Source organism: Flagellimonas yonaguniensis, from assembly GCF_029193885.1.
Classification (GTDB): Bacteria; Bacteroidota; Bacteroidia; order Flavobacteriales; family Flavobacteriaceae; genus Flagellimonas; species Flagellimonas yonaguniensis.
On the sequence record NZ_JARFVB010000004.1, the window covers coordinates 115,344 to 323,887 of the forward strand.

At 41.6% G+C, this 208,544-nt stretch carries 203 protein-coding genes, 1 pseudogene and 2 riboswitches (1 of these 206 only partly in view); of the genes and pseudogenes, 115 read left to right on the forward strand and 89 right to left on the reverse strand.

Annotated elements, in window-relative coordinates; genetic code table 11:
- Positions 1 to 191: the final stretch of a TonB-dependent receptor gene (locus PY092_RS08670; protein ID WP_275615457.1), read on the forward strand. Its footprint begins 2,185 nt before the window's first position; the window shows 191 of its 2,376 coding nt (coding positions 2,186-2,376); the start codon falls outside the window, past its left edge; it ends in the stop codon at positions 189 to 191.
- A gap of 4 nt (positions 192 to 195) precedes the next feature.
- A complete protein-coding gene (locus tag PY092_RS08675) occupies positions 196 to 1,095 on the forward strand; it encodes a DUF4249 family protein (protein ID WP_275615458.1) in 900 nt (299 codons plus the stop codon).
- 6 nt (positions 1,096 to 1,101) lie between these two features.
- On the opposite strand, the gene PY092_RS08680 is transcribed toward PY092_RS08675, so the two are convergent.
- Entirely contained in the window at positions 1,102 to 2,421 is a 1,320-nt protein-coding gene (locus PY092_RS08680) for a GntP family permease (RefSeq protein WP_275615459.1), read from the reverse strand.
- Between the two features lie 57 nt (positions 2,422 to 2,478).
- On the opposite strand from PY092_RS08680, the gene PY092_RS08685 reads away from it, so the two are divergent.
- Positions 2,479 to 2,715 carry a DUF6095 family protein gene (locus PY092_RS08685; RefSeq protein WP_275615460.1) on the forward strand — a complete coding sequence of 79 codons (237 nt, stop codon included), beginning with the start codon at positions 2,479 to 2,481 and terminating at the stop codon, positions 2,713 to 2,715.
- Here the strand turns inward: PY092_RS08685 and PY092_RS08690 are convergent.
- Positions 2,712 to 3,431: a DUF4294 domain-containing protein gene (locus PY092_RS08690; RefSeq protein ID WP_275615461.1), complete on the reverse strand. Its 720-nt coding sequence runs from the start codon at positions 3,429 to 3,431 to the stop codon at positions 2,712 to 2,714. The genes PY092_RS08685 and PY092_RS08690 overlap by 4 nt on opposite strands.
- 102 nt (positions 3,432 to 3,533) lie before the next feature.
- On the opposite strand from PY092_RS08690, the gene PY092_RS08695 reads away from it, so the two are divergent.
- Positions 3,534 to 4,622: a M42 family metallopeptidase gene (locus PY092_RS08695; protein ID WP_275615462.1), complete on the forward strand. Its 1,089-nt coding sequence runs from the start codon at positions 3,534 to 3,536 to the stop codon at positions 4,620 to 4,622.
- A gap of 83 nt (positions 4,623 to 4,705) precedes the next feature.
- Positions 4,706 to 5,254, forward strand: a complete 549-nt coding sequence (locus tag PY092_RS08700; protein ID WP_275615463.1) for an NUDIX hydrolase — start codon at positions 4,706 to 4,708, stop codon at positions 5,252 to 5,254.
- Here PY092_RS08700 and hisS read toward each other — a convergent pair.
- Positions 5,238 to 6,626, reverse strand: coding sequence for a histidine--tRNA ligase (hisS, locus tag PY092_RS08705; protein ID WP_275615464.1), 1,389 nt, complete (start codon positions 6,624 to 6,626; stop codon positions 5,238 to 5,240). The genes PY092_RS08700 and hisS overlap by 17 nt on opposite strands.
- A gap of 330 nt (positions 6,627 to 6,956) precedes the next feature.
- Between hisS and PY092_RS08710 the strand changes: the two genes are divergently transcribed.
- Positions 6,957 to 7,556, forward strand: a complete 600-nt coding sequence (locus tag PY092_RS08710; protein ID WP_275615465.1) for a collagen-like triple helix repeat-containing protein — start codon at positions 6,957 to 6,959, stop codon at positions 7,554 to 7,556.
- A gap of 263 nt (positions 7,557 to 7,819) precedes the next feature.
- Here PY092_RS08710 and PY092_RS08715 read toward each other — a convergent pair whose 3' ends face one another.
- On the reverse strand, positions 7,820 to 8,293 hold the full coding sequence (locus tag PY092_RS08715; protein WP_275615466.1) for a DUF6495 family protein: 474 nt from the start codon (positions 8,291 to 8,293) through the stop codon (positions 7,820 to 7,822).
- A gap of 182 nt (positions 8,294 to 8,475) precedes the next feature.
- On the opposite strand from PY092_RS08715, the gene PY092_RS08720 reads away from it, so the two are divergent.
- Positions 8,476 to 8,946, forward strand: a complete 471-nt coding sequence (locus PY092_RS08720; protein ID WP_275615467.1) for a DUF4168 domain-containing protein — start codon at positions 8,476 to 8,478, stop codon at positions 8,944 to 8,946.
- A 74-nt stretch (positions 8,947 to 9,020) separates the two neighbouring features.
- On the opposite strand, the gene rplI is transcribed toward PY092_RS08720, so the two are convergent.
- Genes rplI through rpsF form a run of 3 tightly spaced genes read right to left on the reverse strand, consistent with a single transcriptional unit; the run spans position 9,021 to position 10,126 of the window.
- On the reverse strand, positions 9,021 to 9,473 hold the full coding sequence (gene rplI, locus PY092_RS08725) for a 50S ribosomal protein L9 (protein WP_275615468.1): 453 nt from the start codon (positions 9,471 to 9,473) through the stop codon (positions 9,021 to 9,023).
- A gap of 13 nt (positions 9,474 to 9,486) precedes the next feature.
- The gene (gene rpsR / locus PY092_RS08730; RefSeq protein ID WP_014031368.1) at positions 9,487 to 9,783 is read right to left on the reverse strand and encodes a 30S ribosomal protein S18; all 297 of its coding nucleotides are present in this window, start codon (positions 9,781 to 9,783) and stop codon (positions 9,487 to 9,489) included.
- Positions 9,784 to 9,787: 4 nt separating this feature from the next.
- On the reverse strand, positions 9,788 to 10,126 hold the full coding sequence (gene rpsF, locus PY092_RS08735; protein ID WP_127137866.1) for a 30S ribosomal protein S6: 339 nt from the start codon (positions 10,124 to 10,126) through the stop codon (positions 9,788 to 9,790).
- Positions 10,127 to 10,362: 236 nt separating this feature from the next.
- On the opposite strand from rpsF, the gene PY092_RS08740 reads away from it, so the two are divergent.
- Complete coding sequence (locus PY092_RS08740; RefSeq protein WP_100818563.1) at positions 10,363 to 11,055, forward strand: LytR/AlgR family response regulator transcription factor; 693 nt, start codon at positions 10,363 to 10,365, stop codon at positions 11,053 to 11,055.
- Here PY092_RS08740 and priA read toward each other — a convergent pair whose 3' ends face one another.
- From priA to nadC, 4 genes are read right to left on the reverse strand one after another with little or no spacing between them, the layout of a single operon-like run.
- Entirely contained in the window at positions 11,056 to 13,512 is a 2,457-nt protein-coding gene (gene priA / locus PY092_RS08745) for a replication restart helicase PriA (protein ID WP_275615469.1), read from the reverse strand.
- A 3-nt stretch (positions 13,513 to 13,515) separates the two neighbouring features.
- Positions 13,516 to 13,965, reverse strand: a complete 450-nt coding sequence (locus PY092_RS08750) for a DUF2147 domain-containing protein (protein ID WP_275615470.1) — start codon at positions 13,963 to 13,965, stop codon at positions 13,516 to 13,518.
- The gene (locus tag PY092_RS08755; RefSeq protein WP_275615471.1) at positions 13,940 to 14,920 is read right to left on the reverse strand and encodes a YihY/virulence factor BrkB family protein; all 981 of its coding nucleotides are present in this window, start codon (positions 14,918 to 14,920) and stop codon (positions 13,940 to 13,942) included. Before PY092_RS08755 ends, PY092_RS08750 begins: the two co-directional genes overlap by 26 nt.
- Positions 14,921 to 15,778 carry a carboxylating nicotinate-nucleotide diphosphorylase gene (gene nadC / locus PY092_RS08760; protein ID WP_275615472.1) on the reverse strand — a complete coding sequence of 286 codons (858 nt, stop codon included), beginning with the start codon at positions 15,776 to 15,778 and terminating at the stop codon, positions 14,921 to 14,923.
- A 92-nt stretch (positions 15,779 to 15,870) separates the two neighbouring features.
- On the opposite strand from nadC, the gene rlmH reads away from it, so the two are divergent.
- Positions 15,871 to 16,344 carry a 23S rRNA (pseudouridine(1915)-N(3))-methyltransferase RlmH gene (rlmH, locus tag PY092_RS08765; protein WP_275615473.1) on the forward strand — a complete coding sequence of 158 codons (474 nt, stop codon included), beginning with the start codon at positions 15,871 to 15,873 and terminating at the stop codon, positions 16,342 to 16,344.
- A gap of 96 nt (positions 16,345 to 16,440) precedes the next feature.
- On the opposite strand, the gene serA is transcribed toward rlmH, so the two are convergent.
- Positions 16,441 to 18,333: a phosphoglycerate dehydrogenase gene (gene serA / locus PY092_RS08770; protein WP_275615474.1), complete on the reverse strand. Its 1,893-nt coding sequence runs from the start codon at positions 18,331 to 18,333 to the stop codon at positions 16,441 to 16,443.
- Between the two features lie 158 nt (positions 18,334 to 18,491).
- Positions 18,492 to 18,944, reverse strand: a complete 453-nt coding sequence (locus PY092_RS08775) for a methyltransferase family protein (protein ID WP_275615475.1) — start codon at positions 18,942 to 18,944, stop codon at positions 18,492 to 18,494.
- A gap of 60 nt (positions 18,945 to 19,004) precedes the next feature.
- On the opposite strand from PY092_RS08775, the gene PY092_RS08780 reads away from it, so the two are divergent.
- The 4 genes from PY092_RS08780 (at position 19,005) to PY092_RS08795 (ending at position 24,124) form a co-directional block, all read left to right on the forward strand.
- Positions 19,005 to 19,583, forward strand: a complete 579-nt coding sequence (locus tag PY092_RS08780; protein WP_275615476.1) for a non-canonical purine NTP diphosphatase — start codon at positions 19,005 to 19,007, stop codon at positions 19,581 to 19,583.
- A gap of 149 nt (positions 19,584 to 19,732) precedes the next feature.
- Complete coding sequence (locus PY092_RS08785; protein ID WP_275615477.1) at positions 19,733 to 21,487, forward strand: DEAD/DEAH box helicase; 1,755 nt, start codon at positions 19,733 to 19,735, stop codon at positions 21,485 to 21,487.
- A 75-nt stretch (positions 21,488 to 21,562) separates the two neighbouring features.
- Complete coding sequence (locus PY092_RS08790; protein ID WP_275615478.1) at positions 21,563 to 22,345, forward strand: carboxypeptidase-like regulatory domain-containing protein; 783 nt, start codon at positions 21,563 to 21,565, stop codon at positions 22,343 to 22,345.
- Positions 22,346 to 22,441: 96 nt separating this feature from the next.
- A complete protein-coding gene (locus tag PY092_RS08795; protein ID WP_275615479.1) occupies positions 22,442 to 24,124 on the forward strand; it encodes an alpha-amylase family glycosyl hydrolase in 1,683 nt (560 codons plus the stop codon).
- 3 nt (positions 24,125 to 24,127) lie between these two features.
- Here the strand turns inward: PY092_RS08795 and PY092_RS08800 are convergent, their stop codons facing one another.
- The 3 genes from PY092_RS08800 to PY092_RS08810 are packed head-to-tail and all read right to left on the reverse strand — an operon-like array spanning position 24,128 to position 25,736.
- Positions 24,128 to 24,508 (reverse strand): VOC family protein, encoded by a 381-nt coding sequence (locus PY092_RS08800; protein WP_275615480.1) that lies wholly within the window; start codon positions 24,506 to 24,508, stop codon positions 24,128 to 24,130.
- Between the two features lie 3 nt (positions 24,509 to 24,511).
- Positions 24,512 to 25,039 carry an SRPBCC family protein gene (locus tag PY092_RS08805; protein ID WP_275615481.1) on the reverse strand — a complete coding sequence of 176 codons (528 nt, stop codon included), beginning with the start codon at positions 25,037 to 25,039 and terminating at the stop codon, positions 24,512 to 24,514.
- A gap of 43 nt (positions 25,040 to 25,082) precedes the next feature.
- Positions 25,083 to 25,736, reverse strand: a complete 654-nt coding sequence (locus PY092_RS08810; protein WP_275615482.1) for a TrmH family RNA methyltransferase — start codon at positions 25,734 to 25,736, stop codon at positions 25,083 to 25,085.
- Positions 25,737 to 25,835: 99 nt separating this feature from the next.
- Between PY092_RS08810 and PY092_RS08815 the strand changes: the two genes are divergently transcribed.
- From PY092_RS08815 to PY092_RS08825, 3 genes are read left to right on the forward strand one after another with little or no spacing between them, the layout of a single operon-like run.
- Positions 25,836 to 26,843, forward strand: coding sequence for a glycoside hydrolase family 43 protein (locus PY092_RS08815; protein ID WP_275615483.1), 1,008 nt, complete (start codon positions 25,836 to 25,838; stop codon positions 26,841 to 26,843).
- A 28-nt stretch (positions 26,844 to 26,871) separates the two neighbouring features.
- Complete coding sequence (locus PY092_RS08820; protein WP_275615484.1) at positions 26,872 to 28,011, forward strand: amidohydrolase; 1,140 nt, start codon at positions 26,872 to 26,874, stop codon at positions 28,009 to 28,011.
- A 2-nt stretch (positions 28,012 to 28,013) separates the two neighbouring features.
- The gene (locus PY092_RS08825; protein WP_275615485.1) at positions 28,014 to 28,706 is read left to right on the forward strand and encodes an SIR2 family NAD-dependent protein deacylase; all 693 of its coding nucleotides are present in this window, start codon (positions 28,014 to 28,016) and stop codon (positions 28,704 to 28,706) included.
- On the opposite strand, the gene PY092_RS08830 is transcribed toward PY092_RS08825, so the two are convergent.
- A complete protein-coding gene (locus PY092_RS08830) occupies positions 28,696 to 29,148 on the reverse strand; it encodes a heme-binding domain-containing protein (RefSeq protein WP_275615486.1) in 453 nt (150 codons plus the stop codon). The two genes, PY092_RS08825 and PY092_RS08830, sit on opposite strands and share 11 nt — an antisense overlap.
- 36 nt (positions 29,149 to 29,184) lie before the next feature.
- Here PY092_RS08830 and PY092_RS08835 point away from each other — a divergent pair, with 36 nt between their 5' ends.
- Together PY092_RS08835 and purB are read left to right on the forward strand one after the other, a co-directional pair.
- The gene (locus PY092_RS08835; RefSeq protein WP_275615487.1) at positions 29,185 to 29,757 is read left to right on the forward strand and encodes an adenylosuccinate lyase; all 573 of its coding nucleotides are present in this window, start codon (positions 29,185 to 29,187) and stop codon (positions 29,755 to 29,757) included.
- A gap of 46 nt (positions 29,758 to 29,803) precedes the next feature.
- Positions 29,804 to 31,147, forward strand: coding sequence for an adenylosuccinate lyase (gene purB, locus PY092_RS08840; protein WP_275615488.1), 1,344 nt, complete (start codon positions 29,804 to 29,806; stop codon positions 31,145 to 31,147).
- Between the two features lie 97 nt (positions 31,148 to 31,244).
- On the opposite strand, the gene PY092_RS08845 is transcribed toward purB, so the two are convergent.
- The 5 genes from PY092_RS08845 to PY092_RS08865 all read right to left on the reverse strand — a co-directional run bounded on the left by PY092_RS08845 (position 31,245) and on the right by PY092_RS08865 (position 34,324).
- Positions 31,245 to 32,060 (reverse strand): mechanosensitive ion channel family protein, encoded by an 816-nt coding sequence (locus tag PY092_RS08845; RefSeq protein ID WP_275615489.1) that lies wholly within the window; start codon positions 32,058 to 32,060, stop codon positions 31,245 to 31,247.
- A 127-nt stretch (positions 32,061 to 32,187) separates the two neighbouring features.
- Entirely contained in the window at positions 32,188 to 32,727 is a 540-nt protein-coding gene (locus PY092_RS08850) for a DUF4252 domain-containing protein (RefSeq protein WP_275615490.1), read from the reverse strand.
- 113 nt (positions 32,728 to 32,840) lie between these two features.
- The gene (locus PY092_RS08855) at positions 32,841 to 33,380 is read right to left on the reverse strand and encodes a DUF4252 domain-containing protein (protein WP_275615491.1); all 540 of its coding nucleotides are present in this window, start codon (positions 33,378 to 33,380) and stop codon (positions 32,841 to 32,843) included.
- Between the two features lie 13 nt (positions 33,381 to 33,393).
- Positions 33,394 to 33,828 carry a hypothetical protein gene (locus PY092_RS08860; protein ID WP_275615492.1) on the reverse strand — a complete coding sequence of 145 codons (435 nt, stop codon included), beginning with the start codon at positions 33,826 to 33,828 and terminating at the stop codon, positions 33,394 to 33,396.
- Positions 33,815 to 34,324, reverse strand: coding sequence for an RNA polymerase sigma factor (locus tag PY092_RS08865; protein WP_275615493.1), 510 nt, complete (start codon positions 34,322 to 34,324; stop codon positions 33,815 to 33,817). The genes PY092_RS08860 and PY092_RS08865 overlap by 14 nt, the downstream gene beginning before the upstream one ends.
- Positions 34,325 to 34,538: 214 nt before the next feature.
- Between PY092_RS08865 and PY092_RS08870 the strand changes: the two genes are divergently transcribed.
- From PY092_RS08870 to PY092_RS08890, 5 genes are all read left to right on the forward strand, one after another.
- Complete coding sequence (locus PY092_RS08870; protein WP_275615494.1) at positions 34,539 to 36,071, forward strand: S41 family peptidase; 1,533 nt, start codon at positions 34,539 to 34,541, stop codon at positions 36,069 to 36,071.
- Positions 36,072 to 36,390: 319 nt separating this feature from the next.
- Positions 36,391 to 37,836, forward strand: coding sequence for a DUF6973 domain-containing protein (locus PY092_RS08875; RefSeq protein WP_275615495.1), 1,446 nt, complete (start codon positions 36,391 to 36,393; stop codon positions 37,834 to 37,836).
- A gap of 5 nt (positions 37,837 to 37,841) precedes the next feature.
- The gene (locus PY092_RS08880) at positions 37,842 to 38,192 is read left to right on the forward strand and encodes a hypothetical protein (RefSeq protein WP_275615496.1); all 351 of its coding nucleotides are present in this window, start codon (positions 37,842 to 37,844) and stop codon (positions 38,190 to 38,192) included.
- 144 nt (positions 38,193 to 38,336) lie between these two features.
- Positions 38,337 to 38,690 (forward strand): hypothetical protein, encoded by a 354-nt coding sequence (locus PY092_RS08885; protein ID WP_275615497.1) that lies wholly within the window; start codon positions 38,337 to 38,339, stop codon positions 38,688 to 38,690.
- Between the two features lie 75 nt (positions 38,691 to 38,765).
- The gene (locus tag PY092_RS08890; RefSeq protein ID WP_275615498.1) at positions 38,766 to 39,104 is read left to right on the forward strand and encodes a hypothetical protein; all 339 of its coding nucleotides are present in this window, start codon (positions 38,766 to 38,768) and stop codon (positions 39,102 to 39,104) included.
- Between the two features lie 74 nt (positions 39,105 to 39,178).
- On the opposite strand, the gene PY092_RS08895 is transcribed toward PY092_RS08890, so the two are convergent.
- Positions 39,179 to 41,041 carry a TonB-dependent receptor plug domain-containing protein gene (locus tag PY092_RS08895; protein WP_275615499.1) on the reverse strand — a complete coding sequence of 621 codons (1,863 nt, stop codon included), beginning with the start codon at positions 41,039 to 41,041 and terminating at the stop codon, positions 39,179 to 39,181.
- Positions 41,042 to 41,110: 69 nt separating this feature from the next.
- Positions 41,111 to 41,341, reverse strand: a riboswitch (cobalamin riboswitch).
- Positions 41,342 to 41,395: 54 nt separating this feature from the next.
- Here PY092_RS08895 and PY092_RS08900 point away from each other — a divergent pair.
- From PY092_RS08900 to PY092_RS08920, 5 genes are all read left to right on the forward strand, one after another.
- Complete coding sequence (locus tag PY092_RS08900; protein WP_275615500.1) at positions 41,396 to 42,547, forward strand: ABC transporter substrate-binding protein; 1,152 nt, start codon at positions 41,396 to 41,398, stop codon at positions 42,545 to 42,547.
- Entirely contained in the window at positions 42,548 to 43,579 is a 1,032-nt protein-coding gene (locus PY092_RS08905) for a FecCD family ABC transporter permease (protein ID WP_275615501.1), read from the forward strand.
- The gene (locus tag PY092_RS08910; RefSeq protein ID WP_275615502.1) at positions 43,579 to 44,358 is read left to right on the forward strand and encodes an ABC transporter ATP-binding protein; all 780 of its coding nucleotides are present in this window, start codon (positions 43,579 to 43,581) and stop codon (positions 44,356 to 44,358) included. Before PY092_RS08905 ends, PY092_RS08910 begins: the two co-directional genes overlap by 1 nt.
- A 61-nt stretch (positions 44,359 to 44,419) precedes the next feature.
- Positions 44,420 to 45,754, forward strand: coding sequence for a DNA recombination protein RmuC (locus tag PY092_RS08915; RefSeq protein WP_275615503.1), 1,335 nt, complete (start codon positions 44,420 to 44,422; stop codon positions 45,752 to 45,754).
- A gap of 10 nt (positions 45,755 to 45,764) precedes the next feature.
- Positions 45,765 to 46,130 (forward strand): 6-phosphogluconate dehydrogenase, encoded by a 366-nt coding sequence (locus PY092_RS08920; protein ID WP_275615504.1) that lies wholly within the window; start codon positions 45,765 to 45,767, stop codon positions 46,128 to 46,130.
- A gap of 49 nt (positions 46,131 to 46,179) precedes the next feature.
- Here the strand turns inward: PY092_RS08920 and PY092_RS08925 are convergent, their stop codons facing one another.
- Positions 46,180 to 46,578: an endonuclease domain-containing protein gene (locus PY092_RS08925; RefSeq protein ID WP_275615505.1), complete on the reverse strand. Its 399-nt coding sequence runs from the start codon at positions 46,576 to 46,578 to the stop codon at positions 46,180 to 46,182.
- Between the two features lie 56 nt (positions 46,579 to 46,634).
- Between PY092_RS08925 and PY092_RS08930 the strand changes: the two genes are divergently transcribed.
- Positions 46,635 to 47,180 (forward strand): acyl-CoA thioesterase, encoded by a 546-nt coding sequence (locus PY092_RS08930; protein WP_275615506.1) that lies wholly within the window; start codon positions 46,635 to 46,637, stop codon positions 47,178 to 47,180.
- On the opposite strand, the gene pgl is transcribed toward PY092_RS08930, so the two are convergent.
- Together pgl and zwf are read right to left on the reverse strand one after the other, a co-directional pair.
- A complete protein-coding gene (gene pgl, locus PY092_RS08935; RefSeq protein WP_275615507.1) occupies positions 47,161 to 47,886 on the reverse strand; it encodes a 6-phosphogluconolactonase in 726 nt (241 codons plus the stop codon). The two genes, PY092_RS08930 and pgl, sit on opposite strands and share 20 nt — an antisense overlap.
- Positions 47,887 to 47,987: 101 nt before the next feature.
- Positions 47,988 to 49,520 carry a glucose-6-phosphate dehydrogenase gene (gene zwf, locus PY092_RS08940; protein WP_275615508.1) on the reverse strand — a complete coding sequence of 511 codons (1,533 nt, stop codon included), beginning with the start codon at positions 49,518 to 49,520 and terminating at the stop codon, positions 47,988 to 47,990.
- 164 nt (positions 49,521 to 49,684) lie between these two features.
- Here zwf and gndA point away from each other — a divergent pair, with 164 nt between their 5' ends.
- The 4 genes from gndA to PY092_RS08960 all read left to right on the forward strand — a co-directional run bounded on the left by gndA (position 49,685) and on the right by PY092_RS08960 (position 54,657).
- Positions 49,685 to 51,094: an NADP-dependent phosphogluconate dehydrogenase gene (gene gndA / locus PY092_RS08945; protein ID WP_275615509.1), complete on the forward strand. Its 1,410-nt coding sequence runs from the start codon at positions 49,685 to 49,687 to the stop codon at positions 51,092 to 51,094.
- 27 nt (positions 51,095 to 51,121) lie between these two features.
- Entirely contained in the window at positions 51,122 to 51,694 is a 573-nt protein-coding gene (locus tag PY092_RS08950) for a hypothetical protein (protein ID WP_275615510.1), read from the forward strand.
- A 5-nt stretch (positions 51,695 to 51,699) separates the two neighbouring features.
- Positions 51,700 to 52,551 (forward strand): ChaN family lipoprotein, encoded by an 852-nt coding sequence (locus PY092_RS08955; protein ID WP_275615511.1) that lies wholly within the window; start codon positions 51,700 to 51,702, stop codon positions 52,549 to 52,551.
- Positions 52,552 to 52,626: 75 nt separating this feature from the next.
- Complete coding sequence (locus PY092_RS08960) at positions 52,627 to 54,657, forward strand: S9 family peptidase (RefSeq protein ID WP_275615512.1); 2,031 nt, start codon at positions 52,627 to 52,629, stop codon at positions 54,655 to 54,657.
- 124 nt (positions 54,658 to 54,781) lie between these two features.
- Here PY092_RS08960 and PY092_RS08965 read toward each other — a convergent pair whose 3' ends face one another.
- The 4 genes from PY092_RS08965 to PY092_RS08980 all read right to left on the reverse strand — a co-directional run bounded on the left by PY092_RS08965 (position 54,782) and on the right by PY092_RS08980 (position 61,119).
- A complete protein-coding gene (locus PY092_RS08965) occupies positions 54,782 to 56,239 on the reverse strand; it encodes a TolC family protein (RefSeq protein WP_275615513.1) in 1,458 nt (485 codons plus the stop codon).
- A complete protein-coding gene (locus PY092_RS08970) occupies positions 56,199 to 59,468 on the reverse strand; it encodes an efflux RND transporter permease subunit (RefSeq protein WP_275615514.1) in 3,270 nt (1,089 codons plus the stop codon). Before PY092_RS08970 ends, PY092_RS08965 begins: the two co-directional genes overlap by 41 nt.
- Positions 59,469 to 59,491: 23 nt before the next feature.
- Positions 59,492 to 60,574: an efflux RND transporter periplasmic adaptor subunit gene (locus PY092_RS08975; RefSeq protein WP_275615515.1), complete on the reverse strand. Its 1,083-nt coding sequence runs from the start codon at positions 60,572 to 60,574 to the stop codon at positions 59,492 to 59,494.
- 143 nt (positions 60,575 to 60,717) lie between these two features.
- The gene (locus PY092_RS08980) at positions 60,718 to 61,119 is read right to left on the reverse strand and encodes a hypothetical protein (protein WP_275615516.1); all 402 of its coding nucleotides are present in this window, start codon (positions 61,117 to 61,119) and stop codon (positions 60,718 to 60,720) included.
- 245 nt (positions 61,120 to 61,364) lie between these two features.
- Here PY092_RS08980 and PY092_RS08985 point away from each other — a divergent pair, with 245 nt between their 5' ends.
- The 3 genes from PY092_RS08985 to PY092_RS08995 all read left to right on the forward strand — a co-directional run bounded on the left by PY092_RS08985 (position 61,365) and on the right by PY092_RS08995 (position 63,152).
- Positions 61,365 to 61,949 (forward strand): Crp/Fnr family transcriptional regulator, encoded by a 585-nt coding sequence (locus PY092_RS08985; protein ID WP_275615517.1) that lies wholly within the window; start codon positions 61,365 to 61,367, stop codon positions 61,947 to 61,949.
- A 64-nt stretch (positions 61,950 to 62,013) separates the two neighbouring features.
- The gene (locus PY092_RS08990) at positions 62,014 to 62,454 is read left to right on the forward strand and encodes a carboxymuconolactone decarboxylase family protein (RefSeq protein ID WP_275615518.1); all 441 of its coding nucleotides are present in this window, start codon (positions 62,014 to 62,016) and stop codon (positions 62,452 to 62,454) included.
- 110 nt (positions 62,455 to 62,564) lie between these two features.
- Positions 62,565 to 63,152 carry a hypothetical protein gene (locus tag PY092_RS08995; protein WP_275615519.1) on the forward strand — a complete coding sequence of 196 codons (588 nt, stop codon included), beginning with the start codon at positions 62,565 to 62,567 and terminating at the stop codon, positions 63,150 to 63,152.
- A gap of 214 nt (positions 63,153 to 63,366) precedes the next feature.
- Here PY092_RS08995 and carB read toward each other — a convergent pair whose 3' ends face one another.
- Together carB and rpmH are read right to left on the reverse strand one after the other, a co-directional pair.
- Positions 63,367 to 66,219: a carbamoyl-phosphate synthase large subunit gene (gene carB, locus PY092_RS09000; protein WP_275615520.1), complete on the reverse strand. Its 2,853-nt coding sequence runs from the start codon at positions 66,217 to 66,219 to the stop codon at positions 63,367 to 63,369.
- 94 nt (positions 66,220 to 66,313) lie between these two features.
- A complete protein-coding gene (gene rpmH / locus PY092_RS09005; RefSeq protein ID WP_072882462.1) occupies positions 66,314 to 66,472 on the reverse strand; it encodes a 50S ribosomal protein L34 in 159 nt (52 codons plus the stop codon).
- 169 nt (positions 66,473 to 66,641) lie between these two features.
- Here rpmH and PY092_RS09010 point away from each other — a divergent pair, with 169 nt between their 5' ends.
- The 3 genes from PY092_RS09010 (at position 66,642) to PY092_RS09020 (ending at position 69,623) form a co-directional block, all read left to right on the forward strand.
- The gene (locus tag PY092_RS09010; protein ID WP_275615521.1) at positions 66,642 to 67,157 is read left to right on the forward strand and encodes a DUF2892 domain-containing protein; all 516 of its coding nucleotides are present in this window, start codon (positions 66,642 to 66,644) and stop codon (positions 67,155 to 67,157) included.
- Positions 67,158 to 67,438: 281 nt separating this feature from the next.
- Entirely contained in the window at positions 67,439 to 68,773 is a 1,335-nt protein-coding gene (locus PY092_RS09015; RefSeq protein ID WP_275615522.1) for a serine hydrolase, read from the forward strand.
- A gap of 190 nt (positions 68,774 to 68,963) precedes the next feature.
- A complete protein-coding gene (locus PY092_RS09020; protein WP_275615523.1) occupies positions 68,964 to 69,623 on the forward strand; it encodes a peptidoglycan DD-metalloendopeptidase family protein in 660 nt (219 codons plus the stop codon).
- A gap of 12 nt (positions 69,624 to 69,635) precedes the next feature.
- Here PY092_RS09020 and PY092_RS09025 read toward each other — a convergent pair whose 3' ends face one another.
- Entirely contained in the window at positions 69,636 to 70,604 is a 969-nt protein-coding gene (locus PY092_RS09025; protein ID WP_275615524.1) for a lytic transglycosylase domain-containing protein, read from the reverse strand.
- Positions 70,605 to 70,654: 50 nt separating this feature from the next.
- Complete coding sequence (locus PY092_RS09030) at positions 70,655 to 71,317, reverse strand: alpha/beta hydrolase family protein (protein ID WP_275615525.1); 663 nt, start codon at positions 71,315 to 71,317, stop codon at positions 70,655 to 70,657.
- Positions 71,318 to 71,477: 160 nt separating this feature from the next.
- Here PY092_RS09030 and PY092_RS09035 point away from each other — a divergent pair, with 160 nt between their 5' ends.
- Positions 71,478 to 71,771: a GNAT family N-acetyltransferase gene (locus tag PY092_RS09035; protein ID WP_127137803.1), complete on the forward strand. Its 294-nt coding sequence runs from the start codon at positions 71,478 to 71,480 to the stop codon at positions 71,769 to 71,771.
- A 57-nt stretch (positions 71,772 to 71,828) separates the two neighbouring features.
- Here PY092_RS09035 and mtaB read toward each other — a convergent pair whose 3' ends face one another.
- Complete coding sequence (mtaB, locus tag PY092_RS09040) at positions 71,829 to 73,157, reverse strand: tRNA (N(6)-L-threonylcarbamoyladenosine(37)-C(2))-methylthiotransferase MtaB (RefSeq protein WP_275615526.1); 1,329 nt, start codon at positions 73,155 to 73,157, stop codon at positions 71,829 to 71,831.
- A 300-nt stretch (positions 73,158 to 73,457) separates the two neighbouring features.
- Here mtaB and PY092_RS09045 point away from each other — a divergent pair, with 300 nt between their 5' ends.
- The 14 genes from PY092_RS09045 to PY092_RS09110 all read left to right on the forward strand — a co-directional run bounded on the left by PY092_RS09045 (position 73,458) and on the right by PY092_RS09110 (position 86,130).
- The gene (locus tag PY092_RS09045; protein ID WP_275615527.1) at positions 73,458 to 74,759 is read left to right on the forward strand and encodes an alpha-L-fucosidase; all 1,302 of its coding nucleotides are present in this window, start codon (positions 73,458 to 73,460) and stop codon (positions 74,757 to 74,759) included.
- A gap of 257 nt (positions 74,760 to 75,016) precedes the next feature.
- Entirely contained in the window at positions 75,017 to 75,841 is an 825-nt protein-coding gene (locus PY092_RS09050) for a helix-turn-helix domain-containing protein (RefSeq protein WP_275615528.1), read from the forward strand.
- A 104-nt stretch (positions 75,842 to 75,945) separates the two neighbouring features.
- Positions 75,946 to 76,773 (forward strand): 4,5-DOPA-extradiol-dioxygenase, encoded by an 828-nt coding sequence (gene ygiD / locus PY092_RS09055; RefSeq protein WP_275615529.1) that lies wholly within the window; start codon positions 75,946 to 75,948, stop codon positions 76,771 to 76,773.
- Positions 76,774 to 76,779: 6 nt separating this feature from the next.
- Positions 76,780 to 77,091: a DUF3861 domain-containing protein gene (locus PY092_RS09060; RefSeq protein WP_275615530.1), complete on the forward strand. Its 312-nt coding sequence runs from the start codon at positions 76,780 to 76,782 to the stop codon at positions 77,089 to 77,091.
- Positions 77,092 to 77,112: 21 nt separating this feature from the next.
- The gene (locus PY092_RS09065) at positions 77,113 to 77,895 is read left to right on the forward strand and encodes a glucose 1-dehydrogenase (RefSeq protein WP_275615531.1); all 783 of its coding nucleotides are present in this window, start codon (positions 77,113 to 77,115) and stop codon (positions 77,893 to 77,895) included.
- Between the two features lie 313 nt (positions 77,896 to 78,208).
- The gene (locus PY092_RS09070; RefSeq protein WP_275615532.1) at positions 78,209 to 80,095 is read left to right on the forward strand and encodes a CocE/NonD family hydrolase; all 1,887 of its coding nucleotides are present in this window, start codon (positions 78,209 to 78,211) and stop codon (positions 80,093 to 80,095) included.
- 164 nt (positions 80,096 to 80,259) lie between these two features.
- The gene (locus tag PY092_RS09075) at positions 80,260 to 80,583 is read left to right on the forward strand and encodes a helix-turn-helix domain-containing protein (protein WP_275615533.1); all 324 of its coding nucleotides are present in this window, start codon (positions 80,260 to 80,262) and stop codon (positions 80,581 to 80,583) included.
- A complete protein-coding gene (locus PY092_RS09080) occupies positions 80,580 to 81,578 on the forward strand; it encodes a DNA cytosine methyltransferase (RefSeq protein ID WP_275615534.1) in 999 nt (332 codons plus the stop codon). Before PY092_RS09075 ends, PY092_RS09080 begins: the two co-directional genes overlap by 4 nt.
- Entirely contained in the window at positions 81,571 to 82,632 is a 1,062-nt protein-coding gene (locus PY092_RS09085) for a DNA adenine methylase (RefSeq protein WP_275615535.1), read from the forward strand. Before PY092_RS09080 ends, PY092_RS09085 begins: the two co-directional genes overlap by 8 nt.
- Entirely contained in the window at positions 82,577 to 83,071 is a 495-nt protein-coding gene (locus tag PY092_RS09090) for a hypothetical protein (RefSeq protein ID WP_275615536.1), read from the forward strand. Before PY092_RS09085 ends, PY092_RS09090 begins: the two co-directional genes overlap by 56 nt.
- 124 nt (positions 83,072 to 83,195) lie before the next feature.
- Positions 83,196 to 83,600 carry a hypothetical protein gene (locus PY092_RS09095; RefSeq protein WP_275615537.1) on the forward strand — a complete coding sequence of 135 codons (405 nt, stop codon included), beginning with the start codon at positions 83,196 to 83,198 and terminating at the stop codon, positions 83,598 to 83,600.
- Between the two features lie 65 nt (positions 83,601 to 83,665).
- Positions 83,666 to 85,294 carry a bifunctional metallophosphatase/5'-nucleotidase gene (locus PY092_RS09100; RefSeq protein WP_275615538.1) on the forward strand — a complete coding sequence of 543 codons (1,629 nt, stop codon included), beginning with the start codon at positions 83,666 to 83,668 and terminating at the stop codon, positions 85,292 to 85,294.
- Positions 85,295 to 85,303: 9 nt separating this feature from the next.
- Entirely contained in the window at positions 85,304 to 85,708 is a 405-nt protein-coding gene (locus PY092_RS09105) for a DoxX family protein (protein WP_275615539.1), read from the forward strand.
- Complete coding sequence (locus PY092_RS09110; RefSeq protein ID WP_275615540.1) at positions 85,705 to 86,130, forward strand: sulfur reduction protein DsrE; 426 nt, start codon at positions 85,705 to 85,707, stop codon at positions 86,128 to 86,130. The genes PY092_RS09105 and PY092_RS09110 overlap by 4 nt, the downstream gene beginning before the upstream one ends.
- A 108-nt stretch (positions 86,131 to 86,238) precedes the next feature.
- Here PY092_RS09110 and PY092_RS09115 read toward each other — a convergent pair whose 3' ends face one another.
- A complete protein-coding gene (locus PY092_RS09115) occupies positions 86,239 to 86,742 on the reverse strand; it encodes a lipocalin-like domain-containing protein (RefSeq protein WP_275615541.1) in 504 nt (167 codons plus the stop codon).
- A 152-nt stretch (positions 86,743 to 86,894) separates the two neighbouring features.
- Here PY092_RS09115 and PY092_RS09120 point away from each other — a divergent pair, with 152 nt between their 5' ends.
- Both PY092_RS09120 and PY092_RS09125 read left to right on the forward strand, forming a co-directional pair.
- Positions 86,895 to 87,740, forward strand: a complete 846-nt coding sequence (locus tag PY092_RS09120) for an AraC family transcriptional regulator (protein ID WP_275615542.1) — start codon at positions 86,895 to 86,897, stop codon at positions 87,738 to 87,740.
- A gap of 206 nt (positions 87,741 to 87,946) precedes the next feature.
- Complete coding sequence (locus tag PY092_RS09125) at positions 87,947 to 89,023, forward strand: 3-keto-alpha-glucoside-1,2-lyase-like domain-containing protein (protein WP_275615543.1); 1,077 nt, start codon at positions 87,947 to 87,949, stop codon at positions 89,021 to 89,023.
- A gap of 3 nt (positions 89,024 to 89,026) precedes the next feature.
- Here the strand turns inward: PY092_RS09125 and PY092_RS09130 are convergent, their stop codons facing one another.
- Together PY092_RS09130 and PY092_RS09135 are read right to left on the reverse strand one after the other, a co-directional pair.
- Positions 89,027 to 90,205: a GlmU family protein gene (locus PY092_RS09130; protein WP_275615544.1), complete on the reverse strand. Its 1,179-nt coding sequence runs from the start codon at positions 90,203 to 90,205 to the stop codon at positions 89,027 to 89,029.
- Between the two features lie 83 nt (positions 90,206 to 90,288).
- On the reverse strand, positions 90,289 to 90,558 hold the full coding sequence (locus PY092_RS09135) for a type B 50S ribosomal protein L31 (protein WP_275615545.1): 270 nt from the start codon (positions 90,556 to 90,558) through the stop codon (positions 90,289 to 90,291).
- 160 nt (positions 90,559 to 90,718) lie between these two features.
- Here PY092_RS09135 and PY092_RS09140 point away from each other — a divergent pair, with 160 nt between their 5' ends.
- The 8 genes from PY092_RS09140 (at position 90,719) to PY092_RS09175 (ending at position 97,927) form a co-directional block, all read left to right on the forward strand.
- Entirely contained in the window at positions 90,719 to 91,240 is a 522-nt protein-coding gene (locus PY092_RS09140; RefSeq protein ID WP_275615546.1) for a DUF4199 domain-containing protein, read from the forward strand.
- Between the two features lie 42 nt (positions 91,241 to 91,282).
- On the forward strand, positions 91,283 to 92,230 hold the full coding sequence (locus PY092_RS09145) for a glycosyltransferase family 2 protein (protein WP_275615547.1): 948 nt from the start codon (positions 91,283 to 91,285) through the stop codon (positions 92,228 to 92,230).
- A gap of 58 nt (positions 92,231 to 92,288) precedes the next feature.
- Complete coding sequence (locus PY092_RS09150; RefSeq protein ID WP_275615548.1) at positions 92,289 to 93,995, forward strand: phospho-sugar mutase; 1,707 nt, start codon at positions 92,289 to 92,291, stop codon at positions 93,993 to 93,995.
- Positions 93,996 to 93,998: 3 nt separating this feature from the next.
- Entirely contained in the window at positions 93,999 to 95,825 is a 1,827-nt protein-coding gene (locus PY092_RS09155; RefSeq protein WP_275615549.1) for an ABC transporter ATP-binding protein, read from the forward strand.
- A 94-nt stretch (positions 95,826 to 95,919) separates the two neighbouring features.
- Positions 95,920 to 96,462 (forward strand): RNA polymerase sigma factor, encoded by a 543-nt coding sequence (locus PY092_RS09160; protein WP_275615550.1) that lies wholly within the window; start codon positions 95,920 to 95,922, stop codon positions 96,460 to 96,462.
- Between the two features lie 33 nt (positions 96,463 to 96,495).
- Positions 96,496 to 97,029: a hypothetical protein gene (locus tag PY092_RS09165; protein ID WP_275615551.1), complete on the forward strand. Its 534-nt coding sequence runs from the start codon at positions 96,496 to 96,498 to the stop codon at positions 97,027 to 97,029.
- A complete protein-coding gene (locus tag PY092_RS09170; RefSeq protein ID WP_275615552.1) occupies positions 97,022 to 97,462 on the forward strand; it encodes a hypothetical protein in 441 nt (146 codons plus the stop codon). The genes PY092_RS09165 and PY092_RS09170 overlap by 8 nt, the downstream gene beginning before the upstream one ends.
- Before the next feature lie 111 nt (positions 97,463 to 97,573).
- A complete protein-coding gene (locus PY092_RS09175; protein WP_275615553.1) occupies positions 97,574 to 97,927 on the forward strand; it encodes a DUF6515 family protein in 354 nt (117 codons plus the stop codon).
- Between the two features lie 55 nt (positions 97,928 to 97,982).
- On the opposite strand, the gene PY092_RS09180 is transcribed toward PY092_RS09175, so the two are convergent.
- On the reverse strand, positions 97,983 to 99,014 hold the full coding sequence (locus PY092_RS09180; RefSeq protein WP_275615554.1) for a WD40/YVTN/BNR-like repeat-containing protein: 1,032 nt from the start codon (positions 99,012 to 99,014) through the stop codon (positions 97,983 to 97,985).
- A gap of 59 nt (positions 99,015 to 99,073) precedes the next feature.
- Here PY092_RS09180 and PY092_RS09185 point away from each other — a divergent pair, with 59 nt between their 5' ends.
- The 9 genes from PY092_RS09185 to PY092_RS09225 all read left to right on the forward strand — a co-directional run bounded on the left by PY092_RS09185 (position 99,074) and on the right by PY092_RS09225 (position 113,289).
- Positions 99,074 to 100,288: an RsmB/NOP family class I SAM-dependent RNA methyltransferase gene (locus PY092_RS09185; RefSeq protein WP_275615648.1), complete on the forward strand. Its 1,215-nt coding sequence runs from the start codon at positions 99,074 to 99,076 to the stop codon at positions 100,286 to 100,288.
- A gap of 413 nt (positions 100,289 to 100,701) precedes the next feature.
- Positions 100,702 to 104,376: a phosphoribosylformylglycinamidine synthase gene (gene purL, locus PY092_RS09190; RefSeq protein ID WP_275615555.1), complete on the forward strand. Its 3,675-nt coding sequence runs from the start codon at positions 100,702 to 100,704 to the stop codon at positions 104,374 to 104,376.
- A gap of 127 nt (positions 104,377 to 104,503) precedes the next feature.
- Complete coding sequence (locus PY092_RS09195; RefSeq protein WP_275615556.1) at positions 104,504 to 106,273, forward strand: AMP-dependent synthetase/ligase; 1,770 nt, start codon at positions 104,504 to 104,506, stop codon at positions 106,271 to 106,273.
- A gap of 271 nt (positions 106,274 to 106,544) precedes the next feature.
- The gene (locus tag PY092_RS09200) at positions 106,545 to 106,994 is read left to right on the forward strand and encodes a MarR family winged helix-turn-helix transcriptional regulator (RefSeq protein WP_275615557.1); all 450 of its coding nucleotides are present in this window, start codon (positions 106,545 to 106,547) and stop codon (positions 106,992 to 106,994) included.
- Positions 106,995 to 107,009: 15 nt separating this feature from the next.
- On the forward strand, positions 107,010 to 109,415 hold the full coding sequence (locus PY092_RS09205; RefSeq protein WP_275615558.1) for a 3-hydroxyacyl-CoA dehydrogenase/enoyl-CoA hydratase family protein: 2,406 nt from the start codon (positions 107,010 to 107,012) through the stop codon (positions 109,413 to 109,415).
- Between the two features lie 33 nt (positions 109,416 to 109,448).
- A complete protein-coding gene (locus tag PY092_RS09210; protein ID WP_275615559.1) occupies positions 109,449 to 109,808 on the forward strand; it encodes a four helix bundle protein in 360 nt (119 codons plus the stop codon).
- A 49-nt stretch (positions 109,809 to 109,857) separates the two neighbouring features.
- Complete coding sequence (locus tag PY092_RS09215; protein WP_275615560.1) at positions 109,858 to 111,051, forward strand: acetyl-CoA C-acyltransferase; 1,194 nt, start codon at positions 109,858 to 109,860, stop codon at positions 111,049 to 111,051.
- A gap of 37 nt (positions 111,052 to 111,088) precedes the next feature.
- Positions 111,089 to 111,442: a four helix bundle protein gene (locus PY092_RS09220; protein ID WP_275615561.1), complete on the forward strand. Its 354-nt coding sequence runs from the start codon at positions 111,089 to 111,091 to the stop codon at positions 111,440 to 111,442.
- Positions 111,443 to 111,483: 41 nt separating this feature from the next.
- On the forward strand, positions 111,484 to 113,289 hold the full coding sequence (locus PY092_RS09225) for an acyl-CoA dehydrogenase family protein (protein WP_275615562.1): 1,806 nt from the start codon (positions 111,484 to 111,486) through the stop codon (positions 113,287 to 113,289).
- A 66-nt stretch (positions 113,290 to 113,355) separates the two neighbouring features.
- On the opposite strand, the gene PY092_RS09230 is transcribed toward PY092_RS09225, so the two are convergent.
- On the reverse strand, positions 113,356 to 115,155 hold the full coding sequence (locus PY092_RS09230; protein WP_275615563.1) for a glycoside hydrolase family 15 protein: 1,800 nt from the start codon (positions 115,153 to 115,155) through the stop codon (positions 113,356 to 113,358).
- Positions 115,156 to 115,258: 103 nt separating this feature from the next.
- Here PY092_RS09230 and PY092_RS09235 point away from each other — a divergent pair, with 103 nt between their 5' ends.
- The 4 genes from PY092_RS09235 to PY092_RS09250 all read left to right on the forward strand — a co-directional run bounded on the left by PY092_RS09235 (position 115,259) and on the right by PY092_RS09250 (position 122,146).
- Positions 115,259 to 117,469, forward strand: a complete 2,211-nt coding sequence (locus tag PY092_RS09235) for a bifunctional alpha,alpha-trehalose-phosphate synthase (UDP-forming)/trehalose-phosphatase (RefSeq protein ID WP_275615564.1) — start codon at positions 115,259 to 115,261, stop codon at positions 117,467 to 117,469.
- On the forward strand, positions 117,466 to 118,986 hold the full coding sequence (locus PY092_RS09240) for a nuclear transport factor 2 family protein (RefSeq protein WP_275615565.1): 1,521 nt from the start codon (positions 117,466 to 117,468) through the stop codon (positions 118,984 to 118,986). Before PY092_RS09235 ends, PY092_RS09240 begins: the two co-directional genes overlap by 4 nt.
- Positions 118,987 to 119,012: 26 nt before the next feature.
- Positions 119,013 to 120,344: a M28 family metallopeptidase gene (locus tag PY092_RS09245; protein WP_275615566.1), complete on the forward strand. Its 1,332-nt coding sequence runs from the start codon at positions 119,013 to 119,015 to the stop codon at positions 120,342 to 120,344.
- Positions 120,345 to 120,535: 191 nt separating this feature from the next.
- Positions 120,536 to 122,146 carry a M1 family metallopeptidase gene (locus tag PY092_RS09250; protein WP_275615567.1) on the forward strand — a complete coding sequence of 537 codons (1,611 nt, stop codon included), beginning with the start codon at positions 120,536 to 120,538 and terminating at the stop codon, positions 122,144 to 122,146.
- A 67-nt stretch (positions 122,147 to 122,213) separates the two neighbouring features.
- Here the strand turns inward: PY092_RS09250 and PY092_RS09255 are convergent, their stop codons facing one another.
- Positions 122,214 to 125,603: a ThuA domain-containing protein gene (locus tag PY092_RS09255; RefSeq protein WP_313790216.1), complete on the reverse strand. Its 3,390-nt coding sequence runs from the start codon at positions 125,601 to 125,603 to the stop codon at positions 122,214 to 122,216.
- Positions 125,604 to 126,000: 397 nt separating this feature from the next.
- Between PY092_RS09255 and PY092_RS09260 the strand changes: the two genes are divergently transcribed.
- From PY092_RS09260 to PY092_RS09270, 3 genes are all read left to right on the forward strand, one after another.
- Positions 126,001 to 127,257, forward strand: coding sequence for a metal-dependent hydrolase family protein (locus tag PY092_RS09260; RefSeq protein WP_275615569.1), 1,257 nt, complete (start codon positions 126,001 to 126,003; stop codon positions 127,255 to 127,257).
- Between the two features lie 100 nt (positions 127,258 to 127,357).
- Positions 127,358 to 128,056, forward strand: coding sequence for a DUF2490 domain-containing protein (locus PY092_RS09265; RefSeq protein WP_275615570.1), 699 nt, complete (start codon positions 127,358 to 127,360; stop codon positions 128,054 to 128,056).
- 115 nt (positions 128,057 to 128,171) lie between these two features.
- Positions 128,172 to 128,798, forward strand: a complete 627-nt coding sequence (locus tag PY092_RS09270; RefSeq protein WP_275615571.1) for a hypothetical protein — start codon at positions 128,172 to 128,174, stop codon at positions 128,796 to 128,798.
- A gap of 232 nt (positions 128,799 to 129,030) precedes the next feature.
- Here the strand turns inward: PY092_RS09270 and PY092_RS09275 are convergent, their stop codons facing one another.
- Positions 129,031 to 129,678: an OmpW/AlkL family protein gene (locus PY092_RS09275; protein ID WP_275615572.1), complete on the reverse strand. Its 648-nt coding sequence runs from the start codon at positions 129,676 to 129,678 to the stop codon at positions 129,031 to 129,033.
- A gap of 134 nt (positions 129,679 to 129,812) precedes the next feature.
- Entirely contained in the window at positions 129,813 to 130,793 is a 981-nt protein-coding gene (locus PY092_RS09280; protein ID WP_275615573.1) for a CorA family divalent cation transporter, read from the reverse strand.
- A gap of 70 nt (positions 130,794 to 130,863) precedes the next feature.
- On the opposite strand from PY092_RS09280, the gene PY092_RS09285 reads away from it, so the two are divergent.
- Together PY092_RS09285 and PY092_RS09290 are read left to right on the forward strand one after the other, a co-directional pair.
- Complete coding sequence (locus PY092_RS09285; protein WP_275615574.1) at positions 130,864 to 131,403, forward strand: mechanosensitive ion channel family protein; 540 nt, start codon at positions 130,864 to 130,866, stop codon at positions 131,401 to 131,403.
- A gap of 171 nt (positions 131,404 to 131,574) precedes the next feature.
- Complete coding sequence (locus PY092_RS09290; protein ID WP_275615575.1) at positions 131,575 to 132,765, forward strand: LETM1-related biofilm-associated protein; 1,191 nt, start codon at positions 131,575 to 131,577, stop codon at positions 132,763 to 132,765.
- 89 nt (positions 132,766 to 132,854) lie between these two features.
- On the opposite strand, the gene PY092_RS09295 is transcribed toward PY092_RS09290, so the two are convergent.
- The 7 genes from PY092_RS09295 to PY092_RS09325 form a co-directional block, all read right to left on the reverse strand.
- The gene (locus tag PY092_RS09295) at positions 132,855 to 133,610 is read right to left on the reverse strand and encodes a LytR/AlgR family response regulator transcription factor (protein WP_275615576.1); all 756 of its coding nucleotides are present in this window, start codon (positions 133,608 to 133,610) and stop codon (positions 132,855 to 132,857) included.
- Between the two features lie 46 nt (positions 133,611 to 133,656).
- Complete coding sequence (locus PY092_RS09300) at positions 133,657 to 133,986, reverse strand: 2TM domain-containing protein (protein WP_275615577.1); 330 nt, start codon at positions 133,984 to 133,986, stop codon at positions 133,657 to 133,659.
- 8 nt (positions 133,987 to 133,994) lie between these two features.
- Positions 133,995 to 134,300, reverse strand: a complete 306-nt coding sequence (locus PY092_RS09305; protein WP_275615578.1) for a 2TM domain-containing protein — start codon at positions 134,298 to 134,300, stop codon at positions 133,995 to 133,997.
- 2 nt (positions 134,301 to 134,302) lie between these two features.
- Complete coding sequence (locus PY092_RS09310) at positions 134,303 to 134,605, reverse strand: 2TM domain-containing protein (RefSeq protein ID WP_275615579.1); 303 nt, start codon at positions 134,603 to 134,605, stop codon at positions 134,303 to 134,305.
- A 44-nt stretch (positions 134,606 to 134,649) separates the two neighbouring features.
- Positions 134,650 to 134,928: a 2TM domain-containing protein gene (locus PY092_RS09315; protein WP_275615580.1), complete on the reverse strand. Its 279-nt coding sequence runs from the start codon at positions 134,926 to 134,928 to the stop codon at positions 134,650 to 134,652.
- Positions 134,929 to 135,196: 268 nt separating this feature from the next.
- Positions 135,197 to 136,525, reverse strand: coding sequence for a 2TM domain-containing protein (locus tag PY092_RS09320; protein ID WP_275615581.1), 1,329 nt, complete (start codon positions 136,523 to 136,525; stop codon positions 135,197 to 135,199).
- A gap of 6 nt (positions 136,526 to 136,531) precedes the next feature.
- Entirely contained in the window at positions 136,532 to 137,155 is a 624-nt protein-coding gene (locus tag PY092_RS09325) for a tetratricopeptide repeat protein (RefSeq protein WP_275615582.1), read from the reverse strand.
- 598 nt (positions 137,156 to 137,753) lie between these two features.
- Here PY092_RS09325 and PY092_RS09330 point away from each other — a divergent pair.
- The gene (locus tag PY092_RS09330; protein WP_275615583.1) at positions 137,754 to 138,275 is read left to right on the forward strand and encodes a nuclear transport factor 2 family protein; all 522 of its coding nucleotides are present in this window, start codon (positions 137,754 to 137,756) and stop codon (positions 138,273 to 138,275) included.
- 158 nt (positions 138,276 to 138,433) lie between these two features.
- Positions 138,434 to 139,045, forward strand: a complete 612-nt coding sequence (locus PY092_RS09335) for an FMN-binding negative transcriptional regulator (RefSeq protein ID WP_275615584.1) — start codon at positions 138,434 to 138,436, stop codon at positions 139,043 to 139,045.
- A gap of 4 nt (positions 139,046 to 139,049) precedes the next feature.
- Here PY092_RS09335 and PY092_RS09340 read toward each other — a convergent pair whose 3' ends face one another.
- Positions 139,050 to 140,837, reverse strand: coding sequence for a PorP/SprF family type IX secretion system membrane protein (locus PY092_RS09340; protein WP_275615585.1), 1,788 nt, complete (start codon positions 140,835 to 140,837; stop codon positions 139,050 to 139,052).
- A gap of 272 nt (positions 140,838 to 141,109) precedes the next feature.
- On the opposite strand from PY092_RS09340, the gene PY092_RS09345 reads away from it, so the two are divergent.
- Positions 141,110 to 141,580 carry a GNAT family N-acetyltransferase gene (locus tag PY092_RS09345; protein WP_275615586.1) on the forward strand — a complete coding sequence of 157 codons (471 nt, stop codon included), beginning with the start codon at positions 141,110 to 141,112 and terminating at the stop codon, positions 141,578 to 141,580.
- Between the two features lie 299 nt (positions 141,581 to 141,879).
- The gene (locus PY092_RS09350; RefSeq protein WP_275615587.1) at positions 141,880 to 142,302 is read left to right on the forward strand and encodes a DoxX family protein; all 423 of its coding nucleotides are present in this window, start codon (positions 141,880 to 141,882) and stop codon (positions 142,300 to 142,302) included.
- 1 nt (position 142,303) lies between these two features.
- Here PY092_RS09350 and PY092_RS09355 read toward each other — a convergent pair whose 3' ends face one another.
- Complete coding sequence (locus PY092_RS09355) at positions 142,304 to 144,466, reverse strand: TonB-dependent receptor (RefSeq protein ID WP_275615588.1); 2,163 nt, start codon at positions 144,464 to 144,466, stop codon at positions 142,304 to 142,306.
- A 212-nt stretch (positions 144,467 to 144,678) separates the two neighbouring features.
- Here PY092_RS09355 and PY092_RS09360 point away from each other — a divergent pair, with 212 nt between their 5' ends.
- Together PY092_RS09360 and PY092_RS09365 are read left to right on the forward strand one after the other, a co-directional pair.
- On the forward strand, positions 144,679 to 145,098 hold the full coding sequence (locus PY092_RS09360) for a DUF2141 domain-containing protein (RefSeq protein ID WP_275615589.1): 420 nt from the start codon (positions 144,679 to 144,681) through the stop codon (positions 145,096 to 145,098).
- Between the two features lie 146 nt (positions 145,099 to 145,244).
- Positions 145,245 to 146,186, forward strand: coding sequence for a LysR substrate-binding domain-containing protein (locus PY092_RS09365; protein ID WP_275615590.1), 942 nt, complete (start codon positions 145,245 to 145,247; stop codon positions 146,184 to 146,186).
- 33 nt (positions 146,187 to 146,219) lie between these two features.
- Here the strand turns inward: PY092_RS09365 and PY092_RS09370 are convergent, their stop codons facing one another.
- A complete protein-coding gene (locus tag PY092_RS09370) occupies positions 146,220 to 146,417 on the reverse strand; it encodes a hypothetical protein (protein WP_127137733.1) in 198 nt (65 codons plus the stop codon).
- Positions 146,418 to 146,537: 120 nt separating this feature from the next.
- Between PY092_RS09370 and PY092_RS09375 the strand changes: the two genes are divergently transcribed.
- A complete protein-coding gene (locus PY092_RS09375) occupies positions 146,538 to 147,821 on the forward strand; it encodes a D-alanyl-D-alanine carboxypeptidase (protein WP_275615591.1) in 1,284 nt (427 codons plus the stop codon).
- Here the strand turns inward: PY092_RS09375 and PY092_RS09380 are convergent.
- From PY092_RS09380 to PY092_RS09400, 5 genes are all read right to left on the reverse strand, one after another.
- Entirely contained in the window at positions 147,815 to 148,402 is a 588-nt protein-coding gene (locus PY092_RS09380; protein ID WP_275615592.1) for an NUDIX domain-containing protein, read from the reverse strand. The two genes, PY092_RS09375 and PY092_RS09380, sit on opposite strands and share 7 nt — an antisense overlap.
- A 7-nt stretch (positions 148,403 to 148,409) precedes the next feature.
- Positions 148,410 to 149,063, reverse strand: coding sequence for a DUF2461 domain-containing protein (locus PY092_RS09385; RefSeq protein ID WP_275615593.1), 654 nt, complete (start codon positions 149,061 to 149,063; stop codon positions 148,410 to 148,412).
- Between the two features lie 93 nt (positions 149,064 to 149,156).
- Positions 149,157 to 149,957 (reverse strand): TIGR00266 family protein, encoded by an 801-nt coding sequence (locus PY092_RS09390; RefSeq protein ID WP_275615594.1) that lies wholly within the window; start codon positions 149,955 to 149,957, stop codon positions 149,157 to 149,159.
- A gap of 80 nt (positions 149,958 to 150,037) precedes the next feature.
- On the reverse strand, positions 150,038 to 150,799 hold the full coding sequence (locus tag PY092_RS09395; protein ID WP_275615595.1) for a CPBP family intramembrane glutamic endopeptidase: 762 nt from the start codon (positions 150,797 to 150,799) through the stop codon (positions 150,038 to 150,040).
- Positions 150,800 to 150,896: 97 nt separating this feature from the next.
- Positions 150,897 to 151,352 carry a DUF4442 domain-containing protein gene (locus PY092_RS09400; protein WP_275615596.1) on the reverse strand — a complete coding sequence of 152 codons (456 nt, stop codon included), beginning with the start codon at positions 151,350 to 151,352 and terminating at the stop codon, positions 150,897 to 150,899.
- A gap of 167 nt (positions 151,353 to 151,519) precedes the next feature.
- On the opposite strand from PY092_RS09400, the gene PY092_RS09405 reads away from it, so the two are divergent.
- The 8 genes from PY092_RS09405 to PY092_RS09440 all read left to right on the forward strand — a co-directional run bounded on the left by PY092_RS09405 (position 151,520) and on the right by PY092_RS09440 (position 159,203).
- Positions 151,520 to 152,002, forward strand: coding sequence for a DUF4870 domain-containing protein (locus PY092_RS09405; RefSeq protein ID WP_275615597.1), 483 nt, complete (start codon positions 151,520 to 151,522; stop codon positions 152,000 to 152,002).
- 208 nt (positions 152,003 to 152,210) lie between these two features.
- Positions 152,211 to 152,540 carry a PadR family transcriptional regulator gene (locus tag PY092_RS09410; protein WP_014031488.1) on the forward strand — a complete coding sequence of 110 codons (330 nt, stop codon included), beginning with the start codon at positions 152,211 to 152,213 and terminating at the stop codon, positions 152,538 to 152,540.
- A 9-nt stretch (positions 152,541 to 152,549) separates the two neighbouring features.
- Positions 152,550 to 154,283 (forward strand): PspC domain-containing protein, encoded by a 1,734-nt coding sequence (locus PY092_RS09415; RefSeq protein ID WP_275615598.1) that lies wholly within the window; start codon positions 152,550 to 152,552, stop codon positions 154,281 to 154,283.
- 151 nt (positions 154,284 to 154,434) lie between these two features.
- Positions 154,435 to 155,157: a head GIN domain-containing protein gene (locus PY092_RS09420; RefSeq protein ID WP_275615599.1), complete on the forward strand. Its 723-nt coding sequence runs from the start codon at positions 154,435 to 154,437 to the stop codon at positions 155,155 to 155,157.
- 108 nt (positions 155,158 to 155,265) lie between these two features.
- A complete protein-coding gene (locus tag PY092_RS09425) occupies positions 155,266 to 156,276 on the forward strand; it encodes a dipeptide epimerase (protein ID WP_275615600.1) in 1,011 nt (336 codons plus the stop codon).
- A complete protein-coding gene (locus PY092_RS09430) occupies positions 156,276 to 157,322 on the forward strand; it encodes a PLP-dependent aminotransferase family protein (protein WP_275615601.1) in 1,047 nt (348 codons plus the stop codon). Before PY092_RS09425 ends, PY092_RS09430 begins: the two co-directional genes overlap by 1 nt.
- A gap of 68 nt (positions 157,323 to 157,390) precedes the next feature.
- Entirely contained in the window at positions 157,391 to 158,596 is a 1,206-nt protein-coding gene (locus PY092_RS09435; RefSeq protein WP_275615602.1) for a C40 family peptidase, read from the forward strand.
- Between the two features lie 163 nt (positions 158,597 to 158,759).
- Positions 158,760 to 159,203, forward strand: a complete 444-nt coding sequence (locus PY092_RS09440) for a hypothetical protein (protein ID WP_275615603.1) — start codon at positions 158,760 to 158,762, stop codon at positions 159,201 to 159,203.
- Positions 159,204 to 159,269: 66 nt separating this feature from the next.
- Here PY092_RS09440 and trxB read toward each other — a convergent pair whose 3' ends face one another.
- The 10 genes from trxB to PY092_RS09490 all read right to left on the reverse strand — a co-directional run bounded on the left by trxB (position 159,270) and on the right by PY092_RS09490 (position 170,818).
- Positions 159,270 to 160,238, reverse strand: coding sequence for a thioredoxin-disulfide reductase (trxB, locus tag PY092_RS09445; protein WP_275615604.1), 969 nt, complete (start codon positions 160,236 to 160,238; stop codon positions 159,270 to 159,272).
- Positions 160,239 to 160,779: 541 nt separating this feature from the next.
- Entirely contained in the window at positions 160,780 to 162,150 is a 1,371-nt protein-coding gene (gene rimK, locus PY092_RS09450) for a 30S ribosomal protein S6--L-glutamate ligase (protein ID WP_275615605.1), read from the reverse strand.
- A gap of 13 nt (positions 162,151 to 162,163) precedes the next feature.
- Complete coding sequence (locus PY092_RS09455; RefSeq protein ID WP_275615606.1) at positions 162,164 to 162,949, reverse strand: RMD1 family protein; 786 nt, start codon at positions 162,947 to 162,949, stop codon at positions 162,164 to 162,166.
- 22 nt (positions 162,950 to 162,971) lie between these two features.
- The gene (locus PY092_RS09460) at positions 162,972 to 163,280 is read right to left on the reverse strand and encodes a hypothetical protein (protein WP_275615607.1); all 309 of its coding nucleotides are present in this window, start codon (positions 163,278 to 163,280) and stop codon (positions 162,972 to 162,974) included.
- Between the two features lie 2 nt (positions 163,281 to 163,282).
- Positions 163,283 to 164,257 (reverse strand): deoxyhypusine synthase family protein, encoded by a 975-nt coding sequence (locus tag PY092_RS09465; RefSeq protein WP_275615608.1) that lies wholly within the window; start codon positions 164,255 to 164,257, stop codon positions 163,283 to 163,285.
- Positions 164,258 to 164,309: 52 nt separating this feature from the next.
- Positions 164,310 to 165,182: an agmatinase gene (gene speB, locus PY092_RS09470; protein ID WP_275615609.1), complete on the reverse strand. Its 873-nt coding sequence runs from the start codon at positions 165,180 to 165,182 to the stop codon at positions 164,310 to 164,312.
- 20 nt (positions 165,183 to 165,202) lie between these two features.
- Positions 165,203 to 166,657 (reverse strand): arginine decarboxylase, encoded by a 1,455-nt coding sequence (locus PY092_RS09475; RefSeq protein WP_275615610.1) that lies wholly within the window; start codon positions 166,655 to 166,657, stop codon positions 165,203 to 165,205.
- Positions 166,658 to 167,118: 461 nt separating this feature from the next.
- Entirely contained in the window at positions 167,119 to 169,320 is a 2,202-nt protein-coding gene (locus PY092_RS09480; protein WP_275615611.1) for a xanthine dehydrogenase family protein molybdopterin-binding subunit, read from the reverse strand.
- A 17-nt stretch (positions 169,321 to 169,337) separates the two neighbouring features.
- Positions 169,338 to 169,793, reverse strand: a complete 456-nt coding sequence (locus tag PY092_RS09485; RefSeq protein WP_275615612.1) for a (2Fe-2S)-binding protein — start codon at positions 169,791 to 169,793, stop codon at positions 169,338 to 169,340.
- Positions 169,794 to 169,987: 194 nt separating this feature from the next.
- Entirely contained in the window at positions 169,988 to 170,818 is an 831-nt protein-coding gene (locus tag PY092_RS09490) for an endonuclease/exonuclease/phosphatase family protein (protein ID WP_275615613.1), read from the reverse strand.
- 359 nt (positions 170,819 to 171,177) lie between these two features.
- On the opposite strand from PY092_RS09490, the gene PY092_RS09495 reads away from it, so the two are divergent.
- Together PY092_RS09495 and PY092_RS09500 are read left to right on the forward strand one after the other, a co-directional pair.
- Positions 171,178 to 172,185, forward strand: a complete 1,008-nt coding sequence (locus tag PY092_RS09495; protein ID WP_275615614.1) for a transporter family protein — start codon at positions 171,178 to 171,180, stop codon at positions 172,183 to 172,185.
- The gene (locus PY092_RS09500) at positions 172,175 to 173,716 is read left to right on the forward strand and encodes a vanadium-dependent haloperoxidase (protein WP_275615615.1); all 1,542 of its coding nucleotides are present in this window, start codon (positions 172,175 to 172,177) and stop codon (positions 173,714 to 173,716) included. Before PY092_RS09495 ends, PY092_RS09500 begins: the two co-directional genes overlap by 11 nt.
- On the opposite strand, the gene PY092_RS09505 is transcribed toward PY092_RS09500, so the two are convergent.
- On the reverse strand, positions 173,717 to 174,328 hold the full coding sequence (locus tag PY092_RS09505) for an alpha-ketoglutarate-dependent dioxygenase AlkB family protein (RefSeq protein WP_275615616.1): 612 nt from the start codon (positions 174,326 to 174,328) through the stop codon (positions 173,717 to 173,719).
- A 12-nt stretch (positions 174,329 to 174,340) separates the two neighbouring features.
- The gene (locus PY092_RS09510; RefSeq protein WP_275615649.1) at positions 174,341 to 175,303 is read right to left on the reverse strand and encodes a helix-turn-helix transcriptional regulator; all 963 of its coding nucleotides are present in this window, start codon (positions 175,301 to 175,303) and stop codon (positions 174,341 to 174,343) included.
- A gap of 391 nt (positions 175,304 to 175,694) precedes the next feature.
- On the opposite strand from PY092_RS09510, the gene PY092_RS09515 reads away from it, so the two are divergent.
- Complete coding sequence (locus PY092_RS09515) at positions 175,695 to 176,192, forward strand: DinB family protein (protein WP_275615617.1); 498 nt, start codon at positions 175,695 to 175,697, stop codon at positions 176,190 to 176,192.
- 3 nt (positions 176,193 to 176,195) lie between these two features.
- Positions 176,196 to 176,414: a hypothetical protein gene (locus PY092_RS09520; protein WP_275615618.1), complete on the forward strand. Its 219-nt coding sequence runs from the start codon at positions 176,196 to 176,198 to the stop codon at positions 176,412 to 176,414.
- Positions 176,415 to 176,529: 115 nt separating this feature from the next.
- Here the strand turns inward: PY092_RS09520 and PY092_RS09525 are convergent, their stop codons facing one another.
- Positions 176,530 to 179,544 (reverse strand): VPS10 domain-containing protein, encoded by a 3,015-nt coding sequence (locus tag PY092_RS09525; protein ID WP_275615619.1) that lies wholly within the window; start codon positions 179,542 to 179,544, stop codon positions 176,530 to 176,532.
- Between the two features lie 259 nt (positions 179,545 to 179,803).
- Here PY092_RS09525 and PY092_RS09530 point away from each other — a divergent pair, with 259 nt between their 5' ends.
- From PY092_RS09530 to PY092_RS19670, 6 genes are all read left to right on the forward strand, one after another.
- On the forward strand, positions 179,804 to 180,181 hold the full coding sequence (locus PY092_RS09530) for a DUF7009 family protein (protein WP_275615620.1): 378 nt from the start codon (positions 179,804 to 179,806) through the stop codon (positions 180,179 to 180,181).
- The gene (mobA, locus tag PY092_RS09535; protein ID WP_275615621.1) at positions 180,175 to 180,762 is read left to right on the forward strand and encodes a molybdenum cofactor guanylyltransferase; all 588 of its coding nucleotides are present in this window, start codon (positions 180,175 to 180,177) and stop codon (positions 180,760 to 180,762) included. The genes PY092_RS09530 and mobA overlap by 7 nt, the downstream gene beginning before the upstream one ends.
- 230 nt (positions 180,763 to 180,992) lie before the next feature.
- A complete protein-coding gene (locus tag PY092_RS09540; RefSeq protein WP_275615622.1) occupies positions 180,993 to 181,502 on the forward strand; it encodes a DUF2975 domain-containing protein in 510 nt (169 codons plus the stop codon).
- A 3-nt stretch (positions 181,503 to 181,505) separates the two neighbouring features.
- Positions 181,506 to 181,709: a helix-turn-helix domain-containing protein gene (locus PY092_RS09545; RefSeq protein ID WP_014034008.1), complete on the forward strand. Its 204-nt coding sequence runs from the start codon at positions 181,506 to 181,508 to the stop codon at positions 181,707 to 181,709.
- A 21-nt stretch (positions 181,710 to 181,730) separates the two neighbouring features.
- A complete protein-coding gene (locus PY092_RS09550) occupies positions 181,731 to 182,606 on the forward strand; it encodes an ABC transporter ATP-binding protein (protein WP_275615623.1) in 876 nt (291 codons plus the stop codon).
- Positions 182,603 to 185,764, forward strand: coding sequence for an ABC transporter permease/M1 family aminopeptidase (locus PY092_RS19670; RefSeq protein ID WP_275615624.1), 3,162 nt, complete (start codon positions 182,603 to 182,605; stop codon positions 185,762 to 185,764). The genes PY092_RS09550 and PY092_RS19670 overlap by 4 nt, the downstream gene beginning before the upstream one ends.
- A 161-nt stretch (positions 185,765 to 185,925) precedes the next feature.
- On the opposite strand, the gene PY092_RS09560 is transcribed toward PY092_RS19670, so the two are convergent.
- The 18 genes and pseudogenes from PY092_RS09560 to metE form a co-directional block, all read right to left on the reverse strand.
- Complete coding sequence (locus tag PY092_RS09560) at positions 185,926 to 186,378, reverse strand: GNAT family N-acetyltransferase (RefSeq protein ID WP_275615625.1); 453 nt, start codon at positions 186,376 to 186,378, stop codon at positions 185,926 to 185,928.
- Between the two features lie 40 nt (positions 186,379 to 186,418).
- Positions 186,419 to 187,903 carry an amidohydrolase family protein gene (locus PY092_RS09565; RefSeq protein WP_275615626.1) on the reverse strand — a complete coding sequence of 495 codons (1,485 nt, stop codon included), beginning with the start codon at positions 187,901 to 187,903 and terminating at the stop codon, positions 186,419 to 186,421.
- A gap of 41 nt (positions 187,904 to 187,944) precedes the next feature.
- Positions 187,945 to 188,874, reverse strand: a complete 930-nt coding sequence (locus PY092_RS09570) for a TolB-like translocation protein (RefSeq protein ID WP_275615627.1) — start codon at positions 188,872 to 188,874, stop codon at positions 187,945 to 187,947.
- 39 nt (positions 188,875 to 188,913) lie between these two features.
- Positions 188,914 to 189,309, reverse strand: a complete 396-nt coding sequence (locus tag PY092_RS09575) for a hypothetical protein (protein ID WP_275615628.1) — start codon at positions 189,307 to 189,309, stop codon at positions 188,914 to 188,916.
- Between the two features lie 56 nt (positions 189,310 to 189,365).
- The gene (locus PY092_RS09580; protein ID WP_275615629.1) at positions 189,366 to 189,650 is read right to left on the reverse strand and encodes a hypothetical protein; all 285 of its coding nucleotides are present in this window, start codon (positions 189,648 to 189,650) and stop codon (positions 189,366 to 189,368) included.
- A gap of 51 nt (positions 189,651 to 189,701) precedes the next feature.
- On the reverse strand, positions 189,702 to 190,151 hold the full coding sequence (locus PY092_RS09585; RefSeq protein WP_275615630.1) for a GNAT family N-acetyltransferase: 450 nt from the start codon (positions 190,149 to 190,151) through the stop codon (positions 189,702 to 189,704).
- 104 nt (positions 190,152 to 190,255) lie between these two features.
- Positions 190,256 to 191,098: an NAD(P)H-binding protein gene (locus PY092_RS09590; RefSeq protein WP_275615631.1), complete on the reverse strand. Its 843-nt coding sequence runs from the start codon at positions 191,096 to 191,098 to the stop codon at positions 190,256 to 190,258.
- An 8-nt stretch (positions 191,099 to 191,106) separates the two neighbouring features.
- Positions 191,107 to 191,616: an anthrone oxygenase family protein gene (locus PY092_RS09595; RefSeq protein ID WP_275615632.1), complete on the reverse strand. Its 510-nt coding sequence runs from the start codon at positions 191,614 to 191,616 to the stop codon at positions 191,107 to 191,109.
- 7 nt (positions 191,617 to 191,623) lie between these two features.
- A complete protein-coding gene (locus PY092_RS09600) occupies positions 191,624 to 192,031 on the reverse strand; it encodes a DUF5367 family protein (protein ID WP_275615633.1) in 408 nt (135 codons plus the stop codon).
- 91 nt (positions 192,032 to 192,122) lie between these two features.
- Positions 192,123 to 192,977, reverse strand: a complete 855-nt coding sequence (locus PY092_RS09605) for a helix-turn-helix domain-containing protein (protein ID WP_275615634.1) — start codon at positions 192,975 to 192,977, stop codon at positions 192,123 to 192,125.
- 375 nt (positions 192,978 to 193,352) lie between these two features.
- A complete protein-coding gene (locus tag PY092_RS09610; RefSeq protein ID WP_275615635.1) occupies positions 193,353 to 194,333 on the reverse strand; it encodes a transporter in 981 nt (326 codons plus the stop codon).
- Positions 194,334 to 194,336: 3 nt separating this feature from the next.
- Positions 194,337 to 195,383 carry a cytochrome-c peroxidase gene (locus PY092_RS09615; protein ID WP_313790218.1) on the reverse strand — a complete coding sequence of 349 codons (1,047 nt, stop codon included), beginning with the start codon at positions 195,381 to 195,383 and terminating at the stop codon, positions 194,337 to 194,339.
- A 55-nt stretch (positions 195,384 to 195,438) separates the two neighbouring features.
- Complete coding sequence (locus tag PY092_RS09620) at positions 195,439 to 196,239, reverse strand: MbnP family protein (RefSeq protein ID WP_275615637.1); 801 nt, start codon at positions 196,237 to 196,239, stop codon at positions 195,439 to 195,441.
- Positions 196,240 to 196,403: 164 nt separating this feature from the next.
- Positions 196,404 to 196,772 (reverse strand): hypothetical protein, encoded by a 369-nt coding sequence (locus PY092_RS09625; RefSeq protein WP_313790219.1) that lies wholly within the window; start codon positions 196,770 to 196,772, stop codon positions 196,404 to 196,406.
- A gap of 87 nt (positions 196,773 to 196,859) precedes the next feature.
- Complete coding sequence (locus PY092_RS09630; RefSeq protein ID WP_275615638.1) at positions 196,860 to 197,351, reverse strand: PAS domain-containing protein; 492 nt, start codon at positions 197,349 to 197,351, stop codon at positions 196,860 to 196,862.
- Positions 197,352 to 197,383: 32 nt separating this feature from the next.
- Complete coding sequence (locus tag PY092_RS09635; protein WP_275615651.1) at positions 197,384 to 197,767, reverse strand: acyl-CoA thioesterase; 384 nt, start codon at positions 197,765 to 197,767, stop codon at positions 197,384 to 197,386.
- Positions 197,768 to 197,863: 96 nt separating this feature from the next.
- Positions 197,864 to 198,142, reverse strand: a pseudogene (locus PY092_RS19675) (cysteine-rich CWC family protein); the annotation flags it as partial.
- Positions 198,058 to 200,379, reverse strand: coding sequence for a 5-methyltetrahydropteroyltriglutamate--homocysteine S-methyltransferase (metE, locus tag PY092_RS09645; RefSeq protein WP_275615639.1), 2,322 nt, complete (start codon positions 200,377 to 200,379; stop codon positions 198,058 to 198,060). The pseudogene PY092_RS19675 and the gene metE, both read right to left, overlap by 85 nt.
- 161 nt (positions 200,380 to 200,540) lie before the next feature.
- A riboswitch (cobalamin riboswitch) is annotated at positions 200,541 to 200,745 on the reverse strand.
- Between the two features lie 617 nt (positions 200,746 to 201,362).
- Between metE and PY092_RS09650 the strand changes: the two genes are divergently transcribed.
- The 8 genes from PY092_RS09650 to PY092_RS09685 all read left to right on the forward strand — a co-directional run bounded on the left by PY092_RS09650 (position 201,363) and on the right by PY092_RS09685 (position 208,506).
- Entirely contained in the window at positions 201,363 to 202,934 is a 1,572-nt protein-coding gene (locus PY092_RS09650) for a tetratricopeptide repeat protein (protein WP_275615652.1), read from the forward strand.
- A 97-nt stretch (positions 202,935 to 203,031) separates the two neighbouring features.
- A complete protein-coding gene (locus PY092_RS09655; RefSeq protein WP_275615640.1) occupies positions 203,032 to 204,135 on the forward strand; it encodes a serine hydrolase domain-containing protein in 1,104 nt (367 codons plus the stop codon).
- 23 nt (positions 204,136 to 204,158) lie between these two features.
- Positions 204,159 to 205,019: an SDR family oxidoreductase gene (locus PY092_RS09660; RefSeq protein WP_275615641.1), complete on the forward strand. Its 861-nt coding sequence runs from the start codon at positions 204,159 to 204,161 to the stop codon at positions 205,017 to 205,019.
- 19 nt (positions 205,020 to 205,038) lie between these two features.
- Positions 205,039 to 205,422 (forward strand): hypothetical protein, encoded by a 384-nt coding sequence (locus PY092_RS09665; RefSeq protein WP_275615642.1) that lies wholly within the window; start codon positions 205,039 to 205,041, stop codon positions 205,420 to 205,422.
- On the forward strand, positions 205,419 to 206,036 hold the full coding sequence (locus PY092_RS09670; RefSeq protein WP_275615643.1) for a CatB-related O-acetyltransferase: 618 nt from the start codon (positions 205,419 to 205,421) through the stop codon (positions 206,034 to 206,036). Before PY092_RS09665 ends, PY092_RS09670 begins: the two co-directional genes overlap by 4 nt.
- A gap of 264 nt (positions 206,037 to 206,300) precedes the next feature.
- Positions 206,301 to 206,945: a hypothetical protein gene (locus tag PY092_RS09675; RefSeq protein ID WP_275615644.1), complete on the forward strand. Its 645-nt coding sequence runs from the start codon at positions 206,301 to 206,303 to the stop codon at positions 206,943 to 206,945.
- 96 nt (positions 206,946 to 207,041) lie between these two features.
- Positions 207,042 to 208,001 (forward strand): alpha/beta fold hydrolase, encoded by a 960-nt coding sequence (locus PY092_RS09680; protein WP_275615645.1) that lies wholly within the window; start codon positions 207,042 to 207,044, stop codon positions 207,999 to 208,001.
- 16 nt (positions 208,002 to 208,017) lie between these two features.
- Positions 208,018 to 208,506, forward strand: a complete 489-nt coding sequence (locus tag PY092_RS09685; protein ID WP_275615646.1) for a serine hydrolase — start codon at positions 208,018 to 208,020, stop codon at positions 208,504 to 208,506.
- The last annotated feature ends 38 nt before the right edge of the window (positions 208,507 to 208,544 follow it).

Below are 208,544 nucleotides of genomic sequence, written 5' to 3' on the forward strand. Positions count from 1 at the left end.
TTTTAACCCCAAAAAGAAACAAACGCAAAAAGATACAATCGGAATGGGTATTCAGCATCTACAATGTCTATAGTCGTGAAAATGCTGCTTCCATCAATTTCAGGGAAAATGAGGACACAGGGCGAAACGAAGCAATTCGAACATCGATTTTTGGCATCATCCCCTCGGTAACCTATAACTTTAAATTCTAATGCTATGAAAAAACTCATGTCTTTGATTTTTATGGCTGTATTACTGACATCATGCGAAGAAGTGGTTGATGTGGATTTGCCCGGGGTCGATTCCAAATTGGTGGTGGATGGTTTGTTGCGCGTTAAAAAGGAGGTGGAATTTATTGATGTACGGATAGGCCTAAAAGCGAGCACTGATTTTTTTGAAGAAAACCTGCCCGTTCAAGCCGAAAGTGTAATGATTTCCTACGGCAAACCGAACAGCGAAGGAAATTTTGACAACCTATCCTCCTCATCCTTGGTAGAGGAAACATCCGGCTCTGGAATCTATGTGCCAGACCCTGACTCCTTATCTGACCAACGCATTCCAACTTCAATTGCTGAGCCTGGAACTGTATTTATGTTGGAAATACATTATCAAGACAAATATTACTTTGCACAAACCGAGTATGTTTCCACAGTCCCCTTGGACAATTTAGAGCAAGGGGACGAAGTCTTTTTTGATGAAGAGCAAACCGAGATCATCGTAACTTTTACTGATAATGGCGAGGAAGACAATTTTTACCTGTTTGATTTTATGTCCGGTGAGTTCCAAACAGTGGAAGACGAGTTTTTTCAAGGTCAACAATTTGAGTTTTCCTTTTTCTATGATGATGAAACTGACCCAGGTGATGTGGTAACCGTTAGTATTTTGGGTGCAACGAAAGAGTTTTACAACTATATGGATTTGGTTTTGCAACAGACTGGAAATGGAAACAATGGGGGCCCTTTTCAAACACCCGTAGCTACTGTTAGGGGGAATGTTTTTGATCTCACGGGACTGGAAAATGTGACCAATTTGGACAATGTGGAGCGTCCCAATGATTATGCCCTTGGGTATTTTGCAGTGGCACAAGAGTACTCAAGAACCATTATCATCGAATAGAAGAGACTACACCAAGGCGTAGATCAATAGAATCATTAAAATACCCACCGTGCCCTGAACCAATGTTCCCAAGGTATGGCCACGTAGGGCCGTTTTCACTTTCATATTGGAAAACTGTGAAACTACCCAAAAATAGCTGTCGTTGATATGGGATACCGTCATAGCTCCTGCACCAACGGCAAGAACAGCCAATGCTTTATCAGTAATGGAAACCAGTCCAAAAGTTTCCAATAATGGCGCAATTATGGCCGAGGTAGTGATGATGGCCACTGTTGATGACCCTTGGGCCGTTTTGAGCACGGCTGAAATTACGAATGCAATCAAAAGCCCGCCAATCCCCGTGCTGGATTCCAAATTAATAATGGAGGCAATATCCATGGTCCGAAGAATAGCTCCAAATGCTCCTCCTGCACCTGTTATCAATACAATGGCACCTGCTTGCTTGAACGCTTCAGACACCCATCCTTTTTTCTCTTCCGAAGGAACTTTCCCACCCAAGGCAAAGGCGAAGAAAACACCAATAAGCAGTGCGATTACAGGACTACCCAAAAAGTTGAAAATACTGAACAGCCAACCTTCTCCAAAAGGATGTGTAGGATAGTCCACAACAGATTTCATGGCTATCAAAATTATGGGAGCAAGCAAGGGCAAAAATGCCTGAAAAGGTTTTATTGTTGCTTGCACTTCCTCTTTTTCTTCAGCTTTCTCTGAAATTTCATCTTCCTGCAATGATTTTCCAATGAACCGCGCCCAAAAATACCCTGAAATAGAAACGGGTATTGCGACCAAAAGCCCAAAGATGAGTACCATTCCCAAGTCAGCATCCAAAATAGCTGCCGCTGCCAAAGGGCCAGGTGTGGGAGGTACAAAAACGTGGGCGGAATACAATCCTGTGGCCAAGGCAATGGCAAAAACCAAGGTTGGAATGCCTGTTTTTTTACTGATGGCTTTATTTAATGAATAAAGTATGATATATCCAGAATCGCAATACACAGGAATAGAAATGACAAATCCAGCTAAATTCAGTGCCAATGGGGAGCGTTTCAGGCCAATTACCTTTAAAATACTATTGGCCAATACTTGGGTACTTCCCGTCTTTTCCAGGTAAATGCCGATTACGGTCCCAAATGCAATCACTAATCCAATCCCAGAGAGCGTATTTCCAAAGCCTTCGGCCATGGTGGACATGATATCTTTAGGCGCTATTCCCAACAAAAAACCAGAAGCAATGGCAGCAATGGTCAGCGAGAAAATGGGGTGCATTTTAAATTTTACAGTAGCAATAATGATGAAGAGGACCACTACCCCCAGAACTAGTATTTCCATGGTTAATTTTTAATGCATTATCCCCTAAATATAAGCTAATATTCCTACTTTGGTCGCATGAGGCGAACTAACAAGGAACTTCTGGTCAAGGGAATGAAATCGTTTGGATATACGGTGCTTGCCATGTTTATGGGACCTTTTTTAATCTACGAAGCATTTAAAAATGAAGAACACCCTTTTTATTGGCCTGTTTTGATTTTGGGCATTATCTGTGCCATTTTGGCCATTTATTTAGGGTTTAGGTCCGTAAAAATTGTAATGGACGCCATTTTTGGAGAGAAACCCAAAAATTAGTTGCCCGTGCTGGGCGGTTCATTTTTCCACTTGTTGGAAAGTTGGGCATAATCGTAGTCCAAGACCGATTTTTGCCGCTCCAACCTACTTGCTGCAAAAGCACGCTGTAAAATATCCTCGATCAAATAATCCTCGTGCACTTCTTCCGGGAGAAATTCTTCCCTTAAGCTGATTTTGAACAAACTGGCCGTGGTATTGTACCAAAACGCACGCCATCCGCTCCTAAGGTCCTTTACCAAATCAAAAGCGGTTGTACCTGTTTGACGATGAATCAACTTCACTAAAATTTGTCCTTCGGTACGGGTAAGTTTTTTTAATTCTTCGGAAAACTCCCCTTCAATATACTTTTGAACCTTTCGAGTATATCGTCTTTGGTGTCTCCGCTTTTTGATGTGTTGCAGGCTATCGTTGAGTTCCACCAATCGTTCAGCCGCCAATTTGGCATAGGGATATACCTTCAGGGTCTTTCTTCGGAGAATATAGTAACGTAATTTATCCTTTCGGTTTGCAAATTCGAGCTTACCGAAGATATAAACTTCATCCAGCTCAATGGAACTCATCAAAATGGAGTCTCCTTCAAACCGAACATAATAATCCTCTACGGAATCATTGGCAATGGAATCGGCGGGGCTTACAATGGAATCCTTCTGCGGTTCCTGAGCAAACCCGAGAGCAGTAAACGCCAGAAAAACAACAAGAAAACAGTTGCGCAGCATAACATTTCTTCCTCAATAGTCTTGCCAAAAGTAAGTATAAAGGTGTGATTTGGCTATTAAATAAAAGTGAATATTCTTATGTTTGTCTATTAAATTAGATTTATGTCAAAAGAGAAAATCATCAACGAGAAATCCCTTGAGTTTTTAGAAAAATACTTGAACAACCCCTCTCCCACTGGTTATGAATGGGAAGGGCAGAAAATTTGGATGGACTATGTAAAACCGTATGTGGACGAGTTTATAACGGACACGTATGGAACTGCCGTAGGAGTCATTAATCCAGATGCCAAATACCGGGTTGTGATCGAAGGGCATTCCGATGAAATTTCTTGGTACGTTAATTATATCACGGATGAAGGTTTGCTTTACGTTATCCGGAACGGAGGAAGCGACCATCAAATAGCACCCTCCAAATGGGTGGACATCCATACCAAAAACGGCATTGTAAAAGGTGTTTTCGGGTGGCCGGCCATCCATACCAGAAACAAGGCGAAGGAAGAACCGCCAAAATTGGACAACATCTTTATCGATATTGGTGCCAAAGATAAAGAGGAAGTAGAAAAAATGGGCGTACACGTAGGATGCGTTATTACCTACCCCGACCAATTCCATATACTGAACAAGGATAAATTTGTGTGTAGGGCCTTGGACAATCGAATGGGCGGATTTATGATCGCCGAGGTAGCTCGTTTGCTCAAAGAGAACAAAAAAGAGCTTCCTTTTGGTTTATACATTACCAATTCGGTGCAGGAAGAAATTGGTCTACGCGGTGCTGAAATGATTACACAGACCATAAAGCCGAACGTGGCCATTGTAACGGATGTGTGCCACGACACCACTACCCCAATGATCAATAAAAAGACTGAGGGAGAGACCAAAATCGGGGACGGGCCTGTAATATCCTATGCACCTGCCGTACAGAACAAGTTGCGTGAACGTATTTTGGAAACTGCGGAGTCCAACAAGATTCCGTTCCAGCGCAATGCATCTTCCCGATACACAGGAACCGATACCGATGCCTTTGCATATAGTAATGGAGGAGTCGCTTCGGCATTGATCTCGTTGCCTCTGCGCTATATGCACACTACGGTGGAAACGGTTCACAAGGATGATGTGGAGAACGTTATCCGTTTGATTTACGAAACCTTATTGAACATCAAAGAAGGAGAAACCTTTAGTTATTTTGACTAGCTGAGCTTCTATCATCTTTCAGATTTTAAAATTATGTCACCCTGAAACATCTTCAGGGTGACTTTTTTTTATCTTTATGTAATATGGATGAGCGTGTTGACATTTTGGACGAACAAGGAAAACCAACAGGGGAATCCTGTTTAAAATCGGAAGCGCACCGCAAAGGTTTGCTTCATCCAACCATTCACGTATGGCTCTACACACCAGATGGCCGGGTCCTGATTCAACAACGGGGTGAAAACAAGGCTACCCACCCTCTTCTTTGGGATGTTTCGGTGGCCGGACACGTTTCCGCTGGAGAAGAAATTGTTATTGCAGCCGTCCGAGAAGTGGAAGAAGAAATCGGGCTAATCATTTCCGAATCCGATTTGGAGCCGCTAGGTACTTTTAAGGCCATCCACAAAATTTCCGAGGACTTTGTTGATGCCGAACTGCACCACATTTATTTATGCAAGCTAAATGTTCCTATACATCAACTTAAAAAACAGGAAAGTGAGGTAGCTGATTTAGCTTTGGTCCCCCTATTTAAATTTGCTGAGGAAACCTGGGGCTTGGCCAACGTGGCCAAATATGTACCGCACGGCCCTACCTACTACAAAACCATCATTAAAGCGATTAAATCTCGGTCTTGACCTTTTCCGAAAATTCTTCGATTCCATCCAACGAATAATCCTTCTGGTCTCCTGTCTTCATGTTTTTGGCCACAAATTTTCCATCTGTCAACTCTTGGTCTCCCAGAAGAATCACATAGGGCACTCCCCTTTTGTCAGCATATTTGAACTGCTTCTGCACTTTGGTGTCCGTAGGGTACAAATCAGCCCTTAGCCCTTGTTTACGGAGTCCAGACACCAATTTCAAAGCCGCTGTTCCTTCTTTCTTTCCGAAATTGAGGCAAAGTACATCCAATGTAGTATCCAAGCTGTCAGGGAACAGGTTCAATTCTTCCAAAACCAAATAAATTCGGTCCAGTCCAAAGGAAATCCCAACACCGCTCACATCTTTGAGTCCAAAAATACCGGTAAGGTCATCGTAACGGCCTCCACCACCAATCGACCCCATTTTCACACCTTCGGGTGCAGCTACTTCAAAAATAGCCCCCGTGTAGTAATTAAGACCTCGGGCAAGGGTTACATCCAATTGGAGGCTGGCCGATTGCAATCCAATCATGTCCACGGTGGAAATAATCTCTTCCAGTTCGGAAACTCCCAACATTCCGACTTCGGAGTCGGCAAGGATGGTTTTTAACTTTTCCAACTGCTCAAAAGCGGTACCCGTCATATCAAACAAAGGTTGTGCCTTGGCTATGGCTTTTTCGGAGATTCCTTTTTGCATCATCTCCACTTTTACCTTCTCCTCCCCTATCTTGTCCAATTTGTCCAAGGCCACGGTAAAGTCCACCAACAAATCTTTGGCCCCGATCACTTCAGCAATTCCTGATAGTATTTTTCGGTTGTTGATTTTGATGGTGGCTCCTTTTAGGTCCAAATCGGTAAAAACAGCATCATATAATTGTACAAATTCCACTTCTTGAAGCAAGGAATCCGCTCCTACCACATCGGCATCACATTGATAAAACTCACGAAAACGTCCTTTTTGTGGACGGTCCGCACGCCATACGGGCTGAATTTGGTACCGCTTGAACGGAAAATCTATCTCGTTCTGGTGCATGACCACATAGCGGGCAAAAGGTACGGTTAGGTCGTAGCGAAGCGCTTTTTCGGAAATTTTGGACGTCAAAGAAGCTGAGTTCTTAGAACTGTAGGTTACATCATCCACTTTGGAAATGAAGTCGCCTGAATTCAATATTTTAAAGATCAAACGGTCGCCTTCATCCCCGTATTTACCCATCAAAGTTTCCGAATTCTCAAAAGACGGGGTCTCTATCGGCTGAAAACCATAGGTTTCAAAATGTTTTTTTATGGTTTGGATGATATAGTTGCGCTTGGCTACTTCTGCAGGTGAAAAATCACGGGTTCCTTTAGGTATGGATGGTTTCTTTGCCATGTGGTTTTAAATTCTCGTGCAAATATAAGGGGTTTGTTGCATGTTTGCATTTATCTGTAAATGTCATTCTCAACATCGTAAAGAATCCTTCTCAATTTCCAATAATGGATGCTTCAATTGCCAAGCAATTTTAGAATGATAAGGGGTCTTACTCTTTAATCATAACGGTGCCTTTATCGCGGTTTTTTTCTGTTACGTAATAGGGAAGTTAAACCCAGAATACCCATCCGTCAATTCAAAAAGGGCATCCATCAATCGGCCTAAAATTATAGCTGACGCCCCATCTATATTTGTGCTGTTCAATCTTATTAATCATTAAAAATTAAAACTATGAAGTTGAAAAAAATCATAACGTTAGGCTGTGTGGTAGTTGCCATGGGACTTATTGCATCCTGCTCGGGCGAAGATGGCGAACAGGGAATACAGGGCGAAGATGGCGCACAAGGAATACAAGGTGAAAAAGGAGATCAAGGTGAACAAGGGATTCCCGGCGCCGATGGGAATGCCAATGTAACGAAACTGGATTTTGACCTGAGCTTTACTCCCGCTGGTGAAAGTGAAATCCCCATTAATGTGCCTGAATTTACAGTAGAGACATTGCAAAACAATACATTGATCACCTATCTGGAAATCTCGGATAATAATGATACGTCATACTTTTTGTTGCCAGGCAGAGTCAACATTCTTCAATTGGATTTTGGAATTGAGTATAAAGAAGAAGCATTGGCCGTATATGTGTACAACGCTGATGGAACAACAGGAAATTGGCCTGATATACAGGAAAACGTATCGATTATTTTACACATTACCATGGTAGAAATGAACCCAGATGCCATGGCTGGAAAAAATTCGGTTGCGGATAACTTAAAAAACGCCGGAGTGGATATCGCCAACTATCTTGAAGTAATGAAATACTACGGTTTGGAATAATATCAAAACTTGACCTAGATGGATAAACGGAATTACCGAACTGATCGGTAATTCCGTTTATTATTTTTGAGCTTCCCGATAATTTTGGGATGAAAATACCGTTCAATTCTTATTTCCAATGGATTTTTCAATCGCTTTGCGATTTCGGAATGACAGATAGTCTTGTCTCGTACAACCAATATAAGTTCTCAATTGCGCTCGTACCGACATTGAGTCGTACTTTTTCAAGTTCTTGAATCTAACATCTCAAGTCAAATCCTTGATCAATGCTCCATAATCTGCTCAAACCATTGGTACAGTTCCCCTTTGGTAATAACAGCCCCTTGTTTAATGATCTCGAACTTATCCACGTTCTTATCTTCCCCATAGGCCTTGGAAGCAGATAGATATTCCACAAAATCGGATTGGTAATTGCGTTTAAACCAACCGAAACCCACCTCGGTCCTCAGGTCTATTTCCGGGTTTAAAATCTTAACGGACAGGAGTTTCATCTCCTTATCGGTCAGGTAAAAGAGGTGCATGTGTTTGTCGGAAATATTTTCCAAATACTCCACTTTGTTCAACACGCCTTCCCAAATCAAATCACTGAATACATCGATTTCTTCCTCAGCAACTTCAGGTTTTTCCTTTTTAAGGGCATTCCATTCCTTTGCGGTAATGGATTGGGTTGCCAAAAAATTAATAAATTCAGGATGGAGTTCTTCCAATTGCTCCTTGGTCAATCTTTTATATTTCATCCTGCAAAAATATAAAAGGTAAGGGAGAACCTCTCTGCTTTTGTACCAAGAAAACCGTCAAACCCTTGGATTCATAATAATCCTTTAAGTTTATATTTACCTCATAAACCCTTTGATTTTTGGCGAGTGGTTGAATTTATTGTAGTTTCGGAAAGTAACATTATTAATAAAATACGTACAGAATGAGATTTTTGAAATCGATTAAAACTTTAGTGGTCTGCATTGCAACAGTAAGTGTTGGTGCTTTTTCGCAAGTGAATGCACAGGAACAAGTACAGGTTAGCGATGTGGAACTGAATAAAATTGCCTCGGCTTTTCAGGATATTCAGAAAGTGAATATGGAAGCTCAGCAACAAGTAATGAAAACAGTTCAGGAAAGTGGTTTTGATGCCAATAGGTTCAACAAAATGTACCAAGCTTCTGCATCTCCTGAAAAAACCGTTGATGCCAGCGACGAGGAGAAAGAACGCTTTGACAAACTGATGAACGAGATACAAGAAATGCAAGTGGGTTTTACCCAACAAATCGAGGAAATCATCAGCAATGAAGGATTGAGTATGGAGCGTTATCAAAAAATCGCCATGGCCTTGCAAACAGATGCAGATCTGCAAGGTAGATTGAGAACCATGTTGGAAAAACAACAGCCCCAATAAAATTTATTTTTGAACAAACGCAAAAAAGCCCTCTGAAAATCGGAGGGCTTTTTAATATGGTAATGATTTGAAGTTTATTTCGCTTCCGCAATTACTTCAAATGGGAATTCTACAATAACTTCCCTGTGCAATCTGATAATAGCTTCGTAAGGACCAACTCTTTTGACAGCTCCACCTTTAATGTTGATGAATTTTCTGTCGATTTGGTGTCCTTCTTTGTCCAAGGCAGCGGCAAGGTCGATATTGGTTACAGATCCGAACAATTTGTCGCCTGCACCAACTTTTGCAGCAATCTTGATTTCCAATTGCTTCAATGCATCGGCAATCTTAGTGGCCTCATCGATAACCTTTTTCTCCTTGTGGGCTCTTTGCTTAAGGTTCTCCGCCAAAACTTTTTTGGCAGAAGGCGTAGCCAAATCGGCCAAACCTTGCGGGATAAGGAAGTTTCTGCCGTAACCGTTCTTTACGGTAACGATATCATCCTTAAATCCCAAATCCTGTACATCTTCTTTTAGAATAAGTTCCATTCTCTGGTGTTTTTTATTTCAACATATCGCCAACATACGGCATTAACGCTAGGTGACGGGCACGCTTTACGGCCTGTGCCACTTTTCTTTGGTATTTCAAGGAAGTACCTGTAAGTCTTCTTGGAAGCAATTTACCTTGCTCGTTCACCAACTTCATCAAGAAATCCGGGTCTTTGTAATCAATGTACTTGATACCTGATTTCTTGAACCTACAATACTTCTTTTGCTTGCTGGTCTCAATATTAAGCGGGGTCAAATATCTGATTTCCCCGTCTTTTTTCGATTTTGCTTGTTGCTCAATAGATGCCATACCCTTATGCCTTTGCTTTTAGTTTGTCTCTTCTTTTTTCAGCCCATGCAATTGCATGTTTGTCCAATTTAACGGTCAGAAAACGCATAACGCGCTCATCTCTTCTCAATTCCAACTCGTATGGGCCAATGGCCTCACCTGGAACTTGGAATTCGAACAAGTGGTAAAATCCACTTTTCTTGTGCTGAATGGGATAGGCCAACTTCTTAAGTCCCCAATCTTCCTTGGAGACCATCTTGGCACCATTCTTAATCAAGAAATCTTCAAATTTCTTGACTGTTTCCTCTATCTGGGTCTCAGATAGAACGGGATTCAAAATGAAAACAGTTTCGTAATGGTTCATTATAATATATTTTTAAAGGAGCGCAAAATTAATAATATTTCTTTCACCCTGCAAGAAAAGTAATAAAACTTCGTTTAAGTACAAGAGTTATCAACATTGAAAAACCCAATAAACCTAAATAACACTTATGGCAATTTACACAACAAAATACACCATGTTTACATCTTTTGTTGCTCTTAAACGGGTTTTTTATGTAATTTGCCGATGATTTAAAACCCTACAAATCACCCCATTCTATGAAATTAAAAAGTATAATTGTAGACGATTCCTCGATGCAGCGCATGGCTGTTGCGAAATTGGTCAACAATCATCCACACCTAGCTTTGGTAGCTGAGTACAGTAATGCCATTGAAGCCAAAAATGGCCTGAAAAACCACGAAATCGACCTTATCTTTTTAGATGTTGAAATGCCGATAATCAGCGGTTTTGACCTTTTAGAGGCCCTAGAGAACCCACCACAGGTTATCCTGATTACCGGAAAACCTGATTATGCACTTAAAGCGTTTGACTACGACGTTACCGATTACCTTCATAAACCCATCACTTTGGCCCGTTTTGAGGCTTCTGTAAAAAGAGCTGTTGCCAAATACGAGCAAATGAACAGAGTCGATGAGGACGAAGAACATATTTTTGTGAAAAGCAACCTTAAGAAACGTAAGGTTATATTAAACGACATCAAATGGATCGAAGCATTGGGCGATTACATCAAATTGGTAACCGATGAGGCCAATATCGTAATCCTTTCTACCATGAAATCTTTCGAAAAGCAATTGCCTGCCGAAAAATTTCTACGTATCCATAAATCCTATATTGTGAATCTGGAGAAGATTGAGAAATTCAACAGTAAAAATGTTGAAGTTGGGGGCAGACAGATTCCTTTGAGTAGAAACAAGAAAACCGAACTGGCCGAAGCGCTGGCCAATGTATAATTATATGTGGTCCACATTGTAGATCAGTCTTACACTTTTATACTTGGAAATAGCATTAAAGGATTTTTCAATTCCTTTAATGCTATTTTTTGTTTGTACCAATGGCTGCTTGCGTGGAATCTTGACCATAATGTTTTTTAGATAATCCCTTCGGATTCTCGATACAGGTGGGTATTCAGGCCCAAGAATGTTTGGGCCAAGTACATTGCGTAACGAGCCCGCCAACCAATCAGCTGCTTCATTCAATTTATTGAAATCCTTATCCTTCAAGGTTATTTTGATAAGGCGCACCAAAGGTGGGTACTTAAACTGTTCCCTTTCATAAAACTGCTCCTTGAACATCTTATCATAACTGTTCGTGGTAACCTGCTGTAATATTTGATGGTATGGATTGTAGGTTTGGATCAACACTTTGCCGCGCTTTTGGGTACGCCCTGCCCTACCCGCTACCTGCGTCAACATTTGAAAACTACGTTCATGGGCACGGTAATCAGGGAAATTCAGCATGGAATCCGCATTCATTATCCCTACCAAACTCACATTTCGAAAATCGAGACCCTTCGTGACCATTTGGGTACCCACCAGAATATCCATCTCTTGGTTTTCAAAAGACGAGATGATTTTTTCATACGCATATTTACCACGCGTGGTATCCAAATCCATGCGACCAACCTTAACATCTGGAAACAACTGTCCCAATTCCTGTTGAATCTGCTCGGTGCCAAAACCTTTATTGTCCAACGTGGGGCTGCCGCAGGCCAAACAAGCTTGCTGCAATGCCATGTGATAGCCACAATAATGGCAGCGCAGTTGATTTCTATGTTGATGATAGGTCAAGCTCACATCGCAATTGGGACACTGAGCCACATGACCACAGGTAGTGCATTCCACAACTGGGGCAAACCCTCTTCGGTTTTGAAAAAGAATGATCTGTTCCCCTTCTTCCAACGCTTCCTCGATGGCCTTGATCAAAATTTCCGAAAAATGACCTTTCATTCGGCGTTTTCGTGTGGCTTCTTTAATGTCCACCAAGTTGATATCTGGCATCAACACATCGCCAAAACGATGCGCAATGGAAGCGTAACCATATTTTTGGGTCTTGGCATTGAACATGCTCTCAATGCTCGGTGTTGCGGAACCCAACACAATATTTGCCTTGTGAAGGGCCGACAAGACCACCGCAGCATCCCTGGCGTGGTAACGTGGTGCGGGATCAAATTGTTTAAAGGAGCTTTCGTGCTCCTCATCCACCACTACCAAACCTAAATTTGTAAAGGGAAGGAATAAAGACGAACGTGCACCGATAACTATCTGGGCCTTTTCAGCATTGTTCAATACATTGTTCCATACTTCTACCCTTTCGTGAATGCTATATTTTGAATGATACACGGATACTTGATGCCCAAAGTAATGCCTCAATCTATTGATCAATTGTGAGGTCAGTGCAATTTCTGGAAGTAAATACAACGCTTGTTTGCCTTCGTCCAAGCATTTTTGAATCAACTTTACGTAAACTTCCGTCTTTCCCGATGATGTAACTCCATGCAACAAAACAGGTTTTCCTTCATCAAACCCCTTATTGATATCCTCCAAAGCTCGATGCTGATACTTATTTAAGTCTACATGCTTGGATTCATCCGACTGTCCATCAAATTGTACCCTATCTTTTCGAATGTGGTATTCCCCCAGAATGTTTTTATCGATAAGTGCCTTGATTACCGCTCGGGAACTCCCACTCTCCTTTTCCAAATCAGCAATGGGAATGGGTTTTGTGCTTTTGGCTTTCAGCTGAAACAGGGAAAGTACCACCTGACTCTGTTTGGGTGCCCGAGTGAGCTCGTTCAATAATTCGGCCAACTGTTCCTCGTCATCATATTGATCGGAAAGTTTGACATAGCGAACCAATTTGGGTTTGTATTGCTCGTACAATTCTTCTTTTTGGAGCACTACTCCCTTATGGACAAGCGCATTTATAAGTTTGAGGACATTTTTTTTGTCCACAATATCGCTTACCTCGGAAATCTTCAATGCAGTTTGATGCTGTAGTGCCTCAAATACCAGAAACTCGTCATCTGTAAGCTCCGCTTCATCCACATCGGCATTTTTGTTAGGCAATACCAAGGTTTCGCTTTCCAACATAAAAGCGCTGGGCAAAGCACTCCGGATGACTTCTCCCAAAGTGCACATGTAATATTTGGCCACCCATTCCCAATGCTTTAGCTGCATTTGGGTTACTACGGGCTGCTCATCGAGAATTTGATAGATTTCCTTGGGTTCGTAGGCCTCGGGTGCATTTTGGTGCACTCGATATGCCAGAGCGGTATATATTTTTGATTTGCCAAAAGGAACGGCAACGCGCATTCCTTCCTTAATAAAATCCGCTTCGGCCTGCGAAATTTTATAGGTAAAGAGTTTTTCCAAAGGAATGGGAAGAACAACATCCAAAAAATAATCCATACATCAATTCTCTACAACCCGATGCCATGTTTGGGTTCTGTACAAAAATGCCAAATAGCCTCTTACCTTGAGTCGATTTTCATTATCATCATCCAGCCACACCCTTCCCTTAAAGGTCATGGCTTGTTCAGGATCAAACAGCTTATCTCCTTTGTAAATACCTTTTTTGTTTTTCTCAAAATCCTCCATGATCTTCATGCCGAGAATGGGTTTATCTTTTTTGTCGCCTTCACATTTGGTACAAAGAGCGCCCTTTTTCCCTTTCTCCAGAATCTCAACCACCTTGGCGTGCATCAATCCATCTTCCTTGTAGATTTCGATGATGGCCTTGGTAATTCCATTTCTGTCGTCAATGGTTTTCCACTTTCCAAAAACGGTCTGCGACCAAGTTATCTGAGAAAGCAGAAAACATAGAAGATACATCCACTTATTGAGGGTTTTGCTGCTTTTCATGTCGTTTTTTTAAGGAGTTCAACGTAGCATTCAATTCGAAACCTAGCAATAATATATTAGAATTCAACCATATGAACACCATTAAAATCAATAATCCTCCCAAAGCGCCATAAAGTTCGTTGTACCGTGCAAACTTCTCTACGTAAATCCCGAAAAGATATGATGTCAATAAGAATAAAAGCGTGGTAAGCAATGCTCCGGCTGAAAAAAACCGTGCTTGCCTGCCTTCCGCAGTACCGAAATAGTACAAAATAGCCGTTGCCAAGTATGAAATGAACAGAAAGAACAACAGTTTTGCAAATTGAAGCCCAACGGCATCGCCTTTCTCGATATCGGTCCCCAATGCCTTTCCAAAGAACTCACTTGCGTTACCCACAATATAAAACTCAAAATAAACAAAGGCGACAGCACCAATTATCAATAAAATAGAGAGAATCAACCCTACCATTAAGGCGTAGGCATATTGACGAAAGAAGTTTCGGGTAAGCTCTACGTGATAGGAGTACTCGAACCCGCCAAAAATGGCATTGACACCATTGGCCACTAAGAATATGGACAGAAAAAAGGCCGAGGACAACAGCCCCCCCTGCTTTTGATCCTTGATCTGCTGATATATTTCACTGAAGTAATCACTTGTGGCAGAAGGTAGAAAAGACTCCAAAAAGTTAAGAAACTGGGTGTCAAAATTGGCATTGCCCACACTCACATACGGAATGATGAACGGAATCAAGGTCACCATAAAAATAAGCAATGGAAAGAGCGCCAAAAAAATACTGAACGCAATGGAACTTGCCCGGGTGGACACGGCCCCCTTTACGATACCCACCAAATACATTTCAACAAGATCATAGAGGGAAAGTCCTTCAAAAGCTTTGAGCTTTATTTGTTTCAATAGGCGCACCAGCCAATTGATTACAGGTATTTTTTCCAATTTCTCCTCTATGGCTGCGGACATTTAAACGGCTTTTAAACTTAGATCCATGTTGTAAACGGAATGGGTCAAGGCTCCGGATGAAATATAATCCACGCCACATTCGGCATATTTTCGAATGGTATCCTCTGTGATGCCTCCCGAAGACTCGGTAAGGCATTTGTCCCCTATCCTTTTGACGGCCTCACGGGTTTCATCATAATCAAAATTGTCTAGAAGAATTCGATATACACCTCCTGCTTTTAAAATTTCATCAACTTCTTTCAAATCCCTAGCTTCAACAATAATTTTAAGGTCCTTCCCCTTTTCAGATAAATAGTCTTTTGTTTTTTGAATGGCTTTTGCGATGCCACCTGCAAAATCAATATGATTGTCCTTGAGCATGACCATATCGTAGAGGGCAAACCGATGGTTTTCCCCTCCTCCGATTTTAACGGCCCATTTTTCCAAGGCACGGATTCCGGGGGTAGTTTTTCGGGTATCCAATATCTTGGTGCCCGTCCCGTCCAAAATGGAAACAAAATCCTGGGTCTTGGTGGCAATCGCACTCATACGTTGCATGGCATTGAGTACCAATCGCTCCGCTTTCAGGATGCTTTGGGAGCTACCCTCCACATAAAAAGCAATGTCGCCATATTTGACCTTTGCGCCATCTTCCAGCAAAATTTCCATGGTCAACTTTGGGTCAACATAGTTGAACACTTGTTTGGCAAAATCCACTCCAGCGAGAATGCCCTCGTCCTTTACAAGAAGTTTTGCCTTTCCTTGAGCCGATGCAGGAATGCAAGCCAAGGAACTATGGTCGCCATCGCCAACATCCTCCCTTACGGCATTGGCAATGATCAAATCCAGTTCGTTTTGAAATTGTTCTTCGGAAATCATCCAATTGGGGTTTTAACGAAAATAGTAAAAACATTGCTCCATATACATGACTTTGGCATGCTTAATTTAAGCTGAAACGTTTATTTTTGACCATGCAGATTACCATACTTGCCATTGGAAAAACCGATAAGTCTGAACTTGAAGAACTTATAACCGTTTATGAGAAGCGGTTGAAGCATTACATCAAGTTTCAATTGGAGATAATTCCAGATATAAAAAATCGAAAAAATCTTTCTGAAGCGCAGCAAAAGGAGAAAGAAGGCGAACTTATTCTAGCACAACTCCAACCCACAGATACTTTGATTCTGTTAGATGAAAAGGGAAAACAATACACTTCGATGGATTTTGCCCAATTTCTTCAAAAAAAGATGAACAGTGGTATCAAAAGCCTAGTTTTAGCCATTGGAGGGCCTTATGGTTTCAGTGATGCCGTTTACGCAAAAAGTTCGGGAAAAATAAGTTTGTCCAAAATGACATTTTCCCATCAAATGGTTCGATTGTTCATTGTGGAACAGATTTACAGAGGGTTTACCATTCTAAGGAATGAACCCTATCATCATCAATAATTAAATGATAGACCGCTTCGCTCAAGGATTAAAGAGCAAAGACTTTTAGTGATTATTTGCTGGTCCTTTATTCTTATGTCTTATATCTAATAGAGACTAGTAAAGCACCCTGAACTTGATGGTGTTCTCGATTTTCTTGAGAGCCTTGATTACATCTTTATCGTATTCCTTATCCAAATCAGTAATCACATAACCAACCTCACTATCCGTGGAAAGGTACTGCCCTGAAATGTTGAGCCCGTATTGCGCCAATATTTCATTGATCTTGGCCATAATGCCAGGAACGTTTCGATGGATATGCAAAAATCGGTGTGCGTTGTTTTGTTTGGGCAATCTTATGTTCGGGAAGTTTACGGCATCCACTGTGTTCCCCGAATTGATATAATCCATGATTTTATTGGGCACAAAATCGGCAATATCTCGCTGTGCCTCCTCGGTACTACCTCCAATATGAGGTGTAAGGATCACGTTGGACAACCCTTGCAATGGAGTTTCAAATGCCCCGTTGCTTCTAGGCTCGGATGGATAAACATCAATGGCCGCACCTCCCAATTTACCATTTTTCAGCGCATTGGCCAAGGCATCAATATCCACTACAAATCCTCTGGATAGGTTAATGAGCTTGGCACCATCCTTCATTTGGTTGAGCTCTCGCTCCCCGATAAAGTTTTTATTGGCCTTGTTATCGTCCACATGCAGAGTAACCACGTCGGAAACATTCAATAAATCTTCCAAAGTGTCACATTTAACAGCGTTACCAAGGGCCAATTGATCGTTCACATCGTAGTAATACACTTTCATCCCCATGGCCTCGGCAAGTACGGACATTTGCTTGCCAATGTTTCCGTAACCCACAATACCTAGATTTTTACCGCGCACTTCTTGCGAACCAGCAGCAGTCTTGTTCCACTCTCCGCTATGGATTTCCGTACTGCGTGGAAAAATACTGCGCATCAGCATAATGGTCTGCCCAATGGCAAGTTCCACCACAGAACGCGTATTACTGTAAGGTGCATTAAAGACCACTACACCTTTCTTTTTGCTATAATTCAGGTCTATCTGGGTGGTACCGATACAAAAAGCACCAACAACCAACAATTTATCAGCGGCATCCAATACTTTTTGGGTAACCTGGGTTTTGGATCGGATTCCCAGTACATGGACACCTTTAATGCGTTCAATAAGGTCTTCTTCGGAAAGACTGGTTTTGATCAGCTCCACCGAAAATCCTTCTTCAGAAAGATTTTCAAAAGCTGCTGGGTGTACATTTTCCAGTAAAAGGATCTTGATTCTGTTCTTGGGGTATGATAAGTTTCTTGGCAAATCGTTTATAAATAAAAATTCATCTAGGTTAGGTGCTACGTGATCGGCATTGTTGGCCGCTTTTTCACGATGCACATTTTCTGTGTAGGCGAAAAACTTATGGGCAATTCCTGCTTCGCGCATTACATAATCGCTATAGCCATCGCCAATTACCTGGACCTCGCCAGCCAAATCCAGATTTTTTAAACATTGTATTTTTCCGTTGTGGGCCGCCAGTACATTTTTTTCATCAAAACCTGTTATGTTACCTTCCTCATCAAAGGTAAAGGTATTGGCGTATACCCTATCGGATGGTATGTTGTATTCTTCAACAATGGGATCGATAAATTCCTTGAAGCCACAGGAAATCACATAGATATCCTCGGAATATTCATGAAAGAATTGCTTGTTCGTTTCAATAGACTTTGAAATCTTTTGACGTAGTTCCACCACTAAGTCCTCCAAATCACTCTTGTTGGCATTCAACAAACGGATTCTTCGCTCCAAGGATTCCGTGAAGGAAATATCCCCATCGATCCCTAAATTGGTGATCTTTTGGATTTCCGCTACGATCTCGTCCCTTTTTGGATTGCCTTGAAGGGTCATTTCCGCCAAAACGTCCAACGCCTCTACACGTGTGAGCGTACTATCAAAATCGAACACATATTTGCGCCCTGTTTCCACCATGAGCTATTTCAAAAAAATTAAGGTGTAAAATTAAACATTAATTCCATCCTTATAATCGGAACTTATTAAAAACCTTACACATTTGCGGATAAATCAAAAATCCATTACGATTTGTTTCAAATACCACCCTAAAAAGCTCATTTACTAACTTCCAATTCTCAAAACCAACGTCTTGTGAGCTTGCAATAAATATTATAATCCTGCCCAAACAGTTCCATCAAGGTCTCCTCCTCAGGTTTTATCTGAAAATGGTTCATATAGGAAACAAAACCTGCAGCAATCAATGTATTAAAGGCATTCCCCAATTGTAGACCAAAAGCCAACAACACCAAAAGAAGCCCCAAATACATGGGATTACGGCTATAATTGTACACCCCTGTCGTTATTAATCGAGTGGTTTTCTGTGGGTGTACGGGGTCCAGTGTTGTTTTATTGATCAAAAACTGTACTACAGCTATAGCTCCTATTAGCACACCTAGTCCAAAGAGTACCCAAGCCAATTCATTTCGCGCAAAAAAATCAAATTCACCAAAAGGCAAAAACCTGTCCAAAACATACATCAATCCCCCAAAAACCAGCATTATTACAGCAGGTGGCACTTTCATTTTCATAAAAATCGCTTAAAGTCCGAAATTACTACTTTTGAAACTCAAAATAGAACCCTTTTTGATTTGAAACTAGTTTTTGCCACCCATAACGACCATAAACTGAAAGAAGTTCAACAGTTACTTCCTGAAAGCATTGAGCTTCTATCCTTAAAGGATATCGAATGCTTTGATGAAATTCCCGAAACTGGCGATACACTGGAAGAAAATGCAAAGATCAAAGCGGATTACGTAACCCAAACCTATGGTTTGGATTGTTTTTCCGATGACACAGGTTTACTTGTTGATATTTTGGATGGTGCTCCTGGCGTGTATTCTGCCAGATATGCGGGGGAGCAAAAAAAAGCCTCGGACAACATGGCAAAGCTATTATCCGAACTAGAGGGAACCAATGTCCGTTCCGCTCACTTTAAGACGGCAGTCCATTTAAATCTGCAAGGCGAAAGTTTTATTTTTGAAGGTATTGTGGAGGGTCAAATTACCACCGAACAACATGGAAAAGGCGGCTTTGGATACGATCCCATCTTTAAACCCGATGGATATGACAAAACCTTTGGGGAACTGCCTGCGGAGACCAAAAACGCTATCAGTCATCGTGGTAGGGCCATTCAAAAGTTGGTGACATTCTTAAAAAACAGGGCATAGTAGCTTGCACCGATCAAAATAAGTGTACCTTTGCCGCTTTATTAACGCCGCCGGTATGGGCAAGGTGTTGTGATGGGCTTGAACGGGAAATACTAAAAATCGCTCTATACAACACAAACATATTTGCGATTTAAGGTATTTACACCGCTATGACAAAATTTGAAGCCTTGGGGTTAGATCAACCCCTATTGGATGCTATTTCCGACCTTGGATTTGAATCCCCCTCTGAAGTACAAGAAAAATCAATCCCAATTTTATTGGAGCAGGAAACCGATTTGGTTGCCCTCGCCCAAACAGGAACAGGTAAAACCGCTGCGTTTGGATTTCCTATGATTCAAAAAATCCAACAGGACAGCAGAACCACACAAGGATTGATCCTCTCCCCAACACGGGAGCTTTGCTTGCAGATCACCAATGAATTAAAACTCTATTCCAAATACGTAAAAGGACTGAATGTTGTTGCCATATATGGTGGTGCCAGCATTACGGAACAGGCCAGACAAATAAAGAGAGGCGCACAAATTGTTGTGGCCACCCCTGGTCGAATGAAGGACATGATCGGCCGAAATATGGTGGACATCTCCAAAATTGATTATTGCGTACTGGATGAAGCCGATGAAATGTTGAACATGGGCTTCTACGAAGACATCAAGGACATTTTGTCCAATACACCGCAGGAAAAGTTTACATGGCTATTTTCGGCAACCATGCCCAAGGAAGTGGCTACAATTGCCAAAAAGTTCATGCACAAACCCATCGAGATTACCGTTGGGTCCAAAAACGCAGGTGCATCCACCGTACAACACGAATATTATGTAGTAGGTGGTCGTGATCGTTATGCAGCCCTTAAACGTTTGGCCGATGCCAACCCAGGTATCTTCTCCGTAGTATTCTGCAGAACCAAAAGGGATACCCAACGTGTAGCCGAAAAACTTATCGAGGATGGTTACAATGCTGGAGCCCTGCATGGCGATTTGAGCCAAAACCAAAGGGATTTGGTCATGAACTCCTTCCGTAAAAAGCAGGTGCAGATGCTGGTAGCTACCGATGTGGCGGCCCGTGGTATCGATGTAGATGACGTGACCCACGTGATCAACTATCAATTACCGGATGAAATCGAGACGTACACCCACCGTAGTGGACGCACAGGACGTGCCGGAAAATCTGGAATCTCCATGGTCATCGTAACACGTTCCGAGTTGAGAAAGATCAAGGCCATTGAGAAAAAAATCCAACAGGAATTCTTATCCAAAAAGATTCCCGATGGCATTGAAATCTGTGAAATCCAATTGTATCATTTGGCCAATAAGATCAAAGAAACCAAAGTCAACACAGAAATCGACAGCTATTTACCTGCCATCAACGATGTTTTGGAAGGTATTGATCGCGAAGAGCTCATCAAAAAGATATTCTCTGTGGAATTCACTCAATTCTACAATTACTATAGCAAGACCAAAGACCTCAACAGCTCAGACTCTGGAAAAGATAAAGGTGGCTCCAAAGGGGATATCCCGACCGAAGGTTCTGTTCGCTACTTCATCAATGTTGGGGAGCGAGATGGCTACGACTGGATGAGCCTGAAAGATTTCCTTCGTGACACTTTGAACTTGGAAAAAGAGGACGTCTATAATGTGGATACGAAAGATTCGTTCTCTTTCTTTAATACCGATGCCCAACTGACGGAGTTCATCCTTCAAACCTTTACAGACTTTAAACTGGAAGGACGCTTTATAAATGTTGAAGTTTCAAAGAACCCTGGCGGTAGCGGTGGAAAGGGCGGCAAAAAGCGTAGAGGCAGAAAAGGAGGGGGCGGAGGCCGAAGAGGCGGCAACAAGTCCTACAAAGGAGGTAAAAAAGGCGGTTATGGCAAAAAGGGGGGCAAGAAAAGACAGGGCTTTTATTAGTTAATTCTATATTAAATGATAAGTCTCCCCTATTTATTTTTCTTTGTTTAGTACTTTTATAGCTACAAAGATTGCATGAGAAGATCACTACTTATACTACTGTCCCTAATCCCACTACTCGGTTTTTCCCAAATTGAAGAAGAAGAAAACCAAGAAGTGAAGGAATTTACCGCAACGGTAATCAACGCCCAAACGAAATTTCCCTTGGAAAGCGTACACGTTGTGAACCTTAATCAGGTAAAAGGTACCATTACCAATCCTGAAGGTAAGTTTACCATTCCCGCAGCGGTCAATGATACACTTTACTTTTCGTACTTGGGATTCAAAACCCAAAAAGTAAGGGTAACCAATGACATGTTCCGATTTGGAAATACCGAGATTGCATTGACCGAATTGGCCTATGCCCTTGAGGAAGTAGTGGTAAGACCATATCAACTCACAGGTTATCTGGAAATAGATGTTAAGAACCTACCTATAAACAATGCGCGCCAGTACAGTATTTCGGGACTTCCCACCAGTTACGAAGCGGGAAACCGAAACCCAAGTGCGGTTACCAAGGTTTTGGGGGCCATTCTCAATCCGGCCGACCTCTTACGGAATCTTTTTGGGAAGAAACCAAAACAGATGCGCAAACTTCGTCAAATCAAGGAGGATGACAATATTCGAGATCTTTTGGCCTCGAAATTTGACAGGGAGACCTTGACAGAACTGCTTCAATTGGAAAAAGTGGACATCGAGGATATCCTCAACAACTGTAACTATTCCAAATCCTTTATCAAAACAGCGAACGACCTTCAAATTTTGGATGCTATCTCTAGCTGTTATGAAGAGTACAAAGTACTGAACAGAAACCAATAATCAACTTTTATCCAGATGTTTTTGGGATATCATGGCTGCGTAAATAAATTTCATAATTACGGATGCATTTTATAGCTTTAGACAAAATCCCAATGCATGAAAAAACTACTTGTAGTATTGTCGGTTCTACCCCTATTTATTGGCTGTAAGCAAGTTGAAAAAAAGCAACAAGAAACGCAGGTAGTTGAAATTGAAACACCTGAAAAAGAGGTGCCCTTTGTATGGGAAGGAGCAAATATTTATTTCTTACTGACCGACCGTTTCAACAATGGAAATCCCGAAAACGATGTTAATTTTGACCGAACCGAAGAAACCGCGGTTCTTAGAGGTTTTGAAGGAGGGGACATTCAAGGGATTACCCAAAAAATCGAAGAGGGATATTTTACCGATCTCGGCATCAATGCCATTTGGTTCACCCCTGTGGTGGAGCAAATTCATGGAGCAACGGACGAGGGTACAGGAAAAACCTATGGTTATCATGGCTATTGGGCCAAGGATTGGACTTCCATTGACCCCAACTTCGGAACCAAAAAAGATTTGGAAAAACTGGTGAAAACTGCGCACAGCAAAGGAATCCGTATTCTTTTGGATGTAGTTTTGAATCATACCGGACCAGTTACAGAAAAAGACCCAGTTTGGCCAGATGATTGGGTAAGGACAGGCCCAAAGTGTGAGTTTACCACCTACGAAAACACAACAGCATGTACCTTGGTGGAAAACCTACCTGATATTCTCACTGAATCCGATGAAACTGTGGAATTGCCCGATGCCCTCTTGGCCAAATGGAAAGAAGAAGGCCGCTTAAGCAAGGAGTTGGACGAACTCCAACTTTTTTTTGACCGTACCGGGTACCCAAGGGCACCTCGTTACTACATCATCAAATGGCTTACGGATTACATCAATGACCTAGGTGTTGACGGTTTTCGGGTGGACACCGTGAAGCATGTGAACGAAAATGCATGGAGTGACTTATATAAAGAAGCGGAATACGCATTTCAAACTTGGAAGAAAAAACATCAGAATCAAATATTGGACGACAACCCCTTCTATATGGTTGGCGAAGTTTATAGTTATGGTATTTCAAGCGGCCGCGATTTTAATTTTGGTGACAAAAAAGTGGACTTCTTCAATCATGGTTTTAAAAGCCTTATCAATTTTGAGTTCAAAAGTGATGGGGACAAAAGCTACGAGACCATTTTTAAAAAATACAGCAAACTCCTCCACACCAAATTAAAGGACAAAAGCGTACTCAACTATTTAACCTCACATGATGATGGCGCACCTTATGATAAAGACCGAACAAAGCCCTATCGCGCGGCCAATGTGCTTTTGTTGACCCCAGGGGCATCACAAGTATATTATGGGGATGAAACGTCCAGAAGTCTTATCATCGAGGGGACAGAGGGAGATGCCACGCTGCGATCATTTATGAACTGGGAAGACTTGGATAGTCTGCCAGAAATACAAAAAATACACAAGCACTGGCAAAAATTGGGTCAGTTTCGCGCTAGCCACCCCGCTATTGGTGCAGGAAAGCACAAACGTTTGGCCAAATCGCCCTATGTATTCTCAAGAACCTATGTCAATGGGGAATATCGAGATAAGGTGATCGTAGGGCTAGATTTACCTAAAGGTAAAAAATCGCTATGGGTAAAAGGGTTCTTCGGTGATGGCACCAAATTATACGACACCTATTCCGAGACCGAGGTTACTGTGACCAACGGAAAAGTCATCTTGGACAATGGTTTTGATATCGCGCTATTGGAGCTTGTGGAATAGCACTTACTGTCTGGAGTGCAATGCAATTCGGTTGCCTTCCGTATCCAAAAATACCGCCATATAGCCTATATCGGGACTTATTTGTGTCTTTCCCTGAACAATTTTGCCTCCACTGGGTTCAATTCGGTCAAGTTCCTCTTGAACATCCTTGCTGTTAAAGTAAACCAGCACCCCATCACTTTCACTTGGCTGGTACCAATCCTTGTTTTTGATAAGGGAACCGGAAGCCCCAGGTTTTCCATGATCTGCAGGAAACCATCCCATTTTGGTTCCTCCAAAATCCTGTAATTGAATTTCAACCTTAAAAACAGCATCGTAAAACTTTTTTGCACGGTCCATATCCGCTACGGGAATCTCGAACCAGCCAACCATATTGTATTCCATAACTTATTGGTTTTCCAAAATTTCCTTTAGACTGGCAAGACCTTCTTCAAAATCTTTGCCCACCGCTTTGTCCATGTTCATGAACAGCATCATAATACTCATAGGAAATTTGTTCTTCCCAGAAAAGCCCCAAATCACTTTGGTTATATTCGGATCAACCTCTTTGGTTACAATGTAGGCATCAGAAGTGGATTTAAATGGCTTCAAAAATCGAAGTTCCGAATCGATTCGCTCGCCTTCCACAATATTGATGATTTCCTGCTCCCCTTCCCCTACTTCCTTATTACCTTTCCAAGAACTAATGGCTCCCACTTCCCCATCAGTGCCCGTGAACTTTTTTTCCATATTAGGGTCACGTTTTCCCCAAGGGGACCATTCATCCTGTTTTTTCAAGGATTTGAGATATGCAAAAACATCACTTTTCCCTTTATGGATTTCGATAGAGCGGGAAACATCATAGTCTTTTGGGGCAATAACGGCCAAGATGAGGATAAGTGCCACCACTGCAAAAACAATATAAAGTATCAACATGACTGTGTAATTGATTGGTTTTCAATTAAAAATACAAAAAAAATTATTCAGCCAGATATCTTTTTATGATGCCATTGACGTCCTTTATGGATTTTTTGGCCCAATCCAAGCGCTTTTCCAGCACCTCGATATCCGATAACTGCCAATCAAGATGTGAATCACGTACTTTTTGTGCCAATTGCTGTATGATGATGGCTGCAGAAACGGAAACATTCAGACTTTCCGAAAAACCGACCATTGGAATTTTAAGGAATCCATCTGCCTGTTGCATAACCTCTTCCGAAAGTCCCTCCTTTTCCGTACCAAAGAAAATAGCGGATTTTTCCGATGGAAAAAAATCGGACAACAAGGTGGAATCATTGTGTGGTGTAGTGGCGATGATTCGATAGCCATCACTTTTTAATTGGGAAATGCAGTCCGCGGTACTTTTGTACCTGTGGACATCCACCCATTGTTCGGCACCCATAGCTATGTTCTTGTCCAAGCGTTTACCAAATCGGTCCTCAATCACATGAACATCCTGTATGCCAAAAACATCACAACTGCGGATTATGGCACTTGTGTTATGTAGTTGGTACACATCTTCAATGGCAACGGTAATATGTCTCGTTCGTTGTTGCAAGACATTCAAAAAGCGTTTTTTTCGCTCTTCGGTAAGATAGGTTTCAAGGTATGTCAACAAATCATCATCAAACATAAAACCAAGATAGGAAAAAATGGAATTTTGATTTCCCCAACGATGGATTTGCTATCTTAGAAGCAAATTGATTTCCAAACTTAAAATACCAAGACAAAGATGAACACTAAAACCCTAACCCTGTTAATTTGCTATTTATATGGGGTTGTTTTAGTTGCCCAACAGCCCAAAGAAAATCTCAATAACCCCATTTTTGAAGGATGGTATGCCGATCCCGAAGGAGTTGTCTTCGGAGATACGTATTGGGTCTACCCAACCTTTTCGGATGATTATGACAAACAGCTTCATTTTGATGCCTTTTCATCCAAAGACCTAGTAAACTGGGAAAAGCACGAACGTATTTTGGACACTACCAAAATCAAATGGTTGCGACAGGCTTTATGGGCTCCTTCTATAATTGAAAAAGACAGTAAGTACTACCTGTTTTTTGGTGCGAACGACATTCAACGCCCAGAAAGAAGCTCTTACGACCCAAATAACGACATCAATCATTATGGAGGAATCGGTGTCGCCGTAGCCGATAATCCAGGCGGTCCTTTTACAGATTATTTGGGCAAACCCTTGATTTCTGATTTTTATAACAATGCCCAACCTATTGACCAATTTGTGTTTAAAGATGTGGACGGCACCTATTACTTTTTCTATGGAGGTTGGAGCCATTGCAACTTAGGGAGGCTCAATGAAGATTTTACGGGTTTTGAACCTTGGGAAGATGGCAGTCTGTTCAAGGAGCTCACGCCCGAGGGTTATGTGGAGGGTCCATTTATGTTTTTTCGAAATGGGATTTATTACTTTATGTGGTCCGAAGGGAATTGGACAGATGGCAGCTATAAAGTGGCCTACGCCATGGCGGACAAACCCACGGGACCCTACGATCGCATCGGGACGATTTTGGAATCAAAGGAAGGGGATATTGCCACTGGAGCCGGCCACCACTCTGTAATCAATAAACCAGGTACAGATGAATGGATCATCGTATATCACAGAAGACCGATTCCCAATGAGGACCGTGATCATCGTGTAACCTGTATGGACAAAATGGAATTCAATCCGGACGGCACTATAAAACCCGTGATCATGACTTTTGAAGGGGTTGGGAAAAAATAATCTAGGGCAACCCGCGAATACTCAGCAAATGATTGGAAAAGAAATACTGGAGCTACGCCACAAATTGCATGCAAACCCTGATTTATCCAATGAAGAATGCAAAACAGCTGGAATCATCAAGGATTTCATTGCTGAATATGATCCCACCGAAATCATTGAAGGAATCGGTGGAACTGGTCTTGCTGTTGTGTACAAATTTTCAAATGAAGGTCCGACCATAGCCATTCGTTGTGAGTTGGATGCCCTCCCCATTAAAGAACCCAATCCTATCCCCTACAAATCCAACAATAAAGGTGTATCCCATAAATGCGGTCACGATGGTCACATGTCCATTGTTGCCAGCATCACAACATGGTTGAAAGAACAGCCCTTGGAATCAGGCTCCGTTGTGCTACTCTTTCAACCTGCGGAAGAAACGGGAGAAGGAGCAAAACGGGTAATCGAAGATGAAAGATTCAAGGATTTACAAACCGATTATGTTTTTGCACTCCACAACATTCCAAAAGAACCAATGCATAGCATCATTTTAATGGATAACGGGTTTTCTGCGGAAGTAATCAGTGTGGTCATTAAGCTCAAGGGAAAAGAATCCCATGCTTCGGAACCCGAAAATGGTATCAATCCAGCCATGGGACTATCAGAAATGATTCAAGGTATATCCAAACTGAATGTTTCCGACATATCCCATCCAAACTTTGCCATTGCAACACCCGTACATATCAATATGGGACAAAAATCCTATGGAATTTCCCCGGCCCATGGAGAGTTGCACTACACCCTTCGCACATGGACCACATCCAAAATGAATGAGTTGAAATCCAACTTGGAGCATCTCGTGCGAACCATAGGCCATCAACACAAGCTAAAATGGAAATTGGAATGGTTGGAACATTTTCCTGCGAGCATCTTGGACAAAGAAAGCAATGAGGTGGTAAGACATGCAGCCAAAGCCAATAATTACAAAATATCAGAGCGAAAAACACCCTTCAAGTTCGGTGAGGACTTTGGATGGTTTTCAAAAAAGTACAAGACCGCCATGTTCGGAATTGGTGCTGGGGAATCCACCCCCGCCCTCCACCATGCGGATTATGATTTTCCCGATGAACTCCTGACAACTGGATTTGCAATGTTCAAAAGCATAATTTTGAATCTAACAGAAGAAAAATAAACATGCCCAAGCCTAAAATCGTAGTGCTCACAGGAGCAGGAATGAGTGCCGAGAGTGGCCTAAAAACTTTTAGAGATGCCAATGGCCTATGGGAAGGCCATGATGTAATGCAAGTTGCCTCTCCCCAAGGTTTCGCCAAAAACCCTGAATTGGTTCTGGAATTCTACAATCAACGAAGGCGACAATTATTGGATGTTTCTCCCAACAAAGGTCACATGGCCCTGGCCGAATTGGAACAAGGATTTGATGTGAGCATTATTACCCAAAATGTGGACAACCTGCACGAACAGGCGGGCAGCTCCCGCGTAGTGCATTTGCACGGAGAACTCTTCAAAGTGCGCAGTACGGTCAATGAAAACCATGTATTGGATTGGAAAAAAGACTTGATTTTGGGGGATACCGATGACCATGGACACCAGCTACGCCCCCATATCGTATGGTTTGGGGAAATGGTTCCAATGTTGGAAACCGCAGCGCAAATTACCCAAGAAGCCGAAATATTGATCATAGTGGGCACTTCCATGCAGGTGTACCCAGCAGCTGGCTTGATTCATTATGCACCCAAACAAACCCCTATTTACTTTGTCGACCCGAAACCAAATATTAGATCAACTGATTTTGACAACCTTACCGTCATCCCTAAAACCGCCGCCGAAGGAGTTCCTGAATTGGTGAACGAACTTTTTAATAGTTAGCCCTAGCCCCATCTGCCCAAGCCACCAAAGCACTTATTTGCTCTTCGGACAGGTTGGCATCTGCATGGGTCCATGTATACTCGTTCAAGGGCATACTACCTCGCTTTACCTCTTCAACCACTTCTTCCAGTTTGTGATCCTTCTTTTCGGCATCATAACTTTCCCAATCGGAAAAATTCAAATGTCTTTTTCCATCCTCGATATGGTTGGCCAACCAATAGGAAATTGGAGCGATGTTATTGTACCAAGGGTATTCTGTATTGGCACTATGGCAATCATAGCAAGCTGTCTTCAAAATTTGCTTTACCTCAGCAGATAGCTGGGTCTCGGCTTCAAAAGCAGCCACATAATCACCTTCGGCAATATTCTTCTCTGGACGGTAAAATTGCATGGCTATCAAAATAACCAACAAGGCTATTGCTATTTTTTTCACTATTTTCATCACGTACTGGATTTTAGTAAATATATCGATTTTTTTGTGACCGAAGAGCAGCTTCATATCGTGCTTAATTCAGGTAGAATATCCAAATCCAAAATTGATGGGTTGGTCCTTCAATTGGAGAAGAAACCCCAATTGGCCCTGGTGCTTTATCACGAAGTTCTATTGGAGGACAAAGAAGGAACCTTCAATGCAAGCTGGACCTTTGATCATTTGATGAGGAAAGACCCCTCCTTAGTCCTCCCTTTTTTTGATGATTTTGTGAACGGTTTATCGGAATTAAAGACCGAATCCTGCGTTCGGCCCATTGCCCATGTATGTGAAATGGTTTGCGAAGCCTATTTCAATAAAAAGAGGCCAGAATTTGTTCAAAGCATCACTGACGAACAGTTGGAAAAGATCATGACCGTTTGTTTTGATTGGCTCATAAGCTCCATGAACGTTGCACCCAAGGTATTTGCCATGACCAGTCTTTATTATTTGGGCCTAAAATTTGATTGGGTCCACCCCGAACTTAAACTTGTCCTAGAGAAAAGCTACACCTCAGGCACTACAGGATACAAGAACCGCGCAAAAAAAACTCTGGATAAGTTGGCCAAATTGGGTGTCTAAACCGTAGCGTTTAAGTATCTTTGATGCTTTCAAAATTTTCCTGACCATGTCATTGACACAACTTAATGCCATTTCGCCGATTGACGGTAGATATAGAAACAAAACCGAGGCTCTGAAAGATTATTTTTCGGAAGAGGCTCTGATCAAATACCGTGTTCTAGTAGAGATTGAATATTTTATCGCCCTTTGTGAGATTCCTTTGCCTCAATTGGCTGATTTCAACAAAGCGTTGTTCCCTGAACTTCAAAAAATCTACCAAGAGTTTTCTGCGGATGATGCTCAAGTCATCAAGGATATAGAAAAAACCACTAACCACGATGTAAAAGCCGTGGAATACTTCATCAAACAAAAATTTGATGCTTTAAATCTTCAAAAATACAAGGAGTTCATCCACTTTGGTTTGACTTCACAGGACATCAACAATACTGCAATACCACTTTCCATCAAAGAGGCCATGAACGAGGTATATGTGCCCTCGTATTTGGAAGTTTTTGATAAATTGAAAGAGCTTGCCAAGGAATGGGAAAACATCCCCATGTTGGCTCGTACGCACGGTCAACCAGCTTCCCCTACCCGTTTGGGCAAGGAAATCGAGGTGTTTGTGGAACGTTTTAAAGAGCAATTCAATTTATTGAACGATATCCCCAGTGCTGCCAAGTTTGGTGGTGCCACCGGAAATTACAACGCGCACAAAGTAGCTTATCCCAACAACAATTGGAGAGCATTTGGTAAACAGTTTGTGCAGGAAAAATTAGGTTTACACCATTCCTTTCCCACCACCCAAATTGAGCATTATGATCATATGGCCGCTTTGTTCGATTGCCTTAAACGCATCAATACTATTTTGATTGATTTGGATAGGGATATTTGGACCTACATTTCCATGGATTACTTTAAGCAGAAAATAAAAAAAGGAGAAGTAGGGTCTTCGGCCATGCCGCACAAGGTAAACCCCATCGATTTTGAGAACTCCGAAGGAAATTTAGGTCTGGCCAATGCTGTTTTTGAACACTTGTCCGCCAAACTTCCAATTTCCAGACTGCAACGCGACCTGACGGACAGTACCGTTTTGAGAAATGTTGGCGTTCCTTTCGCACATACTTTGGTTGGTTTTCAATCTACTATAAAAGGGTTGAACAAACTGGTTTTGAACCAAGCCAAGTTCGAAAAGGATTTGGAGGACAACTGGGCCGTTGTGGCAGAAGCCATCCAGACGATTTTGCGAAGAGAAGGCTATCCTAACCCATACGAAGCCTTAAAAGGCTTGACGCGTACCAATGAGAAGATCAACCAAAAATCCATTGCCGACTTTATTGAAACCCTGGAAGTTTCTGATGCCATTAAAGCAGAGTTGAAACAAATAACCCCAGCGAATTACACCGGGGTTTAAGTTTGTCATTCCTGCGAAAGCAGGAATCCATGTCAAAATCTTTTACCTTTTACCATTAAACCTGAAAACCTAACGATCCAAGAATCCAACTATACGGTTATCCTTCTTTATGAATCTCCACTTGATGTGGGTATGGGATTTCAATACCAGCCTCATCCAAGGCGATTTTGCAGTTTTCATGAGTGGCAAAGTACACGTCCCAATAATCTTCGGGCTTGCAAAAAGGTCTCACAGCAAAGTTTACAGAACTATCGGCCAATTCCATCACATTTACTGATGGAGCAGGCTCCTTGAGCACCTTTGGGTTGGAGGTCAGTACATTCAACAGAACTTCTTTCGTCTTTTTGATATCTTCCCCATAACCAACACCAATTACGGTATCGACTCGCATTTTTCCTTCGGCAGTGTAGTTGATGATATTCCCATTGGCCATAGCTCCATTAGGGATAATGGCCAACTTATTTTGGGGAGTTACCAATTTAGTAGTGAATATTTCAATCCCTTTTACACTTCCCAGAACACCTTGTGCTTCAATGAGGTCTCCTATTTTATAGGGTTTAAAAATCATAATGAGCACACCGCCTGCAAAATTGGACAGGGAACCTTGCAAAGCCAATCCTACCGCAAGACCTGCGGCTGCAATTACGGCGGCAAATGTGGTTACATCAACCCCTAAACGAGAGATTACGATAATGATCAGAAATACTTTTAACGCCCAAGAAAAAAGGTTCAACAAAAACTTTTGGAGTGATTCATCGTACTTACTCTTGGACATTACCTTTCGGGTTCCGCCAATAATCTTTTTCACCACCCACATACCTATGATGTAGATGATAAGTGCCGTGATCAGTTTAGGACCAAATTCCTTGGCGAGTTCTATTCCATAATCAAACCATTCTTGTGCTTTTTCCATGATACCTAGGTTTTGTTAGTGTTCTTACAATGAGACACTAAGATACTAAACTAGGTCACTATTTAACTGTCATAAATGAAAAAAGGCGACAAATGTCGCCCTCTCCCTATTTTCATGGTGATTGGTTTTAGCCTTTTAGAAAATCCCCTATCTCGCCAAGTCCTTCTCCTTTGTAATCGGATTTTTGAATGGCCTGCATGAGTTGGATAATATGTGCTGGGTTCATATCCTTCCCCAATACACGAACCAAGGCAAAGCCTTTGTCCTTGCTATCGCCGTAAATGATCACTTCATCAATGGCATCTTCATCTCCTAAATACTTGATTGTACCCTTGCCGTACTTCGAATTGATCTTCATAAGTTCCACATATTCATCTCCCTTGAGGATCTCGCGTACCTTTTTCTTTTCGATTTCGTACTCGGCCTCATTGTCGACATTTTTCTTAAAGGCCAACAAATTGAACTTTCTCAGGGATTCAATGGCTTCTTTTTGGGTCGGGGTCAACTCCACCTCATCCATTTTTAGGATACTGGCGGGCACATCAATGGACAAAAAGTTCGGGTTTTCCGAATTGTCCACATAATATTCCTGTAGACTGGGCTGCGAAGCACACGAAGCCAAAAGCAAAGCTCCGGCCACCATTATGGATTTAATTAAATGTTTCATCTTTTTACTTTTTTGATTGATTCTGTAAACTGAAAATCAGTTGACAATAATTAGTTGGTATTTATTGCGTATTGTTACAATTCCCAACCGATTATTGCCAACTGAATTCCCAATTATCTATTCTTCTCTGCCTCGTTCAATTCTTCGGGCAGGTTCATCTTTTTGGTCAACGAACTGATATTGTTCAAGTCAATGTCTCCTGTCAATGACAAGATTACTGTTTCAAATTTATGGCCGTTGGCCTCAACCTCTTTCATCCCGGTAACGAACATGAGCAATTCACTCACATGGTCTGCATCCCTACCTTCTTTAATGTAGAACTTTACATTGGCATCTTTATCCTTGATTCTCATCAATTCCTCCATTTTGGAAGATCTTAGGTAGCTATCCACTGAGGATTTCATATCATCGCCTATTTTTTTGCTTTCGGTAGTGAATACCTTCAAGCTTTTCAAGCTGTTTACAATGCTTATGAATTCCTGTGCCTCAGGGTCATCAGTTTCGATATCCATTTTGGCCAACAGGTTGAACATACTCTTGTTCACGATTACCGTGGTTACATCATCTAGGTCCTCAAACTTGTCAAAAACCGATTGTGAAAACCCTGCCAAAGGCAATAATGCCATTACTGCTATTAAAATATACTTCTTCATTTTGTTACGTTTTTTAATTGTTATTGTAAATTTTTTGTTTTGCTTCTTCGAACTCGTTGAGGTAAGCCACTTTTTCTGTTCCGCGATTAAAGTTTTCTGCTAAGAGATCAAAAGCTTTTTTGGTTTCCTCGTAAGCGTACTCCGCCTTTTCTTGTTCCAAACGTTTTGTTTCTTGGTACTGATTACCAAAATAGATGCCAAAGGCGAGAACTACTGCCGCTGCAACGGATAGCCACTTGTAATAGTTTACTCTAGGTTTTAATGGTACCTGCTTGGTGTACTTTTCTTCTTTGGCCTTGGAAAAGTAATTGAACATGGGTTTGTACTGCTCCAAGTGAGGCGCAACCTCGTCTTGTGAAAAATACGCCCTAAGTGTTCTTTCTTCGTTCACTGTGGCAGTGGCCTCGAAATACTTCTCCAATATTTTTTCTATGTTACCCAATTCCATAGCTATGTTTTTTTATTAATTCTTCCCTTACTGTTTTTCTTGCCCTCGACAATGCTACACGCACTGCTGTGGGTTTCATGTCCATGAGGTCGCATATTTCGTCGAACTCGTATTGCTCTACATCCCGTAGTTGCAAAATCATTTTTTGTTGTTCTGGCAGTTCCTCCATAATTCGTTCCATCCAACTCACACTGTCCTCCGCCTCCAATTGTTTTTGCAAGGACGTGTTTTCATCACTGTAGTTGCTGTGAACCAATTTCAGGTTTCCCGCTTGCTTGGACTTTAAGCGGTCCAAACAAAAGTTTTTGGTCATGGTCATGGCGAAAGCTTCTACATTTTTGTACTTCTCCATCGACTCGTTCTTTGACCATAGCTTCAACAAAATTTCTTGAGTGGCATCTTCCGCTTCCTCTCGGGAAACCAACAGGCGCTTTGCTAGCCTATAAAGTTTGTCCTGAAAAGGCAAAACCACATTTAAGAATTCTGTTTGTTTCATTTGGTTGTCTTAGTTGTTTTTTGTGTCTTATTTATCGACCTACACTATCACGACGATACATATCGAATTTTGTTACAAAAAATTTGCAATCTGCTTAGATAAAGTTATTTTGCATGGCAATTTTACATGATTACCCATGTAATTTTACTCATTTCAACCTACACCTTTACTGATTTTGGAATAAAATTTGAGTAAATTCACTAAAAATTAAGCTATGAAAAAGTATTTCTTCCTCTTTTTGGGATTGTCCTTATTTGTGTCATGTAGTAACGATGACAACGGAATAGATCCTGGTCAAACTCCTCAACCCGAACCAAATCCTGATAATGTGGATATTGATGCACAACACTTCATGTGGCAGGCCATGAACCTCTGGTATTTTTGGCAGGGAGATGTACCCGACCTCGCTGATGATAGATTCTCCTCCAATGCGGAATACACCGCCTTTTTGGTGGAAAACACGGATGCAGAAAATTTTTATTACAGTATTTGCAATAGGCACGAGGAAATTTATGGTTCGGAAACTGCTATAGATCGGTTTAGCTTCGCCTATGAAGATTATCACGATTTGGTCAACAGCCTCTCTGGGGTATCCAAAAGCAATGGGTTGGAATTTAACCTGATGTACCAATACAACACTGGAAATGAGATTTTTGGATATGTACTCTATAAAGTTCCCAACTCCAATGCTTCTGATAAGGATATTGTTAGAGGTGAGATCTTCACACGTGTAGATGGTGTTCAGTTGACAGACAGTAATTATTTGAACTTATTGTTTGGTTCCAATGACACATACACCTTGGGAATGGCACATATTGAAAATGGTGGTTTTGTGGATGATGATAAAGAAGTAACACTTACCAAAGTAGAGAACCAAATTGAAGACCCTATCTTGGTAGCGAAAACATTGGATGTTAACGGCACCAAGGTCGCTTATTTAATGTACAACCGCTTTTTGAGCAGTTTTAATGACCAACTCAATGAAGCCTTTGCTGATTTCAAGGCAGAAGGTGCCACCGAACTTGTTTTGGATATGCGCTACAACCCAGGGGGCAATGTCAACACTTCGCGTTTGTTGGCCAGTATGGTTTATGGCACCAAGACAGAAGAAGTGTACATAAGGCAACGCTGGAACGATAAAATTCAGGAACAGTTTACAGAATTGTTCGGACCGGGATATCTAGAGGATAATTTTGCAAGCTCGGTTGGAGAAAATCCCCTTAACTCATTAAACTTGAGCAGGGTATTTGTTTTGGCTACAGGGGATTCCGCTTCCGCAAGTGAATTGGTCATGAACGGACTTGACCCTTATGTCGATGTCATTCATATCGGTGGGACTACGCGTGGTAAAAATGAATTCTCAATAACCTTGGTGGACAATCCAGATTTAGGATTTCCTTTTTATTACTATTCAGGGGAGAAAGAAGAAGTTGAGAGTGGAATAAATCCAAACAATAGTTGGGGACTACAACCTTTGGTTGGAAGAAACGAAAACGCAAATGGGTTTTATGATTACACCAGCGGACTGGCTCCTGATATTGTTTTGAGCGAAGATTTGACCAATCTTGGTGTTTTGGGCAATCCAAATGAGCCACTTTTGGCCCGTGCGCTTCAAGAAATCACAGGGGTTTCCGCCAAAATAGACCTTACGGTGGAAATGGCAGCGGAATCTTTTACATCTTCAAGGTTCCAAACTCCTTTAAAGGACAATATGTATTTGGATAAACCACTTCCAGCAATAAATTAAAAAAAGCGGCCGATGGGCCGCTTTTCTTTTTTTAAAGGTTTAGCTGAAACTCCTTTCATACGTCAATGAATTAATCGCTTAGTTCCGACCAAAATTGTAATGTAAAGAAAATACTCACTATTTATTCCGATTTTTTTATACATTGCCATCAACCTCTTAATTAAACTTTAGCCAGACATTTTTTAAAACTTGGCTATTACTAATTCTAATTTATGAGGTCTCTTTCCCCAATATCAAAACAAGCTTTTTCACGATTGCGTAATTTCTTTTTGAAAAGTACCTCTACTATTCCCAAAATAGTAAACTTAACCATTATAGCATGAAAACAAATTTTAAACTATTATTCCCATCCCTATTGGTACTGGTGCTCTTTAATGCATGTAACGAAACGTTCGAAGAACAAGTATTATTGGAGGAATCACAATCGAACGAAATTATTACTGTACAGGGAGAGTTCGATGAATTTAATGAACTTAAGAACCTTTACGACAAGGTTGTTGTTGAAGAAATCAAGAAAAATACCACTGATAAAAAAGGAGACTACAATTTTCAAATAGATTCCACCAATGTCATTAAAAAATCATTTGAAAATGACGACTATTACACTTTTAGCGTAATTAGGGAAAATGATATTTGGCCCAATTTCGAGAACCTTGTAATATCCAATAAGGACGAGCAAGAACCAGAAGCTTACCTTTTTGTATACATTCCCGATGAGGCATATTTAGAAAGATTTCAAGAAAATCCTAACACCGCATTTTCTGGGAGCATTGAAGCAAAACCGCTCGACTATGAAAAACTTATGTCCTCTGCGGGAGGTTGCATAAACTACACCACAGAAATATGTAACTATGGTGGGCACACGGACAACGGCTTAGGCGAAGGTGTTGCAGGACCAGGTTGCCAAGACACCTACATAGTGAACAATACGGTTTGCTTTATCTCACCCAATCCTTTCGATGGTGTTGGCGGTGGCGGCGGAAGCTCCGATGGGGGCAGTGGCGGAGGTGGAGGTTCCTCGAACGATTCCGACCTTCCGTTGGCCGACTCCGACGTAATTACCAAAGTAGTGGTAACTCACGAACAATTGCACCAACTCAACAGTGACCTTGGCTTTGTATATGCCTCACCAGAGGCTTACTGGGTTAGGAGCTCGGCAAATAAAGATAAAGTGAGCCAACTTATTAATTTTGTGGAGGCTAACAAGGTAAACGGGCAAATCCCATTAGAGGTGAAATCCATTAGTAGTAATATTGTTACGGCCTTTATTAATGGCCAGGTAGTTGGTTTTGAACAAGATTATAAAGGTAGAATGTCTTCTTCTGAAAGAGCAATATTTGATTCAATGTCAAGATTTAAGCAATTAGCTTATTTAGTCAATGCACAAAAAGCAACATGGGCGTCTGAAGATCTTTATCCTCATTCTTCTTATAATGGAAAGGGGGATGCTTTCAGGCATGCATATTTCAATGGTTTAAATGCCATTCTGTTGGGGCCTATATTGGCAGAAGACTTGGCAACCGCCCATGAAGATAAGCCCGCACCACCGAATTACCCCAATTATTTTAAAGAAGTACAGATGGACTTATTCAATAACCAAGTGGGACGAGACAAAATGAACTGGCTTGTGGATGGTTATGATTCGCTTACAGAAAGTATATTGGAAGCCTTAACAAATGGTGAGCTAAGGTACTTGTCAAATCTTCAGGGAAATGGTGCAAGTGGGAGGGCAACTAATCAATCGCAGTTAATCCCAACAAATTGAATAAAATGAAAAAAGTATTAATTAATTTTCTTTTAGTGATCTTATTATTGTCGTGTGATTGTAAAAATTGCGGAGACCACAGAAATTTTGTTGTCACCGATTTTTCCAAAAAAAGAGTGGACACACTTATTCCCTATGAAAACAAAACCTATGTGGGTTACTATATTAAAGTCAAAGGTATTGTCAACGACACTATCAAAATCGAGATGATGAATTATGGAGGACATTACATTATACCACCCGGGGAAATTGATACACTTTTGAATGCAGACTATTATGGTAAGGATACTTTAATTTGGGCTTTTAATCCCTATAAGGCAACCAAAGGAAAGCTCGAGATTGAATATAGCCTTTAATTAAAATTCATAAGATATTTACAGAACAGAGCTGATATGCTTGAATCTAAGATATACTTTGAGATACCTTAACAATTTAGAGTTTACTTGTATTTTTTGGAATGCAACGAATAGTTCTCAATTAATTCCTACAAATCAATGATTATGAATGCACGAATTTTATCTATATATAAGATTTCCTTTTTGTTTTTACTTCTGGCTTCTTGTGGTAAGGATGACGAAACACTGGAAATTAACGATTTTACAAAAAAAAGAATGATTATTCTGGAGCCTTATAAAAACTACCCGTACTCTATGATGAACGTTTGGGTCAAAGGTCAAGTAAACGATACTATTTTGATAAGACTCAATTCATTGGACAGCAAACCTATTTTGAAGCTTTCCGGTAAAATTGATGAACGATGGCACACAGATTATTATGGAGAAGGAGCAAAAACTATAATTTTTGACCCATACAAAGCCACACAAGGAAATTTGGAGATTAAGGCAAGTTTATAGGATAATTTCTACAAAATAAGGCCATTAAATAGTGGACTTCAATAAAAAGAATTTCCAAATTAATTCGATAGAAAAATGAAAAAGACAACTTTCATACTGATAGTTTTAGCAATGGTTTCTTGTGTAGTTTATACAAAAGACAGGAAGAAATTTGTGGTAAACGACTTTTCCAAAGTTAGATTGGATACGCTCATCCCAATTAAAAATAAAAGCTATTATGCCTACTATATTAAAGTAAAAGGTAGTGTAAATAATAGTATCAAAATTAAAAGCAACAGACATGATGATATAATTTTATCCGGGACAATAGATACACTTTTGAACGGAGACTATTATGGAGGAGATACCATCATTTGGGCTTTTGACCCATATAAGGCAAAAAAAGGGAAATTGGAAATTGAATATGCATTGTAGGTCTACCGGAAAATGCTAAACTATTATCCTAATCAAATAAAAAAAGCGGCCCAATCGGCCGCTTTTCTTTTTTTTTAAAGGTTTAGGTTGAGACCCAGCCTAAAATTTCGTCCGCGAGTAGTGTACCCTAGTATTTCACGATAATCTTCGTTCAACAAGTTATCCGCATTCAAGAAAACATTGAGTTTGTTTTTGATCAGTTCGTGCCTAACGGAAAAGTTCAACAATGAAAACGGGTCCAAAGCGATATCCGAATACGTAGCAAAATCCGTATCAAAACGTTCTCCAGTGTAAGCATAGGTCAACGATGCGTTTGTACTCTCACAAAACTGGTACCATAAGGACACATTGGCCTTGTGCTTGGGAATACGGATGGCATTATCTCCTTTTCGTTCCGTGAAGGTATAATTGGCATTGACGCTAAAAGTATTCCAAGGCAACCACGTAGCTTCCACTTCCACCCCATTGGCATCGATTTCGTCTGCCACATTAATGCTCATAAAATTGGCATCGTACCCAATGGCGTTGGTCTCATTTCTATCAAAATAAACCGTACTGATTCGGAATGTATTGTTCAGTTTAAATTCCAGACCACCTTCAATGGTCGAGTTTTCTTCAGGTTCCAATTCCGGATTGCCTCCAAAGGCGCCGAACAACTGCGTTAAATTGGGTGTGATGTACGATGTCGCATAAGACCCCATCAGTTTCACATAACCCTTATCGGTATCAAACACATACGACGGATTCACATTGTACACAAAATGATTGCCATATTCGGAGTGATTGTTCAGCCTTGCACCCGCATTCAGGTTCAACCCAAAATCCGAAACATAGACCACATTGGCATAAGGGTCCACAATGGTAAAATCAACTTCCTCTGCAAAAACAGCCTCATCTTTTATATAATTTACCCCTAGAATGGTATGGAATTGCTTACCAAACACATATTTGTTGTACACATCCAATACCCAATTGCCTCCCTCGGTTATACTTTCGCCGTAGGTATCATTGGCCACGGACTCATAATCCGTGTATGCCGCGTTCAGGTGTACCGAACCTTTACCATAGCCGAGTTCCGAGGACAGACCAATGCGTTGCTGTTCGTTCTGACCTAAATTAGGAGCTTCGGCCATCGAAGCGTCATATTCATTTTTAAATTTGGTCTGATTCCCATACACCTGAACCCCAAAGCTTTCAGAAAACTGATAGCCCAGCTTTACATTGGTACTGAAGTGCGAGAAAATATCCTCTTCATTTTCGGGCGTCACAGAAGCGGAGAGCCCACTTTTGTATCTATTGGAAAAATCAACACCATAATTGAACTTCCCCAAAGTACCGTTTACATTCGCCGAATTTTGAATACTCCCAAAATTGTAATTTTGATCATCGGCAGTTTGATTGGTCCCTACGCTGGTTTCAAAATTACCTGCAATCTTCTTGTTGGAACTCTTTTTCGTGATAATGTTGATCACGGCCGTAACTGCATTGGTGCCATAAAGTGTACTGGCAGCTCCTTTAATGATCTCGATGGACTCAATGGTGTTGGGCGACAATAATCGGAGGTCGTACTCCGCAGAAAATGTGGAAGGGTCCGACACACGAACACCGTCAATGATTACCAAAACCTGACGTCCACGACCGCCACGGGCATAAACACCAAGAACATCGCCATCACGACCGCGGCTCCCAGCAATTTCAATACCACTTTTGGTGTTGATGATCTCCGCAACCGTCCTGCCTTGATTGCGTTGCATTTCCTCTGCCGTGATTTTGATCACTGTTTTTCCTGAGTTTTCTCGTTTCAACTCAAATTTAGAATCGCTGACAACAACCTCGTCCAGTTGTTGCACCTTGAGTGAATCTTGCTCTACATTTTGCGCAAAGATTCCCTTACACGCCAATAGAGCGGTAATTAACCATAAATGATTTTTTTTCATTTCGTTTAATTGAATAAACGGGAGAATAGTATGTGATGCATACGTAAACCTTTATCCCGAAAGTTTAACATTGTTTGTTTGAATCTGGCAGGTCTCCTGGCTTGTTTTTTGCCTCCTACCTTCCCACCCATTGGGCAGTGGCTTTGAAGATGAGACAATCGCCTACTACATACCGATGTCCAAAAAACATCAGTAAAGATTCGGCACAACTTACAGTTGCGGGAACAGCTCCGGTTTTGCACCGGATTCCCTTTTAATCCCACGGAAAACTCCGTGCGAACCAAAATTCAGGTCAAAGCTAATCAATCCGTTTAATCTTTTTCCGCAAAAATTAAATAATCTTACTTTTGACCTATGGATAAAAAACAGCGTTCAATTCTATTCCTAAGCTTCCTTTTGGTGGCATTGATGGGATGCAAACAAGCAGAAAAGAAGCAACCCGATCAAAATCGGGAAACAACATCAATAATAACGTATGCAACTGGCTTTACAGTTAAAAAAGAGGCAGACTTCACTATAATCGAAGTTACCGGAGCTTGGCCGGGTGCGGATAATTTTAAATACGCTTTGGTTCCGAAGGAAAAATTACCGTCCATGTCTTTTCCTCAGGATGCCTATGATGCCATAATCGCCACCCCTGTGGAAAAAGTGGTACTTACCTCCACCACCCATATCGAACCCTTGAAACAACTTGGGGAACTCAACACTGTAATTGGATTCCCGAATACCGACTATATCTCGTCCCCTGTAACAAGAAAACTGGTGGAAAACGGACAAATACAAGACCTGGGAATGAACGATGCCCTCAATACTGAGATGGTACTCGCCTTGGATCCAGAGCTCATTGTCGGATTTAGCATCAATAATGAAAATAAGGCTTACGACATTATCAAGAAAGCAGGTATCCCCGTGGTTTACAATGGCGATTGGGTAGAACGTACACCTTTGGGAAAAGCGGAATGGATCAAATTCTTTGCCCCTTTCTATCAAAAAGAAGCATTGGGCGATAGCATTTTTGCACAGATTGAAGCCTCATACCAACAAGCGAAAGAAATTGCCCGAAAAGCAAAGACCAAACCAACGGTTTTAACAGGTGGACTATACAAAGATGTATGGTACGTAGCAGGTGGAAAAAGCTGGATGGCCAAATTTTTGGAAGATGCCAACTCCAACTATCTATGGGCCGACAACAATGAAACGGGCAGTATAGGACTCAGTTTGGAATCCGTTTTGGAAAAAGGTCAAAATGCTGAGATATGGTTCAATTCTTCTTCGCGAACCACTTATGCTGGGTTGGGCCAAGCAAACACCCATCATCTTCAATTTGATGCTTTTAAAAACAAAAAAGTGTACTCCAATGCCATTGACAAAGGCGAAACGGGAGGGCTCATTTTTTACGAATTGGCTCCAAGCAGGCCCAACATTGTTCTAAAAGATTTCATCAAAATATTGCATCCGGAACTATTGCCAGAACATCAATTGCAATTCATCAAACCTTTACAATAAATGTATGTTTCAAAAACATATCGCATCTCCTTTATGTTTTTGGTTCTTGCTTTGCTGTGTTCGTGGTTTTTGAACATCAGTTCAGGTTCGGTATCCATCCCTTTTACGGAAATGCTATCCATTTTGTTCGGAGAGACTCCCGAAATCACTTCTTGGAAGTACATCATCTGGGATTATCGTATTCCGAAAGCATTTACCTCCATTTTGGTAGGCGGAGGACTCTCCTTGAGTGGACTTTTAATGCAAACCCTGTTCCGGAACCCTTTGGCAGGCCCTTTTGTTCTTGGAATTAGCTCAGGGGCCAGTTTAGGTGCCGCTTTACTTTTGATGGGCGTCTCTTTATTGGCAGGATACAGTTCGTTTACCTTTTTGGGTGATGTCTCCTTGGCCATCGCAGCAAGTATCGGCAGTTTTTTGGTCCTCCTGATCGTAATGATCGTGGCCCAACGGGTAAAGGACACCATGGCCTTATTGATCATTGGGTTAATGTTTGGCAGTATTACATCGGCCCTTGTAAGTGTACTGGCCTATTTTTCCAGCGCAGAAGATTTACAACGCTTTATTTTTTGGTCCTTCGGAAGTGTGGGCAATCTATCCACAAATCAATTGCTTTTATTGGGAAGCATCGTTACCGTGGGGGTTTTGTTGAGTATTATCTCCATAAAATCGTTGAATGCCTTTCTTTTAGGCGAAAACTATGCGCAAAGCTTGGGGGTTTCCCTAAAAAAGTCAAGATTGATGATAATCATAGCAACAGGACTTTTAGCCGGCGGCATTACAGCATTTGCAGGACCCATCGCTTTTGTGGGATTGGCAGTTCCCCATTTGACCAGACAGATTTTTGATACCATGGAACACAAAGTGTTGATTCCCACCGTGATGCTGTACGGAGCGATTTTAATGTTGTTGTGCGACACCTTGGCGCAATTGCCCAATTCCGCAAGTGTATTGCCCATAAACGCCATCACATCCTTGGTCGGGGCTCCTGTGGTCATCTGGCTCTTGGTGCGTAAACGTAAAATGATGTTCTAATGGCAAAAAATAAAAAAAACGTACTATCCATTGCCAATTTATCTATCGGGTACGGTTCCAAAACCGTGGCCAACAACATCAATTTTGATTTGGAAGCTGGAATGCTCTGTGGTGTCGTGGGCATCAATGGCATAGGGAAATCGACTTTGTTGCGCACCTTGGGAGGGTTTCAACCGAAACTTTACGGGGATATACTGTTGCATGGCGAACCGCTGGAAAAATATACCTCAACTACACTATCCAAAGAACTTAGTGTAGTGTTGACCGAGCAACCTGCCTCCAAAAATCTCACGGTTCAGGAATTGATTGCCTTGGGACGACAGCCCTATACCAACTGGTTGGGCACCTTGACCAAGGAAGACAAACAACAGATTCAGGCTAGTTTGGATGCGTTTTTGCTGAACGAACTCCGAAACAACAAATGTCACGAACTTAGTGATGGCCAGTTACAACGGGTACTGGTGGCGCGGGCCATGGCGCAGGACACTTCGTTGATTCTCTTGGATGAACCTACCACGCATTTAGATCTCTATCACAAAGTGCAGATCTTGAAAATGCTTCGGGAATTGGCACACGATAAACAAAAAACCATCCTGTTCACAACGCACGAAATCGAATTGGCCATTCAGTTATGCGACCGAATATTGATTTTGGACGGAAAAGACCATCCCTTCGGGGACCCTTGTCAACTCATCGAACAAAATCACTTTGATAGATTGTTTCCTTCGGAAATGGTCCAGTTTGATGGTAAAACAGGTTCTTTTAAAGTGAATAAGTAAGTACATTTTACATTTCGGCATCAAACGGAATCCATTATCTTTATCCTTCAGAAATTTTTTCATGAGCACGGAACTTATCTATGTAATTATATTCATCATCGCATCGGCCATTGGCCTCCTTGCGGGGATGTACATTCAAAAACTAAAAACCAAGTCAACTGAGAGTGTTTGGGGAGAACGCGAACAGCAATTGAACGCCACCATTAAATCCTTGAATGATAAGTTGTTACTTAGTAATGAAGAGCAAAAACAATTGCAGCGCGAAAAAGAACAGCAGAGCAATCAAATTGTGCGCTACCAAGCCGATTTGGAAAACCTTCAACTAAAGAACAAGGAACAAAAAGAAGAAGTAGAAAAACTTCAAGAAAAGTTTACCAAGGAATTCGAAAACCTTGCCAATAAAATCTTGGACGAGAAAAGTGAAAAGTTTACCAAGAGCAACAAAGAGAACATTGAAAATATCCTGACGCCCCTTAACAAAAAAATAAAGGAGTTCGAGGAAAAGGTGGAAAAATCACAAAAGGAAAACATCAGCATCAATTCCTCGCTAAAGCAACAACTTGAAAGCCTACAACAACAAAACTTAAAGATTACCCAAGAGGCCGAAAACCTTACCAAGGCCTTGAAAGGCGACAGCAAAATGCAAGGGAACTGGGGCGAATTGGTCTTGGAACGTGTGCTTGAAAAGTCTGGTTTAGAGAAGGATAGGGAATATAGTGTACAACAAAGCTTTAAACGTGAAGATGGTAGCCGGGTAATGCCCGATGTCATCATACACCTGCCCGATGGCAAAAAAATGGTCGTGGATTCAAAGGTCTCACTCACAGATTATGAACGCTACACCAACGCAAACGAAGAGGACAGACCCAAGTTCTTGAAGGACCATATCAACTCTCTACGAAGACATGTGGAACAGCTGTCCTCCAAAAAATATGAAGACCTTTACGAGATGGAAAGTCCCGATTTTGTATTGATGTTCGTACCGATAGAACCTGCCTTCGCCATTGCGATCAATGAAGACAACTCCCTGTACAACAAAGCATTTGAACAAAATATCGTCATTGTTACACCTTCCACGCTATTGGCCACCCTTCGTACCATTGATTCGATGTGGAGCAATGAGAAACAGCAACGGAACGCTATTGAAATTGCTCGACAAGCGGGTTCGCTTTACGATAAATTCGAGGGTTTTGTCACCGACCTTACCAAAGTGGGCAAAAAGATGGATGAGGCCAAAAGTGAATACCGTGGTGCCATGAACAAACTAGTCGAAGGACGCGGTAACATTGTCACAACCATCGAAAAATTGAAGAAAATGGGGGCCAAGGCCAAAAAATCGCTGCCTGAACCAATTTTAAAACGGGCCCACGAAGACAATTTTGAAGAATTAAACTAGCACACTGACCATGAAAAAATTCCTGATTATTTTTATCGCAGCCATTCTCGTTGGCATTGTGGGGTATTTTGCTTTTATTTATTATGTGCCCTATAGTGAGGGATACCGCTCAGGGGAACTCATTAAGTTCAGTAGAAAGGGCGTATTGGTAAAAACATGGGAAGGCCAAATCAGTCAAGGATTGTCTGGAACCAATGTGTTTTCATTCTCCGTAGAGGACAGTGAAAAGGAAATCATTGAAAAGATGAAGGAGTTTCAAGGGCAGTACATCAAAGTCTCCTATAAAGAACGCTACGCCACCTTTTTCTGGCTGGGCGACACCAAATATTTTATCACAGAAGTAAAATCAGAGAAATCACCGATTTTTAGGAATTAGATGACACACCCCTAGCCCCTCTTTTTAGAGGGCAAACAAAACTTCCCTCCTAGGAAGGAGGGATTGAGGGAGGTGTGTTTCCATTTGCTTCAAATTGAAAAATATACTCCTCAATCACTCTCAAAACATTATCCATATCGTTTAAAACCTGACCGTCAGAAAATCGGAGCACTTGAATACCTAGCTCATTCAATCTTTTTGCCTTAATAACATCTTTCTTCCAAGTTTCTTCAAGTTGATGTGAATACCCATCCACTTCAATGGCCAATCTTAGTTTATTACAGAAAAAATCCACAATATATTCATCTATAGGTTTCTGCCTGTGAAAATCATAGCCATGCATTTGATCACGCTTTAATTTCTGCCACAACCGTATTTCTGCTTTTGTAGCATTCCTCCTGAGTTCCCTTGCAAGTTCTTTTAGCTTTGGATTATATTTGATAATCATTTTGCATCGAAATTATCTCCTTTCAAAAAAGGATTCTATGAAAACTCCAACAAAATATGAAGAAATTCAAATCATCCAGGGAAAGTAGAGTATCCATTACCGAGCTAATGCTGCCCTCCCACTCCAATTTTGGTGGTAAGGTGCACGGTGGGCACATTCTCAATCTTATGGATCAAATAGCTTTTGCTTGTGCTTCCAAACATTCCCAAAGCTATTGCGTGACAGCTTCGGTAAATCGAGTGGATTTTTTGAATCCAATAGATGTTGGGGAATTGGTAACCTTAAAAGCTTCTATAAATTACACGGGCAAGACTTCCATGGTGGTCGGGGTGCGTGTTGAATCGGAAAATGTGACCACAGGAAAAGTAAAGCATTGCAATTCCTCTTATTTCACTATGGTAGCCAAGGGCGAAGATGGTAAAAATAAACCCGTTCCAGGTCTGATTTTAAAGACCAAGCAGGATATCCGCCGTTTTGCACGTAGCAAGGAACGCAAACAATCTGCCTTTAAACGCGACAGCAAGTACGAATCCAACAATTTTAAAGTGAACGAATACTTGGAGTTCCTACAAGGCGAAAACGTTAAGATGGATTTTGATTAAGCTTGGCTGCGGCCTCTTCATCCAAAAACCACACTAACTTCCCTGATGAAGGATTGACCAAGGATGCGGGGTACGCATCGGAACCTTCGGTTTTTTGCACTACGGCTTTTACCTTTTCAGCTTTGGATGCTCCTGTGACCAAAAAGGCCACTTCTTTGGCCGTGTTGATCACTTTTCCGTTAATGGAAACTCTTTTTTGACCAGAATCCGGGTGCGTGGCCACCACACAATGGTCCTCGTAATCCCACAACTCAATTTCGTGAGGAAAAATGGAAGCGGTATGCCCATCATCGCCCATTCCCAATATTACCAAATCAAACTGGGGCACTTCCTCCACCCTGTCCAAATCTATTTCAAGAAGATTGGCGTAGCGCATGGCTTCATTAACGGGATCATTTTCTCCCAATATCCGATTGATGTTCTCCTTGGGTACCTCAATTTTGGAAAAAAGGTGCTCTACTGTCATTTTATAATTGCTTTCATCATCCGAAGGAGGAACACAACGTTCGTCTCCCCAATAAAAATGTACCTTGCTCCAATTGATCTTGCCCGCAAAATTTTCGGCCAGCACATCAAAAACTATCTTTGGGGTACTACCGCCCGATAGAGCTACGTAAAAAGCATCTTTACCTTTTAATTGATCCACAAAATAGCTGGAAAACTGTTCAGCCACCTCTTGTTTATCCTTATATATTTTTAAATCCATCTTAAATTAATTTTGGTTCTCGACCTTGGTTTATCCTGAGCGCAGCCGAATGGCTCGAACTGACATACTTTTCCTGACTCCTGACTCCTGACTCCTGAAATTTAACAAATCACACAATAGCCAGGATCTTCAGCCAAATTCTCGCTTGGATTGCGCCAATAGCCATCTCCTTCAATTAAGCCATCTGCATTTTCTGGTCCCCAGGCACCTGCAGCATACCCGTACATGCGCACATCCTTACCACTGTTCCAGTAGTTTAAAATAGGGTCGACAAACTCCCAAGCAGCTTCCACTTCATCAGCTCGTGCATACAGGGTGGCATCCCCCTGCATGGCATCCAACAATAAACGTTCATAGGCTTCCATTACATAGGTCTCGGCCAAACTTGCATAATAAAAATCCAAATTGGCACGCTCCACCTTAAAGCCCTGTCCCGGTACTTTTACCCCAAATTTGATCAGGATTCCCTCATCGGGCTGAATACGAATGATCAACTTGTTGTCCATCTCTTGCATTTCGGACCCCTTGAATATCTGGTGATGTGGTTTTTTGAAGTGAATCACAATCTCAGTTACCTTAGTGGGCATGCGCTTGGCGGTCCTTACATAAAATGGTACTCCGTGCCAGCGCCAGTTGTCCACATAAAACTTAATGGCAGCATAGGTCTCCGTGGTGGAGTTCGAATCCACTCCCTCTTCATCACGATACCCTTTTACAGCTTTACCGTCGACTTTGGAAGCGACATACTGCGCTCGAATGGTATTTTCAAAAAGTTCCTTATCCTTCGTCATTAACCGTAATGATTTGAGCGCCTTGACTTTTTCGTTTCGTATTTCTTCGGCATCCGCACCAATTGGTGGCTCCATTACCACCAAGGAAACCAACTGCAACAAATGGTTCTGGAACATATCCCGAAGCGCTCCTGACTTGTCATAATAGCCCCCACGCTTCTCCGCCCCTACGCTTTCCGCATTGGTAATCTCAACATGTTGGATATAATTACGGTTCCAAAGTGGTTCAAAAATACTGTTGGAAAATCGGGTCACCAACAGATTCTGAACGGTTTCTTTCCCCAAATAATGGTCTATTCGGTAGATTTGATGCTCTTTAAAATACTTATGAAGGCCTTTGTTCAGTTCTTGGGCAGTCTCTAGGCTATATCCGAAAGGTTTTTCCACAATCAAGCGCTTCCAACCATTATTCTGGGTATTCATCCCCGCATTCGATAGATTGTGGGACACCGTCTCGTATAAGGTTGGGGGGGTGGATAGGTAATAAATGATATTTCCCGAAGTATTGTGTTTTTCCTTCAATGCTTCCACCCTTTTTCTAAGAGGGGCATAATCGGTATCGTAGCTGTCACCTAAATCCTCATAATAAAGCTTATCGACAAAACCTTTTACCCTGCCATCATCCAAATCTTTGGTCTTTTGCTTCAAATATTCGCTATCGTAGACCACACGGTCCCGAAACGCCTCGTCCGTCAAGTCGCTACGGCTAACCCCAAGAATCACGAAGTTTTCGGGCAATTGGTCGGCCAAGTATAAATTGAATAAGGAAGGTATCAGTTTTCTAGCAGTCAAATCACCCGATGCCCCAAAAATCACGAGCATCTGATTATCGGTCTTTTTCATAGTATTTTTGTTTTCTGGCGAGATTTGCTCTCGTTGACAAATTCAGTTTAATATGGTGTCAATATTTTTGAGCATCACGAATATAAGGTTTATTTTAGGTTCGTAATTCAAGAAACATCAACCTTAGTGATGTCTTAACACCTAAGAAGAAGAAAAAACACAGAATGGCAGACACGTATGATTTTGGCCTTGTGGGCCTTGGAGTAATGGGACGTAATTTCATTTTGAATGTAGCCGATAATGGCTTTAGTGCATTTGGAAATGATTTGGATGAAGAAAAAGTAAGGGCATTGATCAAAGAAGGCGGAAACTCTACCAAAGTGAATGCCTCTTCGGATGTGAAAACCTTTGTACATTCGTTGACAACCCCTCGAAAAATCATGTTGTTGGTGCCGGCCGGAAAAATTGTGGACAGCGTTATCGAAGGCTTGCTCCCCCATTTGGACGAAGGAGACATCATTATTGATGGAGGAAACTCATTTTACACTGATACTGACCGCCGCGAAGCCTATTTAAAAGACAAAGGCATCAATTTTTTCGGCGCTGGTGTTTCTGGTGGAGCCGAAGGAGCCAGAAAAGGACCAAGTATTATGCCCGGTGGGTCCAAGGAAGCCTACCAACACGTGAAACCCGTTTTTGAAGCCGTTTCTGCCAAATATAAAGGTGAACCCTGTGTGGCCTATCTCGGACCAAAATCAGCAGGAAACTACGTGAAAATGGTGCACAATGGCATCGAATACGGTTTGATGCAGTTGACTTCTGAGATTTACGACCTGCTCAAGAAGGCGGGCGGACTTACCAATGATGAGCTCCATAAAACCTATTCCGACTGGAATGAAGGACGCTTACAATCCTTTTTAGTGGAAATCACTTCCGAAATTTTTGATCAAAAAGATGATTTGACCAATAATGACCTTGTGGATATGATCCTAGACAAGGCCAAACAAAAGGGAACAGGAAAATGGACTTCGCAAAACGCAATGGATTTGGGAATTCCCGTGCCCACCATCGATATAGCGGTAAGTATGCGCGAAATATCCGCCCTAAAAGATGAAAGAATCAAAGCGGACGAATTGTATGACCGTCCAACCCCAAAAACAGTGGACAAGGATGATTTTACGGTAAAAGCGGAGCAAGCACTATATTTCGCCTTCATTATTACTTATGCACAAGGAATGCACCAATTGGCAGATGCTTCCAAAGAATACGGTTACGAACTGGAACTGGGTGAAATTGCCAAAATATGGCGAGCAGGCTGTATCATCCGTGCAGCACTATTGGCAGATATAACCGAAGCCTACCAAGTTGATAAAGATCTACAGAATTTATTACTATCCCCTTCTTTTGTGGAAAAAGTGCAAAGCACGGTGGATGCAGCACGGGAATTGGTAAGTTATGGAGCTGCCAATGGCATTCCATTACCTGGATTGTCCAATGCCCTTACCTATTTTGATGCCTATACGAGTAGCAGACTGCCGTTGAACCTGATTCAGGCACAACGTGATTACTTTGGGTCGCACACCTACGAGCGTTTGGATCGCGAAGGTATTTTCCACACGGAGTGGGAGAAATAATAACCTAAACGTTATTGTTTCAGATAAATGAGGTTTGAGTCATTATTTTACAGTGAAAGGCTTAACAAAAAACATGAGAGGTATCAGCTTACTTTAGCTGGATCATTTGCTATACTTGCTTTTGGAATTATTGCAGGTTTCTATAAGGATGAAAATTATAGAAGCGACTCAAGAAGATTGGCTAGACTAATAGGACGAGCCTTCAATGGACTTAAAAACATGGAAATTGTTGATGTTGTCATTGCTGGCCTAACAGCATTGGTACTTGGATTCATTACTATTTTTATTTTAGACAACATATTCCAAAACAGAAAAATAATTGTTGCGTTCGAAATTGACCAAACCAAACAAAGCGTAATATTTGAAACAAAAAAACTTGGTGGCAAGCAATCTATCAAAAATGAATATAGTTTGGGACAAATATCATTTTCAAATAGAAATCTAAAAGATGGAATAAATAATGATGTTTTTGACTGTTTGGAATTTAAGAAAGACCAAAAGTCTATCGGAATTCTATATTTAGACCATCCAATGTGGAGTATTGTCGATTCAATTGAATTAAATCACTCCATAAATATATTAAAAAAACTGATCATATAACTAAAATGAGAAAACTAATACTCCTTCTTACTTTTACCCTTTGCCTTGCAACCCTATCGGCTCAAAAAGAACCCTACGTCATCTACAACGCCAAAGGGAAAAAGGTATCGTACAAAAAAATGCTTAAGAACCTTGAGATAAAAGATATGGTACTGTTCGGGGAACTGCACAACAATCCCATTGCACATTGGCTCCAGTACGAGCTTACAGCCGACCTGCACGGCAAACGACAACTCATTCTAGGTGCCGAAATGATCGAAGCCGACAATCAGGACGAGCTCAACGATTACCTTTCTGGCAAAATAGATTATAAAGCGTTGGATTCCACCGCACGGCTCTGGAACAACCATAAAACCGATTATGCGCCCTTGGTGGACTTTGCCAAGGACAATAGTTTGGTTTTTGTGGCCTCCAATGTGCCAAGACGGTACGCCAGTATGGTGTACAAAGGTAGTTTTGAAGCCTTGGACTCACTCCCCACCCAAGAAAAGGAATGGATTGCCCCCTTGCCCATTGCTTATGATCCCGAATTGCCTGGGTATCAAAACATCCTAAAAATGATGGGCGACCATGGCAGCCCTACTTTGGTAATGGCCCAGGCCATTAAAGATGCCACCATGGCTCATTTTATCCTTGAAAATTACGAAGAGGCAAGCTTGTTTCTACATTACAACGGGGCCTACCATTCCAATAACTACGAAGGCATCCTTTGGTACCTGCAATTGGAACGCCCCGATTTGGAATACGGTACCATCTCCACGGTTACACAGGAAAATGTGCACAAACTGGAGACAGAAAACCACAATCTAGCCGATTACATTATCTGTGTGGACCAAAACATGACCACAACCTATTAATTCCACTACTTTTTTAGAGGTATCTCCCGGTAAGGGGCAAATTGCTTATTTTTAAGAGTCTAAATAACTGACCTCATGAAAAAATTATTCACCACCATGTTACTGTTTGTGGCCATAACCCCTATAGGGTTTGGTCAAGTGCAGTCAAATCTAGAGTTACTGGATATCTTTAATATGGAAAATGTTTCCGACCCACAGATTTCCCCTGATGGCTCTAAAATCATCTACGTAAGGAACTTCAAGGATGTGATGACAGACAAGAATCTTTCCAACCTCTGGACCATCAATTTTGATGGAACCAACAATCGACCGTTAACCACAGGCAATCACAATGACTTTGCCCCCAGATGGTCTCACGATGGCTCAAAAATCGTTTTCAAATCAAATATGGCGGACGATAAAATGAAACTCTACCTGATGTGGTTGGACACCAAGGAAACCATGGCCTTGACCAACACACCAAAATCCCCAGGTTCCGTTTCATGGTCTCCTGACAATACACATGTAGCCTTTAACATGTTCGTCCCGAAAGCCAATAAATCAATCATAAAAATGCCTGGCAAACCGGAAGGTGCCAAATGGAACGAGCCGCCCAAGTACATTGACAAAATGAACTATCGTGGGGATGGTGCCGGGTATTACAAAGGAGGTAACTCACAATTGTTTACCCTACCCATAAGCGGAGGCACACCCAAACAACTTACCTTTTCAGATTTTGACCACGGAGGGCCCATCTGGAGCAAGGATGGCAAACACTTATATTTCAGTGCCAACTTCCATAAAGATGAAGAGTTTGAGCCTGCGGATAGCGAAATCTACTCCATCAACGTAAACACAGGAGAAACCACTCCGCTCACTGACCGCTATGGTCCAGATTCACATCCCGTTTTATCTCCAGACGGTTCAAAAATTGCTTATTTGGGCTACGACGACCACTTACAAGGGTATCAACTTACCCAATTGTATATAATGAACACCGATGGCTCAGAATCACAGTTGATATCAGGTAACTTAGATCGTGATGTGGGAGACATGGCATGGAACAGTAAAGGAAACGGTCTATATTTTATTTATACTGATCAAGGAATGGGCAAATTGGCATCAGTCAGTCTATCCGGAAAAGTAGATGATATCACAAATGGATTAGGTGGTTTATCCTTGGGAAGACCATATAATGCCGCCAGTTTTTCAGCATCCACCAATAATAAATTTGCCTACACAATGGGCAATACCAGTCATCCCTCAGATTTGGGCGTATCAGATACTCGAAACACCAAACGTTTAACAGCTGTAAACGATGATCTATTTTCTTTTAAGAAATTGGGCGATGTTGAAGAAATGTGGTGGGAATCATCGTATGACCAAAGAAAAATACAGGGTTGGGTCGTAACTCCTCCCGACTTTGACCCATCAAAAAAATATCCGATGATCCTTGAAATCCACGGAGGTCCCTTTACCAGTTATGGTGAAGTATATTCCGCCGAGATTCAGGCCTATGCAGCCGAGGGTTATGTAGTGCTCTACACCAATCCACGTGGTAGTACCAGCTATGGTGAAGAATTCGGAAACCTGATACACCACGACTACCCCAACCATGACTACGAAGATTTAATGTCGGGCGTGGATGCCCTTTTGGAAAAAGGCTATGTGGATGAAAATAACTTATTTGTGACCGGAGGTTCCGGTGGTGGTGTACTTACTGCCTGGATTGTGGGGAAAACCGACCGCTTTAAGGCAGCAGTGGTGGCCAAACCCGTCATCAATTGGACGAGCTTTGTGCTTTATGCAGATGGGGTTCAATTTTTCTCCAAATATTGGTTCGGCAAAAAACCTTGGGAAGACCCCGAAAACTATAGGAGACGCTCGCCCCTTACTTATGTGGGGAATGTGACCACCCCAACAATGCTCTTGACAGGTGAAGAAGACTACCGAACCCCTATTGCGGAATCGGAGCAATTCTATGCAGCGCTAAAATTGGAAAATGTAGAGACAGCAATGGTAAGAATCCCTGGGGCTGGACACGGTATTGCCAACAAACCCAGCAATTTGATTGCCAAGATTGCAAGTGTACTGGCTTGGTTTGGTAAGTTCAAAGGAGATGATTAAAAGCCATGGCAAGATTGTTCAAAGATTATGGATAAAAAAACAAGCCCGGTTCACAATTGTGAACCGGGCTTCATTTTGGGTAAATCAATAGCCAAGACAATAGGTCAAACCATCGATTTGGGACTTAATTCCAGCCACCGCCCAAGGCGCGGTACATATTTACCTGGGCCAGTAGCTGGTCTCTTTTGGTCTCTACCAGTTCCATGCGGGACTCCAAGGCCTCACGTTGTGCCAAAAGCACCTCAATGTATTCCACCCTTGCGGATTGGAACAAGCGTGTGGACAAGTCTATGGATTCCGTTAAGGCCTGTACTTGACCATCTTTCAAATCATAGCTCTTTTTTAAGTTATCGATGTTGGACAACTGGTTGGCCACTTCGATGTAAGCATTCAAAATAGCCTTTTCATATTCATAAACCGCTTGCAACTGTCTTGCAGTCGCATTTTTATATTGTGCCTTGATCGCATTTCTATTGATCAAAGGTGCTACCATATCTCCAATGGCCGAATACAAAACAGATTCTGGCGTGGTGGTAAGGTATTTGGTATCGAATGCTTCCAGACCCAGACCTGCTTTTATCGTAAACTGCGGATAAAAGTTGGCCTTGGCCGCCTTGGTGTCCAATTTTGCTGCCGCCAATTCAAACTCAGCACTACGTACATCGGGTCTATTTTGCAACAATTGCGAAGGAATTCCAGCGTAAATCACATCAATGGGGGTGTCGATAAAATTATCGGACGCCCGCTGAATATGCTGCGGAGAGCGACCTATCAAAAAGTTCAATCGGTTTTCCACTTCCACGATTTCCTGTTGGATTTCATATTTATGACTTTGGTTTTTCATTACCTCTGCCTGAAAACGCTTAACAGCTAATTCCGTGGCACGAGCAGCTTGCTTTTGCAGTTTTACCATGCGTAATGCATTCTGCTGTATCTCTAAGTTTTGATCGATAATGGACTTCTGATTATCCAAAGCCATCAACTCATAATACGAATCAGCTATCTCGGCCACCAAATTAGTGACCATGAAATTCTTCCCTTCCACACTGGAAAGGTATTCGAACACAGCCGCTTTTTTCTCGTTACGAAGTTTCTTCCAAACATCGAGTTCCCAAGTGGCAAAGGCCCCAACCATATAATTGGTCAGGGGTTCGGGGAACTCTTCGCCTTCCTTCACTTCGAGATTCTTTTCCACGGAACCATTTCGGGTATACTCCCCCACTTTTTCAACCTCAGCACCAGCCTGAAGGTTGACAAAGGGCAAATACTCCCCTTTCTTGGCCTGAATCCTGTTTTTGGCCATATCCACTTGCTGCAACATGATGTTCAGCTCCTGGTTTTTTACCAAAGCGGAATCAATCAACGCAATGAGGTTGGGATCTTTAAAGAACTCCTTCCATTCCACCAATCCAGTGTTAACAGTATCGGCTGACTGGTTTTGATAGTTTTCCGGGACCACTACGTTCTCGTCCCTGATCTCGCGAGTGGGCACACAAGAATAAAAGGCCACCATCGCCATCATTCCGAATAAAAGTAATTTACTATGCTTCATCTTGGTCGCCATTTTTCTCTTTCTTTCCATTTCTTGTGGTCATTTTTTTCAAAAGTTTATTCACTTCTTTCAAACGAGTGCGCAATCTGCTCTCCCTATCATCATTCTTAAAGAATTCCTCCGAAATCGGTTCATCATGCTCATCCTTGATCAAGCTCTTGCCATCTGCCATTTTAGCAAATACATAGTACAGACCGGGAATCAACAAGACACCGAAAATGGTTCCGATAAGCATACCGCCCAAAGCAGAACCTCCGATGGTACGGTTTCCTATGGCACCTGCACCTGTTGCCACCACCAATGGTATCAAACCAGCGATAAAAGCAAACGAGGTCATTAAAATTGGCCTGAAACGCTGTTTGGAACCTTCAATGGCAGCTTCGAGAATGGTTGAGCCCTGTCGGTGTTTCTGGACCGCGAACTCAACGATCAATACTGCGTTCTTGCCTAACAGCCCAACCAACATGATCATTCCAATTTGTGCGTACACATCGTTCGACAATCCCATGAGCTTCAGCAGGAAGAATGAGCCGAACACTCCCACCGGAAGCGATAGGATCACTGCCAATGGGAGTAAGAAACTCTCATACTGGGCCGCCAATACCAAATACACGAATATGAGCACCACAATGAAAATATAAATGGACTCATTTCCACGTTGGGCTTCATCGTAAGAAAGACCTTCCCATGCTATATCGTATCCTCTTGGCAAATTTTGTTCCGCAACTTCACGAATGGCATCAATGGCATCGCCACTGGTATACCCTTTTGCGGGCAATCCACGGATGGCTGCCGAATTATACAGGTTATAGCGCGTTACCTCATTGGGACCCAAACGTTTCTCCATGGTCATAAATGAGGAATAGGGCACCATTTCCCCCTCTTCGTTCTTGACAAAGAGCTTTTCCAAATCGGACGGCATACCACGGTATTCGGGGGCAGCCTGGGTGTACACCTTAAAGAATCGCCCGAAACGAATGAATCCTTGTTCGTAGGTACTACCGATCAGAATGTTCAGGTTTTCCATGGCCTTTCCTATGGAAACGCCTTTTTGCATGGCCACCTTATTATTGATTTTCAACTCGTACTGCGGATAATTGGCAGCATAGAACGTAAACAAACCAGCCAACTCCTTACGCTCACGCAAGGCATCCATAAACTCATTGTTGATTCTTTCGAACTCATGGTAATCCGTACTATTGGTCTTGTCCAACAAACGCATTGCAAAACCACCGGATGAACCAAAACCTGGAACCGCTGGGGGCTCAAAATATTCGATTACCGCACCGAGGTCCTTGGTCTCTTCTTCCAGTTCCTCCATGATCTCGTGCACGGAATGCTCCCGTTGCGACCATGGCTTCAGGTTGATGAGACAGGTACCTGCATTGGAACCACGGCCTTCCGTCATGATCTCATAACCTGCCAAAGAGGAAACGGACTCCACGCCTTCGGTCTCCTCACAGATGGCCTGAAGTTTTCTGGCCACCTCATTGGTTCGTTCCAAAGTGGCTCCCGGAGGTGTCTGAATAATGGCGTAAATCATCCCCTGGTCTTCATTGGGGATAAATCCGGCGGGCAATACTTGGTTCGTAAAGAAAATACCTGCACAGAAAGCCAGTAACACTCCAAAAGTGACCACTCTGCGATTTACGATCTTGTTCAACACCCCAACATATCGTCCCGTAAGTTTTTCAAACCTTCCATTGAACCAATCAATGAATCGGTTTACAGGGGATTTCCGTCTCGGTTTACCATGGGTGTTTTTCAGCATCATGGCACATAGCACCGGTGTCAATGTCAGGGCCACTATGGCCGATATCACAATAGATCCCGCCATGGTTATGGAGAACTGTCGATAGAATACCCCCACAGGTCCCGTCATAAATGAGATGGGGATAAACACCGAGGTCATTACCAAGGTAATGGCAATAATGGCCCCACCAATCTCGCCCAATACTTCGTAGGATGCCTTGTAGGGCGTAAGGTTCTCTTCTTCCATTTTTACGTGGACGGCCTCAACCACTACAATAGCGTTGTCCACCACAATACCAATGGCCAATACAAGAGCAAACAGTGTTATCAGGTTGATGGACAGTCCAAAGAGCTGCATGACGAAGAATGCACCGATCAGCGATACGGGTACCGCAATGATGGGTATCAAAGTTGAACGCCAATCCCCTAAAAAGAGGAATACCACAATAGCCACCAGAATAAAGGCGTCACGAAGGGTATGCAGTACTTGATCTATGGATGCATCCAAGAAGTTGGATACGTCATAACTGATTTTATAATCAATTCCGGGGGGCATCTCCGCTTCCAGTTCCGTCAATTTTTCCTTGACTGATTTGATTACATCGCTACCGTTACTGCCAAAAGTCTGTTTTAATACTATGGATGCTGAGGGATCACCATCCAGATTGGAATAAATATCAAAGAACTCACTACCCAATTCAACATCGGCGACATCACCAAGTGTAAGGATTTCCCCATCATCGTTGGCCTTGATAATGATATCCTTGTATTGTTGGGGTTCGTTATATCGGTTCTGATAGACCAGTACATATTCCAGCGATTGCGCCTTTTTTCCCGAGCTTCTTCCTAAACGTCCAGGTCTAGCAAGAATACTTTGCTCTTCCATGGACTCCAAAATCTCTTCAGCGGAAACGTTGTAAGCCCGCATTCGGTCTGGTTTGAGCCAAACCCGCATGGCAAACTTTCGGCTACCCAGAATTTTGGCACTTGCAATACCGTTGATACGCTGGATCTCGGGTATCATTTTGGTATAAGCGTAGTTGTACAGGAATTTTTCGTCGTTGTTCTTGGCATCACTGAACAAGTTCACATACATCAACATACTGGGCTGAACGGGGGTAATCACCACCCCTTCCCGTTGCACCAGCTCGGGCAACAAGGGCATTACTTGATCCACCCGTGTCTTTACCCGGACCACGGCTTGGTTGGGGTCGGTTCCTGGTTCAAAGATCACACGTAAAGTTCCTTCTCCAGCACTTGTGGCATCTGAAGCGATGTACCGCATGCCCTGTACCCCGTTGATGGAGGTTTCCAAAGGAATTAGCGTGGAATTTACCAACACATCGGCACTTGAACCTGGGTAGGCAATGAATATATTGACCGTGGTGGGTGCAATTTGTGGGAACTGCGAAATAGGCAGTTGTTTTATGGCCAACAGTCCCGTAAAAACTATTATGACCGAGATCACAATAGCCAGAACAGGTCTGTGAATGAATTTTTTAAACATAATAACTAAGGATTATGGGATTGTTACTCAGTGTACAAATCAAGGTGGGCGAGTACGGATTCGGGTTTTTCAAAATCGTAATGTATCTTCTCCCCGCTTTTTACCATCCGGATACCTTCCAAAAGCACTTTGTCGTTCAACGAAAGCCCTTTTTCCACCACAAATAGGTGTGGTAGTTCAGCTCCTACGACTATTTCCCGCTGTTGTACGGTATCGTTCTCATCGAGTACAAACACAAATTTTTTGTCCAACACCTCAAAAGTTGCTTTTTGAGGGATAAGCATCGCTTTGTCCAGCGGCACTTTCATCAAAATGCTTCCTGTCTCGCCATGTCTTAAAATACCATCGGGATTGGAGAAGGTCGCCCTAAAGGCTATGTTTCCCGTTTCGTGGTTGAATTCTCCCTCAATGGTCTCCACAACACCTGACTGATTGAACTTTTTGTTATTGGCCATTAACAGCTCAACGGCTTGTTTTTCGTTCTTTTTGGCACTAGTTATGTAATCCAAATATTCGGCTTCGGGCACATTGAAGTACACCCACATCTTGGAGTTGTCGGATAGAGTCGTTAAAAGTTCTCCTTCGTCCAAAAGACTACCTTCCCTTGCCTCCAAATGGTCCATTATCCCATCAAATGGGGCACGGATATCGGTAAATCCTAAATGGGTCTCAGCCAATGTAACTTCTGCTTTGGCCCTATCAAACTCCGCTTTGGCCATGGCAAGTTCGTTTGCGGACACTACATTGCCATCTGCCAATAATTTAGTGTTCTTGTACTCTATTTCAGCTACTTCTGCCTCTGCTTTAGCCTTTTGCAGGTCTGCTTGGTAGACATTGGGCATAATGTGGAACATTTGCTGTCCCTTTTTTACATGTTGCCCTTCATCCACATAAATGTGCTGCAGGTATCCTTTTTCCAAAGCCCTTAGCTCAATATGCCTAATGGAATGGATTTGACACACATAGTCCTTGGTGATTGAAGTGTCTTTTTGAATGGGACTGGACACGAGAAATTTGGTTTCTTCCTTGTTTTCGTGTTCTTTGGATTCGCAGCTTGCATAGCACATCACTACAAGCAAGCCGATGAAGATGGAAAATCTCCTCATAGTTTTACTGGTTTAAAAAATGTTTAGAAATGGTCAAGGGAAGTCCGAATCCACATAAAGGGACCTGCCCTTGGTTATTGATTATTACCCAAAGGGTTGCGGATAGATGCAAAGCGCTGTTTCTGCCTTGCTAAAAAGAAATTCTAAATTCGGAATACCTGAAACCTAACATGCTTCCTTATGGACGAAGCCGATTTGGGTATGGAAAACCCACAGTTGGTGTTAGATTCCAAAAACAACTGCCCCCAAGAGGCAGCAAAAAAATTGGCAGTTGAAAAACTGCCATACTCCAAAGAAAAACTGTGTGATGTCGCTTCTTCCTCACGCTCGTCCTTTTCTTCAATGTCTATTTCAGCGCAGTGCCTTTTTTCTAGCCCTGATTGCAAAGCATTGAACGAAGCGAAGGAATGTTGATTTTCTAAATTTTGAAGGTGGCAAGCATTGTTCGCATGCGTAGTGTTTTGCGAATCTGCATACAAATTAATGAGTCCTCCCAACAATAGGATAAATAGAGGAAACAAATATTTTGCAAATGCTTTTTTCATTTGGGGAACAAAACTATGTCAACCAAACTTCTCCAACAAATAGTGTTTGTTAATTATGGTTAAATTTTAATTACGAGCTGTTTTTCTTGATGAAAATTTTGTAAACACTGGCAAAAAATCAGAAATAAACAAACTGTATTTCACAATGCTACTCCAAATACAGTCGTAGCACACATAATTTGTATTGAAAAGAACAGTCATTTTGAGTCTTTTGCCTTAATTTTCCGCAAAAGCACACATCTATTTTGAAAACTTCCAATCATCTATTGTACTGTCATTTGAAGAAGTATGCATCTTTTGAAGATTCTGATTTTCCTCAAATGCTCTCCTATTTTGAAGAGCTTGATTTGAAAAAGAAAGACATCGTAATGAAAGCTGGAAACCTTTGCAACCATAACTTTTTTGTGATGGATGGATGCCTCCACATGTATTTCACTTCTGAAAAAGGAACCGAACGAACCGTACAATTTGCCTTGGAAGGCTGGTGGATTTCCGATTTTTTGGCCTACCACAACCGAACCAATACCGATTTTAATATTCAAGCTGTGGAAAACACCAAGGTCCTTGCCATTAGTTATGAAAAACAAGAGCAATTGTACCATGACTTTCCCCTATTTGAACGCTATTTCAGGACGATCCATCAAATAGGGTATGGGGCATCCCTAAATAAAATGAAATACCTCCACAATTTATCCAAAGAGGACATTTACCTTCATTTTACGGAGCATTTTCCTGAGTTTGCCCAACGCGTGCCCCAATATTTAATTGCTTCCTTTTTAGGACTCACTCCAGAATATGTGAGTGAAATACGGGCAAAAAAGCGTTCTTAAACCCGTTTAAGTTTTCTGTTTTACTCCCGCGATACCTTCGCATCAATATTTTAAAACAACAATCATGGAAAAAAGAATTCAAATTGATGCAACGGAACCCAATGCGTTTAAAGCCATGTTCGGGCTGGAAAAATATATCCAAGAAGGTCAGTTGGACAAAATTCATTATGAGTTGATAAAAATCAGGGCGTCACAGCTCAACGGATGTTCATTCTGCATAAATATGCACACCACAGATGCATTGGCACTGGGAGAAAATCCAAAAAGATTGTTTTTATTGGATGCTTGGTGGGACACCGACCTATTTACCGATGAAGAAAGGGTAATCCTGAAAGCTACGGAAGAAGTAACCATGGTCCATAAAAATGGCCTGAGCCAAGAAACCTACGAAAAAGCCTTGACATTATTCGATGAACACTACTTCTCACAAATCATCATGGCCATTGTTACCATAAATGCTTGGAACCGTATCGCAATAAGTACCCACAAGCCTTTACAGGATTAAATCCTTTTTATTTAACACACTTCAAAAGGCCCGAATTGGGCCTTTGTTTTTTTTGAGCTGGTAAAAACAAAATCCTATCTTAGTGTTCAACAACGTACCAACACTTTGATATGGTCAACAAGCTTACTTTTTTATTTGTTTTACTGATATTTTCATGCACCTCATGTAAAAACGAAAAAACAGAGAACAATGATTCCGAGACCACAATCAAAGATTTCAATACGGTCAGCATCGATAATGAGTATCATATAAAGATGCCTCGTTTTTTAAAAGGTACTACGGGATTGAACGAAGAGGCATCATTGCAATATCAAAGTTTACTCCGTGAAGCCTACGTTATCATAATCGATGAGCCCAAAAAAGGATTTGAAGAAGTCTATAGGGATTTGGAACAATACGATGATGCTCTTTCCGTCATACAGAATTATAGGGGTGCCAGATTAAAAATACTTTCGAGAACCTCAGAAATCAACAGCAAATCTGAACCGAAATCCATCAAAATACATGGTTTGGATGCTGAAGCTTTGGAGTTGGATGCGAAAGTAAATGGCCTGGACAACGATATCTCTTATTTTTTGACCTTTGTTGATGGTCGTGAAAAGGTGTATATGATCATGTGCTGGACCTTGAAGAACCAAAAAGAAGAACACAAAAAAACCTTTAAAACGATCGCCGAATCTTTTGAATTGATTGATTAGCAAACCGCTTTAAAGGTTTTTGTTCTATTCCCTGTTATACGTTTAAAAACACTTAATTGTCAATTCGAGTGAAATTCCGAAGGAATTTTGTATCGAGAATAGCATCTTAACTTCTTGTTATGGTTCTCGATACGATTTTTCAAAATAAAAAACCACTCGAACTGACATATTTCAGTGCTAATTGTGTAAAATAGATAGACTTGTGATTTAACATTTACTTGCTCAAGTACATTTTTCGTCTCGAATACAAGTTATAAAACTCATCATCTTTCAAGCTTTCGATAAATAGGATGCTCTCCCCAGTACTCTTCATTTCCGGCCCTAGGTTTTTGTTCACATTAGGGAATTTGTTGAAAGAGAACACGGGTTGTTTTATCGCATAACCATCCAAATGTGGGTTAAAGTCAAAGTCCTTGACCTTTTTATCACCCAACATCACTTTGGTTGCGTAGTTCACATAAGGTTCTTTGTATGCTTTTGCTATAAACGGAACCGTACGGGACGCCCGTGGGTTGGCCTCAATGATGTACACAATATCATCTTTTACGGCAAACTGAATATTGATCAAACCTACGGTATTGAGTGCCAAGGCAATCTTTTTGGTATGATCCTTTATCTGTTGCATGACAAATTCGCCCAAGTTAAACGGTGGCAATGTCGCATTGGAGTCACCTGAGTGGATTCCACAGGGTTCGATGTGCTCCATTATCCCGATAATGTACACATCTTCCCCATCACAAATGGCATCTGCCTCGGCTTCGATGGCACCATCCAAGTAGTGGTCCAAAAGCAATTTGTTGTTGGGTATCTTACGCAACAAATCCACTACATGGGCTTCCAGCTCTTCTTTGTTGATCACGATTTTCATTCCCTGTCCACCTAACACATAGGATGGTCGTACCAGTAATGGAAATTTAAGCTCATCTGCCAATTCCAAGGCTTCATCTGCAGTTTCGGCCACACCAAATTTTGGGTAAGGGATGTTGTTATCTTTCAAAAGTGAAGAGAAACTTCCCCTGTCCTCGGCCAAATCCAAGGATTGGAAACTGGTTCCTATAATATTGATTCCGTATTTATCCAGTTTTTCGGCAAGCTTCAAAGCAGTCTGCCCTCCCAATTGCACAATCACACCTTCTGGCTTTTCGTGAAGGATGATATCGTAGATATGCTCCCAGAATACGGGTTCAAAGTATAACTTGTCCGCTGTATCAAAATCCGTGGAAACGGTTTCTGGGTTACAGTTGATCATGATGGTTTCGTAACCACACTCAGCTGCTGCCAACACGCCATGCACACAGCAGTAATCAAACTCAATCCCCTGGCCAATTCGGTTGGGACCAGAACCCAATACCACTACTTTTTTCTTGTCCGTAACCTCACTGTCATTAGCTACATAGCGCTTACCATCAGCGGTTTCTATTTCTTCTTCAAAAGTGGAATAGTAGTATGGGGTAACCGCCTTAAACTCGGCGGCACAGGTATCAACCAGTTTGTACACCCGGTTGATGTTCAAATCCATGCGCTTGCTGTGTACTTCGCTCTCCCAGCAATCCAGCATGTGGGCAATCTGTCTGTCTGCAAAACCTTTTTGTTTCGCTTCCAATAACAGAGCTTTTGGCAGGCTTTCTATGGTATATTTTGATATTTCCATCTCCAAGTAGTGCAATTCCTCGTATTGTTTTAGAAACCACATATCTATCTTGGTGATCTCATGGATGCGTTTTAATGGAATCCCCAATTGGATGGCATCGTAAATCACGAATACCCTATCCCAACTTGGCACTCTTAATTTTTCAATGATGGTTTCGTAATCCTTGTAGCCTTTTCCATCAGCGCCCAATCCGTTTCTTTTGATTTCGAGGGATTGGGTGGCTTTATGCAAGGCTTCTTGGAAAGATCGTCCAATACCCATTACTTCTCCCACGGACTTCATCTGAAGACCCAAAGTTCTATCAGAACCTTCGAATTTATCAAAGTTCCAACGTGGTATTTTTACAATCACGTAGTCCAAAGTTGGCTCGAACAAAGCTGATGTGGATTTCGTAATCTGGTTGTCCAACTCGTCCAAAGTATAGCCTATCGCCAATTTGGCTGCGATTTTTGCAATCGGATATCCCGTGGCTTTGGATGCCAATGCTGATGATCGGGAAACCCTTGGGTTGATCTCGATCGCGATGATATCTTCTTTCTCGTCCGGGCTTACGGCAAACTGTACGTTACATCCTCCTGCGAAGTCCCCTATACTGCGCATCATGTGGATAGCCATGTCCCTCATTCGTTGAAAGGTCCTATCGGACAAGGTCATAGCGGGAGCTACAGTAATGGAATCCCCTGTATGGATACCCATTGGGTCCATATTTTCGATGGTACAGATGATGACCACATTGTCATTTTTATCACGTAGCAGCTCCAACTCGTATTCTTTCCAACCCATCAAGGCTTTGTCGATCATTACCTCGTGAATTGGGGAAACCTCGAGACCGTGGCTCAACATATCATCAAACTCTGCTGGATCGTGCACAATGGCCGCTCCTGCCCCACCGAGTGTAAAGGACGCCCTAATTACCAAGGGAAACCCAAATTCTTGTGCAATTTCTTTTCCTTTCAAAAAAGATGTTGCGGAAGCCTGTGGTGGCATCCCGATTCCGATTTTAAGCATCAATTCCCTAAACTTCTCACGGTCTTCGGTAATGTTGATGGCATCGATGTCCACCCCTATGATCTCCACTCCAAAATCTTCCCAGATACCTTTTTCATCGGCTTCGATACATAGGTTCAATGCTGTTTGTCCGCCCATCGTTGGCAATACAGCATCAATATTTGGGTGGTTTTGTAGTATCTCTATGATTGACTTGGTCGTCAACGGTTTTAGATAAACGTGGTCTGCCATGGCAGGATCCGTCATAATGGTGGCGGGGTTGCTGTTTATCAAAATGGTTTCTATACCATCTTCCCGTAGGGAGCGAAGTGCTTGGGAACCAGAATAATCGAACTCACATGCCTGACCGATGATGATCGGACCAGAACCAATAATCAAAATGGAATTTAAATCTTTTCTTTTGGGCATTTTCTATAGGGGTTTCTCGTTATCTGCTTATATGTCAAAAAAAAGGTGTTACCTAGAAAAGTAACACCTTTAATTTAAATAATAAATACTATCATTATTTTTTATGTCTTGGCTCAGAGGAAACAGTTAGTCTTTTTCTTCCTTTGGCTCTTCTTCTCGCAAGAACTTTTCTACCATTGGCAGTCGCCATGCGCTCCCTAAAACCATGCTTGTTTCTTCTCTTCCTTTTGGATGGTTGATACGTTCTTTTCATTTCCGAACTGTTTTATGGATTTTGTTGATGGGAAATTAAACTTCCCTAAAAAATTCTGGGCGCAAATATACGAAGACTTTTTACTTTGGCAAGCCCAAACTTAAAATATTTAATTAACTTTTTAGTACTTTTGCCAGCGCTTAACTAAAGGTAAAAATCACTAGACAATATGTTCAATAAAAATATCAAGCTCGTCATTGCCGTTCTTATCATTGCTTATGCCGTTTACCAGTTCGTGGAAGGCAACATTGGCAACGGAATCGCATTGATCTTGCTCTCCCTCGTGTTCATCTTCCTATACTTCAGGAATGAGTTCATCCTTTTGGCTTTTCTTAAAATGAGAAAGCAGGATTTGGAAGGGGTGCAAGGCTGGCTTGATAAAATTAAGAACCCTGAATCTGCTTTGATCAAAAAACAAGTGGGGTACTATAACTACTTGCACGGTATCATCTACTCACAAAAAAACCTGACCCAGGCCGAAAAGTACTTTAAAAAGGCCTTGAAATACGGTTTGACCATGGATTACGATGTGGCCATGGCCAAATTGAGCTTGGCGGGCATTGCCATGCAAAAGCGCAGAAAGCGTGAGGCCACCCAATTGTTGAGCGAGGCCAAGAAATTGGACAAGAACAATATGCTTACCGACCAGATCAAGATGATGCAGCAGCAGATGAAGAAGATCTAGGGTCTTTTTCTTTCCATCTTATCTTATTTTCTATTCTTTTTCTGTTGGATTGATGATTCGTCAATTTCGAATGAACATTTAACCCGACAAATCCTAACTTCACTCCTTTCTACCGACAGGCAGGTATCGTATGCTAAAAATCATTGAAACAATTTTTAGCTAATCGTTAACAAACATAAAACTGAATCCCCTTCTTTAAAACCGAAACATTAATTTTTCAGAAGTTGTAACCTCTCATCCTTATTCTTCGTCTAAAAGAATGAACTTTGAGAATTAAAACAATGAAAAAAATAATCATAGCCTTATTGTATGTTGGAATATTGAATTCCTGTAAAACAGCAACTAAACAAACTTCAAAATATTCAGAAAAAGTAGAGGAATCTCAAATACTTTTAGATAGCTCGAATTTGGGGGGAAAATTCAACGGAACAATTTTAATTGCTGAAGGAGAAAAGATACTTTTTCAAAAAGCCTATGGATTTAATGAAACAGATAGAAAATCTAATGAGATAAATACGAAATATGACTTGGCTTCAATGGGCAAAATGTTTACTGCTATTTCTATAATGCAATTAAAGGAGCAAGGAAAAATCAAACTCGAACAAACTGTTGGCGAAATATTGTCTGATTACCCAAATATCGAAGCTAAAACAATTACAGTTCAACAATTGCTGTCACATACATCTGGATTGGGAGATTTTTTCAGTCCTGAATTTGATAAAAATAAAGATTCCATTAAGAATTTATCGGACTACTTACCTTACTTCGTAAATGACCCTTTAGAATTCAAACCCGGAGAGCGTATGAGATATAGTAATGCTGGTTATGTCGTTTTAGGTTTAATCATTGAAAAAGTTACAGGCAAAAGTTATAATGAATATTTGACAAAAAACGTATTCAGTCCAGCAGATATGACTTCGACTGGACCATTGTCAAGTTCGGCAGGTGGTGGTAATTCGACAGTTTCAGATTTACAAAAATTCGCATTCGCTTTTCAAGGCTACAAACTCGTAAACGAAGAATCTTTTAAATTAATGATTGCCGACCATTTCAATAATGGTTATGGTTATGGAATGAGTTTGAGAGATTTAAACGGAACAAAAATATATGGTCATAACGGTGGAGCTCCAGGAATTTCAGGAGAATTGGATATGGTAATTGGAGAACCTTTAATAATCGTAACAATGTCAAATCGAAGTCCTAATGATGGTTGGGCTCAGGTAAGAACCAACATTAGAAAAGCTTTTTTTGGAAATACGCCTGAAATCGAACAATTTTTAAACACAGAACAAGTAATTAAAACCTATCGGGAACAAGGATTTGATGAGGCGAGTAAAAAACTTACCAAACTCGGCAATAACATTATTGACAAAAACGCCTTTGAATATGCGGAGAAATATGCTATGCAAGGGCAATCAAATAAAGCCGTTGATATTTTAAAGCTTTTGGTTCAGGCATATCCTGACCAATGGTACCCTTATAGTTTTTTGGCCGATTTCCAGCTACAAGCAGGACAGAAAGAAGAAGCTATTAAAAATTATAGAAAAAGTTTGGAATTAAACCCTGAAAATGGGCAAGCAATTGAACAAATAAAAATGTTAGAGTCGCAAAAATAAAAACTACGTTTGCCAACAACGTATATAAAAAATAGCACACCAAATCCGCTACTTTTTATATACAAACACGATAAGTGCAATTCTAAAAAAACACCTTCTTTCCTAATTAAAATTCAAGTCAAATCTAAATTTAGCTAACCTTTCTATCACTACAATTATGTAGTTTTATCTTTTTTAGACTGCATTACCTATGTATTACCCCCTTAACCTCAACGGCGTTACTGTCCATCCCTTATTTGGTGTTCTCCTTAAAGGCGATCCCTATATCTTTGATTTTTCATCCAACAACCCAAAAACACTGGAGTACACGCTTTTTGATTTTCAGCAGTTCAACACCATGATTTTTGATGAGCTGGAAACTTCTAACCACCAATGGGGCATTGGCAAATACTTGGAGGAGCGCAAAAATCTCCTAAGAGCCTATCCGAATATCATCGAGGAACAACGGTATTATCATCTTGGTCTGGATATCATCGTACCATATAACACCCCAATGTATGCTCCCTTGGATGCTGAAGTTTTTCAAATAGGTAAAGAAACTACAGTGGGCAACTATGGAGGCTACATCATCTTAAAACACGATATCAATGGTGTAGTTTTTTATTCGTTGTACGGGCACTTGAAAACGCCGCACTTGGTCAATATTGGAGACGAAATCAAGGCCGGTCAAAAGTTTGCACACATAGGGCAAGAAAGTGATAGTGGGGGCTGGTTTTGCCATGTGCATTTACAAATCCTGACCCAAGCAGCGATTGATGCCAGATATTCTGATTGGGGATACATTTCACCAGCATTACTGCCAAAGGTGGAAACATATTTCCCCTCGCCTTACTTCCTCTTCAAGTATTAAAAGAAGAACCCGCTACTTCCCCGTACTCCCCACTCGATAAACGCCTTTGTTCGGGATTTCGATAGTGTACTTTTTACGGGAAGCATTGTTCAGATGCGGTTCGCGCAACCACGGGTTGTGTCTTTTCAAAACCTTGTAGTTGATTTCGTAAAGCTCCGCAAAATCGGCCCAATTGGTCACGGCCGTATCCACCTCAACAGAAAAGGTGGGTACTTTTTCGTACATATCGTCCTCATCCAATTGAAAACCATATTTATCCCGATTGGATAGAATTTCCTTGATGGCCAAAATACGGAACACGTAGCGCCCTGTCTCCTGCCCCAACAACAAATCGTAGTAATCATCCACTTGTTGAATGCCCATGTATTTTTGAACACCTGCAGGCCCTGCATTATAGGCTGCAGCGGTCAAGGTCCAGCTTCCAAAGCGGTCTTTCCACTTGTTCAGGTAATCGCAGGCCACTTGGGTCGCTTTTTCCACATGGTAGCGTTCATCCACATTGTCGTTTACCTCAAGACCGTATTCTCTTCCCGTTCCTCTCATGATCTGCCAAAAACCAGTAGCTCCTGCTGGGGAAACCACATTTTGAAGACCACTCTCGGCAACGGCCAAATATTTAAAATCATCCGGGATACCATTTTTTTTAAGAATGGGTTCGATAATCGGGAAGTATTTATTTGCCCTTTTCATCAACAAGAGGGCATTGGATTGCCAATAGGTGTTCACCAAAAACTCACGGTCCACTCGTTCCATGATCTCCGGGTCATCTTGTGGAACAGACTCTCCAGCAAAATTCAAATCCTCTGGAATTTCTATGGCACTGATTTGATAGGTGTCCGCCACATTCTTGTCCGTGGTTTCGGTCTCGGATTCCTTGATCACAGGTTTTTCCTCTATCTCGTTTGACTGCACCGCAAAAATCAAGGTGCTTACAACGGCTATCAATCCTATTACAGCAAGTATGTTCTTTATGTGTTTCATAGCAATTCTTTTATTTTGAGTACCGTAAAGATACTATTATATAGACGAAATTATTTCAAAATAATTGTGGGCAGGTGCTCATTGAACCATCGGGCCCGATGTATGATCATGGTATGGGTGCCATTTTTCACCGAAATACAGTCCTCAATGTTAGCCATTGGGAAAACAGCATCCCGCTCTCCTTGAATGTGCACCATATTTTCTGCCGGAGCCTCTTGGTCCCAATTCACAATCTGGTCTATGGACCAATCGATATAATATTTATCACGTACGGACAAATACTTTTCATACAAATGCAAACGTTTGGTCACGGTTTCCCCGAACGCATATTTGGCCAATAGTTCCACATTGTTCACCAAACCTGTAGGCAACAATTTGTGGACTTTGGTGTACTTGGCAAAAATCATTCGCTTGGGTAGTTCGTGCTTGCTTTTCACTGAAGACACCACAATGACTTTATGGGTAGGGATGATTTTAGCCATCTCCTGTACCAACATGCCACCAAACGAAACTCCGAGCAACACAGGGTTGGGGTTTTCAATCTTTTCGCACATTTTTTTAGCGTAATCAACAAGGCTCATCCCCTTATCGGGCACAAACCACTCCAAAGTATGGACTATGAACTGGTCTTTGGGAAGTTTTATCCCATCAAAAATTGAAGCGTTGGCTGCCATTCCCGGCATGAGGTACACATGGATTTTATTATCGGACATATTGTACCAAATATCGACAAGGACTAGGAAATTAGCAATATTTTGACTAATTTTGTATCCCTTTTGCAGCCAACCCCGCTTATGAATACAATTTTTCAATCAGGGGAACATTAAAATACCTATTTAGGGTATTTACGAGTCGTTAAAAAACAAGTACTATATGACAACATTGGAAATCACTGACAATAGTTTCTTGCGTCAATTTGAAACTACAGTCAATGGGCATTTAGCCAAAATTGAGTACTCTTCACAGGAGCGCAAAGTATTTTTGACCAAACTGGTTATTCCAGAAGAAATTACGAAAGAGGGTTTTAAAGAGGATTTTATCAAAGCGGTTTTAAACGAAATCCAAGAAAACAACCTTAGAGTTGTTCCTACCAGCCCACAAATTGCAGGTTTTTTAAGAAAAAATAGACAATATAAAGAAATGCTGCCCGTTGGCATTCGCATCTGACAAAATCAGCAATCAGTAAGTACAGTATTAAGAGCCTCCCGAATTTGGGAGGTTTTTTTATGCCATTACTTCGTTGGAAACAAATTCGAACCGCACCAAACCATCAGTATCAATATCGGTAAGCTCTACTTTGTGCAAGGTATTTACCAAATCAGGGTTCCAAGGTGCTTTCACCTTCACGTAGTTTTCGGTAAACCCGTGGATGTAGCCTTTTTTGTTTTCCCCTTCTAACAAAACAGTGCGCACGCTTCCCAATTGACTCTCATAGAAAGCCCTCCGCTTTTTGGCTGATAGCCCACGAAGCATTTTACTGCGCTTGCTACGCACTTTTTTGGACACCACTTCGTCCATTTCAGCCGCAACCGTATTATCCCTTTCAGAATAGGTAAACACATGCAAATAGGAAATATCCAATTCGTTCAGGAAATGATAGGTTTCCAAGAAGTGTTCATCGGTCTCTCCAGGGAACCCTACGATCACATCCACCCCGATACAGGCGTGGGGCATGGCCTCTTTGATACGTTTTACCCTATCCACATATAAATTGGACAGGTAACGACGACGCATCTTTTTTAAGATAGCATCACTACCGCTTTGCAAGGGCACGTGAAAATGGGGGACAAAGGAATTGCTCTGGGCCACAAAATCTATGGTCTCGTTCTTGAGCAAATTAGGCTCAATGGAGGAGATACGAAGACGGTGGATGCCATCAATCGTGTCCAAGGCCTTTACCAAATCCAAAAAGGTGTGCTCGTGTTTTTTATTGCCGAACTCGCCTTTACCGTAATCTCCAATATTGACGCCGGTAAGTACAATCTCTTTGATGTCTTGGGATGCAATTTCCTTGGCGTTCTTTAGCACATTGCCCAAGGTATCACTTCGTGAAATACCTCTCGCCAACGGAATGGTACAGTAAGTACATTTATAGTCACACCCATCCTGAACCTTTAAAAAAGCTCGAGTACGGTCTCCAATGGCATAACTGCCCACATAAAAATCGGCGTCCTCTATCTCACAGGAATGTACTTCTCCCCTGTCGTTTTTGGTCAAATCGTTCAGGTAATCGGTAATCTTGAACTTTTCCGTGGCACCAAGCACCAAATCCACTCCATCCACCTCGGCCAATTCTTCAGGTTTTAATTGTGCGTAGCAACCCACTGCGGCGACAAATGCTTCAGGATTTGACTTTTGGGCCTGTTTTACGATGGTTTTAAAACGTTTATCGGCGTTCTCCGTTACCGAACAGGTGTTGATCACATACACATCGGCCTCTTCCGAAAAGTCCACACGCTCAAACTCCTCCTTTTCAAAACCTCTGGCAATCGTAGAGGTTTCGGAGAAATTGAGTTTACAACCCAGCGTGTAAAATGCGACTTTTTTGTTCATATACCTGCCTTGCGTTTTAGGGCCGCAAAGATAGTGATTTGTTGGGAGTTATCGTACGTATTAGGAATGTTGGATAATTCGATTACTGGGCAAGGTAAGGGTTACCAATGTAATGGTAAAAAGACAAAGGACTAAGGTCAATAGCCTTATGCATTGTTCATTGCTAATTGTTCGTTTAATATGACGTTTCGAGCGCAGTCGAGAAATCCAAGCCGTAAACAATTGAGTTTGTACCATCCATCAAAATTCTATCATCTTTTGAGTAACTTGTTTGCCTAAACCAACCCTAAACATAATCACATGAAAAAGTTGACCTTCCTGATCTTTATTCTTTTGGTCATTGCCAATGCATCCTTTGCACAAGAATACCAACCCACCAAAGAAAACCTAGAGAACCGGGAATGGTACCAGGATGCCAAATTCGGGATGTTCATCCACTGGGGCGTGTATTCCGTTTTGGGTGTGCACGAATGGGTCATGGAAACCCAATCCATTAATAAAGACACCTATGAGAAAATCCCAGCTTTCTTTAATCCAACCGAATTCGATGCCGAAGAATGGATCCTAATGGCCAAATCGGCAGGCATGAAGTACATTACCATTACCACCAAACACCATGATGGCTTTGCCATGTTCGATAGCAAACTGACGGATTGGGATATTATGGACAGAACGGTTTACAAGAAAGATATCATCAAACAAATGGCCGAAGCCTGCAAAAAACATGGCATAAAACTATACCTGTACTACTCACAGTTGGATTGGCACCACAACGATTATTACCCCAGAGGCGACACTGGTCAAAAAACAGGGCGGCCCGATAACGGTAATTGGGAAAACTATCTGGATTACATGAACGGACAGCTTACGGAACTCTTGACCAATTATGGCGAAATAGGCGGTATTTGGTTTGATGGCTGGTGGGACAAAAAAGAAACCGATTGGCAGCTCAGAAAAACCTACGACCTCATCCATGAGCTGCAACCCCAAGCCATGATAGGCAGTAACCACCATCAAGCCCCCAACCCTGGTGAAGACTTTCAAATGTTTGAAAAAGACCTTCCAGGAGAGAACAAAGGTGGTTACAGCGGAGACTCCGAAGTGGGCAACCTCCCTCTTGAAGCTGCTGAAACGATGGCGCATCGATGGGGCTTTTCGCTACAGGACAAAGCCTATAAATCCTCCAAGGAACTGATTCAATATTTGGTGAAAGCGGCAGGATACAACTCCAACTTTCTATTGAATGTAGGCCCTATGCCCAATGGTAAAATTCAACCTGAATTTGTGAAGACCCTAAAAGTTATCGGAGATTGGACCGAAAAGTATGGCGAAACCATTTATGGAACCAGAGGCGGTCCCATTTCACCGCAGAGTTGGGGCGTGACCACACAAAAGGAGGATAAAATTTACATTCACATTATGGATTGGAAAACCAACAATTTCTTTTTCCCCACTATTGAAGGAAATATTAAGAGTGTAGTTGATTTTCAATCCAAGAAAAAATTGAAGCACAGCACCAATTCCTTTGGCACCCTGGTTGAACTTCCAGAAAATCGGGATTATGGCAAGGCAGACTTTGTGCTTGAGATAACCCCAAAGTAGCTTAAAAACGATGAAAAAATCACTGCTGATCGTAGCTACTCCCCTATTTTCATTTTCCTGTGTGCCCAAAAGAGAAGGTAAACCCAGAGGTGGATTTCGAAAAAATGATGATTCATGAAGCAAGGAACATATAAACCAACTTAACCCGAACTCTTGATTCAACATTATCAAATTAACAAAGTGATTGGGCGGAACAATCATTTTCCCGTAAATTTGCCGAATGCTATTTTCTTAATTGAAGATAAATTGATTCGCCCTTGGAACAACTCTTCAAAATATTCAGGTACACTACTGAAGAGGCCAAAGCCTTGGAAGGCCAAAAAATTGAACCCCATGTGCATGATTTTGAAGAATTGATCATTGGTGCCAAGGGTAAAATTTCCCACTTTATCGATTTTGAGGACGAAACCGTCTACGCTCCCTTTGTGAGTTTCGTGACCATGGGAAAGCCCCATCTCCTCCGTCCACAAGTGCACGAAGGCGAATGCGACCTATGGGTCATCCGATTTCGCAGCGAATTCATGTCCGAGGTCATTTTTAAGATGTACAGCTACTTTCACAATCGGGCCAATGTTACCCTGCCCGGCGACCAATGTTTTGATAGGCTCATGACCCTGTGCCAAATGATGTACGACGAAACCCAACGTCCCGCCCCAGGACTTATCGTAATCAAACAATTGTTTATGACCTTGCTCACCATCATCAACCACGAAAGGCCCACCAATATCCAATCAGACTCCGCTAATTCAGCTTCCGAGACCTACACCCATTTTCTGCATATTCTGGAAGAGAATTTCAGGCGTAACGTTAAAATATCCTTCTATGCCGAAAAGCTTTTTATGAGTGAACGGAACCTCAATATCGTATGCCAAGAAGTGATGCAGCAAAGCGCGGGCGAAATCATCGAGACCCGCAAGCTCAACGAAGCCAAAAATCTATTGGTCAACAGTAACAAGACCATCGCAGAAATCGGTTTTGAAATCGGTTACAACGAAAAAGCCTACTTTTCCAAGGTCTTCAAGCGTAAAACCGGCTATACCCCAACCGCCTTCCGTAAAGAAATGAAACAGCTTATTTCCTAAAAGTACAACACTTCTTCCCAAAGGTATTACCCATTGCTTTTGGATAAATCCAAACTTTGTGGTCAAAACATATCATTTAGAAATGATATGAAAGGTCCATTCCCATGACAGATTTACAAACCTTGCGTTCCCTCAATGAGAGCCTGCCTTTTACGCAGAAAATGCCTGTATTGTTCTTGGGGCATGGCAGTCCCATGAACGCCATCGAGGAAAATGAATTTGTCGCCAATTTTAGGAGAATGGGCAAGGAAGTGATCCGTCCCAAGGTCATCCTTTGCATATCCGCACACTGGGAGACCAAGGGCACCAAGGTGACCGCTATGCAAAATCCCCCAACCATTCACGATTTTGGTGGATTTCCGCAAGCGCTGTTCGATGTGCAATATCCTGCACCCGGAAGTCCCGAACTAGCTCGGATAACCAAAGAGATCATTACCAAGACCGATGTGGAACTTGATACCCATTGGGGTCTAGATCATGGGGCTTGGAGCGTGATCAGGCACATGTACCCCGATGCCAATGTACCTGTGATCCAGTTGAGCTTGGATTACACAAAACCTCCCAAATACCATTATGAACTGGCACAACAACTAGAGGCGTTGCGACACAAGGGCGTGTTGATCGTAGGTAGTGGAAACGTGGTGCACAACCTGCGCAAGGTAAAATGGGACAAACTGAATGACACCTATGCTTGGGACTGGGCCGAAGAAGCCAATGAAAAGATGAAGTCCTACATCATGGACGGGAACCATCAGGCTTTGATTGATTATGAAAAGCAAGGCAGCAGTTTTGCTCTTTCCATACCTACGCCAGAGCATTATTTGCCTTTGATCTATGTTTTGGGACTCAAAGACAAAAAAGAATCGATAGACCTGTTCAACGATAAAACCGTTGGAGGTTCCATCGGGATGCTTTCCCTAAGAATCGACTAATTAAAAATGGACAAGAAGTTTAATACATATCAAATCCATCTGAAGGAAAAAGCACTCAAAAATGGGACCTCTGACGGTAAAACGTTGGAGTTCCAATTTGAGAACCACGACGATATCATGCAATTGGTGGAACTCATAAAGAACAAAAAATTGTTCAAGGAGCAAAGCGATAATATTGAGTTTCTTGTAGGCCTCAAATTATTTTCCGAGGTAATGCTGAGAAATCGGAACCATGAAATGTTCGAGGAATTCGGACCAGAGTTCGCAACGTTCATGAAAAAATTCAAAAGCCATGTAAAAATGGCCGGAACAGTATAGCAGACACATAAAAATTCCAACATGAAAGACAACGTAATCATAATAACGGGAGCCGCCATGGGATTGGGGCTTGCCACAGCAGAATATCTGGCTGAAAAAGGAGCTAAATTAGTCCTAGTCGACTATAATGGCGAAGCTTTGGAAGATGCCGTCAAAAAACTGAAGGACATCAATGCCGATGTGGAATTATTGACCGTTGAAGCTGATGTTTCCAACGAAGAAGCTGTAAAAAACTACGTCGAAAAAACAGTGGAGACCTTTGGTCGCATCGATGGGTTCTACAACAACGCAGGTATCGAAGGTAAACAAGCGCCATTGACAGAGTACGATCAAGAAGTATTCAAAAAGGTCATCGACATCAACCTGATGGGCGTATACTACGGAATGCGCTACGTAATTCCCGTAATGCAGAAACAGAACTATGGTAAAATCGTAAACGTGGCATCCGTAGGTGGAATCAGGGGTGTTGCCAACCAAACAGCGTATGTTGCTTCCAAGCATGCGGTATCGGGCATGACCAAAAATGCTGCTTTGGAATATGGCCGTGATGGTATCTTGACCAACGCCATTGCTCCTGGGGCAATTTTGACCCCGATGGTGGCCGAAGCCTTTAAACAAGTCAACCCAGACGACCCAAAAGCGGCAGAGACAGAATACGCACAGCGCAACCCTACCAAAAGACTTGGTTTGCCCAAGGAGGTAGCCACAGTTGTTTCATTCCTATTGAGTGAAGAAAATGGCTATGTAAGTGGCCAAACCATCGCCATAGACGGAGGAGAATCCAATATGTACGGAAACTCATAAAAGTTAGTTATTTGCCTTTACTTTGATTGATGATGGGGCCCCCAGTTACCAACGTACCAGTGGTGCTGGGGGTTTTTGTTCCCAAACTGACCCGTTATTATATCCTCTGGATTCAGTACGATTACCATATTTTGGAAATCACATGGGCAATCTGTTGATAAAACCCATGTTATTTGTTGCATTTCCTTTATTCATGGGCTTTTTTGCATTAACTTACACTACCAACAATTTCAATCCGAAGCTACCCTCTAAACCAATGTTGGCTTAGGACAATCACAAAAAAATTAAGTAACTCAAAACCAACCAACTAAATATGAAAAAGCACGCTATTCCAATGGTATTGGTGTTGATCTGTCTCCTTACAGGTCATTTTACCCTAAATGCTCAAAACAAGGTTCTTCAAGAACTTGGGGAAATTGCCATTATCGATCAAAAAGTAATGATGCCCATGCGCGATGGTATCCGTTTGGCAACGGACATCTATCGTCCTAAAACTGATAAAAAAGTACCCATCATTTTTTCCCGGACCCCATACAACTTCAATTCATGGGGAGATGGGGAGCAAAGAACCCGAACGGCCAGTAGGGCTTTGGAAGCTGTAAAACGGGGTTACGCCTATGTAGTCCAGAACGAACGGGGAAGATATTTCTCCGAAGGGGAATGGGACATTTTGGGAGTTCCACTGACGGATGGCTACGATGCTTTTAGCTGGATGAAAGACCAACCTTGGTCCAATGGTAAAATAGGCACCTTGGGATGCTCTTCGACCGCGGAATGGCAAATGGCCGTTGCCGCCCTTGATCACCCCTCCCATGCCGCCATGGTGCCCCAGGGATTTGGTGCCGGTGTAGGTAGAGTGGGCGACCTTATGGAACAAGGAAACTGGTATCGAGGTGGAGCGGAACAGATGTTGTTCTTCGCATGGCTCTATGGTGTGGAGCAGGACAAGTTCAAGCCGCGTATTCCAGCAGGTGCTACGCAAGAGGATTTGATTCGAATTTCCAGATTTTACGATTTGGCTCCCGAAAACCCACCGGTGGACATGTCCGAAGCATTAAGTCACTTGCCCATCCAGGATATTCTGAAAAACATCAACGGAAAGTACGAGATTTTTGACAAAATGATTCGCCGCAAACCAAACGACGAAGATTGGTTCAAAGGAGGACTTTATCACGATGATATGGACATCGGTGTTCCGAGTTTTTGGTTTGCCTCTTGGTATGATGTATCCATTACTCCGAACATTGCCTTGTTCAACCATGTGAGGAACAACGCAAAGGACAAAACGGTCAGGGACAATCAATATTTGGTAATTGCCCCTACCCTACATTGTGGTTATACCCGAGCAACGGAAAACACCATTGTTGGCGAACGTAGTGTCGGCGATGCCAGACTCAACTATGATGAGCAGATCTATGGTTGGTTTGATATGTGGCTCAAAGGAGAGGACAATGATTTCAAAGAAAAAACGCCAAGGGTCCAATATTACACCATGGGTAGCAACAAATGGCAGGCTTCCGAAACCTGGCCACCCAAAAATGCCAAACCAACCACCTATTACCTGAACAGTGACGGTGGGGCCAATAGCTCCTTCGGCGGTGGAACATTATCCACAAAAAAAGCGGATACGGACAATCCTGATGGTTTCACTTACGACCCCATGGTTCCAGTACCCTCTTATGGCGGAAATGTATGCTGTACCGGAAATGCGGTCAAAGGTGGTGCTTACGATCAGCAGCAGATGGAAACGAGGGACGATATTTTGGTGTACACTTCCGATGTATTGGAAGAAGGTGTCGAAATAACAGGCTTTATCGAATCCACGCTTTACGTGTCCTCCGATGTGAAAGATACCGATTTTACCATCAAATTAATCGACGTATACCCCGATGGCAGTGCATACAATTTGGATGAGACCATTCAACGGGCAAGATATCGTGAAGGATATGACAAAGAAGTGTTTATGGAAGAAGGGGAAGTCTACAAAATAGACTTGACTCCGATGTCCACCAGTAATTACTTCAAAAAAGGACATCGCATTCGTATTGAGGTCTCTAGCAGTAATTTTCCCCGTTTTGCTCGAAATTTGAACACAGGAGGTAATAATTACGATGAAAAAGAGGGAATTGTTGCCCATAACAAGATACACCATTCCAAAGCATACCCATCACAAGTAACGTTACCCATAGTTTCTGAGTAGATGGATTTATCTTAAAATCAAAAAGCCAGTGGTACATTGCTACTGGCTTTTTTTATTTATAAAATCTGTTCACTATTCAAGTCCAACTTTGTTGTTCAAACCCAACTTGATGAAAAATTTGCAAATTAAGTTTACATTTGCTAAAAATAGGTCAAGTCAAGGAGATGGCAAGTTTCGGAAAATTCATCAAAACAGAAAGAGAAAAGCGGGAGTGGACGCAAACCCAATTCGGTACAAAAATCGGAATCAATACCAGTGCAATCAGCCGTATCGAAAACGGCAGTCAAAAATTCAGCAGATCCAAACTCAAAGAGCTCTCCAGTTTGTTTGGGATGGAACTGCAACAAATAACCGACTTGTTTTTTGCGGACAAATTTGCCAGGGAAGCATTCAAGTACAAGTGTTCGGAATCCGTGTTTGCCGTTGCGGAAGATACCGCCAACTATTATCGCAACACCAAGGTTAAACAGGGAAAACTGGAACTATGAGCAAAACCTTGAACTATATTGATTTATTCTCCGGGGCCGGCGGTTTTTCCCTTGGGTTTGACAACAAAGGGTTCCAAAACGTATTTTCAGTGGACATTGAACCTAGTTTTTGTGAAACCTACCAGTACAACTTCCCCTCCCATAATTTGATCCAAAAAGACATTTGCAGGGTTTCGGATTCCGAACTTGAATACCTGAAGGAATATGACGACATCGATGTGGTCATTGGAGGGCCACCTTGTCAAGGTTTCAGTATTGCTGGAAATATCGGGAGAAAATTCATTGACGACCCCAGAAATAGACTGTTCAAAGAATTCGTGAGGGTTGTAAAAATCGTTCGGCCCAAATTCTTTGTCATGGAAAATGTGGCCCGGCTGTACAACCACAATAAAGGGAACACCCGCAAAGAAATCATAGACGATTTTGAAGCATTGGGCTATCAGGTGGAATGTAAAATCCTCAATTCCGCAGATTACGGCGTGCCCCAAATCAGGAAACGGGTCATTTTTATAGGCTCCAAAAACCGTCAAGAAATCATATTCCCTCAAAAAGAGGTGGAAGCCTATGCCACCGTCAAAGAAGCCTTATCCTGCTATCCAAAATTGGAATCAGGTCAAGAATCCAGTATTCCAAATCATATCGCCATGTCCCATTCCGAGCAAATGCTGCACAAAATGAGCTTTGTCTCCGATGGTGGTGACCGAACTGAGATTCCGGTCCAGATCAGGCCCAAATCGGGCGATGTTCGAAAATATATAAAATACGCTAGCGATAAACCCTCTGTCACGGTAACGGGGGACATGAGAAAAATATTCCATTACGAACAAAACAGGGCTTTGACCGTTCGGGAACTGGCAAAACTCCAATCCTTCCCCGATGATTTTGTTTTTAAAGGACCTAAAATATCACAACAACAACAGGTTGGGAATTCAGTCCCGCCAAAAATGGCCGAAGCCATTGCAAGCACAATTATTAAAATGAGTGAGAATGTTTAAATATCCAAAGGTCAATTACATCGGCAACAAAGAAAAAATTGCAAAGTGGATATGCGACCAATTTCCAAATGATGCCCATACACTATTTGATGCTTTTTCGGGCGGTTGTTCATTGAGTTACGAAGCAAAATGTAGAGGTCTGGAAGTCTACACCAACGACATTCTGAAAATCAATTACCACATTGCCAATGCACTGATCACGAACAATGATGTATTGCTCGATGAGCCTGACATTGAAACCATCTTCAGCGGAGAACCCATGGAAGGGTTTATGTATGAAAACTATGCAGAAGTCTATTTTTTCCCTCAGGAATGCAAAGAACTCGATCGCTACAGGCAAAACATCGAACTATTGGAATCCGAAGAGAAAAAATCATTGGCATTCGCCTTGATGCGAAGAGCCATGATCCGCAAAATGCCGTATTCCCGCTTTACCCTGAATTGGGACAAAATCGTTCAACTACGTGATGAGGAATACAGCTATAAAAAGTACAAAAGAAGAAGGGCGTACCACAACCAATCGTTCAAACACCACTTTCTTCAAAACCTGGATGAATACAACCAGGCCATTTTTTCCAACAACAAGAAAAATGTTGCGTACAACGATGATATTTTCAACCTCTTGGACACGGTCAAGGCCGATATCATCTATTTGGACCCGCCTTACACGGGAACAATGAACAATTATTTTGGGTTCTACGGTCTGGTGGATGATTTTATAACTTCGGAAGTGACCCAACCTTTTGAAAACAATTTTGTCAATAAAAATTCCGCAATCGAACTGTTTGACCAATTGTTTTCCAAACTCGGTAATTTCAAATATTGGTATTTGAGTTATAACAATGCTTCGTACCCCAGTAAAGAGGAACTCCTTGATTTACTACGTAAATATTCGGATGATGTAGAAGTAATGGAGCGTAAACATAACTATCAGATCACAGGGAAGCACAAAAAAGAAAAAAACACGGAGTTTTTGTTCATTGTCAAAAATGAAAGTTATGACTACACTAACCGTCACAGCAGAAAACATACAGTTTGCGAAGCAACAAATTGAAGCTTTTGAAAAAATAGAAGCGGGCAGTTGGCGCTACACCAATGTGGAAGCTTGGAGAGGGATTGTTTGTGAACTATTGGCAAGCAAATGGCTAAAGGGCAACTTCAAGGTAGAACAATCGGCCAAAGGACTTGATGATTCCGGTATTGTGGATGATTGTGATATGATCATCAATGCCAAGAAAGTTGAGATCAAATCCGCGACCAAGAACCATTTTCGCTATCTAATACCCAAAATCCACGATGTCAGGGACAAACCAAAGGACATTTACATCGGTGTTAAATACAACGAAACCGTTCAACCCAACCAAGTGCACATTCTGGGGTATATCCAACGTTCCGAAATTTTAAAATTCCCCGTCAAGCAAAACAAGGGAGCTCCCTATTATGAAGTTCCACTTTCCCAATTAACTCCCATTACCCCAAAAACTTTTGATTAATGGCTACACAGAACTACGAGGAATATTTCGGATAAAACCTTCTAAACACTCCATTAATGTACCAATAAATACAGTACAGGGTTTTCAGTTAAAACATACTTCTGTAACTTTAGTTACAGCATTTATGCAGAATTGGTTTTTTCTTTGGAATATGACGGACATCCGTACATCCACATTCGACCTCCGCATCCTGTTCATCGCTTTGTTAGCAGGAATGCTGTTGGTGGCGCCCTGCAAAGTCCGTAATTCCTTGGAGCATTCCCTTGGGCTGGAAAAATCGGAGGTCTCCAACAAACTCAAAACCACAGTTTCGACCAAATCCTGTGTTTCGTACGGGATTGCACAGCAAACGGAGGGAACTTTCACAAACGTTTTGGGAATGGTAACTCCTGTATTGCCTGTTGTCCCAACACCTAACTTTCACTCTTTACCAAACAGTGAAGACACCGTTTACGTTACTGCAAAGCAAAGCTTGGTTTCGAATGTTCCTTTTTATATTCTCTATAGGCAATTCAAGGTCTACTCATAATTAGTCTTCCTCATTAAGAGGCACGGCACGCAACCCCTATCTAAGACTAATTATAAAATTAAAACATGCAATCCATTAAATATTTGGGCCTAATCGCCCTACTCATCGGAACCCTGTCCGCTTGCAAAGAGGGCAAAAAACCCACGCAAGACACCGAACAGACCATTACCATATTACAAACGGCCGATATTCACGGTCAGCTGTTCCCCCACGACGAACTGTTTTGGGAAAACGAACAAATTACCTTTAGAAAATTGGGCGGATTGGCCCATGTAAAAACCCTTTTTGAGGACGAACGCAGCCAAAACCCCGAAGGCACCCTTATTTTGGATGGCGGCGACCTCATTCAAGGAAGTGCTTATGCCGCTTTGTCTGAAGGCAAGGCCTTCGCCCCCATTATCCAAGAAATGGGTTATGACTTTCTTATTCCCGGGAACTGGGAGGTGGTGTACGGCAAACAGACCATGATGGATGTACTTACCCAGTACGATACCCCGGTAATCTCGGCCAATATGTACCACGAGCCCACAGGGGAATCCTTGTTTCCACAATATTTTGTAAAAGAGCTCAAAGGTGTAAAACTAGGGTTCATCTCCTATAACGACTCTGAAATTCCAGTGCGTCAAAACCCATCGTTCAGCGAAGGCATTCGCTTTGACCCCATCGATGCCAATTTGGGAGCCTTGATCAGCGAGCTCAAGGATAAGCAAGGAGTGGATGTGCTATTTTTGGTGACCCATATCGGCATCAGCAAACAATACGACCTGGCCAACAACCCTGCCTTAGAGCGTGTGGATTACGTACTGGGCAACGACACCCACGAACGTATTCGCAAACCTTTGCAGGCCAAATACACCAAGGTTACCGAGCCAGGGGCATTTGCCTCTTTCGTGGGCAAATTGACCTTGACCATTAAGAATGGGAAAATCGTAAACGAGGCCTACGACCTGATGGAAGTTGACCCCGAAAAGTATGTAGCCGACTCAAAGGTCGCTTCGATCATCGATGAAGCCACCGCTCCCTATCAAAAAGAGGCCCAACAGGTTTTGGGATATACCAGTGTTCCGCTCTACCGCTATTTTGTAGTGGAAAACCCCATGGACAACTTTATTACCGATGCCGCCCGATGGAAAACGGGTGTGGATGTGTCCATTTCCAACGGATTCCGGTTCAGTACGCCCATTTCTGTTGAAGAAGGTGGCAAATCCCCCATTACGAAAGCTGACCTTTGGAGTATGCTCCCCGTAAACGAAAAAGTAAAAATTGGAAAGGCCAGCGGCAAACAGATAAAGAATTGGCTTGAAAAAGAGTTGCACAATGTGTTCGCCCAAAACCCCACCGAACGTTTTGGTGGATGGTTGGTCCGCTTTTCGGGCATGGAACTTACCTTTTATGCCAACAAGCCCAAGGGCGAGCGAGTAGCATCCATAAAAATTGGAGGGGAGCCAATCAAGGAAGACAAACTGTACACCATGTCCGCCTGCCGTAGAGAGGGTGAACCGTTGCCTACATTGTGTCGTATGCCCAACACCGTGGAAACCGAGGTAATGGACTATACCATCCATGATGTTATCGAGGAGTATTTGAAAGAAAAAGGTACCATTGCCCCTACTTTGGATGGCCGGGCACAGGCATTGGATCTAGGCAAAAACGTATTGTCACAATTACCGGGGACCGATTATCAATTTCATTAAGACAAAATCATGCAAAACAACAAAATAGAAGTCAACCGTAATTCTCTTACAGTGCTACGGATCATGTTGAGTTTGATATTCATCGTGGCCAGTTTAAACCATTTGATCAACACCGATAAGGCCGTTGCACGCATCGAAAATGCCAAATTTGGTGTGCTGGGCCATGTTTTGGGACCTCCAAGCATAGTCGTTTTGGTCTCTGGAATAATAATGCTAATTGCCGGCATCTCGTTTTTGGTCGGGATAAAGACCCGTATGGCCGCCATTGTACTTATTTGTGTCCTTGTTCCCATCACTTTGACCATCCAAGTGGGGCAAATAACCACGGTGGGCCCTCTGTTCAAAAATATCGCCATTTTGGGTGGACTCTTATTTTTTGTATTGAATTCTAATCTTAAAAAACAAAAATCATGAAAAACATTATCACCTTGGCCATCATGGCCATAACACTATTTGGTGGGATAACCGAAGTAAGCGCACAGAGCACTTATCTAAAGGACAAAAACAATTATTTTGTACTTACCCGTAAAATACCGCAATTGAAGGCCATCTTGTTGGCTGCCGATGAACTCGGCACCAAAGATGGTAGCAAATTTGGGGAGTTTCACGTGGTCATCTGCGGAGAGACCGTGAAAGAGTTGACCAATTTGGAAACCATGCAGCCATTTTTGGACTTGGCCCAAAGTGAAAAAATAAAGCTACTGGCGTGCGGTTTTTCCCTGAAAAAATTTGGCGTTGATGCCAACCAACTGCCCAAGCAAATGGATGTGGTGGCCAATGGTATTCTGTACGGGTTCAATCTGCAAAAGGATGGGTTTTTAAGCATTACCTTATAGATACACCTCGATTTATATCAATAAAAAGGGGGGGCAAACACCCCCTTTTCATTTTATCGCTATAAAACCCCCTTGGATGTTCCAAAGGCCGTGAAATGAAAATCATCCTTATTTCTTCTTCCAAACAACTTTGGCCGTAATGGCTCCACCATTAGTGGTATTGGTTACAATATAGGACAGCAGACCATTCTTGAGTGTATAGGAACGGATCTGTTCCACACCCTCCCAATTGGGATAAAAAGCATGTTCCACATTGAATTTAATGGTATGGTTCGTCGCATCCACCGAGTATGTCCCAAAATGTGAATTACCGCCCTTGACCAATGCCACGTTTTCTTCTGGTGTTGCCCTGCTCTTATCATTGGCTTTCACTTTGGGACGTTCCGCTTTCAAGATTTGAATGGCATACTCTCCATTTTCAGTAAAAAAGAGCAACCCTTCAGGCTTTTCTCCATACGGAAATGTCTTGCTACCATCTGCATTGGTATTTTCTATGGCAACCAAAGACCAAGTGCCCACAAATTGGGTTTTCATTTTTTTTGGCAATGCGTTCTGTGCCATTGTAAACTGAAATGCGAACAAAAAGATAAAAAGGAATTTAAATGATTTCATTTTTGATTTTAATTGATTAATTGTGAATAAGTTTCGGATAGTGCAACCAATACCGGAAAACACCTCTCCTCTATTTGATTTAAAGCAAAATTATACAATCACACATCATATATACTTGTACATTTTTACACATAATTTGTATTTTCACACCCATGAGGGGAACAGTTTTGCACAGACAATATGAAATAGAATTGAAAGAATTACAGCGATTCAGCAAAACTGCCAAGCGCAACAACTTCTTTGAGTTGATACATATAGTTGAAGGAACAGGTATACAGACCGTGAACAAAAATCACTTTAATTACCGTAAGGGCAATTTGTTTTTGTTGACACCTCAGGATATCTATACATTCAATATAGAAACCCCTACCACATTTTTCTTTATCCGTTTTAATGAATTGTACATCAAAGACAGGGTCGATAAGGATAATGATGCAATAAAGCAGCTTGAGTACATTTTACAAAATGCAAGTCACAAACCGGGGTGTATCCTAAAAAACAAAAACGACAAACCCCTAATTGCCTCGCTCGTCAACTCAATTCTCAATGAACAAGCCAACCAACAATTATATTACACACGAATTTCAGAGCAGATCATTAACACCATCATTACTGTAGTAGCAAGAAACATAGCCTTGAAATTACCCAAGAACATCAAGGAGACCACAGGCGAACCTGTATTGGAAATGTTGAATTATATTCAAGAAAACATCTTTGAGCCCAAGAACCTGACTGCTGAAAAATTAAGTCAACATTTCAACATTTCGCCTAATTATCTGGGAAGATATTTTAAGAAACAAACAGGGGAAACACTTCAAAACTACATTATAAACTATAAAATACGTTTGGTAGAAACAAGATTACTGCACAGCGATATGCGAATCAACGAAATTGCCTATGAGCTCAATTTTACCGATGAAAGCCACCTCAACCGTATTTTCAACAAATACAAAGGAATGAACCCCAGCGAATTCAGAAAACTAAAAAGCATCAATTGATCGATAATTTCAGACCTTATCCCATCATCCTTATGTTCCGTCCATGGTTCCAAAACAAAATGCTTTTAATTGGCAAGTACACTAACCTAAGAACAGGGATACAATCGAATGATATGGCAGAAGTTGTTTTTTTTTCTTGCTTGATGATAGGGTTTCCTTTTCATTCCGACAGATAGGTTGTTATTCATCAACAAAAAAACAAACAGATGATTCCATTTCGCCTACCCTTGCTTCTCAGCTTGTTTCTAGCAACCCTACCCATTCATGGGCAAACCACCACTATTCCCCTAGCACCTGAGCACTGGACGGCTGCCAAAGGCAGTCAACTCGCCTTTGAAACTTTTGATGGTCGTCCTACCCTAGTTTTGGATGGCAAAGCCTTTGCGAGCAATGTCGAATTTTCCAACGGAGTGCTGGAAATGGAGGTGTACGCCAACACCAAACGTAGCTTTGCGGGTTTCTTATTCCGCAAACAAGACCAAAACTTTGAAGAAGTCTATATGCGCATGCACAAATCGCAACAAGTGGATGCGGTACAGTACACGCCTACCTACCACGGTGAGAGCAACTGGCAGTTGTACCCCGAACATCAGGCGCAAGTGGCTTTTAAAGCTGAAGGATGGAACCATTTACGCGTGGAAGTGGAGAACGTGACCGCCACCGTATTTGTGAACGGCGAGAAAGTATTGCAGGTGGAGCGGTTAAAATCAGGCAACCTTTCGGGTGAAGTCGGGATTTGGGCACTGTTCGGTAATCGGTTTTCCAACATTACCATTACCCCAACGGGCGAAGCAATGGCCAAAGAGCCCTACCCCATTGTTACTCCTGAGAAAGGTATCATCGGGGAATGGGACCTTACTGAGGCCCAACCTTATATTGAGGATCAAATAGACTTTAAAGGTTTTGAAAAGGCAAAGACCATTACTGTTCACACAGAACAATCAGGCTTGTTACCCATTTCCAGATATTTGGCAAAACCCTCTTCGGGCAATTTTGAGAGAAATCAAGAAGCCTATACGGTAGCTTCTACAACTATTGCTGTAACCGAGGACCAGACCAAGTTTTTTTCTTTTGATTTTAGTGATAAAATTATTGTGTTCTTGAACGGAGAGCCCATTTTTTACGGCAATAATGCGTTCAGGTCCAAAAACAACCAGTTTCAAGGCCATTTAGGTTTGGGTGCCAACAAACTGCCTCTGCATCTTAAAAAGGGTTACAATATCTTGCACTGTGTGGTCATTGACAAAGCCAATGGTTGGGGATTGATGGGAAAACTCGAGTAGTCTCTAGTAATTCCGCCACTTTTGAGTCAGCTCAAACACCTGCTCCAAAATTTTGGCTTCGGTATCGTTGAATTCCACATTTCGGCGCTTCATCATAGCCTCTGCCACCTCAAAAGCCTTGTTGGTCCTAAATACGGTGTAGCCTGCGGTAGCCCCACCCCAACTAAAACTGGGGATGAAGTTTCTAGGGAATCCGCTTCCAAAAATGTTGGCGCTCACGCCTACCACGGTTCCGGTGTTGAACATCACATTGATGCCACACTTGCTGTGGTCGCCCATCATCAAACCACAAAACTGCAAGCCTGTTTTGGCAAAACCTTCGGTTTTGTAGTTCCATAGGCGCACAGGCGCGTAATTGTTTTTTAAATTGGAGGTGTTGGTGTCTGCGCCAATATTGCACCACTCCCCTAGCACCGAGTTCCCCAAAAAGCCATCATGTCCTTTGTTCGAGTTGGCGAACAGCACCGCATTGTTGACCTCACCACCGAGCTTGCACCCAGGTCCAGCCGTTACCGCCCCATAGATTTTGGCGCCCATCTTTAAAATGGCGTTTTCGCAAAGGGCCAATCCACCACGAACGGTACAGCCCTCCATCATCAAGGCGTTTTTGCCAATGTAAATGGGCCCCGTGGAAGCATTTAAAATACAAAACTCCACCGTGGCACCTTCCTCGATAAAGATGTTCTCAGGACTCTTTACTTGGTTTGTATCGGGAATAGGTTGACTTTTTCTTCCCTTGGTAATCAAATCAAAATCAGCTTGAAGAGCAACAGCATTGTTGGAAAAGATATCCCATGTATTTTTAATGGTCAAAACCTCGTCTTCATAAGGAATGGCGGTATATGCCGATTCCTCAAAACCCGTTTCCAGATTTTCCGTGACGTAGGCGATATAACTGTCCTCCCCGATCAAAGCCTCGCCCATCTTTAAATTGTTTATGGCCTTTACCAAATTTTCATTGGGCAAATAACTGCCATTGATCACAGTGTTTTCAGCCGTGACCGTCAACGGGAATTTTTCCGAAAGATATGCCTCGGTTTGATGGCTTACGGACGCATTCAACCATTTTTCCCATTTTTCGCAAATGGTCATAATACCCACACGAATCTCGGATACGGGACGCGTGAACGTAAAAGGAAAAAGGTCTTCGCGGTGGTTACCATCGGAAAGGATATAGTTCATAGCGCAGCTTTGAATACTGTAAAAATAAAAAACGCCCTCGAAAAGTATCGAGAGCGTTCCTATATTTCGTTGAAAAGTATGACCTACTCGGCCTTCTTCTCTTCTTTCTTGAATTTCTTGTACTTGTTCTTGAACTTGTCAATCCTACCAGCGGTATCGACCAATTTGGTCTTACCTGTGTAGTATGGGTGGGAAGTTCTTGAAATTTCCAATTTTACCAAAGGGTATTCAACACCATCAACAGTGATGGTCTCTTTCGCTTCAGCAGTGGACTTTGTAATGAACACATCATCGTTGGACATGTCTTTAAAAGCAACCAATCTATAGTTTTCTGGGTGTATACCTTTTCTCATCGTCTTAAATGCTTAATCTCAGAATTTTCAGGGTGCAAATTTAATGATTTCTTTGACACCTCCAACTTAAAATGACTAAAAAAATAAAGTTAAATTTATATGTAACAAATGTAAGCATTCGATAACTAACCTTTTGTAAGCAACACTAATTTTAAAAATCATGGAAGAACAACAACCCAAAACGGGAAAATTTGCACTTAACTACGGACTGTTGTTAGGTGTAATCGGAGTGGTGTTCGGCGTTATGCTCTACACCCAAAAAATGCACTACGAGACAAGCACAGCGGTAATCGTTATTTCAATCGTGCTCTTGGCGGCCATCATCTTTGTGGGTGTAAACGCCTTTAAAAAAGCCAATGGCGGGTATTTATCCATTTCGGAAGCTTTAAAAATTGGCGTAGGAATCGCCTTGGTCGGGGCCATAATTTCCTTACTCTATCAGTTTGTGCTCACCAACTATATTGAGCCCGACTTTATGGACAAAGCCATGGAAATCGCCAAACCAAAAGCAATGGCCCAAAATCCGAACATGACAGAGGAGCAATGGGAACAAGGCGTGGAAATGCAAAAAAGCTTTGCTTGGATCCAGTATCCCGTTCTTTTAATTATGAACTCTGTGCTCGGTCTGGTCTTGGGTCTTGTTACTGGCTTAATCTTGAAAAAGTCCAAAGCGGATTACTAAAACAAAAAATACTACTTTTGAAGGGAATTCCAGAATCAAACAATGCAGATTTCCATTGTAATTCCTTTACTCAACGAGCAAGAATCGCTTAAAGAACTACATGATTGGATTGTACAAGTGATGCAGTCCAATCATTTTTCTTATGAAATCATCCTTATTGATGATGGTAGCACCGACGAATCTTGGAAGACCATTTCCGAGCTCTCCAAAATCAATGAAAATGTAAAAGGCATTCGGTTCCTGAAGAATTACGGAAAATCACAGGCACTTCATGCAGGTTTCAAAGCTGCTCTAGGCGACGTGGTCATCACCATGGATGCCGACTTACAGGACAATCCCGAAGAAATCCCCGAAATGTACCAAATGATCATCCAAGGGGGACACCATGTTGTCTCGGGCTGGAAAAAGAAACGGTACGACTCCGTCATCACAAAAAATATCCCGTCCAAACTGTTCAACTGGGCAGCACGTACAACTTCTGGAGTAAAACTGCACGACTTTAACTGCGGGCTCAAGGCCTTCAACCATAAGGTGGTAAAAACCATCGAAGTTTCTGGGGAAATGCACCGATATATCCCCGTATTGGCCAAAAATGCAGGGTTCTCAGACATTACGGAGAAAATAGTGCAGCACCAAGCCCGTAAATATGGTTCCACCAAATTTGGTGCGGAACGTTTCATCAATGGTTTTTTGGATTTGATCACTATCTGGTTCGTGTCCAAATTTGGCCGTAGGCCTATGCATCTCTTTGGTGCCTGGGGTGTTCTTATGTTTATTGTGGGATTCGGGTTTGCCCTCTATTTAGGTATCGACAAACTCTTTTTGAACCCAACAGGGCGATTGATCACGCAGCGACCCCAATTTTATATATCATTGACTGCGATGATCATTGGTACACAATTGTTTTTGGCAGGTTTTCTCGGAGAGATCATGGTACGATCTCGAAAAAACGACACCCGATACAACATCTCCGATAAAATTAACCTCTAGGCCATTCCTAAACCCTATAAACTTTGTATTTTTAAACATCTAAACAACTATAAACACTATGGATTCCATTACAGCTACAGCGCAATCTTGGTTGACCGATTTTTTTGATGAAGAAACGAAAAAGGAAATCAAACACCTGATAGACAACGATCCAGAGGAACTCAAGGAACGTTTTTATAAAGATTTGGAGTTTGGAACAGGAGGCATGCGAGGTGTAATGGGCGTAGGTACCAACAGAATCAACAAATACACCTTGGGAAAAAACACCCAGGGACTCAGTAATTATCTTAAAAAATCCTACACCGACGACGACCTAAAGGTCGTGATAGCATACGATTGTAGACATAACTCCCAATCCTTGGCCAAAACGGTAGCAGAAGTGTTCTCCGCCAATGGCATCAGGGTACATTTATTTTCGGATTTAAGGACTACACCTGAGTTGTCCTTTGCAGTAAAATATTTGGGTTGCCATGCGGGAATCGTACTGACGGCTTCCCACAACCCTCCAGAATACAACGGATACAAAGTATATTGGGCCGATGGCGGACAGATTGTACCTCCCCAAGACGGCGAAATCATAGCGGAAATCAACTCCCTATCTTTTGAGGACATTAAGTTTGATAAAGACGAAAGCCTTATTCATTTAATCGACAAAGAGGTTGATGAAGCCTTTTTTGAAGCATCCGTAAAAAACGGCAGTTTTGATGCCAAGGGAAAGGACGACTTTAAAATTGTCTTTACTTCCCTACACGGAACTTCCATCACTGCCATTCCAGAAGTATTGAAGCGAGCAGGTTACAACAATGTTACCATCATCGAAGAACAAGCGGAGCCAAACGGAGATTTTCCCACAGTGGAATCCCCCAATCCCGAAGAACCAGAAGCCTTGTCCATGGCCATTACCAAAGCCGAGGAAATCGGTGCGGATATGGTGGTGGGCACCGACCCTGATAGTGACCGTTTGGGCATTGCAGTGCGCAATCTGGATGGCAAAATGGAACTGTTGAACGGAAACCAGACCATGGTGCTCATGACCAAGTTCCTTCTGGACCAATACAAGGAAAAAGGATTCAAGGGCAACGAGTTTATCGCCTCCACCATTGTTTCCACTCCCATGATGCAGCAAATGTCCAAATCGTACGGTGTGGAGTTCAAAACAGCCTTGACCGGGTTCAAATGGATCGGTAAAATGATCAAGGACTTCCCAAGCTCTGAGTTCATCGGTGGCGGGGAAGAGAGTTTTGGATATATGGTTGGGGATTTCGTGCGCGACAAAGATGCCGTAACCTCTACCCTATTGGCCTGTGAGATTGGGGCCAATGCCAAAGCCAATGGGAGCTCCTTTTATAAAGATTTGATAGATGCCTACGTGGCGTTTGGTTTTTACAAAGAAAAATTGATTTCCATTACCAAAAAAGGGATGAGGGGTGCGGAAGAAATCAAGCAAATGCTGAAGGATTTCAAAGAAAACCCGGTAGACACCGTGCAAGGTTCAAAACTACTGTACATTGAGGATTACAACACGTCCATCGTTAAAAATGTACAGACAAACGAAGAGTTTACGCTTCACTTGCCCAAGTCCAATGTATTGATCTATGAGACCGAAGACGGAACCCGGATTGCTGCCCGACCCAGCGGAACAGAACCCAAAGTGAAGTTCTACATCAGCGCAAATGCAAAATTGGACAAAGCAGCCGATTATAAATCCGTAAATTCGCAGTTGGAAACCAAAATAGAAGGTATCCTATCCGAGCTGAATTTATAGTGAATGAACTACTTTAAAAAGATTCTCCGGTTTGCAGTGCCATACCGCAAATACGGTATTCTGAATATTTTCTTCAATATTCTCTACGCATTGTTTAGTGCATTGTCCTATGCTGCACTTATCCCAATGCTCAACGTGCTTTTTGATAAAACCAAACAAATCAACGAGCCTCCGACATACGAAGGCGTTGGCAAGCTTAAGGATTATTTTGAAGGGTACATGAATTATCAAGTGACCCAGTACTCTGGTGAAGACCCCATGAAAGGGCTCATCTTTGCCGTTGGCCTCATCTTGTTTTTGTTCCTGTTCAAGAACATCTTCAACTATTTGGCCATGTATTTCATTACTTTTTTAAGAAATGGGGTGCTCAAGGACATTCGAAACAAGATGTACGAGAAAATCATGGATCTGCCCATTTCCTATTTCTCCGAGAAAAAGAAAGGAGACGTAATCGCTCGCATTACTTCGGATGTTTTGGAGATACAACACTCGTTTCTTTCCATTTTGGAATTGATTGTACGTGAGCCATTGACCATTCTTTTCACGATCATTGTAATGTTCATCATCAGTGTGAAGCTTACCATTTTTGTGTTCATTTTTATTCCCATTGCAGGGATGATTATTTCGCGAATTGGAAAATCGTTGAAAAAGAAATCGGACAGGGTACAAAAGGAACAAGGCGAATTCCTTTCCATTGTTGAGGAAACCTTGGGTGGACTCCGTGTCATCAAGGCTTTTAATTCAGAATCAAGGTTTTATCAAACTTTCAAAGAATCTACCACACGTTTTTTCAAGTTTTCCAATTCCTTGTTGAATCGCCAAAACCTATCCTCACCAACAAGCGAATTCCTTGGGATAGTTGTTTTTGGTGTGCTGCTCTGGTTTGGTGGAAGAATGGTACTCCAAGAAGGCTCTCTGGATGCAGCCTCTTTTATTTCGTACATGGGGCTGGCGTTCAATATTTTGACCCCTGCAAAGGCCATCAGCAAAGCATCTTATGGAGTTAAAAAAGGAAATGCTGCCGCCGAACGTGTTTTGGAAATTCTCGAATCTGAAAACCCAATCAAAAATAGTGAAGGCGCTGAAGAAAAAATCGATTTCACTTCTGGTATTGAACTAAGGGAAGTTGGGTTCAAGTATGAGGACGATTATGTGTTGAAAAACTTCAACCTAAAGGTCGACAAAGGGAGTACAGTGGCCTTGGTCGGTCAATCCGGTAGCGGAAAAAGTACCGTGGCCAATTTGGCGACCCGATTCTATGACGTAAACAAAGGGGAAATCTTGATTGATGGTACCAACATCAAAAACATCACTAAAAAGTCGCTTCGTGGACTCATGGGATTGGTCACGCAAGATTCCATTCTTTTCAACGATTCCGTGAAGAGCAACATAGCCCTTGGCAAGGAGAATGCCACGATGGACGAAATCATCGAAGCCGCCAAGGTAGCCAATGCCCACGATTTCATCATGGATTTGCCCCATGGCTACGACACCAATATTGGTGATAGCGGCAATAAATTGAGCGGCGGACAAAAGCAACGCTTGTCCATTGCCAGGGCGGTACTCAAAAATCCACCTATCATGATTTTGGACGAGGCAACCTCAGCCTTGGACACAGAAAGCGAACGATTGGTACAAGATGCTTTGGAAAAAATGATGCAAAACCGTACCTCCATTGTTATTGCACACCGACTATCCACCATTCAAAATGCTGATACCATTGTAGTAATGAGCAAGGGGGAAATCGTGGAACAGGGAACCCATGAAGAGTTGATGAAGGCGGACAAAAACTACAAGAAACTTGTGGCAATGCAGTCGTTTACTTCATAGAGAGTTACCTCCTGTTTACTGTTTACTGTTTACTGTTTACTGAAAATTAAACCATTTCCCCCTACCTTAGTCCAAGCATCAAACAACAAGAAAATTGATAGCTGAGGAAACCTTAGTCCAAGAACTACAACAGGAAGAAAGCCGTGCAAAGGCCTTTGAGGTGTTGGTGAACACTTACAAGGAACGCTTGTATTGGCATATCCGTAGAATTGTGCTCGACCACGACGATACGGATGATGTACTCCAGAATACCTTTATCAAAGTATATAGGAACATAGAGAAGTTCAAAGGTGACAGCAAACTCTATTCGTGGATGTATCGGATTGCCACCAATGAATCCTTGACATTTTTAAAGCAAAAATCAAGGAAAATGGGCATTAGCGACCAAGAACTAAAGGATAGAATGGTGGAAAACCTTCAGGCCGATGTGTATTTTGAAGGTGACGAAATCCAACTCAAACTACAAAAAGCCTTGGCAACGCTGCCCGACAAGCAGAAACTGGTCTTTACCATGAAGTACTTTCAGGAGATGAAATACACCGATATTTCAGAGGCGCTGGACACCTCGGTGGGCGCCTTAAAGGCATCCTACCACTTGGCAGTTAAAAAAATAGAAACGTATCTTAAAGAAAATTAAACCTTTGGCTAATTTAGAAGTCATAAGACCACGATGAAAGAGGATAAAAAAAATAGTTTCAACACCCCTGAGGGCTACTTCGAGAGCTTTAACGATCGGCTTATGGACCGAATCCAAAAAGAAAAAGCCCAAGAAGGTGGCTCCATAATTCCCAAAACCGATGGTTTTGCAGTTCCCGTTGGCTATTTTAATGAAGTAACACCAACCGTTCTATCCAAAATCAACACAAAAAAAACCAAGGTCATTCCTTTAAAAACCAATAGGCGTTTTTATTATGGGGTAGCTGCGGTAGCCGCAATTTTTATATTGATGTTCAGCCTTATCTGGGAATCTAACCCTGAACCCATCTCTTTTGATGATTTGGCAAACGCTGAAATAGAGGCTTATTTTGAGAATACCGATTTGGAAATGACCTCCTATGAGATTGCGGAGGTGGTTTCATTGGAAGAAATAGAGTTGAACGATATACTCGATAATGACCTGGAAGACGACATCATCATGGAATATTTGGATGAAAATGTTGATGATATTGAAGAATTAAACTTAGAAGACATTGATTATGAATAAGAGAGCACTTATACTTTGTACCTTATTGTTCGGCACCTTTTTGATGCATGCCCAAGGACCTGTTCGGGATCGCATTAAAACACTTAAAGTGGCCTTTATTACCGAACAAGTGGGATTGACCAGTGACGAGGCCCAACAATTTTGGCCCATTTACAACGCACACGAGGAAACCATGGAGGATATCCGTAGAAAAGAGCGTACGGAAATACATGCCAATATCGCTCGTGCGCAAGAGCTTTCCTTAAACGAGTCGGAACAGTTATTTGACAACCTGCTTGCCCTCCAATTTGATAAGCAAAAGGCGGAACGGGAGTTCTTGTCCAAACTACGAACGGTAATCCCTGCCAAAAAAGTACTGTTGATGGTCAAGGCCGAGGAGGACTTTAAAAAACAAATGATTCAACAGTTCCGCAAACGGAGAGGTCGGGATTGAACAGGATAAAATCATAAAAAATGGATAAGGAGCCTTAGGGCTTCTTTTTTTTGATTAAACCTTTTCTAAAAACCACAGTCCTACTATCAGAAACCATTAAAATCCAATGTTATGAAACAAATGAAAGTATTTTTGGTTATCGCTGCATTTTTGGGAACCATGATTGGCGCCCAAGCACAAACAAGAACAGTGGTAAGGGTCTACCCAAAACATGGTACTGTAGTAAGAACGGTATCCAATCCAAGAGTAATAGTCCACAAGAGAACAAATTATTACTACGCCGATGGTGTGTGGTACAAAGCCAGTGGAAAAAGATATGTGGTCACAGCTGCGCCAAGAGGTATCAAGGTCAGAACCTTGCCTAGAGGCAGTAAAGTGGTTTACCAAAATGGAAGAAGGTTATACCGATACCGAGGCGTATGGTACAAAAGAAGAGGGCGCCACTACGTGGTCGTAAACGTATAGTTTTTGATTGATTTGTTTTTAGTTAGTTTAAAAGCGGCAATTTTTGCCGCTTTTTTTATTTAAAGTCCAATTTTGCTATCCTCTTGCTGCCTGCGGCAAAAGCAGTGGAATCATTCAAAAAGCGAAGGGTATAAAAAGGCTCCTCGCTCAATGGTTTCCAGCTATTACCACCATCAGAGGAATACGAAATCCCAGTAAACCCAGCTGCAACCAATGCTTGACCCTTTGAATTGGGAACAAACTGCACACAACTTTTGTAACCCGGTTCCTGTCCATCGGCAACCAATTGCCACGTTTTACCCCCGTCAACCGTTTTTATCTTATTGGCATTGTTGGATTCTGGTTGGGTGTAATCCCCCCCTATCGCAAATCCAAGATTTTCATCAAAAAAGTCCATGGAATAGATACCCTGTGTCGGTTCATCCGAAATCATCGGGGTTTCCTGTATTTCCCAAGTCATACCCTTATCGCTGGAAAAATAAATCCTTCCTTCCGTGGAGCCGACCCAGACCTTGTTACCTTTGACCACAATATTACTGTTACTGGCTGCAAAAGCCCCCTCCCCTTCTATGCCTTCAGGTAAATCCGAGCAAGGAATTTTGGTCCAGGAATTCCCGCCATCCCTCGTAATGATAATGGAAAAACACCCATCCACCGTATCGCCAACGGCAATACCTTCTTTATCGTTCCAAAACGTAAGGCTATCATAAAAAACGCCTTCCCCCTCTTCCGTATAGACCAATTCCATTTGGCCATTCACACCAGTTTTATACAACAAGGCAGGGCTTTCCACAGAGAGCATGAAGAAATCATTGGACGTATGGCCCACCGCCCTAAAATGAGGTATGATGGAATCAAACTTCTGTACATTCGACATCACTTTGAGGGAATTCACATCCACAGTGCCATACATACCATTGCTACCTGCAAAAGCCAAGGTTTGAGCGTCCAAAAAAGTTATCGCGCGAATGCTTACGGAATCTTCAAAAACCGGAGTTACAACAACTGTTTTAAATGGTTGCTTCTTTGGCTCCTCGGCACAGGAAATTAAAACTAGGATGGCAAAAAGGGAAATGATCGACCTCATAATATTTATTTTCCTCAAAAGTAAGCAGAAATCATACCTTTGCAACCTTATTTTATATGATGCGTTTACACAGAAACTTGGTATTTGCCGTAATTGATGCCCTTCACATGATTTTTAACGAGGGGGAATATGCCGATAAAGTGATTGAAAAAGTACTTCGTTATGATAAACGTTGGGGTTCTCGTGACCGGGGGTTTATTGCCGAGACCACCTACGATATCGTTCGATGGAAACGTCTCTATTCCGAAATAGCCGAGGTGCACGAACCTTACAGCAAACCCCATTTGTTTCGATTGTTCGGGGTTTGGTGTGTATTGCGAGGTATCCGAATTCCTGATTGGAAACAGTTGGAAGGTACACCCGAACGTCGCATAAAAGGCAGATTTGATGAATTGTCCAAAATCCGAAAGTTCAGGGAATCGATTCCCGACTGGATGGATGAACTGGGAGAAAAATCGTTGGGCAACGAACTTTGGACCAAAGAGATCGCCGCCCAAAACCAGCAAGCCGATGTGATTCTACGGACGAATACGCTAAAAGTCCCAAAACCACAATTAAAATCATTTTTGGCCAAGGAGGATATTGCCACCGAATTTATTGAAGGGTATCCAGACGCCCTAAAACTTGTTGAGCGTCAAAATGTGTTTGTGACCCAAGCCTTTAAGGATGGTTTGTTCGAAGTACAAGACGCCTCTTCCCAATTGGTTGCCCCTTTTTTGGAAGTGGAACCTGGACAACGTGTGGTGGATGCCTGCGCAGGTGCAGGTGGAAAAACACTTCATTTGGCTTCACAAATGCAGAACAAAGGGCAATTGATTGCTTTGGACATCTATGAAAGTAAACTGAAAAAACTCAAGAAAAGAGCCCGACGCAATGGCGTGCACAATGTGGAAACCCGCGTGATTGATTCCACCAAAGTGATCAAAAAACTACACAATAGTGCCGATAGGTTATTACTTGATGCTCCTTGTTCAGGTTTGGGAGTCATCAAAAGAAACCCTGACTCCAAATGGAAACTGGAACCAGAATTCGTGGACCGAATCATGGGAGTTCAGCAAGATATCCTTCATAATTACAGTAAAATGGTCAAAAAAGGAGGGCAAATGGTCTATGCCACCTGTTCCATTCTACCCCAAGAAAATTCAGAGCAAGTCAAAAAGTTCTTGGAATCCGAAAATGGAAAGGACTTTGAGTTTGTAAAAGAGCGAAACGTTTTTGCTTCGGAAACAGGATTTGATGGATTTTATATGGCCTTGTTGAAGAAGAAAGGATAAAGGCATGTCACATCGAGCGCAGTCGAGATGTCTATTTATATTTGAAAAAATCTACGCAATTAGAGTCAAACAAACCATGGATTCCTTCTTTTGCAGGAATGACACCAACTCCTATCCCTAATATCTCATTCCACGCGGATGCTGAACGTGGTCAAAGCACAATACGGAATCCAAAAATGGGATTACAAAATCATAGTAGCTTACCCGCAAGCCTTTCCATTTCATCGCTCCCACCCAAAATCAAACACAAGGAAAAGGATTTTATATTGGATTTGAAATCAGCCTATCCACCTTTTGGATTGAAGAATTCACTATCAACAGCACTTCGTTAACAAAACACCTGTGCTGTAGGATGAATTACGTTGCAAAATCGTATTTTTGCACTTTCTTAAACCGTTCAACGCAAAGATTGTATGATCCATTTTTTTGGGGACAAGGCGACCAAGGTTTTTGCCGTCCAAACCGCTCAGGAAATCACTCAGGAAGATAGTAACAAACTGACATGGTTGTTTGGCAACCAGCCTAAAATTGAAGCGGCGTCACTCGACGCCTTTTTTGTTGGGCCACGTGCCGCGATGATTACTCCTTGGAGTACCAACGCTACCGAAATTACCCAAAACATGGGTGTCACAGGAATTATTCGTATCGAAGAATTCCATGCCATTGAAGAAAGTTTTACCGATTTTGATCCAATGCTTTCTCAAAAATACACCTCTTTGGGACAAGATGTTTTCACTATCGATATTGTTCCAGAGGCCATAATGGAGATTGATGATATTGCAGCATACAATGAAAAAGAAGGTTTGGCCCTGAGCGAGGAAGAGGTTGAATATTTGGAAGGCCTTGCCAAAAAATTGGGACGTAAGTTGACGGATTCCGAAGTATTTGGATTTAGCCAAGTGAATTCTGAGCACTGTAGACACAAAATATTCAATGGAACTTTTGTGATTGATGGTGAAGAAAAACCCTCTTCCCTTTTCAAACTGATCAAGAAAACATCCGAAGCAAATCCTAACGATATTGTTTCGGCATATAAAGACAATGTTGCCTTTATAAAAGGACCAAAAGCAATCCAGTTTGCACCAAAAACTGCCGACCAACCTGATTTCTATGAAGAAAAGGAATTTGATTCCGTACTATCGTTAAAAGCGGAAACCCACAACTTCCCAACCACGGTGGAGCCATTCAACGGTGCCGCTACCGGTTCTGGAGGCGAGATTCGTGACCGTTTGGCGGGCGGAAAAGGTTCGTTGCCTTTGGCAGGAACCGCAGTCTACATGACTTCCTACTCCCGATTAGAGGAAAACCGTCCATGGGAAAACGGAATGGAAGAAAGAGAATGGTTGTACCAAACCCCAATGGATATTTTGATCAAGGCATCCAACGGTGCATCCGATTTTGGAAATAAATTCGGTCAACCCTTGATCGCTGGTTCAGTACTGACTTTTGAACATGAGGAAGAAGCTAGAAAACTGGGCTTCGACAAAGTAATTATGATGGCTGGAGGTATCGGTTACGGAAAAACCGACCAAGCCCTGAAAGACACTCCAAGCAAGGGAGACAGAATAGTCGTTCTAGGTGGGGACAATTATCGTATAGGAATGGGGGGAGCTGCCGTATCCAGTGCAGATACAGGAGAATTCAGCTCTGCTATTGAGTTAAATGCAGTACAGCGTTCCAACCCAGAAATGCAAAAAAGAGCATCGAACGCAGTTCGTGGATTGTTTGAAAGTCACGATAATCCTATTGTTTCCATTCATGATCACGGAGCTGGAGGACACCTCAACTGTTTGTCCGAATTGGTAGAGGAAACTGGAGGAACCATTGATACCGATAAATTGCCTATTGGAGACCCTACTCTTTCCAAAAAGGAACTGATCGGAAACGAATCCCAAGAAAGAATGGGATTGGTAATCGGCGAAAAAGATTTGGATCTATTGGACCGAGTTTCGGCCCGTGAACGCTCCCCTATGTACAATGTGGGTGAAGTTACAGGCGACCTTACTTTTAAATTCACTTCTGGCGAAACCGGCGAAACGCCGATGAACCTCGAACTTTCCGATATGTTCGGAAGTTCTCCAAAAACCATTATGGCAGATAAAACTGCCCAAAAAAAATATCCAACACTTGCTTATTCGCTGGAACACTTTCATGATTATTTGGAGCAAGTACTGCAATTGGAAGCAGTAGCCTGTAAAGATTGGTTGACCAACAAAGTAGACCGATGTGTTGGCGGTCGTGTTGCAAAGCAACAATGTGCAGGACCATTGCAATTACCTTTGAACAACTGTGGTGTAATGGCCCTTGATTTTAAAGGAAAAGAAGGGATTGCCACAAGCATTGGCCACTCCCCTATCTCAGCTTTGATCGACCCTGTTGCAGGTAGTAGAAACAGTGTCGCGGAATCGTTGACCAATATTGTTTGGGCACCGCTGAAAGATGGTCTAAAATCCGTATCGCTATCCGCCAACTGGATGTGGCCCTGCAGAAATGAAGGTGAAGATGCCCGTTTGTACTCGGCCGTGGAGTCTTTATCAGAATTTGCGATAGATCTGGGTATCAATGTACCCACTGGGAAAGATTCACTTTCCATGAAACAAAAATATAAGGATGCAGAAGTACTGTCCCCTGGAACGGTAATCATTTCTGCTGCTGCCAATTGTGACAACATCAACCAAGTAGTGGAGCCTGTTTTGCAGAAAGATGGCGGTAATATTTACTACATCAATCTATCCAAGGACAACCACAAATTGGGTGGTTCTTCTTTTGCCCAGATTTTAAATGGCATTGGTGATGAGGCCCCATCCGTTTTGGATGCAGGCTATTTCAAGACCGCTTTCAATATGCTGCAAAAACTCATCAAAGACGGGCAGATTTTAGCAGGTCATGATGTGGCATCAGGTGGTTTGATTACCACTCTTTTGGAGCTTTGCTTTGCAGATAACGATTTGGGTGCCGACTTGGATTTGTCCAACTTGGGTGAACAGGACATCATCAAACTATTGTTCTCTGAAAATATTGGTGTGGTGTTCCAAGCTAAAGATGCTTCAGTAGAAAATGAATTGAAAGCTATGGGTGTTGAATTTACCAAAATCGGTACTCCAACCTCAGAAAGCACCTTGAAAATCAAAAATAACGGCATTGAAATAGGGTTGAACATTGCCTCCTTGCGTGATACTTGGTTCAAAACATCGTATCTATTGGACAACAAACAAACCGCGAATGGTTTGGCCAAGGACCGCTATGACAATTACAAGAAACAGGCATTAAAATATGTTTTCCCAGAAAACTTTGATGGTAAACTGTCATCTCGAGCGCAGTCGAGAGACAACAATCGACCAAAAGCGGCCATTCTACGTGAAAAAGGAAGCAATTCCGAACGCGAAATGGCCAACGCGATGTACTTGGCCGGTTTTGATGTAAAAGATGTACACATGACCGACCTTATCACCGGGAGGGAGAACTTGGAAGACATCCAATTCATCGGTGCGGTTGGTGGCTTCTCCAACTCCGATGTGTTGGGAAGTGCAAAAGGTTGGGCAGGTGCCTTTAAATACAACGAAAAGGCCAACAAGGCTTTAAAAGATTTCTTTGCCAGACCTGACACACTTTCTGTTGGTATATGCAACGGTTGCCAGTTGTTTATGGAGTTGGACCTTATCAATCCAGAGCACGACACGCATGGCAGAATGACCTATAACGATTCGCACAAACACGAGAGTAATTTCACTTCAGTGAAGATTCAGGAAAACAACTCGGTAATGTTGTCCAATATGGCTGGTACCACATTGGGTGTTTGGATCAGTCATGGCGAGGGTAAATTCAGTCTGCCACATACCGAAGATCAATACAACATTGTGGCCAAATATGGTTACGAAGGCTATCCCGCCAATCCAAACGGAAGTGATTACAACACGGCCATGCTTTGCGATAGAACCGGTAGACACTTGGTGACCATGCCTCACATTGAGCGTTCCACCTTCCCTTGGAATTGGGCATACTATCCAAAGGATAGAACGGATGTGGTTTCCCCATGGTTACAAGCATTCGTAAATGCCAGGGAATGGTTGGAAAACTTGGAAGATTAGTATAAAACACAGCCAATAGGAGTGAAAAATTGGGGATTTTTCAAAATTTACCCAAGGTAATTGTTAAATCTGTTTCATAGTTATGGTCTGATTTGCTAATTTGCAATCGCTTTACATAAAACTTACTATGCAAACTGTTACCCGATTATTTGATTTCCCATACTATCAACTTGAAAAACACCCCTTAGAAAAATCATTGGTCACTAAAAGTGACAGTAAATGGATAGCTACATCCACACAAGAATATATAGACAAATCCAATGCTATAAGTAGAGCTTTGCTTCGTATGGGGGTAAAGCCCAACGATAAGATCGCCATTATTTCCATGACCAACCGAACGGAATGGAACATCATGGACATAGGAGTACTTCAGATTGGGGCACAAACCGTTCCGATATACCCCACAATTTCGGAGGACGATTATGAATATATCCTCAACCATTCCGAAGCAAAATATTGTTTTGTTTCTTGTGGTGAAGTGTTGGAAAAAGTACTTGCCATCAGTTCCAAAATCAAAAAACTGGAAGATATATATTCCTTTAATACGCTTGATAATTGCAAAAACTGGAGCGAGGTTTTGGAAATGGGGGCAGACACATCCAACCAAGATGAAGTCGAAAAATTAAAAGACAGTGTTGCGCCAGACGATTTGGCCACCTTGATTTATACTTCTGGAACTACAGGAAGACCAAAGGGGGTAATGCTATCGCACAACAATATAGTATCCAATGTGGTATCCAGTAAAACCAGGGTTCCTTTTGAAACTGGTGGAACCGCACTCAGCTTTCTACCCGTATGCCACATTTTTGAGCGAATGATCTTGTACCTATATCAGTACTGCGGTGTTGAAATTTACTTTGCCGAAGGGTTGGACAAAATCAGTGATAACATAAAGGAGGTAAAACCCAACGTAATGACCGTGGTTCCAAGATTGTTGGAAAAAGTATATGATGCCATTATCGCCAAGGGAGCGGCATTAACAGGAATTAAAAAGAAACTCTTTTTCTGGGCCGTGGAAGTGGGACTTAAATTTGAACCTTATGGAGTCAATGGTTGGTGGTACGCAAAAAAATTAGGGCTTGCCAGAAAACTTATCTTCAGTAAATGGAAAGAAGGCCTTGGAGGAAACCTATCCGTAATGGTTTCCGGTAGTGCTGCCCTTCAACCTAGGTTGGCCCGTATCTTTGGTGCTGCCGATATGCCCGTTATGGAAGGTTACGGACTTACAGAAACCTCCCCTGTAATTGCTGTGAACGACCAACGCAATAAAGGTTGGAAAATCGGCACCGTAGGTAGAATGATAGATGGCGTAGAGGTAAAAATCGCAGAAGATGGCGAGATTCTTTGCAAAGGTCCCAATGTAATGATGGGCTACTATAAAGATCCTGATAAAACCGCAGAGGTAATGACCGATGCCTATTTCCATACTGGGGATATCGGTGAAATTGATGCCGAAGGATTTTTGCGCATTACCGATCGCAAAAAAGAAATGTTCAAGACATCCGGCGGAAAATATGTGGCTCCACAATTATTGGAAAACCGTTTTAAACAATCCAGGTTCATCGAGCAGATCATGGTAATCGGTGAGGGTGAAAAAATGCCCGCCGCTTTGATTCAGCCCAACTTTGAATTTGTAAAGGAATGGGCCAAGCGATACCATATTGAATTAGGGTCCAATGATGAATTGGTGAAAAATGAAAAAGTAATTGCCCGCATACAAGAGGAAGTGGACTGGGCCAACCAAGAGTTTGCCAAATGGGAAAAAGTGAAACAATTTAGACTTACACCTGACATCTGGAGTGTAGAAGCAGGCCACCTTACCCCTACCATGAAACTCAAACGGAAGCCCGTTAAGGAAATGTACCTTGAGCTGTACAATGATATTTATGGACATTGAACCAATGTTCAATTTACAATGGACCGATAGCAATAGGCAACAATCAATGATTTGTTGTCATTTAGAGCTGGTATCCTGAGTGCAGTCAAAGGAGCAGTCGAGAAATCTCTTTTTAAGATTCTTGCAAAACATCTGTCATTCATATTATCCCGATAGCTATCGCGGATGAAGAATCCACCCTGTTTTTTAATAAAAATCCTTTACACTTAACCTAAATTTATTATGCATGCATAATAAATTTTTATATATTTGAGAACACCAAACCAGTTCTATGAAAGATTTGACCATTGATCACGCCCTTAGGGCCACCTGGCAGGCGGTAAGCAAAATGTATAATGAAGAGGCTAAAAACTACGATCTTACCATGGCCATAGGGTTTACCCTGTTGAGCATGGACCCAAAAGGAGGTACTCCGAGCACCACTTTGGGGCCAAAAATGGGAATGGAAGCCACGAGTTTGTCAAGAATCTTAAAAAATATTGAACAGAAAGGATACATTTTGCGAAAACGCAACCCAAAGGATGGCAGAGGAGTCCTTATTTTTCTAACCCCGCTGGGATTGGAAAAAAGAGAGGAATCCAAAAAGGTCGTACTCCGATTCAATGAAGTAGTGAAAGAACATGTATCAGAAGAAGACCTGAATGGTTTTTTTAAGACCATGAGTATGATAAACAAGCTTATTACCGACAAAAAAATCTATACAAAAACAACTAATAATTAATTTACAAACTTGCACATGAAAAGGCATATAAACAAAGTTGCCGTAATCGGTTCCGGTATCATGGGAAGTGGCATTGCATGTCACTTTGCGAACATCGGAGTCGAGGTTTTGCTGTTGGATATAGTTCCTCGAGAACTTAACGACAAGGAAAAGGCCAAAGGACTTACTTTGGAAGATAAAGTAGTACGCAATCGTTTAGTGAACGATTCCCTTACCTCTGCTTTAAAATCCAAACCCTCTCCCATTTACCATCAAAAATTCGCTGATCGCATCAGTACTGGGAATTTAGAAGATGATATTTCCAAAGTAGCCGATGTGGATTGGATCATTGAGGTGGTCGTCGAACGATTGGACATCAAAAAACAGGTATTCGAGAATTTAGACAAACACCGTAAACCGGGAACTTTGATTACCTCCAATACCTCAGGTATTCCAATAAAGTTTATGAGCGAAGGAAGAAGTGATGATTTCCAGAAACATTTCTGTGGAACCCACTTTTTCAATCCAGCAAGGTATCTTAAGCTCTTCGAAATTATTCCAGGTCCCAAAACCTCTCAAGACGTTTTGGATTTCTTGAATGGATATGGAGAACAATTTTTAGGCAAGACATCGGTAGTAGCCAAGGACACACCTGCATTTATCGGTAACAGAATCGGGATCTTCAGTATCCAGAGCCTTTTCCATGCCGTAAAGGATTTAGGTATGACGGTGGAAGAAGTAGATAAATTGACCGGTCCAGTTATTGGAAGACCAAAATCCGCGACTTTTCGCACGGTTGATGTTGTGGGGTTGGATACCCTGGTACATGTAGCCAACGGAATCAGTGAAAACTGTAAGGACGATGAACGCCACGAACTCTTCCAATTGCCGGATTTTATCCAAACCATGATGAACAACAAATGGTTGGGCAGCAAAACCGGACAAGGGTTTTACAAAAAAGTTAAAGGGGATGATGGTAAAAGCGAAATCCTAACCTTGGATTTGGATACTATGGACTATCGCTCCAAAAAGAGTGCGAAATTTGCCACTTTAGAACTCACAAAGACCATTGATAAGGTAATTGATCGTTTCCCAGTATTGGTAGATGGGAAAGACAAGGCAGGAGAATTCTACAGAAAGAGTTTCGGTGCCCTTTTCGCCTATGTTACCCATCGTATCCCCGAAATCACGGACGAATTATACAAAATAGATGATGCCATGAAAGCCGGCTTCGGTTGGGAACACGGTCCATTCCAAATCTGGGACGCCGTGGGACTCGACAAAGGTTTGGAGTTCATCAAGGCAGAAGGTCTGGAAGCAGCTCCATGGGTATCCGAAATGAAAGAAGCCGGTATTGATTCCTTCTACTCGGTAAAAGAAGGGAGTACCTACTTCTACGATATTCCTAAAAAAGCCATGGAAAAAGTTCCTGGTCAGGATGCTTTCATTATTCTGGACAACATCAGAAAAACCAAGGAAGTCTTTAAAAACAGTGGTGTTGTCATCGAAGATTTGGGTGATGGAATCCTCAACTGTGAGTTCCAATCCAAAATGAACACTATTGGCGGCGATGTACTGGCCGGTTTGAACAAAGCCGTGGATTTAGCTGAAAAGGATTTTGCAGGACTGGTTATCGGTAACCAAGCGGCAAATTTCTCCGTTGGCGCCAATATCGGCATGATTTTTATGATGGCCGTGGAACAAGAATACGATGAGCTGAACATGGCCATCAAAATGTTCCAAGACACCATGATGCGGATGCGCTACTCCTCTATCCCAACCGTTTCCGCCCCTCACGGCATGACCTTGGGTGGTGGTTGTGAACTTTCGCTTCATGCCGATAAAGTAGTGGCTGCGGCAGAAACCTACATTGGTTTGGTGGAATTCGGCGTAGGTGTAATCCCTGGTGGTGGCGGTTCCAAAGAAATGGCACTTCGTGCATCGGACACTTTCAGAAAAAACGATGTGGAGCTCAACGTGCTTCAAGAGTACTTCCTCACCATCGGAATGGCCAAAGTATCCACTTCGGCTTATGAAGCCTATGATCTGGGTATCCTTCAAAAAGGAAAAGATGTGGTCGTGGTAAATAAAGATCGTCAGATTGCAACAGCGAAAGCGTATGCTAAACTTATGGCAGATGCAGGTTACACCAAACCTGTAAAGCGAAAAGATGTAAAGGTACTTGGAAAACAAGCTTTGGGCATGTTCTTGGTAGGAACGGACTCCATGGAAGCTGGACATTATATTTCTGAACACGACAAAAAGATTGCTGATAAACTGGCCTATGTAATGGCAGGGGGCGACCTTTCTGAAGCAACAATGGTAACCGAACAATATCTTTTGGATTTGGAACGGGAAGCCTTCTTATCACTTTGTACCGAGAGAAAGACTTTGGAACGTATCCAACACATGTTGAAGACAGGAAAACCACTTAGAAATTAGATTTTGGACAGCTAGAATCTAGAAATTAGACAAATGGCAAGACATAATTTCAAAAAATTAAAGGTTTGGCAAGATGGTATTGAATTTGTGAAAGATAGCTATAAACTAACAAGAACTTTCCCTGATTTTGAACGATTCAATCTTACAAGTCAAATGAACAGATGCGCTGTATCCATACCTTCAAATATTTCGGAAGGTTCTAGCAAAAGTGCAGATAGACATTTTAAAAAGTTTTTAGAAAATAGTCTTGGTTCTGCCTTCGAATGGGAAACACAATTAATAGTTTCTTTTAACGAAGGATATTTAGATAAAAACGATTTCAAAGCATTAGAAAATAAAATACTACAAATTCAAAAAATGTTAGGCAAGTTTATTGATAATCTGAGCGATTAGTCTAAACTCCAATTATCTAGATTCTAGATTCGAAATAATTTATAAAACTATGAACAAAACAGCATATATAGTAAAAGGATATAGAACAGCCGTGGGCAAAGCCCCCAAAGGTCTGTTCAGGTTTAAGCGCCCGGACGAACTAGCGGCCGAAACCATCGAATACATGATGAACGAGCTTCCTCAACTGGACAAAAAACGCATTGATGATGTTATTGTGGGGAATGCCATGCCAGAAGCCGAGCAAGGTTTGAACATGGGAAGACTAATCTCATTAATGGGGCTTGACATTGAAGACGTCCCTGGCGTTACTGTAAACCGTTATTGCGCATCAGGATTGGAAACCATTGGAATTGCCACCGCAAAAATACAATCGGGAATGGCAGATTGTATCATTGCCGGTGGTGCGGAAAGTATGAGCTATATTCCCATGGGAGGATACAAACCGACCCCCGATTACGCAACCGCCAAAGAAGGTCACGAAGATTATTATTGGGGAATGGGACTGACAGCCGAAGCCGTCGCCAAACAATTCAAGGTATCTCGTGAAGACCAAGATGAGTTCGCCTATAATTCCCACATGAAAGCGTTGAAAGCCCAAGAAGAGGATCGCTTTCAAGATCAAATTGTTCCCATCGAAGTAGAACACACTTTTGTGAACGAGGCAGGAAAAAAAGAAACCAAAACATACACCGTCAACAAGGATGAAGGTCCGAGAAAAGGAACCAATATTCCTACCCTGAACAAACTTAGACCTGTATTTGCCGCTGATGGAAGTGTAACCGCAGGGAATTCATCGCAAATGAGTGATGGAGCCGCTTTTGTAATGGTAATGAGCGAAGAAATGGTCAAAGAATTGAATCTGGAACCCATTGCCCGACTGGTCAACTATGCTGCCGCAGGAGTGGAACCAAGAATCATGGGGATTGGGCCTGTGAAAGCCATTCCAAAAGCCCTAAAGCAAGCGGGAATGAAACAGGACCAAATAGATTTAATCGAATTGAACGAAGCCTTTGCATCACAATCATTGGCCGTTATCCGTGAACTTGGACTAAACCAAAACATCGTGAATGTAAATGGAGGAGCCATCGCTCTTGGACATCCGCTAGGCTGTACCGGAGCTAAACTATCGGTCCAGCTTTTCGATGAAATGAGAAAGCGTGACATGAAAGGTAAATATGGTATGGTCACCATGTGTGTGGGTACTGGGCAAGGTGCCGCCGGTATATTTGAGTTCCTTTCTTAAAATTTGAAAAGAGATTAGAGAAAAGAGAGGTCTATTGATGAAAAGGCATAATTATAAAAATTTGAAAATTTGGTCACTCGGATTGGAAATAGCAAATGAAATTTCTGACTTACTGCTCAACTTCCCCAATCATGAGCGATACGATTTAAGTTCCCAAATAAGCAGATGTTCGGTTTCAATGCCGAGCAATATTGCCGAAGGTTCTTCCAGAACAGATAAATCTTTCAAATACTTTATAGACGTTGCTTTGGGGTCTTCTTTTGAACTCGGCACACAACTTTTAATAGCTAAACATCGAAATTATATCAACACTGAAAATTTAAACAGACTCGAAGATAAAATAGAAGAATGGCAAAAGATGACCATGGGTTTTCAAAACGGATTAAAATAAGTCTTTCGTCTATTTTCTATCTTCTTTAATCATTATCAAAAATGGAAACAACAGAAAAAGACATACTGAGAGGAGGTCAATTTTTGGTCAAGGAGACCAAATGTGAAGACGTATTCACCCTTGAGGACCTCAACGAAGAACAAAAAATGATGCGCGAAAGCACTAAGGAATTCGTAGACCGAGAGCTTTGGGCACATTGGGAACGTTTCGAGAAAAAAGATTACGCCTATACCGAAGAATGTATGGGAAAGGCTGGCGAGCTTGGCCTTTTGAGCATTGCCGTACCCGAAGCCTATGGAGGAATGGGAATGGGGTTTGTGTCCACTATGTTGGTGTGCGACTATATTTCCGGTGCCACTGGCTCATTTAGCACAGCATTCGGAGCACACACAGGAATTGGCACCATGCCCATCACTTTGTACGGAACCGAAGAGCAAAAGCAAAAATATGTACCTAAGTTGGCTACGGGCGAATGGTTCGGTGCATACTGTTTAACTGAGCCAGGAGCTGGTTCCGATGCAAATTCTGGCAAAACCAAGGCCGTTCTTTCCGATGATGGCAAATATTACAGCATCACAGGACAGAAAATGTGGATTTCCAATGCTGGGTTCTGCAATATGTTCATCGTTTTTGCCAGAATCGAAGACGATAAGAACATTACCGGATTCATTGTAGAAAATGATCCAGAAAATGGTATCTCCCTTGGCGATGAAGAAAAAAAATTGGGTATCCACTCCTCCTCTACCCGCCAAGTATTTTTTAGCGACACCAAAGTTCCCGTTGAAAATATGCTGTCCGAAAGAGGAAACGGATTCAAGATCGCCATGAATGCCCTCAACGTGGGTAGGATCAAATTGGCAGCTGCTTGTTTGGAAGCACAGCGTCGCGTTGTAAATGAAGCGACCAAATACGCCAACGAGCGCATACAATTTAAAACCCCGATTATAAACTTTGGCGCCATCAAGGCTAAAATTGCAGATATGGCCACTAACGCTTATGTGGATGAAGCAGCGTGTTACCGAGCCGCTAAAAATATCGAGGACAGAATCGCCATTCGCGAAGCAAGCGGCAACTCGCACCAAGAAGCGGAGCTCAAAGGTGTTGAGGAATACGCCATCGAATGTTCCATTTTGAAGGTGGCCGTTTCCGAGCACGTGCAGCATACCACGGATGAAGGTATCCAAGTGTTTGGAGGAATGGGCTTTAGTGCCGATACCCCAATGGAATCCGCTTGGAGAGATGCTCGAATTTCCAGAATTTATGAAGGCACCAACGAAATCAACCGAATGCTTTCGGTAGGGATGTTGGTAAAGAAAGCCATGAAAGGCCATGTTGACCTTTTAGGCCCTGCAACTGCTGTGGGTGAGGAATTGATGGGCATTCCGTCTTTTGAGACACCCGATTTTTCCGAACTGCTTTCAGAAGAAAAAGATTTGATCGCAAGATTGAAAAAAGTATTCTTGATGGTCGCTGGTAGTGCCGTTCAAAAATTTGGACCCGATTTGGAAAAACACCAAATGCTATTGATGGCCGCTTCCGATATCTTGATTCAAATTTACATGGCGGAATCAGCTATCCTAAGGACTGAGAAAAATGCAAAACGCTTTGGTGAAGAGGCACAAGCTGCCCAAATAGCGATGTCCAAATTGTATTTGTACAGAGCCGTCGACATCATTCAGCAAAAGGCCAAGGAAGGCATCGTATCCTTTGCCGAAGGCGATGAACAACGTATGATGCTGATGGGCCTAAAACGCTTTACCAAGTATACAAACCAACCCAATGTTGTGGAACTTAGAACGCAAATTGCCGACAAAGTTGCCGCAGATAGCGGGTATACCTTTGACTAATTCAAATATCTGTTGGGATGAAAACCCACTAGGATTTGAAAACGCCCCAATTGGGGCGTTTTTTATTTACTTGATGGATTCCAATATTTTCTCATCCTTTTGCTTTGTGGAAAAGTTGATAGCGCACTCAATAAGTGCCAAATGCGAATACGCCTGCGGAAAGTTACCGAGCAAACGTTTGGTCTTAAAGTCAATATCTTCACTGAACAATCCCAAATGGTTACTATATCCCAATAATCGTTCAAATTGTTCCAAGGCTTTCTCTTCCTCCCCTATTTTGAACAATGCATTGATAAACCAGAACGTACAAATGGTAAATGAGGAAGAAGGCAATCCAAAGTCATCCTCATTTTTATAGCGATACAAAAGACCATCGTTGCTAAGTCCCTCCTCTATCGCCTTTACCGTGCTCACATACTTTGGGTCACGGGCATGGATAAAACCATAAGGTTCCATTAACAATACGGAGGCATCGAGGTGGCGAGACCCATAACACTGTACAAATGCGTTAATGTCACTGTTCCAAGCATTTTCATGGATATCATCCTTGATTTTCTGCTCAAGTGCCGTCCAATGCTCCAATTTCCTGGTTTTTCCGAACATATTTGCCACTTTAATGGCTCGGTCCAAGGCCACCCAGCACAAGACTTTGGAGAACGTAAAATGCTTGTCCTCACCTCGGAACTCCCAAATACCTTTGTCAGGTTCTTCCCAGTGTTTTCCAACAATCCAAACAATACCTTTGGTAATGCTCCAAAGCTCTTCCACATTTTCGATATCGTTGCTGAAGTTCTTCAACTGCTCATAAATCACATCCATCAAGATGCCATAAATATCATTCTGACGTTGTTTGTAGGCAGCGTTGCCCACGCGAACAGGTTTGGACCCCTTGTAACCATCAAAGTGGCCCAAGGTTTTCTCCGTTAGGGTCTTTTCCTTGTTGATACCGTACATGATCTGGAGTTTTTCATCCTTGTCGGGCATCAAATCAATAATAAATTGAAGGTAACGCTTGGCCGAATTCTTATGACCAAGTTCGGAAACCACCTTGATGACCATGGATGCATCCCTTATCCAACAAAAACGGTAATCCCAGTTCCTGACCTCGCCTATGGTCTCGGGAAGCGATGTGGTCGCAGCGGCAAGCACAGCTCCCGTTTTGTCATAGGTCAGCATTTTAAGCGTAATGGCACTACGAACTATTTCGTCCTTGAACTTTTGGTAATCAGGTGTCTTCGCCGCCCAATCCAACCAGTATACCTTGGTGCGTTCCAGTTCCAATCCCGTTTTTTCGGTGGTCGGCTTTAATATTTTCTCATTGTAGCAAATCAGGAAGTAACCATCCTCTTTTAGGGATATCTCATGGCCTTCCAAAACACCTTCTTTATCAAAAGACGTGTAAAGAAAAAGTGTATCGTACTTTAACTTATGGGTAAGACTTGCAATAAAATCCTCCTTCACAAAATGTTTGGTCTCTCCAAGTCCGTACTCCAATTTGGGATCATATTTTACAGTGAACTTTGGCGAACCCGACACATATTTCACATAACGGATAATTTCGGGCTGAGCTTTGTATTTTCCGTTCATTTTATGGTGACGGGGCATGAAGTCATGAAGCTCAAAAACATTATCGCCTTCCGAAAAACGTGTGATCAGAATGGCCGTATTGGGGTAATATTCCTGTTCAATGCCATAATCCCCTTTTGGTTGTATTTCAAAACTGCCCCCTTTTTGCTCATCCAGTAATTTTGCAAATATTGAGGTGGAGTCAAATTGAGGCAAACAGCACCAATCTATGGAGCCTTCTTTGGAAATCAATGCAGCACTCCTGCAATTTCCTATAATTCCGTAATTCAAATTGTCCATAGGTCAAAAATTCTCAAAAGGGTTAGAATGAATTGGTTTTGCGCTCGAATTTCCCGAATTTTAAAGAAACAAAAAATTAAAATAGGTCAAAAATCATCCTTTTATGGGCAAAACTATCATAATCTCAAATCGATTACCCGTTCAATTACAAATTAGCAATGGAACACTTAATGCTATACCAAGTGTTGGAGGTTTGGCCACAGGGATGAAATCAGTACATAGTGGAGGTGAAAGTCTCTGGATAGGTTGGTCGGGGTTAACGGATGAGGATACCCCGGAAGAACTGGAAGATGATATTGACAAGGCTTTAAAAGAGCACGGCTGCGCCAAGGTAAATCTCAACGCCGATGAAGTTGATGGTTTTTATTTCGGTTTCAGCAATAGGACTATTTGGCCCTTATTCCATTATTTTTTGAAGTATTCCGAATTTGAACTGAACTATTGGGACACTTACAAAGCGGTTAACCAAAAATTCGCCGATGCCATCATAGAAAATTCCGATGAGGACGATACCATTTGGGTGCATGACTATCAATTGATGCTCGTACCTCAAATGGTGCGTGAAAAGCGCCCGGATACCACAATTGGATTCTTTTTGCATATTCCCTTTCCGTCTTTTGAAATTTTCCGGACCCTGCCATGGCGTGAAGAAATTTTGGAAGGATTGCTGGGCTCAGACCTTATTGGCTTCCACACTTATGACTACGAAAGGCACTTTTTAAGCTCTGTACGAAGACTGGTAGGACTGGATGTGAGCTTTAACGAGATCTATCTGGACAACAGGGTTATAAAAGTGGATTCCTTCCCTATGGGAATCGATTATAAAAAGTTTAGGGATGCCGCCGTGCTGCACGATTCCAAGAGCAAAGAAGAACGTAGCGATTTACAGGTCCGTTTGGACAACCACAAGGCATCTGCACCCGACACCAAACTCATTCTTTCCATAGACCGATTGGATTACAGCAAGGGAATCGCAAAACGTATCAATGCATTTGAATACTTCCTTCAGAAGTACCCAGAATACAAAGAAAAAGTACGATTGATCATCTTGGCCGTACCCTCCCGTTCCAACGTGCCCCAATATCAATTACTGAAAAGAGAGGTGGATGAATTAGTAGGCCGAATCAACGGTGAATTGTCCACGGTGAATTGGACTCCAATTTGGTATTTTTATCGTTCCTTGCCCTTTGAAAGTTTGATTGACCTGTACACCTCCAGTGATATTGCATGGCTTACCCCATTGCGTGATGGAATGAACTTGGTGGCCAAGGAATACATTGCTACACGTACCGATAAATCAGGTGTGCTCATTCTAAGCGAAATGGCAGGCTCTGCCTACGAAATGAACGAGGCGCTATTGATCAACCCCAACAATTTTGAGCAACAAGCGGACACCCTCAAAAGAGCCTTTAACATGTCCATGGACGAACAGGTATCCCGAAACACTTTTCTACAGAAGAGATTGGAACGCTATAACGTGGAGGTATGGGCCAATGAGTTCATGAATGCCTTAAAAGAAAATAGGGACCTTGGCAAAGCCTTTATTTCTGAAAAAATGTCCTCTGAAATATTATTGTCCATCGAACAAGAATATGTAAAATCCAAAAAACGATTGTTGTTCTTGGACTATGATGGAACTTTGGCCGGATTTCATAAGGACCCACAACAAGCCTCTCCCGATGAAGAGCTTTATGAACTCTTGGACGAACTGAACCAGCAAGATGACACTACTGTATTTTTAATAAGCGGAAGGGACAAACAAACATTTAGTCGATGGTTTCTTCCCAAAAAATACAATATGATCGTGGAACACGGCGTATGGATTTCCCGAAACGGGGAAGAATTTAAATTATTGGAACAGGTAAAAGGGGAATGGATGAGCAAAATTCGACCTGTGCTGGAATCCTTTGTGGATAGAACCCCTGGATCATTCATTGAAGAAAAAAACTATTCCCTAGCATGGCATTACCGAAACACCGATCCTGATTTTGGAGAGAAAAGGGCAACGGAGCTCAATACCGTATTGCGCAGTTTGATCGGTAATGACGATATTAGTGTGTTGAACGGCAACAAAGTGATGGAAATAAAAAGCAGTAACGTGAACAAAGGAAGGGCTGCCACTCGTATGTTAAGCGATGATGATTACGACTTTGTTTTTGCCATCGGCGATGACTGGACAGACGAATTTATGTTCCAAGAACTTCCAGACTCGGCAATTACCGTTAAAGTTGGACTCAAAAAAACACAAGCCAAATACCACGTGGAAAACACTGCAAGGGTTAGGCAACTATTAAAACGTTTTACAAAACCATGATTCGAGGGTTTTTCTTTATTTGTTTTTTGTTGGCATGCAGCCAAGGATGGGCCCAAACCGAAACAGAGGTCTATCTTTTTGATTTGGAACTGAATGATGGAAAACCTGTTTTGAGCAACCCAAAAAACATTTCCAACAATCCGGGGTACGACAACCAACCTTCTTTTTGGGATGATGACAGTGTTTTGTTTGCTTCTACCAGAGAAGACCAAACAGACATTCTTCGGTTCAATGTGAATGAAGGAAGCACCTCGTCCTGGCTGACCTATACCACGGCGGGAAGTGAATACTCCCCTTTGCGCATTCCAGAAAAAAATGCGGTTTCCGCTATTCGCTTGGATGTGGATGGGTTGCAACGATTGTACCGATATGATCCTTCTGGTGAATCCACCATGCTTTCCGATTTGAAAATTGGATATCATGTTTGGGTCAATGCTGCTACATTGGTTGCTACCGTTTTGGTTGAAAACCGAATGGACCTTGTACTTATTGATCTAGAGAATGGAACATCCACCAAAATCCAACAAAATGTAGGCAGGTCCTTGCATAAAATACCAGGAACCGATTTGGTCAGTTACATTTCAAAAAACAATGAGAATTGGGAAATACAATCCATTGACCTTGAATCTGGGGCCATTAATCATGAAGCTCCCACCTATCAAAACCAAGAAGACATTTGCTGGTTGGATAAAAACACCATCATTACGGGCCATCAAAAATCATTATTGACCTTTGATGCTCAAAATGGAGGAGATTGGAAACAGCTTGTGACCTTTAATCAAGATGAAATTAACAATATTTCAAGAATCGCTATAAATTCAAGTAGAACGCGATTGGCCTTTGTGGCGGAAGAGTCACCGGTCAAAATCATTCAAAAACAAGTAGAAGCCTTTAACCAAAGAGACCTGGATGCTTTTATATCCTGTTTTACGGAAGATGTACAGGTACAACGGTTTCCCAACAATGCCATGTACAAAGGGAATACCAAATTGTCGGAAAATTATAAACGATTCTTCGAAAATGTAAAAACCTCCAGTGTCGAAGTAGTCAACCGCATAGTCCTTGGCAATACTATTGCAGATGAGGAAATCACCAAGGTTGATGGACGGGATGCACGACAAGTGGCGATTTACCAAGTTACAAATGGACTTATTTCATCCATGACCTTTGTTTTTCCCGATGGACCATTAACCGATGCTGAAAGTATTGTTCAGGAACAGCTTGATGCTTATAATAATCGGGATATTGACGCCTTTGCCGACACCTATGCCAATTCGATTGAAATATTAGAATTTCCAAATACACCAAGTGTGAAAGGCAAGTCGAGGGTAAAACAGCAATACGGATCGTTTTTTGAAAACACGCCCGACCTTCATGCCGAAATTAAAAATAGAATTGTCATTGGCAACAAAGTGATTGATCAAGAACAGGTAGTTGCCAATGGGATGGAATTCAAGGCTATTGCCATTTACGAAGTGGAAAACGGGGAAATTACCAAAGTTACCTTCATCAAATAGCCTTTTGAAAAACCAAACCAACATACATGAAAAAAACAGTTACACTCCTAATATTAACCGTCACAGCCCTTGGTTTTGCGCAAACCGATACTCGGCTTTACGATATCATCAATTCAGTTTCCGCAGAACGAATTGAAAGTGATGTGACCACGCTGGTTGATTTTGGGACAAGACATACCTTGAGCGATACCGTTTCTCAAACCCGAGGAATTGGCGCCGCTAGAAGATGGATTAAGTCGGAATTCGAAAAAATTTCTTCCAATTGTAACGATTGCCTAGAGGTTTTCTATCAAAAAAACCTCATTGAGAAAGGCGATAATGCTAGAATCGTGAAGGATGTGGAAATCGTGAATGTGGTTGCCATTCAACGTGGAACCAAATTTCCTAACCGCTTTATTATCATGAGCGGGGATATTGATTCCCGTGTGAGCGACCCCACCAACTACACATCAGATTCCCCTGGAGCCAACGACAATGCCAGTGGAATGGCCGGCACCATTGAAGCCTCAAGAGTATTATCCAAATATAAATTCGAGAGCAGCATTATTTACGTTGGTCTTTCGGGCGAAGAACAAGGCCTTTATGGAGGAAAAGGTTTGGCCGCATATGCCAAGGAGCAGGAATGGAATATTGTAGGTATCCTCAACAACGATATGATCGGAAACATCTCTGGGGTTGATGGTGTAGTGAGCAATAGGGATTTTAGGATTTTCTCTGAACCCGTTCCCCCTACCGAAACAGAACGAGAGCGAAGGGCTAGACGCTTCTATGGCGGCGAAGTGGATGGGATTTCCCGTCAGTTGGCCCGCTACGTGTATAAAACCACCAAAACTTACATGCCCGAAATGAAGCCCATGATGATTTACCGTTTGGATAGATTTGGACGTGGTGGACACCACAGACCTTTTAACGATGCTGGATACGCAGGTATTCGTATTATGGAGGCCCACGAGAATTATACACAACAACACCAGGACATCCGAACAGAAGATGATATTGCCTACGGCGATGTTTTGGAACACGTAAATTTTGAATACGCAAAAAAACTTACGGCCGTCAATGCCATTAACCTCGCATCCATCGCTTGGGCGCCACCCGCTCCCGAAACCGTTGAAATAGGAGGTATTGTGGAACCTAGTGTAAAGCTCCGTTGGAGCAAGGTTGAAAATGCGGTCGGATATAAAATATATTGGAGGGATACCACCTCCCCTACTTGGGACCATTACAAATACGTTGGGGATGTAAGCGAACATACCTTGGAAGGCATTGTAATTGATAATTACTTCTTTGGCGTGGCTGCCGTGGGCAAGGACGGGCATGAAAGTCCAGTCGTTTTCCCGAACAAGGTTTTTAGGTAAAGGAATTATCAATGTCATTACTGCGAAAGCGGGAATCCATTATATGTTTTTATGAATTTTGGATTCCGCATGATCCCGATAACTATCGAGAGCGATATGACAAGTTTCGTTCCTCATAAACCTTACATCAAAATGTTTTTCGTTATGCACCAACATTATAAACTCGATTTTTAATTTTTCAAGCATTAATCATGAAGCAAATCTTTTTTATCGCTTTCTTTTTGGGATTGAGCATTTCATCCGCACAAGAATTTACAAGACAAGACACTCTAAGAGGCAGCATAACCCCAGAACGCGCATGGTGGGATTTAAACCATTACGACCTAACCGTAAAGGTTGAACCCTCCAAAAAGTTCATCTCTGGGTACAATGTGATCAGGTATAAGGTATTGAATGAAGCCAAGACACTTCAAATCGACCTACAAAAACCCATGAAAATCGAGTCGGTTGAACAGGATGGCAAAAAGTTGAAGTTCACTTCGGAGGGAAATGCACATTTCATCAAACTGAAGAAAAAGCAGGTGCCCGGTGAGTTCAACCAACTCAAAATAACCTATTCCGGTTACCCACGGGAAGCAATAAGAGCTCCTTGGGACGGTGGTTTTTCATGGAAAGAAGACCCTAACGGCAACCCCTTCGTGGCCACTTCCTGCCAAGGACTCGGAGCAAGTGTTTGGTGGCCCAACAAAGATCATATGTATGACGAAGTGGACAGTATGCGTATCAGTGCCACGGTTCCAAAAGACCTGATGGATATCTCCAATGGGCGATTGGAGAGCGTGGAAGACAATGGTGATTTTAAAACGTATAATTGGGTGGTCAAAAACCCTATCAACAATTATGGGGTAAACGTAAATATTGGGAATTACACCCATTTTGGTGAAATCTACCAAGGTGAAAACGGCCCACTTCAATTGGATTACTATGTGTTAACGGATAACTTGGAAAAGGCCAAAAAGCAATTCGTCCAAACCCCAATGATGATAAGGGCTTTTGAGCACTGGTTTGGCCCCTATCCTTTTTATGAGGATGGTTTTAAATTGGTGGAAGTGCCTTATTTGGGGATGGAACACCAAAGTTCCGTGACCTACGGCAATAAGTTTGAAAATGGTTACTTGGGCCGTGATCTATCGGGTACAGGTTGGGGACTACGATTCGATTTTATTATTATCCACGAAGCGGGACACGAATGGTTTGCCAATAACATTACCTATAAGGATATTGCTGATATGTGGGTGCACGAAGGATTTACAGCTTACTCCGAGAATCTGTACCTCGACTATCATTTTGGTAAAAAAGCATCCGCTGAATATGTAATCGGCACGCGTGCTAATATTCAAAACGACCGTCCCATTATCGGCCCTTATGGGGTAAACAAAAGTGGCTCTGGGGATATGTATTACAAAGGAGCCAATGTGCTTCACACCCTACGTCAATTGGTAGAGGATGATGAAAAATGGCGTCAAATACTAAGAGGCCTAAATAAAGAATTTTATCATCAAACCGTAACCTCAGCACAGATTGAAAATTATTTGAGTGAAAAATCGGGTAAGGATTTATCTGCCTTCTTTGATCAATATTTACGAACTACCATGATTCCCACATTGGAGTATAAAATTGATGGGGAAACCATTTGTTTTAGGTATGTGGACATTGTGGAAGGTTTTGATATGCCCATCAAAATAGTTGTAGGTGGTTCGGAAAAATGGTTATTCCCAAATGCTACATGGAAAACAGAAGAATTGAGTGGAACTGAAGTTGATTTTGACAAAAACTTCTACATCGAGACCAAAAAACTATGATCTCATTATTATAAAAACAAAAAGGCTCCGCAAATGCGGAGCCTTTTTTATTTGATCTATAAGTTGTTCAATTAAACTGTACCTGTGTCAGGGCAAAAGGGCTTGCTCCCTCGCCTTCAGCCTTATAGGTAAGATAGAGTTCAGGTTGTACCCCATCGGTTTTCTTGATGGGTATCATAATAGCTCCACCTTGACCGCTAAGTCCATTTGGATTCAGTTGTCCTGTTCCGAGGACTTCCCCGTCTGGAGCACCAGCCCTCAACTCCATAGTGTAACCAATACTTGGAGGCTCTTGCCATCCAACAATGGCCATCAATCTACTTACACCTGTTAAATCTGTATTTTCAATCTTTAACCATCCTTCGGCAGCGCTCAATAGCTGTAATTGCATTCCACCAAAGGTCATGGCCTGCATACCCTCGGTCGGAGTACCATCTGGAAAAGACATGCTATTGCTTGCCAATACCTTGGTTTCGGAACCTGTCAATGGTAATGCTTCATCGGTACCTTCATCGGTATAACTTGCAGTCAACAAGAATACTTCTCCATTTTCTTTGGCCTCCGGCCTAACGGAACCAGCTAAAGGAAGTGATGGTTCTTTATTATCACCGCCTGCCAAAGACTGGATATATTGGGTGATTTGTCTAGCCTCCATTTGGGAAACGTTGGGGTGCGCTGGCATAACCACTTCTCCCCAAACACCGGAACCACCTGCAATGATTTTTGCCATCAAGTAGTTGGTAGCGCCTCGGTCTCCTTTGTATTTTTCGGAAACTTTGAAGTAGCTAGGCCCTATGGATGTTTCATTTTCCTTGTGACAGGACTTACAATCCAAGCTTTGGGTCAATGCTTTCCCCATAACAGCACCAGATACTTGTTGGTGCCCCAAGTTCATGTTCACCTCATCCATTCCTGAACGGTATTCCACGGAAACATAGACATTGTCCTCGTTTACCCCGCCATCCTCGTCGGTAACGGTAACTTTATAATTGATAGGTTGCCCTGGAATATAGAAGGATGAATTCGCTTGGTCCATTTCAATACTTACAACTGGCCTCACATTTCCTGCAACAATGATTTGGTCAATGCTTGACGCCTCTTCGCCTGCAGGGTCCTTAACCGTAACGTTCAACTTGTATGCTCCAGCTGCATCGTAACTATATGTCAAGGTGGGTTCTGTGGTCTCTTGCGTTGTGCCATTACCCAAATCCCAAACATAACTCATGCTATCTCCTTCCCTGTCGTGGGCTTCAACCGTAGCTGTAACAGAAAGTGGCAAAGAACCTGAATTGTTGTCCACAATGAAGTCATCAATCACGGGGGCACGATTACCGCCGTTATATTCAATATAACTCAACCCACTATCTGGATTCGCAGAGAACCAACCACTACCATATTCCAATAGGTACACGCGTCCATCAGGGCTCATTTCCATATCGATCAGGTTATGAAGTTCGATATCTGGTGCAAATGGCTCCATTTTGTTGAACGTACCATCTTCAAACAGATGCACGGCCATCATCCAGCCCCTCATCCAATCATAAATAATGACTTTTCCGTCGTAGTATGATGGCAATCCACCACCATTTGGATACAAATCCGACCAATAAGTGGGGCCTGCCATAGCATTTCTACTACCGGAACCGACTTGGGGAAAATCTTGTGTATCACCATAATGATAATACACGTAAGCTGGTTTTGCCGGTGGCAATTCCCTTAAACCTGTATTGTTCTTGGAGTCGTTGATTGGTTTTTCCGGGTCGAAAAACCTTCCGGATTCCCCTGTTTCGTAATTGTACTTGTTATAGGCGAAGTTATTACCAATAAACATCGGCCAACCATAATTACCGGGCTCACGGGCTTGGTTCATCTCATCGTAACCTCTTGGGCCACGGGTCTGCAAACTATCGGCTCGTGCATCAGGACCAACGTCCCCCCAATACAAGTATCCGCGTTTCATATCCACAGAAATACGGTATGGGTTACGATGCCCCATGGTGTATATCTCTGGACGTGTTTTTTCTGTTCCCACTGGGAATAGGTTGCCTTCAGGTATGTCGTAACTTCCATCTTCATTTACGCTGATCCTGAGTATTTTCCCTCTAAGATCATTGGTATTGGCGGAGGAACGTCTAGCATCGAAGTTCTCTTTACCTTGCTGGTCGTTCAATGGTGCGTAACCATTGTTCACATATTTGGCCTCGCTATCGTTAAATGGGGTTGAATTATCCCCAGTTGACAGGTAAAGTAGTCCATCGGGACCAAAAGCAATGGAGCCTCCTGTATGGCAGCAGATTTCACGCTGACTTTCCAGCTCAAGGATTACCTGCTCGGAATCCATATCAAAATTACCATCCTTGTATTTAAAACGTGATAAACGGTTTACCCAATCATCCCCAGTGGGTGCGTAGTACAGATAAATCCAATTGTTCTCATCGTAGTTCGGGTCTTTTTGTAGCCCCATCAATCCTTGTTCTGCATTTACACCGGGAGTTTCGAGTGTTTTGTGGTATACATCCAAAAAGGCCACTTGATTGATTTCTTTGGTCTCATCAGAATACAACATGACTTCTCCCCTACGCTGTGCGATCAGCACATCATTGTTCGGAAGCACGGTCATCTCCGTAGGTTCAAAAAACTGTCCTGTGGACAAAACCACCTTGCTGAAACGATCCGTCTCTGGTGGAATTTGAGAACTTGCCTTGGCATAATCCAATTCCAGATTTTTACCAATTGCATAATTGATCCCTCCCAATACATGCTTTAAAAACAGTTCTTCGGAATAACTTTCATCGGTATGTCCTGCAGCGGTGTAAAAAGCACGACCACCATCAAAATCATGGTACCAGGCCATTGGGTGGTAATCTCCATTTTCGCCACCTTCGTAGGTAGACTCATCTACGGTCATTAAAACATTGATGCCATCGTAGATATTTTTGTAATTGTACAGTTCATCGCTACGGTGCCAAATGGAATCGGTAAAAAATTCGGTCGCGGGATGATTTTTATCTTTTATGATAAAGTCTGCCTCTGGCGTACCTGCCGGGTGGCTCAAAAATTGAGCTCCGACCAACTTGTTGTACCATCCCCAATCGTACTCCGTGTCGGCTGCTGCATGGATACCCACATAGCCTCCACCTGCTTGGATATAGCGTTCAAAAGCCGCTTCTTCACGTGCGTTGAGTACATTCCCGGTGGTACTTAAAAATACCACGGCCGAGTACTGTGCCAGATTTTCGTCGGTAAATAGTTGGCCATTGGTTGTGGTGTCAATGACAAAATCATTCTCTTGGCCCAATTTTTCAAGCGCCATAATTCCTGATGGGATAGAAGCATGTTTAAACGCCATTGTTTTTGAAAAAACAAGAAGCTTAGGTGGCCCCTGTCGCTTTTTCTCACACCCAACAAAAACAAAAAGTAGGCATAAAGCCCCTAAAATGTAATTCTTCATGTGCATTAGTAATAGTTGTGAAATCTTAAAGTTTAGTTTTAATAATTAGCAAAAAGCCAATTTAGAGGCAATATAATTACTATTTTGCTGAAATCGGGCTTCTATTGTCTCAAATTGGAAAAATAAACGGATTCATTGTAATTCAACAATTATTTAACTCATTCTCAATCATCTTTACGAAACAACGGTACGCCCTACCAACAAAATACCCGTACACTGAAAATGATCTATGAAAATCAGGTATCTTTAAGAATCAAAATCAACCTTAAATGATCCCGCCACTCTTCTTGTTCCTCATGTTCATCCTTGTTAACTGTAAAAAGGAAACAAGATGTTCGCAAAAAGTGGAATGCAAGAATGATGGAACAACTTCCTAATGAACTAATTCCAAAACACCATCAGTATGCAACTAAAACACATCCTTGCCTTAGTTCTGATTTTATTTCTGAACAGTTTACATTCACAGACGCTATTGATACCTGAACAGGTTTTTGATGGCGTTACCATGCACAAGGATTGGGTGGTTGCTGTAGACGAAAACCGAATTGCCTATACTGGCCCTCTAAACGGACTGAAGGGAGTCAACTCCTACATCAAAAAACAATTAAAGGGCATGACCCTAATGCCAGGCATCATTGAAGGTCATTCCCATTTGTTGTTGCACCCGTACAACGAAACGGAATGGAACGACCAAGTTCTGGCAGAATCCCCGACTGAGAGGGCTATTAGGGGTGCTGTGCACGCCAAAAAGTCATTGATGGCAGGTATTACCTCCATGCGTGATTTGGGTTCAGAGGGTGCGGGATATACCGATGTATATCTTAAAAAAACCATTGATGATGGCATTATCCCGGGTCCACGCACCTTAATGGCAGGTCCAGCCATCGTAGCCACAGGAGCTTATGGCCCAAAAGGGTTTCATGATGGGGTTAAGGTGCCCTTGGGAGCAGTTTCTGTAAGCGGCAGAGACAATGCCATCAAAGAAGTAAGAACCCAACTGGGAAATGGGGCCAACCTCATAAAAATTTATGCTGATTACCGCTGGGGCAAAGGAGAGCCCTCTCAACCCACTTTTTTACAGGAAGAAATCAATGCCATGGTAGAAGCGGCTACTACTGCCGGACGATATGTAGTGGCCCATGCCAGTACTCCAGAAGGTATGCGACGGGCCATTATGGGTGGTGTGGAAACCATTGAACATGGTGATGGCGGTACAGCAGAGATTTTTGACTTAATGAAAAAAAATGGAGTAGCCCTTTGCCCAACCCTTGCTGCAGGGGATGCCATATCCCAATATCAAGGTTGGAAAAAAGGAACGGAACCCGACCCAAAACGTATTGCAAAAAAGAAGGAATCCTTTAAACTGGCCTTGCAATCCGGAGTGGATATTGTTTTTGGAGGTGATGTTGGCGTATTTACCCATGGGGAAAACTATCGAGAACTGGAACTAATGGTGGCCTATGGAATGGAACCCATCAAAGTTTTACAGTCCGCAACATCATCAAATGCAAAAATTCTACATTTTGATGAATTGGGAATGATTCGAAAAGGATACTTGGCAGATATTATCGCTGTTGAAGGGAACCCACTGGAGAACATTTCGCAAATGAAGCACGTCAAATATGTGATGAAAGATGGAGTAGTATACAAAGATGAGTAAGGCACATTGATTCGGGAGACCCCATTAACATCCTTTTAAGAAATGAGGCAATGGATTTTGGTATCTTTAGTGCTTCATCTTTTTCAAAGATTATCTTTATATGATCAAAAAACTGACAACCTTATTTATCTTATTCGGATTATTGACTGTAAATGCCCAGCAAGCTGGCGAAGACGAATTGGGAGCTTGGTACATGTATTTTGGCACCAACAAAGTTTCGGAACGCTTCAGTATCCATACCGAAGCCCAATTCAGGTTCTACGAAAGCGCCAGCAACTTCAACCAAATGCTGTTGAGAACCGGCCTCAATTATCATATCAACCCTGATGCCATAGCCACTGCCGGTTATGCGTATATTGATACGGACAACACCTTTTTTGAGTTTGAAGGCGAGATCAATGCCAAAGAACACCGAATTTTTGAACAGTTTATTTTAAAGAATAAGGTTTGGGAATTCCTATTTGAGCATCGTTATAGGTTGGAACAACGTTTCTTGGATTTTGGCGAAACCACCGACACACAGCACAGAGCCCGTTATCGTATCCAGATGACTCTTCCTTTGACAGATACCTTTTTCCTTAACTTTTATGATGAATTGTTCATCAATCTACAAGATGATCTATTTGGTCAAAACAGGTTGTACGGGGCCGTAGGCGTTAACATTACCGAAAACAGCAGTATTCAATTAGGGTATTTGAGAAATCAGTTTGCGAATGCGGTCTATGACCGATTACAGATCGGGGTTTTCTATAATCCGGATTTAAGAGGACTTTTTAAAAAGTCCAAGCCCCAACCATAATGACATCGGCACAAATAATGCCTACCTTATAAAAAGCTACCCAATGATGGGCGGCTTTTTTATTGACAACCCTTTGAATAATGCCTAACTTAGGCCTTAAATTAAAACATTCAAAATGAAAAAAATACAAATTGCCGCATTGGGACTATTATTGGTAGCCGCCTTTAGCTGTAAACAAACAAAAAAAGAGGAGGAAAAAACAGAAGAAACCGCTACTGCAACCTATAGTATTGTAGAAGATTCCACCGATGTTCGGTTTACTGCCTATAAAACCACCGAAAAAGTTCCGGTTGGAGGAACCTTTCAGGAAGTTGAGCTAACCTATACTGCAGGGGAAACTCCAATGGAAACCTTGGATGGGCTTGAGTTTTCCATACCAGTGAGCAGCCTGTTCACCAACGACCCGACCAATACAAGGGACCCAAAAATAATTGAGTTCTTCTTCGAAAAAATGGCGGAAACCCAATCCATAACAGGTACTTTTTCTTTTAGCGCCGATAATAGCTGTGCCGTACAATTAAGCATGAACGGTGTGTCCACCGAACTTCCCATGGAATATGAAATCACGGACGATAACCATGTGAATTTCTCTGGCACCATGGATCTGAGACAATGGGACGCCCTAGAAGCTCTTGCGTCACTGAACGAAGCATGCAAGATTTTGCATACAGGAGCGGATGGCGTGAGCAAAACGTGGGAAGATGTTGCCATTACAGGCTCCATTTTATTGGAACAGGAATAAGAATTGCTTTTCAACAAAGATTTGCAAGAGAGCTGCCCAGAGCAGCTCTTTTTTATATAAGACAACTTCATAGGTGCTTTTTGATAGTGGTGTAAATTATAAACAGCAATGGGTACTGTTGGGCTCTTCCCTTATTGACATGCTTTTTTAAAGGATATACAAAAAAAGAAGGTGGTCTGGATAAACCAAAACCACCCTCCATACTTAGATTACCTAAAAAAACAATCGAATATTAAAGTTTAAGACCCACGCCAAATCCAAAGATCCATGGATTGATGTCCACATCTGCATCCACGGTAGCACCCAAAGCAGTTGTAGCGTCAACTGTGGCAGTAGTGTTCAAGAACAATTTTTTCACATCAAAGTTCAAGAACCATTTATCATTCAACATATAATCAAACCCACCTTGCAAGGCAAAGCCAACAGCAGTATCATATTCAATATCATCAGCAGTCGGGCCTTCATCAACCCCATAGAACAAAGTAAGGTTTAGCCCTGCCCCAACGTAAGGAACAAAATTACCGCCTGTAAAGTGATATTGACCTGTAAGCGTTGGGGGCAACAACCATACACTTCCCAAATCAATATCTCCTGCGTCAGTACCCACAGCCTCTACATCATGTTTGGTGGTGGCCAAAATCAACTCCATGGACCAGTTATCATCAAAAAAGTAGGTAATGTCGAACTCGGGAACAACGGATGTGGAAATATCCACATCTCCGCCAATAGCTTCGATATCGGCACTCTCGTCCGGAGAAACCACAATTCCCCTCAACCTAAACTGCCATTTGCCACCATTGTCCGCAGGGGCATCTTGGGCCATCGCCAAGTTGGCCAATCCCATTACAGCCATTACCGCTACTAGTATTCTTTTTCTCATCGTGTGTTATTTTAAAATGATGAGACAAATCTACCGAGCAGCCTTTTCCAAGAATATGATGTTTATCATTGGATAAAACCCAAGAAAACCACACCCGGGGCAAAACCACCTTCACAAGACAGGAAACCAGAAGTTCAAAACCATTTTTTTCGTTTAAAAATGATAATGGAGATGATGGTTACAATGAGCATTACACCCAATAATATGAAATAACCATATGGCGATTTTAATTCCGGCATATTTTCGAAGTTCATTCCGTAAATGCCCGCTAAAAACGTAAGTGGGATAAAAACCACTGAGAAAATGGTCAAGGTCTTCATTACTTCATTCAAGCGATGGCCCTGCACACTAAAAAACAGATTGATCTGGCTCTCCAGTTCCATGATGTCCGAGTCGATATCCGCGATCAAACCATTGATCTGTTCACGAAGCTCACTAAAGTACTTCGTCTGAAATCCCTTTATCTCTACTCTTTCCAGTTTTATAATGATGTCCCTGAGTCCGTGCGATGCTTTTTTAAAATCCTGGATCACGGCTTTTTTCTGCTCCACCTCAAACATGAATTCCGGCGTTGGTTCTCGTTTTACAATGGCATCCAGGGCATTTTCCATCAGTACGGTCTCTTCGTATTTATCCTTGTAATTGGTAATCAAGGTTTCCAAAATAAAAAACAGCAGATAATCAGCACGCTTTTTTCTGATTATGCCCTTGTTTTCAAAAATGCGCTGGCGAATCCAATCAAAGTGATCGCCCCACTTTTCTTGTATGCACCAGTTAAAATCCTTGGCCACCACAAAGTACATTTGCTCCGATTCCATATTGTGGTGCTCCGTTTTTAAGATGCGGGCCGCGATGAACAATTGATCTTCCAACACAATAACCTTGTTCCCCATTTTTTGGTTCAAAAGCAGACGCAACAAAAAATCATCAAGGCCATTGCTATCCACCATTTGCCTGAACTCTTCCATATACTCCAGACCATAGGTGTTCACCCAAGTGATGGACTTATCGCCTTTGGAGAGCTGTATATCATCCTGCAAAGAGAGTTTTCGGTTATAGTAATCGTCCGGTGAGTAATTTATCACCCATGAATTTTCTTCAAAATCTGTTTTCATGGTTTAAAATATGAAAAGGTTTATTCGTAGTTTAGAACTATAAGTTAAACCAAATTTACTAAGAACCATCATGATTGACCCCATGTTCTTTAAGTCCGAGATCTTGTTCACCATTGTGCTCTTGACCATCATTATCACCCTCAATTCGGTGAGCAAAAGAGCGATTCGCCGTTTTGGCAAGACCAGTTCCATTGACATGAACAGTAGAAAGATTATTTTTTACTTGAGTAATTTGATGTATTACCTCTTGGCGTTCATCGGCATATCTTTGATATGGGGCGTCAATTTGAAGGATTTTTCAGTTTTCATTTCTTCTATATTGGCCATTTTGGGCATCGGCTTTGTGGCCCAGTGGTCTATTTTGTCCAATTTAACAGCCAGTGTCATTTTGTTTTTCAATCACCCGTTACGTTTGGGCGATAGGATTCGGGTACTTGACAAGGATTTTGATTGGACTGGAAAAGTGGAGGATATTAGCGGTTTTTATCTTTTTATGCGCACAGACGATGGCAAGCGAATAACCATACCCACCAATTTGGTCATTCAAAAAGGGATCGAAATCTTAAAAGAGGAGAATATAGATACTGATAATTCAGTTACCAGTGAATGAAAACAACTATTGAAGTGGCCCTAGTAGCTGTGACTGTCCCTCTCAATTCCCTTTGGGGCCGTTGGGTTTTAAATTGTTAAAATTATCTTAACATAATTTTATTGCAGCGATTTACTTGAGACAAAACAAAGTCAGGGAAATTGTTTTACTTTGACGTTCTAATTCGTTTCAATGAACCCTTCTTCCTCTGGATGGATCAACAAGTTTGGTCACCTCGTAGAACAAGAGTCTTCCCCGTTCGAAGACTTTAATGACTTGTACGGGGAGCTCAAGGCCAATGGTTTCATTTATGGTGTGCATTTAAGAATCCCTTCCTTTATTGAAGTACAACATGCATTAAGTGAAGATGAAATTGCCAAAATCAACCTATTGACCGCTTTATACTTTACCTACACCTTTGAGGTGGGAAAAACGGATTTTGAAGCTTTCGTCAACAAGGTTTTTGAGTATTACCAATCGTTGGATGTTAGCCGGATTTCTTTTTTGAACAAAATTTTGATGGGATCCAAAACCGAATCCCAACTCGAAAAATTGATTGATTCCAGAATCTATTTGAGTGACAATACGTTTAGCAGGGCCCTTGGAAATAGTTTGACAAATTCCTTGCTCTATGTGGATATTCTCATCTTTACCATCTACCTGAGAGGCGAAAAAAACATGATGGAACACGCCCAACTTTTGGAGTACGTTACCATCAATATCGTGTACCATGCACTCAACTCGAAAGAGACCCATGAGTCAGATGCAAAATTGATTCAATTGTTGGGATCTTCATTAACTTATGTGGATCTGGACGAAGCTGAATTCGAGGGTAATTATTCCGATTTACTGACCCAAAATTTCAGTGAAAACGAGAAGGATTATTTTCTGGATATGGCCTGTTTGACGATATGGGAAGATAAGCATTTGGACTACACCGAAACGGACTATATTTTCAGTCTTGGAAAAGACCTTGGAAAGTCCAAAAAACAGATAGAATCGGAACTGGAATTCGTACAGGATTTCTTCGAAAAAAACAAGGACAAAGTCGCTTATCTGAATAGCAAAAATTTGGCAGTTCAATTCTACGATGGCATGTCCAAAAACGTAAGCAAACTTATCCTGAGAAATAGCAAAAGACTAAAAAAAGAGTTAGCTGAAAGCAGGGAATTGGTCTCTCTTTTATCCAAGTCAACGGTCAAGGATTTGAGTGCGGAAGAGAAGAAAAAAGTTCAGGATCAGTTGCTCGATATTTTTAAAAGCATTCCTTCTTTGGCCATTTTCATGTTACCTGGTGGAGCTATTCTTCTTCCAATTTTCATTAAATTGATTCCTAAACTGCTACCTTCCGCTTTTGATGATAACCGGGTGGAAGAAAATTAGGTTTTTAACCTAAAAAACCTACTATAAGAAAAATTTATAATGAGTTTTAAATAATGATATTTATTTGATAATCAGTTTTTTAAATTCAACTACTCCAACCACAACTTAAAGTCTCTTACACGTTCCCTGCTTACGATGACTTCATGCTCATCAAACCGGTTCAACTTGATTTGAAGCCTTGAATTCGTGTATGAAATGATGTCTCCTATATGATTGATGTTCACGTAGAACTTTCGGCTTACCCTGAAAAATGCCCGTGGTTCCAACTCCTCCTCCAACTGTTCCAAGGTTGTGTCCAACAAATAATTCCTCCCATCCGAAGTTGCGGCATAGGTTCCTTTGTTCTCGCTATAAAAACATTCCACCTCATCGGCATTTATAATTTTTAAATGTTGGCCTACCCTAGCTGTAAATCGCTTTTTGTATTCCCGTTCCAAAGGGTTTACCAAAAGCTTTTTTATGTCATTGAAATCGATGGGGATTTTTTGGTTTTCAGGCTTAAAATTTTGATACTTTTTCACGGCACTTTCCAACTCTTCTTCATCAATGGGTTTTAGTAAATAATCGATGCTATTCAACTTGAATGCTTGGAGTGCATATTCGTCATAAGCGGTGGTGAAAATGATGGCACTTTCCACCTCTATTTCATTAAAAATTTCAAAGGATAGTCCGTCCGATAATTGGATATCCAAAAAGATCAGATCAGGGTGTGGATTTTCTTGGAACCAAGCTAAGGATTCTTCAACGGAATGCAACATGGTGGAGACCTCGATTTCCAATTCCAAAAGCAATCTGGACAATCGTCTTGCTGCTGGTTTTTCGTCTTCAATAATCAGGACATTCATGTATGTTTGGTTTGTGTTTTTGGTTTAGTCTTTAAAGGTAAAAAGTCTATTTATATCTATCCATCTTGCTCCTATCCTCGTCCATGTATTTTTGGATTTGGCGTTTCTCCCACTTTTTAAAGAAAGTAAATTTATGCCTGAATACAATCAGTGTATGCACGACCAAGATCAATGCCCAGAAAAGGATATTGGCGGTTATCCATTCGTAATAATAGGATTCCTTTGGAAATGCTTCTGGCAACAAAGAGTTTAAAACTCCTGTTTGCAAAAGGTATAGCAAACCGTTCACGACCACAAAAATCAAAATGTGTCTGTAATATCCTTTGAGTTCCTCGATTCTTTTTTCAGCTGCCTCCCTGGTGTTATTTTTGTCCATTGCCATTTTTACTTGTACTTCTCCATTTCCTCTTTGTCCTCATCCATGTATTTTTGGATTTGACGTTCTTCCCAATCTTTACCCAGCAAAGGGTTAAACCCGAAGGTTTTGGATGCGTGAAAGAACAAACCCATGCCCCAAGCTACCAGCGTGATGAAATGCTCCCATCTCCAAAAACTGTCTGAATTGAGGTAAATATTGATTAAGATAAAGGTGTTTATTACCACATAAATGGTCAAATGAATGTAAAATCCCTTGAGTTCGTCGACTCTTTTTTTGGCCCTATCGTACTTTTCTTTATTAAAGTTTTCCATTATTATTTCCATTTATTGTTCTGTTCGTCATCCCGCATGATCTCCTCAATCTTGCGCTTTTCCCAATTTTTCCCGAAAAATGGGTTTAGGTCAAATGTTTTGATGGCATGGAAAATAATTCCGATCCCCCAACCAAAAGCGGCCCACAAGAACCATGCATAGACAAAATGATTGGTAAAATAATTGATAAGCCCCAATCCAGTGATCACAAGCACGTAGGAGGTAAGGTTACCGTAAAACTTCTTGAGCTCTTCCACCCGCTCCCTGGCCCGTATGTACTTGCTTTCTTTATCTGAATTTTCCATTGTATTGTTGTTTGATGTGATGTGATAGTTAAAAATACTCATTCTTAGAATTCTTTGTCGTTCATAAGTTCTTGAATCTTACGCTTTTCCCACTCCTTTATAAAGGTGATGTTCTGTCCAAAGGCCGTCATCCAATGGGCTACCAACCCGAACCCCCACCCAATGGCCGGAAAAAACACCCAAAGAAAATCGGTGGTTCTAAAATTAAGGTACGCAAGCAATGGAATCACTATACAATAAGCGGTTAGATTACAGTAAAAAGATTTAATGTGCCCCACTTTTTCCTTTGCCCTGGTGTAGCGTTGCTCTTCTAAGTTTTCCATGATCTGTTCGTTTTTAAAATTGATTACAGGTCAAAATTGAGGATCTCTACGCGTAAAATGAAAAGTGAATTCCCGAACTGTAATTTTAGTGGGATGAATTGTATCTGGGGTCAAGGGTCAAGGGTCAAGGGTCAAGGGTCAAGGGAAGTAAGCAATAAATGAACAACAGGAACTCTTTCAATCCATTTTGGATTTGTTATTTGAACTTAGCCCAACAAAGAGCTCTCGACTGCACTCGAACTGACATCTGACATCTGACATCTGACATCTAAAAATCGTCCTTATCCATGAGCTCCCTGATCTTGCGTTCCTCCCAACGCTTGCCCCACAAGGGATTATAACCAAAAGCGGCCATTCCATGGGCGGTTAACCCAAATCCCCAGCCTATGGTTGGGAAAAATGCCCATAAAAAGTCCGTGGTGCGGAAGTTGAGCCACCACAAGAAGGGAATTACGATGCAATAGGCCATCAGGTTGCCATAGAAGTCTTTTATGTTCTTGACCCGCTCTTTGGCATTCGCGTAACGTTTCTCTTCAATATAGCTCTCCTGAGTCTCCATGACGGTGTACTTTTGGGTAAGCATCGGGATAAAAACACTAAAATCCTTTTCGGTCTTTTCGATGACCATTTCACGGTCCGTTAAAATATGGTATCGCTGTTTTATATTCTGAAGCCCTACTCCACTACTCTTTTTCACTACTTGTTTTTCCTGAAGATTATTGCTCACGACCAACATGCCATTTTGTTCAAACACCTTAATATGCAATGGTCTTGAGGATGTGACCACATTGTGCTTGACCGCATTTTCCAGTAAAAGTTGCAACGACAACGGTACAATTTTGGCTTCGGGCTGGGAGCATGCCTCTGGAATATCGAAAATGATACTATCCTCGAAACGCATTTTCAAAAGCCTCACATAAGTCCTGGCAAACTTCAATTCTTCATCCACAGTAACCAAATCCTTGTTTTTCTGTTCTAGTACATATCGATATACCTTGGACAAGGATGTGGTAAAATTTTGGGCCTGATGTGGATCTTCATCAATCAAGCTCGTCAAAACATTGAGACTGTTGAAGAGAAAATGGGGGTCCAATTGGTTTTTCAATGCATCAAACCTGGCAGAAGCTGAACCGGCAATGATTTTCTGTTCTTTGACCTGCTTTTCCTTGTAATACTTGTAATAGTAAGCGGCATAGAACATAATGGCGACGGCCATGGCAATGATAAACGAGCTTACATAGAACTCGGTGCGCTCCTCTGCCAAAAACTGACTTATGGTTTTTTGATACACCACTACCACGAGTACAAACCTTGATACGATTATCCCCAAAATAGACGCCGCGATATTTCCTAAAATACCATAGCCCACATATTTTTTGGTAAAAAGCTCCTTATCGTACTTACGCATCATAAATATAAAAGATGCAGCATTGAACATGTAAATGATCACTGAAAAAACCATGTTCTCCCAAAACTCCACCCATAGCTCTTGATAGGTCAGGTCCCAGCCCTTGATAAAGAAAATAATGAGGAAAACTATATAAATAGCTATCCCCACTAAAAATGCCTTAACCAGTTCTCTAAAAAACAGTTTCATCCTCTTTTATTTACCGCAGTTTTCCAAAATCCCCTCTGCTCTTTGTTTCCCCCAAGTAGGGTAAAACGGTGTTTCGGATTTAAAGGTAGCAAAAAGTTCCAAGGCCTTTTCCACATCTTTACAGTATGGTGTGACATCCTTTCCAAAGTAACGGGCCGACCCCATATCCCATTCGGCTTTAGAGAGTATCACTCGGGGATTGTTGGGTGCCAGCTCCACGGCTCTTTGATAAAGTTGTGCATTCTTGGGAGATAATGTCATTCCGTAAGTGGCCCCATCAAAAGCTATCCAAGCTGTGTTGATCAGCGCTTCTTGAATCAAAAGTTCTGGATTATTGGGAGAGATGGCCTTGGCCACGTCCAAAAACTCCTTGGCCTTTTCCAACTGCTTGCTAAGTTTATCCTCATCTTTCTCCCCAAAGGAAGTTACAGTGTTTAGTTGAGCAACATAGTAGTATGGCAACCAATTGTCGGGTTCCGCCGTAGCTATTCGTTCGAACATGTTTGATGCCTCTATCGTTTTTTGGTTTTGCCATAGTTCAAAAGCCTTTTCCATTCCTTTGGAATAGCGGTCCTGAGCGTTGACAAATGTGATTCCCAAGAGTATAATTGCTAAAATCAGTTTTTTCATGACTGTCGTTTTATGATTATTGATGGTGCAAAGATGATCTCAAGGGTATGCATTTTAAAAGAAGTCTTACCGAACTGTAAATATTTGGGACTGGACTGTGATTCATATCCAGAACACCCCAAAAACGAAAAGAACAACTAAATTGAGTTTTCAGGATGGATTTGTTAAGCTTAACACCAACAAAGTGCTGAGTATATCATTATCGAGATCTTACTATTACGACAATCGAAGGACAAGATTTCATCCTGTAGGAAAATCATTTCGATTTACACTCCTTTTTTAAATTAAAAGAATTTTCAAGTTACTCATTTACAGATTTTTATTATATTTATATAGCTGGTATTTTAAAAAACACCCCCCATACATTCCAGCTATTTTTCTATTTAAGTTAGACCTTTACTTGCAACTAGAATCTGTGTTTTTCAGGATCGGATATAGCAAGTTGTATTCCCAAACTGCCTTATAATTATTTTAAGTCAACAATTGTAATCATCAATCCAGGTAACTGCTACCTTGTTTTAAGTATACCTGTAGATAAATTCCGGCCATCATTTGGTCGAGGTTTTCACTATGAATAATTAACCATAATACAAAAACAATGAAAAAGATCTTTTTACTATGCACTATTACGGCACTTGCATTCAGTGCTTGCCAGCAAGGTCCTGTTCGATATACGCAGGACTCACCAGAAATTGATACGGTTAAAAAATTGATATCGAACTACAACAGTAAAACATTCGATACAAGTATGTATGCCGATACCTCAAAAACGTATTACAATACCAATAAAAATCCTATATCTGCCAGTGATGCCATGGACTATCATAAGCAAACAGATGCAAATTATGCGTCCAGAGGATTTAAGAGCGAGAACCAAGAATATGAAATGGTAGTTACCGATGATGGGGAGACTTGGGTAAATTGTTGGCTGGATTGGAAAGGCACTTTGGCTGCCAACAATAAAGAAATAGATATTCCCATACATCTCACCTATCAATTTGTGGATGGTAAAATTGTACGGGAATACGGTTATTGGGACCCATCGGAAATTGTAATGGAACTCCAGAAAATTGAGGCGGAAGCTAAAATGGCCGAAGAAGAAATGGAACCAATGGAATGAGTTTTGTCCAGACAATAGCTTTACCAACTAAATAAGGCCCAAATCAGGGCCTTTTTTATGTTCATTGTGTTTTGCCCCATAACCACTGAAGTCTCATGGATCCATATTTGTTATCTTTATCCTTTTTATGTTTTTAAAGGGCACCGTTTCCTTCAACTATGTATATTCCACCACATTATAACAACCAAGATATTGATGAAATCAAAGATTTCTTGAGAAAGAACAGTTTTGGTATTTTAATCAATATTGTCGACCATAAACCTTGGGGGACCCATATTCCATTGGAACTGGAAACAGATGATGATGGGGCCGATATTTTGGCAGGCCATATCGCCAAGGCCAATCCACAATGGAAATATTTCAAGGATGAAAGGGAAGTGCTTTGCATTTTCAATGGGCCTCACGCCTATGTATCATCCTCTTGGTACAAAGAGGAAGAAGTGCCCACTTGGAACTACATCGCCGTACATGTCTATGGAACCTTAAAGGTTTTGACAGAAGAAGAAACCATGGCATCCATGTACCGATTGGTGGATAAGTACGAAAAGAACTCCAAAAACCCAATTTCCCTTAAAAACCTATCACCAAAAACCTTAAGACAAGTAAAGGGTGTTGTTGGTTTTAAAGTTGCTATTTCGGACATACAGGCTACCTATAAACTTTCGCAAACGCAGATAGATGACCACCATAAAATAATATCAGAACTTAGGGAGCGCCCCGACTCTGGAAGTCAGAGCATTGCCGAGCATATAAAAAACAAAAAGTCTTAATCGTTTATTCGATATCCTGAAAAATAGCATCTGCCCAATCCGAATATTTGGTATCCTCTACATGCATGATCCAAATTTCGTCTTGGTACTTGCCTTTCATCTTGGATTGATAGGCTTCGTAGGCTAATTCGTTTTCCTGATACTTTGCCAAGTAGACATAGTTGAGACCATTGTCCGGATTCTTGAAATATTGGGCTTGTAAACCTTCTTTTTTCAATTTTTCCATAAAGTTTTTGAGATAGACTTCATTTTTAAAAACATTGGCCACAATGTAATGTCCTTGTCCCACCCCGTCTAGGCTAATATATTTTTCGATGGGCTTGAAAGCTCCCCCATTAAAGGTGCCTTCATCTTTTTTCTCGACTTGTTCGGATATGTTTTGGGTGTTTTCGGCCAAAGCTGTGGTGGTTGACTGTTCAATGGCATTATACAAGGAATCCAAATCTTTGCTATCGGCCATATAGAGCTTTTGAGCTTTCTCTTCAATATCTGGAATTTGGCCTCCATTATGCCTCTTAACCAATCGCATGACCATTTCAAAACGTTTTTCCATATCTTCTTCCCTACTCTGCTTCATGGAATCCACTTTGTAGAGCAGGTCGTCAATTACGGCGTAACTATCCTCTTGTTTTTCCTGTAGTTCGGCAACACGCTCTTCCCAGTAGGCCCTATCCTCTTTATGGGAAGGCCTCAGGGTGGTTTCCACATCCAATTTACTGCTTTGTTTTGTTTTCTCCGTATCATTACCTGCTTCGGCAACGGCAGTGTTTTCAATTTTCTTTTTCTCTTCATCATCATTGGAGACAAAGGTGTTTTTGGAAAGATTGGGCACAAAAGAGTAAGCGATGGATATTTCGTGTGTAACCCCAAGGTTGGCAATGCTATTGTTTAGGCTTTTCTCGAAATTATACCCAAAGGACAATCTTTGGTTCAAATTGAAACCTGTTCCCGCGGATGCCCCATAAAATTGGTCATATCCACCTTGAATCCATCCTAATTTAGGCAAGTCCAAAATGATACCTCCTCCAAAAACCGGGTCCTCGCTACCTTCAAAACGGGCACGGGCCAAGGGCATCAATCTGCCTCCTTCAAAAATTCCCCTGGCATTGTCAAACTCATTTGTAAACTGGATATGTCCGGAAAAGGTCTTTTGATTAAGATTGCTCAAGGATTTTCCTGACTTCAAATTATAATCCACTAAATTTTGGGCAAAAACACCAAAATCGAACTTACCCAAACTAAGATTCAATCCTGGTTGAAATGATATCACGGAACTTTCCTCGGCTTCTCTCAAAAAAGGATCTTCTTCCTGGGTAACCGCTCTACTGGGGTCGTAGCTGCTCACATAGTAAGGAATGTTCACCCCAAATGTTAGGCTGCTTTCCTCTCCCAATTGGATACCGTGGGAGTAATTGGCCATAACGCCCAAATTCGAAATCACACCTTCACGCTGGTTGTAAAGGCTGAAACCCAGCCCAACCATATCGTTCAACCTGCCACTATAACTCAAAAAGTAATTTTGGCGATTGTTTTCGAAATCGGCACTTTGACTTCGATGGAAAAAATTGATGTACGATTTGTCCTCACGTATCGATGAAAAGGTGGGATTGATCAAAAATCGATTGAACTTCAACAAATTTTGAAAGGGAACATCATAACTCACGAAAGGATTACTTTCCTCTTGAGCCTGAATGGGAAGACCAAGAAAAAGAACGATCATGAACGCAAAAATGTAGCGCTCACATTGGGTCGGAAATGTAGTTTGGGGAAACAGGGGTAGTTTTATCTCCATAGCCGATTGGGATTTGTAGGTTAATATTCCTGATTGGGACAGGTTGATATTTGTATGTTTTTTTCACTTGCAAGATTTGGGACTTGTAAGAATTTTTCTATTAATGTATTGTAAATCTAGTCATTTTATCGTCCAACAGATAATTTTTTCGTTAAACGGCAACCTGAATTGATGGATAGATGGTTTCAGTTCATAAAATTTGGGTTTGAGTGCATTAAATGTTCCGCGATTCGGCTTATTTTTGATGCAGTAACTTCTAAAAATTGCTCAAAATGGGGGTTCCAGTGCGTATTGTTCCCTATTCCGAAACCTACAAAAATGCTTTCAGGGAATTGAATGAGGAATGGATCATTAAATATTTTGAGATGGAGGAAATGGACCGAATTGCGCTCCATAATCCGAAAGAATATATTTTGGATAAAGGCGGGTATATAGCCGTGGCTCTACTTGATGATAAACCAGTCGGTGTCTGTGCCTTGATTCCTTGCACGCATGATGGATATGATTTTGAACTTTCCAAAATGGGGGTCTCCTCCAAGTCCCAAGGCTTGGGAATCGGGAAATTGTTGGGACAACACATTGTTGGCAAGGCAAAACAGTTGGGCGCACAAAAAATCTTCTTGGAAAGTAATAGAGTTTTGGCTCCTGCCCTATCGTTGTATAAAAAATTAGGGTTCAAGGAAATGACCAAAATTTCGTCTCCCTACACCCGTAGCGATATTCAAATGGAACTTTATTTATAAGTAGTTTCCTCTACTAGGGTCCCTGTTGAATACTAAGCCAACATGGCGAACTGTTTACTTATCCCAATTCCCCTTTCAATTGTCTGATTTTATATCCGAGGTAAACTAACCCCAAAAAAAACAGAACCTACACCTAATCCACTGAAAATCAAAATAAAAACACAATTGTAAGAAAGATTTTTGAAAACTGTGACCTAATTCTACACAAAAGCAGATTTTAAACGGAAATTTTCCAGTAATCATCGCATATATCACTAAAAATGAGTATTTTATATAGTGTAATTCTAAACCTCATCGCCATGGGTCTCATAAAAAATCTCAACAAATGGGCCAATGCCCATACCTACCTTATTCTGGACCTGATTCGCGTATTGCTAGGTATCGTGCTTTTTATAAAAGGCATAGAGTTTATGACCAACCATGTAGAAATGGAGAAACTGGCAGAACCGTTCCAAGACGTTCCCGGCGGTATGATTTTTCTTCACTATTTGATTCCTGCCCATTTTGTGGGAGGCCTTCTCATTATAGTCGGATTGCTAACCCGATGGGCCGCCATTGCCCAGATACCGATAATCTTCGGTGCGATCTTAACAAATTTCCTGGGGGAAATGAACACAAACAATCTTATGCTATCGGTCATAGTGTTATTGGCCACCTTGTTCTTTATTGTATATGGGTCAGGGAAGCACTCCGTGGATTACTACCTCAAAATGCAGCAATAAACTATAGGTTGTCCAATTGATTGCTGTTACCATCGGTGCTGATGGTCCAAAAGAACCCTATGAAGAAAAAGCTATCCGCAGGTGGTGTAACCGCTCTTCCATTGTACACTCCATTTACATCGGGCGTATTGGTATATTGATAATTACTGACGTTATCAATGCTCAACAAATTGCTTACCGAGAAGTACAAAATCTTTTGTTGATCGATCAAGTAGGCCCAATTAAAACTCAAATTATTGTACGATTTGGTTCGCTCTTCCATAAAGCCGGGATTGTTCGGGTTGTGGTACGGCCTACCAGAACCATAAGAATACGACAGTCCAACTTGGGAGCGCAACTTGTCCACCCAATATTTGGTAACCAATGAAACGTTATGCTTTGGCGCAAAGTTCGGAGTTGCCCTTTCAGGAAAATTTTGGTAGTCCCGTTCAGTATCCAGAAAAGAATAGGAGAACCAATAATCCAAATTCTCCACGCTCTTGCTATCCCTCCAAAATACATCAATGCCTTTGGCATAACCCTCTCCAGTATTTGCATAAACTGAATTGAACTGTGGTGTCTCGGTATCAAAGTTGATCAAACGGTCATAGTCCTTATAATAAAGTTCAGTTCTGAAGGTTTTTCCGTTGTTGATGTATTGATAGTTAAGAATGTAGTGAGACGCCTTCTCCATCTCCAGGTTCTGATCAAACTTTACCACATCGGATATCGGTCTCTGGTAAAAATCGCCATAGGCCAAAGAAAACTGTCCGTCCTCCCCTGGCTTATAGGCCAAAGAGACCCGAGGCGATACCTCAAAATCATCAAGCAAACTGCTATGTGTGGCCCTGACCCCTAACTTCATGGCGAATTTATTGGTCAAAAAGATATCGGATTCCGCAAAAGCTGCCCAAAGACCATCGGCATAACCATTGTTGAATGCATCCATATCCGCATCGGTATAGGTTTCATCAAAATGGGTATTGAAATATTCCGCTCCAAAACTCAAATCGTATCGGTTGCTGAAATTTTTACGGGCCTTTACCTTAAGGTGCGTTGATGTCTCCTTATTATCGACCTTGTCCTCTTCCATTCCAATATCATTGGTGTCCCAAGCAATGGATGCCCCAGAGGTCAGACTCCAATCGTTGGCAAAAAAGTATTTATAGGATGAATTAAAGTACAGGTTGTTGTTCTTGAGTCGGAAACGCACGTAATCATCAAAATTGATGTCCTCCTGTTCAATATCCAGATTGGTGTGATTGAATCCCGTGTACAATTTGAACATGCTCTTTTCCCCTCTGCTCCTAAAAACCGCTTCTCCGGAGATGGATTCATACGGGCTGTTCCAACGTACCCCTTGGGTAGATGGAATCAGTGCTTCATACGGGGCAAGATTCATATAAGAGGTATTGATGCTCAGCGATTGATCGCCCCAAATTTCTGTATGGCCAATCCCTCCACCGACACTCATTATGGAAATATTGGTTTCCTCTTGTAAAGGTACGTCCGTAGTGTTCAGCAAAAGCACACTGGACAGGGCCTGGCCATATTCCGCTGAATAGCCTCCCGTGCTAAAAGAAATGCCCTTGAAAAGAAAGGGCGAAAACCTACCGCGAGTAGGTGTATTGTTTGGCGTGGCATTGAAGGGTTGAAAAACGCGTAGCCCATCTATAAAAACCTGGGTCTCCCCTGCTGTACCTCCTCTAACGAACAAACGGCCATCTTCATTAACAGTGGTAGTGCCTGGCAAGGTCTGCAATGCAGCCACAAAATCGCCAGCAGCCCCAGCAGTGGTCACAATATCGAGCGGTTTCAGTACCGACACCTTGGAATTATCACCAGCCTCGAAAGTTCCTGCCGTCAAGGTAACACCGGACAAAGAATTGACGGACTCCATCAATTTAATGTGCAAATCCTTGAAATAGGAAATGTCTCCTGCCTCGTAGTGCGATTCGTAGGACAGCATGGAGACGATAAGCGTTTGCAGCCCTTCCTCGATGGTCTCGAAACTAAAATTTCCATTGGCATCGGAAGAAGCTCCGTCGTAAGTACCTTCCAAATAAATGTTGGCACCTTCAATTGGGTTGTTTTTGGTATCGGTAACTTTCCCTGATATAGTCTGTTGGGAAAAAACAGCTCCCGTGCATATTAATAAGGTAATTAGGCTGATGAAGATTTTCATGACTGTTCGTTTTGATTGATGCCACAAATTTCTCCCTACGTACTTTGCCAAACCAAAACGAAATACCCAATTGTTGTTTTTTACAACTGAATTGAATTGCTGTTTTCACTTAACAGTTCACTCCAAAAAATCAACATTTCAGTAGGTTGAAATTTTTCAAGATGGACTTCTTCCTGAATTTTGGAGCATACAAAACATCAAAAACAAATAGTATGAAAACTGTAGCACTAGCATTAAGTCTCTTCTTTGTAAGTATCATTGCCATGGCGCAAGAAAAAACAGGGATCGACATTACGATCACCATTGAAAACGTAACCAGTAATGAAGGTAAGGTACTTGCCGGCCTTCATACCGAGGAAACCTTTATGAAAGGACAGGGCATACAAAACCTTCAAAGCTCCGTTGAAGATGGAAAAGTAACCTTGACCTTTACCAATGTTGCTCCCGGCGAATATGCCATTTCGGCAATGCACGATACCAATGGGAACAACCGAATGGACTTTGAGTCCAACGGAATGCCCAAAGAAAGCTATGGAATGTCCGGAAACGACATGACCATGGGACCACCCACATTCAACGGCGCTAAGTTTACCGTTGGGAACGAAGATTTGGAAATGAACATCCGATTCTAATCAAAAGAAAACAACCCATCAATCAAAGGAAAGCCTGCACAGTGCAGGCTTTTTGTTTGTGTAGAAGTAAACGTTTTAGGATTATGGTTTTTGTATAGATTAACCTGATGCTTTTTTATACTTTTATGCTCTAAACTTATAATTGAATGACGATTACCCAGCTTCAATATGTATTGGCTGTTGCCGAGCACAAGAACTTTACCCTGGCCGCGGAGAAGAGCTTTGTTACCCAACCCACCCTGAGCATGCAAGTGCAAAAGCTAGAGGACGAATTGGACGTACTTATTTTTGATCGCAGCAAAAAACCCATATCCATTACAGAAGTTGGTCAAAAAATTGTGGCACAGGCAAAGAACATTGTTGCCGAAGCAGAACGAATCAAAGATATTGTCGATCAAGATAAAGGTTACGTGGGTGGCGATTATACCTTGGGCATTATACCGACCGTAATGCCAACATTGCTCCCTATGTTTTTGAATGCCTTTATAAAAAAATATCCCAAGGTCAACCTGATCATCAAGGAACAATCCACACAAACCATGATCAAGAATATTTTGGACGGTCACTTGGATGCTGGTATTGCAGCTACGCCATTGGAAATTGAGTTTATCAAAGAACGCCCTTTATATTACGAACCTTTTGTGGGCTATGTCCCAAAAAATCACCGTTTGGCATCACAAAACGAGCTGATCATGGAAGATTTGGACGTAAACGATATTTTATTGTTGCAGGATGGCCATTGCTTTAGGGAGGGGGTCATCAATCTATGTAAAGCATCGAGAAACCGAAACGGAGATCATTTTAGACTCGAGAGCGGAAGTTTTGAGACCTTGGTAAGTTTGTCGGATGAGGGTATGGGCATGACCTTATTGCCCTATTTGAACACATTGCATTTGGAAAGGGAAAAGAAAGTGAACCTCAAATCTTTCCAAAATCCTACTCCAGCTCGCGAAATAAGCTTGATCTATCACAAAAGCGAACTGAAAATACAGATTACGGACGCCCTCAGGGAAGTTATCTCCAGTATTGTTCGAGGAGCAATTGCTTTTCAGGACGTAAAAATCATCAGCCCTTTGGCCAAAAATTAAAAGAGCCGCTTTTCAGCGGCTCTCGTTAGTGTTTTAAACTTTTAATAATAACAATGTTGGTTGTAATTCTGGCTTATCCACAATATAAAATTGCAACCAGATTTTCAATTCCTCCACTTCATTGGGTAACAATCTAGAAATTGCTTTCTGAAGTTCCCTAGTGAAGAGTTTAGCATCAAAACTCACCTTTTGAAGGATTGTTTTGGTGTAATCTAACATAGCTCTAGGCATATCAATTTGATTAAATTGGATAAATAGGTTGTGTCCTAAATTACTAAAAAAGGGGGGTAAAAAAGCTAACTTCCAGTTAAAAAATGAATATATTGCTGTTAAAATCGACCAACTGCACGCATGTACAAACCAGAAAAGACTCCTCCTAAATTACTCATTTTCAATTTCTTTTTAGTTTTATTCCTACTATCTGGATGTACTTCCATCAAAAAAACGATACACGCTAACATTCGCGCCGATAAGCTGCAAAATTCTTTTCATGGTCTGGTCATTATCGATGCCGATAAGCAAAAGGAAATCTATAACCAGAATGGGGATAAATACTTTACACCGGCCAGCAATACGAAGATTGTAACTTTCTATACGAGCCTAAAATTACTCCCCAAGAACATACCTACTTTAAATTATAAGGTAGCTAACGATACCATTTTTGTAGAAGGAACTGGCGACCCCTCTTGGCTGCATCCTTATTTTAAGGATAGTACGGCCATAAACTGGTTGAAAAATCAGGAAACCGTAGCACTTTATACCAAGAACCATGACGAACGGAGATATGGACCGGGATGGGCATGGGAAGACTACGACACTTATTTTTCGCCCGAAAAATCCACTTTGCCACTTTACGGCAATGTGGCCACAATTTCAAATGTTGAAGGTTTGAAGGTTTCCCCTGAAATTTTCCAAAATCCAACTACAGAAAAGGATACCACCATAAAACGAGAGGAGTTCCGTAACCAATTTTACATTGCCCCAACGGAACAGGATACTTTGGAGATTCCTTATGTGACCAGCGATAGTTTGACCACGCAGTTATTGCAAATAGCCACGGGAAAAAAGGTTTTCGTGACCCAGCATTTCCCCGAGGGCGAAAAGCAGACTTTGTATGGTATGGAGACGGACTCCATTTACAAACGCATGCTTTTGAAAAGCGATAACTTTTTGGCCGAACAATTATTACTGGCCGCTTCGGGGATGGTTTCCGATACCCTGAGTACCAAAAACGCCATTGATTATATGCTGGACAACCATTTAAATGATTTGGAACACCAACCACGTTGGGTAGATGGTTCAGGGCTTTCCCGATATAACCTGTTTACACCAAGGTCCTTTGTCCAAATCCTTCAAAAACTGTACAGGGAAATTCCAGAAGAGCGATTGTTTTCCATTTTTCCGATGTGGGGGCCCGATAGTACCGCGGAGCAATGGGAAGACCCGACCACAGAACCTTTTCTTTTCGCTAAATCGGGATCGGTGGGGAACAACTATAATTTGAGTGGCTATGTGAAGACAAAATCGGGCAAACTGCTCATCTTTAGTTTTATGAACAACCATTTTAAGGTTCCCTCCATTGAAATCAGAAAAACGATGTATGCTACCTTGAAGAATCTTTACGAAAACTACTGATCAAAAATTCCTTGGAGTTGGGCATATTGCAATAGCATGATGGTTTTGGCATCTTTGATCACACCAGATTCCATCATTGCGAGCGCTTCTGCAAAATCCAGTTCCAACACCTCAATGTTCTCGGTTTCATCCTCTGCGCCACCACCCTCGCCAATCTTCATGGCATCTTCGTAAGCCCCGATAAAAAAGTGGAGTATTTCCGTAACTGAACCAGGGGACATATAGGATTCAAAAACCTTTTTCACCTTATCAATTTTATAACCGGTTTCCTCCTCTACCTCCATTTTAATTGTTTCTTCGGCATTGCCCTTTTCCAAAAGTCCTGCACACACTTCTATCATCATTCCATCGTCATTGCCGTTCACATAAGTGGGCATTCGAAACTGCTTTGTCAGCACTACGGTGCCTTTTTCTATATTATATAGAAGGATGGCCGCTCCATTTCCACGATCATATGCCTCCCGGATTTGGGTTTCCCAAACACCGTCTTCCCGTTGATACTCAAAAGTTATTTTTTCAAGAGTGTACCAATTATCGGATAAAAGCTCTTTTTTGATATTTCTTACTTGTCCGTATTTCATAGAAAGTTTAAACAGTTACTGCTTGATTGAGATATTGACGAAAGGGAAGCATTTCCTTGTAAACTTCAACGATTTTTTCCTTGAAACCATCTTGGAGCACTTCCTCTTTGGTCAATCCATATTCCACGGCGAAGGTTTTGTTACGCAACAATTCGATGTGTGTATGGTCATTGGAAAATCCTTTGGGCGATGACACCAGTTTTTCATCTTCGTAAAGACCTCCGAATGTTTTTTTAAAAGAAGGTTTGTCCAGTATTTTTTGGAGCTCCTCGCCATCATAATCAATCGCATCACGAATACTGCGAAGGGTACTGGATTCTGGACGCCAAATGCCCCCGGCCAACAAACAATGCTTCAACCCTATTTCGATATAAAAATCGGCTGAGTTCGGTGCCTTGTCCAACCCCGCACCAAAATGATCCTTATAAATGGGCTTGTTCGGATGGAACATTAAATTATTATTGATCCTATTGATGCCTTTTTTGCCCGGAGTTGGAAAATAATCATCGTGCAATTGTGCCATGGTCAAATCCAGATCATCCAACCAACCGATAAAATCGTTTCGGAGGAATTTGTACCATTTACGGTTGGCATCCATCCATTCCTTGTTATTGTTTTGTTGAAGTTCTTCCAGAAAATGGAAAAGGTCTTTGAAATTCATATGTACAAAGGAAGGAAATAATTCATTCTTCAACTAGTTGAAATCAGATACCAGATACCAGATGTCAGACTTCAGATATCTGATTTCTGACCACTAAAACCTGTTATCCCCGTCGAGCAAATCGCCTAGGCCACCCAAAATACTACCTTCGCCCTTGTCTTTTCCGCCTCCACGGGGCGCAGCGGCCCAAACACGGCTGGCCAATCTACTAAATGGCAAGGATTGAATATAGACGGTTCCCGGGCCACGAAGCGTTGCAAAGAAAAGTCCCTCACCGCCAAAAACCGTGTTGCGAATACCTCCTATGAACTCGATGTTGTAATCTACCGTTTGGGAGAATCCTACAATGCAACCGGTATCAACCCGCAACACCTCTCCCGGTGCCAATTCTTTTTTGGCCATGGTTCCTCCAGCATGTACAAAGGCCATACCATCACCTTCCAATTTTTGCATAATAAAGCCTTCGCCACCGAAAAAGCCACGGCCCAAGCGTTTGGAAAACTCAATGCCAACGGAAACTCCCTTTGCGGCACATAGGAATGCATCTTTTTGGCAAATGAACTTCCCTCCTTTTTCGGAAAGGTCTATCGGAACAATTTTACCTGGATAGGGCGAAGCAAAGCTTACCTGTTTTTTCCCCTGACCAATATTTAAGAAAGCAGTCATAAAAAGACTTTCACCGGTAAGCAAACGTTTACCCGCTGAGAACAATTTGCCCAACACCCCGGTATCTTGGTTGGAACCGTCACCAAAAATGGTGTCCATTTTAATATCGGAATCCATCATCATAAAACTGCCTGCCTCAGCAACAACAGCTTCTTGTGGGTCCAGTTCTATTTCCACATATTGCATTTCTTCGCCGTAAATGTGGTAGTCTATTTCGTGTGCGTTCATTTGTTATTGATGTTTTTTGATTTCTGTTTATATGTTGGGATAATTGGGGTTTTGTTACATCGAAACTTCATATTAAGAGCTCAATTACTGATTACATCCACAAGTACCATTACAACATGGGCAAAGATGTGGGCAATAAAAGCACTTTCTAGACCCTTTTTCCAATATAACCAACCAAAAACAATTCCACCAATTGAATTTAAGACAATAATGTATGTGATTAATTCGATTGATGGGTTTTCCACAGCATTATATACAACGGGTAAGTGACCTAGGGCAAAAATTAATGCAGCCAAAACAATACCCAACCACATTACCATAGATTTTGTATTCCTAAAGATTAATGAACATATCCACACAACAAAAGTCATAAATCCAAACCTCATTAGAATTTCCTCGGTAAACCCACCGTATAAAAACCTTGCACCAAAAGACAGTTTTATGGACTCACCCAAATCTTTGAATGAGTCTGGCAGCATTGGATTGAATAAATAAGCGGAAAGGCTTAATACAGCCCCTGCTGAGACACCTCCAATGATGCCATACTTTATTATATCAGAAAGAGCCAAATCTTCCCTACCACCTACTATTTTTTCAATAATGGGTACTTTCAAGTTTACCTTATGATATAATAAAGTCCCTACTACTACGGCAATAGTTAGAAATAGCGTAGGATTTATAAGGGTCAATAATTTTATCTGGAAGGGTGTAAATCTATCTTGTAAAATTACAGCTGCTTCAGCTGGAAGTGGGATATCAATTGTAAGAAGAGACAAAACCCCTATTAAGCCCAAGCCAAATAGGAAGAGTCCAAGGATGATTTTTTGGTTAGTGTTACTCATAATGTTTATGTTGTTTACATAAGCATTAGTCAGTAAGAGGAGCTAATTGTTACAAAATCTCATTGTGAATCAACACCTTTATAATGACACAAATAACCTATCCCTTCACCTTTACCGTCCACTCAAAATGAAACGTGGAGACTTCAACTCCATCTTGGTTTACGCCCACAGCTTTCATCCAACAGGTTTGCCCTTCACCGGTTTCCACCGTTTTTCCAATGGCATCTGCAATCAGCTCACCGTCTTCACAGGTGAACGTAATCCGCCCAGTAGCTTTTTTGGTAAAGGTGGCTTTGTTATTGGCCACGAGCATGGACACTTTTTTACCACTTTTCTGGATTTCGTTCATTACCAAAGCACCTGTACTGAGCTCGGCCGCCATCCCCTGAACCGCCCAAAACATGGATTTGAACGGGTTTTGATTGATCCATTTGTGTTTGACCGAGGTAACTGCCTTATGCTCATCTATATATTTTAATCGAATACCTGTCCACCATGCCGAAGGAAGCTTTAAAAAGGTAAATGTGTTGATTTTACTGGGTGTCAATGCCATATCATAGGTTTAAGAAGTCTAAAAATAGGGAAAAACTAGTTATGATGAATTGTTAATTTTATGTTAATTTATAGTACTTTGTTTTGCATAGTACTATCTTTTGGATATATATTTGCATGGTAAGCTAATAGGTAAACTAATTTATATTCAAAAATCATCAATCAAAAATGGCTACATCAATCACAAAACACGAACGAAATTTATCCGCAATAATCCATGCGTCCACGTTCTCGAAGTATTTTATTCCCTTTGGGAATTTTATTCTTCCCTTGATTCTATGGACCGCCAACAAAAAGCAGTACGACTTTGTGGATTATAATGGCAAACAGGCATTGAACTTTCAAATAAGTATGTTGCTCTATGCCATAATTGCGGGATTGATCACCATCCCATTCTTTGTTGGGTTTTTACCCGATATGTTTGACTGGGACTTTTTTGGAATGCACCGTTTAAGCAATCTGAACAATTTGAACATCCATATCGATAGTGACGATTTCAGGTTCGGAAGACTTTTCTGGCCCGTGGGGATTTCAGGCATTCTTCAAGTAGGATTGGGTATTGTGAACATTGTTTATACCATTTTAGCCACTATCCGAACCAATGAAGGAGAATATTTTAAATACCCGTTCACCATAAAATTCATCAAATGATATAGGAACTTAATCACCTCCACTGTAATTATCATCAATCAAAAAAAGGAGTTTAACCATCAATCAAAAAACGAAAAAACATCATCAATCATCAATCAAAGAACCGTTTCCACTCCCCTGCCCAATTCAGGGGAATGGAGTGGAAACGCAGCCAAACAAAGTTTGGAAGAACAAAAACGAACAGTTAATTTAATAGAACCATGAAATTATGAACATAGAAAACACAAAAGCACAGATGCGCAAGGGGGTTCTAGAGTATTGCATTCTTTCCATCCTAAAGGATGATGACAAGTATGCCTCAGAAATTCTGGGAGCCTTAAAGGACGCTAAGATGTTAGTAGTGGAAGGTACCATATACCCTTTGCTCACAAGGCTGAAAAATGCTGGATTGCTCAACTACCGTTGGGAAGAATCCACATCTGGGCCACCTCGCAAATATTACGCACTAACAGAAACAGGGCAGTTGTTCCTAAACGAACTCAACGGCACCTGGGATGAACTAAGGAATGCAGTCAATCTGGTAACCAACACAAAATAGAATCAAAAAATGAACAAGACAGTAAATATAAATTTAGCAAATACGCTCTTCCACATAGACGACGACGCGTATAACAAGCTGAGACGGTACCTGGAGTCCATAAGACGGTCTTTCGCAGGTACTAAGGGAAGCGATGAGATCATTGCCGATATAGAGGCACGGATTGCCGAACTCTTCTTGGAAAAAATGGAGAACGAGCGACAGGTGATCACCCATAAAGAAGTAGATCAAGTAATCGAAGTAATGGGACAGCCCGAGGATTACATGGTCGACGAGGATATTTTTGAGGACGAACCAAAAAAATCCTATGCACAACCAACCGGCAGGGCCAAAAAACTGTACCGGGACATAGACCACAAATATATCGGTGGGGTATGTGCTGGGCTTGAGCACTATTTGGGCATTGATGCCCTATGGATCAGGCTCATATTTATCCTTTTGGCCGTATTTACCAGTGGATTTGGTTTGATTGCCTATATCCTATTATGGATCTTGGTGCCTGAAGCCGCCACAACCTCCCAAAAATTGGACATGCGGGGGGAGCCCGTCAACATCAGCAATATAGAACGCAAAGTTAAAGAGGGGTTTGATGATGTTGCAGAAAAAGTGAAAAACGTTGACTACGACAAAGTAGGCGACAGGGTCAAAAGCAGCTCCAAGACCTTTTTTGATACTATCGGGGACATTATCCTGTTCCTATTTAAGGTATTCGGCAAATTCATAGGGATTCTATTGATCATTATCGGTGCTTCCACTTTGGTAGGTCTATTCTTTGGACTTTTCACCGTGGGCATGTTTGATGCAGTTCATGTGCCTGGAATCGATTTTTATGAGATCGTCAATACCTCCGGAGCACCGGTATGGGTAGTTTCCATCTTGTTGTTCTTCGCTGTGGGGATTCCATTCTTTTTCTTGCTGTATTTAGGCTTGAAGATATTGGTGAACAACCTAAAATCCATCGGTAACATTGCCAAGTTCGCTCTCCTAGGGCTTTGGTTGATATCCGTAGGAACACTAATTGTACTAGGCATACGTCAAGCTGCGGAATTCTCGTATACGGGAAGCGTCAACGACAGAGCAGAACTGACATTGGAAATTCCATCTGATACTTTAGTTATCACAATGAAGGATGGCGACATGGATTACAGTCGTGATGACATACATTTTGGCAGAATGACCTTTGGATATGATGAAAATGACAACCGTATTCTCATGTCGGATGAAGTCGATATTAAAGTAAGAAAGTCGAATACGGATTCCATCAGCATCAACATTAGAAAAGATGCGGATGGTAGCTCTACACCAGCAGCCCGCGACCGCGCCAGAAACATTGAATATGCCTACACGGTTGATGGCAATGAAATTGTACTGGACAAATATTTGACCACGGAAACATTGAACAAAGCCAGAAACCAAGAGGTTACCGTGACCATTTACGTTCCGGAATCCATGACGGTATATTTTGACGGTTCCACGAGCAGATACATTGGCCGGGGAATCGACAATGACCAAGGGTTTTACAGAAGTGGCATGGCAGGCCAACACTGGTTGATGGATGTCGACGGAGAGCTGCAGTGTTTGGATTGCCCTGATTCGGAAGAAGATGACGAAGAAGGAAATGGTAAAATCATCATCAATGAGGATGGTATCGATATCGACATTAAGGACAATGCTGATTCCTTTGAAATGAAAATCAATGAGGATGGCATAAAAGTCAAAGCCAAGGAACAAAGTAACAATTGAGTCCCCTAAATCATCAATTGGGTAACTCTTTATTTATAAAACACACGATAAAACGGACATTTACACTGAAATCATATCAGTAGAAAACAAACTATTTTTCAAAATCAATCAATAAATGCCCAGCAAAGCTGAGCATCAAAAAACAACAATCATGACAACACTAGCAAGATTAGCAATCGCCGCACTCCTATCCCTCTTCGCATCCTCATGCATGATGGATATGAACTTCGGCCATGGAAAAACAGGAAATGGGGAAATCGTAGAAGAAAACCGCGATGTAAAAGAGGATTTTGACGTCGTTTCCGCCTCCGAAGGAATCGATGTATTCGTAACCCAAGGCTCTGATTTCAACATTACCGTAGAGGCCGACGAGAACATCATCGACCTTATCGGAACGGATGTTAAAGATGGTAGGCTCAAAATCCACGCCATCGAGAACATCGGGAGAGCTACCAAAAACGTTTATGTGACCTTACCAGAGATCACAGCTTTGGAAAGTTCCAGTGGTGCCGACCTCATTGCGCAAAACGTGGTTAAGGCCAACAACATTGAGCTGGACGCCAGTAGTGGTGCCGACCTTCATGTAGAGGTTGTGGCAGGCGAAGTTTCTGCCGATGCCAGTAGTGGTGCCGACATCAAGGTATCAGGACAGGCAGATGCGCTTTTTGCCGATGCCAGTAGCGGGGCGGACATTAAAGCTCAAGATTTGGTCGTAAAAAGATGTAACGCAGATGCCAGCAGCGGTGCCGATATCTCCGTGAATGTTTCAGAATCTTTGGTCGCAGATGCCAGTAGCGGAGCGGATATTAAGTACACTGGTGATGCCAGCGTAGAAACCAAAAAATCCGTTTCGGGGAGCGTGCGCAAATATTAATCCAATTCCCTTTACATATGCAAAGGCCTACTGAGTTTTCAGTGGGCTTTTGTCTTTATTATGTATACCCAAAGCACTATCTTAGCAGGATTCAATTTTTAATGACTTATGCAGATAGCCCTAAAAAAGTATACGCTTCAACTGGCCCATACCTTTACCATTTCCAGAGAATCCCGAGACGAGCAGGATACCTTGATCGTTTGCCTATCGCTTGATGGCAAAACAGGGTATGGCGAAGCCACCTCCAACCCCTATTATAAAATTACCATTGAAGGGATGATGGACCAAATTGAATCCGTCAGAGACCAAATTGAAGGATACGATTTTGACACACCTGAAAATTTTTATGAATTTTTAGAGTCACTTGACCTCCATAAATTCACACTTTGTGCCTTGGATTTGGCTGCAAATGACCTATATGGCAAGTTAAAGGGCAAACCGCTCTACGAACTTTGGGGCACATCTGCCGAAAAGTATCCGATGACAAATTATACCATAGGTATAGATACCATCGAGAAAATGGTGGCCAAGCTCCAAGAAAAGCCTTGGCCCTTATACAAAATAAAGTTGGGTACCCCTGATGATGTCGCCATTGTTCGGGAACTACGCAAACATACGGACAGTGTTTTCCGAATTGATGCCAACTGCGCTTGGAGCCCTGAGGAAACCATTAAAAATGCCCCACAACTCAAGGAACTCGGCGTAGAGTTTCTCGAGCAACCTCTGAAAGCGGATAATTGGGATGGAATGTCCTTGGTCAAGGAGCAATCCGTTCTTCCCGTAATTGCCGATGAAAGCTGCATTATAGAAAGCGATGTGGAACAATGCGGTCCCTACTTTCACGGTATCAACATTAAACTGACCAAGTGCGGGGGACTTACCCCTGCCCGACGCATGATCAAAAAAGGACGGGAATTGGGATTACAACTTATGGTCGGTTGTATGACGGAATCCTCCGTAGGCATTTCTGCCATTGCCCAACTGTTGCCCCAATTGGACTACGTGGATATGGACGGGGTCATGCTTTTAAAAGGAGATATAGCAAAGGGCGTCGAGATTTTGGATAATGGCGAGGTCATTTTTCCAAAATTGCCCGGTAGCGGAATAGAATTGCTCTAATGGCCTACCCAATCCAAAGCATACCCGATCGAGGGATTTTAATAGACGGCAAACCTCATCTATACTTTGGGGGAACCGCCTATTTAGGACTGCAGAATTACGCACCCTTCAAGGAATTGTACCTGAACAATGTTTCCAAATACGGGATGCACTACGGCGCCTCTCGAAAATCGAATGTCGTTTTGGATATTTATGCGGCAACTGAAACGTATTTGGCCCATTGGGCCGGTAGTGAAAGCTGCTTGACCATGTCCAGCGGTTATTTGGCAGCTCAACTCGTTGTTCAATCCCTGATGGATGAAGGACACACCATCATTGCAGCACCAAACGCCCATACAGCACTTTGTATAAATGGAGTAATTGCAACATCGAATTTCAATGAATTGGAACAGCAGGTATCTGAAGAAATCGGCAAAAATCCATTACTGCCCATTGTCCTTTTTGATACCATCGATTTTTCAGGGCAACAATTCCCAAACTTCGATAGCTTACGAAAGCTTCCTTTGGAAAAAGTTATTTTAATTGGTGATGACTCCCATGGGATGGGCATTGTAGGCGACAATGGCAGTGGCTGTTATCGTATGCTCAAAGCTCTTCAACCCGCTAAACTTATGGTTTGCTGTTCGCTGGGCAAGGCATTGGGAGTACAGGCCGGGGCCATTTTTGGAGACAAGGATGACATCAGAATGCTGGAATCCACACCTTTTTATGGAGGTGCCAGTCCCGCTTCACCCGCATTTATGTCCACCCTATTGGAAGCCAAGGAAATATATTCGAATCGCTTGGAAATCCTCAAGACCAATTACCAATATTTCAAAACCCAATTGAAGAATCCATCATTCTTCATACAGATGGAAGGGCATCCGACCTTTGAATTTCAAGATGCGGAAATTGCATCCGCTTTGAACCAGGATGGGATTATCTTTACCAATTTTAATTATCCCGATGAGAACGGACCCATTGTCAGCCGTATAGTCCTGAGTGCCTATCATACCAAGGAAGATATTCAAACATTGGCCGACAAGTTAAATGCCCTGTTGGATTAATCCGTATGTCTCATTAATTGGTTATTTTGCAAACAGTAACTCAACTCAAACCATATAAAAATCATTTTATGAAGCTTTCTTTCTTCCGTAAAAGTAGATTACATTTTTTTGTACTGCTTGCCATTGCTTTTTCTGCTTGTAAAACTGAAAAAGATACAGAAGCCCCAAATAAAGTAGATGACATTATAGCTTCCATCAAGGAAACTTTTGCCCCTGATAAACGTGTTGCCTTATTCGACATCGAATCAAAAGAGGATGCCTCTGGATACATTGTAACAGGGAAAACCAATTTGCCCAAAGCTCTCAGTGCACTTCAGGAAGAGCTGGAATCGCAACAAATCACATATACGGATAGTATCGAAGTGCTTCCCGAGGCTGAACTGGAAGGAAAAATTTATGGTATCATCAAGCTTTCAGTGGCCAATTTAAGGTCTGACCCGTCACATTCGGCCGAAATGGTCACTCAAGGAACCATGGGAATGCCCATCAATGTGTATCAAAAAGAAAGAAGCTGGTATCAAATCCAAACTCCCGATCATTATTTGGGCTGGGTGGACAGCGGTGGAATAGCTTTGATGACCAAAGATGAATTTGAGGCATGGCAAGCTTCGGAAAAGTTGATCTATACCAAAACCTATGGCCACTCCTTCTTGGATGCCGATGAATCATCCCAAGTCGTTTCAGACCTTGTGGCAGGCAATATTTTGAGTTTGATCTCTGATGAAGGTACTTTTTATGAAGTAACATATCCTGACGGAAAAAGTGCCTTTGTGCCCAAAGCAGAGGCAACTCCTTATTTGGATTGGAAATCGACATTGGCCTTTACCAAGGAATCATTGGTGGAAACATCCAAGACCATGTTGGGGGTTCCCTATATGTGGGGAGGAACTTCCACAAAAGGGGTGGATTGTAGTGGGTTTACCAAAACCGTGTACTTTATGAACGGGATGATCATCCCACGGGATGCCTCCCAGCAAATCCACGAAGGAACCCTCATCGACGATTCCAAAGAATTTGACAAACTAGTACCTGGCGATTTGCTCTTCTTCGGAAGAAAAGCCACCGAAACAAGTCCTGAGCGCGTGATACATGTGGGAATGTGGATCGGAAACAACGAGTTCATCCATTCTGCCGGCAATGTCCACATTAGCAGTATGGACAAAAACGCTGAAAATTTTGACGAGTACAATTATAACCGCTACCTGCGAACCAAACGTATTTTGAACGAGACCGATGAGGGGTTGATTTACTTAACAAAGAATGAAGTTTTTTAGATCGAACTCCTGCAAATCACTTATCAAAACAATGAAATTATATTTTTCATAAAAAAAGTACTCTTAAAGTGAAACAACCTGATTTTTAAGTACTCTAAATTTAATATTGTTAAAATTTATTCTTACCTTTTAGATATTCTAACAATATTAAAAGTAGGGCATTATGAAAAAATCGGTTTTACTTTTCACCATCATTTTTGTTTTCTTGATTGCGGGAAGCTTTACGGAACACGACCCAACAAAACCAACCATAAAAGGAACTTGGGAACTACAGAGTTTTTATAACTATGACGGGGAAAACGTTATAGATACCATTGAAAAATCAGATGGATATAGGCAGGTCAAAATGTATTCCAAAGAGAAGATCATGTGGACCCGATATGTACCGGATGACCCCAATGGAAGGTTCGGATATGGTTCGTACAGGGTAACGGATAACTCCTTGATAGAGGTAATCGAATATGGTGATGACAATATGATGAAGGCACTGGATACCATGCGGAATTTTACGTTTGAGCTTGTGCTAAAAGAAGACACATTCAGTCAAATAACTGTTGACGCGGATGGAAACAGAACTTTTTCAGAGAATTACAAGCGGATTGATTAATTACAATCAACAAAAAAAGCACTGAAATTTCAGTGCTTTTTTTGTTGATTGTACTTGTTGTATTATTTATGAAGCCAACATTTCTTTACTCTCTACCGATGCTAGATAGCGCTCTGCATCCAAAGCTGCCATACATCCTGTACCTGCAGCAGTAACTGCCTGTCGGTAAATTTTGTCTTGGGCATCACCACTGGCAAAAACACCAGGTTTATTTGTTTTCGTGGATTTAGGTTGGGTAATTATATAACCTGTTTCATCCATATCCAACTGTCCCTTAAATACATCGGTATTGGGTTTGTGACCAATCGCAATGAACAATCCGGTAACTGGGATTTCCTCTTTCTCACCGGTCTGATTGTTCACAGTTCTAATACCTTCCACCACTTGGTCTCCCAATACTTCATCAATTTCGGTGTTGTACTTGATTTCAATATTGTCAATGCTGTTCACTCTATGCTGCATCGCTTTGGAAGCCCTCATGTAATCCTTGCGAACCAACATGGTTACCTTATTACATATATTCGCCAAGTATGATGCCTCTTCCGCAGCAGTATCCCCTGCCCCAACGATGGCCACATCCTGACCTTTATAGAAAAATCCATCACAAACGGCACAGGCCGATACACCACCTCCCCTTAAGCGTTGCTCGCTGGGCAAGTTCAAATATTTGGCTGAAGCTCCAGTAGAAATGATCACGGTTTCGGCTTCCAATTCAATTGATTCATCTACGGTTACCTTGTGTATCCCACCTACTTCGTCGCTCAATTCCACAGCGGTGACCATTCCTATTCGTACTTCGGTGCCAAACCGTTCCGCTTGTTGTTGCAATTGCATCATCATGGCAGGTCCATCAATACCTTCTGGATACCCTGGAAAGTTATCCACCTCGGTTGTTGTGGTCAACTGCCCACCAGGTTCCATTCCTGTATATAAAACTGGTTTTAAATCCGCTCTAGAAGCATAAATGGCCGCAGTATAGCCTGCAGGTCCTGATCCAATAATCAATGTTTTGATTCTTTCCACTTGTTCTGACATATAAATCTTCTCCTGAAATGTTACATTACAAAAGTAGGTTTTTTGTCCAAAAACTTACACCCTTGATTTTTCTGGTTTTCTTAAAAGATGTGAACAATTGTGAATGATCGACGACTGGAATGTGGTCCAAATAAAAAAGAGCCGTTAAAAACAGCTCTTTTCCGAAAAAGTAGGTCAAATTTATGGGAACATAATTTGATCTTAGAAAACCGTTACAACCAAGGGGCTCAACCTCAAAAACCCCTTGGAGCAACGTAAACCTTAATTGTAAATAAGATATTAGGTAAAGAACACAAAGTACCTTATAATCACCCCAATCTTATTCTAAGGTTTTTTAACGTAAGCAGTTATGCTTTTGTTATCTGAGACAAACATACTATTGTCTTTTGATTCTTAAGGGGTACAATTAACCAATGGGGCTTCTCCGTTAACGGATGCCCGTTTTCAATTTATATTCGTGTTTTTGGGGGCTTGTGTAAGAAAATATATATAAAAATATATAATTTGTTGAATTTCAATAACTTACAAAATATCTGGGGATTTATTGCTTGTATTTCAGCTTTTTCTCGATGGTTTCTATCATTACGTTCGCAATGTCCTTTCCTGTGGTATTCTCGATACCTTGAAGTCCCGGTGAAGAATTTACTTCCAATAGCAAGGGTCCTTTGTTGGAACGGATCAAATCAACTCCCGCAACATCCAAATTGAACACTTTGGCAGATTTGATGGCCAGTTTTCGCTCTTCGGGGGTTATCTTAACCTTTGATGCCGCCCCTCCTTGGTGAATATTGGCCCTAAACTCCCCTTTTTGTGCAGTACGCTGCATGGAAGCCACTACTTTTCCATTTACCACAAAACAACGGATGTCATGACCGTTGGCTTCTTTTATGAATTCTTGCACCAAAATATTGGTCTGTACACTTTTAAAAGCATTGATCACACTCTCCGCTGCCTTATTGGTCTCGGCGAGGACCACCCCTTTTCCTTGTGTACTTTCGAGTAGCTTAATGATCAATGGTGCACCGCTGACCATACGGATCAGGTCCTTCGTGTCCATTGGGGATTTGGCAAATCCTGTAGTGGGTATATGAATATCATTTTTGGAAAATAATTGGGAGGCAAAAAGCTTATCCCTAGATCTACCAATGGAATCGGCCGAGTTTAAGCAGTACACCCCCAAGGTATCAAACTGTCTAAGTAAAGCACAACCATAAAAAGTAACGGCGGGTTTGATTCTTGGAATTACCGCATCAAACTTATCCAAAATATTACCGCCACGATATCTTATTTCAGGGGTTGCGGCATCCAATTTCATGTAAACGTGCTCCACATTCAGGAAAACCACTTTATGGCCACGCATTTCTCCAGCCTCAATAATTCTCTTGTTACTGTAAAGGTTAGGATTACTAGCTAATAAGCCTATTCTTAAGCCTTTCTTCTCGGTAGTGTATGGCTTATATTTTTCTTCCAGTTGTTCATCTGTGATATCCCCTTGGATAAAACTTTGCGACGGGTCAACCAAATACCTTTCATTCATCGCCTCACGTCCCAACAGCATGCGATATTCCATCGTATCCCTATTGGCCAAGGTGAGCTCTATTTCGAACACATTGCCAGCGATGTTCACATTGGTCTTGATCACAGGACGTTCTTCCGAAATACCTTGCGAACTCTTTACATATCGCACATCCACCAGTTTGGCTTGGCATAAAATCGATATGCTTCTATTGTCTTGAACGGGGTTGACCTCAAACCGTACCCACTCTTCCAATCCTTTTGTGAAAATTTTAATCTTACTGGCCTGAATGGATGATGTTTTTGCTCCAGAATCCACTCTGGCCTTGATGGCCGGGATTCTTAAATCATCAAATTGGCACCATTCTTCGTTACCCAATATTTTAAAATCGCTCAAAACAAATATGTATTTAACTGATTAATCGCATAATGAACAAGTCCACGACCTCGACCAAAATCAAAATAATAATGATCCACTCGAGCCTACTACTTTCCCTATGGTCCATAATATTCATGAACAAACTAAGGTTTTCCTTAATCACTACACCCTGTTCTTTTATGTTTCGGTATCGTTCCTTAAGATCAAAAATCTGTTTTAGACCTTTGTCCAATCGGTCGAGTTCCAAATCTTCCCACACTACTTCGTGGGAATCAAAAATATAGAGGTTTTCAGAAATCTGGTTGTTAATGTTCAACACTTTTGCAATGTGTTTTTTCAACTTCTTCCCTCCTATGTCCAACTTTCCATTTTTTTCCAGATAGGTGGTGTGCTGACGTGTCTCCTTCATCGCCTGTTCCGACAATCCGGCAAAATAATCCAAGGCCACGGATTGCGATAAATGCAACAATCCCAATCGGATACCTTCCACATTGGATTTTGGCAGTATTACCTTATCCTGATCAATAATCGATTTCTCGCTGTCCGATATCAATTCCATTTCCATGGTCTCGGTAATGTCAGACTGCCTCCACTCTTCACAAAATGGCTTGATTTCCATCAAAAGTTGGGATATCTCTGCTTCGCTGTATTCAAAAAAGGAAACAACACCATATCTGAAGATATAAAGGTAACGTGATGCATCGGAATAAAAAAGCTCATCCCTATCGCCATAAATCAATTCCTTGTTCAGAGCTCTACGACAGGCAAGTATATTGATGCTTGCCGCCAAGTGAAGTGCCATTGCCTTTGATTCCATTAGTATAGATTAGGCGATTAATCTATTCTTCCTCGGAAGCTTCCAACTCGTCGGTATCCAAACCAGAATCTTCGTTGTCGTCGCTGTCCGAGTCGTCAAAATCTTCCATGGCCATGACCAAACGCTTACTTACCTTAACCAAATATGCGGTATTCTCTGTTCTAACCTCTACGCACTCCACTACCTCGTTGTTGGCGTTTCTGTACGTAACAATGTCATCATCATCGTAACCATCGGGAAATTTTTCCACAAGAAGGTTGAGCATGGTATTGTCCAACTTTTTGTAATCCACGATTACTCTTTTTAAAACTGTTGTTTGTCCCTTTCTCATGGTTACATGTCTAATAGATAAGCAAAAATCAGGGGTGCCACAATGGTCGCATCCGATTCTACAATGAATTTGGGCGTATCGACATCCAGTTTGCCCCAAGTTATTTTCTCGTTGGGAACTGCTCCCGAATAGGAACCATAACTGGTGGTGGAATCGCTGATTTGGCAGAAGTAGCTCCAAAACGGAGTATTAGTCTGCTCCAAATCTTGATACAACATGGGCACCACGCAGATAGGAAAGTCCCCGGCAATACCACCTCCAATCTGGAAGAATCCTATGCCCTTCTCCGAGTTTTTGGAATACCAATCGGCCAAAAAGGTCATATATTCAATACCCGACTTAACCGTACTGGCCTTTAGCTCGCCTTTGATCACGTAGCTGGCAAAAATATTACCCATAGTGCTATCTTCCCAACCAGGAACCACAATGGGCAAATTCTTCTGTGCCGCAGCGTACATCCAAGAATCCTTGATTTCGATTTCGTAATACTGCTCCAAAACCCCCGAAAGCAACAATTTGTACATAAACTCATGTGGAAAATAGCGTTCTCCTTTTTCGTCTGCTTCTTTCCAGATGTCGTAAATGTGTTTCTGCAACCTTCGAAAAGCTTCTTCCTCGGGAATACAGGTATCGGTAACACGGTTAAGACCATTTTCCAACAAATCCCATTCCTCCTGGGGAGTCAAATCCCTGTAGTTGGGAACACGCTTGTAGTGCGAATGTGCCACAAGGTTCATCAAATCCTCTTCGAGGTTGGCTCCTGTGCAGGATACAATATGAACTTTGTCGGTACGGATAATTTCCGCGAATATTTTGCCCAGTTCTGCTGTACTCATGGCGCCTGCCAAGGACACCAACATTTTGGACCCCTTGTTCAGTTGGTCTTCGTAGCCTTTTGCGGCATCTACCAAAGCGGCCGAATTAAAGTGCAAAAAATATTTTTGTATGAATTGTGATATTTCTCCTTTGTTACTCATTGTAATTAATATGTTTTTGGAATTTTTGAAGTAGCTGTGTTTGCTTCAAGCTTTATTCCGTAAAATCGTTGTTATCTGAAAATTTATAGTTCAACATTTTATAGTAGAGTTTGGCTGCCAAGAAATCGGAGGACCTATCAATATCATTCGGACATAGCTCCACAATATCAAAACCAACCACGTTCTTTTCTCTGAAAACCCTACGTAAAAAGTCCAAAGTCTCGTACCAGAACAGACCTCCTGGCTCCGGTGTTCCGGTTGATGGCAAAATAGAGGGGTCAAAAGCGTCCAAATCAAATGTGATGTAAACATTGTCCGTCATCAAATCCAAGGCGGAATCCATCCAAAAATCATCGGAAATCATCTCATGGGCAAAAAACACTCGGTCTTTGTCCATCACCAATGTTTCGGTGTAATCCATGCTTCTTATTCCCACTTGTAACAAATTGGTGGTCTCGTTGGCTTCGTACAATGCGCAGGCGTGGTTGTATTTTGTACCCCCGTATTCCTTGCGCAGATCGGCATGCGCATCAATCTGAAGTACCGTTAGGCCTTCAAAGCATTCATTAAAAGCTCTTATCGCACCTATAGAAATGGAATGTTCCCCTCCTATCATCGTTACCAACTTGTTGCGGTTGATGTATTCTTTCACGGTCTTGTGAACCGCTTCCACCATGGCATCCGGTGTTTCAAAACCATCAAGGGAATCTGCCAAATAAACTCCCTGCTTATAAACTTCGCTATCGGTTTCTATATCGTAAACCTCCATGTTTTCCGAGGCTTCCAAGAAGGCTTCCGGACCATTGTCCGCACCTTTCCCCCAAGTACTTGTACCATCATAAGGAACTGGCAACAATACTACTTTTGCCTTTTCGGGCGAGCCGTATTCCTTTGGAATACCAGCGTATGTTCTTTCTGTTTTCATTTTTTTAAATACTTCCTTTTTCAGTTGTTGCTAGGTACTGGTAAACTATTTGCTTCTACCATTACATCAGCCGATTTTTTATTTCCATATCCAAGTATGGAAAGAAACTCTCCCGCGGTTTGCTGTTCTGCAAAAACTCGTGTGTTGATATTTCCATCCTCATCTTTGTCTATAAGGATATGTTGGGGATTGGGAATCAAACAATGCTGTAAGCCACCAAATCCACCAATGGTTTCCTGGTAAGCTCCCGTATTGAAAAATCCAATGTAAAGGGGCTTGTCCTTTTTATATTTGGGCAAATAAATGGCGTTCATGTGCTGCTCCGAATTATAATAATCATCGCTATCGCATGTTAGACCTCCCAAAAGCACACGTTCGTACTCATCGTTCCAACGGTTGATGGGCAACATGATGAACTTCTTGCTTATGGCCCAAGAATCTGGCATTGTAGTTATAAAAGACGAATTGATCATGTTCCATTTTTCACGATCGTTCTGTTGCTTTTGATAAAGCACTTCGTATATATTGCCACTACTTTCGCCAACTGTGAAGCTTCCGAACTCTGTGAAGATATTGGGCAATTCAACCCCAGCTTCCTCACAAGCTTGACCTATTTGATGGATAATTTCATCCACCATGTACTCGTAATCATACTCAAACGCCAAAGAATTTTTGATAGGAAAACCACCACCAATGTTAAGGCTATCCAAGGTTGGACATACCTTTTTCAGGTTGATGTACACTTTTAAACACTTTAAAAGCTCGTTCCAGTAGTAGGCCGTATCCCTAATACCCGTGTTGATGAAGAAATGAAGCATCTTCAATTGTACCTGGGTATTCGGTTTTATGGACTGGTTGTAAAACGGAACAATATTTTTGTACCCGATACCCAATCTGGAGGTATAAAACTCAAATTTGGGTTCTTCTTCGGAAGCAATTCGGATTCCAATCTGGAATTTGCCCTCAATAGCCTCGCCCAACAAGTTGATTTCCTCGTAATTGTCAATTATCGGGATACAATTGTGATGTCCCCCATTGATTAATCCTGCAATATTTTGAATATATTGATCTCGTTTAAAACCGTTGCAGATCACATAAGTGTCTTTTGTGATTTTACCAGCCTTCTTTAAATGCTCCACAATATTGATATCAAAAGCCGAAGAGGTTTCGATATGGATATCGTTTTTCAATGCCTCGTTCAGTACATGCTCAAAATGAGAGCTTTTGGTGCAGTAGCAATAGTAATATTTCCCTGCATAGTTATGTTTTTTAATAGCTGCATTGAACCAACCCTTCGCCCTTTGTATGTTGTCCGATATTTTGGGCAAATAAGTAAACTTTAGAGGTGTACCGTAGCGTTGCACCAAATCGTTAAGGTCTATCCCATGGAATTGAAGCGTATTGTTCTTCAATTCAAATTCCTCTTGGGGAAAATCATAGGTCTGCTCGATTAAATCGATGTATTTCGTTTTCATTTAAATTTCGCAATGATGTAATTAATGATAGATAAAAAGAGGTCTGTAGAACTGGTGGTTCTCAGATACGAAATTCAAATACGGTGTATGGTACAAAGTAAGGAGTCCGCGAAAAATCACGGTTAAAATGATGTTGTTCTTCGAAAGTCAGCCCTTGTATTCGGTGTCTTAATCTTAAGACGGCTTTTTGGGTAGACTTTCTTATCCCCAAAAGCCCGAACATGAAAAAAGTCTTCAAAGCTTGTAGGCAATGCGTCCAGAAATTATGGACTCATTCATGAGGCAAACATAGATAAAAAATTGATATGGCAACTTTTTTTGTGAAAAATTTTATCCATATCAACATTTTGACAATCAACACATTATGTTCAATATTTGAAAAGAATATCATTTCAAATAAAAACTGGCCAGTAAAATACATCTACTGACCAGTCATTATTTAACTATTCTATTATCCATGATCAACCTACCAATGGTGGCTTATCATTTATAAAAGGCTGATTGTAATAACGTCTTCCCGTTGCTTGGTACAATGCATTGGACAAAGCTCCAATGGCTGGTGGCAGAGAAGGCTCTCCCAGGCCGGTCGGGTCTATACCATTATCCACAAAATGTACTTCGATATTTTTTGGTGCTTCGGAATGACGCATGAGGCGATATCTATCAAAATTGGATTGCTGTGGTCTTCCGTCTTCAAAAGTCAATGCACTATAGGTTGAGTGACCAATACCATCGATCATTCCACCTTCTATCTGATTCTTGGCCGCCAACGGATTTATGACGATACCGCAATCCACGGCACAGGTAATTTTATCGACCCTTGGCATATCCCCACCATCTTCCAACTCCAAAACTTGAGCTACGTAGGAGTTATGACAATAATAAGCTGCAACACCACGAGCCTTACCTGATTCAGAGCCCCAATTGGCCTTTTCTTTTACCAATTTCAGCACTCCTGCATAACGTTCTGGATCGTAATCGTTCTTTTCTGGATCGCCAACAGGATTGTTGATGGCCCTATCAAAAAGCTCTAAACGGAATTCCAATGGGTCTTTACCTGCTGCTTCGGCTACTTCATCCATAAAAGCCTGTTCCGCACCAGCAATGAAGTTGGAACGTGGAGCTCTCCATGCTCCAGTGGTCACATTCGTTTGCAAGCTATGCTTTTCTGCTAAATAATTGTCCACGGCTCCTGCAGGGAAACGGTTTTCAAAGATTAAATCATCATTGGTACCTGCCCCCCTTACATGCCAAGCGATCAAGTTTCCAGTTTCATCCAAACCTGCTTTGAACTTAACCTTATAGGATGGACGATAGGTACCTTGCGTCATATCATCTTCCCTAGAATACACCAACTTAACGGGAGCATTCATTTTTTGGGAAATTGCGGCTGCTTCCACAGCAAAGGTCCCATACAAGCGACGGCCAAAACCACCTCCCATGCGGGTCATCATAATATCTATCTTTTCGGCTGGCATTCCCAATCTGGACACCAATGTTTGCTCCAAAAACTCGGGAGTTTGTATTGGACCAAGCAATTCCGCTTTTTCTGGGGTTACATGCGCAAAAAAGTTCATGGGCTCCATCGTATTGTGCGCCAAATAGGGTGCTGAATACGTACTTTCAACAATTTTTGCCGCTTTTGCAAAAGCTGCGTCCACATCCCCGTCCTTTCTTGCTGGCTCCTCTTGTGGCTTTTCCAAAAGTGATGCAAGCGCTTGATCATGGTATGAGGTACTTTCTAAATCGGACGCCTCTTCCCATTCCACATCCAATGCTTTTTTTGCCTGCATGCATTCCCATGTGCTATCGCCGACAATCGCCACCAATTCTGGAATTGCACCGCCATCCGACCATGTTTTTTGAACATCTTCGGGATATGCTTCAAAATGGAAGACATCTTTTATTCCGGGCATTGATTTTACCGATTCTGCATTCATGCTCTTGAATTTCATTCCAAAAGCTGGCGGATGTACGATCATGGCTGTCAACATGCCTTCTTTATAAACATCCAAACCAAAAAGTGGTTGGCCAGTAACTATTTTTGGACCGTCCACATTTTTCTTGTCCGTACCGATAATGGAGAAATTACCATTGTCTTTCAACTGCACCTCTTCGGGCACTTCGATATTTGTAGCAGCGGAGGCCATTTCCCCATAGCCAGCGGAATTTCCGCTTGCTTCGTGAGTCAAAACACCATCTTCAGTGGTAATTTCATCCGCTGAAACGCCCCATGCTTGTGCGGCAGCCTCTTTTAACATATGTCTTGCCGTAGCTCCTGCCATTCGCAAGCTTTCCCATCCTTGTCGGATAGACTGGCTACCACCGGCCAATTGACGTGTGAAAATATCGGTGTTCAGTGGTGCTTGTTCCACTATCACATTTTTCCAAGCTGTATCGAGCTCTTCGGCCACGATCATGGGCATGGATGTTTTTACGTTCTGGCCGATTTCGGGATTCGGTGACATTATCGTTACCATACCATTATCCCCTACTTTAAGAAAACCGTTAAGTTCGAACCATTCATCTGGCAGGCTGTTTACCTGCTCAGGAGTCATTTTACATGAAGCTAGCCAGCTAAACCCGATAACAAGTCCACCACTAGCCAATCCTGTATTCCGAATGAAGGCGCGTCGTCCTATTTTTGTCTTTACAAGTGTCATTTTACTAGTTTTATGGGTTAAGATTTAGCCGCTAGTTTTACGGCTTTTTTGATTCTTGTGTAAGTCCCACAACGACAGATATTACCGTTCATGGCCATTTCAATTTCTTCATCTGTCGGGTTTGGGTTTTTCTCCAAAAGTGCAGAAGCGGTCATAATTTGACCTGCTTGGCAATACCCACATTGGGGCACATCCACTTCCAACCATGCTTTTTGTACTGGGTGGTCGCCTTCTTCAGATAATCCTTCTATTGTTGTGATTTCCGAATTTCCTACGGATGAAACGGTAAGCATGCAAGCTCTGGTCGCCGTACCATCCAAATGAATGGTACAAGCCCCGCATTGCGCTATTCCACATCCGTATTTTGTCCCAACTAAATTTAGGTGATCTCGTAAAACCCAAAGGACTGGTGTAGACGGATCTACATCGACCTCTTGTTTTGTTCCGTTAATGTTAATTGTGAAAGTTGCCATAATGTTGATTAATTCCTTTGAAGTTAAAGATTTCCGACAACAATTTGGACAGTTTCCCAAAACATCACGATAAAATTAACATTGTTTTTGGGTTTTTTGAAGTTACTTAAAACGAGTATAAATAATACGACTGAATTACCTGCTTCTTCAAAGAAAAAGGAAAACAAAAAGCTTTAAAGTCCTTTGAATTGTTTTCAATAGGTTAATCGTGCGAAAACAGGTAAATGGTCCGATGGATATCTAGTATCCTTTGAGTCGCTCAAAATGGCACTTTTAAGCACTTCAAACTCATCAGAAACAAAAATATAATCGATTCTTCGTCGCACAGGTTTGTTGAATTCGAAACCATTGAAAGTTCCTTCTGGACCGAAAGCTTTCTTTCCTGCGGCTATGTGTGTATCTGCCATTTCGGTCAGAATTACTTGCACACCCGGACTATCGCTTTCCAGATTAAAATCGCCAGTGACCACAACCAGGTAGTTTTTGGTATTCAATTCCTTTATTTTTTCAAGTATGAGCTTGGAACTTTCTTCACGTGCTTTTACCCCAACATGATCAAAATGTGTATTAAAAACCATGAATTTGGAACCATCATCCTTGTTTTCAAAAACACCATAGGTACACGTCCTTGGAAGGGCGGCATCCCATCCTTTGGATGGTTTTTCTGGTGTGGTGGAAAGCCAAAACGTAGATTGGTCCAGAAGCTTTATCCTCTTTTGATTATAAAAAACAGCGGTATGTTCCCCTCTTTCATCTCCATAATCTCGACCAACTCCAAAATAGGCATATTCCTCCAATCCTCCATCGATTTCCTTTACTTGATGAATCAATCCTTCCTGAATACCGAATACGTCAGGATTATAAAAATTGAGTTGGGAAATCAAGAAATCCTTTCGGTTATCCCAGTTATTGGGCGCATCATCTGGATTATCATATCGAATATTATAGGAAATAACATCTATGGTCTGTCCTTGGACATTTAATAATGACCCAACGGCCATAAGAATAAAGAAAATGTTTTTCATTGTGGTGTTCTCTGTAAATCTTTGAAAGGCCAATTGGCCATTTTTTATTCAGACTGCAAACTATTCAATTTTTGGGGCATCAAGGTTATGATACCATTATTTTCTTTCCCCCAGCTTTTTCTTTCCCCCAGCTTTTTCTTTCCCATAGGATGTTATGCCCGAAAATATGACAACACTCATAAAACCATAATCAGGATTTGGGTTTTATTAACTCAAATTAACCAACTCACAACCCATTTACCTTTTCCCTAACCATTATTGACAATTCCTTAGCTCTACAACTTATTGTCTAACTCTATTTTAGCCGCACAATCAATAAAAATTAACTAACTGATAATCAATTTACACAAACTTATTTTATGGTATTAAAAAAACACCTCTATCCACTACAACTATTTCATTTGAAAAAGGTTGGGTGGGCATCGGCACTCTTTGGAGTGTTGATATTTCTTGTTCCGATGGAATCCATTCATTCACAAACCCCTTCCGATGCCCTTATGATGCCCTCCAAGAACATTTGCGTTCTTTTTTCTTACGATATGGGCACTTTTGATAGATATTGGGAAGGGTCGTACCTAAGGTCCAACGAGACCATCGCCACTGTAGACAGAAACACCATACTTCCCATGGCGGCCATTGGTATTCTGGATAACCTTAATTTTTATGTAAGCCTGCCTTATGTAAAAACCGAATCTTCAGAACCTAATGGAGGGAAATTTACCGGTGCCAGAGGGTTTCAGGATATTGGCTTTGCCATAAAATACAGACCCATTCGAAAAGAATTGGGACCTGGCCGAATTTCATTTTTGGGAACAGCAGGATTTTCCACGCCGTTCACCAATTACCTTTCCGACTACAGACCTTACAGTATTGGCGCCGGAGCTCCCGAGTTTTCCTTGCGTGCCATTGGTCAGTATGAGTTGAACAACCAATTCTACTTTAGGGCATCCGTTGCACATCTTTGGCGAGGATATACAGAAGCCGAACGGGACTATTACTATAACAATGGTAGTTATTACACTGCTTGGATGGACGTTCCCAATGCATGGACTTACGAAGCCATTCTAGGCAAATGGCTCTTCGACACCTCTTTAAAACTGGAACTGAGCTATACCAATCTTAACTCAACCAGTGGGGATGATATACGAGCTTACAACGCTGCGCAACCCACCAACAAAGTTGAATTTGAAAGGATAGGGTTTTCCGCACAGTACTACTTTAAATCCATTAAAGGTTTAGGGGTTGTAGCCTACCATAACCGGGTGGTCAACGGAAGAAACTTACCCAAGTTCAGCAATACAGGATTTGGACTGACTTATCAATTCAATGTAATCAAGAAACAAACTGAAATTACCGATGAGCAATAAAATATACACACTGTTTGTGGCCCTGGGCCTTATACTTTTGACTTCTTGCGAGAAAGATACACCACAGTACATACCTTACGAAGGGTATGCATACGCCGAACTTGATGAAGATGGCGGGAATTGGGTTCCCGTGCTTGAAGAGTCTGGTTCCTCCATTGCAATACCTGTTCCTGAAGCTATCGATTCCGAAAGCTATCAAAATGAATTGGAAGAGGTAAAAGAAGCTATGACCAACATAACTTCCGACCAAAAAAGCGCCATAAAATATTGGACCAATAATCCTGCAGTCCGCTGGAACGAAATTGCATTGGAACTCATTGCCAAGTACAATTTAATACCTGGGCCCAATGCAGATGGCACCTACACCTTGCCCAACCCCGCCAATCCGGATGGACCGCCGGCATTTCCCTTTGCACACCCTCCTTATGCCTGTAGGGCATTGGCCTATATGTCCGTAGCCCAGTTTGACGGACTCATCTCTGCCTGGCACCATAAATACGAATACAATAGAGCCGCTCCTTTTATTGTGGATGAAAGTATCGATTACGCTTATGAAGCAAACGATATCCCTTCCTACCCTTCGGATGGAGCTGTTATTGCCAGGGCATCCAAAAATATACTGACGGCCATGTTCCCGCTTGAAGCCGAATATCTTCAGCAAATGGAAGACGAGCACTTGGAAAGCCTATTGCTTTCGGGAGGCAATGTAATGAGCGACATTTCCGCAGGAACAACAATTGGGGATGCGGTTTCCGAAACTGCATTGACAAGGGCCTCCAACGATGGCATGAAGAACGCACAGACACCAAAAGCAGTATCGGATTCCATAAAACAAGCCGCCTACGATAGATTCGGATGGGCTTGGGACAACTTGGAGATTCCAGAGCGTCCCGTGGGTCTTACTCCGCTCTTTAGTCAAGTGACCATGTGGAGTATCGATGATGTAGAAAGTGTACGGCCAATGGCTCCACCTGAGTTGGACTCCCAAGAATTATTGGACGATATGGAACTACTGAAGGACTATGCCAAAAACATGACGGAAGAACACAGAAGGATAGCCAATTTTTGGCAAGATGGGTTAGGAACATATACCCCGCCAGGCCATTGGAACCATATCGCCAATGAATTGATCGTGGAGAAAAAATTGAACCCACTACAAACAACAAGGACCCTTGCCTACATGAATATGGCCATTATGGATTCAGGCATCAGTTGTTGGGACGCCAAGTATTACTATCACTATCCTAGACCCATACAATTGATTGAAGGATTTGAAACCATCGCGGGAACTCCAAATTTTCCGAGTTACACCTCTGGGCATAGTGTTTTCTCTGCAGCAGCATCCGAAGTGTTGTCCTATATCTTTCCGGAAGAAGCTGAACAGATGAGAGCTTGGGCTGAGGAAGCTGCAATTTCCCGAGTATATGGAGGCATTCACTGGAGTTTTGATGCCACAGTGGGCACGGACCAAGGGAGAGAGGTCGCTCAATATACCATTGATAGGGCAAAGGCAGACGGAGCAGACCAATAACTAAATACTGATTATTGTTCTAAAAGTAAGGTTGATTCTCGGTGTCTTTACCAACTTTGTTGGTGGTAGGCGATGAAGCCAATGTGATTGGGTACTCCCTTTCATTACCAAAAGGCTTCCGTGATCGAGGGTCAACCCTACCTTTTCTTTGGATTCCTTGTGCTTAAAGGCAAATTTTCGCTCTGCTCCGAAACTTAAGGAAGCAATGGCCCCGTGTTTCTTTAGGTCTTTCTCTGCATCGCTGTGCCATGCCATACCTTCTTCCCCTGAATGGTACAAATTCAGTAAACACGAATTATAGGTCTCTTTAGTGAGCTTTTCGATAAGTTGCTTCAATTTCAATAATTCTGGAGTCCATGGCAATGCTTTCTTAGTGTGATTGGAATAGGTATATTCGAAGGCTTGGTCTCCATACCATGCTACCTTTCGTTTGGTCTCTATCCGTTTGCCATAGATTAAGGCAACATCCCTCTTCCAAGCAATGGTCTCCAATAATTGTTGGAAATATCGGTTGGCCTCCGCATGATTCAAAATAGGTCCATAATAATGGACAACGCCATCTTTGGGCAACCAGTTCTTCTTGGGGTCTATCTGTCCGGTAAATAAATCCACTTCTTCTAAAAATTAGGCGGTCAACATTTCTTGACTCTTCTTCAAGATTTCAGACACTCTTTCTCTTAATACTTCGGGTTCAATGATAGTTGCATAATCTCCGAACATGAGATACCATCTGGCAAAGCCGTTCTTCATATCCATGGTCATAAAAGTCATTTCCACCTGTTCGCCCTTTACCTCTTCTGAAATAAAACCATAATATTTTCTTCCAGCTTTTATGTACTTGGCCACTGATTTTTCCACCAGTATCCGTACTCGTGTTTTCGCTACCTCATCTCGTTTTTTGCGATGCTCTTCAATGGTTCCGTGCTCCAATAAAAAATCCAATGATGTTCTTGCGATCTTGTGAATCCTATCCGTCCGGAAATATCTGTAATCCGTCCTTAAATGGCAATAGCCCAATATGTACCAAAATCCGTTTTCATGAAAAAGTCCAACGGGTTCAATTCTCCGTTCTGATGGGGTTTCTTCCCTAAGTGATTCATATTTTAAAAATACCTGCTTCCGTTCTGCAATGCTCTCAAACAGAATTTCAAGGGCATTGGGCACCTTTTCATTGAACAAAACCTGCCCTGGCACTATGGATACTTGGGATTCCAAAGCTTCCACCCAATCTTTCTCTTTTCCACGCAAGACCGATTTAAGTTTGAACATGGCCGACTCATAATAAGCTCCGAGGGATTTATCAGTGAATTTTTGCATCAACTTTTCCGCAGCGACAAAGCTTCCGGCTTCTTCGCGGGTAAACATTACCGGTGGCAATCGGTAGCCTTCCATAATGGTATATCCCACACCTGCTTCGCTCACAATGGGCACGCCCGAAGCCTCCAAAGTTCGAATGTCCCTGTAAATGGTGCGCAGGCTCACATCAAAGCGGTCTGCCAATTCCTGTGCCTTTACAATCCTTTTGGACTGCAACTGAATTAAAATGGCCACTATCCTATCAAAGCGTTTTGCGGTATCCATTCCCATAATTGTGTGAGCTATCTCCCAAAGATAGGATTTCAATCCAAGGACGGGAGATCTTTTCTTGCTCATCTTGATTTCTTTATTTAGTAAATAAGCTGTTTTGCATTTTAATTGAAATTCGTCAGTTCGAGTGATTTTTGGTAGTTGAGCGAAGTCGAAACCAAAGAAAAATCGTATCGAGAATCAGAATTTCAAATCAGAGTCCATACAATCATTATTATCCTCTAGTACACGACCCGACACATCATCACTTTGACAAAGCTATGCTTGCCGAGTGACAACAGCTTGTCATGAACTTTTTTTTCATGCACTTTTTTTCTACTGACAAAGGGCTGTCACATCCCCCTTCTACTTTTGGTTCCAGAAACAATAAACCTTTAAAAAACAAAGCATCATGGAAAACACCATTAAGAAGCAAACCGAAGCACAAGTAATTACTCCAGAGCAGTTTTTGGAGCATTACCAAGGACACAGAAGACTTACCCGAAGGGTAATCGAAGCCTTTCCAGAAAACGAGTTCTTTAACCATAGTATTGGTGGTATGCGCCCTTTTGCAGAGATGACAAAAGAGCTTTTGGCTATTGCCGTTCCCGGGCTCACAGAAATCGTTTCAGGTAAAATCGGTGATTTTGATGAAAACAGGGACTATGGAAAAACAAAAGCCCAGTTTTTGGAAAAATGGGACGAGGACACGGAAAAAATCAATGAACTATGGGCTCAAATCCCTGAGGAACGCTACCAAGAACACATAACGCTTTTTGGACAATACGAAGGTACGGTTCAATCCTCAATCCTATATTTTATAGATAACGAGATTCATCACCGTGGACAGGGGTATGTTTATTTGAGAACCTTGGACATTGAGCCTCCATTTTTTTATGACCGTAGTTAAACGATGATGACCGTCCATGTATTCAAAACTTCGGTAAAACGAAAAGGCGAAGTGAAAAAACTTCGCCCTTCGTTGAACAGATTGGTTGACAACAATGGCTGTTGGAACTTTGACCTCGAAGATTGTGACAATATCCTTCGGGTTGAATCCAAAAGCCTGAATGCGCCGATAATTTCTTCGCTGCTGCGGAACAAAGGTTTCCATTGCGAGGAACTCCATTGATTGCGGAAAAGTCCACAAATCGATGCTATTTGAATTTTGTCAGGTTGAGCGCAGTCGAAACCTATTGATTACCGCAGATCATTAAACTCTCGACTGTGCTCGAATTGACATGGTTTTATAAATTGGCCTTTTGCTTGAGCTCGTTGAATTGGGCCAACAGTTCTTGATAACTATCTTTTTCCTCTTGACCGGGCTCTTTGTCGGCACCGCTTACAATATAATACAGATAGGATATTTGGGCCACCATTACCACTTCCGGATAGGCTCCTTCATCATTTTTGAGCTCCTTCAAAATATCTTTGTAAAGCTTGATTTTGGCCTCTCCTACTTTTGATTTTTCAAGCTCCTTGATTTTATCCTCTACTTTGTCCTGAAGCATTTTCGCTTCCGATAACAGATTGATCACTTTGAACTGGAGTTCCTGTTGCTCTTTCATATCGGTCAAAGAAACCCTATCGACTTCAAGCTTGGGATCCATGAGAACTTCAAAGGATTTCTCGAAAGTCTCATCCCCTACGGCCAATTTTGCGGTATAGTTCCCTGGTAGCACCATGGGACCGTTTTTGAATCGCCTTCTTTTGTTTTTGTCCCATGCTCCTTTTTGCTGAAGGTTCCATTCAAATCGATTCAACCCCTTTTTGGTCCCCAGTTTTTCATCCATGTAAACGAACGTCATGCTAAGGCTCATATCATCCACCTTTTCGGTAGTGGACTTCAACTTCGTGGAATCACTCACAATAGTTGCAACTTCCTTCCCTTGGGCATCCAGAATCTGAAGACTTATACCTCCTATACTATCGGATGGTAAATAGTAATCAATAATCACACTGGTTGATGGGTATTCTGGGAAACGGCCCCCACCCCATGGAGTTTGATACCTATATGTATCATCAGGCTTGAACAAAACCGGTGTTTCTCCCAGTTCTGTAATATTTTCATCTTGAAGGGTGGTAACCTTGTCCAAAATCCAGAAACCGCGACCCATGGTACTTAAAATCAAATCTCCTCGGAACAAAGTAATGTCCGTAATCGGTGTTACCGGAAGGTTCTGTTGAAACTTCTTCCAAGTTCCACCATCATCAAACGATACGAACATGCCAAACTCGGTACCGGCATACAACAACCCTTCGCGAACTGGGTCTTCCCTTAGCACCCTTGTGGTATAATCGGACGGTATCCCATTGGATTCGGTGCTTATCAATTCCCAACTATCCCCATAGTCATCAGTTTTATACAGATATGGTGTGGTATCGCCCAATAAATGACGATCCACGGCAACATATGCTTTTGCAGGATTGAACTGTGATGGTTCTATGGACTCAACCCTTCCTCCTTTTGGTAATTTTTTGGGCGTAACATCCTCCCAGGTTGCACCGCCATCTTTGGTCACGGAAATTACGCCATCGTTGGAACCCGTCCAGATAACGCCCTTACTGATTTTGGATTCCCTGATGGAATACAGGGTACTGTAATATTCTTCTCCCGTAATATCGCGAGTTATCGGATTTCCCGAAATAACCTGCTTGTCTGGCTCATTCGCCGTCAAGTCTGGGGAAATGATCTCCCAACTTTTACCACCGTTGTTGGTTTTGTGCAAGAACTGGGACCCCATGTACACCACTTCCGGGTCAAATGGGGATACATGGATTGGGGCAACACGTTGAAATCTATACTTTAAATCCTTGGGATTGTGTCCGTAAATATTGGATGCGCCAATAGAGTATTCACGGCTTTGCCCTGTTTTTTTGCTGTATACGCTAAAGCGACCCTTGCAATTATTGTAAACAATGTAATGGTTACCGGGCATTGGGATTACAGGTCCTGTTTCGCATCCTCCAACACTCATCATATCACTTCCGTTTGCAGGGGATGATGCCTTGGGGGCCATACTTGGGATGGCCAATGTGGAATTATCTTGTTGTGCCCCGTACACCCAATATGGATATTGGTCATCCACTGCAACCTGATAAATTTCAGCCGTGGGTTGATTGTACTGTGTTGACCATGTTTTACCTCCGTTGTGGGATATGTTGGCACCTCCATCGTTACACTGAATCAATAAATCCGGGTTATCCGGATTGAGCCATATATCGTGGTTGTCTCCGTGTGGAACGCTCATGCGCTTCCATGTTTTTCCGCCATCAGTGGATTTTATCAATGGGTTGGCATTGGAGTACACAATATCGGGATTGGTCGGGTCCAATTCAATATTGGTATAGTAAAATGGTCTGTTTACCAATCTCACATCATCGGAAACATGAGTAAATGATTTTCCCTGATCTTCTGATTTATACAATCCCCTATCCTTATCTGGGGCTTCCACAACCGCATACAGTATTCTGGAATCCACCGGGGAAACCGCTAAATCAATTTTACCAATCAATCCTTCGGGGAGGCCATTTTCCAATTTCTCCCAATCCTTCCCTCCATTTATGGATTTGTAGATACCCCCTTCGCTGTTTTTGCCTCCTGAATCAATGGTCCATGGTGTACGACGGGCTTTCCAAGCGGCAGCATATATCACATTTGGATTCCCTGGCAGCAATTCCAGATCGGCAAACCCCGTTTCTTCGGAAACATACAGGACTTTCTCCCAAGTTTTTCCTCCATCAGTGGTTTTGAAGATACCACGCTCCTTGTTGGATTTAAATGCGTTTCCTATAGCAGCTACCCAAACAATATTACTGTTGGTGGGGTCTATTTCCACGGCTCCAATTTGGCCCGCATTTTCCAATCCGATATGTTCCCAGGTTTTGCCGGCATCTATGGATTTGTAAACCCCTTTTCCTGAGATAATGTTACTACGGATTCCATCGGAACCTGTTCCTACATATACGATATTGGGGTCATTGGCCGCAATTTCGATAGCTCCGATTGATGGTGTTTTAAAAAATCCATCGGAAACATTGTTCCAAGTGGTTCCATAATCATCGGTTTTCCAGACACCTGCACCCGATGCTCCAAAATAAAAAGTTCCGGGCAGCATAGCAGTCCCGGTCACGGTAGTTACCCGACCTCCCCTAGAGGGTCCGATGGTTCGATATTGTAAGGCTTCAAAATCCTGGGCCAAAGTTGCACAGGTCACTAAAAATGTAAAAAAGAAATAAAAAGAACGTTGCTTAAAGGTCATGAGTTAGTTGAATAGTTGGTTTCTCCTCAAATCTACTAAATACCTAGTCAATCTGATATGGTCCTCCAACAGATTTGTAGCCTTTTTGTTTGAATCCCAGATAAATTATGAATTCCATAAGATGGAATTGGTTTCAAACGATCATAAACACAGTATTTTAATCAAAGTAGAATGTAATGCAATATTCAACCTTAGCCTAATCGACCCGCATCCCGCACTACAAAAAAACCATCTGAATTGAGTAAATTGACCAAAAAACATGAAGATTAGGATCAAAAATAATTCCATACGATATAGATTGACCAAAACTGAAGTGGAAACCTTTTGTAAAACAGGCGTTTATAAAGAGACCACGGATTTTGGCCATAGCGTGTTTACCTACGTGCTCAAAGCAAAGAAAGGCATTGATACTTTGGAGGCTTCTTTTGAGGAAAATACCATCACACTATACTTAGCCGATAAGGAACTATCAGAATGGGCCACATCGGACAAGGTTGGTTTCAACGGCACTATGGATTTGCAGAACGGGAAGCAACTTTCTTTGTTATTGGAAAAGGATTTTGCTTGTTTGGACAATACCATCGAGGACCAATCAGACAATTATCCCAATCCAAAAAGTGGCACCAACGCATGTTGACCCCTGCAAACATACCGGGCATTGTACTGTCAGGAGGAAAAAGCACTCGAATGGGGATGGACAAAGCTTTTTTAGAACTTGATGGCAAACCATTCATCTCACATATTCTGGAAACAGTCCAACAATGTGTTGAAGATGTTTTTGTGGTGTCCAACAATCAGAAATTGGATGAGCTGGGCATAACAAGGTTTCCCGATTTGGTACCCGGACTTGGGCCCGTTGGAGGCATCCACACCGGTTTATCACATTCCAAAACCGAGTTCAATCTTGTCGTTGCTTGCGACACACCCTTTTTAACACAGGACACTATACGTTATTTAATTGAAGGCATCGATGAGGAACATGATGCCTTTATTGTTCAGTGTGAAGGAGTACAAATGCCATTGATCGGCATTTACCGAAAAAGCTGTCTCCCCTTTTTCAGTCAAGCCATTGATGAAAAAAAACTAGGCCTACAAAAACTACTGGCCAAACTAAAGACCAAAATCATTGTATTGCCCAAATCACACACCAAATCCATTTGGAACATCAATACCCCATCAGATTTTAAAGCCATCGAAAACCTTGAAAAGGAAACCTAAAATCTATGGTTATCAAGAACATTTAAGATCACTCCCAATTCAAAAAAAGTTTGCAAACCAAAAGAAATGCTCTTCGAAGAAATAGGACACCAAGGTCTTTCAACTTCCACTGTCTTTGATTTTTTGGGGCTTCCTTCCTTAAAAATTTTATAAAATTCAATAAAAAAACATTTTATTATTGTTTTACGATAATTTTTTATATGTTTGCAGAAACATTTATCATTTAACCAATGAAAAAAACAAGAGTAATATCTAAAATATTGTACGCCGTTATCAGGAGTCTTGCTTGGATCTATTTGGTAATTGCACTGTACGGAGCTTTCTCGTGGATTACAAAAACCAATACTCAAATCGAGGATGCCAGAGCTGTGATCAATTATCCTTTTACCGATGTTTCCTTTTTAATATTGGACAACAACTGGTCGTATTTTCTATTTGCCTTTTTATTGCCTGTTTTGTCCTATACTTTATTTTTTTGGTTGCTTTCCAATGTATTTAAAGTGTTTTATCAAGAAAAGCTTTTTACCCAACCCAATATTGCACATTTAAAGCGGTTTTATTCAGCAAATTTGATTTTCCCCATCGTGCTTGTTGCCTTTTCATCATTCTTCATTGAGATTGGTAAAGGAATATTCATCATTGTAGCGTTACATCTTGTTTTGGGGGTTTTTATTTTCATTATTTCAGAAATTTTCAATCAAGGATTGTCTTTACAAAACGAACAAGACCTATATATCTAAGTTATGCCGATTATTATAAATATTGATGTGATGCTTGCCAAACGAAAGATCAAGAGCAAGGACCTGGCTGAAGAGATTGGCATAACCCCAGCTAATTTATCCATACTTAAAAATGGAAAGGCGAAAGGTGTACGCTTTGAAACCCTCGAGGCCATCTGTAAAGCATTGGACTGTAAACCAGGAGATATCATTGACTATGTAGCATAGTTCTTTCAACATATTTAAATCATGAATACATTAAAAATCGATAATGTATCCCTTGTGTACAGCAATGGGTACAAGGCGCTTACTGCCTTAAATCTAGAAATACAAAACGGAATATTCGGACTCTTGGGGCCCAATGGTGCAGGTAAGTCTTCCCTGATGAAAACCATTGTTGGACTGCAAAAACCAACGGAAGGGAGCATCAGCTTCAATGGTGCCAACGTGGTCCAAAACCCACTGGATATCCAAAAGCATTTAGGCTTTTTGCCTCAATATTTTGGGGTTTATCCCAAAGTATCCGCTTATGACCTTTTAGAACACTTGGCCAAGCTGAAAGGAGTCTCGAACAAGAAGCTACGTCATGATCAAATCATGAATTTATTGGAAAAAGTGAATTTGACCGATGTCAAAAACAAAGAGGTCCATACGTTTTCCGGTGGCATGAAACAACGTTTCGGAGTGGCTCAGGCATTATTGGGCGAACCCAAGATCGTTATTGTAGATGAGCCCACAGCTGGATTGGACCCAGAAGAACGAAATCGTTTCAATACACTGCTCAGTGATATCAGCGAGGACATCATCATCATATTGTCCACGCACTTGGTGGAAGATGTAAGGAACCTCTGTTCACAAATGGCCATCATTAAAAAGGGCCATGTTATTTCCCAAGGAGTGCCTAACGACTACCTCGATCAATTAAATGGAAAATTGTGGAGCAAAGCGACTTCCAAAGAAGAACTGCCCAACTTGGAGTCCCACCATCAAATCATAAGTAAGCAATTGGTGGAAAGGGTCATGCACATCACCATTCATGCCGATGATTGCCCTGCTGGTTTTACGGCCACAGACCCCAGTTTGGAACACGCCTACTTTACACATTTAAACACTACAGCACTGTGAAAACGATCATCTTAAACGATATACAGACCATTGTAAAGCAAAAAGCAACTTATGCTGCCCTACTGGTCTTTGTGGGCATCGGATTCCTGACCGGGTTTAAATTCAATATTTCAGTCGGGGATGAGCTTGCTGGGAATGCCTCCTACTCGGTTGGTTTTATGATCGGGTTATTGAGCCTAGCCATCATTTTAATCGCCACTGTACTGGCATTTTCACTATTGTTCAAAGAGCAGGATGCCAACTATGGTTTGATTGTTTTTTCCACTCCCATCAAGAAAAAAGTATTTGCGCTTGCCCGCTTCTGTTCTTTCTACCTAGTTACCTTGCTCGGTTTTTTTACCTTGATCATAGGGTACATGGTCGGACTCCATTTGTCTAAAAATGCCCAAATGAACCCAGGCTTTAACCTATGGCACTTTACATACCCTTTCTTGATATTTGGAGCTATCAACACCTTGGTCGTGTGCTGCATCCTGTTCTTTATTGCACAAGCTTTTAAAAATAAATTACTGGTAGCCATTTCCGGTCTATTACTGTATGTGTTTTACATGATAGCCCTGATGTTCTCCAATGCTCCTTTTATGGCGCAGGCTATGCCACAATCTTTGATGGTACAGCGTATTTCCGCCTTAGTGGATGTTTTTGGGCTTTCCGGGTACTTTTTTGAAGCCAAAGACCTCAATGTTTTTCAACGGAACAATCAAGTTGTTCCCCTTACCAATCTATTACTTATCAATAGGTTGATATTTACCCTTTTCTCCCTGGGCGTGGTATATTTAGGAGTTCGTTCCTTTTCCTTTCTACCTAGATTTAAAGGGAAATCTCAAAAAAAGAGCTCAAACTTACAGCAAAATACACGACTACTACCTTTTTTCACGACAGCGACCACATTTAACCGAAAATCAAAGTGGCAAGCGACATTCTCGGTCATCAAGGTTGATTCAATTTATATCTTCAAAAGCATTGCTTTTGTGGCCATTTCCATATTACTTCTGTTTTATGTTGGGGTGGAAATGTTCGATGATATCAATAAAGGGGTTCGTATGCCTCAACTTTATGCCAGTTCTGGACTTTTGGCGCAAACCATCAACAATACGTTCTATGCGTTGGGAGGTTTGATTCTGGTCTACTTTGTAAACGATATCTTTTGGCGGAGTAAGGCCAGTGGGTTTTCCATTATTGAGAACACTACCTATCATGTGGCCGAAAAACGTACTGGTCATATCGGAAGCATTTTCTTGTTGATACTATCACTAACTGCAATAATGCTTATAGAGGCCATTGTTTTTCAGTTGGTGTTCAGGTTCCCTATTTTTGATTGGGAGGCCTATGTTGGGGTATTCATTTTTAACACACTCCCCTTACTGTTGTTTGCCTTGTTTTTGCTTTTCATCAATACAATCAGCAAGAACAAAGCCATCGCCCTGGGGATTTCTATCTTGAGTTTTTTGCTTTTCGCGACACCCATTTCAAAAAGTATCATAGATAATTCCCTGTTCCGTTTCTTCTCAGGTTATCGTGGAACTTACAGCGATTTTCTTGGCTATGGAGCCTACCTATACCCATTCCTATGGCGACTCGTTTTTGGGTTTTCTTTTATCAGCATTTTATTCCTTGTGTACGATTTGATCAAGTCTCGCCCAAGAAAATTGGCGACAGGAACCGGAATTACCATTTGCATGATCATTGCTGTCTTCAGTGGCTCAGAATATTTAGAAAACCATATTCCACAAAAGAAGAAAGAGGAACAAATCGCAGAGCGTGTTTCCTACGAAAAAAAGTATCGAAAATATCAACATATAAATCAACCCATCATCAAAAAAGTGGATACTAAAATAAATTTATATCCAAATGAACGGTCCTATACCATTCAAGGGGAGTATATCTTAAAAAACCCCTATATGGAACCAATTGATTCTATTCTGATTCATGTTCCAGAGGATTTTGAGATCCAATCCCTTGTTTATCAATACAAAAATGAAACAATTCGCGTGGATGAGCCGATTTCTGAGTTGTATTTAAATCAACCCCTTCAATCAAATGATTCTGCAAAACTATCTTTTGAATTGTCCTACAAATGGCATCCTATAAACAGCCATGACCCTTTCAATGCCATAGTTGAAGAGGGTTCATTTATGAGAATCAGTCGGTATTTTCCTCAATTTGGATATGATGAAGGGAAAGAACTCGCCGACATCCGGTTGAGAAAAAAACATGGGTTGGGCACATCCACTGAGCTACAAAAGCTGGGAGCACCTAAGGATGTTATCGTTGATGCCATTGAGCTCAACATGCAAATTTCCACACCAAAAAACCAAATAGCCGTAGGTACGGGAGAATTACAACGGCAGTGGCAGATTGATGGTAGAAATTTTTATGAATACGCTGCAGCATCCATTCCGTTCCGATTTGCCGTTTCCTCTGCCACTTATCAAACAAAAAGTGTAAAGCATAACAATATTGATATTACGGTCTATCATCATCCATTGCACAAAAACAATGTTGACCATCTTATTGAAAACACCAAACTTACCTTGGATTATTGTATCGAAAATTTTGGTCCCTACCCCTTTACATCCATCAATTACTCCGAAGTCTCATCGTTCACGCAAGGTTTTGCCGGAACCGCCTACCCAGGAACCATTTTCATGACGGAGAACATGACATTCAATGCCAATCTCGGTGCCGGGGACAATCAGGACGTAGTGAACGAACTTGCAGGCCATGAGGTGGCCCACTTTTGGTGGGGTACCAATCAAATTGTGCCCGACTACAGGGAAGGTTATTCCATGCTGACCGAAAGTTTGGCCATGTACACCGAAATGATGATCTATAAAAAGATGTATGGAAAGGAAAAAATGATGGAACGTGTGGCCATCCATCAGCAGATTTATGATGCCGAAAAGGGATTGCATGAAAAAAAATCCTTGCTTAAAGTGGCTCCAGGAGAAACTTACTTGGCTTATTCTAAGGGTGCGATTGTATTTGTGGAACTGAGTGAGTTGATTGGGGAAAACCAATTGAACAAGGCCTTGAGGAGTTTTCTGGAAAAAAACAGATATCCCGGTGCAAAACCCATCTCCACAGATTTATTGGAAGAAATACTTGAAATGAGTGACAATTCCCATCATGAAAAGATAAAATCACTTTTTGAGTAAAAAAATTGATTGGGCATCAACCATTACAATGAAATCATGTTTGCCGTATGGACTATTTCGAGCCATTTTCTCCATTGTTTTTTGTTTTTTGGACAAAATTCCTCAGCTTCTTTCATTCCCGATCTTGATTTTTCTCAAATGCTTACAGTAAGTGAACTTCTTTAAAAATGCATTTTCATGCCTTCGTGGGTGGCTTTGAACCCAAGGGACTCATAAAATCGAATGGCGTCCGGGCGTTTTTTATCAGTGGTCAATTGCAGTAAATGGGCATTACGTTCTTTTGCCCGCTGGATGGCCCACTCAAATACGGTTTTTCCGATTCCAAGACCCCGATGGTCCCTATGTACGCGTACACCTTCAATCTGAGCTCGAATACCGCCTTGGTACGTTAGATAAGGAATAAAGGTCATTTGAAAAACCGCAATGATTTGCCTTGCTTTATTTTCAACCACTATCAACTCTTGGTTTTGGTCCGAATCAATTCGCTCAAAGGCATCAAAATAAACTTGGGGCAAAGGGATGCTGAAATTTTCCCGTTTACTGCCCAAGGTGTCGTCTGCAATCATTCCTACAATTGTCTGAACATCTCTGGAGGTTGCTTTTCTGAATTGCATGGTTTTTAGTGTTATTATGTATTTTAATTATACTATGGTTCTACTCTGCACCCTTCTGGGCAGAAAATGTCTTTCTGTCAAAAGGTATTCCATTTATGATTACTTGTTCAATGTCATTATATGCCGTAATGTCCTGCAAAGGATTTTTGTTCAAGACCAAAAGATTGGCCTTCTTTCCACTTTCCACGGTACCGTAGAGTTGATCAAGGTTGAATGCTTTTGCATTCTCTATGGTTGCCATGGCCAATATTTTGCTTGGGGGAACCCCTGCCTTTTCCATTTCCAACATTTCCAGATAACCATTGTACCCTGGTGGATTGCCAAAGGTCGGGGACGATGGTGTATCAGTCCCGAATAGGATATTGCCACCATGGTCGAACATATATTTCAAATTGATTTTTCCTTGGTTGGAAATTCGGTTGAAATTGGTTGCAATGATATTCTTGGGAGCACCACCAAATACGTTGGCATACATGACATTCGAATTTGCTTTATAATATTCAATCAAATTCTTTGGGAACACATGCTCCAATTCCGGGTTATTCAGGTAATCGGAATCCGTGAGTTCCCTCAATCCATTTATCACTTGCAAAGTTGGCATATAACCCACATTGTTTTCAATCTCAACATCCAGTACTTGTTTGATTTCTTCTGGAATCGCATTGGTTGAATCCAACCTATGACTTCCCCAATTCCAAAGACCATGTGCCACAATATCCACCTTCGCATTTCCTAGAAATTGATGGGCCTCCAGAGAATTCCCATGAACCACCAAAACCAAATTGTTTTTATGTGCCTCTGTTTTCAATTCTTCCATTAAAGCTTTGGAAGGGGTCGGAAAACGAGGTTGCGTTGGGTCAAAACCGGGCTCATAATAGGTTTTTAAAACTATGGCTCCTGATGCTGCTATTCTTTCGGCTACTGCTTTTGGTGTATGGTTTTCTTTCAAATATTTTTCAGGAATGGGATAGTCCTCATTTTCTTGATAAATGAAATTGGGGATGTCATCTTTCCAGTTGGATAGCCCGTAGCCATTTCCTATTACAGCTCCTCCTCCAGCATAATAGAGGTCTGGTCTTATTTCCGTTTTTTGAAAATCAGTTAACCTTTCTGGTTTGGCGGTCCCAAGATCTATCAAAGTGGTGTAGCCAAAATAGAGGTAGCTTTTAGGAAGTTGCTCCCTGAACTTCTTTACAATTTCTGGATTGTCCAGTTCCTCTTCATCCGAAAGCGCATCCGTTCCAGTAACATGTACATGACCATCAATAAGTCCAGGAATGATATATCTTCCTCTCGCATCAATAATTGTAAAACTCCCCTTTAGGTTAGGTTTATCTTTTCCAACATAAACGATTTCATCTCCATCCACTACTATAAAATTATCGGGGGACATGGTCTGGTTTTCAGGGGAGGTGATCTGGGCATTTTGAATAAGCAACCCTTTTTCCACTAAAATTCCAACCTCGCTGGTTTTGCAGGATATCAAACTGAAAATTGAAAGCAGTAATACTATTGTTTTGTTCATTATATTCTTTTTGGTTAATCTTCACGGACTAATTTGCAGTATTAGTTACCACTTATATCCTTCTCCATTTTTTCTTTTATGGACCTGAAATCCACCCAATAAATATCACCATCATCATCTACTCCTCTATGAAAGAACAAATACTTGCCATCTGGCGAAACACTTGCCGTCATTTCAGTTTTATCCGTGTTTATTTTCGGTCCCAAATTATAGGCCTTCGTCCACTCGCCGTTTTTATTAAAACTAATATATAAATCACTCTCACCATACCCTGAATCATGTTCAAAATCATAAATCATATAACTTTCGTCCGGCGCAATAAATGAATGAGCTATCAATTTTCCCGAAGTATTTATTCCCCCATCCATTCTATTGATACTTTTATATTGACCATCTTCCTTAACCGAATTATAGATAACCCAATCTTCTGGTCTATCACCTTTTTCTCCAGTGGTAAAATATAAATTACCATTCTCTGACGATGTTAAGTACATTATTACAGACCTGTCCACAAATGGTTTTTCCAATGGTTTTGGCTCACTCCAACCGCTGACGCTTTTTTTACTGTACCATTGGTGCAACCCTGTTGACCCGATTGTATCGTTAAGGGGTCTTAAACTTCCAAAATATAGTTTATCACCTTTAGGGCTGATATGGGGCTCAAAATCCCATCCCTCGGTTGTAGTGAAAAATGCTGATTTTGGTTTAGACCACTCGCCATCAATTAATTTCATGGCATAAATTTTATTGTCTTCTTCTGGTTTTCTCCGCGTAAAATACATTTCGTCCATTTCTGGACTGAAGGTGATTGCGAAGTCCATCGCTTCATCCATTGAAACAATCCCTTCTCCAAAAACCAAGGGAATATCTGTTGGGATTTCATCACTGAGCAACGTAAGGTTTGATTTTTCACTTTCCTGACATGATAAAATCAAGAAAGTAAAAATGATAAATGCCAGTATTTTTTTCATGTTCGTTTTTTTTTGATTGATGCTATATTACCTAAAAAACTACTGCTTCAATCTTTTGTTCCAAACCATAATCAACAATAGAAGGATGAAAGCAATTCCAAATCCCAATATTCCAATATTTACCCCCAAAAACGTTTTTTCGCTACCATCCAGGTATTTCATGGATCCCCCGTAAAACTCTTTTACACTGAATGCCAATAAGAATCCTCCGGTAACCAACATACTCAGTATCGCACTGATTTTTACGTCCTTTTTTTTCCAGACCAGCCATAGGCAAAAAAAACCGATTCCAGAGTTGGTTATCAATTGCCAGACCTCGTGGATGCGAACATGGGGCGTCCAATCCGGATTGAACACATGGGTATCGTTGATTTCCAAAAATGGGACTGCAATGGCGTACAGTACAATGCTAAAAGTGATGATAATTCTGTTCATGGTGCCGATACGAAAGTTATCTCTTACAGTAATTGATTTTCAATTATTTTATAAGTTCAGTAAAGGTTCTTTGTCATATCCTTTATACCAACCTCCGGTAAAAACTGATCGGAAATCGTGAGAATGGCATGCAGGTTGTCCCGTAACCTATCCAGCTTTATTTCCTCTGGGTTTATAGAAGTTTGCAGAAGATGAAGTGCCATGTCCGCAAGAAGCAACCGTTGTTTTTCCAGCCATTCCTCATCGTTTTTAGTTGCTGGGTGGTTCAAATAAGCCGTTTCGACCTTACTGTGTAATTCCCAGCTGGTTTTTATCATTTCTGCTCTTTCTTCTGTTGTCATACCTATATTTTTCATGTCGATATTGGGCAATTTGTTACGCTCGTCTTTTGGTTAAATATTTTTCAACTTCATGTGTAAAATAGGATAAGGTTTGCCAGATGCATCCAAAGCTGAACGACCAACCACCTCGAAACCATAATGCTCATAAAACCCAAGCGCTTGTTCGTTTTGTTCATTTACATCCACCTTTTGTACCTGCAATTTATCTATAGCATGATCCAGTAATTTCCTCCCAATGCCCATCCCCCTACTGTCAGGATGGATAAAGAGCATCTCAAGATTGTTATCGGCAACACCCGAAAACCCTAGGATGTTTCCTTTGCCGTCCCTAGCACACCTGAGTTCAACAGCATCCAGATAGGTATTGAGAATCAGTGGTTTGAAATAGACAATATCCTCTTCTTTCAAGAAGTCGTGTGTTGCCCGAACCGAGGCTTCCCATACTTCCACCAATATGGGGTATTCGGATTTTTGAACATGGTCGATTTTAAATGGTTTCATAGGTTTACTATATGTCATTAAAAACAATGCAAAGTTACATTTGCTTGTATAAATTAAGATTAACCCAAGTCAATAAACAAGTCCAACTCTTCTGAAAACAAATATTAGGCAATTGGTATTCCATTTTTCCATACTCCTGTTATGGCTGTTTCATTTACATAGTCAGTAAAACTCTTAGGCTTGCGTTTGAGTACTTTTTCAATGTCATTGGTGATTTCGGAAACCATAGGGTTCCCCAATACCTCTGTGAACAAATATTCCACCAACCAAACAAAGTCTGCTGGTACACCTTGTTCCTTCATGGCCGACACATATGCTTCAATGGTAATTGGAGTAAAGGCAATATCTCTGTCCGTGGCTTTGGCAATTTCCGCTATGGCTTCTTTGAATGATAAGGTGGTAGGGCCGGTAAGTTGGTAAATTCGCCCATCATGCTCCTCATGAAGCAAAGCTTCGACGACCACATCGGCAATATCTCCCGTATCCACATAAGGCACCGGCACATCTGCCTGTGGCAAGGCAACAAATCCTTGCTGTATAGGCTCCAAAAAGAAGCTTTCACTAAAGTTCTGACTGAACCAACTTGCACGTACAATGGTATAGTCCAATCCTGAGTTTATGACCACTTGCTCACAAAGCTCAGCTTCTCGTTCTCCTTTACCAGAAAGCAAGACCACTTTTTTCAAGTGCTGCTTCTTTGCAAGGTTGATCAGGTTTTCGATGGAGTGTTTTGCTCCTGGCACTGCTAAATCCGGTTGATAGGTAATGTACATTTTGTCCACTCCTTCAAGAGCTTCTTCCCATGTATCCCCATTATTCCAATCAAATGCCGGCTGTGATGACCTTGAACCGATACGTACGTTCTGGTTCAGTAATTTTAAACTATCCACCACCTTTCGTCCTGTTTTCCCGGTTCCTCCGATGATTAAAAAATTGTCTTTTTTCATGATTGTAATTATATATAAGTGTTGATTTGATTTTTCAAAAGGGTAAGAATCAGAAGTATGAATGATAGTGTGGACGCAATGGTCCTTATCAAGTGTAATCTGTTCCATTTATTTTCAAAGTTGTTTCGCAATGCCCCTAACTTTTCTGGGGAGGATGTTTGCAAATCGGTACTTTCCAATAGTTCGTTCAGCGGCACATTACCCAATATGGTAACGATCACGACCCCTACTATGTAAAGAATTCCCGCTGCAAAAAACATCCAAAAAATGGTGTTGGGCTGATTTCCATTGAGATATACATTGCCCGCATGGCCGAACAAGGGTCCAAAAAACACCACTAGAAAAAGAGGATTGATGATGGCTCTGTTCATTTCTTGAAAGGATTGCAAGTATCGAAGGTCATCCAATCGACCTATCCCCGGAGTTACCGCATTGGTCCAAGTAAAGCACAATCCTGCGGTTAATCCCGTCAGTAATACGGTGCTGATTGTAATGATAGTATTAATGTGGAATTCCATAAGAGTCTTATAATTGTTTTATGGATTTTTGTTGTTCAGGACGGACTTTGACATACCAATAGAGGGTGGCAACCGCCACAAATTCCAATGCTATCAACCAGAAATCGGTAGAACCAAAAAAACTGGTATAGCTTCCACCGTAAGGGATAATCAGCATGGGGACAGTAATCAAGGCATCCAATGAGGCGCTGGCCAATAACATCAACAATCCCAGAGCAATTCCATGAGTGGATTTCTCTTGTTTATAATAAACCCATGTTCCCAACCATACTAAAGGTGGAACAACCAATGCCAATCCGATATTGGCCTGTACGTAGCGATCTTCCATAATCGGCAACATGTAAATGGCCGAAAAGGCAGAAACTCCAAGAACCCAAACTAAGATTCCGATTCCCAATGCTTTTACTGTTTTCATCTTTCCTGTTTTTTTGATTACAGGACAAAACTACACCGACAGTCAAGCCATTATTTATTCTAAAAGGAGTATGATTTGTTGGAAAGGGAGTTTACTTGATCTGGCTGGGTCTGTACCCAAATTTTTTCTCAAAGGCATTGGAGAAGGAACTCAGGCTATCGTAACCCACATGCCAAGCTGCTTCCTGTACGGTGGCTTCTTGGTTCCTTATCAGTTCATGGGCGGTTTTCAGTCTTTCGTTCTGTAGGTATTTGAATACCGGTACACCAAAGAGTTCCTTAAAGTCTTTTTTAAGGTTGTAACTGTTCAATCCTATTTGGCGAGAGAGCTCTGAAAGAGAAGGTGGATTGTCCAGGTTATCGATCAGGATTTCCTTGGCCCTGTACAACTTGTCCCGTTCTTCAGTGTTGATTTTTTCCGTTTGCATGGTGGCCAATTGCCCAAAAAAATGGGATAGCAAGGCCGTCATTTGGCTTCGGAAAAACATCATTTTGGTTTTCCCGTGGTATTTCATATTGAAAACCGAATCCACAATCTGGTCCATTTCGGGAGTCATAAAAAATCGTGGACCTTCCACATAGTGATCGGAAGGATTTACCAATTGACTCAATAAGGAAGAAAAAATTTCCCCTTCTTCATTGGGTAAGTTGTCCAAGTTTCTCAAAGCCGTTGCAATAAGAACACAACGCAATGGCTTTTCCGGAGAAACGGTATGCTCGAATTCAACATTCGAGTCTGCATAAAAAGATAGGGCCAGCCCTTTTGTATGATTGAATTCCTTGGATTGTGAACCATATTTCACTTTTAGATCCACATTTCCAGAACCGTAAAAAGCGACAGCAACCACAGGTTCATCAAAGCGGCAAGCATCCACAACAATAGTATTGGTAGTGGCTTCTTCGACTAAAATCGTAAAATCGTTGATATCAATGTAATCCCGGGTCATCGTACTTGGAAAAATCTTTTAAAGATAAAGAACCTATGAATTTATGGCAATTGTTTCTTTCAAGGGCCAACCACTACCATTCATCAGATATATCAATCAGTGAAATCAAGTATGGCACAGCAAGCATGAAACCCTTTAAAACCAATCATGTCCATAAAAAATAAAAAAGGGTTTTGGTGCAGACGGGAATCGTTTGACTTGGGTAAATGCTTTGGGTTTAGAGCAAGCTACAGGTACACTGACCGTTAAGTAACGGGTTCAACTTGGGCCACGCCCACGAAACCTCCACCCAAAATACCATTGAAGGTTTTGTCATCAAGGTTGAAATATGATAGAATGCCAAGAAACCAATGGCTTCTTGGCGCTCTTTATATATCAAATATTTATGTTCATGTATACTGAAATCCTACTCTTTGCCTCTACCTTGCCTCCATTCAGGTCTTGTGATATAGGTAGCATAGTGGAAACACCCAATGCCAATGACCTATAATTGACCTCAACACCGGCCTTTCCAAAAAAGGCATTGCCCCCAGTATCATGGACCTTCAATCCATATTCCTCGTTCTTTTTAAAATATTCTCCCCCTAAACCAATTTGTGGAGTAAGGGCAAAATCATTCCCAAAGTAGTAGGTCTTGTATGTACTGATCGCATAATTGAACTGGTTTCCAAAACGATACTCTTTATCATTTTTTGATTTCAAGGTATAGTTGGCCATAAGGGACATACCCCAATTGCGATGGTTTGCACCATAATTGACCGCCAAAAGATAGTCCCAACTGCCCGTGCCCAATTGGAAACTCGGGTTTACGCTACCTTCGAGATTTTCCTCATCAAATCTACCTGTTGGCATTTTAACGCCTCCACCCAATTGCAACGTATGCTGTGGTTTGATGGATTTGATACTGTCCGGTGTTTGTTTCAATATTTGGTAAAAACCAAGTACCGTTGCGTCACCCAATCCATTGATGTGTTGTTCACTGTTGTCCGCGAAGTCCCTTGAATGGAATTGATAGGGTAGTACAGCATTTACCATGAATCGTTTGCCAATGGGCAATTGAGTCCATAGCTGTACCGTATTGAAATTTTCATCGATCCATGGCGAATTGGCAAAAATGCCATCCCTCGAACGATACCGTTGAGAAATATACCTAAGCCCAATAAAGTTGTTGTTCAGACCGGTTCCAAACCCCATGCTCCCGCCATTGCCGCTACAACCACAAACATCACAAAAATCATCGAATAGCATTAGAGTGGCCGAGGTGGTCTGGCAACTGGGTTTTGTGGGCATTTCATTGGCTTTCAGCATATAAATGCCGGTCATGAACAATGAAACTGATATTATAAGTGTCTTCATAAATTAGTATTCTGCAAATCGTTCGTCATTAATAAATTCTTCATCGGTAAGAGTGCCCAAAAATGCAATCAGAGCCATTTTTTCAGCATCGTTCATGGAAATTCCGAAACCTTCTTCGGTTTTGAGCAAAGGATCTAAAGTGGGGGAATCCTGCACACCGTTCTGATAAAAATTCAACACGGATTCCAAACTTCCAAATCTTCCATCGTGCATGTAAGGTGCCGTAAGGGTCACATTTCGTAAGCTGGGGACCTTAAACTTATGGTTGTCATTGACACTGCCGCTCACTTCGGCCCGCCCAATATCATTTATACCAGGGTTGGGAGGAAGTCCGTTGTTCCTGAAACTTCCATCGGAAAAAAGATCGGTAGTATGGCAACTTGCACATTTTTGCTGAAAAATATGCAGCCCATGGAGTTCTTCTTCCGTTAGGGCAACCCCATCTTCATTACGCACATATTTGTCGTATTTTGAGTTGTAGGAAACCATCATTACCATAAATTGGGCAATGGCTTTCAAAAAATTTTCATGGTTGACGCCTCCATCTTCGAAGGCAGCTTTGAACGCTTTTTGATAATCGCTGTCAGCCCTTAATTTTTCCAATACTCCGGTCATCGTCTCTCCCATTTCCACCTCGTTTGTAATGGGGATGATGGGAAACAGATCCAAGTGACTGGTGGCACCGTCCCAAGCAAACTCTGAGAAAAAGGCCATATTGGCTATGGAGGGTGTGTTACGGGTTCCCTCTTTGTCGTCTATACCATGGCTAAATTGATGGCCATGGTGCGTGAAAGAGAATCGTTGTTCATGACAGAAGCCACATGATATAAATCCATTGGCGGACAGTTTTCCGTCGTAGAACAATTTTTTACCAAGCTCAAAACCATATCGGGTTGGCGGGTTTTCTTCAATCTGGTAGACCATTGGTGGAAAATTGGAGGGTATGGCAACGGTAAGACGTTCATTGTCCTCGATATCAATATACCCTCCATCTTCTTCATTACAGGCTACCAGCGTTATGAGCAGCATTGCCCACGCAAGATACTTCATCCTCATATTTTTTTGATTATTGGGCTGTCCTTTTAAGGACAGCCCAAAGTATCATTTAATGTGAACTCCCATCTCCATTGTGGACATGATCCACTGTGAACATATTGGATGTGTTCGTTGCGATTTTTGGTGATTTCTCTTCACTGACCATGATAACCGCTTGTTCTGTTAGCAATATTTTGTTGTTGCCATCCAAAATATTGCCTGCATTGGCCACAAGGTGAACAATTGGGGTCATGTCATCACTTACCAAGGCCTCTGTGCCCAAACTCAAGGTTGTTTCCTTGTAGTTGTCCAAACTGGATCCGTGGCTTCCCATGTGGATTTTAAAATCGGTGGCATCGGTTACTGTTGCTGAGGTAAAAGTACCTTCAAAGTTCAGGAATTTATACCCTGCTTGCCAAGACCACATCATATTTGTGCTCTCGGCCTCTGTTAACAAATCGCCCTGGCCTTCTGCGCCAAGGAGGTATTTTTCTTGATCTACCCCAATCCCAAAAGTCAATGAGGTGTACCTTCCAGCAGGAACATCCACGAGTACTACTTCGGTGTTGCCCGTTTCTTCACTGGTTATAAAGTATCCTTGGTCCTTTGGATAGGTATATACGTTCCCATCTGCATCGGTAAGCCTAAAATTGCTCACAATATAGTTGAGACGGTCAATGGTCAAGGTCTCGTTTTGGGAATTGGTGTAAGAGGAACCGAGAATCAGGTCATCCCCTGCCACACTGTTGTCGAATTCGATTTTCACCATTCCCGTCCCTGTAAGATCATCTCCAGAAGAATCATCATCACTACAAGAGGTCACAATAACAAATAGGAATAGGAAGATGGATAATTTATATAATGGTTTCATTTTAAATTCAAATATTAAGGTTTTGGAATGCACACCCTAGTAGGATGGGAATTCCTGTTTTTTAAAAATAATTGCATAACGGATAATGCACGGTTAGGCACATTGTCCAATATTACTTGTATATAGGGCTTTTGAGAAAAGCCATATAGACCATAAAATTTGAATTAACAGTTGGGTGGATGGAAAATGGGGTTGGTAAATTGTCGAGGTTTACTGGATGTAAATTCTGGCAAACGATCCTTTTTCAAAGAACCCCCAACAAAATCGCACAAAAGGATATCCACAAAACCAATGGGATATTCTTCCAGGTTGATCGACGGCAAATTTTGCTTTTTCTCGTCCTGTTCCTCTTGGAGCATTTTGGCCAAATAACATTTACCATTACAGTTGAGCATTGGCTTGTCCTTGTTCACGCAAAGGTATTCTGCAATATAATCCTGGTTCACCACATATTCGAAAACGGGCAGAACCGGCCGTAGCATGGCCATCAGGTATAAAAGCGTGAACAATATGGGAAGACTACGATTCGTCAACGAATATGATTATGGATTACATGGTTTTGCAAAGATAAAATAGAATTGTAAAGATCTTAAAAAAAACCAGGTTGATCAATATGGTTTCTATGCGGCCAACAATTCCTTTTCCATTGCGATAAAATGCGTCAATTCTTTCTTTGAATCATAAAGAGGGATTATTTTGATTTGACATGTATAGATTTCCCCATTCTTTCGGTAATTCAGGATTGAACCCGTAAATGTATGCTCGGCCCTTAACAACTCCCGAATTTCCTGTTTTGAGTTTTTTGAAGTTAGGGGTCCTTGGAGAAAACTGGGCCTTTTTCCGATGGCAAAACTTTTGGAATAACCTGTCATTTCCTGAAAACCCTCATTTACCCAAACAATATGTTGATCGGGCCGGGTAAGTACCAATGCATCATATGTTTCATGCAGTATCAAGTCTTGGACATGGGTTGCAATATCTGATTTAAGGATTGATTTCAATTGCTTTACATCAGCTTCTTTCCTTAATAGCTTCAGCAATTTGTGATAATTCTCCAGATATATATCAAAACTGACCAATGGGGAAATATATGATTTGACTTCTTCCTTCATTATTATTTTTTAAGTGGATTGTTATTCATTGCTCATAAAACAGAAATGGGTTTTTTGTTTTCATCCAAAGCCACAAAGGTAAACTGCCCGCATATGGCTTTTTCCCTATGGTCCGAATACATTTCTTCCACAAAAATATCGACCTGCACCTTCAAACTTTTGTTTCCCACTTTTACTATGGTCCCCACAAGCTCTATAATGGTCCCGGCTGGGATGGGATGGTCAAAATCGATACGGTCGGTACTGACGGTGACCATTCGTTTTCGGCTGAACCGTGTTGCCGTGATAAAGGCCACCTCGTCCATTAAGCTAAGGGCGGTGCCTCCAAAAAGTGTATCGTAATGATTGACCGTGTTTGGGAAAACAGCCTTGAATATGCTGGTTTTGGATTGTTCTATACGTTCAGTTGTTTCCATTGTTCGTAATCTTTTATAATAGATTCCCAAGATTTTTCTCAGGGATTGTTGTTGTTTCTCGTTTTGGTATTCGGATTTCAGTTTTTCCAGACATTTGGCACAAAGACAGTCATCATATTTTTGGCTGATGTACTCCCATTCTTCTTTACTCAATGTTACGGTACTGCATTGGCAAATGGTAATGGACCCAGCCTTGCATTCAAACTCGGTATCACATCGTTGACAATATTTGCTCTCGTGATGCGCCATTTTTTTTAAGGGGCCGATATGAGGGTCGGCCCCGATTTGTTTTAATTTGATGGCTGACCCACAGCCTCTCTCATCTGCTGGGCCGCGGAGACCATTACCCTTAAGGCGTCCTTGGTTTCCTCCCATCCTCTTGTCTTGAGCCCGCAATCCGGGTTTACCCATAATTTGGATGCTGGCAGCACATTCTCGGCTTTTCGTAATAGTTTCAAAATCTCACCTTCTGATGGAACCCTTGGCGAATGGATATCGTACACCCCTGGTCCAATATCGTTGGGATAATCAAACTCGTAAAAAGCATCCAGCAGCTCCATTTGGGATCGTGAGCACTCAATGGTGATCACATCGGCATCCATGTCCGCAATGCTCTTGATGATATCGTTGAACTCGGAATAGCACATATGGGTATGTATCTGTGTGGAGTCTTTGACCCCACTTGTGGACAGTCTAAAGGCACCGATCGCCCAGTCCAGGTAATGATTCCAGTCTTTTTTGCGCAAGGGCAACCCTTCACGTATGGCGGGCTCATCCACTTGAATGATACTAATGCCTTCTTTTTCCAGATCTAAGACTTCATCCAAAATGGCCAATGCAATTTGCTCGCATGTGGCGGAACGGGGCTGGTCATCCCGAACAAAAGACCATTGCAAAATGGTTACAGGTCCCGTGAGCATTCCTTTTACGGGTTTGTCGGTCAATGATTGGGCAAATGAAGTCCAGAAAACCGTCATGGGGTTTGGCCTAGATACATCTCCATAAATAATGGGAGGTTTTACACAACGTGATCCGTAGCTCTGGACCCATCCATTTTGGGTAAACGTGAAGCCTTTCAACTGTTCTCCAAAGTACTCCACCATATCATTTCTTTCAAATTCGCCGTGCACGGGCACGTCCAGACCAATTTCATTTTGGAGCAATATTGCCTTTTCGGTTTCATTTTTCAGGTAATCAACGTATTGTTTTTCATTGAGCTCCCCTTTTTTGAACAACGACCTGTTTCGTCTCACTTCTTTGGTCTGGGGAAACGATCCAATGGTGGTGGTCGGAAAAAGTGGGAGTTTTAAATGTGATTCCTGCAAAACCTTTCTTTTTTCAAAAGGGGATTGCCTGTGGTAATCGGTCTCATCCAACTGTTCCACCCGTTGTTTTACCGTGGATCTATGGATCAGTTCGGAATTACGTCTCCTTTCCATTGAAGCTGAATTGTCCAAAAACAGTTGATGTGATTCAAAATCGGGGGATAGGGCCAATTTTTTCAAGCTGTGGAGCTCCTCCAGTTTCTGTTTGGCAAAAGCCATCCAGTCCTTGATTTCCTTTGATAGTACTTTCTCGTTCTTTTCAAGCTCCAAATCATAGGGAACGTGCAGCAGCGAACAGGATGGAGAGATAATGATACGATCTTCACCCAATTGTTCCTTAGCTTGTTGGATAAGTCGCAAAGAGGATGCAAAATCATTCTTCCAAATATTCCTGCCATCAATTACGCCCAATGATAGGGATAACTTTTCATTTAGCTTTCCTGAAGACAAAACTTGACCCAACTGATTCGGTCCTCTTTTTAGGTCCAAATGCAAGGCGCATACGGGCAGTTTGACCGCAATATCAAGGTTGTTCCCGAAATTCCCGAAATAACTGGCCAATAGGGCTTTTAGATTTGGAAAGGTTTCGGCAATTTCCCGGTAAACCTTGCCGATGGCCTGTTTCTCTTTATCGGAAAGATCCATTGAAAGAATGGGTTCGTCAAATTGTACCCAAGTGGCTCCTGCGTCCATTAGCTTTTCCAAAATGGAATGATAAACGGAAAGTAGTTTGGGTAAAAGATCGAGTCGGTGAAAGCCCTCTTCTTTTTCCTTTCCCAGCAGTAGGTAGGTTACAGGGCCCAAAAGCACCGGTTTTGTATGTATGCCGAGGGATTTTGCCTCATTGAATTCATCCACTGCCTTATGTGACAATAACCCAAATTCCTGATTTTTGGTAAATTCCGGCACAATGTAATGGTAGTTGGTATCGAACCACTTGGTCATTTCCATGGCAATGACATCCACACCTTCTTTTTGCAAGCCTCTGGCCATTGCAAAATATAGGTCCAAATGGTTTTTCCCTGATTTTTGAACGTTTTTGTAACGTTCGGGAATGGCCCCGATCATTAAAGTGGTATCCAAAACTTGGTCGTAAAACGAAAAATCATTGGAGGGAATAAGGTCAATGCCTTTCTCTTGTTGAAGCCTCCAATTCTCTTTTCGGATACTTTTTCCCGTCTCAATAAGGTCCTCCAAAGAGATTTTGTCCGACCAATACTTTTCGCAAGCTCTTTTCAGCTCGCGGTGGGCCCCAATTCTTGGGTAGCCCAAATTGCTTGTTTCCATTGCTAAAGCTTTTATAAAATTGAATAATTAGATAAAAGCTCCTTAGCTCAACTTCGCAATGCCTTAAAACAAGAGGAACGCGGATGGAGTTTGCCCGGGGTTCCGGGTAAAGTTCAAACGTTCGACCTGCCCTTTACGCGAAGGCACCGTCAAAATCCTACAAAGTAGGAACGATATGGGCAGGTATCCTGGCTTGTTCGATTTTTGCCGCCTTCTCATCTTTTTATTATAAGACAATGGCTCTTATGGCAAAAACACGCTATTCCAAAATGGAATCGAACTTACAGTTGCGCGTCAGCTCGTGATTTACACACGATTCCCTTTTAATCCCGACACGTGTCGGAAACCCTTATCGTTTTGATAAAGAAATTAAGTAAAGAACTTATTTAATGTAAATGTATGGAATAATCCTTTCTTTCCATCGCAAAGATTTTAGAAAAGATATTTATAGTGGACTCAACTATTGAAATGGACCGACACTATATCAGTTAGGATAGAAAGCTGTTTCCAGATATACTTTATACCTTTATCAACCAAGGTTAGAACACCGCAATTGGCCACTTGTTTTGTTTCATGGGTACAGCATTATAGGTACATAACATACTCATCAATGCCATGCCCAAAAATTTGTCGTATGCAGTGCACAGCACAGATTCAAAAGGCTAATAAATTAGGAATAAAATTGAAAAATAAGAACTAAGTTTAACCCACGAACAGGTCAAATACAGACTATTGATTCAACCTGCTTCATGGTTCAATTTACTTAGTTTATCCAATTTATGAGCAATACGCAATCCATAGCGGTTTTACCCTTTGTTAATATGAGCAATGATCTTGACAACGAGTATTTCTGTGATGGTATTACCGAAGAAATTATAAATGCACTAACCAAGATCAACCAGCTTAAAGTTATTGCGAGGACCTCTTCATTTGCGTTTAAGGGAAAAGATGTGGATGTTCGAGAAATCGGAGATCAATTGGGCGTGAATACAATTCTTGAAGGAAGTATTAAAAAATCCCAAGAAAGGGTCAGAATTACGGCCCAATTGATCGATGTTGAAGATGGAACCCACTATTGGTCCAAAAGGTTTGACAGGGAATTGATCGATATATTTGATCTGGAAGATGAAATTAGTTTGGCCATTGCCGAAGAAGTCCGAAACAATTTTGGACATTTTGAAATTCAAGAACATTTAATTGAGCAACCTACAAACAATATAGATGCTTATCAATTATTCTTAAAAGGTCGTTCGCTACAATTAAAATGGACACCGGAAAGCATCAACGAAGCCATATCCTATTACAATCAAGCTATCGCCGTAGATAAAAATTACGCCAAAGCCTATTATGCAAATTTACAATGCTACGGCCTGCTGGCAATGTGGGGTTATGTACCTTATCAAGAAGGGATTGATTTAGCAATAAGCAATTTACTAATAGCCAAAGAATTAGACACCTCGCTACCTGAATATCCATTATCTTATGTTGGTAAATTTTTTTGGGAAGAATGGGATTTTAAAAATGCCTATGACCATATCAATAAAGTCTTAGAAATTAATCCAACCCATATTGATGGTTTGGAAGCTATGGCAGAGTTGTTCATAGCACTTGGTTTTTTTGATCAGGCTCTGACTTACGCAAACAAGCTATTGGAAGTAGATCCGCTTTCGGCGAACAATCATTACACCTTAGCCCATATTCATTATTACCAACGCCGATATGAAGAGGCCCTGGAAAGTGTCAATTATGCATTAACACTTAATCCTGAGCTAGAATTAGGACATCATTTAAAATGTTTTTGTTTGATATGGCTGAATAAAAGACCACTATTTGAAGAATTTATACATAACACATCATTGTTAGAAGAGAAAAAATTATTGTTTGGGCTTATAAATGATAAGCATGTCGAAGTTCCCAATCAAATGATTGAAAAATGGTCACAACTTGGAAACAACAAAACAATGCTAGTCCCTTATGATGTGTTTATTTTCAGTAATTCAAGCCATAAAGAGCCAGCTTTTTCCCTCTTAAAAGAAATGATCGCCCAAAGACGTGGCCAAATCATAAACTACAGACAGGAACCATTTTTGCAACCGCTGCACAAAATAAAGGGTTTTGCAGACCTACACCATTCCAATTTATGTCTTTCAGATATTAAATCCCAAAAGGAAAATGAAGAAAAACCAACTTCAACGATTTTAGATGATGATCAAATAGGAAATTTAAAAGAAAAACTGCTTACCTACTTTGGGGAAGAAGAACCTTATTTGAACCAACAATTAAATTTAAAAGATGTTGCAGAGGTTTTAGGATTGAACACCAATAAAATGTCATTTCTAATCAATCAGGCGTTTCATGCCAATTTTAATGACTTTGTTAATTCCTACCGTTTAAACCATTTTAAAACCATATCACTAGACCCTAAAAATTCACACCTTACCATACTTGGCTTGGCCTATGATAGTGGTTTCAATTCCAAAAGTGTTTTCAACACCTACTTTAAAAAAATGGAAGGAATGACCCCAAGAGCTTGGATGAAAGCCAATCCATCCTAAACTTCCCTTACTTCGTTTCAGATTATAATTTAGAACGATTGACATATCAATCCAGTGGATCTTTGTCCTAAAATCAATAATCAAAAAACGAACAGTCATGAACGTGTCAATTCAACAACGCAACAATTCAATTTCAAAAGTCTTATTACTGCTTTTACTTACTTTATCAACGCTAGTGTCATCTTGTTCCAAAGATGACGATACCGATTCATTGCCCGCTGACTACACAAACGTCAAAAGCGTATTAACTGAAATTGATTTTCAAGGCTATGCTATTGTAACCAAAAACGGAAATGATTTGGTCCGCCAAGGTTTCGGGTTAGCAAATGAAGCTACAGCAATGCCACAAGATGGCAATCTTGCTTACCGCATAGGTTCGGTTACCAAAACACTAACAGCAGCGGCCATAGTGCAATTAAAACGTGATGGTTCAATTACGGGTCTTGACCAAACTTTAGATGAGTTTGATGACGAATTTCCTTACGGGGACCAAATTACAATAGCGCAGTTATTAGCGCATCAATCAGGTATTCCAGATTATCAATTTGTAGTTGAAGATGCCTATGAACAAGGCGAAACTTTAGACGAAGAAGACATTTACGGAATCATTATTGAAATGATCTCTGAAAATGGACTCAACTTCACACCAGGTTCCAATAAACAATACAGCAATTCCAACTATCTTATTGCAGCTTTGTTAATTCAGGAATTATCGCAGATACCTTACCACGAGTACATTCAACAGAATATCTTTAGTCCATTGGGAATTACTGATACGTATAAAGGTACCAACGTCATTGATGCGGATACGCATGCTGAAGGTTATGATAACGGTAACATCAATAGCACATATCCGATGGCCATTGCATTTGGTGCGGGTGATTTCAGCAGTACGCCAAAAGATATGGAATCATGGACCAACGCCGTAAAAACGAATTGGTTTACCGATGCTGAAAAAGCCGAAATATTTGTCAAAAATGTACCAAGTGGCTATGTTGATTTTGGTATGGGTTGGTTCACCACGCAAGAAGGCAATACTACAATGTACTGGCACGGTGGCGACATTAATGGATATTGGAGCATGATCGGTTTTATACCTGAATATGGTGCAACAATTGTTTTGTTAAGCAATCAGCAAGATGATACGGGTACACAACGTAATGCCATTATCGAGCAATTGTTATGGCACGAGTTTAATTAAAAAACTTTCTAAACTTATTAATAATGAAACATACCAACGTATTATTGGCAGGTGCTACAGGCTATTTGGGAAGTTATTTGTTAAAAGTATTGATTGAAAAAGAAAATCAGGTCATCGCAATTGTACGTAACCCAGATAAGCTGAAAATCACCAATGAAAACTATTTGGAAATTAAACAAGCCGAGGTAACAAACCCAAAAACTTTACGAGATATCTGTAAAGGCATTGACACTTTAATATCAACTATTGGTATTACCAGACAAAAAGATGGGTTAACCTATATGGATGTAGATTATCAGGCCAATATGAATTTGCTTGAAGAAGCAAAGAAAGCCGGTGTAAATCACTTTGTTTATGTTTCAGCGATCGATGGCGATAAATACAGGAACTTAAAAATTTTTGAGGCCAAGGAAAGGTTTGTAGATGCTTTAAAATCTTCTGGACTGAACTATACTATAGTAAGGCCGAATGGCTTTTTCTCAGATATGAAGGATTTTTTACAAATGGCCAAATCAGGTCGCATCTATCTATTTGGATCCGGCAACCAAAAATTCAATCCCATTCATGGTGGGGACCTCGCAAGGGCCATTGTGGATACATTGGATGACCGAAATAAAGAATTGACCATCGGAGGCCCTGATATTCTAAGTCTTAATGATATTGGCAAACTCGCTCTGACCACTTTGAATAGGCCCGTAAAGATTATTCATTTACCTGATTGGTCAAGAAAACTGATCCTATGGTTTTTACGAACTTTCACCAGTGTCAAAACCTATGGCCCTATCGAGTTCTTTTTAACTTTGATGGCAGAGGACCATATTGCACCAACCTATGGGGAACATCGTTTAGAGGATTATTACACAGCAGCGGCTAAAAAACCCTGAAGCTTTAAATGGATCAGAAATGAAAATGTCGGAAAAAGTTATTCTAGTTATCTTGTCAGGCTACTGTATATTGCATTTATCCATTCTGTTGCAGATAGTTCCCCACAACATTGTTTGGGGTGGCAAAATCGAATCAATTGAAAGGCTTTATGTATTGGAGGGGCTGGCTTTGGCAACAATGTTATTCTTGATCGCTGTCATAGCCATGAAAAACAGGATTATAAAACCTATTTTTACCAATAAGGCAATAAAAAGGATTCTATTGGTATTTGCGGTATTTTTTATACTGAATACCCTTGGCAATTTATTGGCAGAAACTGTTATTGAAAAAGTTCAGGCCATTCTTACGTTGTACCTTGCCATCATGTTGATCAAATCATCAAAACACAAAGAAACTTCATGAAAATTCCAGATTCAAACACAGTTTTCCCATTGGCCAATTACAAAAATCTTTGTTTTCTAAAAAACTTCATCAACAATCCTAATATTGTTGTGGGCGACTATACCTATTACGATGATTTTGAAGATGTATCCAACTTTGAGAAAAATGTAAAATATCATTTTGATTTTGTTGGGGATAAACTCATTATTGGCAAGTTCTGCATGATCGCCTCGGATGCCACTTTTATAATGAACGGAGGCAACCATTTAACGGAGGCAACAACGGCGTACCCATTTGCCATATTTGGAGGAGCTTGGCAAGATGCCATGAAAGACAAAAATTACCCGACCAAAGGCAACACTGTTATCGGCAATGACGTATGGATAGGACACGGGGCAACCCTTATGCCAGGTGTTCAAATAGGCGATGGTGCCATCATTGCCACAAAAGCGGTAGTAACAAAAAATGTGGAGCCCTATACCATTGTTGGTGGAAATCCAGCTAAACCTATCAAAAAGCGTTTTTCAGAGGACATTATCGCAAAACTATTGGAACTAAAATGGTGGGATTGGGATGTGGAAAAAATCACCCAAAATGTAAATAAACTCACGGGTAATCCAGAGACGTTGCTTTGAAACCAAGAAGGTAGTTCAAATAAAACTTAATATGACGGACAAGGCTTCATAGTTTAACTATGAAGCTTTTTTTGTCGATACCCATTGCCGTACCCTATTCCCTATAATGCCAAAAGACCAATGGGAAGCCATATCCACTGTCATAAAACAAAAAGGTTTGAAATCATAATTCAGAACGATGGGCCTTAGCTTCCAACGTTTCTTTGCATCATCAAATTAAGTTATTCATAAATCAAAAAACGAACAGTCAAACAATTATCAAAAATGAAAAAACTAGTAATCATCTGCCTAACACTTTGTACTTTCAATGTTTTTGCACAGGACAATACGGAATCATTGAACAATAAAGATTCTGAGTTCAAATACAGGGCCAGCTTTCCGGCAATTATCTTGGGCAACATAGGTGAAGGAGGAGAAAGAACAAACACGCAACACATTGAGCTTCATGTAAAACAAGAACTAGATTCCAAGAACATCATTGGGGTAAAATTTGCAACCTGGAGATTATTTCAACCCATGGGTATCCAGTGGTGGGATGGACTTAAAGACAAAATAGATTCTGAAACTGAATTCTATCCGGGTTATCTGAGAGAAACAGGAATAGGAATATCGTATCAAAGAATGCTATGGAAGGGATTATTCGCCTCAGTGGAGGTTTTACCACAATACAAAACCTATTTGGACTTAAACGACAAAAAAATAGCAAATGGATTCAAGCTCTATACGTCTTATCATGTTGGTTACCACATTGCTTTTGGGAAAAAGAAACGAATCTTTGTAGAACCTCAGATCCATTGTCAAAATTGGATGATCGATACGAACACCCCAGCAGAATTTAAACAATTGGATAATAAATGGAAATCCTATTTCCTTTTTGAACCTAACCTTTATGTAGGGATTAAATTTTAAGGCAATTCATAAAGTTCTTACTTAATAAATCAAGACGATTCTTTGCATAAGATATTGGACAATTAAGGTTAATAACATTTTTTAAAATATAGAACCATGAAGCATTTATTCATAACCATTTTTATTGTTCTGTCCCACGGTTTGTTTGGGCAAGAATCAATGGTCGGTTCAAATAATATCGATACAACCCAATTTGTGAGAATAGGTGGCATAGAGCAATTCATAAGTATCAAAGGGAATAAAGGCAATCCACTTATGTTGTATTTACATGGTGGTCCAGGAGCAGCGACCTCATCCCATAGACAACAAATAACCAACATATTGGAAGAACATTTCATAGTTGTTCATTGGGATCAAAGAGGGGCTGGAAAATCATTGAACGCCAATTTGAAACCGCCAACCTTATCAGTGATGAAACAAGATGCCGAAGAACTCTTGCTATTTCTATTGAAAGAGTTTAATAAAGACAGAATTGTATTGGTTGCCAATTCTTGGGGAACCGTTTTAGGGTTTCATCTGGCATTAAAATATCCTAACAACATGGAGTCGCTTGTGGCCATTAGTCCACTGATAAACAATCAAAAAAGTCAGAACTTAACCAATAAGAAGCTTATAAACCATTATAATGAGGATAATAAGATTGAAGCTGTCAAACAACTTAAATCCATACACATACCCTATGAAAAGGTTGAGGATATGGCGATTCAATTTAGATGGATTAGCGATTTTAAGGGAGTTCACATTCCAGATACCGAATTCAACCAATACATGAAATTCTTTAAAGAATGGGAACAGCAATGGATGCCTCTTTATAAAGAACTGTATTCCATTAACTTTTTAAAACATAAATCAGTCTTTAAAATCCCCACATATATTTTAATAGGAGAACAAGATTTAACAACTAGCTTTGAACTTACCGAAAAGTTTTTCAAAAGGCTTGAAGCACCCAAAAAGCAATTGTTTTGGTTGAAAGATGTGGGACACCAAATACCAATGTATAAATCCGAAGAAATGCAAAACTTAATATGCAATATTTTATTGAATGACAATGAGTAATCAAAAAACGAACAACATGAGAAATAGTTTGCCTATGGTCCTTCTCTTTTTTCTTTCACTGTCCTGCTTTGGTCAACAACAAATAAGTAAGGACATCGAAAAATTGTTTTATGCCCAATTGGAAAAAGGGAATATCAAAAACGCCTTCTTACACGTATACTCAAAGTCAAAAGGTATCGACATTCAATTAGCAGATAGCGAGCACAATACGGAAGACCCTATGACCATAGACAATCCCATTTATACGGCCAGTATTACTAAAATGCTAACAGCCGCCGCTATTGGCATCTTAAAGGATGACATGAAATTAAATTTTGAAGACAAGATATACCGGTACCTACCGGAACCACTTATGGCCAACCTTCACGTGTTTGGGGGAAAAGAATATTCAAAAGATATAACAATCGCCCATTTATTGGATAAGCCGGGTAAACTGACCCACCTTCGCCGGATGAAACTGACCATGGCAAATGGACTGCCCAGATTTGATCTATCCTTGGGTTAAACTTAGTTTTTATTTTTCAATTTTCTTCTCATTGATTC

Excerpts from the sequence above, each read along its gene's own strand:
- PY092_RS09430 (WP_275615601.1), top strand. The coding sequence starts at position 156,276 with ATGGCCTACCCAATCCAAAGCATACCCGATCGAGGGATTTTAATAGAC.
- PY092_RS09420 (WP_275615599.1), top strand. The coding sequence starts at position 154,435 with ATGACAACACTAGCAAGATTAGCAATCGCCGCACTCCTATCCCTCTTC.
- PY092_RS09085 (WP_275615535.1), top strand. The coding sequence starts at position 81,571 with ATGTTTAAATATCCAAAGGTCAATTACATCGGCAACAAAGAAAAAATT.
- PY092_RS09310 (WP_275615579.1), bottom strand. The coding sequence starts at position 134,605 with ATGGAAAATTCAGATAAAGAAAGCAAGTACATACGGGCCAGGGAGCGG.
- PY092_RS09335 (WP_275615584.1), top strand. The coding sequence starts at position 138,434 with ATGTATATTCCACCACATTATAACAACCAAGATATTGATGAAATCAAA.
- PY092_RS08820 (WP_275615484.1), top strand. The coding sequence starts at position 26,872 with ATGATTGGAAAAGAAATACTGGAGCTACGCCACAAATTGCATGCAAAC.
- PY092_RS08815 (WP_275615483.1), top strand. The coding sequence starts at position 25,836 with ATGAACACTAAAACCCTAACCCTGTTAATTTGCTATTTATATGGGGTT.
- PY092_RS09665 (WP_275615642.1), top strand. The coding sequence starts at position 205,039 with ATGAAAATGTCGGAAAAAGTTATTCTAGTTATCTTGTCAGGCTACTGT.
- PY092_RS08905 (WP_275615501.1), top strand. The coding sequence starts at position 42,548 with ATGTATGTTTCAAAAACATATCGCATCTCCTTTATGTTTTTGGTTCTT.
- PY092_RS09375 (WP_275615591.1), top strand. The coding sequence starts at position 146,538 with ATGTACAAACCAGAAAAGACTCCTCCTAAATTACTCATTTTCAATTTC.
- PY092_RS09440 (WP_275615603.1), top strand. The coding sequence starts at position 158,760 with ATGAAAAAATCGGTTTTACTTTTCACCATCATTTTTGTTTTCTTGATT.
- PY092_RS08980 (WP_275615516.1), bottom strand. The coding sequence starts at position 61,119 with ATGAAAAAAGCATTTGCAAAATATTTGTTTCCTCTATTTATCCTATTG.
- PY092_RS08855 (WP_275615491.1), bottom strand. The coding sequence starts at position 33,380 with ATGAAGAAGTATATTTTAATAGCAGTAATGGCATTATTGCCTTTGGCA.
- PY092_RS09340 (WP_275615585.1), bottom strand. The coding sequence starts at position 140,837 with ATGGAGATAAAACTACCCCTGTTTCCCCAAACTACATTTCCGACCCAA.
- trxB (WP_275615604.1), bottom strand. The coding sequence starts at position 160,238 with ATGTCAGAACAAGTGGAAAGAATCAAAACATTGATTATTGGATCAGGA.
- PY092_RS09530 (WP_275615620.1), top strand. The coding sequence starts at position 179,804 with ATGAAGATTAGGATCAAAAATAATTCCATACGATATAGATTGACCAAA.
- PY092_RS09300 (WP_275615577.1), bottom strand. The coding sequence starts at position 133,986 with ATGGACAAAAATAACACCAGGGAGGCAGCTGAAAAAAGAATCGAGGAA.
- PY092_RS09500 (WP_275615615.1), top strand. The coding sequence starts at position 172,175 with ATGAGCAATAAAATATACACACTGTTTGTGGCCCTGGGCCTTATACTT.
- PY092_RS09025 (WP_275615524.1), bottom strand. The coding sequence starts at position 70,604 with ATGAAACACATAAAGAACATACTTGCTGTAATAGGATTGATAGCCGTT.
- PY092_RS09475 (WP_275615610.1), bottom strand. The coding sequence starts at position 166,657 with ATGAAAACGAAATACATCGATTTAATCGAGCAGACCTATGATTTTCCC.
- PY092_RS09120 (WP_275615542.1), top strand. The coding sequence starts at position 86,895 with ATGAGGGGAACAGTTTTGCACAGACAATATGAAATAGAATTGAAAGAA.
- PY092_RS08970 (WP_275615514.1), bottom strand. The coding sequence starts at position 59,468 with ATGTTTAAAAAATTCATTCACAGACCTGTTCTGGCTATTGTGATCTCG.
- PY092_RS08825 (WP_275615485.1), top strand. The coding sequence starts at position 28,014 with ATGCCCAAGCCTAAAATCGTAGTGCTCACAGGAGCAGGAATGAGTGCC.
- PY092_RS08910 (WP_275615502.1), top strand. The coding sequence starts at position 43,579 with ATGGCAAAAAATAAAAAAAACGTACTATCCATTGCCAATTTATCTATC.
- PY092_RS09515 (WP_275615617.1), top strand. The coding sequence starts at position 175,695 with ATGGAAAACACCATTAAGAAGCAAACCGAAGCACAAGTAATTACTCCA.
- PY092_RS08795 (WP_275615479.1), top strand. The coding sequence starts at position 22,442 with ATGAAAAAACTACTTGTAGTATTGTCGGTTCTACCCCTATTTATTGGC.
- PY092_RS09250 (WP_275615567.1), top strand. The coding sequence starts at position 120,536 with ATGAAGCAAATCTTTTTTATCGCTTTCTTTTTGGGATTGAGCATTTCA.
- PY092_RS08895 (WP_275615499.1), bottom strand. The coding sequence starts at position 41,041 with ATGAAAAAAAATCATTTATGGTTAATTACCGCTCTATTGGCGTGTAAG.
- PY092_RS09115 (WP_275615541.1), bottom strand. The coding sequence starts at position 86,742 with ATGAAATCATTTAAATTCCTTTTTATCTTTTTGTTCGCATTTCAGTTT.
- PY092_RS09180 (WP_275615554.1), bottom strand. The coding sequence starts at position 99,014 with ATGAGGTCGATCATTTCCCTTTTTGCCATCCTAGTTTTAATTTCCTGT.
- PY092_RS09010 (WP_275615521.1), top strand. The coding sequence starts at position 66,642 with ATGTTCAATAAAAATATCAAGCTCGTCATTGCCGTTCTTATCATTGCT.
- PY092_RS08875 (WP_275615495.1), top strand. The coding sequence starts at position 36,391 with ATGAAAACAAATTTTAAACTATTATTCCCATCCCTATTGGTACTGGTG.
- PY092_RS08695 (WP_275615462.1), top strand. The coding sequence starts at position 3,534 with ATGTCAAAAGAGAAAATCATCAACGAGAAATCCCTTGAGTTTTTAGAA.
- PY092_RS09415 (WP_275615598.1), top strand. The coding sequence starts at position 152,550 with ATGAACAAGACAGTAAATATAAATTTAGCAAATACGCTCTTCCACATA.
- PY092_RS09485 (WP_275615612.1), bottom strand. The coding sequence starts at position 169,793 with ATGGCAACTTTCACAATTAACATTAACGGAACAAAACAAGAGGTCGAT.
- PY092_RS09175 (WP_275615553.1), top strand. The coding sequence starts at position 97,574 with ATGAAACAAATGAAAGTATTTTTGGTTATCGCTGCATTTTTGGGAACC.
- PY092_RS09655 (WP_275615640.1), top strand. The coding sequence starts at position 203,032 with ATGAACGTGTCAATTCAACAACGCAACAATTCAATTTCAAAAGTCTTA.
- PY092_RS09270 (WP_275615571.1), top strand. The coding sequence starts at position 128,172 with ATGAAAAAAATACAAATTGCCGCATTGGGACTATTATTGGTAGCCGCC.
- PY092_RS08915 (WP_275615503.1), top strand. The coding sequence starts at position 44,420 with ATGAGCACGGAACTTATCTATGTAATTATATTCATCATCGCATCGGCC.
- rpsF (WP_127137866.1), bottom strand. The coding sequence starts at position 10,126 with ATGAACCATTACGAAACTGTTTTCATTTTGAATCCCGTTCTATCTGAG.
- PY092_RS09600 (WP_275615633.1), bottom strand. The coding sequence starts at position 192,031 with ATGAAAACAGTAAAAGCATTGGGAATCGGAATCTTAGTTTGGGTTCTT.
- PY092_RS09465 (WP_275615608.1), bottom strand. The coding sequence starts at position 164,257 with ATGAGTAACAAAGGAGAAATATCACAATTCATACAAAAATATTTTTTG.
- PY092_RS09455 (WP_275615606.1), bottom strand. The coding sequence starts at position 162,949 with ATGGAATCAAAGGCAATGGCACTTCACTTGGCGGCAAGCATCAATATA.
- PY092_RS08805 (WP_275615481.1), bottom strand. The coding sequence starts at position 25,039 with ATGTTGATACTTTATATTGTTTTTGCAGTGGTGGCACTTATCCTCATC.
- PY092_RS08865 (WP_275615493.1), bottom strand. The coding sequence starts at position 34,324 with ATGAAACAAACAGAATTCTTAAATGTGGTTTTGCCTTTTCAGGACAAA.
- PY092_RS09230 (WP_275615563.1), bottom strand. The coding sequence starts at position 115,155 with ATGGACAATTTGAATTACGGAATTATAGGAAATTGCAGGAGTGCTGCA.
- pgl (WP_275615507.1), bottom strand. The coding sequence starts at position 47,886 with ATGGATTTAAAAATATATAAGGATAAACAAGAGGTGGCTGAACAGTTT.
- PY092_RS08845 (WP_275615489.1), bottom strand. The coding sequence starts at position 32,060 with ATGGAAAAAGCACAAGAATGGTTTGATTATGGAATAGAACTCGCCAAG.
- gndA (WP_275615509.1), top strand. The coding sequence starts at position 49,685 with ATGGCAGACACGTATGATTTTGGCCTTGTGGGCCTTGGAGTAATGGGA.
- PY092_RS09235 (WP_275615564.1), top strand. The coding sequence starts at position 115,259 with ATGGGCAAAACTATCATAATCTCAAATCGATTACCCGTTCAATTACAA.
- PY092_RS09510 (WP_275615649.1), bottom strand. The coding sequence starts at position 175,303 with ATGGGAATGGATACCGCAAAACGCTTTGATAGGATAGTGGCCATTTTA.
- PY092_RS09100 (WP_275615538.1), top strand. The coding sequence starts at position 83,666 with ATGCAATCCATTAAATATTTGGGCCTAATCGCCCTACTCATCGGAACC.
- PY092_RS09590 (WP_275615631.1), bottom strand. The coding sequence starts at position 191,098 with ATGAAAAAAGACAATTTTTTAATCATCGGAGGAACCGGGAAAACAGGA.
- PY092_RS08850 (WP_275615490.1), bottom strand. The coding sequence starts at position 32,727 with ATGAAACATTTAATTAAATCCATAATGGTGGCCGGAGCTTTGCTTTTG.
- PY092_RS09015 (WP_275615522.1), top strand. The coding sequence starts at position 67,439 with ATGAAAAAAATAATCATAGCCTTATTGTATGTTGGAATATTGAATTCC.
- PY092_RS09685 (WP_275615646.1), top strand. The coding sequence starts at position 208,018 with ATGAGAAATAGTTTGCCTATGGTCCTTCTCTTTTTTCTTTCACTGTCC.
- PY092_RS09215 (WP_275615560.1), top strand. The coding sequence starts at position 109,858 with ATGAACAAAACAGCATATATAGTAAAAGGATATAGAACAGCCGTGGGC.
- PY092_RS09410 (WP_014031488.1), top strand. The coding sequence starts at position 152,211 with ATGAACATAGAAAACACAAAAGCACAGATGCGCAAGGGGGTTCTAGAG.
- PY092_RS09260 (WP_275615569.1), top strand. The coding sequence starts at position 126,001 with ATGCAACTAAAACACATCCTTGCCTTAGTTCTGATTTTATTTCTGAAC.
- PY092_RS09385 (WP_275615593.1), bottom strand. The coding sequence starts at position 149,063 with ATGAATTTCAAAGACCTTTTCCATTTTCTGGAAGAACTTCAACAAAAC.
- PY092_RS08860 (WP_275615492.1), bottom strand. The coding sequence starts at position 33,828 with ATGGAATTGGGTAACATAGAAAAAATATTGGAGAAGTATTTCGAGGCC.
- PY092_RS09620 (WP_275615637.1), bottom strand. The coding sequence starts at position 196,239 with ATGAAACCATTATATAAATTATCCATCTTCCTATTCCTATTTGTTATT.
- PY092_RS09610 (WP_275615635.1), bottom strand. The coding sequence starts at position 194,333 with ATGAAGACACTTATAATATCAGTTTCATTGTTCATGACCGGCATTTAT.
- metE (WP_275615639.1), bottom strand. The coding sequence starts at position 200,379 with ATGGAAACAAGCAATTTGGGCTACCCAAGAATTGGGGCCCACCGCGAG.
- PY092_RS09675 (WP_275615644.1), top strand. The coding sequence starts at position 206,301 with ATGAAAAAACTAGTAATCATCTGCCTAACACTTTGTACTTTCAATGTT.
- PY092_RS08800 (WP_275615480.1), bottom strand. The coding sequence starts at position 24,508 with ATGGAATACAATATGGTTGGCTGGTTCGAGATTCCCGTAGCGGATATG.
- PY092_RS09545 (WP_014034008.1), top strand. The coding sequence starts at position 181,506 with ATGCCGATTATTATAAATATTGATGTGATGCTTGCCAAACGAAAGATC.
- PY092_RS09460 (WP_275615607.1), bottom strand. The coding sequence starts at position 163,280 with ATGAGAAAGGGACAAACAACAGTTTTAAAAAGAGTAATCGTGGATTAC.
- PY092_RS08925 (WP_275615505.1), bottom strand. The coding sequence starts at position 46,578 with ATGATTATCAAATATAATCCAAAGCTAAAAGAACTTGCAAGGGAACTC.
- PY092_RS08965 (WP_275615513.1), bottom strand. The coding sequence starts at position 56,239 with ATGGAAAGAAAGAGAAAAATGGCGACCAAGATGAAGCATAGTAAATTA.
- PY092_RS09680 (WP_275615645.1), top strand. The coding sequence starts at position 207,042 with ATGAAGCATTTATTCATAACCATTTTTATTGTTCTGTCCCACGGTTTG.
- PY092_RS08920 (WP_275615504.1), top strand. The coding sequence starts at position 45,765 with ATGAAAAAATTCCTGATTATTTTTATCGCAGCCATTCTCGTTGGCATT.
- PY092_RS09045 (WP_275615527.1), top strand. The coding sequence starts at position 73,458 with ATGAAAAAGTTGACCTTCCTGATCTTTATTCTTTTGGTCATTGCCAAT.
- PY092_RS09345 (WP_275615586.1), top strand. The coding sequence starts at position 141,110 with ATGGGGGTTCCAGTGCGTATTGTTCCCTATTCCGAAACCTACAAAAAT.
- PY092_RS09125 (WP_275615543.1), top strand. The coding sequence starts at position 87,947 with ATGATTCCATTTCGCCTACCCTTGCTTCTCAGCTTGTTTCTAGCAACC.
- PY092_RS09540 (WP_275615622.1), top strand. The coding sequence starts at position 180,993 with ATGAAAAAAACAAGAGTAATATCTAAAATATTGTACGCCGTTATCAGG.
- PY092_RS09265 (WP_275615570.1), top strand. The coding sequence starts at position 127,358 with ATGATCAAAAAACTGACAACCTTATTTATCTTATTCGGATTATTGACT.
- PY092_RS09575 (WP_275615628.1), bottom strand. The coding sequence starts at position 189,309 with ATGAACAGAATTATCATCACTTTTAGCATTGTACTGTACGCCATTGCA.
- PY092_RS08990 (WP_275615518.1), top strand. The coding sequence starts at position 62,014 with ATGGAAAAAAGAATTCAAATTGATGCAACGGAACCCAATGCGTTTAAA.
- purL (WP_275615555.1), top strand. The coding sequence starts at position 100,702 with ATGATCCATTTTTTTGGGGACAAGGCGACCAAGGTTTTTGCCGTCCAA.
- PY092_RS08810 (WP_275615482.1), bottom strand. The coding sequence starts at position 25,736 with ATGTTTGATGATGATTTGTTGACATACCTTGAAACCTATCTTACCGAA.
- priA (WP_275615469.1), bottom strand. The coding sequence starts at position 13,512 with ATGGATTATTTTTTGGATGTTGTTCTTCCCATTCCTTTGGAAAAACTC.
- PY092_RS09605 (WP_275615634.1), bottom strand. The coding sequence starts at position 192,977 with ATGACCCGGGATTACATTGATATCAACGATTTTACGATTTTAGTCGAA.
- PY092_RS09495 (WP_275615614.1), top strand. The coding sequence starts at position 171,178 with ATGGTATTAAAAAAACACCTCTATCCACTACAACTATTTCATTTGAAA.
- PY092_RS09325 (WP_275615582.1), bottom strand. The coding sequence starts at position 137,155 with ATGAAAAAACTGATTTTAGCAATTATACTCTTGGGAATCACATTTGTC.
- PY092_RS08955 (WP_275615511.1), top strand. The coding sequence starts at position 51,700 with ATGAGAAAACTAATACTCCTTCTTACTTTTACCCTTTGCCTTGCAACC.
- PY092_RS09280 (WP_275615573.1), bottom strand. The coding sequence starts at position 130,793 with ATGAAAACAGATTTTGAAGAAAATTCATGGGTGATAAATTACTCACCG.
- rlmH (WP_275615473.1), top strand. The coding sequence starts at position 15,871 with ATGCAGATTACCATACTTGCCATTGGAAAAACCGATAAGTCTGAACTT.
- PY092_RS09380 (WP_275615592.1), bottom strand. The coding sequence starts at position 148,402 with ATGAAATACGGACAAGTAAGAAATATCAAAAAAGAGCTTTTATCCGAT.
- PY092_RS09275 (WP_275615572.1), bottom strand. The coding sequence starts at position 129,678 with ATGAGAAAAAGAATACTAGTAGCGGTAATGGCTGTAATGGGATTGGCC.
- PY092_RS09240 (WP_275615565.1), top strand. The coding sequence starts at position 117,466 with ATGATTCGAGGGTTTTTCTTTATTTGTTTTTTGTTGGCATGCAGCCAA.
- PY092_RS09615 (WP_313790218.1), bottom strand. The coding sequence starts at position 195,383 with ATGAAGTATCTTGCGTGGGCAATGCTGCTCATAACGCTGGTAGCCTGT.
- PY092_RS08685 (WP_275615460.1), top strand. The coding sequence starts at position 2,479 with ATGAGGCGAACTAACAAGGAACTTCTGGTCAAGGGAATGAAATCGTTT.
- PY092_RS08950 (WP_275615510.1), top strand. The coding sequence starts at position 51,122 with ATGAGGTTTGAGTCATTATTTTACAGTGAAAGGCTTAACAAAAAACAT.
- PY092_RS09480 (WP_275615611.1), bottom strand. The coding sequence starts at position 169,320 with ATGACACTTGTAAAGACAAAAATAGGACGACGCGCCTTCATTCGGAAT.
- PY092_RS09060 (WP_275615530.1), top strand. The coding sequence starts at position 76,780 with ATGGACAAGAAGTTTAATACATATCAAATCCATCTGAAGGAAAAAGCA.
- PY092_RS09245 (WP_275615566.1), top strand. The coding sequence starts at position 119,013 with ATGAAAAAAACAGTTACACTCCTAATATTAACCGTCACAGCCCTTGGT.
- purB (WP_275615488.1), top strand. The coding sequence starts at position 29,804 with ATGTCATTGACACAACTTAATGCCATTTCGCCGATTGACGGTAGATAT.
- PY092_RS09145 (WP_275615547.1), top strand. The coding sequence starts at position 91,283 with ATGCAGATTTCCATTGTAATTCCTTTACTCAACGAGCAAGAATCGCTT.
- PY092_RS09200 (WP_275615557.1), top strand. The coding sequence starts at position 106,545 with ATGAAAGATTTGACCATTGATCACGCCCTTAGGGCCACCTGGCAGGCG.
- PY092_RS09110 (WP_275615540.1), top strand. The coding sequence starts at position 85,705 with ATGAAAAACATTATCACCTTGGCCATCATGGCCATAACACTATTTGGT.
- PY092_RS09525 (WP_275615619.1), bottom strand. The coding sequence starts at position 179,544 with ATGACCTTTAAGCAACGTTCTTTTTATTTCTTTTTTACATTTTTAGTG.
- PY092_RS09400 (WP_275615596.1), bottom strand. The coding sequence starts at position 151,352 with ATGGCATTGACACCCAGTAAAATCAACACATTTACCTTTTTAAAGCTT.
- PY092_RS09155 (WP_275615549.1), top strand. The coding sequence starts at position 93,999 with ATGAACTACTTTAAAAAGATTCTCCGGTTTGCAGTGCCATACCGCAAA.
- PY092_RS08755 (WP_275615471.1), bottom strand. The coding sequence starts at position 14,920 with ATGTCCGCAGCCATAGAGGAGAAATTGGAAAAAATACCTGTAATCAAT.
- carB (WP_275615520.1), bottom strand. The coding sequence starts at position 66,219 with ATGCCCAAAAGAAAAGATTTAAATTCCATTTTGATTATTGGTTCTGGT.
- PY092_RS09255 (WP_313790216.1), bottom strand. The coding sequence starts at position 125,603 with ATGCACATGAAGAATTACATTTTAGGGGCTTTATGCCTACTTTTTGTT.
- ygiD (WP_275615529.1), top strand. The coding sequence starts at position 75,946 with ATGACAGATTTACAAACCTTGCGTTCCCTCAATGAGAGCCTGCCTTTT.
- PY092_RS09520 (WP_275615618.1), top strand. The coding sequence starts at position 176,196 with ATGATGACCGTCCATGTATTCAAAACTTCGGTAAAACGAAAAGGCGAA.
- PY092_RS09165 (WP_275615551.1), top strand. The coding sequence starts at position 96,496 with ATGAAAGAGGATAAAAAAAATAGTTTCAACACCCCTGAGGGCTACTTC.
- PY092_RS09580 (WP_275615629.1), bottom strand. The coding sequence starts at position 189,650 with ATGACAACAGAAGAAAGAGCAGAAATGATAAAAACCAGCTGGGAATTA.
- serA (WP_275615474.1), bottom strand. The coding sequence starts at position 18,333 with ATGGTGGAAACAGGGCGCAAATATGTGTTCGATTTTGATAGTACGCTC.
- PY092_RS08720 (WP_275615467.1), top strand. The coding sequence starts at position 8,476 with ATGAGATTTTTGAAATCGATTAAAACTTTAGTGGTCTGCATTGCAACA.
- PY092_RS09595 (WP_275615632.1), bottom strand. The coding sequence starts at position 191,616 with ATGGAATTCCACATTAATACTATCATTACAATCAGCACCGTATTACTG.
- PY092_RS09225 (WP_275615562.1), top strand. The coding sequence starts at position 111,484 with ATGGAAACAACAGAAAAAGACATACTGAGAGGAGGTCAATTTTTGGTC.
- PY092_RS09035 (WP_127137803.1), top strand. The coding sequence starts at position 71,478 with ATGACAACATTGGAAATCACTGACAATAGTTTCTTGCGTCAATTTGAA.
- PY092_RS08975 (WP_275615515.1), bottom strand. The coding sequence starts at position 60,574 with ATGAGGAGATTTTCCATCTTCATCGGCTTGCTTGTAGTGATGTGCTAT.
- PY092_RS09295 (WP_275615576.1), bottom strand. The coding sequence starts at position 133,610 with ATGAATGTCCTGATTATTGAAGACGAAAAACCAGCAGCAAGACGATTG.
- PY092_RS09560 (WP_275615625.1), bottom strand. The coding sequence starts at position 186,378 with ATGCAATTCAGAAAAGCAACCTCCAGAGATGTTCAGACAATTGTAGGA.
- PY092_RS09195 (WP_275615556.1), top strand. The coding sequence starts at position 104,504 with ATGCAAACTGTTACCCGATTATTTGATTTCCCATACTATCAACTTGAA.
- PY092_RS08890 (WP_275615498.1), top strand. The coding sequence starts at position 38,766 with ATGAAAAAGACAACTTTCATACTGATAGTTTTAGCAATGGTTTCTTGT.
- PY092_RS08785 (WP_275615477.1), top strand. The coding sequence starts at position 19,733 with ATGACAAAATTTGAAGCCTTGGGGTTAGATCAACCCCTATTGGATGCT.
- mtaB (WP_275615526.1), bottom strand. The coding sequence starts at position 73,157 with ATGAACAAAAAAGTCGCATTTTACACGCTGGGTTGTAAACTCAATTTC.
- PY092_RS08880 (WP_275615496.1), top strand. The coding sequence starts at position 37,842 with ATGAAAAAAGTATTAATTAATTTTCTTTTAGTGATCTTATTATTGTCG.
- rpsR (WP_014031368.1), bottom strand. The coding sequence starts at position 9,783 with ATGGCATCTATTGAGCAACAAGCAAAATCGAAAAAAGACGGGGAAATC.
- PY092_RS09490 (WP_275615613.1), bottom strand. The coding sequence starts at position 170,818 with ATGAAAAACATTTTCTTTATTCTTATGGCCGTTGGGTCATTATTAAAT.
- PY092_RS09170 (WP_275615552.1), top strand. The coding sequence starts at position 97,022 with ATGAATAAGAGAGCACTTATACTTTGTACCTTATTGTTCGGCACCTTT.
- PY092_RS09630 (WP_275615638.1), bottom strand. The coding sequence starts at position 197,351 with ATGAAGGAAGAAGTCAAATCATATATTTCCCCATTGGTCAGTTTTGAT.
- PY092_RS08690 (WP_275615461.1), bottom strand. The coding sequence starts at position 3,431 with ATGCTGCGCAACTGTTTTCTTGTTGTTTTTCTGGCGTTTACTGCTCTC.
- PY092_RS09365 (WP_275615590.1), top strand. The coding sequence starts at position 145,245 with ATGACGATTACCCAGCTTCAATATGTATTGGCTGTTGCCGAGCACAAG.
- PY092_RS09030 (WP_275615525.1), bottom strand. The coding sequence starts at position 71,317 with ATGTCCGATAATAAAATCCATGTGTACCTCATGCCGGGAATGGCAGCC.
- PY092_RS09370 (WP_127137733.1), bottom strand. The coding sequence starts at position 146,417 with ATGCCTAGAGCTATGTTAGATTACACCAAAACAATCCTTCAAAAGGTG.
- PY092_RS09405 (WP_275615597.1), top strand. The coding sequence starts at position 151,520 with ATGGCTACATCAATCACAAAACACGAACGAAATTTATCCGCAATAATC.
- PY092_RS09585 (WP_275615630.1), bottom strand. The coding sequence starts at position 190,151 with ATGAAACCATTTAAAATCGACCATGTTCAAAAATCCGAATACCCCATA.
- PY092_RS09315 (WP_275615580.1), bottom strand. The coding sequence starts at position 134,928 with ATGGAAAACTTAGAAGAGCAACGCTACACCAGGGCAAAGGAAAAAGTG.
- PY092_RS09565 (WP_275615626.1), bottom strand. The coding sequence starts at position 187,903 with ATGAACAAAACAATAGTATTACTGCTTTCAATTTTCAGTTTGATATCC.
- PY092_RS09330 (WP_275615583.1), top strand. The coding sequence starts at position 137,754 with ATGAAAAAGATCTTTTTACTATGCACTATTACGGCACTTGCATTCAGT.
- PY092_RS09210 (WP_275615559.1), top strand. The coding sequence starts at position 109,449 with ATGGCAAGACATAATTTCAAAAAATTAAAGGTTTGGCAAGATGGTATT.
- PY092_RS08775 (WP_275615475.1), bottom strand. The coding sequence starts at position 18,944 with ATGAAAATGAAAGTGCCACCTGCTGTAATAATGCTGGTTTTTGGGGGA.
- PY092_RS09570 (WP_275615627.1), bottom strand. The coding sequence starts at position 188,874 with ATGAAAAAAATACTGGCATTTATCATTTTTACTTTCTTGATTTTATCA.
- PY092_RS09425 (WP_275615600.1), top strand. The coding sequence starts at position 155,266 with ATGCAGATAGCCCTAAAAAAGTATACGCTTCAACTGGCCCATACCTTT.
- PY092_RS08995 (WP_275615519.1), top strand. The coding sequence starts at position 62,565 with ATGGTCAACAAGCTTACTTTTTTATTTGTTTTACTGATATTTTCATGC.
- mobA (WP_275615621.1), top strand. The coding sequence starts at position 180,175 with ATGTTGACCCCTGCAAACATACCGGGCATTGTACTGTCAGGAGGAAAA.
- rplI (WP_275615468.1), bottom strand. The coding sequence starts at position 9,473 with ATGGAACTTATTCTAAAAGAAGATGTACAGGATTTGGGATTTAAGGAT.
- PY092_RS08830 (WP_275615486.1), bottom strand. The coding sequence starts at position 29,148 with ATGAAAATAGTGAAAAAAATAGCAATAGCCTTGTTGGTTATTTTGATA.
- PY092_RS09350 (WP_275615587.1), top strand. The coding sequence starts at position 141,880 with ATGGGTCTCATAAAAAATCTCAACAAATGGGCCAATGCCCATACCTAC.
- PY092_RS08900 (WP_275615500.1), top strand. The coding sequence starts at position 41,396 with ATGGATAAAAAACAGCGTTCAATTCTATTCCTAAGCTTCCTTTTGGTG.
- PY092_RS09105 (WP_275615539.1), top strand. The coding sequence starts at position 85,304 with ATGCAAAACAACAAAATAGAAGTCAACCGTAATTCTCTTACAGTGCTA.
- PY092_RS09395 (WP_275615595.1), bottom strand. The coding sequence starts at position 150,799 with ATGAGTAACACTAACCAAAAAATCATCCTTGGACTCTTCCTATTTGGC.
- PY092_RS09135 (WP_275615545.1), bottom strand. The coding sequence starts at position 90,558 with ATGAGAAAAGGTATACACCCAGAAAACTATAGATTGGTTGCTTTTAAA.
- PY092_RS08960 (WP_275615512.1), top strand. The coding sequence starts at position 52,627 with ATGAAAAAATTATTCACCACCATGTTACTGTTTGTGGCCATAACCCCT.
- hisS (WP_275615464.1), bottom strand. The coding sequence starts at position 6,626 with ATGGCAAAGAAACCATCCATACCTAAAGGAACCCGTGATTTTTCACCT.
- PY092_RS08870 (WP_275615494.1), top strand. The coding sequence starts at position 34,539 with ATGAAAAAGTATTTCTTCCTCTTTTTGGGATTGTCCTTATTTGTGTCA.
- PY092_RS08700 (WP_275615463.1), top strand. The coding sequence starts at position 4,706 with ATGGATGAGCGTGTTGACATTTTGGACGAACAAGGAAAACCAACAGGG.
- PY092_RS09435 (WP_275615602.1), top strand. The coding sequence starts at position 157,391 with ATGAAGCTTTCTTTCTTCCGTAAAAGTAGATTACATTTTTTTGTACTG.
- PY092_RS08680 (WP_275615459.1), bottom strand. The coding sequence starts at position 2,421 with ATGGAAATACTAGTTCTGGGGGTAGTGGTCCTCTTCATCATTATTGCT.
- PY092_RS09090 (WP_275615536.1), top strand. The coding sequence starts at position 82,577 with ATGACTACACTAACCGTCACAGCAGAAAACATACAGTTTGCGAAGCAA.
- PY092_RS09205 (WP_275615558.1), top strand. The coding sequence starts at position 107,010 with ATGAAAAGGCATATAAACAAAGTTGCCGTAATCGGTTCCGGTATCATG.
- PY092_RS09660 (WP_275615641.1), top strand. The coding sequence starts at position 204,159 with ATGAAACATACCAACGTATTATTGGCAGGTGCTACAGGCTATTTGGGA.
- nadC (WP_275615472.1), bottom strand. The coding sequence starts at position 15,778 with ATGATTTCCGAAGAACAATTTCAAAACGAACTGGATTTGATCATTGCC.
- PY092_RS09065 (WP_275615531.1), top strand. The coding sequence starts at position 77,113 with ATGAAAGACAACGTAATCATAATAACGGGAGCCGCCATGGGATTGGGG.
- PY092_RS09550 (WP_275615623.1), top strand. The coding sequence starts at position 181,731 with ATGAATACATTAAAAATCGATAATGTATCCCTTGTGTACAGCAATGGG.
- PY092_RS08675 (WP_275615458.1), top strand. The coding sequence starts at position 196 with ATGAAAAAACTCATGTCTTTGATTTTTATGGCTGTATTACTGACATCA.
- rpmH (WP_072882462.1), bottom strand. The coding sequence starts at position 66,472 with ATGAAAAGAACGTATCAACCATCCAAAAGGAAGAGAAGAAACAAGCAT.
- PY092_RS09635 (WP_275615651.1), bottom strand. The coding sequence starts at position 197,767 with ATGGAAACAACTGAACGTATAGAACAATCCAAAACCAGCATATTCAAG.
- PY092_RS09670 (WP_275615643.1), top strand. The coding sequence starts at position 205,419 with ATGAAAATTCCAGATTCAAACACAGTTTTCCCATTGGCCAATTACAAA.
- PY092_RS09130 (WP_275615544.1), bottom strand. The coding sequence starts at position 90,205 with ATGAACTATATCCTTTCCGATGGTAACCACCGCGAAGACCTTTTTCCT.
- PY092_RS09095 (WP_275615537.1), top strand. The coding sequence starts at position 83,196 with ATGCAGAATTGGTTTTTTCTTTGGAATATGACGGACATCCGTACATCC.
- speB (WP_275615609.1), bottom strand. The coding sequence starts at position 165,182 with ATGAAAACAGAAAGAACATACGCTGGTATTCCAAAGGAATACGGCTCG.
- PY092_RS08715 (WP_275615466.1), bottom strand. The coding sequence starts at position 8,293 with ATGAAATATAAAAGATTGACCAAGGAGCAATTGGAAGAACTCCATCCT.
- PY092_RS08885 (WP_275615497.1), top strand. The coding sequence starts at position 38,337 with ATGAATGCACGAATTTTATCTATATATAAGATTTCCTTTTTGTTTTTA.
- PY092_RS08750 (WP_275615470.1), bottom strand. The coding sequence starts at position 13,965 with ATGAAAAGCAGCAAAACCCTCAATAAGTGGATGTATCTTCTATGTTTT.
- zwf (WP_275615508.1), bottom strand. The coding sequence starts at position 49,520 with ATGAAAAAGACCGATAATCAGATGCTCGTGATTTTTGGGGCATCGGGT.
- PY092_RS09360 (WP_275615589.1), top strand. The coding sequence starts at position 144,679 with ATGAAAACTGTAGCACTAGCATTAAGTCTCTTCTTTGTAAGTATCATT.
- PY092_RS09355 (WP_275615588.1), bottom strand. The coding sequence starts at position 144,466 with ATGAAAATCTTCATCAGCCTAATTACCTTATTAATATGCACGGGAGCT.
- PY092_RS09305 (WP_275615578.1), bottom strand. The coding sequence starts at position 134,300 with ATGGAAAACTTTAATAAAGAAAAGTACGATAGGGCCAAAAAAAGAGTC.
- PY092_RS08710 (WP_275615465.1), top strand. The coding sequence starts at position 6,957 with ATGAAGTTGAAAAAAATCATAACGTTAGGCTGTGTGGTAGTTGCCATG.
- PY092_RS08790 (WP_275615478.1), top strand. The coding sequence starts at position 21,563 with ATGAGAAGATCACTACTTATACTACTGTCCCTAATCCCACTACTCGGT.
- PY092_RS09290 (WP_275615575.1), top strand. The coding sequence starts at position 131,575 with ATGAACCCTTCTTCCTCTGGATGGATCAACAAGTTTGGTCACCTCGTA.
- PY092_RS09185 (WP_275615648.1), top strand. The coding sequence starts at position 99,074 with ATGCGTTTACACAGAAACTTGGTATTTGCCGTAATTGATGCCCTTCAC.
- PY092_RS09285 (WP_275615574.1), top strand. The coding sequence starts at position 130,864 with ATGATTGACCCCATGTTCTTTAAGTCCGAGATCTTGTTCACCATTGTG.
- PY092_RS09075 (WP_275615533.1), top strand. The coding sequence starts at position 80,260 with ATGGCAAGTTTCGGAAAATTCATCAAAACAGAAAGAGAAAAGCGGGAG.
- PY092_RS09220 (WP_275615561.1), top strand. The coding sequence starts at position 111,089 with ATGAAAAGGCATAATTATAAAAATTTGAAAATTTGGTCACTCGGATTG.
- PY092_RS09150 (WP_275615548.1), top strand. The coding sequence starts at position 92,289 with ATGGATTCCATTACAGCTACAGCGCAATCTTGGTTGACCGATTTTTTT.
- PY092_RS09020 (WP_275615523.1), top strand. The coding sequence starts at position 68,964 with ATGTATTACCCCCTTAACCTCAACGGCGTTACTGTCCATCCCTTATTT.
- PY092_RS08930 (WP_275615506.1), top strand. The coding sequence starts at position 46,635 with ATGAAGAAATTCAAATCATCCAGGGAAAGTAGAGTATCCATTACCGAG.
- PY092_RS08740 (WP_100818563.1), top strand. The coding sequence starts at position 10,363 with ATGAAATTAAAAAGTATAATTGTAGACGATTCCTCGATGCAGCGCATG.
- PY092_RS09080 (WP_275615534.1), top strand. The coding sequence starts at position 80,580 with ATGAGCAAAACCTTGAACTATATTGATTTATTCTCCGGGGCCGGCGGT.
- PY092_RS09070 (WP_275615532.1), top strand. The coding sequence starts at position 78,209 with ATGAAAAAGCACGCTATTCCAATGGTATTGGTGTTGATCTGTCTCCTT.
- PY092_RS09140 (WP_275615546.1), top strand. The coding sequence starts at position 90,719 with ATGGAAGAACAACAACCCAAAACGGGAAAATTTGCACTTAACTACGGA.
- PY092_RS09320 (WP_275615581.1), bottom strand. The coding sequence starts at position 136,525 with ATGAAACTGTTTTTTAGAGAACTGGTTAAGGCATTTTTAGTGGGGATA.
- PY092_RS09390 (WP_275615594.1), bottom strand. The coding sequence starts at position 149,957 with ATGAACGCACACGAAATAGACTACCACATTTACGGCGAAGAAATGCAA.